This window comes from Marilutibacter maris (assembly GCF_003233695.1).
Taxonomy (GTDB): Bacteria; Pseudomonadota; Gammaproteobacteria; order Xanthomonadales; family Xanthomonadaceae; genus Marilutibacter; species Marilutibacter maris.
The window spans coordinates 1,874,742-2,105,427 of the sequence record NZ_CP029843.1 but is presented as its reverse complement, the minus strand read 5'-3'; the positions used below and the strand labels follow the sequence as shown (position 1 = coordinate 2,105,427).

Annotated in this window: 197 protein-coding genes, 6 tRNA genes and 1 other RNA gene (1 of these 204 running past the window's edge); 118 read left to right on the top strand and 86 right to left on the bottom strand. The window is 67.2% G+C overall.

Going from position 1 to position 230,686, the window contains the following annotated elements:
* Positions 1-567: the 5' portion of an energy transducer TonB gene (locus C9I47_RS09250; RefSeq protein WP_223250076.1), read on the bottom strand. 126 nt of this gene lie to the left of the window's left edge; the window shows 567 of its 693 coding nt (coding positions 1-567); its start codon is at positions 565-567; its stop codon lies off the left edge, out of view.
* 180 nt (positions 568-747) lie between these two features.
* On the opposite strand from C9I47_RS09250, the gene serS reads away from it, so the two are divergent.
* Positions 748-2,028, top strand: a complete 1,281-nt coding sequence (gene serS, locus C9I47_RS09245) for a serine--tRNA ligase (protein WP_111266487.1) — start codon at positions 748-750, stop codon at positions 2,026-2,028.
* Positions 2,029-2,841: 813 nt separating this feature from the next.
* Here the strand turns inward: serS and C9I47_RS09240 are convergent.
* The 3 genes from C9I47_RS09240 to C9I47_RS09230 all read right to left on the bottom strand — a co-directional run bounded on the left by C9I47_RS09240 (position 2,842) and on the right by C9I47_RS09230 (position 7,299).
* A complete protein-coding gene (locus C9I47_RS09240; RefSeq protein WP_145985471.1) occupies positions 2,842-4,710 on the bottom strand; it encodes a serine hydrolase in 1,869 nt (622 codons plus the stop codon).
* 151 nt (positions 4,711-4,861) lie between these two features.
* Positions 4,862-5,704 carry a hypothetical protein gene (locus C9I47_RS09235; protein WP_111266485.1) on the bottom strand — a complete coding sequence of 281 codons (843 nt, stop codon included), beginning with the start codon at positions 5,702-5,704 and terminating at the stop codon, positions 4,862-4,864.
* 146 nt (positions 5,705-5,850) lie between these two features.
* Positions 5,851-7,299 carry a peptidoglycan DD-metalloendopeptidase family protein gene (locus C9I47_RS09230; RefSeq protein ID WP_190238455.1) on the bottom strand — a complete coding sequence of 483 codons (1,449 nt, stop codon included), beginning with the start codon at positions 7,297-7,299 and terminating at the stop codon, positions 5,851-5,853.
* Between the two features lie 267 nt (positions 7,300-7,566).
* Between C9I47_RS09230 and C9I47_RS09225 the strand changes: the two genes are divergently transcribed.
* Entirely contained in the window at positions 7,567-8,385 is an 819-nt protein-coding gene (locus C9I47_RS09225; RefSeq protein WP_111266483.1) for a hypothetical protein, read from the top strand.
* A gap of 32 nt (positions 8,386-8,417) precedes the next feature.
* On the opposite strand, the gene C9I47_RS09220 is transcribed toward C9I47_RS09225, so the two are convergent.
* From C9I47_RS09220 to C9I47_RS09210, 3 genes are all read right to left on the bottom strand, one after another.
* Positions 8,418-11,216: a tetratricopeptide repeat protein gene (locus tag C9I47_RS09220; RefSeq protein WP_111266482.1), complete on the bottom strand. Its 2,799-nt coding sequence runs from the start codon at positions 11,214-11,216 to the stop codon at positions 8,418-8,420.
* Positions 11,217-11,232: 16 nt separating this feature from the next.
* Positions 11,233-11,799, bottom strand: coding sequence for a sigma-70 family RNA polymerase sigma factor (locus C9I47_RS09215; RefSeq protein ID WP_111266481.1), 567 nt, complete (start codon positions 11,797-11,799; stop codon positions 11,233-11,235).
* A gap of 554 nt (positions 11,800-12,353) precedes the next feature.
* Positions 12,354-12,938 (bottom strand): FMN-dependent NADH-azoreductase, encoded by a 585-nt coding sequence (locus C9I47_RS09210; RefSeq protein WP_111266480.1) that lies wholly within the window; start codon positions 12,936-12,938, stop codon positions 12,354-12,356.
* Between the two features lie 122 nt (positions 12,939-13,060).
* On the opposite strand from C9I47_RS09210, the gene C9I47_RS09205 reads away from it, so the two are divergent.
* The 11 genes from C9I47_RS09205 (at position 13,061) to C9I47_RS17555 (ending at position 20,265) form a co-directional block, all read left to right on the top strand.
* Positions 13,061-14,092 (top strand): LysR substrate-binding domain-containing protein, encoded by a 1,032-nt coding sequence (locus C9I47_RS09205; protein ID WP_111266479.1) that lies wholly within the window; start codon positions 13,061-13,063, stop codon positions 14,090-14,092.
* Between the two features lie 144 nt (positions 14,093-14,236).
* A tRNA-Ser gene (locus C9I47_RS09200) sits at positions 14,237-14,326 on the top strand.
* Positions 14,327-14,726: 400 nt separating this feature from the next.
* Positions 14,727-15,542 (top strand): APH(3')-I family aminoglycoside O-phosphotransferase, encoded by an 816-nt coding sequence (locus tag C9I47_RS09195; RefSeq protein ID WP_111268057.1) that lies wholly within the window; start codon positions 14,727-14,729, stop codon positions 15,540-15,542.
* 121 nt (positions 15,543-15,663) lie between these two features.
* Entirely contained in the window at positions 15,664-16,173 is a 510-nt protein-coding gene (locus tag C9I47_RS09190) for an O-acetyl-ADP-ribose deacetylase (RefSeq protein WP_111266478.1), read from the top strand.
* Complete coding sequence (locus tag C9I47_RS09185; protein WP_145985470.1) at positions 16,157-16,780, top strand: hypothetical protein; 624 nt, start codon at positions 16,157-16,159, stop codon at positions 16,778-16,780. The genes C9I47_RS09190 and C9I47_RS09185 overlap by 17 nt, the downstream gene beginning before the upstream one ends.
* A gap of 122 nt (positions 16,781-16,902) precedes the next feature.
* A complete protein-coding gene (locus tag C9I47_RS17560; protein WP_145985469.1) occupies positions 16,903-17,451 on the top strand; it encodes a hypothetical protein in 549 nt (182 codons plus the stop codon).
* A 32-nt stretch (positions 17,452-17,483) separates the two neighbouring features.
* On the top strand, positions 17,484-18,044 hold the full coding sequence (locus C9I47_RS09180; protein WP_223250075.1) for an AAA family ATPase: 561 nt from the start codon (positions 17,484-17,486) through the stop codon (positions 18,042-18,044).
* Positions 18,045-18,086: 42 nt separating this feature from the next.
* Complete coding sequence (locus C9I47_RS09175; RefSeq protein WP_111266475.1) at positions 18,087-18,488, top strand: hypothetical protein; 402 nt, start codon at positions 18,087-18,089, stop codon at positions 18,486-18,488.
* A 78-nt stretch (positions 18,489-18,566) separates the two neighbouring features.
* Positions 18,567-19,133, top strand: coding sequence for a hypothetical protein (locus tag C9I47_RS17700; protein ID WP_223250074.1), 567 nt, complete (start codon positions 18,567-18,569; stop codon positions 19,131-19,133).
* A gap of 37 nt (positions 19,134-19,170) precedes the next feature.
* Entirely contained in the window at positions 19,171-19,719 is a 549-nt protein-coding gene (locus tag C9I47_RS09170) for a transglycosylase domain-containing protein (protein ID WP_190238453.1), read from the top strand.
* Between the two features lie 183 nt (positions 19,720-19,902).
* A complete protein-coding gene (locus C9I47_RS17555) occupies positions 19,903-20,265 on the top strand; it encodes a hypothetical protein (protein ID WP_145985468.1) in 363 nt (120 codons plus the stop codon).
* A 250-nt stretch (positions 20,266-20,515) separates the two neighbouring features.
* Here the strand turns inward: C9I47_RS17555 and C9I47_RS09165 are convergent, their stop codons facing one another.
* Positions 20,516-20,830, bottom strand: a complete 315-nt coding sequence (locus C9I47_RS09165; RefSeq protein WP_111266473.1) for an alpha/beta fold hydrolase — start codon at positions 20,828-20,830, stop codon at positions 20,516-20,518.
* Between the two features lie 49 nt (positions 20,831-20,879).
* Between C9I47_RS09165 and C9I47_RS09160 the strand changes: the two genes are divergently transcribed.
* The gene (locus C9I47_RS09160) at positions 20,880-21,224 is read left to right on the top strand and encodes an ArsR/SmtB family transcription factor (RefSeq protein WP_111266472.1); all 345 of its coding nucleotides are present in this window, start codon (positions 20,880-20,882) and stop codon (positions 21,222-21,224) included.
* A 43-nt stretch (positions 21,225-21,267) separates the two neighbouring features.
* On the opposite strand, the gene C9I47_RS09155 is transcribed toward C9I47_RS09160, so the two are convergent.
* Positions 21,268-22,122: a LysR family transcriptional regulator gene (locus C9I47_RS09155; protein WP_111266471.1), complete on the bottom strand. Its 855-nt coding sequence runs from the start codon at positions 22,120-22,122 to the stop codon at positions 21,268-21,270.
* A gap of 98 nt (positions 22,123-22,220) precedes the next feature.
* Between C9I47_RS09155 and C9I47_RS09150 the strand changes: the two genes are divergently transcribed.
* A complete protein-coding gene (locus C9I47_RS09150; protein WP_111266470.1) occupies positions 22,221-23,180 on the top strand; it encodes a quinone oxidoreductase family protein in 960 nt (319 codons plus the stop codon).
* 21 nt (positions 23,181-23,201) lie between these two features.
* Here C9I47_RS09150 and C9I47_RS09145 read toward each other — a convergent pair whose 3' ends face one another.
* On the bottom strand, positions 23,202-24,056 hold the full coding sequence (locus C9I47_RS09145) for an alpha/beta fold hydrolase (RefSeq protein ID WP_111266469.1): 855 nt from the start codon (positions 24,054-24,056) through the stop codon (positions 23,202-23,204).
* Between the two features lie 72 nt (positions 24,057-24,128).
* Between C9I47_RS09145 and C9I47_RS09140 the strand changes: the two genes are divergently transcribed.
* Complete coding sequence (locus tag C9I47_RS09140; protein ID WP_223250073.1) at positions 24,129-25,043, top strand: LysR family transcriptional regulator; 915 nt, start codon at positions 24,129-24,131, stop codon at positions 25,041-25,043.
* A 19-nt stretch (positions 25,044-25,062) separates the two neighbouring features.
* Here the strand turns inward: C9I47_RS09140 and C9I47_RS09135 are convergent, their stop codons facing one another.
* Positions 25,063-25,668, bottom strand: coding sequence for a TetR/AcrR family transcriptional regulator (locus C9I47_RS09135; protein WP_111268055.1), 606 nt, complete (start codon positions 25,666-25,668; stop codon positions 25,063-25,065).
* A gap of 119 nt (positions 25,669-25,787) precedes the next feature.
* Here C9I47_RS09135 and C9I47_RS09130 point away from each other — a divergent pair, with 119 nt between their 5' ends.
* Entirely contained in the window at positions 25,788-27,116 is a 1,329-nt protein-coding gene (locus C9I47_RS09130; protein WP_223250072.1) for a DHA2 family efflux MFS transporter permease subunit, read from the top strand.
* 3 nt (positions 27,117-27,119) lie between these two features.
* Here C9I47_RS09130 and C9I47_RS09125 read toward each other — a convergent pair whose 3' ends face one another.
* Complete coding sequence (locus C9I47_RS09125; RefSeq protein ID WP_111266467.1) at positions 27,120-28,037, bottom strand: M28 family metallopeptidase; 918 nt, start codon at positions 28,035-28,037, stop codon at positions 27,120-27,122.
* A 180-nt stretch (positions 28,038-28,217) separates the two neighbouring features.
* Here C9I47_RS09125 and C9I47_RS09120 point away from each other — a divergent pair, with 180 nt between their 5' ends.
* Entirely contained in the window at positions 28,218-28,862 is a 645-nt protein-coding gene (locus C9I47_RS09120; protein ID WP_111266466.1) for a response regulator, read from the top strand.
* Positions 28,863-28,995: 133 nt separating this feature from the next.
* Here C9I47_RS09120 and C9I47_RS09115 read toward each other — a convergent pair whose 3' ends face one another.
* A complete protein-coding gene (locus C9I47_RS09115) occupies positions 28,996-32,415 on the bottom strand; it encodes an Rne/Rng family ribonuclease (protein WP_111266465.1) in 3,420 nt (1,139 codons plus the stop codon).
* Between the two features lie 571 nt (positions 32,416-32,986).
* Between C9I47_RS09115 and C9I47_RS09110 the strand changes: the two genes are divergently transcribed.
* The gene (locus tag C9I47_RS09110) at positions 32,987-33,997 is read left to right on the top strand and encodes an RluA family pseudouridine synthase (protein ID WP_111266464.1); all 1,011 of its coding nucleotides are present in this window, start codon (positions 32,987-32,989) and stop codon (positions 33,995-33,997) included.
* A gap of 716 nt (positions 33,998-34,713) precedes the next feature.
* Positions 34,714-36,504 carry a DUF7933 domain-containing protein gene (locus C9I47_RS09105; protein WP_223250071.1) on the top strand — a complete coding sequence of 597 codons (1,791 nt, stop codon included), beginning with the start codon at positions 34,714-34,716 and terminating at the stop codon, positions 36,502-36,504.
* A 216-nt stretch (positions 36,505-36,720) separates the two neighbouring features.
* Here the strand turns inward: C9I47_RS09105 and C9I47_RS09100 are convergent, their stop codons facing one another.
* Both C9I47_RS09100 and C9I47_RS09095 read right to left on the bottom strand, forming a co-directional pair.
* Positions 36,721-37,131, bottom strand: coding sequence for an energy transducer TonB (locus C9I47_RS09100; RefSeq protein ID WP_111266462.1), 411 nt, complete (start codon positions 37,129-37,131; stop codon positions 36,721-36,723).
* Between the two features lie 35 nt (positions 37,132-37,166).
* Positions 37,167-37,508 (bottom strand): 4a-hydroxytetrahydrobiopterin dehydratase, encoded by a 342-nt coding sequence (locus tag C9I47_RS09095; protein WP_111266461.1) that lies wholly within the window; start codon positions 37,506-37,508, stop codon positions 37,167-37,169.
* Positions 37,509-37,633: 125 nt separating this feature from the next.
* Between C9I47_RS09095 and C9I47_RS09090 the strand changes: the two genes are divergently transcribed.
* Both C9I47_RS09090 and C9I47_RS09085 read left to right on the top strand, forming a co-directional pair.
* On the top strand, positions 37,634-38,230 hold the full coding sequence (locus tag C9I47_RS09090; RefSeq protein WP_111266460.1) for an NfuA family Fe-S biogenesis protein: 597 nt from the start codon (positions 37,634-37,636) through the stop codon (positions 38,228-38,230).
* Between the two features lie 21 nt (positions 38,231-38,251).
* Positions 38,252-39,997, top strand: a complete 1,746-nt coding sequence (locus C9I47_RS09085; protein ID WP_111266459.1) for a hypothetical protein — start codon at positions 38,252-38,254, stop codon at positions 39,995-39,997.
* A 1-nt stretch (position 39,998) separates the two neighbouring features.
* On the opposite strand, the gene C9I47_RS09080 is transcribed toward C9I47_RS09085, so the two are convergent.
* From C9I47_RS09080 to C9I47_RS09070, 3 genes are all read right to left on the bottom strand, one after another.
* Complete coding sequence (locus tag C9I47_RS09080; RefSeq protein ID WP_111266458.1) at positions 39,999-40,274, bottom strand: DUF4242 domain-containing protein; 276 nt, start codon at positions 40,272-40,274, stop codon at positions 39,999-40,001.
* 124 nt (positions 40,275-40,398) lie between these two features.
* Positions 40,399-40,845, bottom strand: coding sequence for a c-type cytochrome (locus C9I47_RS09075; protein WP_111266457.1), 447 nt, complete (start codon positions 40,843-40,845; stop codon positions 40,399-40,401).
* Positions 40,846-40,859: 14 nt separating this feature from the next.
* The gene (locus C9I47_RS09070; protein WP_111268054.1) at positions 40,860-41,258 is read right to left on the bottom strand and encodes a c-type cytochrome; all 399 of its coding nucleotides are present in this window, start codon (positions 41,256-41,258) and stop codon (positions 40,860-40,862) included.
* Between the two features lie 608 nt (positions 41,259-41,866).
* Here C9I47_RS09070 and C9I47_RS09065 point away from each other — a divergent pair.
* The 3 genes from C9I47_RS09065 to C9I47_RS09055 are packed head-to-tail and all read left to right on the top strand — an operon-like array spanning position 41,867 to position 49,614.
* Complete coding sequence (locus tag C9I47_RS09065; RefSeq protein WP_111266456.1) at positions 41,867-43,012, top strand: efflux RND transporter periplasmic adaptor subunit; 1,146 nt, start codon at positions 41,867-41,869, stop codon at positions 43,010-43,012.
* A 15-nt stretch (positions 43,013-43,027) separates the two neighbouring features.
* Entirely contained in the window at positions 43,028-46,528 is a 3,501-nt protein-coding gene (locus C9I47_RS09060) for an efflux RND transporter permease subunit (RefSeq protein ID WP_223250070.1), read from the top strand.
* On the top strand, positions 46,525-49,614 hold the full coding sequence (locus tag C9I47_RS09055) for an efflux RND transporter permease subunit (protein ID WP_111266455.1): 3,090 nt from the start codon (positions 46,525-46,527) through the stop codon (positions 49,612-49,614). The genes C9I47_RS09060 and C9I47_RS09055 overlap by 4 nt, the downstream gene beginning before the upstream one ends.
* 384 nt (positions 49,615-49,998) lie before the next feature.
* On the opposite strand, the gene C9I47_RS09050 is transcribed toward C9I47_RS09055, so the two are convergent.
* The 8 genes from C9I47_RS09050 to ykgO form a co-directional block, all read right to left on the bottom strand.
* Positions 49,999-51,213 (bottom strand): TraB/GumN family protein, encoded by a 1,215-nt coding sequence (locus tag C9I47_RS09050; RefSeq protein WP_111266454.1) that lies wholly within the window; start codon positions 51,211-51,213, stop codon positions 49,999-50,001.
* A gap of 263 nt (positions 51,214-51,476) precedes the next feature.
* A complete protein-coding gene (locus C9I47_RS09045) occupies positions 51,477-52,424 on the bottom strand; it encodes an alpha/beta hydrolase (RefSeq protein WP_111266453.1) in 948 nt (315 codons plus the stop codon).
* Between the two features lie 22 nt (positions 52,425-52,446).
* Positions 52,447-53,067, bottom strand: coding sequence for a TetR/AcrR family transcriptional regulator (locus tag C9I47_RS09040; protein WP_111266452.1), 621 nt, complete (start codon positions 53,065-53,067; stop codon positions 52,447-52,449).
* A gap of 60 nt (positions 53,068-53,127) precedes the next feature.
* Positions 53,128-53,700: a GNAT family N-acetyltransferase gene (locus tag C9I47_RS09035; protein ID WP_111266451.1), complete on the bottom strand. Its 573-nt coding sequence runs from the start codon at positions 53,698-53,700 to the stop codon at positions 53,128-53,130.
* A 3-nt stretch (positions 53,701-53,703) separates the two neighbouring features.
* Entirely contained in the window at positions 53,704-54,588 is an 885-nt protein-coding gene (locus C9I47_RS09030) for a carbon-nitrogen hydrolase (RefSeq protein WP_111266450.1), read from the bottom strand.
* Between the two features lie 115 nt (positions 54,589-54,703).
* Positions 54,704-55,774 carry an agmatine deiminase family protein gene (locus C9I47_RS09025; RefSeq protein ID WP_111266449.1) on the bottom strand — a complete coding sequence of 357 codons (1,071 nt, stop codon included), beginning with the start codon at positions 55,772-55,774 and terminating at the stop codon, positions 54,704-54,706.
* 20 nt (positions 55,775-55,794) lie between these two features.
* Complete coding sequence (locus C9I47_RS09020) at positions 55,795-56,136, bottom strand: hypothetical protein (protein WP_111266448.1); 342 nt, start codon at positions 56,134-56,136, stop codon at positions 55,795-55,797.
* 294 nt (positions 56,137-56,430) lie between these two features.
* A complete protein-coding gene (gene ykgO / locus C9I47_RS09015) occupies positions 56,431-56,556 on the bottom strand; it encodes a type B 50S ribosomal protein L36 (RefSeq protein WP_010342887.1) in 126 nt (41 codons plus the stop codon).
* Positions 56,557-56,698: 142 nt separating this feature from the next.
* Between ykgO and cmk the strand changes: the two genes are divergently transcribed.
* The 10 genes from cmk (at position 56,699) to C9I47_RS08965 (ending at position 66,981) form a co-directional block, all read left to right on the top strand.
* Positions 56,699-57,391 (top strand): (d)CMP kinase, encoded by a 693-nt coding sequence (cmk, locus tag C9I47_RS09010; protein WP_111268052.1) that lies wholly within the window; start codon positions 56,699-56,701, stop codon positions 57,389-57,391.
* A gap of 260 nt (positions 57,392-57,651) precedes the next feature.
* Positions 57,652-59,340, top strand: a complete 1,689-nt coding sequence (rpsA, locus tag C9I47_RS09005) for a 30S ribosomal protein S1 (protein ID WP_111266447.1) — start codon at positions 57,652-57,654, stop codon at positions 59,338-59,340.
* A gap of 145 nt (positions 59,341-59,485) precedes the next feature.
* On the top strand, positions 59,486-59,794 hold the full coding sequence (locus C9I47_RS09000) for an integration host factor subunit beta (RefSeq protein ID WP_111266446.1): 309 nt from the start codon (positions 59,486-59,488) through the stop codon (positions 59,792-59,794).
* 241 nt (positions 59,795-60,035) lie between these two features.
* Entirely contained in the window at positions 60,036-60,248 is a 213-nt protein-coding gene (locus C9I47_RS08995) for a lipopolysaccharide assembly protein LapA domain-containing protein (RefSeq protein WP_170288241.1), read from the top strand.
* Between the two features lie 3 nt (positions 60,249-60,251).
* Positions 60,252-61,430, top strand: a complete 1,179-nt coding sequence (lapB, locus tag C9I47_RS08990; protein ID WP_111266444.1) for a lipopolysaccharide assembly protein LapB — start codon at positions 60,252-60,254, stop codon at positions 61,428-61,430.
* On the top strand, positions 61,427-62,434 hold the full coding sequence (locus C9I47_RS08985; RefSeq protein ID WP_111266443.1) for an MraY family glycosyltransferase: 1,008 nt from the start codon (positions 61,427-61,429) through the stop codon (positions 62,432-62,434). The genes lapB and C9I47_RS08985 overlap by 4 nt, the downstream gene beginning before the upstream one ends.
* A 4-nt stretch (positions 62,435-62,438) precedes the next feature.
* Positions 62,439-64,352: a polysaccharide biosynthesis protein gene (locus C9I47_RS08980; RefSeq protein WP_111266442.1), complete on the top strand. Its 1,914-nt coding sequence runs from the start codon at positions 62,439-62,441 to the stop codon at positions 64,350-64,352.
* Positions 64,352-65,269 (top strand): UTP--glucose-1-phosphate uridylyltransferase GalU, encoded by a 918-nt coding sequence (gene galU, locus C9I47_RS08975; RefSeq protein ID WP_111266441.1) that lies wholly within the window; start codon positions 64,352-64,354, stop codon positions 65,267-65,269. The genes C9I47_RS08980 and galU overlap by 1 nt, the downstream gene beginning before the upstream one ends.
* Positions 65,270-65,326: 57 nt before the next feature.
* Positions 65,327-66,631, top strand: coding sequence for an NAD(P)/FAD-dependent oxidoreductase (locus C9I47_RS08970; protein ID WP_111266440.1), 1,305 nt, complete (start codon positions 65,327-65,329; stop codon positions 66,629-66,631).
* On the top strand, positions 66,628-66,981 hold the full coding sequence (locus C9I47_RS08965) for a tRNA-binding protein (protein WP_111266439.1): 354 nt from the start codon (positions 66,628-66,630) through the stop codon (positions 66,979-66,981). Before C9I47_RS08970 ends, C9I47_RS08965 begins: the two co-directional genes overlap by 4 nt.
* Before the next feature lie 85 nt (positions 66,982-67,066).
* On the opposite strand, the gene C9I47_RS08960 is transcribed toward C9I47_RS08965, so the two are convergent.
* The 3 genes from C9I47_RS08960 to C9I47_RS08950 form a co-directional block, all read right to left on the bottom strand.
* On the bottom strand, positions 67,067-68,275 hold the full coding sequence (locus tag C9I47_RS08960; RefSeq protein ID WP_111266438.1) for an acetyl-CoA C-acyltransferase: 1,209 nt from the start codon (positions 68,273-68,275) through the stop codon (positions 67,067-67,069).
* 109 nt (positions 68,276-68,384) lie between these two features.
* Positions 68,385-70,760 carry a 3-hydroxyacyl-CoA dehydrogenase/enoyl-CoA hydratase family protein gene (locus C9I47_RS08955; protein WP_111266437.1) on the bottom strand — a complete coding sequence of 792 codons (2,376 nt, stop codon included), beginning with the start codon at positions 70,758-70,760 and terminating at the stop codon, positions 68,385-68,387.
* A 52-nt stretch (positions 70,761-70,812) separates the two neighbouring features.
* Positions 70,813-71,433 (bottom strand): TetR/AcrR family transcriptional regulator, encoded by a 621-nt coding sequence (locus C9I47_RS08950; RefSeq protein WP_111266436.1) that lies wholly within the window; start codon positions 71,431-71,433, stop codon positions 70,813-70,815.
* A gap of 256 nt (positions 71,434-71,689) precedes the next feature.
* Here C9I47_RS08950 and ndk point away from each other — a divergent pair, with 256 nt between their 5' ends.
* From ndk to C9I47_RS08895, 11 genes are all read left to right on the top strand, one after another.
* Positions 71,690-72,115: a nucleoside-diphosphate kinase gene (gene ndk / locus C9I47_RS08945; RefSeq protein ID WP_111266435.1), complete on the top strand. Its 426-nt coding sequence runs from the start codon at positions 71,690-71,692 to the stop codon at positions 72,113-72,115.
* 131 nt (positions 72,116-72,246) lie between these two features.
* Positions 72,247-73,455: a 23S rRNA (adenine(2503)-C(2))-methyltransferase RlmN gene (gene rlmN / locus C9I47_RS08940; RefSeq protein WP_111268051.1), complete on the top strand. Its 1,209-nt coding sequence runs from the start codon at positions 72,247-72,249 to the stop codon at positions 73,453-73,455.
* Positions 73,442-74,305 carry a type IV pilus biogenesis/stability protein PilW gene (pilW, locus tag C9I47_RS08935; protein ID WP_111266434.1) on the top strand — a complete coding sequence of 288 codons (864 nt, stop codon included), beginning with the start codon at positions 73,442-73,444 and terminating at the stop codon, positions 74,303-74,305. The genes rlmN and pilW overlap by 14 nt, the downstream gene beginning before the upstream one ends.
* Positions 74,302-75,198: a helix-turn-helix domain-containing protein gene (locus tag C9I47_RS08930; RefSeq protein WP_111266433.1), complete on the top strand. Its 897-nt coding sequence runs from the start codon at positions 74,302-74,304 to the stop codon at positions 75,196-75,198. Before pilW ends, C9I47_RS08930 begins: the two co-directional genes overlap by 4 nt.
* A gap of 129 nt (positions 75,199-75,327) precedes the next feature.
* Positions 75,328-75,963, top strand: a complete 636-nt coding sequence (locus tag C9I47_RS08925) for a YfgM family protein (RefSeq protein WP_111266432.1) — start codon at positions 75,328-75,330, stop codon at positions 75,961-75,963.
* Entirely contained in the window at positions 75,963-77,186 is a 1,224-nt protein-coding gene (gene bamB, locus C9I47_RS08920; protein WP_111266431.1) for an outer membrane protein assembly factor BamB, read from the top strand. Before C9I47_RS08925 ends, bamB begins: the two co-directional genes overlap by 1 nt.
* A gap of 181 nt (positions 77,187-77,367) precedes the next feature.
* On the top strand, positions 77,368-78,768 hold the full coding sequence (gene der, locus C9I47_RS08915) for a ribosome biogenesis GTPase Der (RefSeq protein WP_111266430.1): 1,401 nt from the start codon (positions 77,368-77,370) through the stop codon (positions 78,766-78,768).
* A 118-nt stretch (positions 78,769-78,886) separates the two neighbouring features.
* Positions 78,887-79,471 (top strand): molybdenum cofactor guanylyltransferase, encoded by a 585-nt coding sequence (gene mobA / locus C9I47_RS08910; RefSeq protein ID WP_111266429.1) that lies wholly within the window; start codon positions 78,887-78,889, stop codon positions 79,469-79,471.
* A complete protein-coding gene (locus C9I47_RS08905) occupies positions 79,468-80,685 on the top strand; it encodes a molybdopterin molybdotransferase MoeA (RefSeq protein ID WP_111266428.1) in 1,218 nt (405 codons plus the stop codon). The genes mobA and C9I47_RS08905 overlap by 4 nt, the downstream gene beginning before the upstream one ends.
* A 65-nt stretch (positions 80,686-80,750) precedes the next feature.
* On the top strand, positions 80,751-81,878 hold the full coding sequence (moeB, locus tag C9I47_RS08900; RefSeq protein ID WP_111266427.1) for a molybdopterin-synthase adenylyltransferase MoeB: 1,128 nt from the start codon (positions 80,751-80,753) through the stop codon (positions 81,876-81,878).
* Positions 81,879-81,954: 76 nt separating this feature from the next.
* Positions 81,955-82,971, top strand: a complete 1,017-nt coding sequence (locus C9I47_RS08895) for a DUF2272 domain-containing protein (RefSeq protein ID WP_190238451.1) — start codon at positions 81,955-81,957, stop codon at positions 82,969-82,971.
* Positions 82,972-82,999: 28 nt separating this feature from the next.
* On the opposite strand, the gene C9I47_RS08890 is transcribed toward C9I47_RS08895, so the two are convergent.
* Both C9I47_RS08890 and C9I47_RS08885 read right to left on the bottom strand, forming a co-directional pair.
* The gene (locus C9I47_RS08890) at positions 83,000-83,824 is read right to left on the bottom strand and encodes an alpha/beta hydrolase (protein ID WP_223250069.1); all 825 of its coding nucleotides are present in this window, start codon (positions 83,822-83,824) and stop codon (positions 83,000-83,002) included.
* A gap of 87 nt (positions 83,825-83,911) precedes the next feature.
* Positions 83,912-84,220 carry a DUF1244 domain-containing protein gene (locus tag C9I47_RS08885; protein WP_111266425.1) on the bottom strand — a complete coding sequence of 103 codons (309 nt, stop codon included), beginning with the start codon at positions 84,218-84,220 and terminating at the stop codon, positions 83,912-83,914.
* Between the two features lie 87 nt (positions 84,221-84,307).
* On the opposite strand from C9I47_RS08885, the gene folD reads away from it, so the two are divergent.
* The 7 genes from folD to C9I47_RS08850 all read left to right on the top strand — a co-directional run bounded on the left by folD (position 84,308) and on the right by C9I47_RS08850 (position 92,413).
* Positions 84,308-85,174, top strand: coding sequence for a bifunctional methylenetetrahydrofolate dehydrogenase/methenyltetrahydrofolate cyclohydrolase FolD (gene folD / locus C9I47_RS08880; RefSeq protein WP_111266424.1), 867 nt, complete (start codon positions 84,308-84,310; stop codon positions 85,172-85,174).
* A 400-nt stretch (positions 85,175-85,574) separates the two neighbouring features.
* Positions 85,575-87,032 (top strand): IMP dehydrogenase, encoded by a 1,458-nt coding sequence (gene guaB / locus C9I47_RS08875; protein WP_111266423.1) that lies wholly within the window; start codon positions 85,575-85,577, stop codon positions 87,030-87,032.
* Positions 87,033-87,159: 127 nt separating this feature from the next.
* Positions 87,160-87,669, top strand: coding sequence for a hypothetical protein (locus tag C9I47_RS08870; RefSeq protein WP_111266422.1), 510 nt, complete (start codon positions 87,160-87,162; stop codon positions 87,667-87,669).
* Positions 87,670-87,698: 29 nt separating this feature from the next.
* Complete coding sequence (guaA, locus tag C9I47_RS08865) at positions 87,699-89,264, top strand: glutamine-hydrolyzing GMP synthase (protein ID WP_111266421.1); 1,566 nt, start codon at positions 87,699-87,701, stop codon at positions 89,262-89,264.
* A gap of 81 nt (positions 89,265-89,345) precedes the next feature.
* Positions 89,346-89,837, top strand: a complete 492-nt coding sequence (gene tadA, locus C9I47_RS08860; protein ID WP_111266420.1) for a tRNA adenosine(34) deaminase TadA — start codon at positions 89,346-89,348, stop codon at positions 89,835-89,837.
* Positions 89,838-89,943: 106 nt separating this feature from the next.
* Entirely contained in the window at positions 89,944-91,008 is a 1,065-nt protein-coding gene (locus C9I47_RS08855) for a lipid A deacylase LpxR family protein (RefSeq protein ID WP_111266419.1), read from the top strand.
* Positions 91,009-91,375: 367 nt separating this feature from the next.
* On the top strand, positions 91,376-92,413 hold the full coding sequence (locus C9I47_RS08850) for an alpha/beta fold hydrolase (RefSeq protein WP_111266418.1): 1,038 nt from the start codon (positions 91,376-91,378) through the stop codon (positions 92,411-92,413).
* Between the two features lie 75 nt (positions 92,414-92,488).
* Here the strand turns inward: C9I47_RS08850 and C9I47_RS08845 are convergent, their stop codons facing one another.
* Positions 92,489-93,103: an FMN-binding negative transcriptional regulator gene (locus C9I47_RS08845; protein WP_111266417.1), complete on the bottom strand. Its 615-nt coding sequence runs from the start codon at positions 93,101-93,103 to the stop codon at positions 92,489-92,491.
* Positions 93,104-93,307: 204 nt separating this feature from the next.
* Here C9I47_RS08845 and ada point away from each other — a divergent pair, with 204 nt between their 5' ends.
* Entirely contained in the window at positions 93,308-94,384 is a 1,077-nt protein-coding gene (ada, locus tag C9I47_RS08840) for a bifunctional DNA-binding transcriptional regulator/O6-methylguanine-DNA methyltransferase Ada (protein WP_111266416.1), read from the top strand.
* A gap of 27 nt (positions 94,385-94,411) precedes the next feature.
* Here ada and C9I47_RS08835 read toward each other — a convergent pair whose 3' ends face one another.
* Complete coding sequence (locus C9I47_RS08835) at positions 94,412-94,891, bottom strand: DUF2721 domain-containing protein (protein ID WP_111266415.1); 480 nt, start codon at positions 94,889-94,891, stop codon at positions 94,412-94,414.
* An 82-nt stretch (positions 94,892-94,973) separates the two neighbouring features.
* Here C9I47_RS08835 and orn point away from each other — a divergent pair, with 82 nt between their 5' ends.
* Both orn and C9I47_RS08825 read left to right on the top strand, forming a co-directional pair.
* The gene (orn, locus tag C9I47_RS08830) at positions 94,974-95,552 is read left to right on the top strand and encodes an oligoribonuclease (protein ID WP_407067518.1); all 579 of its coding nucleotides are present in this window, start codon (positions 94,974-94,976) and stop codon (positions 95,550-95,552) included.
* 51 nt (positions 95,553-95,603) lie between these two features.
* Positions 95,604-96,326, top strand: coding sequence for a hypothetical protein (locus C9I47_RS08825; RefSeq protein ID WP_111266413.1), 723 nt, complete (start codon positions 95,604-95,606; stop codon positions 96,324-96,326).
* A gap of 16 nt (positions 96,327-96,342) precedes the next feature.
* Here the strand turns inward: C9I47_RS08825 and C9I47_RS08820 are convergent, their stop codons facing one another.
* Together C9I47_RS08820 and ppsA are read right to left on the bottom strand one after the other, a co-directional pair.
* Complete coding sequence (locus tag C9I47_RS08820; protein WP_111266412.1) at positions 96,343-97,260, bottom strand: mechanosensitive ion channel family protein; 918 nt, start codon at positions 97,258-97,260, stop codon at positions 96,343-96,345.
* A 170-nt stretch (positions 97,261-97,430) separates the two neighbouring features.
* Positions 97,431-99,803, bottom strand: a complete 2,373-nt coding sequence (gene ppsA / locus C9I47_RS08815; RefSeq protein WP_111266411.1) for a phosphoenolpyruvate synthase — start codon at positions 99,801-99,803, stop codon at positions 97,431-97,433.
* A 174-nt stretch (positions 99,804-99,977) separates the two neighbouring features.
* Here ppsA and ppsR point away from each other — a divergent pair, with 174 nt between their 5' ends.
* The 6 genes from ppsR (at position 99,978) to C9I47_RS08785 (ending at position 101,953) form a co-directional block, all read left to right on the top strand.
* Positions 99,978-100,796 (top strand): posphoenolpyruvate synthetase regulatory kinase/phosphorylase PpsR, encoded by an 819-nt coding sequence (gene ppsR / locus C9I47_RS08810; protein ID WP_111266410.1) that lies wholly within the window; start codon positions 99,978-99,980, stop codon positions 100,794-100,796.
* A gap of 164 nt (positions 100,797-100,960) precedes the next feature.
* Positions 100,961-101,455, top strand: a complete 495-nt coding sequence (locus C9I47_RS08805) for a DUF1249 domain-containing protein (RefSeq protein ID WP_111266409.1) — start codon at positions 100,961-100,963, stop codon at positions 101,453-101,455.
* A gap of 45 nt (positions 101,456-101,500) precedes the next feature.
* Positions 101,501-101,576 (top strand) — tRNA-Ala (locus tag C9I47_RS08800).
* Positions 101,577-101,610: 34 nt separating this feature from the next.
* Positions 101,611-101,686 (top strand) — tRNA-Glu (locus C9I47_RS08795).
* Positions 101,687-101,766: 80 nt separating this feature from the next.
* A tRNA-Ala gene (locus C9I47_RS08790) sits at positions 101,767-101,842 on the top strand.
* Between the two features lie 35 nt (positions 101,843-101,877).
* Positions 101,878-101,953 (top strand) — tRNA-Glu (locus C9I47_RS08785).
* Between the two features lie 76 nt (positions 101,954-102,029).
* On the opposite strand, the gene C9I47_RS17550 is transcribed toward C9I47_RS08785, so the two are convergent.
* Positions 102,030-102,434: a hypothetical protein gene (locus C9I47_RS17550; protein WP_145985467.1), complete on the bottom strand. Its 405-nt coding sequence runs from the start codon at positions 102,432-102,434 to the stop codon at positions 102,030-102,032.
* A gap of 244 nt (positions 102,435-102,678) precedes the next feature.
* On the opposite strand from C9I47_RS17550, the gene C9I47_RS08775 reads away from it, so the two are divergent.
* From C9I47_RS08775 to C9I47_RS08740, 8 genes are all read left to right on the top strand, one after another.
* Positions 102,679-103,080, top strand: a complete 402-nt coding sequence (locus tag C9I47_RS08775) for a CopL family metal-binding regulatory protein (protein WP_190238643.1) — start codon at positions 102,679-102,681, stop codon at positions 103,078-103,080.
* Positions 103,081-103,193: 113 nt separating this feature from the next.
* Positions 103,194-105,047, top strand: coding sequence for a copper resistance system multicopper oxidase (locus tag C9I47_RS08770; protein WP_111266406.1), 1,854 nt, complete (start codon positions 103,194-103,196; stop codon positions 105,045-105,047).
* Positions 105,044-106,021 carry a copper resistance protein B gene (locus C9I47_RS08765; protein WP_111266405.1) on the top strand — a complete coding sequence of 326 codons (978 nt, stop codon included), beginning with the start codon at positions 105,044-105,046 and terminating at the stop codon, positions 106,019-106,021. The genes C9I47_RS08770 and C9I47_RS08765 overlap by 4 nt, the downstream gene beginning before the upstream one ends.
* A 10-nt stretch (positions 106,022-106,031) precedes the next feature.
* Complete coding sequence (locus C9I47_RS08760) at positions 106,032-106,793, top strand: c-type cytochrome (protein WP_111266404.1); 762 nt, start codon at positions 106,032-106,034, stop codon at positions 106,791-106,793.
* The gene (locus tag C9I47_RS08755) at positions 106,783-107,367 is read left to right on the top strand and encodes a nuclear transport factor 2 family protein (RefSeq protein WP_190238642.1); all 585 of its coding nucleotides are present in this window, start codon (positions 106,783-106,785) and stop codon (positions 107,365-107,367) included. Before C9I47_RS08760 ends, C9I47_RS08755 begins: the two co-directional genes overlap by 11 nt.
* A complete protein-coding gene (locus tag C9I47_RS08750) occupies positions 107,364-107,915 on the top strand; it encodes a DUF411 domain-containing protein (protein ID WP_111266402.1) in 552 nt (183 codons plus the stop codon). Before C9I47_RS08755 ends, C9I47_RS08750 begins: the two co-directional genes overlap by 4 nt.
* A gap of 89 nt (positions 107,916-108,004) precedes the next feature.
* Entirely contained in the window at positions 108,005-108,403 is a 399-nt protein-coding gene (locus C9I47_RS08745) for a heavy metal-responsive transcriptional regulator (protein ID WP_111268050.1), read from the top strand.
* Positions 108,400-110,898, top strand: a complete 2,499-nt coding sequence (locus C9I47_RS08740; protein WP_111266401.1) for a heavy metal translocating P-type ATPase — start codon at positions 108,400-108,402, stop codon at positions 110,896-110,898. The genes C9I47_RS08745 and C9I47_RS08740 overlap by 4 nt, the downstream gene beginning before the upstream one ends.
* Positions 110,899-111,014: 116 nt before the next feature.
* Here C9I47_RS08740 and C9I47_RS08735 read toward each other — a convergent pair whose 3' ends face one another.
* Positions 111,015-112,079: a DNA methyltransferase gene (locus C9I47_RS08735; protein WP_223250339.1), complete on the bottom strand. Its 1,065-nt coding sequence runs from the start codon at positions 112,077-112,079 to the stop codon at positions 111,015-111,017.
* Positions 112,072-113,148: a hypothetical protein gene (locus C9I47_RS08730; protein ID WP_407067517.1), complete on the bottom strand. Its 1,077-nt coding sequence runs from the start codon at positions 113,146-113,148 to the stop codon at positions 112,072-112,074. Before C9I47_RS08730 ends, C9I47_RS08735 begins: the two co-directional genes overlap by 8 nt.
* A 369-nt stretch (positions 113,149-113,517) precedes the next feature.
* Between C9I47_RS08730 and C9I47_RS08725 the strand changes: the two genes are divergently transcribed.
* Positions 113,518-114,369, top strand: coding sequence for a universal stress protein (locus C9I47_RS08725; protein ID WP_111266399.1), 852 nt, complete (start codon positions 113,518-113,520; stop codon positions 114,367-114,369).
* Between the two features lie 110 nt (positions 114,370-114,479).
* Here C9I47_RS08725 and C9I47_RS08720 read toward each other — a convergent pair whose 3' ends face one another.
* Positions 114,480-115,253 (bottom strand): SDR family NAD(P)-dependent oxidoreductase, encoded by a 774-nt coding sequence (locus C9I47_RS08720; RefSeq protein ID WP_111266398.1) that lies wholly within the window; start codon positions 115,251-115,253, stop codon positions 114,480-114,482.
* 558 nt (positions 115,254-115,811) lie between these two features.
* Positions 115,812-116,750: a DNA-binding protein gene (locus C9I47_RS08715; RefSeq protein WP_111266397.1), complete on the bottom strand. Its 939-nt coding sequence runs from the start codon at positions 116,748-116,750 to the stop codon at positions 115,812-115,814.
* A gap of 103 nt (positions 116,751-116,853) precedes the next feature.
* Between C9I47_RS08715 and C9I47_RS08710 the strand changes: the two genes are divergently transcribed.
* Entirely contained in the window at positions 116,854-117,945 is a 1,092-nt protein-coding gene (locus C9I47_RS08710; RefSeq protein WP_111266396.1) for a site-specific integrase, read from the top strand.
* A gap of 75 nt (positions 117,946-118,020) precedes the next feature.
* Here C9I47_RS08710 and C9I47_RS08705 read toward each other — a convergent pair whose 3' ends face one another.
* From C9I47_RS08705 to C9I47_RS08690, 4 genes are all read right to left on the bottom strand, one after another.
* Positions 118,021-118,629, bottom strand: a complete 609-nt coding sequence (locus C9I47_RS08705; protein ID WP_111266395.1) for a hypothetical protein — start codon at positions 118,627-118,629, stop codon at positions 118,021-118,023.
* Positions 118,630-118,652: 23 nt separating this feature from the next.
* Complete coding sequence (locus tag C9I47_RS08700) at positions 118,653-122,309, bottom strand: SIR2 family protein (protein ID WP_111266394.1); 3,657 nt, start codon at positions 122,307-122,309, stop codon at positions 118,653-118,655.
* A 59-nt stretch (positions 122,310-122,368) separates the two neighbouring features.
* Positions 122,369-123,046: a hypothetical protein gene (locus C9I47_RS17545; RefSeq protein ID WP_145985466.1), complete on the bottom strand. Its 678-nt coding sequence runs from the start codon at positions 123,044-123,046 to the stop codon at positions 122,369-122,371.
* 68 nt (positions 123,047-123,114) lie between these two features.
* Positions 123,115-124,020, bottom strand: a complete 906-nt coding sequence (locus C9I47_RS08690) for a helix-turn-helix transcriptional regulator (protein WP_111266392.1) — start codon at positions 124,018-124,020, stop codon at positions 123,115-123,117.
* Positions 124,021-124,140: 120 nt separating this feature from the next.
* Between C9I47_RS08690 and C9I47_RS08685 the strand changes: the two genes are divergently transcribed.
* The 4 genes from C9I47_RS08685 (at position 124,141) to C9I47_RS17540 (ending at position 129,819) form a co-directional block, all read left to right on the top strand.
* The gene (locus C9I47_RS08685) at positions 124,141-125,310 is read left to right on the top strand and encodes a ComEC/Rec2 family competence protein (protein ID WP_111266391.1); all 1,170 of its coding nucleotides are present in this window, start codon (positions 124,141-124,143) and stop codon (positions 125,308-125,310) included.
* A gap of 3 nt (positions 125,311-125,313) precedes the next feature.
* The gene (locus C9I47_RS08680) at positions 125,314-127,584 is read left to right on the top strand and encodes a Mov34/MPN/PAD-1 family protein (RefSeq protein WP_111266390.1); all 2,271 of its coding nucleotides are present in this window, start codon (positions 125,314-125,316) and stop codon (positions 127,582-127,584) included.
* A gap of 68 nt (positions 127,585-127,652) precedes the next feature.
* Positions 127,653-127,880: a hypothetical protein gene (locus tag C9I47_RS08675; protein ID WP_111266389.1), complete on the top strand. Its 228-nt coding sequence runs from the start codon at positions 127,653-127,655 to the stop codon at positions 127,878-127,880.
* A 379-nt stretch (positions 127,881-128,259) separates the two neighbouring features.
* Entirely contained in the window at positions 128,260-129,819 is a 1,560-nt protein-coding gene (locus C9I47_RS17540) for a DUF5677 domain-containing protein (protein WP_145985465.1), read from the top strand.
* Positions 129,820-130,216: 397 nt separating this feature from the next.
* Here the strand turns inward: C9I47_RS17540 and C9I47_RS17905 are convergent, their stop codons facing one another.
* Genes C9I47_RS17905 through C9I47_RS08635 form a run of 8 tightly spaced genes read right to left on the bottom strand, consistent with a single transcriptional unit; the run spans position 130,217 to position 144,155 of the window.
* Positions 130,217-130,660, bottom strand: coding sequence for a hypothetical protein (locus tag C9I47_RS17905; protein WP_145985464.1), 444 nt, complete (start codon positions 130,658-130,660; stop codon positions 130,217-130,219).
* Positions 130,653-135,020, bottom strand: coding sequence for an RHS repeat-associated core domain-containing protein (locus C9I47_RS08665; RefSeq protein WP_111266387.1), 4,368 nt, complete (start codon positions 135,018-135,020; stop codon positions 130,653-130,655). The genes C9I47_RS17905 and C9I47_RS08665 overlap by 8 nt, the downstream gene beginning before the upstream one ends.
* 39 nt (positions 135,021-135,059) lie before the next feature.
* Positions 135,060-135,530 (bottom strand): tetratricopeptide repeat protein, encoded by a 471-nt coding sequence (locus C9I47_RS08660; RefSeq protein WP_111266386.1) that lies wholly within the window; start codon positions 135,528-135,530, stop codon positions 135,060-135,062.
* Positions 135,527-136,711, bottom strand: a complete 1,185-nt coding sequence (locus C9I47_RS08655) for a FlgD immunoglobulin-like domain containing protein (protein WP_111266385.1) — start codon at positions 136,709-136,711, stop codon at positions 135,527-135,529. The genes C9I47_RS08660 and C9I47_RS08655 overlap by 4 nt, the downstream gene beginning before the upstream one ends.
* The gene (locus C9I47_RS08650; protein ID WP_190238641.1) at positions 136,708-137,622 is read right to left on the bottom strand and encodes a TolB family protein; all 915 of its coding nucleotides are present in this window, start codon (positions 137,620-137,622) and stop codon (positions 136,708-136,710) included. Before C9I47_RS08650 ends, C9I47_RS08655 begins: the two co-directional genes overlap by 4 nt.
* Complete coding sequence (locus C9I47_RS08645) at positions 137,622-142,472, bottom strand: right-handed parallel beta-helix repeat-containing protein (protein ID WP_145985463.1); 4,851 nt, start codon at positions 142,470-142,472, stop codon at positions 137,622-137,624. The genes C9I47_RS08650 and C9I47_RS08645 overlap by 1 nt, the downstream gene beginning before the upstream one ends.
* A 14-nt stretch (positions 142,473-142,486) precedes the next feature.
* On the bottom strand, positions 142,487-143,203 hold the full coding sequence (locus C9I47_RS08640; RefSeq protein WP_111266382.1) for a ferric reductase-like transmembrane domain-containing protein: 717 nt from the start codon (positions 143,201-143,203) through the stop codon (positions 142,487-142,489).
* 10 nt (positions 143,204-143,213) lie between these two features.
* Entirely contained in the window at positions 143,214-144,155 is a 942-nt protein-coding gene (locus tag C9I47_RS08635) for a chromate resistance protein ChrB domain-containing protein (protein WP_190238640.1), read from the bottom strand.
* 656 nt (positions 144,156-144,811) lie between these two features.
* On the opposite strand from C9I47_RS08635, the gene C9I47_RS08630 reads away from it, so the two are divergent.
* From C9I47_RS08630 to C9I47_RS08615, 4 genes are all read left to right on the top strand, one after another.
* Positions 144,812-144,914, top strand: a tRNA-Ile gene (locus C9I47_RS08630).
* Between the two features lie 34 nt (positions 144,915-144,948).
* The gene (locus C9I47_RS08625) at positions 144,949-145,434 is read left to right on the top strand and encodes a hypothetical protein (protein WP_223250337.1); all 486 of its coding nucleotides are present in this window, start codon (positions 144,949-144,951) and stop codon (positions 145,432-145,434) included.
* A complete protein-coding gene (locus C9I47_RS08620; RefSeq protein ID WP_111266379.1) occupies positions 145,431-145,940 on the top strand; it encodes a 3'-5' exoribonuclease in 510 nt (169 codons plus the stop codon). The genes C9I47_RS08625 and C9I47_RS08620 overlap by 4 nt, the downstream gene beginning before the upstream one ends.
* A complete protein-coding gene (locus C9I47_RS08615; RefSeq protein WP_111266378.1) occupies positions 145,937-146,560 on the top strand; it encodes an HAD family hydrolase in 624 nt (207 codons plus the stop codon). The genes C9I47_RS08620 and C9I47_RS08615 overlap by 4 nt, the downstream gene beginning before the upstream one ends.
* Positions 146,561-146,788: 228 nt before the next feature.
* Here the strand turns inward: C9I47_RS08615 and C9I47_RS17530 are convergent, their stop codons facing one another.
* A complete protein-coding gene (locus C9I47_RS17530) occupies positions 146,789-147,568 on the bottom strand; it encodes a hypothetical protein (protein ID WP_145985461.1) in 780 nt (259 codons plus the stop codon).
* Positions 147,569-148,485: 917 nt separating this feature from the next.
* Here C9I47_RS17530 and C9I47_RS08610 point away from each other — a divergent pair.
* From C9I47_RS08610 to C9I47_RS17525, 5 genes are all read left to right on the top strand, one after another.
* Positions 148,486-148,755 carry a hypothetical protein gene (locus C9I47_RS08610; RefSeq protein WP_111266377.1) on the top strand — a complete coding sequence of 90 codons (270 nt, stop codon included), beginning with the start codon at positions 148,486-148,488 and terminating at the stop codon, positions 148,753-148,755.
* Between the two features lie 116 nt (positions 148,756-148,871).
* Positions 148,872-149,597: a hypothetical protein gene (locus C9I47_RS08605; protein WP_111266376.1), complete on the top strand. Its 726-nt coding sequence runs from the start codon at positions 148,872-148,874 to the stop codon at positions 149,595-149,597.
* Positions 149,587-151,455: a hypothetical protein gene (locus tag C9I47_RS08600; protein WP_223250336.1), complete on the top strand. Its 1,869-nt coding sequence runs from the start codon at positions 149,587-149,589 to the stop codon at positions 151,453-151,455. Before C9I47_RS08605 ends, C9I47_RS08600 begins: the two co-directional genes overlap by 11 nt.
* A gap of 45 nt (positions 151,456-151,500) precedes the next feature.
* A complete protein-coding gene (locus C9I47_RS08595) occupies positions 151,501-152,493 on the top strand; it encodes an ATP-binding protein (protein WP_223250335.1) in 993 nt (330 codons plus the stop codon).
* A gap of 436 nt (positions 152,494-152,929) precedes the next feature.
* Positions 152,930-153,847: a hypothetical protein gene (locus C9I47_RS17525; protein ID WP_145985460.1), complete on the top strand. Its 918-nt coding sequence runs from the start codon at positions 152,930-152,932 to the stop codon at positions 153,845-153,847.
* 1,214 nt (positions 153,848-155,061) lie between these two features.
* Here C9I47_RS17525 and C9I47_RS08580 read toward each other — a convergent pair.
* Positions 155,062-156,819 carry an AIPR family protein gene (locus C9I47_RS08580; protein WP_190238639.1) on the bottom strand — a complete coding sequence of 586 codons (1,758 nt, stop codon included), beginning with the start codon at positions 156,817-156,819 and terminating at the stop codon, positions 155,062-155,064.
* On the opposite strand from C9I47_RS08580, the gene C9I47_RS08575 reads away from it, so the two are divergent.
* Both C9I47_RS08575 and C9I47_RS08570 read left to right on the top strand, forming a co-directional pair.
* Complete coding sequence (locus C9I47_RS08575) at positions 156,795-157,382, top strand: M91 family zinc metallopeptidase (RefSeq protein ID WP_190238638.1); 588 nt, start codon at positions 156,795-156,797, stop codon at positions 157,380-157,382. The two genes, C9I47_RS08580 and C9I47_RS08575, sit on opposite strands and share 25 nt — an antisense overlap.
* Before the next feature lie 86 nt (positions 157,383-157,468).
* Positions 157,469-158,029, top strand: a complete 561-nt coding sequence (locus tag C9I47_RS08570) for a hypothetical protein (protein WP_145985459.1) — start codon at positions 157,469-157,471, stop codon at positions 158,027-158,029.
* A 51-nt stretch (positions 158,030-158,080) separates the two neighbouring features.
* On the opposite strand, the gene C9I47_RS17520 is transcribed toward C9I47_RS08570, so the two are convergent.
* Both C9I47_RS17520 and C9I47_RS08560 read right to left on the bottom strand, forming a co-directional pair.
* Positions 158,081-158,713, bottom strand: a complete 633-nt coding sequence (locus C9I47_RS17520) for a hypothetical protein (RefSeq protein ID WP_145985458.1) — start codon at positions 158,711-158,713, stop codon at positions 158,081-158,083.
* A gap of 410 nt (positions 158,714-159,123) precedes the next feature.
* Complete coding sequence (locus tag C9I47_RS08560) at positions 159,124-159,735, bottom strand: LysE family transporter (protein ID WP_111266369.1); 612 nt, start codon at positions 159,733-159,735, stop codon at positions 159,124-159,126.
* Between the two features lie 66 nt (positions 159,736-159,801).
* Here C9I47_RS08560 and C9I47_RS08555 point away from each other — a divergent pair, with 66 nt between their 5' ends.
* Both C9I47_RS08555 and C9I47_RS17515 read left to right on the top strand, forming a co-directional pair.
* Positions 159,802-160,725, top strand: a complete 924-nt coding sequence (locus C9I47_RS08555; RefSeq protein WP_111266368.1) for a LysR family transcriptional regulator — start codon at positions 159,802-159,804, stop codon at positions 160,723-160,725.
* A gap of 40 nt (positions 160,726-160,765) precedes the next feature.
* Positions 160,766-161,425, top strand: coding sequence for a hypothetical protein (locus C9I47_RS17515; RefSeq protein ID WP_141483112.1), 660 nt, complete (start codon positions 160,766-160,768; stop codon positions 161,423-161,425).
* A 36-nt stretch (positions 161,426-161,461) separates the two neighbouring features.
* Here C9I47_RS17515 and crcB read toward each other — a convergent pair whose 3' ends face one another.
* The 5 genes from crcB to C9I47_RS08520 all read right to left on the bottom strand — a co-directional run bounded on the left by crcB (position 161,462) and on the right by C9I47_RS08520 (position 167,769).
* The gene (crcB, locus tag C9I47_RS08540; protein ID WP_111266365.1) at positions 161,462-161,860 is read right to left on the bottom strand and encodes a fluoride efflux transporter CrcB; all 399 of its coding nucleotides are present in this window, start codon (positions 161,858-161,860) and stop codon (positions 161,462-161,464) included.
* 11 nt (positions 161,861-161,871) lie between these two features.
* On the bottom strand, positions 161,872-163,158 hold the full coding sequence (locus C9I47_RS08535; protein ID WP_111266364.1) for a replication-associated recombination protein A: 1,287 nt from the start codon (positions 163,156-163,158) through the stop codon (positions 161,872-161,874).
* Positions 163,159-163,529: 371 nt separating this feature from the next.
* A complete protein-coding gene (gene lolA / locus C9I47_RS08530; RefSeq protein ID WP_407067511.1) occupies positions 163,530-164,171 on the bottom strand; it encodes an outer membrane lipoprotein chaperone LolA in 642 nt (213 codons plus the stop codon).
* A gap of 128 nt (positions 164,172-164,299) precedes the next feature.
* Positions 164,300-165,346: a hypothetical protein gene (locus C9I47_RS08525; RefSeq protein ID WP_145985457.1), complete on the bottom strand. Its 1,047-nt coding sequence runs from the start codon at positions 165,344-165,346 to the stop codon at positions 164,300-164,302.
* 59 nt (positions 165,347-165,405) lie between these two features.
* A complete protein-coding gene (locus C9I47_RS08520) occupies positions 165,406-167,769 on the bottom strand; it encodes a DNA translocase FtsK (protein WP_223250334.1) in 2,364 nt (787 codons plus the stop codon).
* A 432-nt stretch (positions 167,770-168,201) separates the two neighbouring features.
* Between C9I47_RS08520 and trxB the strand changes: the two genes are divergently transcribed.
* From trxB to infA, 6 genes are all read left to right on the top strand, one after another.
* Positions 168,202-169,149, top strand: coding sequence for a thioredoxin-disulfide reductase (gene trxB / locus C9I47_RS08515; protein ID WP_111266360.1), 948 nt, complete (start codon positions 168,202-168,204; stop codon positions 169,147-169,149).
* 23 nt (positions 169,150-169,172) lie between these two features.
* A complete protein-coding gene (locus C9I47_RS08510; protein WP_111266359.1) occupies positions 169,173-170,066 on the top strand; it encodes a metallophosphoesterase in 894 nt (297 codons plus the stop codon).
* 93 nt (positions 170,067-170,159) lie between these two features.
* Entirely contained in the window at positions 170,160-171,452 is a 1,293-nt protein-coding gene (locus C9I47_RS08505; protein WP_223250333.1) for a DUF2254 domain-containing protein, read from the top strand.
* A complete protein-coding gene (locus C9I47_RS08500) occupies positions 171,449-172,582 on the top strand; it encodes a GNAT family N-acetyltransferase (protein WP_111266358.1) in 1,134 nt (377 codons plus the stop codon). Before C9I47_RS08505 ends, C9I47_RS08500 begins: the two co-directional genes overlap by 4 nt.
* Positions 172,583-172,614: 32 nt before the next feature.
* Positions 172,615-173,382: a leucyl/phenylalanyl-tRNA--protein transferase gene (gene aat / locus C9I47_RS08495; protein ID WP_111266357.1), complete on the top strand. Its 768-nt coding sequence runs from the start codon at positions 172,615-172,617 to the stop codon at positions 173,380-173,382.
* Positions 173,383-173,551: 169 nt separating this feature from the next.
* Positions 173,552-173,770 carry a translation initiation factor IF-1 gene (gene infA / locus C9I47_RS08490; protein ID WP_027068842.1) on the top strand — a complete coding sequence of 73 codons (219 nt, stop codon included), beginning with the start codon at positions 173,552-173,554 and terminating at the stop codon, positions 173,768-173,770.
* An 83-nt stretch (positions 173,771-173,853) separates the two neighbouring features.
* On the opposite strand, the gene clpA is transcribed toward infA, so the two are convergent.
* The gene (gene clpA / locus C9I47_RS08485; RefSeq protein ID WP_111266356.1) at positions 173,854-176,139 is read right to left on the bottom strand and encodes an ATP-dependent Clp protease ATP-binding subunit ClpA; all 2,286 of its coding nucleotides are present in this window, start codon (positions 176,137-176,139) and stop codon (positions 173,854-173,856) included.
* A 219-nt stretch (positions 176,140-176,358) separates the two neighbouring features.
* Positions 176,359-176,679 (bottom strand): ATP-dependent Clp protease adapter ClpS, encoded by a 321-nt coding sequence (clpS, locus tag C9I47_RS08480; protein WP_111266355.1) that lies wholly within the window; start codon positions 176,677-176,679, stop codon positions 176,359-176,361.
* Between the two features lie 204 nt (positions 176,680-176,883).
* On the opposite strand from clpS, the gene C9I47_RS08475 reads away from it, so the two are divergent.
* The 5 genes from C9I47_RS08475 to C9I47_RS08455 all read left to right on the top strand — a co-directional run bounded on the left by C9I47_RS08475 (position 176,884) and on the right by C9I47_RS08455 (position 180,062).
* Positions 176,884-177,360, top strand: a complete 477-nt coding sequence (locus C9I47_RS08475; protein WP_111266354.1) for a YbjN domain-containing protein — start codon at positions 176,884-176,886, stop codon at positions 177,358-177,360.
* Between the two features lie 34 nt (positions 177,361-177,394).
* The gene (locus tag C9I47_RS08470) at positions 177,395-177,874 is read left to right on the top strand and encodes an NUDIX hydrolase (RefSeq protein WP_111266353.1); all 480 of its coding nucleotides are present in this window, start codon (positions 177,395-177,397) and stop codon (positions 177,872-177,874) included.
* Positions 177,871-178,998: a tRNA 2-thiouridine(34) synthase MnmA gene (gene mnmA, locus C9I47_RS08465; RefSeq protein ID WP_111266352.1), complete on the top strand. Its 1,128-nt coding sequence runs from the start codon at positions 177,871-177,873 to the stop codon at positions 178,996-178,998. The genes C9I47_RS08470 and mnmA overlap by 4 nt, the downstream gene beginning before the upstream one ends.
* A gap of 33 nt (positions 178,999-179,031) precedes the next feature.
* Complete coding sequence (gene hflD, locus C9I47_RS08460) at positions 179,032-179,682, top strand: high frequency lysogenization protein HflD (RefSeq protein WP_111266351.1); 651 nt, start codon at positions 179,032-179,034, stop codon at positions 179,680-179,682.
* A 128-nt stretch (positions 179,683-179,810) separates the two neighbouring features.
* Positions 179,811-180,062 carry a hypothetical protein gene (locus C9I47_RS08455; RefSeq protein WP_111266350.1) on the top strand — a complete coding sequence of 84 codons (252 nt, stop codon included), beginning with the start codon at positions 179,811-179,813 and terminating at the stop codon, positions 180,060-180,062.
* Between the two features lie 84 nt (positions 180,063-180,146).
* Here C9I47_RS08455 and acnB read toward each other — a convergent pair whose 3' ends face one another.
* Entirely contained in the window at positions 180,147-182,738 is a 2,592-nt protein-coding gene (acnB, locus tag C9I47_RS08450; RefSeq protein WP_111266349.1) for a bifunctional aconitate hydratase 2/2-methylisocitrate dehydratase, read from the bottom strand.
* Positions 182,739-183,153: 415 nt separating this feature from the next.
* Here acnB and acnA point away from each other — a divergent pair, with 415 nt between their 5' ends.
* On the top strand, positions 183,154-185,907 hold the full coding sequence (gene acnA, locus C9I47_RS08445) for an aconitate hydratase AcnA (RefSeq protein ID WP_111266348.1): 2,754 nt from the start codon (positions 183,154-183,156) through the stop codon (positions 185,905-185,907).
* A gap of 97 nt (positions 185,908-186,004) precedes the next feature.
* Here acnA and C9I47_RS08440 read toward each other — a convergent pair whose 3' ends face one another.
* Complete coding sequence (locus C9I47_RS08440; RefSeq protein WP_111266347.1) at positions 186,005-186,451, bottom strand: nuclear transport factor 2 family protein; 447 nt, start codon at positions 186,449-186,451, stop codon at positions 186,005-186,007.
* A gap of 182 nt (positions 186,452-186,633) precedes the next feature.
* On the opposite strand from C9I47_RS08440, the gene C9I47_RS08435 reads away from it, so the two are divergent.
* Together C9I47_RS08435 and C9I47_RS08430 are read left to right on the top strand one after the other, a co-directional pair.
* Entirely contained in the window at positions 186,634-188,313 is a 1,680-nt protein-coding gene (locus C9I47_RS08435; RefSeq protein WP_111266346.1) for a long-chain fatty acid--CoA ligase, read from the top strand.
* Between the two features lie 155 nt (positions 188,314-188,468).
* Positions 188,469-189,332 (top strand): crotonase/enoyl-CoA hydratase family protein, encoded by an 864-nt coding sequence (locus C9I47_RS08430; protein WP_111266345.1) that lies wholly within the window; start codon positions 188,469-188,471, stop codon positions 189,330-189,332.
* 8 nt (positions 189,333-189,340) lie between these two features.
* On the opposite strand, the gene C9I47_RS08425 is transcribed toward C9I47_RS08430, so the two are convergent.
* From C9I47_RS08425 to hrcA, 17 genes are all read right to left on the bottom strand, one after another.
* Positions 189,341-191,515 carry an ATP-binding protein gene (locus C9I47_RS08425; RefSeq protein WP_111268046.1) on the bottom strand — a complete coding sequence of 725 codons (2,175 nt, stop codon included), beginning with the start codon at positions 191,513-191,515 and terminating at the stop codon, positions 189,341-189,343.
* A gap of 5 nt (positions 191,516-191,520) precedes the next feature.
* Positions 191,521-192,645, bottom strand: a complete 1,125-nt coding sequence (locus C9I47_RS08420; RefSeq protein ID WP_407067510.1) for an HD domain-containing phosphohydrolase — start codon at positions 192,643-192,645, stop codon at positions 191,521-191,523.
* A gap of 77 nt (positions 192,646-192,722) precedes the next feature.
* Positions 192,723-194,246, bottom strand: a complete 1,524-nt coding sequence (lysS, locus tag C9I47_RS08415; protein ID WP_111266343.1) for a lysine--tRNA ligase — start codon at positions 194,244-194,246, stop codon at positions 192,723-192,725.
* Positions 194,247-194,340: 94 nt separating this feature from the next.
* Positions 194,341-195,469, bottom strand: a protein-coding gene (prfB, locus tag C9I47_RS08410; protein WP_111266342.1) for a peptide chain release factor 2 whose coding sequence is annotated in 2 segments (ribosomal slippage) — positions 194,341-195,393 and positions 195,395-195,469 — 1,128 coding nt in all. Because the reading frame shifts where the segments join, the coding sequence is not laid out codon by codon here.
* 103 nt (positions 195,470-195,572) lie between these two features.
* Entirely contained in the window at positions 195,573-197,288 is a 1,716-nt protein-coding gene (recJ, locus tag C9I47_RS08405) for a single-stranded-DNA-specific exonuclease RecJ (protein WP_407067509.1), read from the bottom strand.
* A gap of 28 nt (positions 197,289-197,316) precedes the next feature.
* Entirely contained in the window at positions 197,317-198,255 is a 939-nt protein-coding gene (locus C9I47_RS08400; RefSeq protein ID WP_407067516.1) for a phosphoglycerate mutase, read from the bottom strand.
* Positions 198,252-198,728: a transcription elongation factor GreA gene (greA, locus tag C9I47_RS08395; protein WP_111266339.1), complete on the bottom strand. Its 477-nt coding sequence runs from the start codon at positions 198,726-198,728 to the stop codon at positions 198,252-198,254. Before greA ends, C9I47_RS08400 begins: the two co-directional genes overlap by 4 nt.
* A gap of 224 nt (positions 198,729-198,952) precedes the next feature.
* The gene (carB, locus tag C9I47_RS08390) at positions 198,953-202,201 is read right to left on the bottom strand and encodes a carbamoyl-phosphate synthase large subunit (RefSeq protein WP_111266338.1); all 3,249 of its coding nucleotides are present in this window, start codon (positions 202,199-202,201) and stop codon (positions 198,953-198,955) included.
* Between the two features lie 9 nt (positions 202,202-202,210).
* Positions 202,211-202,852: a hypothetical protein gene (locus tag C9I47_RS08385; RefSeq protein WP_111266337.1), complete on the bottom strand. Its 642-nt coding sequence runs from the start codon at positions 202,850-202,852 to the stop codon at positions 202,211-202,213.
* On the bottom strand, positions 202,849-204,000 hold the full coding sequence (gene carA, locus C9I47_RS08380; protein ID WP_111266336.1) for a glutamine-hydrolyzing carbamoyl-phosphate synthase small subunit: 1,152 nt from the start codon (positions 203,998-204,000) through the stop codon (positions 202,849-202,851). Before carA ends, C9I47_RS08385 begins: the two co-directional genes overlap by 4 nt.
* A 197-nt stretch (positions 204,001-204,197) precedes the next feature.
* Complete coding sequence (dapB, locus tag C9I47_RS08375) at positions 204,198-204,956, bottom strand: 4-hydroxy-tetrahydrodipicolinate reductase (protein WP_111266335.1); 759 nt, start codon at positions 204,954-204,956, stop codon at positions 204,198-204,200.
* 59 nt (positions 204,957-205,015) lie between these two features.
* Positions 205,016-205,864, bottom strand: coding sequence for a formate dehydrogenase accessory sulfurtransferase FdhD (fdhD, locus tag C9I47_RS08370; RefSeq protein ID WP_223250332.1), 849 nt, complete (start codon positions 205,862-205,864; stop codon positions 205,016-205,018).
* Complete coding sequence (locus tag C9I47_RS08365) at positions 205,854-208,202, bottom strand: FdhF/YdeP family oxidoreductase (protein ID WP_111266333.1); 2,349 nt, start codon at positions 208,200-208,202, stop codon at positions 205,854-205,856. Before C9I47_RS08365 ends, fdhD begins: the two co-directional genes overlap by 11 nt.
* 100 nt (positions 208,203-208,302) lie before the next feature.
* Positions 208,303-209,430, bottom strand: a complete 1,128-nt coding sequence (dnaJ, locus tag C9I47_RS08360) for a molecular chaperone DnaJ (RefSeq protein ID WP_111266332.1) — start codon at positions 209,428-209,430, stop codon at positions 208,303-208,305.
* Positions 209,431-209,564: 134 nt separating this feature from the next.
* Positions 209,565-211,475, bottom strand: coding sequence for a molecular chaperone DnaK (gene dnaK / locus C9I47_RS08355; protein WP_111266331.1), 1,911 nt, complete (start codon positions 211,473-211,475; stop codon positions 209,565-209,567).
* A 173-nt stretch (positions 211,476-211,648) separates the two neighbouring features.
* Positions 211,649-212,263 (bottom strand): nucleotide exchange factor GrpE, encoded by a 615-nt coding sequence (gene grpE, locus C9I47_RS08350; RefSeq protein WP_262982924.1) that lies wholly within the window; start codon positions 212,261-212,263, stop codon positions 211,649-211,651.
* A gap of 75 nt (positions 212,264-212,338) precedes the next feature.
* Positions 212,339-213,391 (bottom strand): heat-inducible transcriptional repressor HrcA, encoded by a 1,053-nt coding sequence (gene hrcA, locus C9I47_RS08345; RefSeq protein ID WP_111266329.1) that lies wholly within the window; start codon positions 213,389-213,391, stop codon positions 212,339-212,341.
* Positions 213,392-213,553: 162 nt separating this feature from the next.
* Here hrcA and recN point away from each other — a divergent pair, with 162 nt between their 5' ends.
* The gene (gene recN, locus C9I47_RS08340; RefSeq protein ID WP_111266328.1) at positions 213,554-215,221 is read left to right on the top strand and encodes a DNA repair protein RecN; all 1,668 of its coding nucleotides are present in this window, start codon (positions 213,554-213,556) and stop codon (positions 215,219-215,221) included.
* 43 nt (positions 215,222-215,264) lie between these two features.
* Here the strand turns inward: recN and fur are convergent, their stop codons facing one another.
* A complete protein-coding gene (gene fur, locus C9I47_RS08335) occupies positions 215,265-215,666 on the bottom strand; it encodes a ferric iron uptake transcriptional regulator (protein ID WP_170288243.1) in 402 nt (133 codons plus the stop codon).
* 284 nt (positions 215,667-215,950) lie between these two features.
* Between fur and C9I47_RS08330 the strand changes: the two genes are divergently transcribed.
* Positions 215,951-216,355, top strand: coding sequence for an outer membrane protein assembly factor BamE (locus tag C9I47_RS08330; RefSeq protein WP_111266326.1), 405 nt, complete (start codon positions 215,951-215,953; stop codon positions 216,353-216,355).
* Between the two features lie 66 nt (positions 216,356-216,421).
* On the opposite strand, the gene C9I47_RS08325 is transcribed toward C9I47_RS08330, so the two are convergent.
* On the bottom strand, positions 216,422-216,697 hold the full coding sequence (locus C9I47_RS08325; protein ID WP_111266325.1) for an RnfH family protein: 276 nt from the start codon (positions 216,695-216,697) through the stop codon (positions 216,422-216,424).
* Positions 216,694-217,128 (bottom strand): type II toxin-antitoxin system RatA family toxin, encoded by a 435-nt coding sequence (locus tag C9I47_RS08320; protein WP_111266324.1) that lies wholly within the window; start codon positions 217,126-217,128, stop codon positions 216,694-216,696. The genes C9I47_RS08325 and C9I47_RS08320 overlap by 4 nt, the downstream gene beginning before the upstream one ends.
* Before the next feature lie 62 nt (positions 217,129-217,190).
* On the opposite strand from C9I47_RS08320, the gene smpB reads away from it, so the two are divergent.
* Positions 217,191-217,703 (top strand): SsrA-binding protein SmpB, encoded by a 513-nt coding sequence (gene smpB / locus C9I47_RS08315; RefSeq protein WP_111266323.1) that lies wholly within the window; start codon positions 217,191-217,193, stop codon positions 217,701-217,703.
* A gap of 132 nt (positions 217,704-217,835) precedes the next feature.
* On the opposite strand, the gene C9I47_RS08310 is transcribed toward smpB, so the two are convergent.
* Positions 217,836-220,067: a CHASE domain-containing protein gene (locus C9I47_RS08310; protein WP_111266322.1), complete on the bottom strand. Its 2,232-nt coding sequence runs from the start codon at positions 220,065-220,067 to the stop codon at positions 217,836-217,838.
* A 130-nt stretch (positions 220,068-220,197) separates the two neighbouring features.
* Here C9I47_RS08310 and ssrA point away from each other — a divergent pair.
* The 12 genes from ssrA to C9I47_RS08250 all read left to right on the top strand — a co-directional run bounded on the left by ssrA (position 220,198) and on the right by C9I47_RS08250 (position 230,027).
* Positions 220,198-220,552: a transfer-messenger RNA gene (gene ssrA, locus C9I47_RS08305) on the top strand.
* Between the two features lie 165 nt (positions 220,553-220,717).
* Complete coding sequence (locus C9I47_RS08300; RefSeq protein WP_111266321.1) at positions 220,718-221,971, top strand: tyrosine-type recombinase/integrase; 1,254 nt, start codon at positions 220,718-220,720, stop codon at positions 221,969-221,971.
* A 67-nt stretch (positions 221,972-222,038) separates the two neighbouring features.
* Entirely contained in the window at positions 222,039-222,251 is a 213-nt protein-coding gene (locus tag C9I47_RS17510) for a hypothetical protein (protein ID WP_145985456.1), read from the top strand.
* Between the two features lies 1 nt (position 222,252).
* Entirely contained in the window at positions 222,253-222,639 is a 387-nt protein-coding gene (locus C9I47_RS08295; RefSeq protein ID WP_111266320.1) for a hypothetical protein, read from the top strand.
* A 181-nt stretch (positions 222,640-222,820) separates the two neighbouring features.
* Positions 222,821-223,132: a hypothetical protein gene (locus C9I47_RS17505; protein WP_145985455.1), complete on the top strand. Its 312-nt coding sequence runs from the start codon at positions 222,821-222,823 to the stop codon at positions 223,130-223,132.
* A 452-nt stretch (positions 223,133-223,584) separates the two neighbouring features.
* On the top strand, positions 223,585-223,812 hold the full coding sequence (locus tag C9I47_RS08285; RefSeq protein WP_111268045.1) for a helix-turn-helix transcriptional regulator: 228 nt from the start codon (positions 223,585-223,587) through the stop codon (positions 223,810-223,812).
* Positions 223,813-224,041: 229 nt separating this feature from the next.
* Positions 224,042-224,278 carry a hypothetical protein gene (locus C9I47_RS08275; RefSeq protein ID WP_111266317.1) on the top strand — a complete coding sequence of 79 codons (237 nt, stop codon included), beginning with the start codon at positions 224,042-224,044 and terminating at the stop codon, positions 224,276-224,278.
* Positions 224,268-225,059, top strand: coding sequence for a helix-turn-helix domain-containing protein (locus tag C9I47_RS08270; RefSeq protein WP_111266316.1), 792 nt, complete (start codon positions 224,268-224,270; stop codon positions 225,057-225,059). Before C9I47_RS08275 ends, C9I47_RS08270 begins: the two co-directional genes overlap by 11 nt.
* The gene (locus tag C9I47_RS08265; RefSeq protein WP_111266315.1) at positions 225,056-225,925 is read left to right on the top strand and encodes an ATP-binding protein; all 870 of its coding nucleotides are present in this window, start codon (positions 225,056-225,058) and stop codon (positions 225,923-225,925) included. The genes C9I47_RS08270 and C9I47_RS08265 overlap by 4 nt, the downstream gene beginning before the upstream one ends.
* On the top strand, positions 225,831-226,259 hold the full coding sequence (locus C9I47_RS18275) for a helix-turn-helix domain-containing protein (RefSeq protein ID WP_111266314.1): 429 nt from the start codon (positions 225,831-225,833) through the stop codon (positions 226,257-226,259). Before C9I47_RS08265 ends, C9I47_RS18275 begins: the two co-directional genes overlap by 95 nt.
* Positions 226,260-226,465: 206 nt before the next feature.
* Positions 226,466-227,098 carry a hypothetical protein gene (locus C9I47_RS08255; protein WP_111266313.1) on the top strand — a complete coding sequence of 211 codons (633 nt, stop codon included), beginning with the start codon at positions 226,466-226,468 and terminating at the stop codon, positions 227,096-227,098.
* Between the two features lie 205 nt (positions 227,099-227,303).
* Entirely contained in the window at positions 227,304-230,027 is a 2,724-nt protein-coding gene (locus C9I47_RS08250) for a phage tail tape measure protein (protein ID WP_111266312.1), read from the top strand.
* Positions 230,028-230,686: the final 659 nt, after the last annotated feature.

The window sequence follows — 230,686 nt, the reverse complement described above, 5'->3', positions numbered from 1 at the left end:
GCTGCGGGCGACGTCGATGCGGCGCGGGGTGCCATCGACACCGACCGTGGCGCGCACGATGACGGTGCCGGTCTCGCCGCGGCGCAGCGACGCGGCCGGGTACCGCGGCGCCGGAGTCTGGCCGGCCAGCGGCATCGGGTCGGAGAACTGCGCCGGCGTCGCATCCGCCGGGGGCGGGGCCTGCGGATCGGGGGTCGGGACCGCGGGGCCGGGCGGCGTCGGCGGGGGCGCGGTCTCGACCAGACGCGGCCGATCGCCGTCGTCGTCGACCGGCGCCGGGGCATCGCCCATGCCGCTGGCGTTGTCGTCGGCGGCGCCGACCGGGGCGGGCAGGGGGGCGTACTGCGGCATCGCCGCGGTCGGCGGCGCCTCGTCGTCGCCGGCACGGTAGAAGTCGTCGTCGCGTCCGCGCAGCAGTACCAGCAGGAACAGCAGCAGGCCGAACACGAACGCCGCGGCGAGCGCCCACAGCAGCATGCGCCGCGATGGCAGCCAGGACGACAGGTCGAAGCGCCGCGAGCCGGGCTCGGACGGTTCGGGCGAAGGCGGGTTCGGCGAGGTGGTCATGGGCGGCGATGCGGAAACGGATTCGATACGTCGCGGTGGGCTGCGCGTGCCCGCATTCTTGCATGCCGGGCGATGAACCTGCCGGCAACGCGTCGCGCCCGGAGCCACGGCCAAGACAGCCGCGCCCGGACCGGCGATAATCAGCGGCCCCTTCGCTCACGTCTTGCGAGATCCGGACCGATGCTCGATCCCAGCCTGCTGCGCCAGAACCCCGCCGACCTTGCCGCCCGCCTGCGCGAAATGCGCGGCTACGAGCTCGACGCCGACGCGCTGGCCTCGCTGGAGGTCGAACGCAAGCAGGTGCAGGTGCGCACGCAGGAGCTGCAGAACCTGCGCAATACCCGCTCCAAGGCGATCGGCCAGGCCAAGGCCAAGGGCGAGGACATCGCGCCGCTGCTGGCCGAGGTCGCCGGCTTCGGCGACGAGCTGAAGGCCTGCGAGGCGCAACTGGAGGACATCAAGGCGCGCCTGGACGCGATCACCTTCGGGATACCGAATCTGCCGCACGACGACGTGCCGGCCGGCGCCGACGAGAACGCCAACGTCGAACAGCATCGCTGGGGCACGCCGCGCAGCTTCGATTTCGAGATCAAGGACCATGTCGAACTCGGTGCTCGCCACGGCTGGCTCGACGGCGACACCGCCGCCAAGCTGTCCGGCGCGCGCTTCACCGTGCTGCGCGGACAACTGGCGCGGCTGCACCGGGCGCTGGCGCAGTTCATGCTCGACCTGCATACCGGCGAGCATGGCTTCGAGGAGACCAACGTCCCGCTGATCGTCAATGCCGACAGCCTGTACGGCACCGGCCAGTTGCCGAAGTTCGAGGAGGACATGTTCGCCACCGAACTGGGCGAGCAGAGGCGCTATCTGATCTCCACTTCGGAGATATCGCTGACCAACATCGTCCGCGACGAGATCGTCGAGGCCGAGCGCCTGCCGCTGCGGATGACCGCGCATTCGGCCTGTTTCCGCTCCGAGGCCGGCAGCCATGGCCGCGACACCCGCGGCATGATCCGCCAGCACCAGTTCGAGAAGGTCGAGCTGGTCAGCATCGCCCGGCCCGACGACAGTTATGCCGAGCACGAGGCGATGACCCGCGCCGCCGAGGTGGTGCTGGAGAAGCTCGGCCTGCCGTACCGGCGGATGCTGCTGTGCAGCGGCGACATGGGGTTCTCGGCGGCCAAGACCTACGATCTGGAAGTCTGGCTGCCATCGCAGCAGACCTACCGCGAGATCTCCTCGGTCTCCAACTGCGAGGCCTTCCAGGCCCGCCGCATGCAGGCGCGCTGGCGCAATCCGGAGACCGGCAAGCCGGAGCTGGTGCACACCCTCAACGGTTCCGGCGTCGCGGTCGGCCGTGCCCTGATCGCGGTGATGGAGAACTACCAGAACGCCGACGGTTCGATCGACATTCCCGAGGCGCTGCGGCCGTACATGGGCGGCGTGGCGCGGATCGCCTGATTCCGCGACTCCGGGGCTGCGCCCGGGAATCCCCAAAGTTTGCTTCGCAAACCTTGGGCCCCGCCGTTGCGCTTCCACACCCCATTCGCGCTACGCGCGAATCGCCCCCTGACTCAGGGGGGAACGATATCCGGCTGCGCCCGGATATCTCCCAAGATTTGCTTCGCAAACCTTGGGCCCCACCGTTGCGCTGCCACACCCCCATTCGCGCTACGCGCGAATCGCCCCCTGACTCAGGGGGGAACGATATCCGGCTGCGCCCGGATATCTCCCAAAGTTTGCTTCGCAAACCTTGGGCCCCGCCGTTGCGCTTCCACACCCCCATTCGCGCTACGCGCGAATCGCCCCCTGACTCAGGGGGAACGATATCCGGCTGCGCCCGGATATCTCCCAAAGTTTGCTTCGCAAACCTTGGGCCCCGCCGTTGCGCTGCCACACCCCCATTCGCGCTACGCGCGAATCGCCCCCTGACTCAGGGGGGAACGATATCCGGCTGCGCCCGGATATCTCCCAAGATTTGCTTCGCAAACCTTGGGCCCCACCGTTGCGCTTCCACACCCCCATTCGCGCTACGCGCGAATCGCCCCCTGACTCAGGGGGGAACGATATCCGGCTGCGCCCGGATATCTCCCAAGATTTGCTTCGCAAACCTTGGGCCCCACCGTTGCGCTGCCACACCCCCATTCGCATCTGCGATGCGAATCGCCCCCTGACTCAGGGGGCTGGGGCGCCGACCATGCCGTAGGAGCGGGAGCGGCATAGGGCGTCGCGCAAACGGCAGCGCCCGGACGCGGGGTCCGGGCGCTGTGGTGCTCAGAACAGGTCGCCGCTCGGCCAGGCCGAAACACCGGTCACGATGTCCTCCATCATCGCGTTGATGTCCTCGACGTCGCCGCTGCTGGAGTTCGCGGCCACGGCGAAGCTGAGGCCGTCGCTGCGGCGACGCAGCACGGCGTTGGTGCCGGACATCGAACCGTAGTGCGCGTATGAGGTTCCCAGTACGGTCTCGTGGCGCGCGAAGCGCAGCAGATCGATCGGGGTCGCGATCCAGCCGCCGTGCGAGTCGAAACGCTGCGGTTTGACGCTGGAGTAGGCGCCGCCACCGTAGTACCTGACTTCGTTGGACTTGCGGTCGGCCAGCTTGTCGCCGCCGATCACCATGCCGTTGGCGCCGGCCGGTTTCAGGATCCGGTCGCGCACGTAGGCTTCGTAGCTCTTGCCCGAACGCGCTTCGATCACCCGCCCGAGCAGGCAATAGCCGAAGTTGGAGTACCTGGCCTTGCTGTCGAGTCCGGCGCCGGCGCCGGGTGCATAGCCGAGCGGATAGTTCTTCAGCGCCCAGGTGATCAGTCCCGAGTGGGTGGTGCCGGTGTAGTCGAACATCGGATCGCTGCCATTGCCGTCCTTGTCGATCCGCAGGAAGCCGCCACGGTGACGCAGCAGGTGATCGACGGTGATGTCCTCGATGTCCGGATTCTCCGTCGGGGTCGGGTACTGGGCGCCGAGCACGCTGTTGGCGCCGAAGACCCGCGAACCCAGTTGCAGCGACGTGTCGTTGGCCAGATGCCGGACCGCGGCGGAGGTCATCAGTTTGGATACGCTGGCGACGCGGAAGCGGTGCTTCGGGCCGACCGGCATTCCGGTCTCGGTCTCGGCCTGGCCGAACCCGGCCGCGTACACCAGGCGACCGTCCTTGCTGACCGCGATCGACATGCCGGGGATGCCGTTGGCCTGCATGTAGGCCCGCACCTTGTCGTTGATCAGCTTCAGGTCCTGCGACTTGAACACGCTGTTGGTCCACAAACCATTGAAGCGCACGCCGCGGCTGGAGTTGAATGCCTCCACGTACTGCGGTTCCCAGCTCTGGTAGCTGTGGTTGTCGAACACGTGCTGGTAGTGCGCGGCGGGAATGCCGTGCCGTGCGGACCACTGCGGGCCGCTGCGCCTGACCCAGATCGCGGCATAGCGGTCGCCGTTGCCCTGGCGGTAGCCGCTGACGACCTTGAGCCGGTAGCCCTGGCGGGCGAACTGGTCGAAGGCCTGCTGGTAGCCGGCCGCGGTCAGACCGTGGCGCGCGACCCAGGCCGGCCCGCCCTTTTCGAAGATAGCGGCGAAGCGCGGCGAACCGCCGACGTCGAACGCGCTGACATGGCTGAGCGCATAGCCCTCGCTTACCGCCGCGTTGACCGCGGCCTGGTACTGGTCGGCGGTCATTCCGTGGCGCGCCTTCCAGGCCGGCCCGCTGCTCTTGTCCCAGATCGCGGCGTAGTAGGGCCTGCCGCCGACCGAGTAGCCGTTGACGTAGGTCAGCCGGTAGCCCTGGCCGAGCATCTGGTTGAACGCGGCCTGGTACTGCTGCGGATCCAGGCCGTGGCGCGCGGCCCAGGCCGGACCGGCCTGTTTGCGCCAGACCGCGGCATAGCGGGCGCTGCCGCCCTGTTCGTAGCCGGAGACCGAGACCAGTCGGTAGCCCTGGCGGGCGTGGCTCTGGAACGCCTGTTGGTACTGTGCGCCGGTCAGGCCGTGGCGTGCGGCCCAGGCGGCGGCGGAGGCGCTGCCGCTGGCAACCAGGGCCATGCCGGCCAGGGCCAGCGCGACGGTTGCGATGCGTGCGCGTCTGGCGGCACCGATGGGCGGCGCGGCCTGCGGCCCGGGCGCCGCCGATGGGAAACTCGATTTCATGATCCTCTCCTTGTTCATTGAACGACGGGTGCTTCGGCGGGTCGCCTCGGTCTTGCCCATGCGACGAGTCGGACTTCCTGCATGGGTCCCGCCACCTGGACCAGCGGATCGGTGAGGTGGCGGGACAGACGCCGGAAGGTGAGCGTCGGAATCAGGCGTCGGCCCACTCCGACTCGGCGAGTTCGAGCAGCTCGCTGGCGTCCTCCAGCGCGTCCAGCGCCTGGCTGCAGCCGGCGTAGGCGCCGTCCGGCGAGCCGGTCGCCAGGTCGCCGCGGCAGTCCAGCAGGCGCTTGGCGCTGACCTGCAGGCTGCGGCCAGCGGCGTCCTCGGCATCGCTGACGTAGCGTTCGAAGTCGCCCAGGCCGGTACGGCGGCGTTCCTGCACGCGCGCGTCGGTCTGCTTGATCAGCTCGGGCAGACGCTGCTGGAGCTCGCCGAGCAGGGCATAGGCGCGGCGGGTGTCGCCGCCGGGCAGGGTCTGCTTGAGGTCCTTCAGCAGCAGCTCGACGACACCCCACGAGCTTTCCTTGACCCTGTACGTCCAGCCGCCCAGTCCGACGCAGCCGGGCAGGCAGGACAGGTGCTTGCCGTCGGCGTCGATCCAACGGCTGCCGTAGTTGGAATACAGCTCCAGGTAGTGCGTGCCCGATTCGGGCGGGTAGACCTCGCCGGTCTGCTTCTGGAACACCACGGCGTTGCCGTTCGGGCATCCGGCCTTGGGCACCCAGATCTCGACGGTCGAGTACAGGTCGGCCGAGTCGAGGGTGGCGCCGTACTGGCCGACCCAGCGGAAGTAGGACGGCAGCGTCCAGCGGCGGCCGCAGGCGCTGTTGGGGATGGTCAGCTTGGTGCTGCCGGCAACCAGATCGCCGTACTGGTGGAAGCCGTCGATGTCGTCGATGTACCAGGCCTTGTAGGAGGCGTCGGCGTTGCCCGACAGCAGCAGGAGTCCGGCGCTGAGCACGGCGGCGAGGGAGGTACGGGGGAAACGCATGGAAGTTCTCCGATGTGTGGATGGATGCGCTGCCGACGATGCGAATCGCCGGCTGCGTCGGGGTAGTCGCGATATCGCGACCGATCCCGCCACCCTGATCCGGCCATCGATTCCGGACCGGATCGCCCGGGTGGCGGGGAGCGTCGCTACTTGCGCCAGATCGCGGCGTAGCGCGCCGAGTTGCCGGCGGCGTAGCCGGTCACGTCGCGGGTCAGATAGCCGGCCTGGGTCGTGCTCTCCCACTCGTTCTGGTACTGGCTGCCGGTGAGACCGTGACGGGCCTTGTAGGGGCCACTGGCCTTGGAACTCCAGATCGCCGAGAAGTACGGCTGGCCACCGTGGACGTAGGCGTTGACGTAGACCAGCCGGCGTCCGGCCTGGGCGTTGGCATCGAACGCCTGCTGGTACTGGGTCGCGTTGAGTTGCGACCTGGCCTGCCAGGCGCCGACGTCGGCCTTCTCGTACAGGGCGGTGTAGCGGCGCTGACCGGCGACGGAGACCACCGAGACGTTGCGCGGACGGAAGCCGGCCTGGCTGAGTGAATCCATCTTGTTCTGATGGGCGCCGGCATCCAGGCCGTGATAGGCCGAGTAGGCCGGGCCGGGTTGCTTGCGGAAGATCACCGCGTAGCGGGTTCCCGAGGAACCGGCGTAGCTCTCGACCTGGTGCGGGCGGTAACCCTGGCCGGTGTACTGGTTGAAGCGCTGCTGGTACTGGCTGCCGCTGAGGCCGTGGAAGGCGGCCCAGTCGCCGCTCCTGGGCCGGAAGATCGCGTTGTAGTAGACGCGGCCGTTGACGTCGAAGCCGTCGATCCAGTCGAGCATGTAGCCGGCGGCGACGGCCTGGTCGAACAGGCACTGATAGTCGCGCGCCGGCACGCCGTGGCGGGCGACTTCCCTGGCGCCGGGGGCGATCGCGCCGGGCACCCTGCGCGCGGTGTGGGTCTGGCCGGCGGCGAACATGCCGTTGTCGATCCCGCAGATGCGGGCGATGCGATTGCGCTTGCTGCCGTCGTTGTCCCTGAGGAAACCGCCGACGGTGGTGATCGGGTCGGTCGCGCGCGGCACCGCGACCTCGAAGTGCAGATGATCGCCACCGGCGCAGCCGACGTCGCCCTCGTCGCCAAGATAGGTGCCGGCACGGACGAAGTCGCCGACCTTCAGCCCGGCCTTGCCGGTGGTCGAGCCGCGGGTCATGTGGCTGTATTTGGTCCATTCGCCGTTGGCGTGCTCGATCCAGACATAGTTGTTCTTCTTCTCGCTGGCGGCCAGACCGTCACAATCCAGGCGCTGGCTGAAGCGGTCCTCGATGAAGCGGATGCGACCGTCGGCGGCCGCGGCGATCCGGTAGCTGTCGCCGCCCTGGCCGCCGATGTCGTAGCGGCCCTTGGGCGTGTGGGTGTTGTGGTCGCGACCAACCCGGATTCGGGTGCCGTCGGTGTAGGGGATGCGGTAGACGCCCTTGGATGTCTGTAGCGGGGTGATCGCGAGCGCGGCCCGTGCCGGTCGCGGTTGCTGTGCGCCAGCCTGGCCGGCGCACAGCAGGGCGAGCGCGCCGAGCCACAGGCCGTGGCGTTGGAGGGTGCGGGTATTCATGGTCATGCTGCTCACAGTCATGCTCCGGTGTGGACGGGTGCGGAGCGGGGTGGATGGGGCGCCGCTCGCAGCCGGGTAGTCGCGGGCGGGGGCGCAATCCCGCCACCGGGCCCGCAGCGCCGCGCGGCACGGGCGCCGGTGCGCCGTGACACCGCTTCAACCTGAACGGATGCAGCATCGGCAGTGGCGGGATCCGGACGGATCTGCCGAGTAGTGGCGATAACCCGCGGCGATCACGGCCGCGTTCCAGCAGACGAGGAACCCCGCATGTCCATCATTGCCAGAACCCCCGCCTCCCCGAGGACGACCCCGCTTGCACCGGCCCGGCTCGCGGCCGCCCTGCTTGCCGCGCTCTGCCTGGCCGGTGCGGTCGGCGCGCAGCAGCGGGTGTCGCCGCCGCGTGCGCCTGCCGATGCGCCGCAGACATCGGCGACACGCGCCGACCCCAGTCCGCTCGGTCCCGCCCAGGACGTGATTGCGCAGCCGCCGAAGCCGCAGCATGACGAGGACCCCGGCGGTCCCGGACAGGGGCGGCAGACCCCGCAGCAGAGCGAACCCGATCCGCGGCCTACCCCGCGGCCCGGACTGGAACCGGTGCAGGACGAGCTGGCGCCGCTTCCCGATCCCCCGACCGATGAGGATCCGGGTGGTCCGGGGCAGGGCCGGCAGGTGTTGTCGCTGCCCGGCGGTCAGCCGGATCTCGCCCTGGTCGGCGGCTTCCAGTTCGGCAACACCATGATTCCCTGGGGGACCTCCGCGACCGTGGCGGCCACCGAGGCGGCCTTCACCCGCCGCGGTCGCTGCGGATTCCGCTACAAGTACGCGACCCGCAATCAGGGCGCGGTCGGCGCGGCGGCCTCGGGCAATCGCATCCACCGCGACCTCCCGGCGGGGCCGGTGCTGGCCGGCGATGCGCGCCCGGCGCTGGCGCCGGCGGCCGATGCGGTATCCAGCGGCCACCTGTTGCTCGCGCCCGGCACCTGGATGCTGTACGTGCACGCCGACGATCCCTCGGCGGTGGTCGAGAGCGACGAGAACAACAACCTGCGCCGGGTGCGCGTGACCGTCGACGGAACGTGCCGCTGAGCGGGTGACGCCGAGCGGGCGCCTCGGTCGCGCTATTGGTCGCGGCGCTCGCGGGCCTGCCGCAGTGCCTGCGCGGCGGCGACGGTGCGGGCATCGTCGTCGCCGAAGGCATCGCGGCGCAGTTTCAGTGCTTCCTCCAGCAGCACGACCGCCTCGTCGTTGCGGCCGCGGTCGGTCAACAGTTCGCCCAGCGGCACCAGCACCAGGGCCAGCCGCGGATGGTCGGCCGGCAGGCGTTTGCGGAAGATCGTCAGTGCCTGGCGGATGCTGCGTTCGGCCTCATCCATCCGGCCTTGCCGGTGCAGCACGATGCCGATCCGGTTGAGGTCGATGCCGACCCGTTCGTGGTCTTCGCCGTAGTCGATGCGCTGACGCTCCAGCGCGTCGCGGTAGTGGCGTTCGGCCGCGGCCAGGTCGCCGCGCTTCTCGGCCAGCATGCCGAGGTTGAACACGGTCGCCGAGCGCCACGGGTGGTCGGCGGGATAGGCGTCCAGCGCCTGCCGGTAGTACTGCTCGGCGGCCGCCGGGTCGCCGCTTTCGGCCAGCGCCAGGCCGAGGTCGTTGAGGTTCATCGCGACCTCCGGGTGGCGCTCGCCCATGGTCTCGCGACGGATCTCCAGCGCCTGCCGCAACATCGCCTCCGCGCCTTCGAAGTCGCGTTTCGCCTGCAGCAGCCTCGCCATGTTGTTCATCACCAACGCCACCAGCGGATGACGTGCCCCGCGCGACTGTCGCATCAGCGCCAGCGCCTCGCGGTACAGGGCCTCGGCGGAGTCGTATTCGCCCAGGTTGACGCGGGTGGCCGCGAGGTTGGACAGGCTGCGGGCGAGGTAGGGATGGGTCTTCGGCAACAGCCGGCGACGCAGGGCCAGTGCCTCGCTCAGCAGCGGTTCGGCGGCGGCGTAGTCGCCCTGGTGACGCAGCACCGTGCCGAGGTTGTCGAGGCTGGTGGCGACGTCGGCGTGCTCCTCGCCATGCAGTTGCCGCCACATCGCCAGCGCGTCGCGGTGGTAGCGTTCGGCGGCGGCCAGGTCGCTGGCGTGGAAGCGGGATCGGCCGAGCTCCTCCAGGGTGCGGGCAACATCGGTGTCGGGTCCGGCGACACCCGCACGATAGGTCGCCAGGGCCTGCAGGAGCAGCGCGTCGGCGCAGTCGTAGTCGCCCTCGTCGATGCACAGACGGCCGCGGCTGCGCTGGGCGCGCGCATGCAGCAGCGGACGGCTCGTCGCGAGCGCCGCGGTGGTTTCGATGGCGCTATCGAGCAGCGGCCGGGCGCGATCGTACTCGCCGAGCTGGCGATAGGCTTCGCCCACCGTGTCCAGAAGCTCGGCGCGGACCTCGGGCTGTGCGCCCAGTTCGCGTTCGATGCCTTGCCAGCCGCGGTCCAGCAGTTCGCGCGCGGTCAGTTGGTTGCCGCCGGAAAGGGTCGGGTCGGCGCCCTCGAACAACTGCAGCACCAGCGCCTGCACCTGTTGCGCCTTGATCGCCTCGGCCTGGGCACGGTCGCGCTCGTGGGCGATCGCGTTGGCCTGGCGGGTGACCGTCACCGCGTAGGCGACCAGCAGGGCGAGCATCGCGGTCGAGGCGGCGATTCCGAACGGGTGCCGACGCACGAACTTCCAGCCGCGATAGCCGAAGCCCTCCGGTCGCGCCTGTACCGGCCGCCGGCGGTGCCAGCGTCCGATGTCCTCGGCCAGCGCCAGCGCCGACTGGTAGCGGCGTTCCGGCGCCTTGCGCAAGGCCTTCGACACGATGTTGTCGAGATCGCCGCGCAGGCGTCGCCGCAGCGAGGCCGCGGTGGCCGCGCGTGCCGCCGCGGCGTCGGCGTCGACCCGCTGGCTCGGCCGTGGCGGCTCGATCTCGCAGACCGCGCGTTCCAGCGCCGCCGCCGACCCGCTGCCGGCATCCTGGGCACGCTGTCCGCACAGCAGTTCGTACAGCAGCAGGCCGAGCTGGTAGACGTCGGTGGCGGTGGTCGCGGTACCGCCGGCGACCTGTTCCGGGGCCGCGTACTCGGGCGTGAACATCCGCATCGCGGTGCGGGTCATCGGTTGCAGCGGCGCGTCGGCGTCGCCGAGCACCTTGGCGATGCCGAAGTCCAGCAGCTTCACCTCGCCGTCGCGGGTGACCACGATGTTGGAAGGCTTGATGTCGCGATGGACGATCAGGTGCCGATGCGCATGCGCGACCGTTTCGCAGATGCGCACGAACAGATCCAGGCGCCGGCCGATGTCCAGGCGCCGGGTGTCGCAGTAGCGGTCCAGCGGCTCGCCTTCGACGTACTCCATGACCAGGAACGGGTGGCCGTCCTCGTCGCGACCGCCGTCGAGCAGGCGGGCGATGCCGGGGTGATTGAGCGATGCGAGGATCTGCCGTTCCTGGGCGAAGCGGTGCAGGAACTCGCGCGAGCCTAGGGTCATGTGCAGACGCTTGAGCGCACCGAGCTGTTGGAACTCGGCGTCGGCGCGGCGGGCCAGATAGACGGTGCCCATGCCGCCGTGGCCGAGCGGCTGCAGCAGTTGCCACTGGCCGAGCTGGCGGCCGCTGACGTCCTCGTCCGCGGGAGCTTGCGGGTGCGCATCGGCCCAGGCGCGCAGCAGCGGTCCTTCGCGCACCGCGTCGGGTTGCAGTTGCGGCGCCTCGCTGGCGGCCAGCTCGAGCAGGGCCTCGACCTCGGCGCGCAGGGACGGATCGTCGGCGGTTTCGCGATCCAGCAGCGCCGTGCGCGCCGCCGGTTCCAGGTCCAGTGCCTGCTCGAACAGGGCGTCGATCCGCAGCAGCCGTGGATCGGGGGGCGGGGCCTCGCCGGAGCGCGGATCGCGGTCGTTCATCGGTGCCGATGCCGGCTCAGGCCAATGCCTTCAACAACCACGCGCGTGCGCGCATCCAGTCGCGCTGCACGGTCCGCAGCGAAGTGTCGAGCGCTCGCGCGGTCTCCTCTTCGGTCATGCCGGCGAAGTAGCGGCATTCGACCACCCGTGCCAGGCGCGGGTTGAACGCGTCCAGCCCGTTCAGCGCTTCGTCGATCGCCAGCACCTGCTCGGACTGGCTGTCGGCGGCGACCATGTCTGCTTCCAGCGTCACCGCGACCGCGCCACCGCCGCGCTTGGCCGCCTGCCGGCGCCGCGCGTAGTCGACCAGGATCCGTCGCATCGCCCGCGCGCAGATCGCGAAGAAATGGCCGCGGTCCTGCCAGTCGACGCCGTCGGCGTCGACCAGTTGCAGATAGGCCTCCTGCACCAGGGCGGTGGTGTCCAGGGTCTGGCCACGGCGACCGGCGCGCGCCAGCTGGCCGCGGGCGATCACCCGCAGGCGCTGGTAGACCAGCGGCACCATGCGGTCGAAGGCATCACGGTCGCCCTCGTGATGGCGTTGCAGCAGACGGGTGATGTCGTTGGCCGCGTCGCTGTCCATGTCCCGGTATCCGGATTCCCCTTGTCCGCGAGCATAACGCGCGCGCGGCAAGCCACCGGACAGCAGGCGGCACGGATCGCGACCGTGGTCGCAGATTGCCGGTGCGCGCGGCTTGCGGGAGCGGCCGTAGGAGCGGCGTGAGCCGCGATGAGGCTTTCATGGGAAAGCCTGGTTGCAGCTTACGCAGCTCCTACAGGGGGAACGATGTCCGGCTGCGCGGATATCTCCCAAGATGTGCTTCGCAAACCTTGGGCCCCACTGTTGCGTCTCCACACCCCCATTCGCATCTACGATGCGAATCGCCCCCTGACTCAGGGGGGAACGATATCCGGCTGCGCGCGGATATCTCCCAAGATTTGCTTCGCAAACCTTGGGCCCCAGCCGTTGCGCTTCCACACCCCCATTCGCATCTACGATGCGAATCTCCCCCTGAGTCAGGGGGCTGGCCTTATGGGGCAGGTAAACGCACTTTGTAGGAGCGGCGTGCGCCGCGACCGGCTTTCATGGGAACGCTTGATCGCGGCTTACGCCACTCCTACGGGGACCACGGCAGGTCAGGCGGCCTTGCGCAGTTGCGTGGGCGCCTTGATCGAACGGTGGGCGGCGGCCAGGGCTTCGCTGCGGTGCTGCGGCGAATAGGCCACGCCCTCGGCGCGGACGAACTCGACGTCGTCGATGCCGAGGAAGCCGAACACCTGGCGCAGATAAGGCTCCTGGAAGTCGGTCGGCGCGTCGCTGTGGATGCCGCCGCGGCCGCTGGCGACGATCACCTTCTTGCCGCCGGCCAGGCCGACCGCGCCGCTCTCGGTGTACTTGAAGCTCTTGCCGGCGATCGCGATCCGGTCGATCCAGGCCTTCAGGGTCGAGGGAATGCTGAAGTTGTACATCGGCGCGCCGATCACGATCACGTCGGCGGCGAGGAACTGCTCCAGCGCCGCCGCGGCGGCCGCGGCCTCGTCGGCGTCGGCCTGGGCGAGCGAAGCGCCGGTCAGGTGAGGCAGGGGAAGGGCATCGAGATCGCGGTACTCGACCTGGATGTCGGGGAAGGCGTCGCGCCAGCGGCCGGCGATGGCGGCCGACAGTTCGCGGGTGACGGAGTTGGCGCCCAGGGCGCTGGAGTCGATGTGCAGGAGTTTCATGACGGGCCTCGCGGGGAGCGGTGGGGCGGCGGCGTCGCCGCGGTGAGGCCAATCTAGGGTGTTGCAATATCGAGATAAATATCGGTAAATATCACAGATCGTTCCATATTCGGAAAGGCGACATGTACGACCTCAACGACCTGTACTACTTCGCGATGGTGGTCGAGCACAGCGGCTTCGCCGCCGCCGAGCGCGCGATGGGCATCCCCAAGTCGCGCCTGAGCCGTCGCATCAGCCAACTGGAATCGGACATGGGGGTGCGCCTGCTGCAGCGCTCGACCCGCCGCTTCGCGGTCACCGACGTCGGCCAGAGCGTCTACCGCCACGCCCAGGCGATGCTGGCCGAGGCCCAGGCCGCGCGCGAGGCGGTGGATCGCCTCAGCGCCGAGCCACGCGGCACGATCCGGGTCAGCGTGCCGGTCAGCGTGGCCCAGCAGCAGATGCCCAAGCTGTTGCCCGAGTTCCTGGCCCTGTATCCGCAGGTCAACGTGCAGTTGCTGATCAGCAACCGCCGCGTCGACGTGATCAACGAGGGCGTCGACGTCGCCCTGCGGGTGCGTTCGCGGCTGGACGACGACGGCAGCCTGGTAATGCGCAGCTTCGGCCAGATCCAGGAACTGCTGGTCGCCAGCCCGAACTACCTGCGCAAGATGGGGCGGCCGGTGTCGCCGGACGACCTCGACCAGCATGTCACCTTGAGCATGCACGAGGACGAGCAGCGCCAGCGCTGGGAGCTGCACGGCCCCGACGGGGCCGTGCGCCGGGTCGACCTCAAGCCGCGCGTGGCCGGCTTCGACTTCCCGATGCTGATGGCGATGGCCAAGCAGGGCGTCGGCATCACCATGCTGCCGGAGACGATCTGCTCGGACGCGGTGCGCAACGGCGAGCTGGAAGTGGTGCTGCCGGACTGGCGCCTGCCGCAGGGCATCTTCCACGCGGTGTTCGCCTCGCGTCGCGGCCTGCTGCCGGCGGTGCGGGTGTTCATCGATTTCCTTGCCGAGCGGGCCTCGGGCCTGGTCGAGGCCGACCGCCTGAACTGTGCCGAGATCCATGGCCGCCCCTGCGACGATGACGCGCAGCCGTCGGCGGAGAAGCGACGTCGCCCCGGCCGGGTGGAACCGCCACAGCCAGGCATCGCCGCGCAGGGCGATTGAACGGGTGGGGGCGGCGACACTTCGATACCGTCTGCCGCGACACGGACAGCCCCGCGTCGCGGCTATGGATTGCCGGGCACCCGTGCGACAATGCGCCCGCCCGGCGCGATGCCGAGGCCTGTCAGACGGCGACACGCCGACACCGGAGAGATGGCCGAGCGGTTTAAGGCACCGGTCTTGAAAACCGGCGAAGGGTCAAACCTTCCGTGGGTTCGAATCCCACTCTCTCCGCCATATATGCAAGACGCCTCGAATGGGGCGTTTTGCGTATATGGGGGTGACAGTGGAGCTTGATGAGAACCCGGCGCCGCAGGCGCCGGTTCGACAGATCGGCAGGACGCCGATCTGGACAGCCGCATGGCTGCCCCTCGCGTAGCGAGGGGTGAGGGCCATGGATGGCCCGAATCCATCCCACTCTCTCCGCCATCTTCGATGGCTGCGTTCGTGGGATTGCCGGCCCGTGGGCACAGCCCACGGGCGTTCGCGTCGGCGCAAGCCGGTGGCTCGCAAGCCGCCGCCGCTCACCCCATCTCTCGGCCAGACACCTCCGATTCCACGCGACGGCCCGATATGCTTGAGTCGGGACGACGTACGGAATCGGACATGGGTGGCGACGGCAGTCAGGCGAACGATGATGAGTGATACGGAGCAGGGCGACGTTTGCGCGCCCATACCCGTACCCGCGTGCATGTCCGCCGCGCTGGCGGGCTACAGGTGGGCGCGCGACGTCATTGGGGAATCCGACGGTGCCGTTTATCGGCTCCATGGCGAGGCAGGTGCTTCGGACCTGTTCTTGAAGCATGGCGAGGGTGTCGTCGCCGATGAGATTACCGACGAGATGGCGAGGCTGCGTTGGCTGGCTGGGTACCTGCCCACGCCAGCGGTCTTGCAATTCGTCCGTACGTCCGACGAAGCCTGGCTCCTGATGACGGCAGTGCCGGGGAAAATGGCCATCCAGGTGATGGAAGCGCGTCCGGACATCCGCGACGCCGTTGTCGATGCCATCGCGGCATTCCTGCGCCGACTGCATGCGATCCCGGTGGCCGAATGTCCCTTCGACAGCGATCGCGCGTACCGACTGATTCAGGCTCGCAAGCGTATCGACACAGGGCGGGTCGACGTCGACGACTTCGACGACGAGCGCGAAGGCTGGACGGTCGAACAGGTCTGGAAGACGATGCTGGACCTGCCGCCATTCGAGCCCGATCCGGTCGTGACCCATGGCGACTTCACGCTCGACAATCTGCTGATCCGGGAAGGCGAAGTGACCGGCTGTATTGATACCGGACGTCTTGGCGTGGCCGATCGCTATCAGGACCTCGCCATACTCTGGAACGGTCTCGGCCACTTCGGCCCCTTGTTGCAGGCGAGATTCCTGCAGCAATACGGCATCGCCGAGATGAACTGGGACAAGCTGCGGTTCCATCTGATGCTGGACGAGTTCTTCTGAATCGGAATGGTCGCTTGCATGGCCGTCCGGACGACATGGACAGGACATGCCATCCCACATCGCTACTTCAAAGCTGTCGCGGGCAGTATGCGCACCGCGATGCTTTCACGTAAGGAACACCATGCAGCTCGAAACCCTCAAAGCCGACATCACCACGCTGTCCGTCGATGCCATCGTCAATGCGGCGAACAGTTCGTTGTTGGGCGGCGGCGGGGTGGACGGCGCCATTCACCGGGCGGCGGGTCCCGATCTGGTGCATGAGTGCAGGCTGCTGGGAGGCTGCGGGACCGGAAAGGCCAAGGCTACCGGAGGCTATCGCCTCGCGGCCGCGCACATCATCCACACGGTCGGTCCGGTCTGGCGCGGAGGTGGAGAAGGCGAGGCCCGGCTCCTGTCCGACTGCTATGTCAACGCATTGAGGGTCGCGGAAGCCCTTCGCGTTCGCTCGATCGCATTCCCGGGAATCAGCACGGGCATCTACGGCTATCCCAAGCTGGAGGCGGCGCGGATCGCGGTCGCGGCGGTGTCCTCGCACCGTCCGCAATACATCGAGCAGGTCGTCTTCTGCTGTTTCAGCGACGATGATCTTGAGATCTATCGCGTGGTGCTGGACGATGTCGAAGGTCGGTAGTCAGATGGCGTACCGGTCGTTTCGCCTTGCGGCGGGAGTTCTGGGCAAGGTTCGTACAAGTGTCTGGATCTTCGCGCTTGGGTGCTTTCTTTCATGCCTCGCCTTCGTGGCCAGACCCAATGTCTGGTCGCAGCTGATGAGCATGCTGTTCTCGCTGACAGCGCTGCCATGGCTGGCCATGCTGGTGATTCAGGGCGCGATCCGATGGCGCGAACGCGCGGTGGGCAATCTCGTCTCCTGCCTGCTCATCGTAGCCTCGTTCCAGTTCGCGATCTCCTGCGGACATGTGGTCCGCGATGCCGTATTCCGCTTCCAGTCGGATCGCTGGAACCGCGCCGTCACCTGGGTGGTCCGCCACAACGCGCCCAATGGTGGGCGACCTATCGCGCTTCCGGACGAATACTCCGACCTGGCCTACGGCGTCCACTACCGGCATGACGAAGCATGTGGGCTCATGGTCGACTTCTTCTGGGGCGGCGGGTTTCCGGTGAAGCACACCGTGCGTCGTTATGCGCTCAATCCGGATTGGGTCGATATCGGGCAATGTCGCAAGAGCTGGAGTCGGGGACGTGCCTTGTCGGGGAGCTGGTATGAAGTTTCGGACTGAGTCGAAAAGGAAGCCAAGAGAGTGGGGGTCAGGTGCTACCTTTCAGGTGGCTGGTGTTTGCTGATTTTCCGCCGCGCCACGCTGTCACCATGGCTTTCCGGTGCGGCCGTATCGAGAAGGACATGACCGTGCACAAGCCCCTTGGCGACTGCGGCAAAATGTCAGCCAGATTGTCTGGAAACCGATGTGCGCGAGTTGCGCTCCCGGTTTCGCTGTTAGTGCTTTCCGCCTGTACGCATATCCAGTCGGTGCAACAATTGGAGATCGTGATCGCGCCGGCCTCCGCTTTCTGCCTCTCGCCGCTGGCCGATGGCAAGACACGGATAGTGGTGGTCAACAACTCACAACAGAAGGTCGCCTTTGACGTCTATGGCGACGACGGCCCTCCATACGATCTGTTTCCGGAAGCATTCGACTTGCTCGCCGCCAGCGAGCCATCCGATGAGTTCTCATCATGGGCCCTCGTGCTTGAGCACTTCATTCCGCCAGACCATATCGTGAGGCTGGGGCCTGGAGATCGAGCTGAGTTTGTCGTCAGCCAAGGTGCCTGGCCAGCGCATGACAGCAGGCAAGTATTCAAGTTTGAAGTTCGCGATACCGATTGGAGGGCGTACCCATCCGCCATCCTGCGGATGTGCCCGTCCAATGGGGTATCTGATCGTCGTGACTGAAGGCGTACACCTTGAACAGTCAACACTTCCATGTGATCACCGGCGCCTCCGGTGCCGGCAAGTCGAGCCTGCTGGCGGCCTTGTCGGCGCTGGGCCATTCGACTGTCCCTGAAGTCGCGCTCGCCATCCTCCGCGAGCAGCGGGCGGGCAACGGCCGCCTCCTGCCCGGGGTCGATCGGGCCGGCTTCATGGAGGCGCTGCTGTTGCGGAGCATCGAGGCCCACCGGGCCGCCGCGGCGTTGCCGGCGCCGGTGTTCTTCGATCGCGGCGTTCCCGAGTGCGTGGCCTGGATGCGGTTGATGGGGTTGGAGGCGAAGTCCGAGCACCTGGAAGCTGCAGCGCGATGTCGCTACGCCGGCACCGTCTTCGTCGCCGAGCCCTGGCCGGAAATCTATGTCCGCGATGGTGAGCGCGAGGCAAGCTTCGAGCGGGCGGCGCGCTCCTTCGCGCCGACCGTGGCCGCCTACGTCGAAGCCGGGTACAGGATCTGCATCCTGCCCAAGGTGCCGGTGCGCGAACGGGTGGCCTTCGTGCTTGCGCAACTGGGGGGCGATGCCTGCGGGTTTGATTCGCGCGAGCCCCGAGAAGCGTAGGCTGGCAGGGACGGAAGCGTCCGTAGCAGGAGGAAGGCAACAATGTCGGTCGCAGGCACGGTCAGGGCGTTCGTCGTATGGACCGCGATCCTGGCGCTGGCGATCGCCAATGGGGGGCTGCGCGAGGCGGTGCTGGTGCCGGCGCTCGGTCCCGTGGCGGGGCTGGTCGCCAGTGGTCTTCTGCTCTCGTGCCTGATCCTGCTGGTGGCCTATCTGACACTGCCCTGGATCGGAGCCCGTGCCGATGGGACGCTGCTGCGCATCGGCCTGGGCTGGCTGGCGCTGACCCTGGCGTTCGAGTTCTCGTTCGGACTGCTGCGCGGCAAATCGCTGGACGCGATCCTGGACGCATACACCTTCAGCGGTGGAAACCTGTGGCTCGTCGTGCTGGCGGTCACCGCGCTGGCGCCGTGGCTGGCGGCCAGGCTCAGGAAATGGCCTTGACCTCGTGCCCGTCGACCTCGGAGCGCACGTCGTGGCGGGGTCCGCGCGCGGGCGGTCGCTTGCCCATCCGCATCGTGCGTGATCGAATCCGCCGGACTCGAAGACAGAAGAGAGGGTTCCATGCAACAAGGCTCGCACTCCAGGCGTACCCGTTTGATGGGCGTCGGCCTGGCGTTCTGGTTGGCCCTGGGTTGCGCGGGTGCATTGGCGGGCGAGGTGACCGAACAGGCGCTTCTGGGGACCTGGGAATGCGGCCCGACGACGATGCATGGGCCCGGATTCAAAGTGGAAGTGACCACCCGGATCACCAAGCGCGCGGACCATACCTACTCGGATACGAACACCAGTGTCCTGATCCCCGATACCGGTGTCGTGATGACGAACCGCGATACCAGTCACGGGACCTGGCGTCTGGACGGAGACATCGTGACCTCCGAAGTGCTTGAGGTGCGGTTCCTTTCCTCGTCCAATCCGGACTTGAGCCGGGAAGAAGGACAGCGGATCCTGGATGAGCTGGTCAGCAAGAAGTCCGTCTACCGCTCCCGGATCCTGGCACTGGACGCGAACACTTCGCGCTCGATACCGGTGGGGTCGATGTACAAGGAAGCCGAAGTCGAGTCCACCTGCCGACGCCTTGCGGGCTGAATGCGCTGGCGCGAGTGCATCGGCTTCGAAGACGGACATGAAAAGGTTTCTACGCAGGCTGGGCCTGATCGCCATCGTTCTGGTCGGCACGCCGGTGGTCGCCGTGCTCGTCTATGACGTTGTTGCGATCGTTCCGCATCTTGACCGCATCGAGGCCGTGCTGGCCGCGGCGGATCCCGAGGACGCCTCGCCACCGGGCCTGATTCGCAGGATGATCGATGCCGAGACCGGAGGACCGGAGGCGCAGGTCGCACGGATGCTCGCGCATCGGCTGCGTCCGGACGACAGGTCGGGCTGGAGGCACCTGCACGAGCTGATGTTGAGCCGGCTGTTGCCGCTGCACCTGGATAGGTCGCGGATCTACGGCCTGTACTGCACGATGTCCTACAACGGCCGCGGCCAGGGCCTGAACGATTTCGCCCGGCGCGAGTTCGGAAAGCCGCTGAGCGCGCTCACTCCGATGCAGGCGGCGACGACCGTCGCGATCACCCGGGCGCCGTCGAGCTATCTCAGGGATCGAGGCCAGTTGAAACAGCGCGCCAGATCGTTGCTGGAGGCAAGTACCCGCGCGAACACGTCCAGATAAAGCCGGCACCGATACTGTCATGCCGTGTCGCAGCGGGGCACGTCGTTGTCCGCGCATTCTTGCTAGGGCAGAATCAAGATATAGTGGAATTCATACGGGATGCCTAGCTCGATGTCAGATCCTGACCGTTGGAGCAAGGCGGGTTCTTGTATGGCGCGCGGGTCCGAACATGGGAGTAAGCGGATGAGGGTCGTTGGCGTGGGTTTGGCTTGTGCGTTGCTTGCCTTTGCGTCTGTTTCCAGTGCGAGTGGCTATCTGACACCGCTCAACGATGGCGTGGTCGTCAAGCGTTACCTGATGCACGGAGGGGGAGGCATGACAGTCTGGGTTTCGGGGACCGACAATCCGGACGATTGTGCCAGGACGGATATTGTTCACCTGAAAGGTGATCTACCCGGCCACGACAGGATGGTCGCGGCCGTTCTTGCGGCTTCTACCTCGGGGAGAAAGGTAGGGTTCTACGGTAGTGGTTGCGAAATTATCCCGTTCTGGGGCGATGCTGGCGGCAGCGTTGCCATCGTTATTAACCTTTGGGTGGTCGAGTGATGAAGGTTTTGACTCCGAGGCGCTATTCCGATCAATGATGTTGGTAAGACGTCCGGAGGAACGAGCATCGAATCCAGGTGACGCTGACGCGATTTGGTTGCACGTCTGACGGTCTTCGCACATGTTTGGCCTGGTTGTAGGAGATCTGAATCCGCTTGGCCTTTCGGCCCCGGCCCTTGGAGTCTCAAGTGCTCAGGCGCTTCCTGAGCGGTCACTCGATCCATGAATCCCGCGTCAGGAGGGGCAATTCTCAGCCATTGCCCCCGATCCGCTTCAACACCGCCGCCATGATCGCCTCCTGACAGTCTTCCTGCACCAGGTGCCCGGCGTCGGGTATCTTGATGCAGGGCGAATCGGAGATCAGTCCGGCCAGGGTCTCGCCCATGCGGTGGGGCAGCCAGCCGTCCTGTTCGCCCCACAGCACCGTGACCGGGCAGTCGAGCCGGCGGTAGCGGTCCTGGATCTCATCGGTGAACGTCTGATCCATCAGGGGCGGGCCGTCGCCGCTACGGCCCCATCGGATCGCGTTGCCGTCGATCACCGACGTGTTCGGCAGTTCCAGCATGGGCGGCACCTCATATTGTCATTTAGCTAATTGACGATACGATAGGCGCATGGAACGCTCGCTGCAAATCAAGGCCATGGCCAATCCGGGCCGGATGCGGATCCTGCAGTTGCTGGCCGCGCCGAAGAAGCACTTCGGCCACCAGTGGTCGGCGGACCCGGTCGAGTTCGGCGTCTGCATGACCCTGATCGCGGACGAGCTGGCGATCGCCCAGCCCACCGCCAGCCGTCATCTCGACATCCTCAGGCAGGCCGGCTTCGTCCGTGTGCGGAAGCAGCACAAGTGGTCGTACTGCAAGCGCGACGAAGCCGCGATCGAGGACTATCTGGCGTGGTTGCACGGCGAGCTGTCGGTGCCGGTCCAGGCACGCGCCCGGACGCGTCGACAGCGATAGCGGCGGGTGCGGTTTCCCGCCGTTCGGCACGGGGTTCCGACCCTCAGTCGGCCCCGGTCGCGAACGCCGCCTTCAGCGCATCGACCACCGCGCGGACGCCGGCGGCGGTCTTCATGTCGGCGTGGATGGCCAGCCAGATCTCGCGCTGGAACGGTGGCGCGTCCTTGTCGACGCGGACCAGGGCCGGATCGTCGTCGGCCATGAATCCCGGCAGCATCGCGACTCCGGCACCGGCCCGGGCCGCGGCCTGTTGCAGCTCTGCGCTGCTTGCGGTGAACGCGATTGCGCGTCCGGCCGCGATCGCGCGCAGCCGGCGTTGCTGCGGCGATTGCGCCATCGGTGCGTCGTAGCCGACAAAGCTCCAGTCGCGCTCGTCGCGATCGCGCAGGTAGCCGGGACTCGCGTAGAGCCGGAACGGCATCGCGCCCAGCCGGACGATGATCAACTCGCCACTGCGCGGCCGGCTCAGGCGGACCGCGATGTCGGCCTCGCGCCGGTCCAGCGCCGCGCTGCGCGACTCGCCTATCAGACGCAGCTCCAGTCGCCGATGCTTTTGCTGCAGGGCGACCAACGGCCCGATCAACTGCGCCGCGGCGAGGGCGGGGGGCGCGCTGATCGTGACCGTGCCGGTCAGTTCGCTGCGTGCTCCGGCGGCCGCGCGCTCGACCGCATCGGCGTCGTCGCGCATACGCCGAGCGATCGCGGCGATGCGCTCGCCGTCGCCGGTCAACAGCAGCCGGCGACCACGCCGATCGACCAGTCGGGTCTGCAGTTGCGTCTCCAGCGCCGCGATCCGCCGTGCCACCGTCGCGTGCTCGACCCCGAGCGCGCGGGCGGCGGCGGCCAGGCTGCCGTGCTCGGCGAAGGCGTACAGGTGACGCAGGTTCTCCCAGTCCATTTGGGAATTTTTTCACAATTGATGTGGAGATTCAGGGAATTCCCTGCCGGAAGATCGCCCCCCATTCTTGGCTCCCCGTTCCCATGTGAGGTGATGCCGTGGATATTTCGATCCGGACCCGGGGCGCCGGCGGCCCCGAAGTGCTCGAGGTGGTGCCGCAGGAACCGCAGCCCCCCGGGCGTGGCGAAATCCGTCTGCGTCAGCACGCGGTCGGAGTGAACTTCCTCGACATCTACCACCGCAGCGGACTCTATCCGTTGCCGGCGCCGGGGATCCCGGGCGTCGAGGCGGCCGGTGTCGTCGAGGCGCTCGGCCCGGGCGTGGAGCATCTGCAGGTCGGCGACCGCGTCGCCTATGCGGGGGCGCCCGGCGGCTACGCCTCGACCCGGCTGCTGCCGGCCTGGCGCGCGGTGCGGCTGCCGGAGGATATCGGCTTCGATATCGCCGCGACCTCGATGCTGCGCGGGATGACCGCGTACATGCTGCTGACGCTCGGCTATCCGGTCGGGGCGGGTTCGACGGTGCTGGTGCATGCGGCCGCCGGCGGCCTGGGGACGGTGCTGACGCGCTGGTCCAGACGTCTCGGGGCGACGGTGATCGGCACCGCCAGCAACGAGGCCAAGGCGGCGCTGGCCGTCATCCATGGCGCCGACCACGTGATCATCGGTCGCGATGCGGACGTGGTCGGAGAAGTGGCCCGACTGACCGATGGCCGCGGCGTGGACTTCGCGATCGACGGCATCGGCGGCGACATGCTGCGCCGTTCGCTGCGCTGCGTGCGTCCGTTCGGTGCGCTGGCCAGCATCGGCTGGGTTGCCGGGCCGGTACCGCCTGTCGATGTGCAGGAACTGGGCACGGTGTCGTTGGCCAAGCCCAGCGTGATGGCCTATTCGGCCGACCCGGTGCGCTATCCGGACGCCGCCGGCGCGGTGGTCGAGGCGATCCGCGCCGGCATCGTCGCCGGGATCGGCGGGCGCTATCGGCTTGCCGAGGCGGCCCGCGCCCACCGCGAGCTGGAGGCCGGCGCCACCACCGGCAGCCTCCTGCTGATGCCCTGAGGGCCCGCGTGCTCGGAACGATCAGGTGGCCTCGAGGAAGTCCAGGACCGTGTCGACGAAGGCGTCCTGCCGCTCGACGTTGAGCATGTGCACGCCGGGCATCAGGACCAGCCTGGCGCCCGGAATGGTGTCCGCGATCGCCTCGCTGTGGCTGGCGAGGGTGACGGTGTCGTCGTGGCCGCCGATGACCAGCGTCGGCGCTTCGATCAGCGCATTGCTGCGGCGCAGATCGGCATCGCGGACCACCGCGAAGCTGCCGGCCAGGCCTTCGGGCGAGGTCGCCAGGATCGTCTTGCGGAAGCCCTCGACCAGCTCCGCTTGCGCGTCGTGCATGTGCGGTGGAAACCAGTTGCCGATGAACATGTCGGCCATCGCCGTCATGTCGCGCTGGTCCAGCACCTGGCGGATCAGCGCGTCCCATTGCGGCGCCGGGCCCAGATGGGCGGCGGTGTTCGACAGGATCAGCCGGTCGATGCGGTGCGGCGCGCGCAGCCCGAGCCACTGGCCGACGAAGCCGCCCAGCGACAGTCCGCAGAAGTGCGCGCGGTCGATGCCCAGCGCGTCGATCAGCTCGACCACGTCGAGACCGAGCCGGTCCAGCGAGTAGGGGCCCGACGGCGCATCCGAGCGGCCGTGCCCGCGCATGTCGTAGCGCAACAGCCGGAAGTGCTCGGACAGCGCCGCGACCTGGCCGTCCCACATGCGGTGGTCGGTGGCGATCGAGTTGGCCAGGATCAGAACCGGCCGTCGGGCGTCGCCGTCGAGGCGGTAGGCGATCCGGTAGCCGTCGCCGGTGGTGATGAAGTCGATGCGGTCGAGGGCGGTGCTGTCGCGGCCGGCGCTGTCGAGTGCGATGCCGTTGCGGTTGCTGTCCATGTCGGATGTCCGTGTGGGAGAGACACCAAATCTAGCGATCGCATGGAAACTGAAAATTACTATGATTGGATAATGAATGTAGACAAAAAGGACAGTGTGGCGCCGTTCAAGCTGCACGAGCTGCGCTGCTTCGAGGCGGTCGCCCGGCTGGGCAGCTTCCAGGCGGCGGCGACCGCGCTCCACCGCACCCACCCTTCGGTGTTCGCCGCGGTCGCACGTCTGGAAGAAGCCACCGGTCTCGCGCTGTTCGACCGCAGCGGCTACCGGGTCGCGCTGACCGACGCCGGGCGGATGTTCAACGCCCGTGCGATGGCATCGCTGCGCGAGATCGACAACCTCGGCGACTATGCGCGGCAGCTGGCCCAGGGCGAGGAGGCGCAGTTGCGGATCGTGCTCGGCGACCTGTGTCCGCGCCCCCGGGTACTGGCGGCGTTGTCGGCCTTCTTTGGCGAGCGCCCGGGGACCCGCCTGCACCTGGATTACGAAGCGGTAAGCGGGCCGTTCGAGCGCCTGTACGACGGCAGCGCCGATCTGGTCTTCCATCGCGCCGACCCGTCCAGGAGCGGGCTGGAGCAGATCGCATTGCAGCGGATACGGCTGCTGCCGGTTGCGGCGCCGGGACTGCTGCCGTTCGATGACGGCGACGCGCTCACGCCGGCGCGCCTGCAGCCGTTCACCCAGTGCGTGCTGAGCGACAGCGCCCGCCAGGCGAGGGCGGAGGATCACTTTCTGGTCGATGGCGCACCGCGTTGTCTGGTGCCGGATCACGCGATGAAGAAGGAACTGATCCTGCATCGCCTGGCCTGGGGCCATCTGCCCGACTTCATGATCGAGGACGAGCTGCGCAGCGGTGCGTTGATCGATCTGAGCAACCCGCATCTGCCGGGGCGCGAGGAGACGTTCGCGGCGATCCGGCGCGGCGACAGACCGCACGGACCGGTGGCGCAGGCGCTGTGGCGGCACCTGGCGGAGGCGTTGCGCGGCTAGCGCTGTGCCGCGGATCCCGCTACGGCGGGTCTGGCTGGAGCCGGTCCAGGTGCGCCGCCACCGCCGCCATCGCGGTATCGGCCCGTTGCTGACCGACCAGGACCGCGGTGCCGAGGCCGTGCAGCAGGCCGAGCAGGGCGACGGACTCCAGCGCGATGTCCAGGTCGGCGCGGAACTGGCCCTTCGCGACGCCATGCTCCAGTGTGGCGGCGATGTGCGCCTGCAGACGGTCCGGGCCGTCGACGAAGGCGCGCTCGGGGATTTCGGCATCGGTCATCGCCAGCACCGCGTACGCCATCCATAGCACGTGGAAGGCGCGGCGTTCGTCGTCGACCGGCAGGGCCTCGGCGAACAGGGCCAGCAGGACGTCGCGGGCCTGGCCATCGGCGTCGGCCGGGGTTCGCGCCGCCCAGCGCTGCATGCCGCGGGCCTCCAGCCGTTCCAACCCGGCCCGCATCAACGCCGCCTTGCTGCCGAAGTAGTACTGCACCAGCCGCAGCGAAACCCCGGCGGCTGCGGCCACGGTGCGCATCGAGACCGAGTGCAGGCCGTCGCGCACGGCGACCGCGGTCATCGCCCGCAGGATCTGCTCGCGGCGTCGTTCGTGGTCCTGGTGTGGCGGCATCGACGGGGTCTGGTTCGGGACATGCGTTTGATACGACTGTATCATGGGCGCCTGGTCTTGCCTGAATGCGATCGCCCGAAGTGTCGAACACGCGCCTTCCACCGCCAATTCCGTCCGAGTTGTGGGCGCTCGCCGTCATCACCGGCGCGGGCGCGTTCATCGCGATGCTCGACTCGACCGCGACCCATCTGGCGCTGGAGTCGATCCGTGTCGATCTGGGCGCGCGCCTGAGCGATGTGCAATGGGTCGCCACCGGTTACCTGATCGCACTGGCGGTCGCGTTGCCGATGACCGGCTGGCTGATCCGTCGTCTGGGCGAAGGCCGGGTATGGGCGCTGAGCCTGGCCGGGTTCGTCGCCGCCTCGATGTTGTGCGCGCTGGCGCCGGATCCAACGCAACTGATCGCCGCGCGTTGCCTGCAGGGGCTGGCGGCGGGGCTGATGGTGCCGGCCGGACAGGCACTGCTTGCGGCGCGCTCGGATCGCCGGCAACTGGGGCGCTTGATGGGCAGCGTCGGCTTCGCCGTGGCGCTGGGACCGGCGTTCGGGCCGTGGCTGGGAGGGTGGCTGGTGGAGCTGTCGTGGCGCTGGATCTTCTGGCTCAACCTTCCGGTCGGTGTCGTGGCGCTGGTGGCGGCGAAGCGCTGGGTGCCGCCTGGACGTGCGCAGGCGTGCGCGCCGCCGGACATGCCGGCGCTGCTGGCGATCGGCGCCGGGCTGCCACTGCTGCTGTACGGGGCCGCCGCGATGGCCGAGGACGGCGCCAGCCGCCACGCGCTGGTCGCGGGGGCGATGCTGATCGTGTTGTTCGTCGGCCGCAGTCTGCGCGTATCGGCGCCGCTGATCGATCTGCGACTGCTGCGGCGTCCGCGCTTCGCCGCCGCACTGGCCACGGTCGCGTTGACCGGTGCGAGCCTGTATGGCGGCCTGTTGCTGCTGCCGTTGTATCTGCAGCGCGAGGCCGGGCTGGCACCGGTCCAGGCCGGCGCCCTGCTGTTGGCGATGGGCCTGGGCTCGGCCTGCGCGCTGCCCCTGGCCGGCACCCTGACCGACCGCCTCGGCGCGAGGCCGGTCTGCGTCGCCGGAGGCGGCCTGCTGTTGCTGGGCACGGCACCGTTCCTGGTCGCGGCCAGCTGGGCGACGCTGCCGGCGGCGGCGGTGCTGACCCTGCGTGGCGCCGGCCTCGCCCTGGCGCAGATGCCGGCGATGACGGCCGCCTATGCCGGCGCCGGGCGCGACCGCAGCGGCGACGCCGCCACCCTGGTCAATATCGCCCAGCGCCTGGGCGGGGCCGCCGGCGCGGTCGCGGTGGTGGCCCTGCTGGAATGCGGCGATGCGCGGGACTGCGGTGCCCAGGCCTACCGCTGGGGATTCGTCCTGCTGGTCGCGACCGCGATCGCGGCCATGCTCGCGGCGCTGCCGCTGTCGCGGGACGCGCCTCGGGACTGAGGCTCAGTGCGCGCCGACGGCGGCGGGCGCGGCCTCGGCGTCCCAGCGCCGCAGTGCCGCCTCGACCACGTCGATGCCGCGCACGACCCCGTTGGCATCGAGCGCGGCCAGGGTGTCGCCGTCGCTGTGGATCACCTTCATCACCTTCGGGGTCCGCTTCGGCTTGCGTCCCTGGTACATCATCAGGATGCCGTCGATCTCCTCATTGCCGACCATCGAGTAGGACACCGCCGGCCACTCGGCCGCGAGGAAGGCCCGGTGGTCGGTCGGCGGGTATTGCTCGCCCGGCACGAACGCCAGTCGTGCCGCGTCGGCGGCGGCGCGGGTGGCGGTGGTGATCCGCGCGGACGGGTCGGGGGCCATCATCCACAGGGTGTCGCCCCAGCCGAACACGTCGAAGTTCACGTACAGCGCGGGGCGCTCACCGTCCTGTTCGATGTAGGCGCGCGAGCCGAGCAGACCGCGCTCCTCCAGGTCCCAGAACGCGACCGCGACGCGATGATGGGCGAGCGGGCGCTCGCGGAAACGCTCGGCCAGCGCGAGCACGACCGCGCTCCCGGACGCGTTGTCGGTCACACCGTCGCCGACATCGACCTTGTCGTAGTGCGCGCCCAGCAACAGCAACGGCGCATCGTCGGCGCCGCTGACCGTGGCCAGCAGGTTGCGGCCGCGTTGCTCGTCGATCTCGAACGCCTGCGCCCGCGACGGGATCCGCAAGCCGTCGAGCAGGGCGACGATCGCCTCGCCGCGCCCGGCATTGTCGCCACCGGCGGTGATCGCGACGACGTCGTCGCGCCAGTCGCCCGCGGCCGGCGACACCGGCAGCGTGGGCGGGGACGGCTGCGACCGTGGCAACCCCGCGCATGCGGACAGGGCCAGGGCCAGGCTGGCGACGATGATGGAAGTATGGCGAAGGCGCATCCGCAGTCCGTGTGTGTTGTCTCCACCGGAGTTTGCCGCAGCGCCGTGGCCGCGCTCATGGGCCGCAGGTCACGGAAGGCGCACGACCCGGGCGGTGAAGCCCGGTCACGGCTTGCGACAGCGGCAGCCTGCACGTAGCCTCTCGGTCGCCAACCGGGGCAGGTGCCACAAAGGGCAGGGATGACAATCCGGGTATTCCTCGTCGATGACCATGCGCTGGTGCGGACCGGCCTGCGCATGCTGCTGTCCGCCGAACTCGACATCGAGGTCGTCGGCGAGGCCGCCAACGGCGAACAGGCGCTGCCGGAGATCCGCCGCCTGCAACCCGACGTGGTGCTGTGCGATCTGCACATGCCCGGTGTCGGCGGCCTGCGGTTGACCGAGCAGATCGTCGCCATGGACCATCCCCGGGTGATCATCGTGTCGGTGCTGGAGGACGGTCCGATGCCGCGGCGGCTGCTGGAGACCGGGGCTTGCGGCTACGTCGGCAAGGGTGGCGACGCCGCCGAACTGCTGCGGGCGATACGCGAGGTCTCGCGCGGCAAGCGCTACCTGGCCGGCAATGTCGCCCAGCACCTGGCGCTGGAGACGATGGGCGACAAGGCGTCGCCATTCGACGGCCTGAGTCGGCGCGAGCTGGAAGTGGCGATGCTGCTGATCCAGGGCATGCGCCAGGACGCGATCGCGAAGCGTCTGAACCTGAGCCCGAAGACGATCTACACCCACAAGGCCAACATGTTCGTGAAGCTCGGGGTGGAAGACACCGTCGGTCTCGCGCGCCTGGCCCGTCAGTACGGCCTGGCCGACCCTACGCTGGCGCTGTGAGCGGACGCCGCGGCGCTGAAAGCATCGCGCCTCCGGCACCGCTGAACCCCCTGTAACGCAACGGGCTGCCGACACCAGGTGTGGGCAGCCCGTGCGGGCGCATCCGTCCGTGCCGGTCGCGCGACCGGCGCGATCAGGCGTGGCGCTTGCCTGCTGTGTTGGCCTGGTCGTCGTCGCCGGCATCCTCGCCGCTGGCATCGTTGGAGGCCTGCTCGGAGGCCTGCCGCTCGGAGGCAGATTCCGCGGACTTGGCGTCAGGTGCCGGGGCTTCGGCGGCAGGCGCCACGGCCTCGTCCTCCGCGACCGCTTGGTCGTCGGCAGCGGTGCTGTCGGCCGGTGCCGCATCGGCGGAGGCGTCGGCGCCGTCGAGGTCGAACAGGCTGACCTGGCGGGTCGCGGCCTCGGTCACCGGAGCCGGGGCGGCTTCCGTCGTCCCGGCATCCGCCGCCGCGGCCGCTTCGGCGACGTCGCCCGTCTCGGCCGGGGCCGGGGCTACGGGCTCGGAGGCGTCCGCTGCGACTTCGCTGGAGACTTCATCGTGCCCGGCTTCAGGCGCGGACGCTTCGGCGTTCGCCACGACGGTGCCGTCGCTGCCGGTCGCGGCATCGCTCGGGCTCGCTTCGCTGCCGACATCGGCGGCGACTTCCGGTTCGGCGGCGTCGGCCGACGGCGTAGCGTCGCTGCCCCCATCGGTCAGGGACGTGTCGGCGACAGCAGGCTTGGCGACGACAGGCTCGGAGACGGCTGCCTTGGCGACGACCGGTTCTGCCTTTGCGGCCAGCTCGGCCGTGGTCGGCTCGGGCTGTTGCGCCGGCGCCGCATCGGCGACGGCGGTCGCAGGCGCCGGGGCCTCCGCCTGCGGCGCCGCCGGCAGCTCGATATCGTCGAAGTCGAACTCGGGCTGGGTGCGGCTGACCGCCTTGACACCGGCATCCTCGCCGGCGTCGTCCGATGCATCGTCAGCGACGCTGACAGCGACCGCCGCTGCGGTCACCGCCGCCGCCGATTCGCGCGGCGGCGCATCGCCGGTCGCGGCCTTCGGACGGGCGTTGCTGTCGCCGGCGTTCGCCGCCTCGGCTGCCTCGTTGGTGCTGACTGCGTCGCTCGCAGCCTTGTCGGCGACGGCATCGGCGACATCGCCCTCGCCAGCGCCGGAGGCTGCGTTCTCGCTGCCGCCCTCGGTCGCGCCGCCGCTGCGACGGCGACGACGGCCACCGCGGCGGCCACGGCGACGACGGCTGCCGCCTTCGCCGGCCTCGTCCGGGTTGGAACCGGCATCGGCCGCGGTCGTCGGTGCGGTCGCGGCCTGCGGCTGGTCGGCGGACGGCTCCTTCTCCTGCTCCTGAGGCGCGGCCTCGCTCGTCGTCGCAGTCGCGGCAGCGGCGGCCGCAGCCGCGGCGGCCTTGGCGGTGTCGACGTCCTCGCTCGCGGCCTGCTTCGCCCGCGCCGCGGCACGCTCTTCGCGCTTGTCGCTGCTACCGGTGTCGCGCTGAGCGTCGCGCTGCTTGCGGCCGCCGCTCTCGCCCTGGGCCTTGTCGGCCTGCGCGGCCTTCTGGCCCTTGCGGCTGTCGCGGCCGGATGCGGCGTCCTTCTGTTCGGCGCCGCGCTGTTCGGCGGCGCGATCGCTCTGCTTGTCGGCCTGCTTGTCGCTGCCACGGCCCTGGCCGCGCTTGGCCTCGTCGCGACGACCGCCCTTGCCGCCACGGCGGTTGCCGCGGCCTTCACCGCGACTGTCGGCGCGACCGTCGCCACGGTTGTCGTTGCGATTGCCGGCACGCTCGCCGCGGGCCTGCTTGGTGGAGGCCTCGCTCCTGGCCGGCTTCTCGGCCTCGACCGCACCGCTGCCACGGAAGAAGCGCAGGATGCGCTCGACCATGCCGACGGAATGGGTCGGAGCCTGCACCACCGGCGCCGGCGCGACCGGTGCCGGCTCGGCCTCGCGCGGCTCGCGCTGCGGGGCGGGGCGGTTGGGCTTGACCTTGGTCACCGCCGGTGCCGGCGGGACGTTCAGATGGGCCTTGGTCAGCGCATGGGTGGGCAGCTTGCGCGGCGTGCCGCGACGGTAGCTGGGCTTGTTGGACTCCTCGTCCAGCTCGTTCTCGCGAATGCGGGTGACTTCGAAATGCGGGGTGTGCAGCTGCTCGTCGGCGACGATCACCACAGGCGCATCGTGGCGCTGCTCGATCTCGATCAGGGCGCGGCGCTTCTCGTTGAGCAGGAAGGTCGCGATCTCGGTCGGCGCCTGCACCAGCACCTGGCCGGTGTTGTCCTTCATCGCGTGCTCTTCGGCCAGGCGCAGGATCGACAGCGACAGCGACTCGACGCTGCGCATGCGGCCATGGCCCTCGCAACGCGGGCAGACGATCTGGCTGGACTCGCCCAGGCTCGGACGCAGACGCTGGCGGCTCATCTCCAGCAGACCGAAGCGCGAGATGCGGCCGACCTGGACGCGCGCGCGGTCCTGCTTGAGCGCCTGCGCCAGCCGGTTCTCGACGTCGCGCTGGTGGCGGTTGCTGGACATGTCGATGAAGTCGATCACCACCAGGCCGCCGAGGTCGCGCAGGCGCATCTGGCGGGCGACCTCCTCGGCCGCCTCCAGGTTGGTGTTGAACGCGGTCTCCTCGATGTCGCCGCCCTTGGTCGCGCGCGCGGAGTTGACGTCGATCGCGGTCAGCGCCTCGGTCTGGTCGATCACCAGCGCGCCGCCGGACGGCAGCCGCACTTCGCGCTCATAGGCGCTCTCGATCTGCGACTCGATCTGGAATCGGTTGAACAGCGGCGTGTCGTCGGTGTAGTGCTTGAGCTTGCGCAGGTTGTGCGGCATCACCTGCTCGACGAACTCGCGCGCCTCGGCGTACATCTCGTCGGTGTCGACCAGTATCTCGCCGATGTCCGGGCGCATGTAGTCGCGCAGGGCGCGGATGATCAGGCGCGATTCCTGGTAGATCAGGAACGGCGAGGGCTTGGCCAGGGCGGCGTCGGTGATCGCCTTCCAGACGCTGGTCAGGTAGTCCAGGTCCCACTGCAGTTCCTCGGCATCGCGGCCGACGCCAGCGGTGCGGATGATCACGCCCATGTCCGGCGGGATCTGCAACGCGTCCATCGCCTTCTTCAGCTCGGCGCGGTCGTCGCCCTCGATCCGGCGCGAGACGCCGCCGGCGCTGGGCGAGTTCGGCATCAGCACCATATAGCGGCCGGCCAGCGAGATGAAGGTGGTCAGGGCGGCGCCCTTGTTGCCGCGCTCCTCCTTGTCGACCTGGACCACGACTTCCTGGCCTTCGCGCAGCAGCTCGCGCAGGCCGGCCTTGTTGTGGTCGACGCCCGACTGGAAGTAATCGCGGGAGATTTCCTTCAGCGGCAGGAAACCATGGCGCTCGGCGCCGTAGTCGACAAAGGCGGCTTCGAGGGAGGGCTCGAGGCGGGTGATCTTGCCCTTGTAGATGTTGGACTTCTTCTGTTCCTTGGACGGCTGTTCGATGTCGATGTCGTACAGGTTCTGGCCGTCCACGATCGCGACACGCAGCTCTTCGGCCTGCGTTGCGTTGATCAGCATTCGCTTCATTGTTCACGTCCTCGCGCGCTTCATCCCGCCCGAGGGCAGGCCGCGCGGAACGCCGTGGCGTTTCGCCTCTGGACACTTCGTCCGAGCCGTCGCCATGCCCGGAGGCAGGCGCCGGCAAGGTTTCAATTTCCAGCGCTACGACACCACGGCACGCCGCGGGAGCGCTTTGGTTGTTGCTTTCCGGTTGGAGTCCCGGCGACACGCGCACCTGGGTGCGCACGCCCCCGGGACGGGGACCTCGCGGCAGTTCCGGTCGGGGGTGACCCTCACGCCGCACAGGTGTGTTCATTTCTCGCTGCAGACGGTTTGACCCGCCGGACGAGGCCAGGTTCCGCCGTCCGCCCTTGCTAACATGGCGCCACGGATCGTTGACGATCGTTTCGTGGACACCGTCGCACGCGGACCGGATCCGCAGGAACGCCGATGCCACGGAGCGCCCCCTGTAGCGGTGATCTGTACCCGGGATGCGCCAGAGGGTGTCTGCCGGGATGGCCGGGCAGCGACTTCCTGCGAAATCAAAACCTTAGCTCGCGTCGCGAGTGTATCAGATAAGCCTTCCCAAATGCCCCGTTCAGATTCCTCAGATCGTTCATCCCGTTCCGATACCGCCACCCCGGAGCCTTCCCGTGGCGGCGCCCGCCTGGTGCGGGTGCCCGACGACCGCGATGGCCAGCGGCTCGACAATTTCCTTTCCGGCCAGCTCAAGGGCGTTCCCAAGTCCTTGATCTACAAGATCGTGCGCTCCGGCCAGGTGCGGGTGAACGGCGGCCGGGCCAAGGCCGAGCGCAAGCTCGCCGGCGGCGACGAGGTGCGGATTCCACCGGTCCGCGTGGCTGAACCGGGCCAAGCCACGACCCCGGCCAAGGGCCTGCTGGAGGCGATGGAAGCATCGATCGTGTTCGAGGACGCCCGCCTGCTGGCGATCAGCAAGCCGTCCGGGATCGCCAGCCATGGCGGCAGCGGCATCAGCCATGGCGCGATCGAGACCCTGCGCGCACTGCGGCCGGGCCAATCGCTGGAACTGGTGCACCGGCTCGACCGCGACACCTCGGGCCTGCTGGTGGTGGCCAAGAAGCGCTCGGCGCTGACCGAGCTGCAGGCACTGATGCGCGAGGACGCCTCGGTGAAGGGGCGGGGCATCCATAAACGCTATCTGACCCTGCTGGTCGGACGGATGCCCGACGGGGTGATGAGCGTGGATGCGCCACTGCACGTCGGCCTGCGCCAGGGCGGCGAGCGCCACGTGCAGGTGAACCCGCAAGGCAAACCCTCGCTGAGCCATTTCAGCGTGATCGAACGCCGTGGCGGGCAGTCCTACTGCGAGGTCCGGATCGAGACCGGACGCACCCACCAGATCCGCGTGCATGCCCAGCACATCGGCCATCCGGTCGCCGGCGACCCCAAGTACGGCGACGAGGCGGCCAACCGCCGCCTGCGCGAACAGGCGGGACTGAAACGGATGTTCCTGCACGCCTCGACCCTGGAGTTCAGCCTCGACGACGGCCGCACGCCGTACCTGCTGAACGCGCCGCTGCCGCCCGAACTGGCCGCCGTCCTCGATCGGTTGGGGTGAGAGCCGGCGTTTGCGAGCCACTGGCTCGCGCCGGCTCGAACGCCCGAGCGCTGCGCGCGAGGGCCGGGGCAGGCGTTTGCGAGCCACTGGCTCGCGCCGGCTCGAACGCCCGAGCGCTGTGCGCGAGGGCCGGGGCAGGCGTTTGCGAGCCACTGGCTCGCGCCGGCTCGAACGCCCGAGCGCTGTGCGCGAGGGCCGGGGTCGGCGTTTGCGAGCCATTGGCTCGCGCCGGCTCGAACGCCCGAGCGCTGTGCGCGAGGGCCGGGGCAGGCGCTTTTCGTAGGAGCGGCGTGAGCCGCGATCCCCGGGCCGCGCCCGGGAACCCCCAAAGTTTGCTGCGCAAACCTTGGGCCCCGCCGTTGCGTCTCCACACCCCCATCCGCGCTGCGCGCGAATCGCCCCCTCACTCAGGGGGCGGGGCAAACGCCGCCGCTCCTACGGGAGTAGCCGTGAGTCAGGGGAGTGCCCGTTCAGCTGGTTCCGCACTTCATAAAATGTGAAACAAGTCCTGATTCTCCCGGGGTTGGCGATATGTGTTGAGAAGACGCCATCCGCGCCAGGGACACCGATCCACACGGGACCGGGGGCACCTCTCCAGGAATGGACCGGACGGCCGACGCAGCAACCCGAGCGTTGGGGATAGATCAGTGATACAGGGAAAACGATACCGCGCCCATGCCGTGACGGCCGTACTGCTGGCGGCCATGGGCCCGCCCATGATTGCGCATGCCGACCAGTGGATGAGCAGCGCGACCGGCAGCACGACCGTCAACGGGCAGCAGATCAACATGGCGTTCGGCAATGGCGTGACCGCCTTCTATCGCCAGACCGATCATCTGGTGGTCGGCGGCTGCGGGCCGGGCGGGGCGCTGGCGACGGGCACCACGGCCCCCCTGTCCGGGACCAATGTTCCCGCCTTCATCGAGCCGAATCCGCCTGCGGCTTCGGCGCGGGTCGGCCAGTGCCTGACCTCTTCGCTGGGACGGGTCAATCACGTGTTCGCGTTCAACAAGCCGGTGATCAACCCCACTCTGCACATCGTCAACATCGATGCCAGCGACTACGCGGTCAGCGGCGCCTCGATCACCGGTGGCACGGTCACGTTGCAGGCAATGGCATTCAACAATGTGATGCAGTTGAGCAGCGGGACATTGCCGTCGACCTTCAACACCAATCCCGGCAACGCGGTCAATTTCGGCTGTGAAGCCAACAATGGCACCAACCCGCGCGGACGCTGCGGCAGCTTCCGCCTGTTCTCCACCGACCCGATCCAGGCCTGGGCGACGGTCAACACCTCGCGGCGGGTCCTGCAGAGCGCCGATGGCTGGCAGTGGTCGGTGTCGTTCCAGCTGGCGACCCTGACCAAGGCCTTCGCGCCGGCGGTCATCGCGCCCGGTGATGTCAGCACCTTGACCTTCACCATCGACAACACCAATGCGACCAACGGCACCAATCCGGTCACCGCGTCCGGCCTGTCGCCGCTGGACTTCGGCGACCTGCTGCCCGCGGGCGTCACCATCGCTGACGCCAACGTCGCCAGCACCTGTCCTGGCGCGGTATTCCGGGACCTTGGCGGTGGCGCGCTCGGCGCCGGCGATACCGGCGTGCTGGTGACCGGGTTCCGTGTCGGGGTGAATGCCACCTGCACGTTGACGCTCAATGTCACCGCGGCGACGCCCGGGACCTATGTCAACACCGTCGCGAACATGGGCAGCAGCATCGGCAACCTGGTGCTGGCGCCGAATGCGACCCTGACCGTGGTGCCGACATCCCTGCGCCTGCGCAAGGCGCTCCCGGACGGACGCGCGATCGCGAGCGACCAGTTCACCCTGTCGATCGCCGGGACCGGCGGCCCGGCCAATGCGACCACGACCGGCAGCAACAACGCGCCGGCGGAGGAGGCGGTGATCGACCCGGCCACGCCCGGCGCCACCTACACCCTGTCCGAGACCGGCGCCGCGGCTGCCGACCTGGGCAACTACGTGACCAGCTATGCGTGCACCAATGCACTGGCCGGCGGGCAGACGCCATCGGGCACCGGTACCAGCTTCGACATCACCGCCGCGCTCGGCGATGACCTGACCTGTACCTTCAGCAACCGGCGCCGGCAGGCGGACCTGACGATCAGCAAGACCAACACACCCGCCGCCGGTCCTAACGACCAGGCGGCCGACACCCTGGTGGCCGGCACCACGACCACCTACACCCTGGCGGTGACCAACAACGGACCGGACGCGGTCGATGGTGCGGTCGTGACCGACGCCGGTCGTGGGCCTGAACTGCCCCGCGGGCAACGCGGTGACCATCACCGGCGCCGGCGTGCCGGCCGGCAGCTTCACCGTCGCCGACCTCACCGGCGCAGGCATCGCCCTGGGTGCGCTGGCGGTCGGCGAAACCGCCGTGCTGAGTTTCAACTGCAATGTCTTGTGATCGAGGAGGCCGCGACGTGGGCAGGCATGATGCGTCGTTCAACAAGTTCGGACTGGGTGCAGGTCGCGGCGGCCTGAGGTCGGCAGCGATGGCGTTTCGCGTCGCCGCGATCGCGCTGTCGGTGGCGCTGGCGGTTCCGTGCATCCTGCCCGCCGGGGCGTGGGCGGCCACGGTCGGCGGTTGAGGCGAAGCCGCGGATGGCAGGCTCGGCATGCGCCCGGGCCTGGCGCGCGGTCCTCCTTGCAGCGACGGTTATGGCGGCGCTGCGGGGCGACGGCAAGCCGCGGCCTTGATCAGAGCTGGTCGGGCTCGGTCTGCTCGCGCTGCAGGCAGAGTTCGGACTCCTGCGGCGGGGTGAAATTCATCGGCACCTGGATGGTCTGCGAAACCGGCTTGCCGTGGCGGGTCGCCGGCTTGAATTCCCAGGCGCGCACACCGGCGTCGGCGGCACGGTCGAGCTCGGGAACGCCGCTGCTGCCGGTAATGGTGACCGCCGTCGGCCGCCCTTCCGGCCCCACCACCACCTGCATCACCACCTTGCCGCCGACGTCCGAGCAGGCCAGTTCCAGCGGATAGTCGGGGGGCGGCGTGTGGATCGCGGCGATCTCGGTCGAGGGAATCTCGGGTTCGGGCACGGGTGCCCGGCAACCGCTCACCGCGAGCGCGGCGACCGATATCAGCAGCAGGGGGCTTTGACGATTCATGGGAGGCTCCCGCCGCGGATTCGCGGCATGTGGACTCAGTCGGCCAGGGCGTCGGCCTTGGCGGCGCAGATGAAGTCGTTCTCGCTCAGGCCTCCGACATCGTGGGTCGAGAAGCGCACCACGCAGCGGTCGTAGTGCACGCCCAGATCGGGATGATGGTCCTCGCGATGGGCGACGAAGGCCAGCGCATTCACGAACGCCATCGTCTGATGGTAGTTGTCGAAAGTAAAAGTCTTGCTAAGCGCATGCCCGTCCTCGACCCGTTCCCAACCGCTCAGCTGTGGCATCAGTTCGCGGATGCTGGCTTCGTTGAGACGGTGCTCCTTGCCCCGACGCGGGATGCAGTGGGCCTGGGCGAGCGGGATGAGGTCGTTCATGGCGGGAATCCTGGCGAGCGGTTCGTGGCGCCGGACGGCCGCGTCCGGATGAACGAACCATGTGTATGAAGCAGGCGGGCGGTTTCGATGCCGCCGCACCCGATTTACCCCGTTAGAATAGCCCCATGATCCAGATTTCAGAATCCGCCCAGGTCCACTTCCGCAAGCTGATCGATCGCGAGGCGATTCCAGGCCTTGGCGTGCGTCTGTCGGCGGTCCGTCCCGGCACGCCCGGCGCGGACGTCCGCCTGGAGTTCGCCGAGCCCGGCGACCTCAACGGCGACGAGTGGGCGATCGACTGCGAGGGCTTCACGCTCTGGCTCGACGGCGCGAGCACACAGTATCTCGACGGCGCGGAAATCGACTACGAAGCGCGCGCCACCGGCGGCCAGCTGCAGATTCGCGCACCGAGGATCAAGGGCGAGGCGCCGGCCGAAAGCGCCTCGCTGGTCGAGCGGGTGCGCTGGGTGGTCGAGCAGGAAATCAATCCGCAGCTGGCGCAGCACCGTGGACACGTGTCGGTCGAGCAGGTCACCGCCGAAGGCGAGGTCTACCTGCGCTTCGGTGGCGGTTGCCATGGCTGTGGCATGGTCGATGTCACCCTCAAGCAGGGCATCGAGAAGACCCTGATGGGCAAGGTGCAGGGCGTGACCGCGGTACGTGACGCGACCGATCACGACAGCGGCACCGCCCCCTACATCCGCCGCGACTCTGCGGCCTGACCGGACAGGCCCTCGCGCCGCATGTTCTCGGCCTCCGACCTGGTCCAGGCCGTCCAGCGCCGACTGCGGCTGAGCCAACGCCGATCGCATCCGCCTGGCGAGTTCCCGCCGGGTTGGGAGTCGTGGTTCGCGCAGATGCGCGAGCGGGTCGACGCGGTCACCGGCGCCAGTGCGGATTCGGTCCTGGCGGTGCTGCTGGCGCGGCCGCCGGCAAGGCCATTGCCGCAACCGATCGGCGCAATGAACCAGTGGCAGGTGTTCGCATCGGTCTGGCGCCAGCATTGGCACCCGCCCGAGCCGCAGGAGCGTGGGCTGCGCTGGCTGGCCGGCATCCTGTCCGCGGTGATCCACCTCCTGCTCGGGATCGCGTTGCTGTGGCTGCTGTTTGCCGCGCCCCGGTTCGCCGCCGCGCCACCGGAGGGTGAGACCGTGGTCCAGGTCGAGTACATCGGCCAGGGCACACCGGAGGAGGTCGGCGGCGGTCCCGCCCCGCCGGCCCCGACCGAACCCGAAACGGCCGAGACTCCGGTCGCCGCACCGGCCCAGACGCCGGCGCCGAGCGACCCTGAGCCGACGCCGCGGACATCGCCGGCGGCCACCGTGCCGCAGATCGATGTCGCGATCGAATCCCCTTCCTTGCAGGCGCCACCACCGCCGATGCCTAGTCGCGAGGTGCCGGTGCCGGAGCCCACGGCCGTCGAAACGCCATCGGCGGCCGAGCAGCGCCTCACCGTCAGCGAACCGGCCGCCGATACGTCCGCGGTGTTCCTGCTGCCGCCGCCCACGCCCCGGGTCCAGGCACAGCCGACGCCGGCACCGGAGCTCGACGCCGTCCAACCGGTGGTGCGGACGCGCGAGATTCCGGCACCGGCGCAGGCGCCGTCGCGACCATCGCTGGAGATCCGTGCGCAGGCGCCCGACGACGCGCCCGCGGTGCAGAGCAACCTGCCGGGCGTCACCGAGCGCGAAGTGCCCGCACCTGTGCAGCGTCCGCGCCTGCGGGCACCGGCCGCGACCACGGTCGCCGCGCCACAGCTGCAATCGCGTACCCAGGCGGTGCGCGAGGCCAGCGTGCCGATGCCCGCCGCGACGACGGCCTCACAGCCATCGGCCCCGACGACAGGGCAGTCCACACCCGCGACATCCCAGGCCGCATCGTCATCCCAGGCGGCGACATCGACGCCGTCCACCGCGCCGGCCCCGGCCGCCGCCGGCGCGCCGTCGCAAGCGGTCGCGGGCAGCGGACCGCGCAGCGAGCCGGCACCGGGCGGATGGCCGACGCGCGAACGCGCCGACGATTGGGGCGCCTCCGACCGCAACGTTCCCGGTGGCCAGCGTGGCGAAGGACCGGGCCTGTTCAACAGCGACGGCAGCGTGCGGCTGGCGGAACAGCCGGGCTCGGCATCGCCGGCGCAGCCGCCGGGGACCTATACCGAGGAAATCACCGACCTCGACCGCAACGGCACCTGGCTTAAGCGGCCGCCGGTCGGCTACGAGCCGACCCTGTTCGATCGCTACTGGCGGCCGAACGAGAACCTGCTGCAGGAATGGGTGCGGCGCGGCATCAAGTCGGTCGAGATCCCGATCCCGGGCACGACCAAGAAGATCAGCTGCGCGGTATCGCTGCTGGCGCTGGGCGGCGGTTGCGGGATCAGCGACCCCAACCTCAACGAGCAGCCGGCCGAGGCGCGGCCGCCGCCGGACATTCCGTTCAAGCCGGAGCTGCAGGAAGACAACGGCAGTCTGCGCCCCGCCGACGGCGGTTGAATCAGGCTTCCGCGGTGACCGGGTCGATCACCGCGGTCACTTCCGACACCCGGTCGACCGGGAAGCCGCCCTGGCGGGCGTGCTCGCGGATCGCCGCCTCGTCGTTGGCGATGTAGATGCAGTAGACCTTGTCGCCGGTGACGAAGCTCTGCTGCCACTGGATCTGAGGCCCCATCCCGTCGAGCACCTCGCAGGAATTGCGCGATATCTCCTGCAACTGCGCCGCGGTCAGCTGGCCCGCGCCTGGAATCTCTCGTTCGATCACGAATCTGGGCATGACGATGGCTCCTGTGGTGAGGCGTCCCGCCGCATGCGGGGCGATCATCACAACGCAGAATGGCAACGAAAAAGGCCCGCTTGCGCGGGCCTTCGTCGTCCGTTGCCGGCAGCTGACTGACGGCTCAGTGCACGTCGTGCAGATCGCGCAGCTGGCTCTCGCGCGAACCGAAGTAGGCCGCCAGGTCGGCAATCTGCTGGTCGGTCAGGCTCTTGGCCTGGCTGGACATCAGCGCATGCTCGCGATCACCGCCGCGGTACTGCTGCAGGGCGTGCGCCAGATAGTCGGCGTACTGGCCACCGAGCTTGGGGTAGGTCGCGTCGATCGGGGCGTTGCCCTCGGCGCCGTGGCAGTCCACGCAGGACTGGCCGGTGGCCTCGCCCTTGGCGCTGGCCAGCTGTTCGCCGGCGGTGACATGGCCCTGCGGCAGGCCGGCCGAGGAGGAGGTCGGCGCCGCGTGGGCTTCGCCGGCCTCGCCGTGGCCGTCTTCGCCGCCGCCGGAGCACGCGGCCAGGGCGAGCAGGGCGGCCGCGATGGCGCTGATCCTGATGATGCTGATCTTGTTCGTCATGGGCTTGTGCTCACTCACTTCAGGCTGGACAGGAAGGCGGCAATATCGGCGATGTCCTGGTCGGAGAAGCTCTGCGCCTGGGCCTGCATCGTCGGGTGCTTGCGCGTGCCCTTCTGGTACTCGTGCAACGCGTTGGCAAGGTACTCCGCGGACTGTCCGCCGATCTTGGGCACCTTGTAGCTCGGGTAGGCGTTCTTGTAGCCGGTGATCCCGTGGCAGCCCTGACAGGTGTAGGTCAGCATGCGGCCCTGATCGGCATTGCCCTGCAGGGCGGCCTGGGCGGCGGCGGGAGCGGCCTCGGTGGCGGCCTCCTCGGCGGGCGGCGGGGTCACGCTCTCGTCCTGGGCGCGGCTGGGCGCGAAGGCCAAGGCGGTGGTCAGGGCAAGGCTGGCGGCGATCGTCAGCGGTCGCATCATGTCTATGTCCGCAATCTCGAATGGCTGGCAGGGAAGGCTGGCTGGCGGCGGGGCGGTCGCCCCGTCACTCCGACCACGCATAAGTCCGCAAGTATAGCCTGCGATTCGGCCTCTGTTTAGGGAGGCGGGGTGGGGAGGCTGGTTTGGGAGGCTAGAACAACGCGGTCCCGGACCCGCACCGGCGTCGCCGGTTCGAGTCTGAGGCGGTTCCGATGCCGGCCGCATGCCCGGCCGGGGCCTCCGGCGAGGTCGCGGCGGGGCGGCGAGCACATCCGCCCCGTTCGTCGCAAGCCCGACTTGCGGGACATGACGATGCAACCGGTCGACGCCATGCTGCATCCCATGTTCATGGCGTATCCGACGCCGGCGCCGTCCCGCCCGCGTCGCAGCCGCCGTTGGTCGGAGTAGGCGGGCGTGGCGGCAGTCACCATGACCTTCGGCGCATGCCGAAATCAGAACTGGTGATATACATATCTACAACACCGGCATACACCCCGGTCGGGACCGGGGTGCAGCGGTGGTCCCGACCGCCGACGGCCGCCCCCGGGCCGCCCGCCGGCACCGGTCTCCAGACAACTTCATCAATACTCCAGGGTCCCAGAATCATGTCTTCCCTCACGCGTAATCCCGGCGCCTTCGGTGCCCGCGCCGCCATCCTGACCTTGAGCTGCCTGCTCGCGCTGTCCGCCTGCAAGGGCGGCAACGGTGAGGCCGAGGCCAAGGAAGGCAAGGACAAGAAGGTCGAGGCGATCCCGGTCGAGGTCGTCGAGGCCGGCCACCGCGCGATCTCGGCCAGCTACACCGGCACCGCGGCGCTGGAGGCGCGCGCCGAATCGCAGGTCATCGCCAAGATCTCCGGCGTCGCCCTGGACGTGATGGTGGAAGAGGGCGACCGCGTCAACGCCGGCCAGCAGCTGGTGCGGCTGGACGCCGACCGTGCGCGGCTGCAGGCGGCGCAGACCGCCGCGCAGATGGCCAAGCTGCAGAACAACTACGCGCGCGCGCGCCAGCTCGCCGAGCAGAACCTGATCAGCGCCAACGACAACGACCAGCTCAAGTACGACCTGGAAAACGCCCGCGCCGCCAACCGGCTGGCCCAGCTCGAGCTGTCCTACACGAACGTGACCGCACCGATCTCCGGCGTGGTCGCGTCGCGTTCGATCAAGCCGGGCAACTTCGTCCAGATCAATACCCCGATCCTGCGCATCGTCGACATCTCCAGGCTCGAGGCGACCCTGAACGTGCCCGAGCGCGAACTGGCCACGCTCAAGCCCGGCCTGCCGGTGCGGATGCAGGTCGACGCGCTGCCGGGCCGGACCTTCAGCGGCACCGTCGATCGCGTCGCCCCGGTGGTCGATGCCGGCAGCGGCACGTTCCGGGTGATCTGCGCCTTCGATGGCGACGACATCCTGCAGCCGGGCATGTTCGGCCGCATCAGCATCGACTACGACCAGCGCGCCAATGCCCTGGTGGTGCCGCGCAACGCGGTGGTCGACGCCGAGGGCGACCCGGCGCTGTTCGTGCTGCGCGACAGCAAGGCGGCGCGCGTGCCGGTCAAGCTCGGCTACATCGACGGCGAGTGGGTCGAGGTGGTCGAGGGCGTGAAGCCCGGCGACCGCGTGGTCACCGCCGGCAAGAGCGCGCTGCGCGAGGGCACCGACGTGCAGGTGGTCGGCGCGCCGGGCAGCGACCCCGAGCCGGTCGCCGCCGCCGAGGCCAAGTCCGACGACAAGACCGAAACCCAGCAGTAAGCGCCGGAGCCCGACGTGAGCGACCCCGTGACGAACCACGCCCCGCCCGAGCCGCGCGGCTTCAACCTGGTCGAGTTTTCCACCCGCCGCCGGGTGACGATCTGGATGATCACGATCAGCCTGCTGCTGTTCGGCGTGATCTCGCTGTTCAACCTGAAGGTCAACCTGCTGCCCGACCTGAGCTTCCCGACCCTGACCGTGCGCACCGAGTACACCGGTGCGGCGCCGTCGGAGATCGAGACCCTGATCACCGAGCCGGTCGAGGAAGCGGTCGGCGTGGTCAAGGGCCTGCGCAAGCTCAAGTCGGTCTCGCGCACCGGCCAGAGCGATGTCGTGCTCGAGTTCGCCTGGGGCACCGACATGGACAAGGCCATGCTCGAGGTGCGCGACAAGATCGAGGTGCTGCAGCTGCCGCAGGAAGCCGAGCAGCCGGTGCTGCTGCGCTTCAATCCGTCGACCGAGCCGATCGTCCGCCTCGCGCTCAGCGTCAAGGAGGAGGCCTCGGGGGACGGCCTGCGCCAGCTCACCGCGATGCGCCGCTATGCCGACGACGACCTGAAGAAGAAGCTCGAGCCGGTCGAGGGTGTCGCCGCGGTCAAGGTCGGCGGCGGCCTGGAGGACGAGATCCAGGTCGATATCGATCAGCAGAAGCTGGCCCAGCTGAACCTGCCGATCGACACCGTGATCACCCGCCTGCAGCAGGAGAACGTCAACGTCTCCGGCGGGCGCCTGGAGGAGGGTTCGCAGCGCTATCTGGTGCGCACCGTCAACCAGTTCGCCAGCGTCGACGAGATCCGCGAGATGCTGGTGACCACCCAGCGCGTGGGCGCCAGCGACGCGACCAGCGCGGCCGAGCAGATGGCGCGGGTCGCCGCGGCCACCGGCGACGCCAGCGCGATGGCCGCCGCGGCCTCGGTGCAGAGCGCATCCTCCTCCGGCCAGAGCACCGCCGCCGGCGGCATGCCGGTGCGGTTGAAGGACATCGCCGAGGTCCGCCAGGGCTACAAGGAGCGCGAGGCGATCATCCGCCTGGCCGGCAAGGAGGCGGTCGAACTGGCGATCTACAAGGAGGGCGACGCCAATACGGTGTCGACCGCCGACCAGATCCACAAGCGCCTGCAGCAACTCGAGTCGACCCTGCCCGAACAGTTCGAGCTGACCGTCATCGAGGACCAGTCGCAGTTCATCCGAAGCGCGATCAGCGAGGTCAAGAAGGACGCCCTGATCGGCGGCCTGCTGGCGATCCTGATCATCTTCCTGTTCCTGCGCGACGGCTGGAGCACCTTCGTGATCGGCCTGTCGCTGCCGGTCTCGATCGTCACCACCTTCTTCTTCATGGGCCAGATGGACCTGAGCCTCAACGTGATGTCGCTGGGCGGTCTGGCGCTGGCGACCGGCCTGGTGGTCGACGACTCGATCGTGGTGCTGGAATCGATCGCCAAGGCGCGCGAGCGCGGCCTGGGCATCCTCGAAGCGGCGATCACCGGTACCCGCGAGGTCAGCATGGCGGTGGTCGCCTCGACCCTGACCACGATCGCGGTGTTCCTGCCGCTGGTGTTCGTCGAGGGCATCGCCGGCCAGCTGTTCCGCGACCAGGCGCTGACCGTGGCGCTGGCGATCGCGATCTCGCTGCTGGTGTCGATGACCCTGATCCCGATGCTCAGCTCGCTCAAGGGCCGCGCGCCGATGAGCTTCCCGGAGGAGCCGTCGCATCCGCGCTGGCACCCGGAGTCGAAGCTGCAGAAGCCGCTGGCGGCGACCGGACGCGGCATCGGTACCGGCATCCGCGGTGCGCTGTTCGGTGTGTTCTGGGTGTTCGTGCGCCTGTGGCGCGGCCTGGCCGCGGTGGTCGGCCCGGTGATGCGCAAGGCCAGCGACATCGCGATGGCGCCCTACGGACGTGCCGAGCGCGGCTACCTGCGCCTGTTGCCGGCGGCGTTGGCGCGGCCGGGTCTGGTGCTGGGCGTGGCCGCGCTGGCGTTCGCCGCGTCGCTGGCGATCGTGCCGATGCTGGGCGCCGACCTGATCCCGCAGCTGGCCCAGGACCGCTTCGAGATGACGGTCAAGCTGCCGCCGGGCACGCCGCTGCGCGATACCGACGCACTGGTGCAGGACATCCAGCGCAAGCACAGCGAGGACCCCGGCGTCCGCACCATGTTCGGCGTCTCCGGCAGCGGCACCCGGCTCGACGCCAGCCCGACCGAGAGCGGCGAGAACATCGGCAAGATCAGCATCGTGATGACCGATGGCGGCAGCGAGAAGATCGAGGCCGAGGAGACCGAGCGCCTGCGCGAAACCATGCTGGCGCACCCGGGCGCCCAGGTCGATTTCAGCCGCCCCGAGCTGTTCAGCTTCTCCACGCCGCTGGAAATCGAACTGCGCGGCGACGATCTGGGCGTGCTGCAGGAGGCCGGCCAGCAGATGGCGACGATGCTGCGCGGCAACGACCACTATGCCGACGTCACTTCGACGGTCGAACAGGGCTTCCCCGAAATCCAGATCCGCTTCGATCAGGACCGGGCCGGCGCGTTGGGCCTGACCACCCGCGAGATCGCCGACGCGGTGGTCAAGAAGGTGCGTGGCGAGGTCGCGACCCGCTACAGCTTCCGTGATCGCAAGATCGACGTGCTGGTCCGCGCCCAGGAGTCCGATCGCGCGTCGGTCGAGGACATCCGCCGATTGATCGTCAATCCCGGCAGCAACCGGCCGGTGACCCTGGAGTCGGTCGCCGAGGTGCTGGCCACCACCGGTCCCAGCGAGATCCATCGCGCCGATCAGGTCCGGGTCGCGGTGATCTCGGCCAACCTGCGCGGCATCGACCTGGGCACCGCGGTCGAGGAAGTGCAGAAGATGGTCGACGAACGGCCGCTGTCGCCGGGCGTGCGCATGCACATCGGCGGCCAGGGCGAGGAACTGGCCGAGTCGGTCGCCTCGCTGCTGTTCGCGTTCGGCCTGGCGATCTTCCTGGTCTACCTGGTCATGGCCTCGCAGTTCGAGTCGCTGCTGCACCCGTTCGTGATCCTGTTCACCATCCCGCTGGCGATGGTCGGTGCGGTGCTGGCGCTGATGCTGACCGGCAACACGATCTCGGTGGTGGTGTTCATCGGCCTGATCCTGCTGGTGGGACTGGTCACCAAGAACGCGATCATCCTGGTCGACAAGGTCAACCAGTTGCGCGAGTCCGGCCTGGGCAAGCATGAAGCGCTGATCGAGGGCGCGCGCTCGCGCCTGCGTCCGATCACCATGACCACGCTGTGCACGCTGTTCGGCTTCCTGCCGCTGGCGATCGCGGTGGGCGAGGGCGCGGAGGTGCGTTCGCCGATGGCGATCACGGTGATCGGCGGCCTGCTGGTCTCGACCCTGCTGACCCTGGTGGTGATCCCGGTGGTCTACGACCTGCTCGACCGCCGTGGCGACGCCTATTACCGCGAGCGCGGCGCGCGCGGTCTGCATGTCGGCGCGGCATTGCCCGCCGATGCCCGCGGCGACCTGGACAGCGGAGAGCAGCAGGCATGACAGTCGCCGAACTCAGCCTGAAACGTCCCGTCACCACGGTGATGCTGTTCGTGTCGATGTTCGTGGTCGGCCTGATCGCATCGTTCCGGTTGCCGCTGGAAGCGCTGCCGGACGTCTCGGCCCCGTTCCTGTTCGTGCAGCTGCCGTACACCGGCTCGACCCCGGAAGAGGTCGAGCGCACGGTGCTGCGGCCGGTCGAGGAAGCGCTGGCGACCCTCAACGGGGTCAAGCGGATGGGCGGCGGCGCGCGCGCCGACGGCGCCTACGTGTTCATGGAGTTCTCCGACTGGGACAAGGACATCGCGATCACCGCCTCGGAGGCGCGCGAGCGCATCGATGCGATCCGCGACGAGCTGCCGGACGATTTCCAGCGCTACTTCGTCCACAAGTTCTCGACCAGCGACGAGGCCTTCCTGCGCGTCCGCCTGGCCGCCGACATCGACCTGACCGGCGCCTACGAGCTGATCGACCGCGAGATGAAGCGGCGTATCGAGCGGGTTCCGGGCGTGGCCCGGGTCGAGATCAGCGGCGCGCCGCCCAACGAGATCGAGATCGCGATCGACCCCGAGCGGCTGACCGCGCACGGGGTCAATCTCAATGAACTCAACGCCACCCTGCGCGCGGTCAATTTCTCGGTCTCGGCCGGCACCATCGACGACGCCGGTCTGCGCCTGCGGGTGCAGCCGATCGGCGAGCTGACCACGCTCGACCAGCTGCGCAACCTGGTCGTCGGCGCCAACGGTCTGCGCCTGTCCGACATCGCCGAGGTGCGGCTGAAGGGCTCGCGGATGGACTATGGACGCCGCCTGGACGGGCGCGCCGCGGTCGGCCTGGACATCTACAAGGAGCGCAACGCCAACCTGGTCGAAACCTCCAAGCGCGTGCTGGAGGTGGTCGATGAGATCCGCGAGTCGCCCGAACTGAGCGGCATCGACCTGAAGGTGATCCAGAACCAGGGCGAGGAGGTCACCGACTCGCTGATCGAACTGGCCGAGGCCGGTGCGATCGGCCTGCTGCTGTCGATCGCGGTACTGTTCTTCTTCCTGCGCCACTGGCCGTCGACGCTGATGGTCACCCTGGCGATTCCGATCTGCTTCGTGATGACCCTGGGCTTCATGCACTTCTCCGGGGTGACCCTGAACGTGCTGACCCTGATGGGCCTGCTGCTGGCGGTCGGCATGCTGGTCGACAACGCGGTGGTGGTGGTCGAGAGCATCTACCAGGAACGCGAACGGATGCCCGGGCAGCCGGCCAAGGCCTCGATCGTCGGCACCCGCCACGTCGCCATCGCGCTGTCCGCCGGCACCCTGTGCCACTGCATCGTGTTCCTGCCCAACCTGCTGGGCGAGACCAACAACATCAGCATCTTCATGGCCCAGATCGCGATCACGATCTCGGTGTCGCTGCTGGCGTCGTGGCTGGTCGCGGTCAGCCTGATCCCGATGCTGTCCTCGCGGATGAAGACGCCGCCGGCGGTGCAGAACGAGAAGGGCCTGATCTCGCGCCTGCAACGCCGCTACGCGGGCACGCTGCGCTGGACCCTGGAGCACCGCGGCTGGAGCGTGGTCGGCATCATCCTGATCATCGCGCTCAGCATCGTGCCGATGACGCTGACCAAGTTCGACATGTTCGGCGGCGGCGGCGGCAAGGAAGCGCAGATCTACTACCAGTGGAACGGCGGCTACACCAAGGAGCAGATCTCCGACGAGGTGCTGCGGATCGAGAAGTACCTGGAAGCGAACCGCGAGCGCCTGCAGATCAAGCAGATCTACTCGTGGTACAGCGAGCAGGGCGACGCCGCCACCATGGTGACCTTCGACGACGAGATCGGCGACATCAAGCCGCTGACCGAGATCATCAGCAAGGAGCTGCCGAAGTCGGCGCGGGTCGAGGTCGGCATCCGCGGCCAGGGCGACCGCGACGGCGGCAACGAGGGACTGCAGGTGCAACTGGTCGGCGACTCGACCCAGGTGCTGACCGATCTGGCCCGCGACATCGTCCCGGTGCTGGCCGCCCGCAGCGAGCTGCGCGACGTGCGCGTCGACGCCGGCGACCAGAACAGCGAACTGATCGTGACCGTCGACCGCGAGCGCGCGGCGGCGTTCGGATTCAGCGTGCAGGAAGTGTCGAGCTTCGTCGGTCTGGCCCTGCGCGGCGCGCAGCTGCGCGAGTTCCGCCGCGGCCAGACCGAGGTGCCGGTATGGGTGCGCTTCGCCGGCGCCGAGAAGTACGGGGTGGAGGACATGGAGAGCTTCATGGTCCGTTCCGCCGACGGTCGCTCGGTGCCGTTGCTGAGCATGGTCGATGTCAGCGTGGTGCCGGCGGCGACCCAGATCAGCCGCACCAATCGCCAGACCACGGTGACGATCGCCGCCAACCTGGCCGGCGAGACCACCACCCCGGACGCGCGCAAGGCGATGGAGGAGACCCTCAAGTCGATGGCGTTCCCGCCCGGCTACACCTACTCGTTCGACGGCAGTGCGTTCCAGCGCGACGACGAGGCGGCCAAGCAGATGATGTTCAACACCCTGCTGGCGCTGGTGATGATCTACGTGGTGATGGCGGCGGTGTTCGAATCGCTGCTGTTCCCGGCCGCGATCATGAGCTGCGTGCTGTTCTCGGTGTTCGGCGTGTTCTGGCTGTTCTGGATCACCGGCACCACCTTCAGCATCATGGCCTTCATCGGCATCCTGGTGCTGATGGGCGTGGTGGTGAACAACGGCATCGTGATGATCGAGCACATCAACAATCTGCGAAGGCGCGGACTGTCGCGCACCGACGCGCTGGTCGAGGGCAGCCGCGAACGCCTGCGTCCGATCATGATGACGATGGGCACCGCGATCCTGGCGATGGTGCCGATCTCGCTGAGCGACACCGTGGTCCTCGGCGGCGCCGAGTACTCGCCGATGGCGCGCGCGGTGGCCGGTGGGTTGGCGTTCTCGACCGTGGTCAGCCTGCTGTTCCTGCCGACGATCTACGCGATCCTCGACGATCTGCGCAACGGCATGATCCGGATCATCCGCCGCGCCCGCGGCAAGTCGCCGGACCCGGCCGGCGCGGCGGTCGCGGCGATGCACGTGGAGTGATGTCGCGACAGGGCCGGCGTCCAACGCCGGCCCCGCTCGCAAGGCTGGACAGCAACAGGCCCGGGCGGGAAACCGTCCGGGCCTGTTGCATGCTCTTCGCGATATCTCCCGTAGGAGCGGCGTGGGCCGCGATGGAGCTTGTAACAGGAAACACCCCGGTCGCAGCTCACGCAGCTCCTACGAAGCCCATCCTGGAGCGCGTGGACACGCCGTCAGCGTCTCCCGTAGAGGCGGCGCAGGCCTCTAACGGAAACATCCCGGTCGCGGCTTACGCAGCTCCTACGAAACCCATTCTGGAGCGCACGGACACGCCGTCAGCGTCTCCCGTAGGAGCGGCGTAAGCCGCGATGAGGCGCTGCCGGAAGCGTCGAGCGCGGTTTGGAGTCAGCCGAACAACTTGCCGAGCATGCGCAGGCCGCCGGTCCACACGCCGATCGCGGTGCCGAGGCTGGTCAGGAAGAAGTTGAGCAGGACCCGGGCGACCCGGTTGCGCCACCAGCCGCGCAGGGTGCCGACGTCGTCGCGCAGGGCCATGAAGTCGGCATAGGTCGGTTTGCGCACCCAGGCCTCGGTCAGCGCGCTCAGGGTGCCCGAGGCCAGGGCCGGATGCAGCGGAGTGATCGGCGAGGCGAGGAAGGCGACCAGGATGCTCAGCGGATGTCCGCCGGCGATCGCGCAGCCCAGCGCGCCGAGCAGACCGGTGGCCAGTACCCATTGCAGCAGCAGGTCGGAGCCCACGTCCAGGCCGCCCTGCCAGAAGCCCCAGGCGAAGCCGCCGAGCACGAACACCGACAGCGCGATGGTGAACCACGGCACATCGCTCTTCTTCGGCAATGCCTCCAGTTCCTCGCGGATATTCACCGGCGGCGTCGGCTCCTCGCGCAGGTGCCGGGCCAGGCCCTGCAGGTGGCCGGCACCGACCACCGCCAGCACTTCGCGGGCGTCGCCGGCGCTCTCGCGCAGGCGAGCGGCCATGTAACGGTCGCGCTCGGCGATCACGGTCTCGTACAGCGCCGGGCTGTCGCTGGCGAACTCGCTGAAGCTGGAGGCGAGCATGTCGCCGGTCTTGAGCTTCTCGATGTCGTCCTCGTGCACCGGCTCGTCGACGAACAAGCCGGCGAGCAGGCCGCCGCCGAGTTTGGCCCGGCCCCAGAAGCCCAGCTTGTTGGATGCGCGCTTGAAGGTCAGGCCGACCTCGCGATCGATCAGGTGCACCGGCAGTTCGCGTTCGCGCGCCTCGACCACGGCGCGCTTGAGCTCGGCGCCGGGCTCGATCCCGAGTTGTTCGGCGAGTCGGCGCTGATAGGCGGCCAGGGCGAGATTGGCCGCGAACAACGCGGTGCGGCCGGTGCGGATCACCTGCACCAGATCGAGTTTGGCGAGCGCGTCGGGGTCGGTCAGCGACTGCAGGCGTTGCGGATCGAGCTCGACCGCCACCGCGTCGAAACCGCCGCCCTCGATCGCCTCGCAGACCGCGTCGACACTGGCCTGCGACACGTGCGCGGTGCCCAGCAGGGTGTAGCGCACGCCCTCGCGTTCGACGATTTCATGAGGCTGGTCGCGCCAGGTCGGCGGCGCGGCGGTCGCGGTTTCGGTCATGCGGGAGGAATCCGGTGGGAAGCGGTCGATCGGGGCATCGCCGATGCGCGAGGGCCCGGTCGTTCGATCTGGGGGCCATCATGCGCGAGACAAGCCCGCACCGCCAATCCGCCGTGGCCAGCGGCTGTCGCGACGACGATACGGGCATCGTCCTGGCCGGTGTCTTTCCCCAGGACCGTCCATCGCGGCTGACGCCGCTTCTACGAAAGGCAACAACACCTCCCTGGCGTAATAGTGATGCGAGCGGTGATGGCTTGTTCCGCTCAGGCGAAGCCATAGGGCAGGTCCTGGGTCGAGACGATCCGGTCGCCAACCGTCCTGCCTTCGATGAAGTCGACGCCGGCACGAATCACTTCCGGGTCGTCGAGGATGCGGCGGTGACCGAGGCCGTCGGTGGTCAGCAGCCGCGCATGCGGCCAGAACCGCGCGTAGCGCTCGCCCTCGCTCCAGGGCACTTCGCGGTCGCGCAGGTCGTGCACCACCAGCGCCGGCTGCGCCAGGTGCGGCACCACCGTGTGTGCCTGCATGTCCTCGAAGCGGATCCCCAGCCGCGACTCGAACTGCGCGCGCATGCGCCGGCACACATGGGCGGCCAGGCCGATCATGCCGGCGAAGCGACGGCTGGCATCGATCGGGTCGGCGGCCGGCGCGACCAGCACCACGCGGTCCGCGCGCAGGCCCGCCTCCAGCGCCAGCATGGTCGCCGCACCGCCGAGCGAATGACCGATCACCGCCGCGGCCGGCCCGAACCGCCGTCCGACCGCGAGCAGATGGTCGCGGAATCCGGGCAGGGTGGTCTGTCGGCCCGGACTGCGGCCGTGCGCGAACTGGTCGAAGCCGACCACCGCGTAGCCGGCCGCGGTCAACGCAGGCAGCCAGCTGTCGATGCGCAGGCCATGGCTGGACCAGCCGTGCGAGAACAGCACGTAGGGTTGTCGCGCCGGCTCGCCCCAGACATAGGCGACGACACTGTGGCCGTCGGCGTCGACATCGACCCGACACCCGTCCGCCGGCAGCGGCTGGCCGGCGGCGCGGCGGGTAGCCGCCAACGGGGTGGCGAATAGCCGGCCGGCGCGGGCCGCCGTCGTTTCCGGCGCCAGCCAGCCGCCGAGTCCGAATGCGGTACGGATCAGTCGCCCGATGATATTTGATCGAACGGTCGTGCTTATTTTCTGTCGTGGCAAGGCGTGATTGCGGGTATCCCGGTTCATGGCATGTACCTGCGGGTTTCGTTCAGGAGGTGGGGGAGGGCTCGGCGGCGTAAGCGCCCAGCAGCCGCTCGAGGCCCTTGCGGCCGCGCTCGGCGGCCGATGCGTAGCCGAACAGCCCGGCGTCGTGATGCACGCCAAGCGCGATCGCATACAGCTCGAACGCCATCTGCTCGGGCTCGGTATCGGCGCCGAGCTCGCCGACGTCGACCGCCAGCCGGATCGCCCGGGCCAGCTCGCCGCGCCAGGCATGTTGCTGCATCAATACCCGATCGCGCAGCGGACCGGGGCGGTCGTCGTACTCGCTGACTGCGGCGACCAGCAGACAGCCGCCCTCGTTCTGGCGGGCCCAGTCGAACCAGCCCAGCACGATCGCGCGCAGCCGCGCCAGGCCGCGCGGCTGCGCCAATGCCGGCGTCAGCACCGCGTTCACGAAGCGCTCGCCGGCATGGTCGAGGACCGCCAGTTGCAGGTCCTCGCGCGAGCCGAAGTGGGCGAACACGCCGCTCTTGGACATGCCGACCGCCTGCGCCAGCGGCCCGATCGACAGGCTCTCCAGGCCGCCGGCACAAGCGAAGCCGTAGGCCTGATCGATGATCGCCTCGCGGGTGGCGGTGCCTTTGCAGGTGGCGGCCAGTGCGTTCATGACGGCAAAATAGCACGACCGTTCTAAAATTCAACGACCGTTCGTCGGCGCCGGGCAGGCTCAGCCCGGCCAGATCACGCCGAACGGGGGCGCCAGCCCGTCATCGCCACCGCCACCGCCACCGCCACCGCCGAGCCTGCGTTGCATCTGCACGGTATCCAGCCAGCGCCCGTGTTTGCGCCCCAGGCCGCGGAACACTCCGACGGTACGGAAGCCCAGCCGCTCGTGCAGGATCACCGAGGCACGGTTGCCGCCATCGCCGATCACCGCGACCATCTGCCGGAAGCCGATCGCCTCGCAACGCTCGATCAAGGCCTGCAGCAGGGCCCGGCCGACACCGCGCCCCTGCAGGCCCGGAACCACGTAGACAGTGTCCTCGACCGTCCACTGGTAGCCGATGCGGTCGCGATAGGGACCGGCGTAGGCGTAGCCGGCGAAGCGGCCGTCCAGCTCGGCGACCAGGTACGGAAAGCCGTGATCGACCAGGTGACGCCAGCGGCGCCGCATCTCGGCCGCCTCCGGCACCCGGTATTCGTAGGTGGCGACCCCGTGCAGCACCTCGTCCGCGTACAGTGCGGCGATTGCCGCCATGTCAGCGTCGCCTGCCTCGCGCAGTCGCGCGGCCGGACTCATCGCTCAGTCGCGATAACGCTTGAGCAGGTCGTCGTAGGCGTCGATGCGGCGGTCGCGCAGGAACGGCCAGATCCGCCGCACGTGCTCGCTGCGCTGCAGGTCGACCTCGGCCATCAGCAGGGTCGGATCGCCACCGGCCTCGGCCAGGAACTCGCCCTGGGGGCCGAGCACGTGGCTGTTGCCCCAGAAGTCGATGCCCGAAGCGCCCAGCGGCGACGCCTCGTGTCCGACCCGGTTGCAGCTGAGCACCGGCAGGCCGTTGGCGACCGCGTGCCCGCGGTGGCTGAGGACCCAGGCGTCGCGCTGGCGGTTCTTCTCGTCCTGGGCGTCGTCCGGGTCCCAGCCGATCGCGGTCGGATACAGCAGCAGTTCGGCGCCGGCCAGCGCCATCAGCCGCGCGCCCTCGGGATACCACTGGTCCCAGCACACCAGCACGCCGAGCCGGCCCACCGAGGTGTCGATCGGCTCGAAGCCGATATCGCCGGGCGTGAAGTAGAACTTCTCGTAGAAGCCCGGATCGTCGGGGATGTGCATCTTGCGGTACTTGCCGGCGGTCGAGCCGTCGGCATCGAACACCACCGCGGTGTTGTGGTAGAGCCCGGTCGCGCGCTTCTCGAACAGCGAGCTGACCAGGACCACGCCGTGCCGCTTCGCCAGCCGGCCGAGTCGCTCGGTCGAGGGGCCGGGGATGGTCTCGGCCAGGTCGAACTCGTCGACCGACTCGTGCTGGCAGAAGTAGGCGCCGTTGTGCAGTTCCTGCAACAGCACCAGCTTGGCGCCCTGGCGGGCGGCCTCGGCGACGCGCGCCTCGATGACGGCGAGGTTGTCCTCGGCGCCGCCGTGGTTCTTTTCCTGGATCAGGGCAACGGGCAGGGTTCTGGTCTTCATGCCGGCATTGTATGCGTATGGAGTGCAGGCGCCGGGCCAGGGGGCCGTTGGCGTCGAGGGCGCGGATGGGGATGGGATGCGCGCTGCGCAGCCGGGCGCTGGGCGCGTTCGGGCGTCAGCCCAGAAGCCCCGCCGGCAGTTGCATGGTGATGCAGTGCAGGCTGCCGTTCTGCCAGATCAGCGGGCGGCACGGCACCGGCACGATCTCGCGGTCGGGAAAGGCCTGCGCCAGCACCGCAGCGGCAGCCTGATCGGCGGGGTCGTCGTAGGCCGGCATCAGCACCGCGCCGTTGACGATCAGGAAGTTCGCGTAGCTGGCCGCCAGGCGCCGGCCGTCGTCGACGATCGGGCGTGCCCACGGCAGCGGGAACAGGCGATAGGGACGGCCGTCGCGGGTACGCAGGGCCGCCAGTTCCGCGCCCATCGCGGTCAGCTCGGCATGGTGGCTGTCGTCGCTGTCGTCGCAGGCCTGGTAGACGATCGAGTCGACGCTGGCGAAGCGGGCGAGGGTGTCGACGTGGGCGTCGGTGTCGTCGCCTTCCAGGTAGCCGTGATCGAGCCACAGCACCCGTTCCTGGCGCAGCCAGTCGGCCAGGCGGGTGCCCAGCTGATCGCGGTCGAGATCCGGATGGCGTTCGTGCAGGCACCGCCAGGTGGTCAGCAGCGTGCCTTGTCCATCGGTGTCGATGGCCCCGCCTTCCAATGCAAAATCAATGACCTGCCGGTCACTGTTCGCAAACAACCTGATCTCGTCGAGGGCGCCGACCAGGGCATCGTCGCGGCTGGCCTCGAACTTGCCGCCCCAGCCGGTGAAGCGGAAATCCAGCAACCGGAAGCGCGGCGATCCGGCACCATGCGTCGCGCCAGGATCGCCGTCCCCGTACATCAGGCTTATCGGCCCGGAGTCGCGCAGCCAGGTATCGTCGTAGCCGACCTCGACGAAGCGCACGCGCTCCATGTCGACGCGGTTGGAGCGCAGCCGCATCTCGGCATAGGTCTCCACGTCGGCGTCGGCGACGCAGATCACCGCCGGCTGGAAGCGGGTGATCGCCGCGACCAGCGCGATGTAGGTTTCCTCGACCTCCCCGAGACGTTCGGCCCAGTCGGTATCGGCGTGCGGCCACGCGATCAGGATGGCGGACTGGGATTCCCATTCCGCCGGGAAGCGCAACTCGGGTCGGGTCATCTATGGCTCGGGCGATGCGGTCAGTTGATCGGGGACTTCGGGCCGATCTCGTTGGCGTTGGCCTGGTTGGCCACCGCGTCGATGACCCGGCTCTTCTCGAAGTAGACGGTAAAGGCGGGGTAGACCCAGCGGTTGATGGTCGGCCACTGGCGCTTCTGGCCGCCGCGCGGCTCCATGCGCTGCGAGGGCGCGCCGTAGCGGGCCTCGACCTGGGCCATGGTCATGCCGCGGGCCGGCAGGTTGGCGCTGGCGGACTCGCGCACGCGCTCGATCAGCAGGGTCTCGGCGCTGGCGGCGGTGGAGACGACCGACAACGCGAGCAGGGCGGAGACGACAATCGACTTGGAGCGGAACGGCTTCATCACGCGGCACCTCGCATTGGACTACGGCGATTGTATGCACTGCCGGCGCAATCCCGCAGGGGCTGGCCGTCACCGTCGTCACGGAATGGCAACTTCGGCGCCGTCGGCATGCGCCGGCCCGGGTCGCGGTTCGAACTCCGGATACGGAAAGACCGCCTCTCGGCGGCCTTTCTGCGAACCTGGGCTTCCTCGGCGCTGACGCGCCTTGGACATACCTGGTTTCCTCAGCGCTGGCGCGCCTTGGGCATGCCAGGTTTCTTCAGCGCTGACGCGCCTTGGACATGCCTGGTTTCTTCAGCGCTGACGCGCCTTGAAACGCGGGTTCGACTTGCAGATCACGAAGACCTTGCCACGACGGCGGACGACCTTGCAGTCGCGGTGACGGGCCTTCGCCGACTTCAGGGAGGACAGGACCTTCATGACAGACCTCGGCAGTAAAAAGAAGCGGGAAGATGAATCAAGCCGGCGAGTATAGCGGCCATTCCGCTGTCGGATCAAGTCGTTAGCGGATTCGCTGAACACGAGGGCCCATTCCGGGCTGCCGCCGTTCATAATGCCGGCCATGCATAACGAAGCCCAGTCCCCCGCGGCCACCGTGCCGGTACTCACCATCGACGGCCCCTCCGGTTCAGGCAAGGGCACCATCAGCCGGATGGTCGCCGCCCGCCTGGGCTGGCGCTACCTGGACTCCGGCGCACTGTACCGCGCGGTCGGGGTCGCGGCCGGCTGGGCCGACCTCGATCTCGACGATCACGGCGCCCTGGTCCGCTGCACCTTCGATACCGAGGTGGGATTCCGCGACGACGGGCGGGGCGAACCGCGGGTGCTGGTCAACGGCACCGACGCCACCGACGAATTGCGCACCGAAACCGCCGGCGCCGCCGCCTCGGCGATCGCCGCCATCCCCGAGGTGCGGGCCGCGCTGAAGGACCGCCAGCGGCGGTTCCGGCAGCCGCCGGGCCTGGTCGCCGACGGCCGCGACATGGGCACGGTGATCTTTCCCGATGCCCCGTTCAAGGTATTCCTGACCGCCAGCGCCGAGGAACGCGCGCAAAGGCGCTATAAACAGTTGAATGACAAAGGGGTTTCGGTTACATTGGACGGTCTCCTGCGGGAGATCCTCGCCCGCGACGCGCGCGATGCCCAGCGTGCGGTGGCGCCGTTGAGGCCGGCCGATGACGCCGTCCACATTGACACCACCGGCATGGACATCGACGCCGTCGTCGAGCAGGTGCTGGCCCTGGTGAAGCCTTAACCGGCGCGAATCGCGTCGACGAACCGCTCCGGAAACGGAGTCGGCAGAGGCGGCACCGGCCCGCCGTTGGCCCGGCACGGGGCCTTCCGCAGGGGAAAAGCCCCGCCACGGCTGTCGTGGCGGATTCATCCATTACACGTGGCGCAGCCGCATCGTGCCATATCTCAACGGGTGGGCCGGAAGCGTTCGATTTGCCTTCGCGAGATCGATATCTCGAGTCGGCAGGCCTCCGGCCTGTGTGTCCAACCGAGTAATCAACAATGACCGAATCATTTGCAGAACTGTTCGAGCAGAGCCAGCAGAACCTGGCGAAGCTGAAGCCCGGCGCGATCGTGACCGGCACCGTCGTGGAAGTCCGCGGCGACGTGGTGGTGATCAACGCGGGCCTGAAGTCCGAAGGTATCGTGCCGATCGAGCAGTTCCGTAACGACGCCGGCGAGATCGACGTTGCCGAGGGCGACGAGGTCAAGGTCGCCCTCGACTCGATCGAGAACGGCTTTGGCGAGACCGTGCTGTCGCGCGAGAAGGCCAAGCGCGCGATGGTGTGGGACGAGCTCGAGCAGGCGCTGGAGAACAACGAGACCATCACCGGCCGCATCAGCGGCAAGGTCAAGGGCGGCTTCACCGTCGACATCAAGGACGTGCGCGGCTTCCTGCCGGGCTCGCTGGTCGACGTCCGCCCGGTCCGCGACTCCGCCTACCTGGAAGGCAAGGAGCTGGAGTTCAAGCTCATCAAGCTCGACCGCAAGCGCAACAACATCGTCGTCTCCCGCCGTGCGGTGGTCGAGAGCGAGTACAGCGCCGAGCGTGAGCAGCTGATGGAGAAGCTGGTCGAGGGCGCCGTGCTGAAGGGTGTGGTCAAGAACCTCACCGACTACGGCGCGTTCGTCGACCTCGGCGGCATCGATGGCCTGCTGCACATCACCGACATGGCGTGGAAGCGCGTGCGTCACCCGTCCGAGGTGGTGGAAGTCGGCCAGGAGCTGGAAGTGCGCGTGCTCAAGTACGACCGCGAGCGCAACCGCGTCAGCCTCGGCCTCAAGCAGCTGGGCGAGGATCCGTGGGACAACATCTCGCGCCGCTACCCGGCCAACACCCGCGTGTTCGGCAAGGTCTCCAACGTCACCGATTACGGTGCGTTCGTCGAGATCGAGCCGGGCGTCGAGGGCCTGGTGCACGTGTCCGAGATGGACTGGACCAACAAGAACGTCAACCCGTCGAAGATCGTCCAGGTCGGCGACGAGGTCGAGGTCATGGTCCTGGACGTCGACGAGGAGCGTCGCCGCATCTCGCTGGGCATGAAGCAGGTCAGCTCGAACCCGTGGGAGACCTTCGCGGTCATCCACAAGAAGGGCGACAAGGTCGAGGGCCAGGTCAAGTCGATCACCGACTTCGGCATCTTCATCGGCCTGGACGGCGGCATCGACGGCCTGGTCCACCTGTCCGACATCAGCTGGAACACCACCGGCGAGGACGTGGTCCGCAACTTCAAGAAGGGCGACACCCTCGAGGCGGTCGTGCTGGCGGTCGATCCGGAGCGCGAGCGCATCAGCCTGGGCCTGAAGCAGCTTGAGCAGGACCCGCTGGGCCAGTTCGTGGCGTCCAACGCCAAGGGCTCGCTGATCACCGGTACGGTCAAGGAAGTCGACGCCAAGGGCGCCGTCATCGAGCTGGCCGACGGTGTGGAGGGCTACATCGCCGCCCGCGACATCGCCGCCGAGCGCGTCGAGGACGCCGGCAAGTACCTGAAGGTCGGCGACAACGTCGAAGCCCGCTTCATCGGCATGGACCGCAAGGGCCGTGTGATGCAGCTGTCGATCAAGGCGAAGGACGAGGCGGAGATGCAGGAGGCCGTGGCCGACTACAACCGCGCCAACGCCGACGCCGCCAGCGGCACCACCAAGCTGGGCGCGCTGCTGCGCGAGCAGCTGGGCAGCAAGTCCGAGTAATCGGCAATCGCGGTACCCGAGGCGGCCCGGTCATTGGCCGGGCCGCCTTTCTTATGTAAGGTGTTGCCCAAGCAGGGTTTTTCCTGTGATGGCAACCGATGGTAGCTTCACCCCCGTCGTCCAATGTCAGCGGTCCGCATTGCCCATGACCAAGTCCGAACTGATCGAGATCCTGTCGCAGCGTCAGGCCCATCTGAAGGGCGATGACGTGGACCTGGCGGTCAAGGCCCTGCTCGAAATGATGAGCGGCGCGCTGGCCGGCGGCGACCGCATCGAGATCCGCGGATTCGGCAGCTTCTCGCTGCATTACCGGCCGCCGCGGATGGGGCGCAATCCGAAGACCGGCGAGTCGGTCGCGCTGCCGGGCAAGCATGTACCGCATTTCAAGCCCGGCAAGGAGCTGCGCGAACGCGTCAGCGAAGTGATGCCGCTGGGCGATGCCGCCACCGGATGAGCCGCGCGGCACGCGCCGCACGACCCGTCCCGCACCTGTGTGTTCCGTCTGCGCTGCGACCTTCGCGGCCCGGGCAGTGCTTTCCGCTGCATGCCGCTCGCGCATGCGGCCGGAACTTCTTGAGCCATGCCGTCCTCGGCTAAGCTAGTCCCGAACCCGTCGATCGACCGAGGCTGAGATGCGCCTGATCCGTCTACTCATAGCGATAGCCTGTCTCGCCGCGGGAGGCGTCCTGGGCGCATTGAACCGCGCCCCGGTGTCGATCGACCTGGCCTTCAGCCAGGTCACGCCACCGCTGGGCATGGCGCTGATCCTGACCCTGCTGCTGGGCGTATTGCTGGGCGGGGTGGCGATCACTCTGAGCGTGGTGCTGCCGTTGCGCGCGCGCCTTTCCCGCATGCAGAAGCAGCCGCCGGCGACCCGCCCCATCGAACCCGCGGACGGAGCCTCCTGATCGATGGAATTCATCAGCGAGTGGTTCTGGTTTTTCCTGCTGCTGCCGGTCGCGGCGATCAGCGGCTGGGTGATCGGGCGGCGCGGCGGCGAACGCCATAGCGATACCCAGGTCAGCCGCCTGTCGACCACCTATTTCCGCGGCCTGAACTACCTGCTCAACGAACAGCCGGACAAGGCGATCGAGCTGTTCCTGCATATCGCCGAGCTCGACAAGGAAACCTTCGAGACCCAGGTCGCGCTCGGCCACCTGTTCCGCCGCCGCGGCGAGGTCGACCGCGCGATCCGCCTGCACCAGGCGCTGGTCCAGCGTCCCGGCCTGAGCGACACCCAGAAGGTGCAGGCGCTGCTGGCGCTGGGCGAGGACTACATGCGCTCGGGCCTGCTCGACCGCGCCGAGACCGTGTTCAGCGACCTGGTCGCGCTCGACATGCGGGCGCCGCTGGCCTTGCGCCACCTGATCGGCATCTATCAGTCCGAGCGCGACTGGGACAAGGCGATCGAGAACGCGCAGCGCTACGAGGCTGCGACCGGCGAGGCGATGGGCAAGCTGATCGCCCAGTTCGAGTGCGAACTGGCCGACAAGCATCGCGCCGGCGGCGATGTCGATGCCGCCCGCGCCGCGGTCGCCCGTGCCTACGAGGCCGATGCCAATTCCGTCCGCGCCGGCATGATCGAGGGGCGGATCGAGATCGAGGCCGGTCGCGACGCGGCCGCGATCCGCGCCTTCGAGCGGGTCGCCCGCAGCGACCCCGACTACCTGCCCGAGGTGCTGCCGGCGCTGTTGTCCAGCTACGACCGCAGCGGCGAGACCACCGGCGCGCGCGCGTTCCTCGCGGAGATGTGCGAACACTACCGCGGCATCGCGCCGGTGCTGGCGCTGACCCGCATGGTCGAGGCCCAGGAGGGCGTCGCCGCGGCGCGCGCCTATCTGGCCCAGCAACTCAAGGACCGGCCCTCGGTGCGCGGCGAAGCGGCGCTGATCGACCTGACCCTGGCCGAGGGCGCCGACCCGATGGCGACCCTGCACGACCTCAAGCACATCACCGACCAGTTGCTGGTGCGCAATCCGAGTTACCGCTGCACCCGCTGCGGTTTCGGCGCCCGCAGCCACCACTGGCAGTGCCCCAGCTGCAAGGAGTGGGGCTCGGTCAAGCCGCTGCTGAACTACGCCGTCGTATGAGCCTGACGGCCGTCGGCGGCGCGCTGCTGTTTCTGTCGATCGGGTTCGCGGGCACCTGGCTCGCGCGTCGCTATGCGTTGGCGCGCCGCCTGCTGGACGAGCCCGGCGAGCGCCGCAGCCACAACGTGGCGACACCGCGGGGCGGCGGCATCGCCATCGTGGTCGCGGTCCTGGTCGCGGTCGCGATCGGATGGACTGCCCTGGGCGGTGGCCTCGCACTGGCCGCTTTCGCGACCGGGTTCGCCCTGGTCGCGGCGATCGGCTGGGTCGACGACCACCGACCGCTGTCGCCGGCCTTGCGGCTGCTGGTGCACGTCCTGGCCAGCGCGCTGTTCGCGGCGGCCGTCCATGCCGGCTCGGGCGCCCCGGCGACGGTGGCGATCGCCTTCCTCGCGCCGTTGGTGCTGACCAACGTCTGGAACTTCATGGACGGGATCGACGGCCTGGCCGCCAGCCAGGCGCTGATCGTCGGCGGCCTGCTCGCGCTCGGGCTTGGCGGGCCGTGGCCGCTGGTCGCACTGGCGCTGGCGGCCGCCTGTGCCGGCTTCCTGCCATTCAACCTGCCGACCGCCAGGATCTTCATGGGCGATGTCGGCAGCGGTGCGATCGGTTACGCGATCGGCGCGCTGTGCGCGATCGCGACGGGCCAGGGAGGCACCGCCGCGGCCTGGCTGCTGCTGCCGCTGGCCCCGTTCCTGGTCGATGCCGGTCTGACCCTGGCGCGAAGGGTGCTGCGGCGGGAGCGCTGGTGGACGGCGCACACCCAGCATGCCTACCAGGCCTGCGCCCGCCGCCATGGCCACAGGGCGGTCACGCTCGGCTATGCGCTGGCGACGCTGGCCGGTGCGGCGGTCGCCCTGATCATGAAGGAACACGTAACGACCTTCATCGCGTCTTCCCTGTTCACGTGGTATATGTCCGCGGCCATTTTGTGGGGGTGGCTGCAATACAGCCGAGGGGCGGGCACCGATGCCGCTGCTCCATCCTGGAAGGAGAACGAGTAGTCCAATGAGCAGCTGGCAGGATCGATTGAGAGCCACCGTGCCCCGCGTGGCCGTCGTCGCCCACGACCTGGCCATGGTCTGGCTGGTGTGGCAGGGCCTGCACCGGCTGCGCTTCGGAATCCTGCCCAATCCCCCGGAAATGCCGCTGTGGTCGACCGAGATCGCGCTGGTGCTGGCGGCCCAGGGACTGGTGCTGTGGCAGGTCGGCCTGTACCGCGGGCTGTGGCGGTTCGCCAGCGTCCCGGACCTGTGGAACATCTTCAAGGCCTGCACCCTGGGCCTGCTGACGATCGCGCTGGGGCTGTTCCTCTACAACCGGCTCGACCTGGTCTCGCGCACCGTGCTGGTGCTTTACCCGCTCGCGCTGATGGCGCTGCTGGGGGCACCGCGACTGCTCTATCGCGCCTGGAAGGACAGCGCCACCGAGCGCGCCAACGCCGCCTCGGTACGGATCCTGATCCTGGGTGCCGGTCACGCCGGCGAGGCACTGGTCCGCGACCTGCGCCGTTTCGGCACCTATCAGCCGGTCGGCTTCCTCGACGACGCGGCGCGCATGCGCGGCACCAAGGTGCAGGGTGTGCCGGTGCTGGGCAAGGTCGGCGACGTCGCCGAGATCGCGCGCGAGACCGCGGCCAAACTGCTGGTGATCGCGATGCCGTCGGCCGACGCCACCGCGTTGCAGCGGGTGCTGGTCGCCTGCGAGCGCACCGGCCTGCCGTTCCGGATGGTGCCGCGGCTGGCCGACGTGCTCGAAGGGCGCTCGCTGCCCGGCGAACTCAAGGAAGTCGCGATCGAGGACCTGCTCGGACGCAAGCCGGTGCTGCCGGACTGGAAGGCGATCCGTCACTGGCTGGGCGCCCGTTCGGTGCTGGTGACCGGCGCCGGCGGCTCGATCGGCTCGGAACTGTGCCGCCAGTGCGCCCGCCATGGCGCGCGCCGGATCGCCCTGGTCGAGATCGACGAGCTTGCGCTGACCACCACCGAGGCGGCGTTGCGCCGCGACTTCCCGGATCTGGAATACATCCCGGTGCTCGGCGACTGCGGCGACCCGGCGGTGATGGCCTACGCGCTGCGCCTGTGCGAGCCCGAGGCCGCCTTCCACGCCGCCGCCTACAAGCAGGTGCCGCTGCTGGAAGGACAGCTGCGCGAGGCGGTGCGCAACAATGTGCTGGCGACCGCCACGGTGGCCGGGGCCTGCCGCGACGCCGGCGTCGGCACCTTCGTTCTGATCTCCACCGACAAGGCGGTGGATCCGGTCAACGTGCTCGGCGCGACCAAGCGCCTGGCCGAGATGGTGTGCCAGTCGCTGGCCAACGAGCGGACCACGCGCTTCGTCACCGTGCGCTTCGGCAATGTGCTCGATTCCGCCGGCAGCGTGGTGCCGCTGTTCCGCGAGCAGATCCGCAACGGCGGACCGGTGACCGTGACCGACCCCGAGGTCACCCGTTATTTCATGACCATCCCCGAGGCCTGCCAGCTGATCCTGCAGGCATCGGCGATCGGTACCCACGAGGCGATCTACACCCTCGACATGGGCGAGCCGGTGCCGATACGCCTGCTTGCCGACCAGATGATCCGTCTCGCCGGCAAGCAGCCGGGGCGCGACATCGCGGTGGTGTACACCGGCCTGCGCCCGGGCGAGAAGCTCCACGAGACGCTGTTCCACGCCGACGAGCGCTACCGGCCGACCGCGCATCCGAAGATCCTGCAGGCCGAACCGCGCACCGTGGTCAGCAACGAGATCAGCGTCGCGATCAGGGCCATGCGTTCGGCATCGGAAACATACGATTGCGAAACCCTTGCTACCCTGTTGCGGACGACGGTGCCCGAGTTCCTGCCCGAAGACGCGCCTGCCATCGGGGCGAACGACTCGACCACGGTCGTTGCATTTCCCGCTCGTAGCGCCAGGAAGATTTGATGTCCCAACAGTCCAGACAGTTTCCCCGCATTCGCAAAGCCGTTTTTCCGGTCGCCGGCCTCGGCACCCGGTTCCTTCCCGCCACCAAGACCGTTCCCAAGGAGATGTTGCCGGTCATCGACCGACCGCTGATCCAGTACGCCGTCGATGAGGCGATCGAGGCCGGTTGCGACACCCTGGTGTTCATCACCAACCGCTACAAGCACGCGGTGGCCGATTACTTCGACAAGGCCTACGAACTCGAACAGAAACTGGAGCGGGCCGGCAAGCACGAGCAACTGGAGCTGGTCCGGCACGTCCTGCCCAAGGGCGTACGCGCGGTGTTCGTGACCCAGCCCGAGGCCAAGGGCCTGGGCCATGCGGTGCTGTGCGCCAGGCCGGTGATCGGCGACGAGCCGTTCGCGGTGCTGCTGCCGGACGACCTGATCTGGAACCGCGGTCCCGGCGCGCTGTCGCAGATGGCCGACGTCGCCCAGCAGGGCGGTTCCAGCGTGATCGCGGTGCAGGACGTGCCGCGCGAGAAGACCGCCAGCTACGGCATCGTCGCGACCGACGACTTCGACGAGCGCCAGGGCCGGATCCGCGCGATGGTCGAAAAGCCCAAGCCCGAGGTCGCGCCCAGCACCCTGGCCGTGGTCGGCCGCTACGTGCTCAACCCGCGGATCTTCGAACTGCTCGAAGCGACCCCGCCGGGCGCCGGAGGCGAGATCCAGCTCACCGACGCGATTTCCTCGCTGCTGGCCGAGGAGACCGTCAACGCCTACCGTTTCCGCGGTACCCGGTTCGACTGCGGCACCCACCTGGGGCTGATCGAGGCGACCATCCGCTACGCGCTCGACCACGAGAAGCTCAGCGAGGCCGCCGCGGGAATGATGCAGAGCGCGCTCGACGAACTGGGCGTGCGCGAGAACGAATAGCCCCGGCGCGGATCGCGGCATCGACGCCTGCGCCCGGCACCGCCGGAAGCCCGAACGATGCGCCAGAACGATGCTTCGACCTACTACCACGAAGGCCTGACCGGCGACGGCGCCGGCTGGCCGGCGTTGGAGACGCGAACCGCCGCCCGCGTCTGCGTGATCGGCGCCGGCTTTGCCGGTCTCAACACCGCGCTCGGACTGGCCGAGCGCGGCATCGACGACGTGGTGCTGCTGGAGGCCCGGCAGGTCGGCTTCGGCGCCTCCGGCCGCAACGGCGGCTTCGTGTTCGGCGGCTACTCCCGTGGCGAGGCCGAACTGCTGCGCGACCTCGGCCGCCGGCGCGCCCGCGAGCTCTATGCCGGCACCGTGGCCGCGGTCGGCCTGATCCGGGAGCGCATCCGGACCCACGCGATCGACTGCGATGCCGTCGACGGCGGCGTGATCTGGGCCAACTGGTTCCGCGACAGGGACGTGTTGCGGGTGCGTCAGCGCCTGCTCGCCGACGCCTATGGCATCCACTGGCAATGGCTGGACCGCGAGCGGATGCGCGAATGGCTGCGCACCGAGCGCTACGGCGAAGGCCTGTTCGAGCCCGATGCCTTCCACTTCCATCCCTTGAAGTACGCCCGCGGACTGGCACGGGTCGCGTCGCGGCGGGGCGTACGCCTGCACGAGCGCAGCCCGGCCATCGCGCTCACCCGCAGCGGTGCCGGATGGCGGATTGCGACGGAGCGGGGCGAGGTGGAGGCGGAAACGGTGGTGCTGGCCTGCGGCGGCTACCTGGCCGGACTGCTCGGACGCGTCGACGCTGGCGTCCTGCCGATCGCGACCTACGTGATGACGACCGAACCCCTGGGCGACCGCCTGCATGAGGCGGTCCGCACCCGCGCCGCGGTCTACGACACCCGCTTCGCGTTCGACTATTACCGGGCGCTGCCCGATACCCGACTGTTGTGGGGCGGACGCATCTCGATATGCGAGCGTCCGCCGTCCGCGGTCGAGCGGTTGCTGTATCGCGACCTGATGAGGGTGTTTCCGCAGCTGGAAGGCGTGCGTATCGAGCATGCCTGGTCGGGGCTGATGAGCTACGCTCGCCACCAGATGCCGCAAATCGGCCGCATCGACGACGGGTTATGGTTGGCGCAGGCCTTCGGCGGCCACGGCGTCGCCCCGACCACCCATGCCGGCGAGGTGCTGGCCGCGGCGATCGCCGAGGGCGACGAAGGCTGGACCGGCTTTGCCGACTACGGGCTGGTATCGGCAATGAAGCCGGCCGGTTTCGCCGCCGCGCAACTGGGCTACTGGTGGGCCGAGGCCCGCGACGCATGGAAGGACTGGATGGAGAAGAGGGCAGGCGGATGAGCGAAACCGATCAGGCATGGCCGACGATCGCCTGGAGCGATTTCGAAAAGCTCGCGCTGTGCGCGGGCACGGTGTTGCGGGTCGAGGAATTTCCCGAGGCCCGCAAGCCGGCCTGGAAGCTGTGGGTCGACTTCGGCCCGCATGGTGTGCGCAAGACCAGCGCGCAGATCCGCGATCTCTACCGCCCCGAGGACCTGGTCGGACGGCAGATCGTCGGCGTGCTCAACTTCCCGCCCAGGCAGGTCGGCAAGTTCATGTCCGAGTTCCTGCTGACCGGCTTCCCGACCGACGACGGAGTGGTGATCACCACCGTCGAACGCGAAGTTCCGGACGGTACGCGACTGGCTTGAGGCGGGACTGGCCTGAGCCGGTGCGGCAGGAAACGAAAACGGCGCCCGAAGGCGCCGTTTTCCGCGAGCCGCAGGAGCGATGGCCTTACAGCGCCTCGAAGATGCCGGCCGCGCCCATGCCGGTGCCGATGCACATCGTCACCATGCCGTACTTCTGCTGACGACGGCGCAGGCCGTGCAGGATCGTCGCGGTGCGGATCGCGCCGGTCGCGCCCAGCGGATGGCCGAGGGCGATCGCGCCGCCAAGCGGGTTGACCTTGGCCGGGTCCAGCCCGGAATCGCGGATCACCGCCAGCGCCTGCGCGGCGAAGGCCTCGTTGAGTTCGATCCAGTCCAGCTGGTCCTTGCTCAGCCCGGCCTGGGCCAGGGCCTTGGGAATCGCGGCAATCGGACCGATGCCCATCACTTCCGGGCGCACACCGGCGACCGAGAAGCTGACGAAGCGCGCCAGCGGGGTCAGGCCGTAGTCCTTGACCGCCTGTTCGGAGGCCAGCAGGACCGCACCCGCGCCGTCGCTCATCTGCGAGCTGTTGCCGGCGGTCACGGTGCCGCCGAACTGGCCGTTGCGGAACACCGGGCGCAGCTTGCCCAGGCCTTCGATCGAGGTGTCCGGACGCGGGCCCTCGTCGGTGTCGACGAGCTTCTTCTTCAGCCGCACCGCGTTGCCGGCCAGGTCGGGCAGGTGCGAGAGCACCTCGTAGGGGCTGATCTCGTCCTTGAACTCGCCGGCGGCGATCGCCGCCAGCGCCTTCTGGTGCGAGGCCAGGGCGAAGGCGTCCTGGTCGTCGCGGGAGACCTTCCATTCCTCGGCGACCTTCTCGGCGGTGATGCCCATGCCGTAGGCGATCGCGATGTTCTCGTCGCGGGCGAACACTTCCGGGCTCAGCGCGACCTTGTTGCCCATCATCGGCACCATCGACATCGACTCGGTGCCGCCGGCCAGCATCAGCTCGGCGTTGCCGAGGCGGATCTCGTTGGCCGCGAGCGCGACCGCCTGCAGGCCAGAGGAGCAGAAGCGGTTGACGGTCTGTGCGGCGACGGTGTTGGGCAGGCCGGCCAGCAGCGCGCCGATGCGGGCCACGTTCATGCCTTGCTCGCCTTCGGGCATCGCGCAGCCGATGACCGCGTCGTCGATGCGATTGACGTCGATGCCTGGCGCCTGCGCGACCACGCTGCGCAGCACGTGCGCGAGCATCTCGTCGGGACGGGTGTTGCGGAACACGCCACGCGGGGCCTTGCCGACCGGGGTGCGGGTGGCGGCGACGATGTAGGCGTCTTGGACTTGCTTGTTCATTTCCTGATCCCTTGTTATGACGCCTTCCCCCGATTGCGGGGGAAGGCTGGGATGGGGGGCTGCCCCACCTCAATCCTCCGCCGCAAGCGGTGGAGGAGGCTGGAAAGGCTTAGTTGCGGAGCGGCTTGCCGGTCTTGAGCATGTGGGCGATGCGTTCCTGGGTCTTGGGCATCTGCGCCAGGGCGACGAAGTGCTCGCGTTCCAGGCGGATCAGCCATTCCTCGTCGACGCGCGAGTCACGGTCGATCTCGCCGCCGCAGATCACGGTCGCGATGCGGCTGGCGATCTCGTAGTCGTGCGGGGAGATGAAGCGCCCCTCAAGCATGTTGACCAGCAGCATCTTGAAGGTGGCGATGCCGACGTCGCCGGCGACGCGGATGCTGCGCGCCGGCAGCGGCGGACGGTAGCCGCCCTCGGCCAGCGCCAGCGCACGGGCCTTGGCCACGTGCAGCAGCTCGAAGGCGTTGAACACGATGCTGTCGTCCTCGCGGGCCAGCTTCAGCTGCCTGGCCTCCATCGCCGAGGTCGCGACCTTGCCCATAGCGACGCTCTCAAACGCGGTCTTCAGCTCGGCGAACACGTCGCCGCTGGCCCCGGCCTTGTCGGAAGCGCGCACCGCCAGCTCCTTCAGGCCGCCGCCGGCCGGCAGCAGGCCGACGCCCGCCTCGACCAGACCGACGTAGCTCTCCAGCGCGAACACGGTGTGGGCGGCATGCATCTGGAACTCGCAGCCGCCGCCCAGGGCGAGACCGCGCACCGCCGCGACCACCGGCACCAGCGCGTACTTGATCCGCTGGCTGGTGGCCTGGAAGTTGGCGACCATCGCCTCGAAGCCCTTGACGTCGCCGGCCTGCAGCAGGCCCAGCGCACCGGCGAGGTCGGCACCGGCGGAGAACGGCTCCTTCGGCTGCCAGATCACCAGGCCGCGGAAGTCGCGCTCGGCGATGCCGATCGCTTCCTGGATGCCGTTGAGCACGTGATCGTTGACCGTGTGCATCTTGGTCTTGAAGCTGAGCACGGCAATGTCGTCACCCTCGTCCGCCCACATCCGGACACCGTCGTTCTCGTACACGGTGCGGCCCTTCGGGAAGGACTCGCCGAGCAATGCGTCGGGGAAGCGCTGGCGCGCGTAGACCGGGTTGGCCGAGCGCGGCACCTTGGCGTTGCGCGCCGGGCTGTAGCTGCCCTCGGCGGCATGCACGCCGTCGCGGCCGTCGAACACCCAGTCGGGCAGGGCGGCGTTGCTCATCGCGTCGCCGGAGACGATGTCCTCGGCGATCCACTCGGCGACCTGCTTCCAGCCCGCGGCCTGCCAGGACTCGAACGGTCCCAGCGACCAGCCGTAGCCCCAGCGCATCGCGAAGTCGACATCGCGGGCGGTATCGGCGATGTCGGCCAGGTGGTAGGCGCTGTAGTGGAAGGTGTCGCGGAAGCAGGCCCACAGGAACTTGGCCTGCGGGTGCACGCTGGCGCGCAGGGCGGCGAACTTCTTCGCCGGATCGCGCTCCTTCAGCAGCGCGGCGACCTCGGCGTCGAGCTCGCCGGCGGAGGCGCGGTAGTCCTGCTGCTGGAGGTCGAGCACCAGGATGTCCTTGCCGCGCTTGGTGTAGACGCCGGCGCGGGTCTTCTGGCCCAGCGCGCCCTTCTCGATCAGCGCGGCCAGCCACTTGGGCGCCTTGAAGTACTTGTGCCACGGGTCGTCGGGCAGGGTGTCGGCCATGGTCTTGATGACGTGGGCCATGGTGTCCAGGCCGACCACGTCGGCGGTGCGGTAGGTCGCCGACTTCGGGCGCCCGATCAGCGGACCGGTCAGCGCGTCGACGGTGTCGAAGCCCAGGCCGAACTGCTCGGTGTGGTGCATCGCCGCCAGCATCGAGAACACGCCGATGCGGTTGCCGATGAAGTTCGGGGTGTCCTTGGCGAACACCACGCCCTTGCCGAGGGTGGTGGTCAGGAAGGTCTCCAGGCCCTCCATCACCGCCGTGTCGGTGCCGCGGGCCGGGATCAGCTCGGCCAGGTGCATGTAGCGCGGCGGGTTGAAGAAGTGCACGCCGCAGAAGCGGTGGCGCAGTTGCTCGGGCAACACGTCGGCCAGCGCGTTGATGCCCAGGCCGGAGGTGTTGCTGGCCAGCACTGCGTGATCGGCGACGAACGGCGCGATCTTGCGGTACAGATCCTGCTTCCAGTCCATGCGCTCGGCGATCGCCTCGATCACCAGGTCGCAACCCTTGAGCAACTCGAGGCCCGTCTCATAGTTGGCCGGGGTGATCCGCGCCGCCAGCGCCTTGTCGGCCAGCGGGGCGGGGCTGAGCTTGGCCAGGCCGGCGATCGCCTTGATCACGACCCCGTTCGGGTCGCCGTCCTTCGCCGGCAGATCGTAGAGCACGGTATCGACACCGGCATTGGTCAGGTGCGCAGCGATCTGCGCGCCCATGACACCGGCGCCGAGCACCGCGGCGCGGCGCACAAGAAGTTTATTAGACATATCCTTCAAGTCCTTGTTTGGAAAATAAAATGTGATCGAGGATCGGGCCCGGTCAGCTTTTGAAGCCGGCCGCGGCGAATCGGATCAGTTCGCGTGCCGCACGCTCACGGTGCGCCGCTTCGGTGACACCGGCGGGACGCTTGATCATCCCGAAGTCGGCCATCGCATAGGTCAGCGCACCGGCCAGGAAGTCCAGCCGCCAGTACAGCTCCTCCTTGCTCAACCCCGGCACCGCCGCGGCGATGGCCTTGGCGAACTCGCGCAGGACATGTCCGTAGTGATCGGACAGGAACCGGCGCAGGCTGTCGTTCTTCTCGGCATAGGCGCGGGCGACCATGCGCACGAAGGCGGCGCCGCCGTGCTTGTCCTGGGCGATCGCCAGAGCCGGCTCGACGAAGGCCGCCAGAATCGGCTCCAGTTCACCGGGTGACTGTTCGATCGCGGCATTCAGCGCCGCCAGCCGGCGTGCGCTCATGTCGTCCATGCGGCGACGGAACACCTCGTTGACCAGGTTCTCCTTGCTGCCGAAGTGATAGTTGACCGCCGCGATGTTGACGGCGGCCCGGCTGGTGACCTGGCGCAGCGAGGTGCCGGTGAAGCCGAACTGGGCGAAGAGCTCCTCGGCGGCGCCGAGGATGCGGTCCTTGGTGGAAAAGTGGGCGGTGGCCGCCATCGGATTGCTGCCGTGGTAGTGGGGGACAGGGTGGATCTGAATCAAACGCTTGTTTGATGCTAGGGCCGGGCAGGGACGACGTCAACGTGGTCCCGACGGCAATCGCCCGCCGGCGGTGACAACGCGGTGGAGGATTCGCTAGAATTACCGCAGCCATATCGGCTAAACCCGTGCCCCGGCACGGGTTTTTCTGTTACCTTTGGGCTCTCGCCAAGGAATTGCGCGAGGCCGGCCCGCCAATCCGGAGACACCTTCCATGGCGCTGGAGCGCACCCTTTCCATCATCAAGCCCGATGCCGTCGCCAAGAACGTCATCGGCGAGATCTACACCCGCTTCGAGAAGGCCGACCTCAAGGTCGTCGCTTCCAGGATGAAGCACCTCTCGCGCGCCGAGGCCGAAGGCTTTTACGCGGTCCACCGCGAGCGTCCGTTCTTCAATGCCCTGGTCGAGTTCATGATCTCCGGCCCGGTGATGATCCAGGTCCTGGAAGGCGAGGGCGCGGTGCTGAAGAACCGCGAGCTGATGGGTGCGACCAATCCCAAGGAGGCCGCGCCGGGCACCATCCGCGCCGACTTCGCCGACAGCATCGACGCCAATGCGGTGCACGGTTCCGACAGCCTGGAGAATGCCGCGATCGAGATCGCCTACTTCTTCCCGGCGACCGACGTCCACGCCCGCTGATTCCAATCACTGCCACCGTCCCGATGAGCACGCAACACGACAACCCGGCCGAAACCAACGGCACCGAAGTGCCGGTGGCCTCGCCGGGCGCGGCCGCCGGGACGGAGGGCAGGGCACCGACGCAGCCGCGCATGGCTTCGTCGGTGGCCGCCGGCGGCGCCGATGGACGCCGCAACATCTTCGATCTCGACCGCAGCTCGCTGGAAGACTTCTTCGAGCAGGAGCTGGGCGAGAAGCGCTTCCGCGCGCACCAGGTGATGAAGTGGATCCATCACCGCCACGTCACCGATTTCGACGGCATGACCGACCTGGGCAAGGCGCTGCGCGCCAAGCTGGAGGAACGCGCGGTCGTGCATGCGCCCGAGGTGATCTTCGACAAGCCTTCCGCCGATGGCACCCACAAGTGGCTGCTCGGCATGGACGCGAAGAACGCGATCGAGACCGTCTACATCCCCGACAAGGGGCGCGGGACCCTGTGCGTGTCCTCGCAGGTCGGCTGCGCGCTGAACTGCCAGTTCTGCTCGACCGCGACCCAGGGCTTCAACCGCAACCTGTCGACCGCCGAGATCATCGGCCAGGTCTGGGTCGCCGCCCGCCACCTGGGCAACGTGCCGCACCAGCAGCGCCGCCTGACCAACGTGGTGATGATGGGCATGGGCGAGCCGCTGGCCAACTTCGACAACGTGGTGCGGGCGATGAGCATCATGCGCGACGACCTCGGCTACGGCCTGGCCAACAAGCGCGTGACCCTGTCGACCGCCGGCATGGTGCCGATGATCGACCGCCTCGGCGAGGTCAGCGACGTATCGCTGGCGGTATCGCTGCACGCGGCCAACGACGAGCTGCGCACCCGCCTGGTGCCGCTCAACAAGAAATATCCGATCGCCGAGCTGATGGACGCCTGCGTGCGCTATGCGCTGCGCAAGCGCGGCACCTCGGTGACCTTCGAGTACACCCTGATGAAGGGGGTCAACGACCAGCCCGAGCATGCGCGCGAACTGGTCCGGCTGATGCGTGCCTTCGACCGCGCGGTGCAGATGAAGGACGCGGCCAAGGTCAACCTGATCCCGTTCAATCCGTTCCCCGGGACCCGCTTCGAGCGCCCCGACGACCTCGCGATCCGCAGCTTCCAGAAGCTGCTCAACAATGCCGGGATGATCGCCCCGGTGCGGCGCACCCGCGGAGACGACATCGATGCCGCCTGCGGCCAGCTCAAGGGCCAGGTCACCGATCGCACCCGCCGCCAGGCGGCGTTCCGCGAACAGTTGAACCGTCGGCAGCCGGACGAGCGCTCCGATCGGCCCGACGCGAACACGGAGGCCGGCGATGCCGCGGCGTGATGCCCGCAGCCCTCGCGTCTCCCGGTGGCCGTCGGCCGCTGCCCATCCATTGTGGTTCTGCCTGCTGCTGGTGCTGCTGGCCTCCGGCTGCAGCCGGCTGAGCTTCGTCCGCCCCGACCTCGACAAGCGCGAATACACCCGGGTGGCGCCGGAGTACGACATCAGCGACGACAATCGCGGCCGCAACTCCAGGACGCGGGCGGCGGTCACGGTCCATGCGGGGCAGCGTGCGCTGCTGGCCAACGACCTCGACAGTGCCGCCGAGGCGGCCCGGACCGCGCTCAAGCTGGACGACTCCTCCAGCGCCGCCCATACCCTGATGGGGGCGGTCTACGAACGCCAGGGGCAGTCGGCCCGGGCCGGCGAGCATTATCGCCGGGCCGCCGAGCTCAGCCCCCGCGGCGCCCAGCTCAACAACTACGGCGCCTGGCTTTGCCGGACCGGACAGGCCTCCGAATCGCTGGAATGGTTCGAGCGGGCGCTGGGCGACCGCGGCTATGCCACGCCGGACTTCGCGCTCGCCAACGCCGGCTCGTGTGCCGACAAGGCCGGACTCGACGAGAAGGCGGAGCGCTACCTGGCGGCCGCGCTCAGACTGGCGCCCGAAAATCCAGTCGCGCTGGCGGCCATGGCCGAGCGCGAATTCCGCACCGGCGACGCGTTCAAGGCGCGTGCCTTTTCCGAACGCAGGCTGGCGGCGGCACCGGCGGACGCCCGCGCGTTGATGCTTGCGTCACAAATTGAGCGACAACTCGGCGACAAGGACGCAGCCGATCGTTATGTTCAGCGGCTGAGGGCGGAGTTCCCGGACGCGTCGGGCTCTGACACGGGGGAAAGCGGTAGACGATGATCCAGCCAGACCCAATCGAATCGGGTTCAGTACATAGTTGTGGTTCGCGTTTGCGGCAGGCCCGCGAAGCCGGCGGCCTGACCCGGGAGCAGGTGTCCTCCCGCCTCAGGATGCCGTTGCGGGTGATCGAAGCGCTGGAGAACGACGACTGGGACGTCCTCGGTGCGCCGATCTTCGTACGCGGGCAACTGCGCAGTTACGCCCGCCTGCTCAAACTCGACCTGGATGTCGATGGCTGCCTGGACGAGGCCCATGTCCCCCGCGTGGCGCCGCCGGAACTGGTCAGCCACAGCCACACCCCGCGCTACCGCCGGGTGCTGGAACAGACGACCCGCAATGCCGTCTACATCGTGATGACCGCGGCGATCGCCCTGCCGGTCTGGTGGGCCACGCGCGACCACCTGTCTCCGACTTCCGGGACGCCCGACGTGCAGTCGCTGGATGTCCCCGAGGGCCTGGCACCGGTGCGCCAGGACGCGCCGGCCTCGACCACGGCCCGGCGCCCGGCGCGCACTCCGGTGGTCGCCTCGATGACCCCGCGCAGCATCGACACGCGTGCCGACGACCCACGCCCCGACAACCGCGACGACAACCGCGACGACAACCGCGACGACAACCGCGACGACGACGCGGCGGTGTCGCTGCTGTTCAACGACGAAAGCTGGTTCGAGGTGTTCGGTTCCGACGGCCGGACGCTCGAGAAGGGCCTGGTCGCCGCCGGCGAGCGTCGCAGCTACCCGGCCGGCCGGGTGGCCCGCATGACCGTGGGCAACGTGTCGGCCATCGAACTGCGCCACGACGGCGAGATCGTCGACCTGACAGCGTTCAGCAAGTCCAACGTGGCTCGCTTTACGCTATCCTCTGACGGCTCCGTGGTTCCGCCAGCCGAATAATCGGTTGCGGCGGCACCGTCGAACTCCATACTCGGCTTCCGGGCCGGTCCATGCATGTCGCCTCCGGCCCGCGTCCGGCGGGTCGTGCCGGGCGTCCGGCTCCGAAGCCCCGGCCCGACTATCTGATCAATGGCAATCGACGACCTTCTCGACGAACACGAACAAAGCGAGCGCGTCCTGCAGTGGCTGCGCAACAACGGCGCTGGACTGATCGGCGGCATCGCCCTGGGTTTCGCCGCGATCGGCGGATGGAAATGGTGGGAACACAGCCAGCAGCAGCAGAAGCTGGAAGAGGCCGACCGCTACAGCACCGCGATCGAGGCGATCGAGTCCGACGACCCCAAGGCGGCCGAACTGACCGGGAACCTGCAGCCCGGCATGCTGGCGCTGCTCGCCGGCCTGGAGCTGGCGCAGAAGCAGGTCGCCGCCGGCGACAACGAGGCCGCGATCGCGACCCTCGAGGGCGTTTCGGCCGAGGACCCGGCCCTGGTCGAGATCGTCAACCAGCGTCTGGCCCGGTTGCAGATCGAGGCCGGCCAGGCGGAAGCGGCGCTGGCGTTGATGGCGCAATCCGACTCGGCGATCGCGCTGGAGATCCGCGGCGACGCCCAGTTCGCGCTCGGCAAGGCCGACGAGGCCCGCGCCTCCTATGAGCAGGCGCTGACCAAGATGGATGTCGGTTCACCGATGCGCAAGATGCTCGAGCTCAAACTCACCGAAGTCGGCGGCACGCCCGTCGAAGCCGAAGCCGAGGCCAAGTCCTGATGAATTCCGCTCTGATCACTCCCGTCCGGGCCTGCGCTCGCCCGCTGTCGGCGCGCCCGGTCGTTCGCGTCGCCGCGGTCCTGGTCTGCGTGTCCGCGCTGGCCGGCTGCTCCACGGTCAAGGGCTGGTTCGGCGGCGGCAAGGGCAAGGACAAGCCGAACGAACCCGCCGACCTGGTCGAGTTCACCCCCAGCCAGTCGGTCGCCGAGTTGTGGACGGCCCGGGTCGGCAAGGGCGAAGGCCTGATCGGCGCCCAGCAGGGCCCGGTCGTCGCCGATGGCCGCATCTATGCGGCGGCGGTGGAGGGCGGCGTGCGGGCGCTGGATCTGCAGAGCGGCCGTACCCTGTGGACCTACGAATCCGAGCTGGCGCTCAGCGGCGGCCCCGGAGTCGGCGACGGTCTGGTGGTGGCCGGCGGCCTCGACGGCCAGATCGTCGCCCTCGACGCCGAAACCGGTGCCGAGCGCTGGCAGGCGCAGGTGTCCAATGAGGTGATCGCCGCGCCCGCGGTCGGCATGGGCATGGTCCTGGTCCGTTCCAACGACAATCGCGTCACCGCCTTCGACGCCGCCACCGGCGAGCGCCGCTGGTTCTGGAACCACGACGTGCCGGCACTGTCGGTGCGCGGCAACGACGCGCCGCTGCTGGGCCCGGGCCTGGTCTTCGTCGGCAACGACGACGGCACCCTGTCGGCGCTGTCGGCGACCGACGGCCGCCCGTTGTGGGAACAGCCGATCGGGCAGCAGGAAGGGCGCACCGAGCTGGATCGCATGGCCGACGTCGACGGCACCCCGGTGCTCGACGGCCAGGTCATCTTCGCGACCAGCTTCAAGGGCAGCACCGTGGCGATCGACGGTCCCAGCGGCCGCCCGATGTGGGCCTCGGACAACGGCGGCCCCGGCCGCATCGGCGTCGCCGCCGACCGCATCGTGATCACTGCCGCCAGCGGCAGCGTCTACGGACTGGACAAGCGCAACGGCGCCGCGATGTGGCAGCAGCCGGGCTTGGCCCGTCGTGCGGTCACCGCACCGGCGGTGCAGGGCGACTTCGCCGTGGTCGGCGATTACGACGGCTACCTGCACTGGCTGAAGCTGGACAACGGCGAGTTCGCCGCCCGCGTCCGCGCCGGGCGCAACGCGCTGCGTGCCGCGCCGATCGTCGCCGACGGCATCCTGCTGGTTCAGGATGTCGAGGGCCGGCTCTCGGCCTACCGGCTGCAGTAAGGTCAACCCGGCGGCCGCCCGAGCGCGCCGCCGCGACATTCCGGAAACGGCCGGCCACACGCCGGCCGTTTCCTTTTCCTGTCCGCACCGTCATCATGCGACCCAGTAGCGTCGCCGGCGCCGGTCCACCGGTCGCTCCGCGCGCCCATCCCGTTCCCGTCCCTCCAGTCCGGTTCCCGCCATGCTCCCGCTCGTCGCCCTCGTTGGCCGACCCAACGTCGGAAAGTCCACGCTGTTCAATGTGCTGACGCGTACCCGCGACGCGCTGGTGCATGACGAGCCGGGGGTGACCCGCGACCGCCACTACGGGGTCTGCCGGCCGGAAGGACGGCCGCATTTCGCGGTCGTGGACACCGGCGGCATCGCCGGCGAGGACGAGGGCCTGGTCGGCGCGACCACCCGCCAGGCCCGAGCCGCCGCCGAGGAGGCCGACCTGGTGCTGTTCGTCGTCGACGGCCGCGAAGGCGCGTCCGCACTGGACGACGAGATCCTGGCCTGGCTGCGCAAGGCCGCGCGGCCGACCCTGCTGGTGGTCAACAAGACCGACGGCCTCGATTCCCAGGCCGCCCTCAACGAGTTCGCCCGCTACGGCTTTGCCGACGCGATCGACATTTCCTCCGCGCACCGCCGCGGCATCGACGATCTGATCGACGAAGTGCTGGAGCGGCTGCCCGAGCAGGGGGCGCGGGTCGATCTCGATGACGATCCCGAGCGCGTCCGGCTGGCCTTCATCGGGCGCCCCAACGTCGGCAAGTCGACCCTGGTCAATCGCCTGCTGGGCGAGGAGCGGATGATCGCCTCCGACGTGCCCGGCACCACCCGCGACTCGGTCGCGATCGACATGGAGCGCGACGGCCGCCGCTACCGCCTGATCGACACCGCCGGCGTGCGCCGCAAGGCGCGGGTCGAGGAGGCGGTCGAGAAGTTCTCGATCATCAAGACCCTGCAGGCGATCGAGGACTGCCAGGTCGCGGTGGTGATGCTCGACGCGTCCGAGGGCGTCACCGACCAGGACGCGACCGTGCTGGCGCTGGCGCTGGACGCCGGCCGTGCCCTGGTGATCGCGGTCAACAAGTGGGACGGACTCAGCGACTACCAGCGCGAACAGGCCGAGGCGATGCTGTCGCGCAAACTGGGCTTTGTCGGCTGGGCCGAGGCGGTAAGGATCAGCGCCAAGCACGGCTCCGGTCTGCGCGAACTGTTCCGCGCGGTGCACCGCGCGCACGCTTCGGCGACCCGCGAGTTCGGCACCAGCGAAGTCAACAAGGCCCTGGAGATCGCCTACGCCTCGAACCCGCCGCCCAGCGTGCGCGGTCACGTCGCCAAGCTGCGCTTCGCCCACCCCTCCGGCACCAACCCGCCCAGCTTCGTCGTCCACGGCACCCGCCTGCGCACGCTGGGCGATTCCTACAAGCGCTATCTGGAGAACTTCTTCCGCAAGCGCTTCAAGCTGGTCGGCACCCCGGTGCGCTTCGTGTTCAAGGAAGGCAGCAACCCGTTCGAGGGGCGCAAGAACGAGCTCAGCGAGCGCCAGGTCGCGCGCAAGCGGCGACTGATGCGCCACGTCAAACGCGGCAAGTGAGCGGCGACTCCCGGGTCGCGGCGGCAGGAGCGGCGTAGGCCGCGATGGGGCCTTCATTGGAACGTTTGATCGCGGCCCGCGACACTGCGGCAAGATTGCGCACGGGAGCGTTGCACCGATGCTGAGAGCATCCGACATCACCCTGGGCATTCTCGCTGGCGGCCGCGCCTCGCGGCTGGGCGGGATCGACAAGGCCTGGCTGGAGCGGGACGGGCAAGCGCAGGTGCTGCGCTGGTGGCAGCGCTTCGGCGGCGAGGTCGGGCAGGTACTGGTCAGCGCGAACCGGACCCCGCAGCGTTACCGCGAGGCCGGATTGGTCTCGGTGCCGGACCGTGTCGGCGACGGAATCGGTCCGCTGGCCGGCCTGGATGCCCTTGCCGATGCCTGCGCCACGCCATGGCTGCTGACGATTCCGGTCGATCTGGTCGGGGTCAACGAATGCCTGTTGCAGACCCTGGCCGCGATGCGCGATGCCGACGGGGCGTTCGCGGTCGACGACGACGGCGCGCAGCCGCTGGTCGCGCTGTGGCGGGTGCAGGCGTTGCGGCCGGCGCTGAGCGCGGCGCTCGCCGCCGACGAGCGCGCGGTGCGCGGCTTGCAGGCCCGGCTCGAGCTGGCCGCGGTGCGACTGGAGGGCGTACGCTTCGGCAATCTCAATACGCCCGACGACCTGGCCGCGGCCGGGATCCCACCCGCGACATGAACGACTATCCGACACGACTGGGCTTCGACCAGGCCCGGGCCATCATCGACACGGTCGCCGCCGCGCATCGGCTGGAGCGCGAGCGGGTGCCCCTGGCCCGTGCGCATGGACGGGTGCTGGCGACCGACGTCGATGCGCCGATCGCGCTGCCGCCGTTCGACAACAGTGCGATGGACGGCTTTGCGCTGCGCCACGCCGATCTGGACGGCGAGCAGACCGCGCTGCGACTGGTCGGCGAGCAGTTCGCCGGCGTCGCCAGCGGGCAGGGCATCGGCCCGGGCGAATGCCTGCGCATCACCACCGGCGCGCCGCTGCCGGCGGGCGCCGATTCCGTCGCGATCAAGGAGAACGTCCGCGTCGACGGCGATCGCGTGTGGGTGCCGGGCAGCGTCGCGCGCGGCGCCAATGTCCGTCATGCCGGCGAGGACGTGAACGTCGGCGATCCGGTCCTGGCCGCCGGCGACATGCTGACCCCGGCCCGGGTCTCACTGGCCGCCTCGCTCGGCCTGGACACGCTGGAGGTGTCGCGGCGGCCGACGGTGGCGGTGTTTACCAGCGGCGACGAACTGGTCGAACCGGGCATGGCGCTGGCCCCCGGGCAGATCTACGACAGCAACCGGGAACTGTTGATGGGCCTGCTGCGAGCGGAAGGGCTGGAACCGACCGCGTGGCCGCGGCTGCCCGACGACCCGCGCGCGGTCGAAATTGCCCTGCGCGACGCCGGCTGCGCATTCGATCTGGTGATCACCTGCGGCGCGGTGTCGGCCGGCGAGAAGGATCATATTCCCGAGGTGATCGAACGCTTCGGGCGGATCCATTTCTGGAAGGTGATGATGAAACCCGGCATGCCGGTGCTGTTCGGCAGTCTCGACCAGTGCCGCTTCCTCGGCCTGCCCGGCAATCCGGTGTCGGTGCTGGCGACCTGGCTGAGCCTGGGCCGGGCCCTGGCCGACGGCCTGCAGGGGCGTCGGGAACCGCGTCCGCAGCGGCGCGCGCGGCTGGCGGCGCCGATCGACAAGGCCCACGCCCGCCGCGAATTCCAGCGCGCCCGCGTGGACAGCGACGATGACGGCGTCCTGATCGCGACCCCGGACCCGGCGACCGGTTCCCACCGGCTGGCCGCGGCCGCCGCCGCCAATGCCCTGGTCGTGGTGCCGGAAGGGCCGCAGATGCTGGCCGCGGGCGCCGTGGTCGAGGTCCTGGACTATCCGTAACTGTCGGCGGCGACAGTGGGCAGGGCAGCGGACCCGATTGGCGCAATTGGCGCGATAATCGGCGCATGGACATCGAACACCTGACTCCGGCCCAGGCCTTGCGGCGCCTGCGCGAGGGCTGCCTGCTGATCGACGTGCGCGAGTCGCACGAGCGCGCCACCGGACATGCCGAGGGCGCGCGCGGCATCGCCCGGGCCGAACTGGAGGCCGAGCCGGCAGCGCTACTGCCGGACCCCGACGCACCGGTGATGCTGATCTGCCAGGTCGGGGGGCGCTCGCTGAAGGCGGCCGAGGCGCTGCGCCGGGCCGGCTACGCACGGGTCGCCTCGGTCGATGGCGGCACCGAACGCTGGATCGCCGAGGGCCTGCCGGTCGAGATTCCGGCAGGCGATACCGATTTCTACGACCGCTACTCGCGCCACCTGCGCCTGCCCGAGGTCGGCGAGGCGGGCCAGCGCCGGCTGCAGGCCGCGCGCATCGCAATGGTCGGCGCCGGTGGCCTGGGCTCGCCGGCGGCGTTCTACCTGGCCGCCGCCGGTGTCGGCACCCTGGTGCTGGCCGACGACGACGTGGTCGATCGCAGCAATCTGCAACGGCAGATCCTGCACACCGACGACCGGATCGGAGTCGCCAAGGTCGAGTCGGCACGGACCGCGCTGTCGGCGCTCAATCCGCGGGTGCGGGTCGAGGCCTTCGCCGAACGCGTCAGCGCCGCCAACGTCGAACGGCTGATCGCCGACGCCGACGTGGTCATCGACGGCGCCGACAATTTTCCCGCGCGTTATCTGCTCAACGACGCCTGCGTGAAACTTGGCAAGCCGCTGGTCTACGGCGCGGTGCACCGCTTCGAGGGGCAGGCCAGCGTGTTCGACGCCGGCCGCCGGCGCGGCGAGGCGCCGTGCTACCGCTGCCTGTTCCCGGAGCCGCCGCCGCCCGAGGCCGCACCCAACTGCGCCGAGGCCGGCGTGCTCGGCGTGCTGCCCGGCGTGATCGGCCTGTTGCAGGCGACCGAGGCGATCAAGCTGGTGCTCGGGCTGGGCACGTCGCTGGGCGGACGCCTGCTGCATTTCGACGCGCTCGGCATGCGCTTTCGCGAGACCCGGCTCTCGGCCGACCCGGATTGTCCGGTCTGCGCGCCGGGCCGCGAGTTCCCCGGCTACATCGACTACGCCGCGTTCTGCGCCGGCGGCTGAGCGCGGGCCCCATCGCTCACTCCGTCGCGACACCGCCTCTGGAACGATGCCCCGACACTTGGACCGGAATCCCGACATGCATGTCCGCGGCCTGGAAGCGGCCTTCGCTTCGCTCGCTTTCGCGCTGGGGCTTTGGCTGGCGACGCCCGGGACCGCCTGGGCCGGCGGCGGCTGCCGCGGCGAGGATCCGCTGCAGGCACGCACGCTGGCGGCACGGGTGTCGGCGGTGGCCTGCCGCGAGAACCGGCTCTGGTACGAGGCGTTCATCGATATCGACGGGCGTCTGGCCAGCACCACCGTGGCCGAGATGGAGGCCGACGCGCTCAGCGACGGCATGACCCCGGCTTGGAAACGGGTGGTCGATTACTGGCGCGGCAGCGGCCTGCTCGGCGCGGTCGCGCAACGGCCCGGCGCCAGCACCTGCGAGTACGTGACCAACGACAGCTACGCCTCGCCGAATTGCCGCGGCTTCCTGATCGACACGCCGTGGTCGGCCGCCTTCGTCTCCTACGTGATGATCCAGTCCGGGGTGCCGGGATTCGCCGCCTCGCCCAGCCACATCGACTATGTCCGCGATGCCTACCGCAACCAGGAACACGGTCCGTTCCGGATCGCCGATCCGCTGAGCGAGACGCCAGCCGACGGCGACCTGTTGTGCTTCACCCGCGGCGCCTCTTCGGTCACCGATCATGCCGCACTGATGACCTGGCTGGGCACGAACGGCTCGGGCGCACTGGCGATGCATTGCGACATCGTGGTCGACGCCAACGGCAGCGGCGACGGCCGCGCCTACCTGGTCGGCGGCAATGTCTTGCAGGCGGTGACGATGCGGATCCTTCCGATCAACCATGCCGGCCGGTTCTGGAACCTGCCGCAGGGCCGCAGCATCGGTTGCAGGCCGTCCAACCCCGGGGCCTGTTCCTTCAACCGGCAGAACTGGGTCGCGCTGCTGAAACTCAAGCCCGGCCTGCCGATGCCGACGATGCCGGCCAGCCCGCGCGACTGGCAGCCGGCGGCACCGCAGGAGCAGTGCTGCATCCACTGCGTGGTCGGTTCCGGAGTGCCGCGCTGTCCGAATCCAGCGACGCCCTGAGCCGCGGGGACCGGGTCGTGGCAGGCCTTCAGCGGGTCATGTCGACCGCCGCGCCGTCCGAGTCCCGCTGTGAGGCATCCGCCTCGACGGCAGGCACGTCGAAGAAAGCGGTCAGGGCTCCGGCGTACTCGGGGCGCGCATCGAAACCGTTGTGACGGGCGCCGGCCAGGGTCAGCACCCGTGGCGCGCGCGGCAGGGCCTCGACCAGTCGACGGGTATGCGCGGCCGGGATCACCTCGTCGGCGCTGGCCTGGACCACCAGCACTTCGCCGCGATAATCGGCCAGGTGCCGGGCCGAGTCGAAGCGGTCCTGCATCAGTCGCCCCACCGGCAGCCACGGATAGGCCGAGCCGGCGACCCCGACCAGGCTGTCGAACGGGGTGACCAGGGCCAGGCGCCGGACCGGTCGCCGCGCCGCCAGTTGCGCGGCGACGCCGCTGCCCAGACTGCGGCCGATCACGTCGATGCCCGGGTGGCGGGCGGCGGCGAAATCGTGCAGGGCCAGGGCATCGCCCACCAATGCCGCTTCCGACGGGTTGCCGTCGCTGGCGCCGTAGCCGCGGTAGGCCAGCAGGTAGACGGTGTGATCGGGGAACCAGGCGGCGAAGGCCTCGCGGTTGTGCTCGATCGCCTCGGCATTGCCGCCGAAGTAGAGCAGGGCGCGCGCCTGGCCGGGATTGAGCACCCAGCCGCGCAACACCGCGCCACCCCGGGCCAGCTCGAAGTCGGTCGCCTGGGCGGCGACCCGGGTGACCTGCGGAAAATAGACGAAGTCGCGCTGCTTGGCGTACATGAAGCCGCAGATCGCGGCGTAGCCCAGCGCGGCGAACGCGGGGAGGCCGAGCGCGTACACCCAGAGCCCGCGTCGCGGGGGGCCGTGGTGCTCGAACGGCTGGCGGCGCGCGGCGGGGGCTTGTGGGGCGTGGTCACCGCTGGCGACTCAGTCGTGGCGCTTGCGCGCGGCCTCGAACGCGGCCAGTTGCTCGGGCGTGGCCGGCTGCTGGTGCTTGGCCTTCCAATCGCCGAAGGGTTCGCCGTAGACGGCTTCGCGCGCCTCGTCCTTGCTCATGGTGATGCCGCGCGCCTCGGCCGCCTCGCGATACCAGTCGGCCAGGCAATTGCGGCAGAAACCGGCGAGGATCATCAGGTCGATGTTCTGCACATCGGGGCGGGCCTGCAGCAGGTGTTCGCGCAGGCGGCGGAACACCGCGGCCTCGATATGCAGGGTTTCGTGATCGGTTGCGTTCATGACGGGAATTCGATGCGGGGCCGCGTCGCGCGGCCGGATGGGGGATAATGCTCGGCTTCGAATGTAGCGCAGGCCCCCGGAATCCGCATGAGTGACACCCCAGCCCGCATCCTCGACGGCAAACGCATCGCCGAGGACCTGCTCGATTCACTCAAGGCCCAGGTCGAGGCCCGACTGGCCGCCGGCAGGAGCCGCCCGGGCCTGGCGGTGTTGCTGGTCGGCGACGATCCGGCCTCGGCGGTCTACGTGCGCAACAAGCGCCGGGCGGCCGAGAAGGTCGGCATCCGCGCGGTCGATTTCGACCTGCCGGCCGACACCTCCGACGCCGAGCTGGCGGCGTTGATCGACCGCCTCAATGCCGATCCGGACATCCACGGCATCCTGCTGCAGCTGCCGCTGCCCGACCGCCGCGACGCCAATGCCCTGATCAAGCGCATCGATCCGGGCAAGGACGTCGACGGCTTCCATCCCGAGAACGTCGGCCACCTGGCGCTGCGCCAGTTCGGCCTGCGTCCGTGCACGCCACGCGGGATCACCACCCTGTTGGCCTATACCGACCGCCCGGTGCGCGGCCAGAGCGCGACCATCGTCGGCGTGTCCAACCACGTCGGCCGGCCGATGGCGCTGGAGCTGCTGATCGCCGGCTGCACCGTGACCAGCTGCCACAAATTCACCCCGCCGGAGGTGCTGGAAGCCTCGGTCCGCAACGCCGACATCCTGGTCGTCGCGGTCGGCCGCCCGGGCCTGATTCCCGGCGAGTGGGTCAAGCCCGGCGCGGTGGTGATCGACGTCGGCATCAACCGCCTCGACGATGGCCGCCTGGTCGGCGATGTCGGCTTCGCGGCCGCCGCGCAGCGGGCCAGCTGGATCACCCCGGTGCCGGGCGGGGTGGGGCCGATGACGGTCGCCACCCTGATGCAGAACACCCTGGAGGCGGCCGAGGCGGCCGGATAGGCGCCACCGGCTGCGCCCGCCCTGGTCCACCGAGCTCGGTAGGAGCGGCGCAAGCCGCAATGAAGTCTTCGCGGGAAAGTCCGGTCGCGGCTTACGCAGCTCCTACAGGAGCGGTCGCCTTCTCTCGCAGGAGCGGCGTGAGCCGCGATCCCCGGCCCGTGCCCGGGGGAATCCCCGGGATCCTGCGGCGCAAACCTCGGGCCCCGCCGTTGCGCCTCCACACCCCCCCGTTCGCGCTGCGCGCGAATCGCCCCCTGACTCAGGGGGTTGGGGCATGCCGCTCCCGGGGCTTTCGGGGCCGGATCGTCCCGCTGGCGGGACACGGAGTTCAGCATCCGTGCGCGCGTGCGGGGTGTCGAACAGGTTACAATGGCGCGCTTCATCCTCCCCGGTCCCGCCCATGCTGCGCATCCAGGCTGAAGCGCTCACCTACGACGACGTATCGCTCGTACCGGCGCACTCCAACGTCCTGCCCAAGGACGTCTCGCTCTCCACCCGTCTGACCCGCGACCTGACCATCCGCCTGCCGATCGTGTCGGCGGCGATGGATACGGTCAGCGAGGCCCGCCTCGCGATCGCGATGGCCCAGCTCGGCGGCATCAGCATCGTCCACAAGAACATGAGCGCGGAGGCGCAGGCGGCCCAGGTCGCAAAGGTCAAGAAGTTCGAGGCCGGAGTGATCAAGGAGCCGTTCACCGTCGGTCCGGAGACGACCATCGGCGAGGTCCTCAGTCTGACCCGGGCCCGCAACATCTCCGGCGTGCCGGTGGTGGAGGGCGGCCAGCTGGTCGGCATCGTCACCAGCCGCGACATGCGCTTCGAGAAGAAGCTCGACGATCCGGTCCGCCACATCATGACCAAGCAGGACCGCTTGGTCACCGTCGCCGAGGGCGCCTCCGACGAGGAAGTGCTCGAACTGCTGCACAAGCATCGGATCGAGAAGGTGCTGGTGGTCAACGACGGCTTCCAGCTGCGCGGGCTGATCACGGTCAAGGACATCCAGAAGAAGCGCGACAACCCCAACGCCGCCTACGACAGCAGCGAACGCCTGCTGGTCGGCGCCGCGGTGGGTGTCGGCGGCGACACCGAGGCCCGGGTCGAGGCGCTGGCCGCCGCCGGCGTCGACGTGGTGGTGGTCGACACTGCCCACGGCCATTCCCAGGGCGTGCTCGAGCGGGTGCGCTGGGTCAAGAAGACCTTCCCGCAGTTGCAGGTGATCGGCGGCAACATCGTCACCGGCGACGCCGCGCTGGCGCTGATGGACCACGGCGCCGACGCGGTCAAGGTCGGTGTCGGTCCCGGCTCGATCTGCACCACCCGCATCGTCGCCGGTGTCGGCGTGCCGCAGGTCACCGCGGTGGCGATGGTCGCCGACGCACTGCAGGACCGCATCCCGCTGATCGCCGATGGAGGCATTCGTTATTCCGGCGACATCGGCAAGGCGATCGTCGCCGGTGCGTCCAGCGTGATGATCGGCGGCCTGTTCGCCGGCACCGAGGAGGCGCCGGGCGAGGTCGAGCTGTTCCAGGGCCGCAGCTACAAGAGCTACCGCGGCATGGGCAGCCTCGGCGCGATGGAGAAGGGCTCCAAGGACCGCTACTTCCAGGATGCCTCCGACGCCGACAAGCTGGTGCCCGAGGGCATCGAGGGCCGGGTGCCGTACCGCGGCCCGCTCGGCAACGTCGTCCACCAGCTGGCCGGCGGCCTGCGCGCGACCATGGGCTACGTGGGCTGCGCGACCATCGAGGACATGCGCACCCGGCCCAGCTTCGTCCGCGTGACCAACGCCGGCAGCCGCGAGAGCCATGTCCACGACGTGCAGATCACCAAGGAGCCGCCGAACTACCGCGCCGGCTGAGGCCGGATCGGTGACACGCGGACTCGTAGGCTGCGGGACGCTGCTGGCGGTGCTGGTCGGCGGCTGCAGTACATCGCAGGGACCAGGACCGTCGCCGCAACCGGCTGCCAGGTCCGCGGCCGCGCAGATGGAACAGGTGCAGGCCTGCGGCGCCTCCTTCGGTATTCCCGGCGGATGGCGGTCCAGGCAGGTACGGCCGGGCCACTGGCGACTGGCGGACGCGTCGGAGCAGGGCATCGTCGTCGACGTGCGTTGCCTGCCTTCGCTGCGGTTCCCGCACGACCGCTGGGACGGGATCGCCGAAGTCGCCGCAGCACTGGAACTGGACGGCACGCAGCTCCCTTCGCAGGACCAGCTGCGCTACCTGGCATGGATCGAAGGGCGGCAGGACGCCGCTCGAGGGCGGGTTTCCAACCTGGCCGCGCTGCGCAGGGAAGCCGCTGAAACACACCCGCACGGCCTGCGCCGGCAGGTGGCGCTGTGGCCGGTCGACGGCGACTGCGACCGCGATGTCCGGCCGTGCTCGGCGCTGCTGTCGATGCGCTGGTCCGCCGACATACCGGCGCAGCAGGCCGGCTACGACGCGCTGTCGGCGACGATGGCACAGACCCTGCAATTGCCTGAACCGCACTTCTGAACCGCACTACTGAAGCCCTGGGGCGCCCGATGACCGACATCCATTCCGACAAGATCCTGATCCTCGACTTCGGCGCGCAGTACACCCAGCTGATCGCCCGCCGCATCCGCGAGATCGGCGTCTACTGCGAGATCTGGGCCTGGGACCACGACCCCGCCGAAATCGCCGCCTGGGGCGCCAAGGGCATCATCCTGTCGGGCGGTCCGGAGTCGACCACGCTCGAGGGCGCGCCGCGTGCGCCGCAGGAGGTGTTCGACGCCGGCCTGCCGATCCTCGGCATCTGCTATGGCATGCAGACCCTGGCCGCGCAGCTGGGCGGCGCGACCGAGGCCGCGGATGCCCGCGAGTTCGGCCACGCCGAGGTGCGGCTGCTGGCCGACGATGCGCTGCTGGGCGGTCTCAGCGACCACGACGGCGAACCGCGCATCGACGTGTGGATGAGCCACGGCGACCATGTCGCCCAGGCGCCTCCGGGCTGGACCGTCACCGCCACCACCGACCGCATCCCGGTCGCGGCGATGGCGCTGGAGGACAAGCGCTGGTACGGCGTGCAGTTCCATCCCGAGGTCACCCACACCAAGCAGGGCCAGACCCTGCTGCGCCGCTTCGTCACCGATATCTGCGGCTGCCAGACCCTGTGGACGCCCGCCCACATCATCGAGGACCAGATCGCGCGGGTGCGCGAACGCGTCGGCGACGACGAGGTGATCCTCGGCCTGTCCGGCGGCGTCGACTCCTCGGTGGTGGCCGCGCTGCTGCACAGGGCGATCGGTCCGCAGCTGACCTGTGTGTTCGTCGATACCGGCCTGCTGCGCTGGAACGAGGGCGACCAGGTGATGGCGATGTTCGCCGAGCACATGGGCGTCAAGGTGATCCGCGTCGATGCCGCCGACCGCTATTTCGAGGCGCTGGAAGGCGTCGCCGACCCCGAAGCCAAGCGCAAGATCATCGGCAACCTGTTCGTCGAGATCTTCGACGAGGAAGCCGGCAAGCTGAGCCGGGCCAAGTGGCTGGCCCAGGGCACGATCTACCCGGACGTGATCGAGTCGGCCGGCAGCAAGACCGGCAAGGCCCACGTGATCAAGAGCCACCACAACGTCGGCGGCCTGCCCGAGCACATGAAGCTGGGCCTGGTCGAGCCGTTGCGCGAGCTGTTCAAGGACGAGGTGCGCCGTCTCGGCGTCGAGCTCGGCCTGCCCGAATCGATGGTCTACCGCCACCCGTTTCCGGGCCCCGGCCTGGGCGTGCGCATCCTCGGCGAGGTCAAGCGCGAGTATGCCGAACTGCTGGCGCGCGCCGACCACATCTACATCGAGGAGCTGCGCAAGGCCGGCCTGTACGACAAGACCAGCCAGGCCTTCGCCGTGTTCCTGCCGGTGAAGTCGGTCGGCGTGGTCGGAGACGCGCGCGCCTACGAGTGGGTGATCGCGCTACGCGCGGTGGAGACCATCGACTTCATGACCGCCCACTGGGCGCATCTGCCCTACGACTTCCTGGGTCGGGTATCAAACCGTATTATCAATGAGTTACGTGGCATTTCTCGTGTCGTTTACGACATCAGCGGGAAGCCGCCGGCGACGATCGAGTGGGAATGAGCCGCTCGTTCGCCCGCGATGGCGCGAAGATGCCGCGCCAGCTACGGCGGCGATGAGATCGGAAGCGGCTGGAGAGCGAGCATGACGAATCCGGATTTCCGGGCCGACAACGACCAGCGCTGGATGCGCCACGCGCTGGCGCTGGCCGCGCGCGCCGAGCGCGAGGACGACGAGATTCCGGTCGGCGCGGTGCTGGTCTCGGCCGACGGCCAGGTGCTGGGCGAGGGCTGGAACCGCAACATCACCGAGCACGACCCCAGCGCCCACGCCGAGATCGTGGCGATGCGCCAGGCCGGGATGCGGCTGGGCAATCACCGCCTGCTCGGCAGCACCCTCTACGTGACCCTGGAGCCCTGCGCGATGTGCGCGATGGCGATGGTCCACGCGCGGGTCGGTCGGGTCGTGTACGGCGCCCGCGACCCCAAGACCGGCGCCGCCGGCAGCGTATTCGACCTGCTCGCCGATCCGCGCCACAACCATCGCGTCGAGGTGACCGGCGGGGTGCTCGGTGAGGAGGCCGGCGCCCGCCTGACCGCCTACTTCCGTGCCAAGCGCGCACGCCGGCCGGATTGAGCGGGGCCGGATGCCGCTTTGTCGCGCACCTTGGCGACCGCCGGCGCGACCGGCCCGATGCGAATCTTCCCCCGTTGTTTCGTGGCACTCTCCGTGTGATTTCCGCATGACCCGACCTTATCGATTCTGGCTGCTTGCCGCCGTTGCATGGGTAGCGGTGGGCGTAGGCGGCACCGCCGTCGCGCAGGGCCGCGAGGCCTGCCGCCACGGCTCGACCCGGTTGCCGCCGACGGTCAACTTCCGCGTCGACAACGACCTGTTCGGCGGCCAGGACCAGGGCTACAGCAATGGCGTGCAGTTGACCCTGGTCTCGCCCAACCTGCGCGACTACACCGACGACCCGTGCCTGCCGCGGCTGGCGCACTGGGTCAACCGCCATCTGGAAGCGCTGCAGCCGAGCCGGTTCGAGCAGCAGAACATGATCGCGACCTTCGCCCAGGGCATCTTCACTCCGACCGACTTCAGCCGCAGCGACCTGATCGAGGACGACCGCCCATACGCGGCCGGGCTGCTGGTCGGACTGGGCTACAACGCCCGCGAGGGCGACCGGCTGCGCACCACCCAGTTGCAGGTCGGCATCGTCGGTCCCGCGGCGCTCGGCGAGCAGGTGCAGGACGCGGTCCACGAGGTCACCGGCAGCGAGAAATTCCGTGGCTGGGACAACCAGTTGCGCAACGAGCCGGTCGTGCGCTTGATCCACGAGCGGATGCGCCGGGTCTCGGCCAATCACGACGGCGACCCGGGCTGGAGCTGGGACGCGATCGGTCATTACGGCGGCAGCCTCGGCAATCTGACCACCTTCGCCAACCTCGGCGGCGAGTTCCGCTTCGGCCGCAACCTGCCCGACGACTTCGGCAGCACGCCGCTGCGCCCGGCCGGCGAGAACACCGCGCCGACGCGGGAGCCGCAGAGCCGGTATCCCAGCGGCTTCCACTTCTTCCTGACCGTGGATGCGCGCTGGGTGCTGCACGACATCACCCTGGACGGCAACCTGTTCCGCGACAGTCACAGCGTCGCTCGCCGTCCGCTGGTGGCCTATGCCGGCTATGGGGTGGCGCTGATGCATCGCCGCTGGAAGTTCGCCTTCGCGCGCTACCACAGCACCCGCGAGTTCGACGAGCAGACCGAGACCCCGGTGTTCGGCAGCTTCACCGTCAGCCGCGCGTTCTGAGCGCGGCAGGGCGGGGCGGGGGCTTCAGCGTCCGCCCAGGCGACGCCGCGCTGGCGCTGATGGGCCACGGTGCCGACACGCTGCGGGACCGCATCACGCTGGTCGCCGACGGCGGCTCCGCGAGGCTGGCGCCTGCCCGACGGCCCCCTTCAGGGCCCAGCACGGCCGCAGCGCCGGTCGGTCGCCGCGGCCTTTCCAGGACGGCCGCAAGCCACGAACCGATCCCTCCTGACGGAAAGCAAGATCCGGATATTCACTGACCGGTTGCCTCTCTAGCCTCTGCTGCGTTCATTGCGCTGCGTTCCCGCTACTGCCTGGACCCGCGCATTCGACACTTCTCATACGCAACAGATGGAAGGAGATACCCATGCGCAAATTCGCTCTCGTGATCGGGATGATCGCGGGCACGTCGGCCGCATTTCCGTTGGCGGCCCTTGGCGGGCCCGTACCGACTGCCGCGCCTGTAGAGCACGTCCCGGGACGTCTGGTGCCGGTGAATGGGACAAGACTGTGGGTGGAGGCGGAAGGCAAGGGGCCTCCACTGGTCGTCCTGGTCGGCGGCCCCGCGAACTCGCATGTGTCCATGCATCCGACCTTCAGTTCGCTGGCAGACCGGTTCCAGATCATCTACTACGATTATCGGGGGCGTGGCAGAAGCGACGCACCCGCTGCAATCGGAGATGTCACCTTCGAGCAGGATGTCGAAGACCTGGAGGCGCTGCGCGCCGAGCTGGGTCTGGAGACGATGAATCTGTATGGCTTTTCCTACGGAGGGCTCGTGGCGCAGGCCTATGCGCTTGCCCAGCCATCCAGGGTGGATCATCTGATTCTTGCGAATACGCTCTACAGCGCTGAGATGTGGAAGCTCAATCACGACAACATCAACGCCGAGCTCGAGAAGCAGTACCCCGAAGTCTGGGAACGCATCCAGGGGCTGCGGGAACGGGGCTACACCTCATCCAGTCCGGAAATGCAGGCACTCTATGCCGTGCATTCCCCCCTTATCCGCTGGTACAACCCGGACCGTGCGCACCGACGCAGGACGGAACCGGGGTCGACCAACAAGGCGCTCTACTGGGAGTTCGTCGGCCATGACATCGATTTCGAACCGGGAGGGGAGGTCGTCCGCCTCCCGGACTTCAGGCCGCGACTGGGCGAACTGGAGATGCCGACCCTGATCCTGGCGGGACGCTACGACCGTGCGCTCTATCCAAAGCTGCAGTGGGAATTCAAGCGCCACGCTCCCCAGGCGTGTTTCATGATCCTGGAATACAGCGGGAGCTACGGCCATGTGGAAGAACCCGAGACGGTCATTCCGCTGGTGGAGGAGTTTCTGTCGATGCCTCCGGCCGAGTTCAGCAGCGCATCCGCCAGGTTCCTCCACGACAGGAAGTCGTGCTTGTAGGCGGAGCGAGCGGGCAGGCGGACATCCGCTCCTGCTCGCGTGGATCCCGATGAGGTCCGCATCGCCAGCGGAGGATCAATCTCCGCTGGCCCTCGATGCCTGACGCACCATGGCCGACAGGAGTTCGTGCTGTCGTTCCCGTTCCAACCCGGCAAGAATGTCGTCGAACACGTCCGCCCGCTCATCCTGGCCAAGCTTGAACCTTGCGCGGGTGTCGATGATCCGCGCGCGAAACGCAATCACCGCACGCGAGAGTCCCGGATAGCGGTCGCCCATCTCGGACACGCGCCAGGCGTCCCGGCGCCCGTGCTCCATGCGGGCGACAAGCCGTTCCAGCGCGAACCCCGCGTCTTCGTCGAAGTCGACTTCGACATCGAACTGGACGGATTCGTAGTTCCAGGTGGGCGCCTGTGTCCGGTCCCGCATCCACGACGGTGAAATGTATCCATGCGTACCGCTGAACACCACGAGCGCGCGGGGCTCACGAACGAGGGCGGCTGCATGGGGGTTCGACCGGGCCAGGTGACCGATGAGGTGCGGAGCTTCGACGTCATGATCGAGAACCAGCGGCAACGGCGTGCACAGCAGCTTGCCACTCCGGCTGGAGATCAGATGAGCGAAAGGATGGTCGCGGACAAGACGATGGATGGCGTCCTCGTTGCGCGGGCAGGACTTGGGATCGACTCTCATGGCAATGCGGTACCGTGCGGGAAGTAGCGCCAGCTTGTCCGGCCCCGACCGGGATGCCTATCCGGTTCTTGCGGTGCGTGGACAGCGCCGCGCCGGCATGACCGGCCGCCCTGGGCGACCGGCATCGACCGCAAGAACCGGAGTTCCTGCGGTCGAATTTCCCCCTATGCTGATCCGATGAGCGGATGCTTCCAGGTACCAGCCATGCCTTCGACCGTCCAGGACTCGGCCGACTACACGACGGATGATGCGCGCTGGCGCGCCGTTCAGGCCCGCGATCGCGACGCTGCGAGGCATTTCGTCTATGCCGTGCGCACCACTGGCGTGTATTGCCACCCGGGCTCGCCGGCGCGGCTCCCGAAGCGGGAGAATGTGGAGTTCTTCGATTCGCCGGCAGCGGCCGAGGCGGCGGGGTACCGCGCCAACCGGCGGAGCAAGGGCGACCGGACCGATCCGGCGATCGGACGCGCGGCGTTGGTGGCGCAGGCCTGCCGCCGGATCGAGGCTTCCGAAACCGAACCCTCGCTCGATGAGCTGGCCACGCAGGCTCGCATGAGCCCGTTCCATTTCCACCGCGTGTTCAAGGCCGAAACGGGTCTGACACCCAAAGCCTATGCTTCGGCCCATCGCGCCCGGAAGCTGCGGCAGAAGCTGGGGGCCGCCGACGTTTCCGTCACCGAGGCCATCTACGATGCCGGATTCGGCTCCAACAGTCGCTTCTACGAGGCATCCGACCGGCTATTGGGGATGCGCGCGCGCGACTACCGGGCAGGCGGCGCGGGTATGACGATCCGTTTCGCGGTAGGGCAATGCTCTCTGGGCGCGATCCTGGTTGCGCAAAGTCAACGAGGCATCTGCGCCATCCTGCTGGACGACGACCCGGATGCCTTGATTCGCGAGCTCGAGGATCAGTTTCCGAAGGCACAACTCATTGGCGGTGACGCCAAGTTCGAGCGTCTGGTCGCCGAGGTCGTGGGCTTCATCGAATCGCCTTCCATCGGCCTGAACCTGCCGCTGGATGTGCGCGGAACCGCCTTCCAGGAGCGGGTCTGGCAGGCGCTGCTCGAAATTCCGCCCGGCACCACGGCGAGCTATGCCGACGTCGCACAACGCATCGGCGCACCGAAGGCGGTCCGCGCCGTGGCCCAGGCCTGCGGCGCCAACCGCGTGGCTGTCGCCATTCCCTGCCATCGTGTCGTGCGGCGCGACGGGGACATATCCGGCTATCGCTGGGGCCTGGAGCGCAAACGAGAGCTGTTGAGGCGCGAAGCCGAGAGCTGAGAACCCTTCCCGAACCGGTCGCGACGGCTACGGCCGGCCCAGGCGCCGCTGGTTGGCGCGCTTGTGGCCGTGGTCCATCTCGTCGTTGACCACCCGCACCGCCAGCGACGACTCGTAAGCCAGCAGGATGCTCGCCGCCAGCATCATCGTCACCCCCAATGCGGCCAGGATCGTCGGCGCGGACACGAAGCGGTAGCCCATGAAGGCGTCGGCGGCGACGGTCAGGCTGGTGCCGACGAAGCAACTGATCGCCAGATACAGCAACTGGCTGCCATGCAGGGTGATCCGGCTGCGCCGGCGCTGCATCAGGATCAGCGCCTCGATGCGGGCGCGCTCGCCGTCGTTGTCGACGGTCTCCAGTTCCAGCAGCAATTGGCGGGCGCGGTCGATGACCCGGGCCAGGCGGTTGTTCGCCGACATCAGCAGCGACGCGGTCGCGGTCAGGAAGAACGCGGGCGCGAGCATCGCGGTGAGGATGGCGTAGTGCGAGGCGGCGTCCTTGAACATGGCGGTACGCGGGCGTTGGGTTGCCGCTATCATGCCCCGACGCGGCGGTCGCGGCGAGCAGGCAACGAAGGACAGCATGACGATGACAGCGGGGATGGCGATGGGGAAGGGCGAACGGCTGGTCTGGATCGACCTGGAGATGACCGGCCTGGACACCGACAACGACTCGATCCTGGAGATCGCGACCGTGGTGACCGACGCCAGCCTCGAGGTCCTGGCCGAGGGGCCCGAGCTCGCCATCCATCACCCGCTCGAACGCCTGCAGGCGATGGACGAATGGAACCGCCGCCAGCACGGCAGCTCGGGCTTGTGGGATCGGGTGCTTGCCAGCCTCGTCGATATCGCCGAGGCCGAGGCCAGGACCCTGGCCTTCCTGCGCGAATGGAGCAGCGCCGGCGCCTCGCCGATGTGCGGCAATTCGATCTGCCAGGACCGCCGCTTCCTGCACCGGCTGATGCCGCAGGTCGAGCGGCACTTCCACTACCGCAATCTCGACGTCAGCACGATCAAGGAACTGGCCCGGCGCTGGGCGCCGGCGGTGCTTGCCGGGGTCAGCAAGCAGTCGCGCCATACCGCGCTGAGCGACGTGCACGACTCGATCGCCGAGCTGCGCCACTATCGCGGCTTCATGGGCCGTCTGGGCGGCCTCCAGGCGGACTGAGCATCACCCGCCGGAAAGGATTTTCCGGATCACCACGACGCAGGAGGCGAAATGAACCGGAGCCGCAACTGTCTTCTCTGCCTGGCGCTGGGGGCGGCCTGGCTGCCGATCGCGGCCAGCGCCGACGAAACGCCGGCCATCCACAACGTGGTCACCGTGACCGAGCAGCGTTGCCAGGGACCGGCGATACTGCAGTGGGCGGTGCATCCGCGCCGCCGGCAGGCGCAGGAAAGTGGCTCCCTGGCGCTGGGCGACACCGGTTACCGGGTCGACCTGTCGGCGCTGGCGCCGTTCCGCGAATGGACCCTGATGGAGCGCCTGCACGACGGCTCGCGCGGGGTCGACGACAGCTACGCGCTGTTCAGCCGCGATGGATCGGGCCCGATCGAAGCCGCCTACGTCATCACCCGCCTGCCGGAGGACCTGCGCGACAACGAGCTGGCGCTGCGCCAGGTGGTCGCGATCCAGCAGGGCAACACCGGCGACGGCAAGGCGTCCTTCATCGAGGCCGACACACCGTTCGGGCGCGGCCTGGAGATGGTCGTCGGCGGCCGGGTCGGTTCGACCTGCTATCCGACCGCGCGGTTCCTGTACGCGACCGCCGAGGCGCCTTCGATCGGAATCAGCCGCTTCGTGGTCAGGAACGACGACCTGATCGAATACTCGCTGGTGATGTCCTGGCCCGACGGGGTCGGGCAGGGCGCGATCATCGAACAGGCACAGCGCAGGATGGACGGCTTCCAGCGCGGGCTGGCCGCGGCCGACCCGCGCTGAGCGCGGGATCCGCGGCTTACTCCGGATCGGCCGAGGGCTGGTGGTCGGGGCTGGCGAGACTGTCCCTGACCTGCGGCGGCAAGGTCGCCGGTCCACTCTGGCCGCCACCGGCGACGTGGTGGTACATGTGGACGTCGCGCTGCGGGAACGGAATGCTGACTCCGGAGGCATCGAAGCCCTTCTTGATCCGCTCGGTCAACTCGCACTTGGTCACGAAGAAGTCGGCGTTGGCGACGTGGCAGCGGATGCCCAGGTTGACGCTGTTGTCGCCCAGCCCGTAGACCAGCACGTCCGGCGACGGCTCGGCCAGCACCCGCGGGTCGGCATGCATGATGTCCAGCGCCAGCTTGCGGGCGAGGTCGATGTCGTCGGTGTAGCCGATGCCGATCACCAGCTCGACGCGACGCATCACGTCCGGCGTCAGGTTGATGATCGAATCGCCGGTGATCAGGCTGTTCGGCAGCACGATCAGCTGGTTGTCGGCGCCGCGCAGCTTGGTCTGGAAGATGCTCACGTCCTCGACCTTGCCGGTCTCGCCGGCGATGGTGACGATGTCGCCGACCCGGAACGGCTTCAGCGACACCAGCATCACCCCGGAGGCGACGTTCGACAGCGAATCCTTCAGCGCCATGCCGATCGCCAGGCCGGCGGCGCCGAGCACCGCGATCATCGACGTCGGGGCGATGCCGAACACGCCCTGCAGCAGGCCCAGGATCAGCACCACCAGGAGCCCGATGTAGACGACCTTGCGCAGGAAGCGGACCGCGATCGGGTCGACCTCGGCGCGGTTCAGGCCGCGCTCGGACAGGCCCGCCAGCCAGCGGGCGATCCGCAGGCCGATGTAGAAGACCACCAGGCCAATGCCCAGCTTGACGCCGAGGTTGGCTGCGTATGCGAGCCACTCCGAACTGAGCTGAACCGCTCCAATCTGCATTGCGTACTCCTTTTTCCCTGTGATGAAACGGGCGCCTGCGGGCGCCGCGGTCCGCAACGGCGGCCGCAAAAGCAACGCCCCGCATCGGCGGGGCGTTGTCTGGTTTGACGCAGCCTAACGCGTCGCGCGTGAGCGACGCGTTACCCGCGCACGATGCGCTGGCAGGCGGTTCAGCCGGCCTTTGCCTTGGCCAGCTTCAGCCAGGTATCGACCACGGTGTCGGGATTGAGCGACACCGACTCGATGCCCTGTTCCATCAGCCACAGGGCGAGGTCGGGATGATCGCTGGGGCCCTGGCCGCAGATGCCGACGTACTTGCCCTTGGCCTTGGCGGTGGCGATCGCCATCGCCAGCAGCTTCTTCACCGCCGGGTCGCGCTCGTCGAACAGGTGCGCGACCAGGCCCGAATCACGGTCCAGGCCAAGAGTGAGCTGGGTCAGGTCGTTGGAGCCGATCGAGAAGCCGTCGAAGATCTCCAGGAACTCCTCGGCCAGCAGCGCGTTGGAGGGCAGCTCGCACATCATGATGATCTTCAGGTCGTCCTTGCCCTGCTCGAGACCGTTGGCCTTCAGCACCTCGACCACCTTGCGGCCTTCCTCCAGCGTGCGCACGAACGGGATCATCACCCAGCAGTTGGTCAGGCCCATCTGCTCGCGCACCTTCAGCACCGCGCGGCACTCCAGCGCGAACGCGTCGGCGAACGCCGGATCGACATAACGGCTGGCGCCGCGGTAGCCGATCATCGGGTTTTCCTCGTGCGGCTCGTAGCGACTGCCGCCGATCAGGTTCGCGTACTCGTTGGACTTGAAGTCCGACAGGCGCACGATGACCGGGTTGGGCGCGAACGAGGCGGTGATCGTGGCGATGCCCTCGGCCAGGCGATCGACGTAGAAATCGACCGGATTGCCGTAGCCGGCGGTGCGCTCGTCGATGCGCTTCCTGGTCTCCGCGTCCTGCTGGTCGTACTCGAGCAGGGCCTTGGGATGCACGCCGATATGGCTGGCGATGATCATCTCCAGCCGGGCCAGGCCGACGCCGGCGTTGGGCAGCATCGCGAAGTCGAACGCGCGCTCGGGGTTGGCGACGTTCATCATCACCTTCAGCGGTGCCGGCGGCATGCGCTCCAGGTCCGCGGTGTGACGTTCGAAGGGCAGGGCGCCCTCGTAGATGAAGCCGGTATCGCCCTCGGCGCAGCTGATGGTGACGGTCTGGCCGTCCTGGATCGCGTCCAGCGCGTTGCCGGTGCCGACCACCGCCGGCACGCCCAGCTCGCGGGCGATGATCGCCGCGTGGCAGGTGCGGCCGCCACGGTTGGTCACGATCGCCGCCGAACGCTTCATCACCGGCTCCCAGTCGGGGTCGGTCATGTCGGCGACCAGCACGTCGCCGGGCTGGACCCGGTTCATGTCGTCCAGCGAGCGCACCACGCGGGCGACGCCGCTGCCGATCTTCTGGCCGATCGCGCGGCCCTCGCAGACCACCTTGCCGCGTTCGCTCAGCTGGAAGCGCTCGATCTGGGTCGCCTTGGCGCGCGACTTCACCGTCTCCGGACGCGCCTGGACGATGAACAGCTTGCCGCTGACGCCGTCCTTCGCCCACTCCACGTCCATCGGGCGGCCGTAGTGCTTCTCGATGATCAGCGCCTGCCGGGCCAGCTCGTGCACGTCCTCGTCGCTGATCGAGAAGCTGTTGCGCAGCTCGGCCGGGGTGTCCTCGGTGCGCACGCGCTCGCCGGGCACGTCGGAATAGACCATCCGCAGCTGCTTGGCGCCGATCGCCCGGCGCAGGATCGCCTGGCGGTCCTCGGCCAGGGTCGGCTTGTAGACGTAGAACTCGTCCGGGTTCACCGCGCCCTGCACGACCATCTCGCCCAGGCCGTAGCTGGAGGTGATGAACACCACGTCGCGGAAGCCGGACTCGGTGTCGAGGGTGAACAGCACGCCGGAGGCGCCGATGTCGGAGCGCACCATCAGCTGCACGCCGGCGGACAGGAACACGTCCTCGTGCTTGAAGCCGTGGTGCACGCGGTAGGCGATGGCGCGATCGTTGTAGAGGCTGGCGAAGACTTCCTTGACCTTGTGGACGACATCGTCCTCGCCGGTCACGTTGAGGAAGGTCTCCTGCTGGCCGGCGAACGAGGCGTCGGGCAGGTCCTCGGCGGTGGCCGAGGAGCGCACCGCGACCGCAACCGGGTCGCCGCCGTTCTGGTCGCACAGCTTGCGGTAGCCCTCGCGGATCGCCGCGTCCAGGTCCGGCTGCAGCGGCGCATCGATGACCCAGCCGCGGATCTCGCCGCCGGCCGCGGTCAGCGCCGGCACGTCCTCGACGTCGAGGGTCGCCAGGCGGTCGAAGATGCGCTGGTGCAGGTCGTTGTGGGCGATGAAGGCCTTGAACGCCTCGGCCGTGGTCGCGAAACCGCCGGGAACCGACACCCCGAGGTTGGCCAGATTGCCGATCATCTCGCCCAGCGAGGAGTTCTTGCCTCCCACTCGGGCGAGGTCGGACAGGCGCAGCTCATGCAGCCAGAGGATGTTCTCTTTCAAGGCGGGGGCTCCTGGTACGGCGGAACGGAAGCGATGGGGGCGGGCAGGCCGCGGACGGGGGCAGGGGCGGATGTCCGGCGGACAAGCCGCTATGATCGCCTGTGCGCCGGGCGCTTACAAGGTTGATCCGGCGGGCTTTTTCCTGTTGGCAGGCGGATTTTCGAGGGGTTTGGCATGGGTCTGCGCCCGGTGTTCTACATTTCCGACGGTACCGGCATCACCGCCGAGACCATCGGCCATACGCTGCTCACCCAGTTCCAGGAGACCCGCTTCGTCAGCGAGCGCATCTCCTTCGTCGACAGCGTCGAGCGGGCGCGCGAGGCCGCCGAGCGGATCCGCAAGGCCGCCGAGATGCACGGGGTGCGCCCGGTGATCATCAATTCCTGCGTCGACAACGAGGTCAGCGCCGCGCTGGCCGAGAGCGGGGCGCTGCTGCTGGACGTGTTCGCGCCGTTCATCGAACCGCTGGAGCAGGAGTTCGGCGAGACCCGCCGGCACGCGGTGGGGCAGGCGCACGGCCTGGTCGATTTCGAGACCTACCATCGCCGCATCAACGCGATGAACTACGCGCTGACCCACGACGACGGAGCCAGCATCGACTACGCCGAGGCCGACCTGATCCTGGTCGCGGTCTCGCGCGCCGGCAAGACCCCGACCTGCGTCTACCTGGCGCTGCACTACGGCATCCGCGCGGCCAACTATCCGCTGACCGAGGAGGACCTCGAGCACGATCGGTTGCCGCCGCGGCTGCGTCCATACCGTCACAAGCTGTTCGGGCTGACCATCGACCCGATCCGGCTGCAGCAGATCCGCCAGGAGCGGCGGCCAAATTCGCGCTATGCCAAGTTCGAGACCTGCAAGCGCGAGGTCGCCGCGGCGGAGATGATGTTCCGTGCCGAACGCATCCCGACCCTGAGCACGACCCATACCTCGATCGAGGAGATCTCGAGCAAGGTGCTGTCGACGCTGGGAATCCGTCGCGAGATGTTCTGAACGAGAGGCTCTGGACCGCGCAACCGGGCCTGGAGGGCAGGGCGCTGAACGGCGGTTCAGCTTGCGGCCGCCGCGCGCGATGAGCGACGAATCTTCAAGTTATGCCGCCCCGGGCGGCGCGTCAACGCTGCCGAAATCCACCCCGCGCGTGTAGCATCGGGTCCATGTCGACCGCTGCCGCCACCGCCGAACGCCTGCCCCGCCTCAACCGTTTCGGTTGGCTGATGGGGCTGTACGCGGAGAACCACGCGCGCTTCCAGCGCCTGTTCGCGCCGGCCGCGCTGGAAGCGGGGCGGTACCGCTCGGTGATCGGCGACGGCCTGGACGTCTGCCTGGACGTGATCGAGCGGCATCGCTACACCACCGAGCTGCGGCTGACCTACGCGATGCCCGATCCGGTCACAGGCGAACCGGACCCGTCCGCCTACCTGCGCGTCTATCACGATGCGCGCCAGTTGGAAGCGACCCACTGCTATATCGGCCGCCGCTGGCAGGACGTGATCGGCCTGTATCCGCCGCCGGCGGAGGTGATCGGCCACCGCATGCGGATGAACACCTTCCTCGGCAAATGGCTGGAGTACCTCGCTGAACGCGGGCATGGCGTGGCGACCTTGCAGGGGCCTGAAGCCATTCCGAAAAAAGTCATCGAAATGTCTTGACGACCTTCGGGACGGCCCCTAAGATGGCCGTCTTTCCAGCGCAGTGGGGCCATAGCTCAGCTGGGAGAGCGCTACAATGGCATTGTAGAGGTCGGCGGTTCGATCCCGCCTGGCTCCACCAAATTTCTGGAACATTCGCAGTAACCGCAACACCCGTCCCCATCGTCTAGAGGCCTAGGACACAACCCTTTCACGGTTGCGACCGGGGTTCGAATCCCCGTGGGGACGCCATATTCGAAACACCCAGCCCTGATGCGTCGGGGCTTTTTGTTGTCAGACTGGCTTTTTTGCAGGCCGGTTTCCAGCACAGTGGGGCCATAGCTCAGCTGGGAGAGCGCTACAATGGCATTGTAGAGGTCGGCGGTTCGATCCCGCCTGGCTCCACCAAATTCCTGGAACGTCCGCAGTACCCGCAACACCCCGTCCCCATCGTCTAGAGGCCTAGGACACAACCCTTTCACGGTTGCGACCGGGGTTCGAATCCCCGTGGGGACGCCATATTCGAAACAAAAAGCCCCGGCATGCCGGGGCTTTTTGTTTTCATGCCTGGACTTTCGGTTACCGGATCGTGGCGCTAGCTCACAGGGACGGCCACACGCATCGGATGTTCCGGGTTGTCGCGGATGAAGGCTTCGACATCGCGCAGCCTGGCGGGCAGCGGTGGAGCATCGAAGCTTCCATAACTGAAGAACCGGAACCCCGCTTCGTACAACGCCTGGACCTTGCGCCACTGCTCGCGATTGCGCGCAGGCGGAGCCTTGAAAGAGCGGCCCATCTCATGAAGGACGCCAGCGCAGCAAGGACAGCGGGACCTCCGCTGCGGGCGCGGGGCGATCCCGAAGCTCTTGCGGCATATGAAGCAGGCGTGCGCGACCAGGTATGCGGCCGCACGAGGACGAAGCGGCGGCGGCGATGGAGCAGGGCGGTTGCCGGTGTCGCGACGCAGTGCCATGCGTCTGGCCTTTTCGAACTTGTTCATTCGTGCCGGCTGCGAAGATGTCGGGCGGGTAGCCCGTAAGGGCCTCGAATCATTGACCCTTGGATGGTGGAGGGCATGAAGCGAGTGGTCAACAACCGCAACATCGCCAACGGTGTGGCGCGGCGTTGGCCCCGGTGGGCAAGGGATTCGCGAGCCAACACTGGACCAGCTCCAGAGTTGCGCCGCGCCCCCGGCATCGGTCAGCATGCGCCCGGTTCACCGCTACCGGCGTATCATCGACCGCATGTCCCGTTCGTCCGTCCTGCTGCGAGTGCTGGTCGCGCTGATGCTGGTGCTCAATGGCATCGGCGGCACGATGGCGTCCGCGCGCATGCTGGTCGAGCACAAGGCGCTGACGAAGCAGCACGCCGGTACTACTGCCACGACGATGCCGCCCTGCCATGAGGACATGGGCGGGATGGAACACGACGCGCCAGCAACGCCGCAAGCGGCCGGCCACGGCGACGATCCCGACTGCTGCAACGGCGGCCAATGCGCCTGCGAGTGCATCCAGCACTGCTGCGCGATGCCGGCGCCGGCGCTGGCCGGCGCACCGCCCGGACCGTCCGGCACCGCCGTTCACCCGCTCAGCGACGGCCACCCCGAGCCCGTCCGCCCGCGACTGATCCGACCGCCGATAGGCTGATCCGGCACCGGCACGCCAGTGCCGGAACCGTGCGCGCACGCCTGGATGCGGTGCGCCTCCAGTCTTGCCCGTCCCGATGCGGAAGGGCAGCCGATTTGCGAACGGAGTTAGCGATGTCTTCCGATTCTTCCGATGCCGGCCGCGGTATGCCCGCGCCCTCGCGTCGTCGTTTCGTCCAGGGCCTGGCCGCCGGCGGCGCGATCGCCGGCCTTGGCCTGTGGCCGCGCCCGGGCTGGGCGCTGAAATCCCCGGGCCAGCCAAACGTGCTGACCGGCACCGAGTTCGACCTGTCGATCGGCGAGATGCCGGTCAACTTCACCGGGCGGGTACGCACCGCGATCGCGGTCAACGGCAGCGTGCCGGCACCGTTGCTGCGCTGGCGCGAGGGCACCACGGTCAACCTGCGCGTGCGCAACGACCTGCCGGCCGGCTCGATCCACGGCGACACCACCTCTATCCATTGGCACGGCATCATCCTGCCGGCCAACATGGACGGCGTGCCCGGGCTCAGCTTCGACGGCATCCGCCGCAACGAGGCCTATCACTACCGCTTCGAGGTGGGGCAGGGCGGCACCTACTGGTACCACAGCCATTCCGGCTTCCAGGAACAGGCGGGGCTGTATGGCCCGCTGGTGATCGACCCGCTCGAACCCGAGCCCTTCAGCTACGACCGCGACTATGTGGTGATGCTGTCGGACTGGACCGACCTGGATCCGGCCTCGCTGTTCGCGCGGCTGAAGAAGATGGCCAGCTACGACAACTACTACATGCGCACCGTCGGCGACTTCGTGCGCGACGCCCGGCGCGACGGCCTGGAACAGACCCTGGACGACCGCAAGGCCTGGGGCGAGATGCGGATGACGCCGACCGACCTGTCCGACGTCAACGCGAACACCTACACCTACCTGATGAACGGCACCACCGCGCTGGGCAACTGGACCGGGTTGTTCCGCAGCGGTGAGAAGATCCGCCTGCGCTTCATCAACGGCTCGGCGATGAGCTATTTCGACGTGCGCATCCCGGGCCTGAAGATGACCGTGGTCGCCGCCGACGGCATGCACGTGCATCCGGTGACGGTGGACGAGTTCCGGATCGCGGTCGCGGAGACCTACGACGTGATCGTCGAGCCCAGCGGCCAGGACGCGTTCACGATCTTCGCCCAGGACATGGGCCGCACCGGCTACGTCAGCGGCACCCTGGCGGTACGCGAAGGCCTGCGCGCGCCGGTGCCGGTTCCCGATCCGCGACCGATCCTGACCATGGCCGACATGGGCCATGGCGGCATGGGGCATGGCGGCCACGACATGGCGGCGATGAAGGGCATGGAGGGCGGCTGCGGCGGCAACATGGGGCACGGCGCGATGCAGCACGGCTCCGACCAGCACGATTCCAACCAGCACGGTTCAAACCAGCACGCCGGCATGGACCATGGCGGCGGGGGCATGCAGACGCACCCGGCCAGCGAGGAGGGCAATCCGCTGATCGACATGCAGACGATGGCGCCGGAACCGCGTCTGTCCGATCCGGGCATCGGCCTGCGCGACAACGGCCGCCGGGTACTCAGCTACGCCGACCTGCGCAGCACCTTCGAGGATCCCGACGGCCGCGACCCGGGGCGCGACGTCGAACTGCACCTGACCGGCCACATGGAGAAGTTCGCGTGGTCGTTCGACGGCATCAAGTTCGCCAGCGCCGAACCGTTGCGGATGACCTATGGCGAGCGTCTGCGCATCGTCCTGGTCAACGACACCATGATGACCCACCCGATCCACCTGCATGGCGTGTGGAGCGACCTGGAGGACGAGGACGGCAATTTCATGGTGCGCAAACACACCATCGAGATGCCGCCGGGCACCAAGCGCAGCTATCGCGTGCGCGCCGACGCGCTCGGCCGCTGGGCCTATCACTGCCACCTGCTGTACCACATGGAAGCCGGCATGATGCGGGAAGTGAGGATCGAGGAATGAACACGATCGTCTCGACATTCGCGCCGCTTCCGGTCGCGCTCGCCATCGCGCTGGCGCCCGCGCCCGCATCGGCCCAGGACCGGCACGCACAGCACCGCCCGCAGGCCGCGCAGGACAACGACGGACATGCCGGCCATGGCGCCAGGGCGTCGATGCCGCATGAACCGGAACCGTCGACCGCGACGAGTGCCAACGATGCTGGCGACCACTCCGGGATGGACCACACGGGCATGGAGCATGTGCGCTCACCGCAACAGCCAAGCACCCCGATTCCCACGGTCAGCGACGCCGACCGCCGCGCCGCGTTCCCGGAACTGCACGCCCATGCCACCCACGGCGACAGCATCCACAGCTATTGGTCGCTGGACCGGCTGGAGGCCTGGGATGCGGACGAGGAGGGCACCGGAACCGCCTGGGAAGCGCTGGCCTGGGTAGGCGGCGACATCGACCGTCTGTGGTTGCGCAGCGAGGGCGAACGCACCGACGCCGGCACCGAGTCCGCCGATCTGGAAGTGCTGTACGGGCACAGCGTCTCGCGTTGGTGGGATGTCGTCGCCGGCATCCGTCACGACTTCGGTGGCGAGGGGCCCTCGCAGACTTTCGCGGCCTTCGGCGTGCAGGGCCTGGCGCCCTACAAGTTCGAAGTCAGCGCGACCGGCTACGTCGGCGAATCCGGCCAGACCGCCGCCAGCCTCGAGGCCGAGTACGACACCCTGATCAGCAATCGCCTGATCCTGCAATGGAGCGCGGAAGCCGAGCTGTACGGCAAGGACGATCCGGCCCGCGGCATCGGCTCGGGCCTGTCGTCGCTGGAAGCCGGCGCGCGTCTGCGCTACGAGATCAGCCGTCGCTTCGCGCCCTATGTCGGCGTCAGCTGGGAGCGCAGCTACGGCGGCACCGCCGACCTGAAGCGCGCCCACGGCGAGGACATCGAGGACACCCGCCTGGTTGCCGGCGTGCGGGTCTGGTTCTGAGGAGAAGGCGATGAAGACGATCATCAGGACCCTCGTCGGCATCGGCCTCGGCACGGCCGCCATCGCGGCCGCAGCGGCCACCGTGGTGTACTCCGGCGTCTACGACATCGCCGCCGACTCACCGCATAGCCGCACCGTGTTCGCGCTGCTGGAGACCGCGCGCGAACGCTCGGTGGCCCGGCGCGCGCGGGCCTTGCAGGTGCCTGCCGTCCTCGACGACCCGGACCGGATCCGCCAGGGCGCCGGCAACTACGACGCGATGTGCGTGAGCTGCCATCTCGCACCGGGTTCCGGCGAATCCGAGCTCAGTCGCGGTCTATACCCGGCACCGCCGGATCTGAGCCGCGAAGCGGTGGACGCGGCGAGCGCGTTCTGGACCATCAAGCACGGGATCAAGGCCAGCGGGATGCCGGCCTGGGGCCGCAGCATGGAAGACGAGTACATCTGGAACATGGTCGCCTTCCTGCGAGCCTTGCCGACCCTGGACCGGGAAGGGTATGCCGCACTGGTCGCCAGCAGCGAGGGGCATTCGCACGGTGGCGGCGGGCACGACAACGGTAGTGGCGGGCACGAACACGACGGCGCGGAGGCGCGTGAGCGGGATTCCGGGGCCGTCGAGCCGCAGGGACACGTCCACGCCGACGGCTCGCACCACGACCATGGGTCTGCCTCCTCGACCGAGCCATCGATGCCCGAACAGGCGCGCGCAAACGACGACAACCACGACGAATCAGCCCCATCGCACAAGGACACCCACACGCATGAACACTGATGCAAGGCACGCGCGCAGGACGCGCCTGCGCCAACTGACGACACTGGGGCTCGGCGGCCTGCTCGCGCTCGGCCTGAGCGCCCATGCCCATGACGGCGCAGCCGCGGCCGCAGCCGAGGCCCAGGCCTCCACCTCCACAGGGACGACCCACACCGACATCGACGACCGGCAGGCGGCGATGCGACAGAGCTTCGTCGCGGTGGCCGACGCGTTCTCGGATGCGCTCAAGACCGGCGACCTGGAACGCGTCGGCGACTTCCTCGCCGAGGACGTGCTGATCCTGGAAAGTGGCGGCAGCGAGCGCACGCGCGAGGAGTACCTCCGCGGGCACGCCGGCCACGATGCCGCCTTCCTGAAGGCGGCGCAGGTGCGGCTCCTGCATCGTACCGTGCGCACCAGCGAGCACATGGTCTGGATCGGCAGCGAACGCGAGATCCATGCGACCGGCGACGGCGGGCCGATGGCCCTGCTCAGCAGCGAGACCCTGGTGCTTGGCGACACCCCCAAGGGGTGGAAAATCGTCCATATCCACTGGTCGTCGCGTCCGCTCAAGGCGGGGGAGGGCAACCGATGAACGCGCGTATCGTGGCCCTCGGCCTGCTGGTCCTGTCGCCGCTGCTCTCCGCCTGCGCCGGCGACCGGGAGACGCTCGTCGCCGGCGCGGACGTCGACACGGCCGCGGCCAGGCAGACGGACACCGCGCCCATGGCGCCGGAGTCGACCGCGCTGCCGCCGGCGATCGTCCACAAGAGCCCGACCTGCGGCTGTTGCGAGCTGTGGGTCGAGCATCTGCGCGAAGCCGGCTTCACGGTCGAGGTGCGCAATCACGCGCCGGACGCGCTGAACCGGCTCAAGGGCGAGGTCGGCGTTCCCTACGGCAAGGGCTCCTGCCACACCGCCCGGATCGGCGATTACTTCGTCGAAGGACACGTGCCGGCCGCCGACATCAAGCGCCTGTTGGCCGAGGCGCCGCAGGTGAACGGTCGCGCCGCGAAGGGGCTCGCGTTGCCGGGCATGCCACTGGGTTCGCCGGGCATGGAGGTGCCCGACGGCACCGTCCAGCCCTACACGGTCGAACTGGTCGGCGAGGGCGGCGGCACCGTTCCCTTCGCGTCACACTGACCCGGCGCGGGGCAGGGTGTTGACTCTGGACCATGGTCCAGACTGCAGACTGCCCCCATCGCCCATCGTGGGCACGCATGGACAAGGCCATGAAGATCGGAGAACTGTCGCGCCGCACCGGCATCGGTATCGATACCGTGCGCTACTACGAACGCCAGGGCCTGATGCGCCCCGCCAACCGGATGGCTTCCGGCTACCGCCTGTTCGACGAGCAGGATGTCGCCCGCCTGCACTTCATCCGTCGCGCCAAGGTGCTGGGCTTCACCCTGGAGGAGATCGGCGAGCTGCTGGCCCTGTCCGACCATCGCGACGAGGACATGGCGTCGATGAAGGCGGTGGCCACCGCCAGGCTGGCCGATGTCGAGCGTCGCCTGGCCGAGCTTGAGCGGATGCGCGATGGCCTGCGCACCCTGGTCGATGCCTGCCCGGGGCACGGCGCGATGGCGCGCTGCCCGATCCTCAACGCCCTGGTGGAGGACGCGGCATGAGCGCGCACGGACACAAGCACGGCCACGATCGCGCAGCTGCCGACCACGAACACGACCATCGGGGTTGCGGCCACGCGCACCCGGAAGCGACGGCACAAGGCCAAGACAAGCGGCCGCAGGCCGCCCACGCACACGGCGGCCACGCCGACCCGGGCGCGGCGTCGGGCAGTTGCTGCGGAGCGCCCAAGTCCTGCCAGGGTGGTGCCGGCAACGATGCCGACGGCGTCGTCGATCCGGTCTGCGGCATGCGCGTGGACCCGCAGACCAGCACGCATCGCCACGACCACGAGGGCCGGATCTATCACTTCTGTTCGGCGCGTTGCCGCGAGAAGTTCGCCGCCGATCCGCAGCGCTGGCTGTCGCCGGACCCGGCCCCCGCGCAGGAGATGCCGGCCGGGACGATCTACACCTGCCCGATGCATCCGGAGATCCGCCAGGAGGGACCGGGCACCTGTCCCAAGTGCGGCATGGCGCTGGAGCCGGAAATGCCGAGCCTGGAAGAGGAGGAGAACCCCGAGCTGCGCGACTTCGGCCGCCGCTTCTGGGGCACGCTGCCGCTGACCGCGGCGGTGTTCATACTGGCGATGTTCGGCGGCCGGCTGGGCCTGTTCGACCCCGACACCCGCAGCTGGGTCGAGCTGGTGCTGGCGACGCCGGTGGTGCTGTGGGCGGGTTGGCCGCTGCTGGAGCGCTGTGTGCAGTCGATCCGCAACCGCAGCCCGAACATGTGGACCCTGATCGGCATCGGCGTCAGCGCGGCGTTCGGCTACAGCGTGGTCGCCACCGTCGCCCCCGACCTGTTTCCCGAGTCGTTCCGCGAGCACGGCCGCATCGGCGTCTATTTCGAGGCGGCGGCGGTGATCGTCTCGTTGACCCTGCTCGGCCAACTGCTTGAACTGCGCGCACGCTCGAAGACCTCGGCGGCGATCAAGGCGCTGCTGGGACTGGCGCCGAAGACCGCGCGCCGCCTGCGCGAGGATGGCAGCGAGGAGGACATCCCGCTCGAACACGTGCATGTCGGCGACCGCCTGCGGGTGCGTCCCGGCGAGAAGGTGCCGGTCGACGGCACCGTGCTGGAGGGCCGCTCCAGCGTCGACGAGTCGATGCTGACCGGCGAGCCGATCCCGGTCGAGAAGCAGGCCGACGACAGCCTGATCGGCGCCACCCTCAACGGCACCGGCAGCCTGGTGATGCGCGCCGACCAGGTCGGCAGCGCCACCGTGCTGTCGCGGATCATCCAACTGGTCGCGCAGGCGCAGCGTTCGCGTGCGCCGATGCAGCGCATGGCCGACAAGGTCGCCTACTGGTTCGTGCTGGCGGTGCTGGCGGCCGCTGTGTCGACGTTCTTCGTTTGGGGCCTGCTCGGCCCGGAGCCGTCATGGACCTACGCCGTGCTCAATGCGGTGTCGGTGCTGATCATCGCCTGTCCGTGCGCGCTCGGTCTGGCGACGCCGATGTCGGTCATGGTCGCGACCGGGCGCGCCGCCAATGCCGGTGTGCTGTTCCGCGACGCCGAGGCGATCGAACGGTTCCGCACCATCGACACCCTGGTCGTCGACAAGACCGGCACCCTGACCGAGGGCAGGCCGGCATTTCACGAGGCCAGCGGCGCCAGTGGATTCAGTGCCGACGACGTGCTGCGGATCGCCGCCAGCCTGGATCTGGGCAGCGAACATCCGCTGGCCGAGGCGATCGTGGACGAGGCGCGCGCCCGATCGCTGGCGCTGGAAACGGCGCAGGACTTCGAGTCGGTGACCGGCAGCGGCGTCCGCGGCCGGGTCGGGGGCAGGGCGGTGGTGCTCGGCAATACCCGCCTGATGGCCGACACCGGCGTCGACGTCGCCAGTGTCGCCGACACCGCCGAGCGGCTGCGCGGCGAAGGCGCGAGTGTAATGTTCCTGGCCGTCGACGGACGCCTGGCCGGCCTGGTCGCGGTCGCCGACCCGATCAAGGAATCGTCCGCGCCGGCCCTGGCCGCGCTGCGCGAGGCCGGCATCCATGTGGTGATGGCGACCGGCGACGGTGAGACCACCGCCCGTGCGGTGGCCGGAAAACTCGGCATCGACAGCTTCCACGGCGAGGTGCGGCCGGAGGACAAGGCCGAGCTGGTCACCCGGCTGCAGGCGCGGGGGCAACGCGTGGCGATGGCCGGCGACGGCATCAACGACGCCCCGGCACTGGCCGCCGCCGACATCGGCATCGCCATGGGCACCGGTACCGACGTGGCGATGTCCAGCGCCCAGGTGACCCTGATCAAGGGCGATCTGCGCGGCATCCTGCGCGCCCGCGAACTGTCCGCCGCGACCGTGCGCAACATGAAGCAGAACCTCGGATTCGCCTTCGTCTACAACGGCATCGGCGTGCCGATCGCCGCCGGCGTGTTGTATCCGCTGACCGGTCTGCTGCTGAGCCCGATGCTGGCCGCGCTGGCGATGAGCCTGTCGTCGGTGTCGGTGATCGGCAACGCGCTGCGGCTGCGGGGCGCACGGGTCTGACGGGACGGATCTGACTGGACGGACCGCGCGCATGCCGGTGCCGGGCCGCGCAACGGCCGGCGCCGGCATCGCATCCGGCGACCGTCACCGCCCCGGATGCGGCGCCTGAGACCCGTTCAGGCGCTCGGTGGCGACACGCAGGCCAGATCCAGCCGCACCAGCGAACCGTCGCGACCGCGCCGGTCCGCGCGCAGATAGCGATGATCCCGCCAGCATTGCAGGTCGACCGGCGGCTTCACCGGCTCGCCCCACAGGCTCAGCTCGAAGCCCTGCTCGACCAGCCACCGGAGCAGGGCGTCGAAACGCGCCTGATCCGCGGGCAGCAACAGGTCGGCATCGGCGGGCGGGCGTCCCGAAGCCGGTTCGCCGGCCTCCCGCCAACCTGCGAGGCTGCCGTACAGGCGGAACGTGAAACCGGCGGCTTCGATCGCGCGCAGCAGCTCCTCCGTCGCCTGCAGGTCGATGGTTTCGCGGCGCTTCTGGTAGATCAATGCGTACTCGTGACTGCGGTTGCTGGCGGCGACCGCATGCGGCAGCGGCGACACCGGACGCGGATAGCACAGCACCCGTTCCTCGTGGGCCACGAACAGGCTGTCGAGAATGCGCGCAAGATCCCAGGCCAGCGAAAACCGGCGGCCGCCAATGACGATGTTCTCGGCCATCGCGATGCAGTAGCCATCGTCCGCCAGGACCCCGCGCAGCGAGTGGAACACCCGGCGCAGACCACGCAGGAAGCCCGCGTAGTCCTGCTCCAGGTACAACTGTCCGGCCGCGGGTTCGCCGGTCCAGCCGCAGCCGAAGTAGGGCACGCTGGTCAGGCCCAGGTCGGCACGCGCCTGTTCCCCGTGCGTGGCGAGTTCGCCGTCGCGGATATCCGCCTGGAGTCCGAGTCGATCCAGACGCTCGCGGGCGAGTCCCGCCCGTCGCGGATCGATCTCGTAACCCAGACCGTGGCGTCCCTCGATCGAGGCGGCGAGCAGGGTGGTGGCGAAGCCGCAGAAGGGGTCGAGCACGGTTTGCCCGGGCTGCGAGAAGTGACGGACGAACGGGCGCATCTGCTCGACCCAACCGCAGTCGCGACCGTCGAATCCGTCGCGTGCGCGGATGTCGGCCGGCAACGCCCAGCGGGCATTGTCCGTGCGCGGCTGGAACCAGCTGGCGTCATCCATGGTGTCACCCATCGGCGGGCGTCCAGATCAGGTCGTGGTCCGGCTCCCAGCCCGCGCACAGATGGCCGTCGGGGTGGAACACCAGCTTGTAGACATCGCCGCTGCGGTGGCAGCGATGCATCGCCGCGTAGTCGGAGGTTTCGAACACGACTTCGAGCCCCGACTCGCTCTGCATCACCAGATTCCAGAAGTAGTAGCCCTCGGTCAGCCGGAGCGGACGCATCGACGACCACCAGGGGGCGGTCATGCAGGCCTCCAGCAGCGTCTCGATCGAGACCCGGGCGTCGTCGATGTAGCGACGGGTGACGGTGCTGCGGTAGCCCGCATCCAGCCGCGAGAACTCGCGGAAGATCACACTGCGCGCCCCCAACGAAGCCGCCCAGCGCAGGTAGTCGATCACCTCGTCGGGATTGTCGACGCCACCGCGCTGGAGCAGGCAGACCAGCTTCAACGGCAGCGCCGCGGCCAGTGCGCGCGCGGTGGCCGCGAAGGTATCGGCATCGGCAACGCGCTCGCCGGGGCGGAACCGCATGATCGCCTGATTGCGGTCCTCCCGCGGGTGGTGCCGCGACAACTCCAGCCACGACAAGTCGAACGCCCGCAGCGCCGAAATCAACTCGCCGCCACGTCCACGCGCCAGTCCGGCGCCATTGCTGTACAGCACGCGCTCGTGGATGACGCCGCCGCGGCGCTCCTCATCGCCCAGGGTCTCCAGCAGCCGCAGCAACCAGGCCTCGTCGTCGCTGGCCTCGAGCCCCGACAGCGACCACGACATCGGTATCCCGCGTACCGCCCGCAACGCGCGTTGCAGGGTCTGGAAGTAGTCCGCATCCGGCCGCAACCGTGCGGCCATCCTGCCGTCCCGCTCCGGCTTGAGCGTCTCCGAGCAGAACCGGCAGCGTGCCGAACACGGTCGGGCGGCGGCGTAGGGGGTGAAGGTCAGCGGTTGCGCGAAGCGATAGGCGCGACCGGCGACGGTCGCGCGATGCCAGCGCGCCGGATCAGACGGTGCGGGCGCCCGACGCAACAGCGCCGGCGTGCGCTCGCGCAGACGCTCGAACAGCGGCGAGCGGCCGGCCAGCGGTAGCTGACCCGGCGCGGCCGTGGCCAGGGGCTCGGCTGCCGGCATGACCCGGCTCATGCGGAAGCTCCCGTTGCCGGGAACCGCGACGGGTCGCCATCGCTCGCGCGAGTGCGGTCGGAGGAGGTATCGAAATGCGGGAACGGAATGGGACGCACGTGTGTTTGAACACCTTGTATCGCGGCAAGGGAAGGGCCGATGATGGTACCGGTCGGGATACCGGCGCATTCAGGCGCCGGCAACCCGGAGGCCCCGCGCCGAGGCAGGGCGAAGATGCCTGTTCAGGATGAAGAATTGACCCCGATCAATGCCAGCGCCCCGGCAAAGGCGTGAAATACAGGGACAACCACTGATACCGGAGTAGCCGACATGATCAAAGATCTAATGCTCGCTCTTACCGGTCTGCCCGAGGACAACAACGCTCTGGACAACGCATTGACGATGGCGGACCACGTACAGGCGCACCTGACCGTGGTGGGCACCGTGCGCATGATGATCCCCGCGGTCGGCGACTGGGGCGTCGCCCCGGACGCCGCGTCGATACAGCTGATCCATGCCGAGATCCAGGCGATGGCCGATGCCGAGGCGGCGCGACTGCGCGAGCGCCTGGAAGGCGAGTCGGTTCCGTCCGAGGTGCGCATGATCGAGACGACATCGTTCGACATCCAACGCGAATGCGCCTTGCAGGCGCGCCATGCCGACCTGGTGATGATGACGGCCGACAACGGCAGCAGGGCGGAAGGGGCGGTCGTGCATGCGCTGTTCAACGCCATCCTGCTCGAATCCGGCCGCCCGGTGATGGTCGTTCCTCCGAACCATCGGCTGCGCATGCCGATCAAGCACGTTGTCGTCGCCTGGCTGCCGACCCGCGAAGCGAGCCGCGCCCTGCACGACGCCATGCCATTCCTCAAGGCCGCCGAGTCGGTGGACGTACTCGAGATCGAGCCGGCGGGACCGGATGCGCGCAGAGACCATGGCCCGCAGTCCGGTGAGGATGTCGCCGCCCATCTTGCCCGGCACGGGATCAAGGTCAACGTGGTGGTCCAGCCGCAGCAGGACGACACGGTCTCGAACGCCTTGCTTCATCATTGCGAACAGTCCGGCGCACAACTGCTGGTTGCCGGCGGCTACGGCCATTCGCGCCTGCGCGAATGGATGATCGGCGGCACCACCCGGGAACTGCTCCAGTTGGCCCAGCTGCCGGTGCTGTTCTCGCACTGAACGGCCACGTACGGGCCTCCGTCCCGGCCTTCGTCCGTAGCCAACTGCGGGCGGACGCCGGACCCGGCCCGGATGCAGCCGGTGCTCGCGAACGCCGGCCCGGTGCCGAACTAGCGCGCGGTATAGCCGCCGTCGATGACCAGCTCGGTACCGGTCACGAACTTCGATTCGTCCGAGGCCAGATAGACCACCCCCCAGGCGATGTCATCGGGTTCACCGACATGGCCGAGCGGATGCAACTGGCCCAGCTCGATGCGGGCGGCATCGAGATCGGTCGCACCGCTGTCGCGCAGATGATGCTCGACCATCGGCGTCCAGATGTAGCCCGGATGCACCGAGTTCACCCGGATCCCGTCGCCGGCATAGAGCAGGGCATCGGTCTTGCTCATCAACCTGACCGCACCCTTTGACGCGTGATACGGCGGCACATCGGCCGCACCGACGATCCCGTATATCGACGACAGATTGATGATGCTGCCGCCGCCACTGCGCTTGAGGTGAGCGATCGCATGCTTGGTGCACAGGAACACACCCTTGACGTTGACCGCCTGCACGCGATCCCATTCCTGCTCGCTGATCTCGTGGGTGGGGCGATTGACGCCGGCGATGCCGGCATTGTTGACCAGGACGTGAAGCCCGCCAAAGCGCGAGGCGACCTCGTCGATGGCGGTCCTGACCTGGTCCTCGACGGCGACGTCGACATGCCAGTAGTTCGCTTCGGCACCCCATGCCAGCAGCTCGCCGAGCAATTCGTCTCCGGCATCGTCCTGCACGTCGAACAGCGCCACCGTTGCTCCTTGCTCGGCAAGACGCCTGACACAGGCCCGGCCAATGCCCATGGCAGCCCCGGTGACGATGCAGACCTTTCCGTTCACTCGACTCATGGCGGCTTCCTCACAACGGCGGACGCTTGCAGTCCATCACATCGGCGGAACAGGCGTATTGATCCGGATCAATCCATCCCAGGCCCTGGAATCCGTGCCAGCAGACGAAGCATCTGGCCGATCGGTGGTCAGCACCAGGCCGGGCAGGCGCGCCCAAACGCAAGAGCCGGACGGATTCGTGCCGGGTACTTGCGGCTGGGTACTCGTGGCTTCGGGCCCTTGTGGAATGGACATAATATGCATTATGCGAAGTGACCGAAGGTGGCTGCGGTCGCTCTGCCTCGGAAATTTCCTACCCGCCCTCGCTGTTTGCCTACAGGGAAATGCTGTTTGCCTACAGGGAAATGCCCCGGCGGCGACCAACAAACGCCCGTTCTTCGACTGACAATCGCCCGCATTTCGCATCCCCACCAAGAAAACGCCGCGACGAACGAACAACCCGCCGACAACATGCCCGAAGTTCTACGGAAACCAGTTGGGCGTTGGCCGGTGGCGCCAACCAACAACTTGCCCTGTAGCTTCTTAAACGCTACGAGAAGTTGCCCCACGCTCAGCGGGTCATCGCTTCGTGGATAGGTGTGCCGATCTTGCCTTCTTGGTCGAAGCCTTTCTGGCGGGTTTGTGAACTTCGCTTCTGCGCCATACCGCTTCCAGGGCGGCAGGCAGATCCTGCAGTTTGGCCAACTGGGCCTCAAGTGCGTCCGCTCGTGCACGTTGAGCGTCAGCATCTCGAACAGCATCGGCGGCTTTCGACTTTGCCTGTTCGGCGATTTCCTCAAGGACTTTAGTGGTTGTTGCGTGTTCCTTCGTGATGGCGGCCAGGCGGCTTTGCAGCTCTTTGGCCTCCTGCCGGGCACGATCGATCTCCGCATGGGCACGATCTTCGACGGCCTGCACATGCTGGGCCAGACTCGCCCGCTCGGACCTGGCGGCATCCTGTAGTTCCTGAACACGAACATCGATCGCCTGACGCGCCGCATCGGACTCTGAAGCCCGCGCGAGTGCGGCATCGCGCTGCCGGGCCATTTCCTCGACTTGTGCCTCAAGCTGGCTGGCCAGCCGCTGCAGTTCGGCAGCCTGGATCGAGGCCAAACGCTCTGCCTGGACGGCGGCCTCCATCTGCTCATGCAGCGCTGCAGCCTCGGCGGCGAACTCCTCCCGTTCCTTCTGGAGTGCGTCCCGGTCCGTTTGCAGCGCGACGCGGTCAGAGGCGATGCTCTCATGGGCCGCCGCACGGGCGTGCTCGAGCGCCAGGGCCCACCACTCCCCCGCCATGGCGGCAACCGCCTCCGGTGCGTCAGGAATCGCCGCGCGGTGCTGCTGCGCCTGCAGGCGATCGCCGAGCCGCTGCCACCAGGTGTCCAGCCAACGGGTGATCGTATTCGGCGAGCCGGTGCCCAGGTGCGCGCGGATGCGCTCAATGGTCGGGCGTTCACCCACGGCCACCAGTTCATCGGCCGCGCTATGGACGTCTTGCTCAGTGATGCCTCGCGCCACGGATGTGCCTCCTACTAGGTGCCCTGCCCCGTTGATCGCCTACTGGCGATAAGTGATGATTATCATGGCTATAAGCCTCAATTCGTAGTAAATATTACATACTATGAATGATAATTCCACGATTCCGACCCTTGCCCAACCCGCCGCCGGCGTGGTGCTGCCCGTCCAATTGGCCCAGCAGGCGGCCGATGCGGTCCGCGAACTGCTCGCCGAGGCCGCGGCCGCCAACACCACCCGCAGCTACGCCACCGCCCTGCGCTATTGGGCCGGCTGGCACGCGGCGCGTTTCGGTCTCGAGCTCACATTGCCGGTGCCCGAGGCGGTCGTGCTGCAGTTCGTGGTCGACCATGTCGTCCGGCGCTCAACCGATGGCAAGCTGACCTGGGAACTGCCGCCGGCGATCGACCACACGCTGGTGGCCGCGGGCCTGAAGGCCAAGCCCGGGCCGTGGACCTTGGCCACGGTCCGGCACCGGGTCGCCGTGCTGTCGACCGCCCATCGGCTCAAGCAAGTGTCGAACCCGTGCGAGCAGCCGGCGATCCGCACCGTGCTCAGCCGCGCCGCCCGGGCGGCGGTCAAACGTGGCGAGCGGCCGCGCAAGAAGACCGCGATCACCCTGGCTGAGTTGGAGGCCATGCTGGCCACCTGCGACGACAGCCTGGAAGGCCTGCGCGACCGCGCCCTGCTCTGCTTCGGCTTTGCCAGTGGCGGGCGCCGCCGCAGCGAAATCGCCGCGGCCGACCTGCGCGACCTGCGCCGCATCGGCGACGCGGGCTACGTCTACCGGCTGGAGCACAGCAAGACCCAGCAGGCCGGCGTCACGGCGAGCTCAACCCCAGACAAGCCGGTGCTCGATCGGGCCGCGCTGGCGCTGCAGGACTGGCTGGAGGCGGCCGGCATCACCGAAGGCGCCATCTTCCGGCGCCTGTGGAAGCAGCGCGTGGGCCCTGCCCTGTCCCCGGCCGCCGTCGGGGAGATCGTGCAGCGGCGGGCGCGTCTGGCCGGGCTGGAGGGGGATTTTGGCGGGCACAGCCTGCGCTCGGGGTTCGTGACGGAGGCCAGCCGCCAAGGCGTGGCGCTACCCGCGATCATGCAACTAACGGAGCACCGGTCAGTTTCGAGCGTGGTTGGGTATTTCCAGACCGGAGGGGCGGCCGACAATCCCGCAGCTCGTTTGTTGGACGATTCTGCCTGAAGTGCCACGTCACAGGCAGCTGCGCTGTCGCGCATCGAACTAAGCGAATCGGGACAGTTTCGATCGAAACTCGGTCTACATCCGTCGCAATAGCGCTGCGTAGGAACCTTCGGATGGCGCTTGACTTAGATACTCAGCTGCGCCGTTGGGCGACTTTGAGAACTCCACCATTCGCTGATGTTCGTCAGCCTTCTTCCGGATGAGAGCCGACAACTCCGGGCTGTCTTCTTCCATCTGCTCCAGCGCACGGCGTGCTCGCTCAGGAAGAACGACCCAATACTGATACGTCACTGCCCCTTTCCTGATCACATGGTCCAGGACGACCAAGTCGCCGGCTGGTTGGGCATCGGGGTGCGACGTCCTGTGCAAGGAGATATCGATCTTCTTCCCTTCGTATTCGAGCCAAGCATGGGAGGTTGCACCGTCCCACTGGCCATCATTGACCCATCCGACAATTACGTCCAGCTCGATACCGTGCTGGAGGCGCAAGTATTCGTGCAAGAAAAAAGCCAAGTGATAACAGCCTTCAGTCATGCCCAAACCTAAGACAATGCCGTCGTAGGCCCGTTGTGCGGCATTGGCGATGAACTGTTCTACAGGTGACAACGACGCCAGCCAGAGGACGTTCCTGGTCTTTAGCGCTTCAATCTCAGCCTTTCGTCGTGCTGCTTCGCCCATCATCATTGTCCTCTCTTGCAGGTCTTTATTCAGGCATTAAGTAGCCGCCGCAGGCCGTTGAGCCGGATGTAGGCGGGGTCATCGACGACCCCTGCGTCACTCGCAACGCATTCCTGCAGGACGGCAGGCAGATCATTTGGTACTGGGAACTTCGTCGGGTCGATCAGGGCATTGACTAGTCGAATGAACGCACGCGGATGCGCGTGGAGTAAATCCTGATGGTGACGTTCAAGCCGCAAGGCATGGGCGATCTGGTAGAGCTGATAGGGCACCAGGACGTCCATAATTGCGGACACGGCTTCAGGAAATGCAGCTCCACACTCCAAGGCCATCAACACGAGCCTTTCAGAAGAGGTCTTGCCGCGAGCCTGCACGTCCAAGGGCCACAGGTCGGAGAACAGCGGGCCCACCATTCCTCGCCAGTGGGCGGCCTTATCGACAATCGTTTCGTCAGCCATCATCCGCCATAGGTTCCAGGCTACGTTCCGCCGAACTTCGCTTGGCGCTATGGTCAGAGCATGCTTGAGCTGGGCCGGCGAGACGATGTAGTCCCCGCCCTGCCCCTTGCGGTGCCAAATCGCCACACTCAGAAGCTTTGAGAAGACTCCCTCGAGTTCCTTCTCGGGCAGGCCCTTGCGCTCGAATGCATCCAGCATGGCGGGGCGAAGAGCATTGAACAGCCGCGCCGAGCCGATCTTGCCGTGGGCGAAGGCGCGCCACAGGGGCAATGCTTCTTGATGGGCCCAGTCCAGCCGCGGCAGCAGGTGGCGCGAGGTCCATTCGGGCGCTACCGCATCCAAGTAGGCTAAGGCTCGCATGATGTAAACGCGCGCTAGTAAGCCAGCATGGTTACCGGCGGCGATCAGACACTCGAACCGCGGGGCGAACTCAGCATTCAATTCGTTGCCGGCCTCGGGCTGGGTGGCGGCCAACGCATCGAGCAAGGAAGCCGCCAGCATGCCGCCGGATCGGTTCAGTGCCTCGGAAATCAGATCATCGCCAAAGCCATGCTCGACCGGCTCAGCATCCGGTGCGTCATAGGCAAGGTGGGAAAGGCGATCCCACACTGCGAAAAAACGCGCGCCATTGTCTGTATCCCATTGCGCTAGCGCCTCTCGCTGCCGCTGGATCCACGAACTGGCCGCCGACAGAAGCTCAACCAACGACTCCGGCGGCATCTGGAGGACTTGGTCGGCCAGGTCGCGCTGGAACTCCAAATCTCCCTGTTCGCTCGCTGCCCACAGGAGGCATCGCCAAGCTTCCGGTGCCCATTGACCTCCCTCGCTTTCATGCTTGAGGCCGCGCAAGGCACGCTCAGGATCGGCGGAACAGAACACACGCCAAAGATCGCCCTCGTCGTATTGCCGCTCCTGCTGAAGCCGGAATGCTTCCCGGACCAGGTGGTCGTCTGCGATTCCCGCCAACAGCTCGGGATGGCCGTCCGGCCCCACACGCATTTCATGCCACGAGCCGAAATCATCCCGGTCGCCCGCTTGCGGCTGCCACTTGGGGTGCCGCTCGGCGATTTGACCGAGCACGGTACGCGTGGCGTCTGTCAGCAGGCCGCCTGCCGCCTCGATCCGCTTCAATCGCCGGAAGATGGAGTTGTCAACGATCGAGGACCAATGGTCGGCGTCGGCTGCAATGCCGTCGACATACAACTGCGCAGGAACACCTCGACAAAGACGTTCCTCCAGTGCCTCACGTTCTGCCTGGGTCCATTGCGGCCAACGGCCTACCAAAAGGCGCATGACTTCGACTTGGGCCTCGCTGTCCCAAAAGGTCTCATCATCGAGAGCCAATATCGCCGTGGCGACCTCGCCAGAAGCGTAAGCCTCGTTGGCGAGTGCGAAGAGATAGAGACGTCGAAGCAACAGATAGGGAGCATCAGACCAGTGTGCAATCAATGCGCGAGCCAGCGCCGGATCGTGGCCGGCGATACGCTGCCAAAGCTCCGCTAAAACGCGGGTGATAGGCTGGAATCCAGAACGATCCGAGTTTTGGGGATGGGGGGCAATAGACGGGACATCGTGGCTTGCCGTGTCCCATGCATCGAGCAGCCCCAAGTCCGAAGCCTGCTCCAAAGCCTCGAAGATGGCTCGATCGAGCGTGCGGAACAACGCACTGCCCTGCTCTGCCGTGTCGGGCCAGACCTCCAAGATTTCGGTCGCCCCGGGATGATCGGCCGGTTCTAGTTCAAATCGAAGCAGGTCGTGCAGCGTCTCATCGCCATCGCCATCAGTGGTGTCTTCGTCGTGCCAACGAAAGACCTTGCTGATCTTCAGGCGAGGTTGCACGATGCGGGCCACGATCTGCCGCGCTTGCAAATGCGTTTGGCCACGACGAATCAATGGCGCCCAGTCGTACCAATCACTACTCACGGCCCCACCGTCCGATTGCGCCCGCAGGGCCAGCAAGAGTCGCCACGCTCGCTCTTGGGCGGGCGTCAAAGCGACGTCTTCTTGGTCCAGAGCCCGCTCGATCCGCCAACGGGTGGGTTCGTCGAGCGGCCCTAACCCGGCGCATGCTCGGATCATTTCGGAGTCGTTGATTCGGCTTGCAATCCAGACGTCGGGCAATTGGGCATTGTGCAGCCCGGCTTCCACGACAATGGGCAGCCAAGCAGCCACTGGCGACAACTCGCCCAGGAGCTGCTGGGCGTCTCCCCGGTTCAACAAGGCGAGACAACGTTGGATCTGCTCGTCCGTGGTCGGCGGGGTATCCAGCATTCCCCTCAACTGTTCGCGTCGCCAGGCGGTGGGGTCATCGGCGTAACGTCGCCATTCCTGCAACGTGTTGTAAAGTGCAGAGTGGTCGTGATGCTCGACTTGATAGAGGATGGGTTCGACGCCTTTGGCTCGCCATAGCGCCTCGATTAGTTCACGCTCACCTGCTTCGTAGTGCCCAAAGGCGTAGACCTTCTTCAGGTCTGGGTAACGTTCGCGATCCGCTTCCAACGCCTCCAGCAAGTAGCGCATGGGTGGGTCCTCGGCTTGATAGCCGACCAGAACCACCGTGTGCCCTCGCACCAGATCATACACATAGCGCGAGGCCCACCCCGAGCGTAGATAGGCGTCACCGAACTCGGCGCTGGTCAGCACCCAATCGGTTTCCGTCACCTGGACCGAAGCGTCGGCAAGTCGGCCGTGAAGGTGCAGTACTCCGCTGAACGCAACAGTCTTGGGCTGGGGAAGCGCCACGCCCGCGTGGCTGGGAATGTTGTTGTGATTGGCGGCCTGCCAAGCCCGTTCAAATAGCGTGTCGAAGTTGGTGGTGAGCAGACGCATTTGTCCTTCAGCGTCCCGCGACAGTTCCAGTAGAGCCAGATGATTGGATAGCTCCGCCTCCTGCGGTGGCGCGAGAGCCTCACGCACTGCCGCGCGAATGCGTTCCTTCATGTTTCGGTTGCGCGGCGCATCTGAGGCAGACAGCCGTCGTTCCAGGCATCGAAGCACACGGTCATACTGACCGTACAGCTTGCCGTCCGGAGCCATGCCCGCCCGTTCGGCGGGATGGTGGGTCCAGTTTTCCCCCAGCCGGCGATAAACGTCCTCCACCAGTCCATGAAAAAGCGGGAGACCGGCGGTGCGTGACACACCCGCACCGCAAACGAAGATAGTCTCGCCGCGTTCTTGAGCCACGATCAGGTCGTACGGAATGTCAGGCCCCGCATCAACAAAGCGCATGCATCATCCTCGGTCGTTTGAAGCGTTGATGACTGTAGTGTCGGCGAGAGAGGGAAAAGTCATCTTGGAGCAGAGCCATCCGCCACTGCGTAAGCGGTAAACAGCTCTACCGCAAAGTGGCGGAAGAACTTTAGGTAGCGCAGCAACAGGCCCGCGCCAGCGACAATTGCCACGCCGGCGAAGTAGACGTCTTTGCTACTGCCCCCGCCCCACTGGTAGTGAGCTACCAGTAACCCCGCATCCAAGAACGCCACCAGCGCGGTGTTGCGGCAGAAGCCGTACAAGTTCAGGAAGTTGTCCAGCCGTCCCATCACCACCGGTGATGACCGAGCATGCCCATACGCCGCCCAGAACAGTGCCTCCCCGGCATCATCGATGCCCGCGGCTCGGGCGCGCGCTAGCGCAGCCCGTCGGGTTTCGTCGGGTAATGCGTGGAAATACCCCGGTAGCGCCCGACGCAGCCAACGACTCGCACGGGCGTTTCCGAACAGTACATTGCGTGGGTAACCCAGCCATAGCCCGACAAGGCCTCGTTCAAACATCCACGCCGAAGCGCTGGCAACCAACTGCCCCACCGCATAGGCAGCGGACACTGCCACAACTCCCTGTACCAGCGTCCACGACGTGCGGCTAAACACGTGCGTGCCGATTACGTAGTCCCCTACGAAAAGCAGCAAGAATCCCGCTGACAAGTAGGCCCAGAAGTCATACGAGGTAAACGGTATTTTGCTATCCATGGCCGGCCTGTTAACGAGGATGCGAACCGCAGCGGTTCACGGGTAAGGGACGGGTTCGCGCGGTGACATCATTCGCCGCTGCCAGATGCAAGCTGCGGCAAATACGGAATCAGCGCATCGCGATTGACTAACACGATCTGCTGCTCGTGGGCTCGTGCCGGTGCGGGTGGCTGCGTCAGTCCCAAGCGCTTCAGCAGGTAAAAGCCCAAAGCTTGACGCGTCTTTACAATCAACTGCCCCTCAGTCATTTCATAATCCAGTTCGATGACGCGTTGCTGTGCGGCGGTCAACGCTGGATTGGGCGCAATAACGACGTCCAGGATGCGATGCCACTCGACATCCGCATGAGCATCTACATCCGATAGTTCTCCGACGGACAACGCGAGGATCCGCGCGAAGACGAAGTCGCGGTAGCCGCGTCGCAAATGGCAGTAGCCACGCACATGCCAGCGGTAGCCGTCGTAGCCCAATGCATGCGGGCTGATTACCCGGTCCGTGGGTTCCGCTCGCCCCATTGCTTGGTAGGTGATCTTGAGGCTGCGCCGCTCCCGAATGGCTGCCAAGGTTTGGCGGAGCACCGTGTGCGGAACCAACCGCGTCGGGTGGCGCACGATGTCGGCGCTGGGGGTCCAGCCGAGAAAGCTGATATCCGCCGCTAGCACGCCCGTGGTCAGTGCATAGAGTTCGGCCAGATAGCGGGCACTGCTCGGATCGGTGAAGACCGGCTGGAACTGCTCGGTCGCCAGATACGTCTTCTGGGACAGGTCATAGATGGTGTTGTTTGGCGCCACTCGCATGTACTCGGCGAGGTCCAGCGAGGCTTGCTGCACCGAAATGCCGAAGAAGTCGGTCAAGGCGCCCCGGTTGAGCCGCCCTTCCCAGTAGAGCCTGGAATCAATGAACTCTAGACGGCGCTCCTGCCCCCATCGCCCACGCTTGCCGGGGGGTGATGTCGCTATCTCATTGTTTTTCATCAATATTCCCTTCTAACTTGAATTTCGCATCCACTCACTAGACGCATCCAGTGAGTGGATGTATTATAGCCCGGACCGCGGCCACAAAGCCCGCTGCATCCAAAAAAAGGTACTCGCTGAATGAGCGCTTCGATCACTTTCTTCCCCGTTGGCTGCGGCGACATGACCCTCGTTCGCCTGGCCGATAGCAACGCGACCGCTGTGCTCGTCGATGTGAACATCCGCACGGCGGCCGACGATCCGGATGATGCGACCCGTGACGTCGCCGGCGACCTGCGCGAGCGGCTGCCGCGCGATGCACAGGGGCGACCTTACGTGGACGCCTTCCTGCTGAGCCATCCCGACAAGGATCACTGCAGCGGCTTGGAGACCCACTTCCACCTGGGGCCGCTGTCGGACTACCCCGACGATAAGAAGCCCGACACTGAGAAGAAGATCGTGATTCGGGAGATCTGGTCATCCCCACTGGTGTTTCGTCGCGCCTCCAAGCACCACACGCTGTGTTCGGATGCCAAAGCGTTCAACCGCGAAGCCAAGCGCCGGGTCCAACGCTTCCGGGATGGCATCGGTAATGCGGACGGCGAACGCATCTTGATCCTGGGCGAGGACGAGAACGGTAAAACCGACGATCTCGGGGCGATCCTCGTGCGCGCGGGGGAATACTTCAATCGCATCAACGGAAATGCGAATGCCTACTTCCAGGCTCATTTGCTGGCGCCCCTGCCCTGTCAAGACGACGATGACGTGGAGCTGTTGAGCAAGAATCACTCCAGCACCATCCTCAACATGCAACTGGCATCCTCGGCACTGCGTCCGGATAGTTGCCGGTTCTTGACCGGGGGCGACGCGGAAGTGGCGATTTGGGAGCATGTGTGGGCACGTCACAAACACACCCCGGATGTACTCGCCTACGACGTGCTGCAGGCCCCGCACCACTGCTCCTGGCATTCCCTGTCATACGACAGCTGGTCGCAATTGGGCGAAAAAGCCAAGGTGGCGCCCGACGCGCGGGCGGCCCTTGGCCAGGCCCGGTTTGGCGCTTTTGTGGTGGCGAGTTCCAAGCCGATTAAGGACGATGACGCGGATCCGCCCTGCATCCGTGCCAAGCGCGAGTACCAGGAGATTCTCTCAAGCGCCTCCGGTATGTTTCTCTGCACCGGCGAACACCCGAAGAGTTGGGCGCCGGAGCCGCTGGAGATCGAGATTACTGCGGCGGGGGCGCGAAAGAAGGCCGCACGATCTTCGGCCGTGGCTTCGGTTGCTGCCGCTGCAGCACCTCGCGCGGGCTAAGACATGGAGTACTTCGAGTTGGGGGAGCCGCTGCCGGGAATCGACCCGGCACTGCTGCAGGATGAGCGGCTGCGGACATTGCTGAGTGCGTGCCAGGCTCACCCCGATATCGAAGTGCGGGAGTTGCGGCGCGTCTCTGGCGATACGAGCTTCGACCTGATCGTGGTCGAAGCGGGCGATGGTACGGTGGCGCCTCGCAACGAGGCGGGCATCCATCGGCGGGAACGACTCGCTCTCTACTACCAGAACGAGAACGGGATTCCATTCCAGGTCCGTGCGCTGCGTCGAGACTTTCCCGACACACTGCATCAGAATGGAGTTGAGTCAGGTACACCCAAATCCCTGTGCCTGTACGAGCAGGATTGGGACACGGTCGAGCGTAGCTGGACGGCCCCCAAGCTGTTGGCGCAAATTCTGCGTTGGTTGGAAAAAATAGCAGACGGCACGCTCCACGCGCAGGATCAAGCGCTCGAGCAGGTGTTTTATGGCTCCGGAATCCAGCTCGTATTACCCGCCAACTTCGCTGCTGAGATTGATAGCCCCAAACATGAGTTGCGACTGCACCGAGCACCCGGGAGTCCGCAGCGTATCGTGCTGATCGGCACGGTAGATGACCGCGATCCAGCAGTTTCCTCGGCCCTGCCCTTCCAAGTGTTGAGTATCGCATTCGATGGAGTCGCCCATCCGCCCATCCAGGCGCCGCCAACCACGTTGGGGCAGTTGCAAGGCCTGTTGGAGCGAGTCGGCACCTCATTGTTTCCAGCGTTGACGGAAATTATTTGCGCGAAGGCACGCGACGGCGCGACCTCTTCCAAGGGAGAGACACGCAAGAAAGTCATGTTGTTGCTGCGCGTTCCGCGGCTACGCGAAAACGTCCGTGAACGCATCGATGTACTGGGCTTTTTGTTGGACGCGGACCTCGCCGGTTTGGGCTTGGCACTGGGTGTGTTGCAGCAAACCCAGCCGAATGGCCCTGCGTTTCCTTTCCATCAACTAAACACACCGCAAGCTACGGCTGTCAGCGATGGAGTTTGGTCGAAGATCGGCCTGATGCCGGTGGACTTGCGTGAGAGCACCACGCGCGCAAGCGCGCGCCACTGGTCAGGTATCAGCGAAGGCGCTGGCGAGTTTCGGGGACTATTGGCTGGCGTAGGCGCGCTGGGCAGCACCTTGGCTGATCTCTGGGCCCGTTCGGGTTGGGGCTGCTGGGACTATGTGGACCCCGATCTGATCGAACCTCACAACCCCATCCGTCACCTTGCCCGCCAAGGCGATGTGGGGCGACCGAAGGTCGACGTGGTCCGGGAGCTGACGGCGGCTACGCTGGGCGAATCATGCTCCGACTCGAACGATCTTCCAGTAAAAGCCAACGCTGGCGATGAGGCAGCCCTGGCGACCGCAATCGCTCGCGCCAGTCTGCTGGTTGATGCGACCACGACGCTGTCGGTACCCCGGGATTGGTCCGAGCGCGAAGTTCCGCGCACGGCGTCGGTTTTTCTCACTCCGTCCGGGCAGGCATCAATACTGTTGCTCGAAGATGCAGCAAGGCGTGTGCGAGCAGCCTCGCTAGAGGCTCAGTACTACCGGGCCGTATTGCGATCCTCCTGGGGCGCCGGTCATCTAACCACTGAATCTGCGGTACGACGCACGGGCGCAGGGTGTCGTGACCATTCTTTGGTGATGTCAGCGGAAAGTGTCCTGCTTCATGCCGCGTTGCTATCGCGTCGGCTACGGCAGTTGGCAGACGGTACTACGGCCTCGATCGGAGTTTGGAGCGCTGATGGCGAGAATGGCGCCGTGTCATTTCAGGACGTGCCCGTCCGTGACATGCGGCAGCTGGCATGCGGAAACTGGAAGATCTATTGGGACGACGGACTCGATGAGCACCTGCGCGCTCTGCGTGCGCGCTCGCTTCCCAACGAAACCGGGGGCATTTTGCTGGGCGTGACGGACCACAAGTTGCGCACGATCCACTTGGTGGATGCATTAAGCGCGCCGTTGGATAGCGCCTCAAGCCCCGAAGGCTTCACGCGAGGACGAGAAGGCGTCACGCAAGCCCGGCAGGATTGTTTGGCCCGGACGGCGAGGATGGTCGATTACGTCGGCGAATGGCACTCTCACCCGCGCGGTGTCGGTGCCACTCCCAGTAGCTTGGACGTCGAACTCCTCGCGCATCTGGCCACGGCTTTAGCCTCAGATGGTATTCCCGGCGTCATGCTGATTGTTGGAGAGCGCGATTTGAGCATTTCATTAGGCTCTGGCATCGATGTATAGCCCAATACCGCGTCCGCTTGCGTGGAAGCCCGTGGTGACTTCCCTCCCACGATTTAGGAGCGATCACGATGTCCAAACGTGAACAGTCCGGCCCCAAAGTCACCCGCACCGCTTCGTCGGTACTGCGCGATCCGGCCAAGTCACTGGCCGGTAGCGCGCTCGCCCAGGTCCGCACCGCTAAACAATCCTCATCTGCCACAGCGCGAACCGCAGGCAAGGCGCTCAATGACGGACGCACCAGCACAAGCCCCCGTTCTCTGGCTGGCAGCGTGCTGACCCAGAAGCCCAAAAGGTAGGTCCAGTTGGCCAGCAGCACTTCGTCCAATTCCGGTGCATGGGGCCAGCTCTCGCACACGGCGTCTGGCATAGTGCGCACTCTGGCCTAGGAGACCTCGAGCATCACGGATGCCCGATCAGTCGACTAACGCGCCTAGCCCTACCCCCGATAAATCCAACTAATCTCCTGCTTATGCTACGTGCGCTTCGCAGCGCACCCGCGACCCACCCGCCTGAAATACTCTTGCAGCCCAGAGAAACGTCCATCACTGCTTGCTTCGGCTAAGCTTTCTATTTCTCATCTCCCCCAGGGATATGATGAATAGATCGTTGGTGGGCGGAACCTGCCAGGCGTTGGCATGGAGCTTATCGAATCCCTTCGAGCAAATGAGTGATTGCATGAAGAAGCGCAAGAAAAAAATGGCTCGTGGATCGAGGGCGCGTTCCAGCTTGGCCTCACACAAGCATGTGGGAAAGCAGCTAATAGCACCAATGATGCAGATACAGAATACGACGGGTGTCTCGTGGCTGAACGATCGCCTCCCGGAAGTCCTATGGGCTGCTTTGATACTTGGCGCGTGTGATCGTGCTGACGGATTAGCGGTGTTTCGTCGGTTCTGCGCTTCCTGTCGAAAGTTCGGTGCGCAAGCCACAGGCCCTGAGCTCAATTGGGACATCACTCTCAGCGCGTTAGCTCACCTTCCCGTCGATGTCACCGGCTGCATCTTAGGCGCCTTGGACGAGACGGGGATTCCGCGGCAGACGCTATCACCATTGCTGTTGTTCCCAGATCTGCCAGGTTTGGACCGTTGGAAGGAATCACTGCCACCGATTACAGAGGCAGACGAGAACAACGCGTGGCAAGCACTCGGCATCGCGGTGGCCAGCACCCTAGACCACCAGTCACAGCCCTCAACTGACATCCGCTGGATGAATGTCCTTTTTAAGGCATTGCTCGGGAAGATTCATTTCCGCCGCGATGCCGACGACGAAATGGTAGAGAGCCTGCGCAGGTATCCCGACTACGGCGACATGCGTAGTGTTAGGCCACGCATTCGGGCAATGGAGATGATCTTTCGAGGGGCACCGAATGGCGACGTAATGCCATCGTCCGCGTGGTGCAAGGATTTCTGGGACAGTTGCTTGGAACGTACTCAGTGTTTACCGCTTGAGCCAACTCAGCCCAAAGATCCTCAGCCCGATCGCGATGCGGTAGCCAAAGATATCGATGATGCCCGACGCAATCTGATCAATCACTGGTCAGAATCGTTGGTGACTTCGGGGCTGGATGCTCGGCATGACATCACGTTTGCGCTTGCCTTCTATGCATTGTCCTGTCTACGCGAGATATGCATGGGGGTCAACTCGCGCATCATTTCGGGCCGGTTGCTAATCAGGACGCTAACGGAGATACGCATCAATTTGGCTTTTATGACCCGGAGCGCCGACCCTCAAATATGGGGGCGCTTCCGTACCTACGGTTCCGGTCAAGCGAAACTGGCGCTCTTGAAGTACGAGGAGACGGGAGGCGACCGGCCCAGTCTAGTGAGTGCGCAAACGCTGGAGGCACTAGCAAATGAAGACTTCTTCGAAGAATTCGTCAACATAGATCTGGGCAGCTGGAGCGGCTCGGACCTGCGTAGGATGTCTGAGAAATGCGACGCCAAGGAGGACTACGACCGCTACTACGGGTGGACCTCGGCTTTCGTGCATGGGCAGTGGGCTGCTGCCCGCGACGCCGTCTTCGCAACGTGCCTGAACCCACTGCACCGGGTGCACCGAGGTCCTATGCCCTCGCAACGCCCTATGGAAAGCTGCGTGCCAGATGGCTTCTATCTCGTCAACCAGATTCTCTCCACTGTGGATGAGAACTATCCTGAATTTTCCTTCCGCTTAACTGCAAGCTCCGCTGTCAACATTCGGGACGACGAGACCACGAGGTCTGCCAAAACGGAGTAGGACAACGGCCGGACCGTCGCAGAACCTTTTAGGACGTGAGCAACCGCCCGCATGGTCTCCGGCGATCACTTTGCCGAAGCATTGGTAGTGCTCTTGCCCGTAAGTGCGCGAGGCTCGCCTTTTCGTACAGTTGGATGGGGCGTCCCTGTCATTCTGTCCAGAGCACCATCCGCTTGCGTCCCGCCGCCCACATGAACATCCGACATGCGATCGTCAGGGTAGCAGCCTTTGCTTACCCGCGATAACCAGCCCTAATCCTATGCCTCCATAGGCACCGATCTTGAGGAGACGACCGAAACCAAAGCTGAGAAATTCTGAGCGCCAGCAGCGATCGCCTCCTGTTCAAGCGGGCTTGGGCTTGTTCTCTCCCCATGGCGTAGCTGCTCGTACACAAGACCTACGGACGGCCATTCCCGACTCGTTGATAGGAAACGCCCTCCCAAGGCTTCTCGACATCAGGGAGCACCTGAAGCGTGCGCCTGTCGCCAAAAAATACGTGCCCCAAATATGGCACCTCGCATCTAGGATCTGACAACTTCGAAAAAGACAGAAAAACGCGGCGGCCTTCCTGATCTAGATCCCATGTCCCATTCCCCGAAAGCGAACCCGAGACATCTTCGTCAGAACAGGCAACTTGGGCAGGCAGCCCAGCAGCTGTGAACTGGCCGTCCGCTGAGAAGTTCAGAGTTGCACCATTATCTGCGCTATTCCATTGACCAATCAACTCTGATGCACTCATATCCGAGCAAGCAGAATTCAATAGCATAAGCATGCATAGCGCGATGCCTATCTTCAGCTTATCTGTCGATAAGATAAATGCTCGATTCATAAATTTATTCACATCCACACTTCGTCAGATCAAAGCTCAAGTTGAAGGTTTGGGTGATCTCAGACATCGGCCCAGTCTTTCTCCAGTTATTCAGTGGATCACCTATATTTCTCCCCCACCACTTAGTGTACCCAAGTATTGGAGGATGAGTCGCAGATTGGATGCTTGAGGAGTTCCACACTCTGACGTTCAGTGTGCTTCCTACTATCTCAAACTTTGTCTTGTAACTACCAAGATATGTAACAGCAATGTTTCCGGTATGCCCGCCTGTGAGCAAGTTTGAGTAGTCATGCAAGTAGAGGAATACACCACTAACTCCACCTACTGAATAATCCCAGTTCCCCTTCCTAGGGAGCGGATTTCCATTGGATTGTTTTCCGGTACATGCCGCCTTCAGAAGACGCTGAAGGTTCGAGTGCTCCCGAAGCTTCTCCGCAAACGGATCACCATCAGTGAACTCACGGTGTCGCGGCCCGTTACCGGTAAGCCACTCCCAGCCTACAGACCAAGGCGATGACTGATCAGCTAGTCCAAGAAGATCGAATGCCATGAGTGGATTGCCGCCAACATACCCATATGTGTTCATCCCACCCGCCAGACCGATCGGATCGCTCTGCGTATACCGCCCCACTACCGGATCGTAATCGCGGAAGTAGTTGTAGTAGAGCCCTGACGCCGCGTCGTAGCGCTGGCCGGGGAAGCGCAGGTCGTAGACGAAAGTGGTGCCGTCGCCGTCGGGGTCGACGTTCGGGGCGGTGTTGCCGAACGGCTCCGTGGCCAGGTCCAGCGTCCAGATCGCCACCTGCCGAGTCGCATCGATGATCGCCCGCGGCGTGCCCAGGTGATCGGCTTCGACGTAATGCAGGGCCGAACCTGAAATGACGCCCACCGGCTGGTCGTCCATCCACACGTACTGCTGGATCGGGGTGCCGGTGATGCCGTACTGGCCCAGCAGGTGCCCTGCCTCGTCGTAGACGAAGATCGTGCTGACCGTCGTCGCACGCAACACCTGCTCGCCGCGGCCGTTGTACTTGTAGGTAGCGCGAAGGGTGCCGGCTTCCTTCGTCAACGACATGCGGCCGGCATCGTTGTAGCCGTACTCGCGCGCCGTGCCGCCGACCGAGGTCAGGTTGCCGGCGGCATCGTAGCCACGCGCGACACCGCCCACCGCCGTCAGCCGATGGCTGTCGGCCGCATAGCTGTACGCCTGCGCGGTGGCCGTACCCAGCGCCAGGCTGGTGCGGTTGCCGGTCGCGTCGTAGGTGTAGGTCTCGACCGGCGCGCTGGCGCTGTCGCTGCGCCCGGTCAACCGGCCAAGGGCATCGTAGTCGTAGCGCATCCGCGGCGTGGTCGCCAGCGCCGCATTGGTCAACTGGGTCAGATAGCCGGCATTGTCGTAGCGCAGGCCGATGTCGAGGCCGCCAGCGCCGGTATCCTTGATGGTGGAGGCGCGGTAGTCCTTGTCGTAGGTCCGGCTCATCACCCGGCCGTTGCCGAAGGTCCAGCCCGCCGACGGGCCCGCCGGGTAGTAGTTCGCGCTGTCCAGCAGCACCTGGCGCGATCCGCCGGCCAGAGCGACGCCGATCTCCGCGATGCGCTCCTGGGTATCGCGGACGTTATCGACCACGGTACCGTCCGGATAGGTGGTCGCCGCCAGCTTGCGTCCCAAGGTGTACGCATAGCGCACGGTGAAGGCCTGCCCCGCCGTGGTCTGGACCTTGCGCACGGTGTTGCCGAAGCGGTCGTAGCAGTAGTCGGTCGAACCGCTCGCGTCGGTGATGCGGGTCAGCCGGCCGACCGTGAAGGTCTCTCCGGCCGCGCATACCGGGCTCGCCACGTCGTAGGTGTAGGCGACGTTCTCAGCCGCGGTCGGATAGACCACCGTGGCGAGCCGGTTGAGGGCGTCGTAGGTATAGGTGGTGGTGATGCCGCGCGCGTCGGTCTGGCTCAGACGGTTGCCGGCATCGTCGTAGGTGTAGGTCGTGGTGCCGCTGTCCGGACTTGCGACCTGCAGCAGGCGTCCCAGCGCATCGTAGCTGTAGGTCGTCGACAGGCTCTTGGGATCGACGACCTCGCGCAGGTTGCCGATGGCGTCGTAGCTGAACTGCGTGGTCGCGGCGATCCCGCCGGTGGCGGCGTCGGACACCGTGCTGACCAGGCGATCGAGGTCGTCGTAGACCTGCATCACCTCGACCAGGTTGGGGTCGACGGTCTTGATCAGCCGCCCGGCTGCGTCATAGGTCAGATTGGTGACCTGACCGCTGGTCGAGCCGGTGAGCCGGATCAGTCGGCTCCATTTGTCGTAGAGGAAGGACTGGACCCGCCGCTGCGTATTGCCCGCGGTGTAGGCCTCTTCCCTGGTGCGGTTGCCGACCGAGTCCAGGGTGTAGCGGATCTCGTTGCCGGCCTGGTCGCGGATCGTGGTCAGCCGGTCGCGGCTGTCGTAGATCATCGTGACGGTGTTGCCGTCGGGCGTGGTGATCTGGGTCAGGTTGCCGCGTGCATCGACCTGGTATTGGGTGATCGCATCGTCGGTGGTGATCGCGTCGTTGGCGCCGCGCACGATCGACTGCTGCAGCCAGCCGCGCGGATGGTAGACCATCTCGGCGGCCACGCCGTTGGCATCGCGGATCCGCACCGGACGGCCGCTGGCGTCGTAGCGCAGGAACTCGGTGGCCTGCCCCAGTGCGTTGGTCACCGCCTTCAGATCGCCGCGCCGGACGCAATCGCCGCTGGTGCCGCCGCAACCGCCGGTGCTGGTTGTCCCGTAGTAGCTGAACGACGCGATGTCGTTGACGTCGGTTCGCGGGCCGTCGATCGACTTGACCAGCGAAATGTCCGGGCAGGTCGAGGCGCCGGCAGCGGCCTCGGCCGATGAGCAGTAGCTATAGGTGGTGGTCGCAAACGTGCCGTCGTCCTTGCGCTGGCGGACGCTGGCGATCGCGCGCGGGATGCCGCCGCCATCGCGGACAAAGGTGTATTCGGTGCGGAACAGCTGCGGGTTCGCGCTGGAGACGGTCTGCTCGCTCGCCACCCAGCCGTTGTCGTAGGTCCAGGTACTGGTGACCACTTCCCCGCTGTCCAAGGTGGTGCTCTCGCTGAGCAACTGGCCGGTGGCGGTGTAGGTCGTATCAGTGGCCTTAAGCAGCGCCAGCGCGGCCCCGGACTTCTCCCACAACTCGGTCCGGGAAATCTGGTTGTTGGCGTCGTAGGTGTAGCGCAGCTCGTGACCGTCGGGGCCGACGTTCCTGGTGAGATAGCCTTCGGCGTTGTACTCGCGACGGCTCACCCGGGTCTGCAGGGTGCTGCCGGTCGCGCTCTTCACCGTCTCGGTGATGGTGGTGACGCCGAGCGAGGGATAGGCCAGCACGAAGGTGCTGCCGCCCTCGACCTGTTTGGTGACGCGATCCTTGTTGTCGAAGGTGTTGACGACGGGCTGCGCGCCGGTGCCGTCGAGGATGGTGGTGATGTTGTGGGCGTCGTTGGCGTCGACGTAAGCGAAGCTTTGGGTGTAGTCGTCCAGCCCCGCGATCGAGACCAGGTTGCCGGCCGTCGCGCTGCCGACGACGTCGTGCCCGTAGAGGATCTCGCGGCCGTCGCTGGCGACCAGGCGGGTGAGGCGTCCGGTCGAATCGTTGTACTCGAAGTCGACGAAGTAGCCGGTCAGCGTGCCGTCGGCGCCGCGCTCCTGGATCCGGGTCAACCGCGGCTGATAGGCGACGACCATCGGCGCGGTCGGGTCCACCGCACGCGGCGAGGTGCCCACCAGCGGCAGCTTGCCGCGGGCATCGTAGATGAAGTCCTGGCGGGCGCCGGAGCGCGCGACCCGGGCGGTGAGGCGGCCGCTGGCATCGTAGAGATCGCTGTTGCCGTCGCGGTAGCGGAACTGGTAGGTGCCGTCGCCCTTCTCGGTCAGCTGGCCCTGGGAGCCGCCCTGCGGGGTGACATAGGCGCCACCGCTGAACACGAACTTGTCGCGCCGGCCACACCCTGTGCGGATGATGATCGAACCGTCGGGGTACTCGAACAGCCGCTGGTCGTGGAAGAACGCCCAGCCATAGCCGACGGCGCTGTCATAGGTCGAATGACTGTCGTAGTTGCGCACCACATTGATGGGCATGACCGCGCCTATCGACAGGTCGGTGTAGCTCAGGTGCAGGCTGCCATCCTTGGTCCAGATCGGATCGGCGACGCTCGCTCCCTGGAAGCCAGGCGTGTTGCCGCCGCTGCAGCTGCAGCCGTTGCATGCCCGCTGAGGTGGCCCGCCGGGCTGGGCTTCCGGTGTGTAGGAGGCCCGAAAGCCGTCGGCATGTGCGGCAAACGTGCAGAACCAGAACAGTACGGCGGCCAGATGGAAGCGGAAGCGACGCATGCTGCGAATCCTTTGCGGCGAATGAAGCGCCAGCGGGGGTCAGGGGGTGGGAACGGCGGCGCGTGCCCGCCCGCTCTGGGTCATGAACAGGGCATTGGCGGCTTCGGCTTCGCGCCCCAGGCCCATCGCCGACAGCACCTGGCTGCGGCGCAGTTGTACGGCAGGAAAGCCCGGGCGCAGCTGCGCCACGCGATCGAAGCTCGCCAGCGCCTGGCGGTATTCCTGGCGCTGGAACTGCAGGTCGCCCAGCAGCAACAACGCGTTGCTGTTGTCGACATCCAGGCGCAACGCTGCCCGGGTCTGGACAAGGGCATCGTCCAGCTGTCCGGTGAGGCGGTAGTCGCGTCCGAGTTGGACCAGGTCCTCCGCCGTGCGCTGTTCGGGCGGGATCCGCTCGATCGCCGCGATCCGCTCATGGACAGTGCCGGGCGACCGCCCTTGGCCATTGGCCGCCGGGCTGCACGCCAACAGCAAGAGCATGGAAAGTACGAGAAAGATCGCCGGTCTCATGGTGCCGCCTCCGTGGTGGGTACTGCGCTGGCATCGCCCGCCGCCGGCTCGACCCAGACCCGCAAGGTGGCCGTGCCGTAATTGCCTTCATAGCCGCGGATATTGGCGGTGAGGTAGTGCTCGCCGGGGTTGACCACCGTGCTGTCCCAGTTCCAGGTCATCGGCAGCACACCGACCTCGGTTTCGAACACGAAGATGCCATCGGTGAAGAACACCGGTTCGAAGCGTCGTTCCAGTACGCGCCCGCGCACATCCGCCGGCACGTCCAGGCGGACCGGCACCATGCCCGAGACCACATGACGCCCCTGCTCGTCGCGCTCGAAGTCACCCAGCAGGGTCAGCTCGACCGGCACATCGCCGCGCGTCTCCAGCGGCTGGTCGGCGTGGAAGAACATCCGCGTCTTCTGCGGCTTCTCCTTCCTGTCCCGGGTCCCGAGCGGCCGCATGGCGACAAACCGGACCTGATCGGCATCTTCTCCGACGAACACCGTGTTGTGCGGCAAGGTGTAGGCGCGCACCGTGGGCGAGATCATCGGGTGCCGGGCCAGATTCATCACCCGCGAGGCGTCCCAGCCATCCCAGGCCAGTTCGTGATCGCCGGCATCGCGCGCGACCCAGTCCACGACCGTGCGCACGTAAGGGCCATCCATCAGACCGAAGCGGACATTGATGCGGGCCGGATGATCGAGGCGGAAGCGAAGCTTGCCGCTGGCCGCGTCCCAGACCGGTTCGTGCGCCAACAGCGCCTCGCTGCCGGTACTGTCGGTGAGGTCGTGGACCACTTCGCCGGCAGCGCTGCTGGCGCGAATCACGTAGTGGTAGGCCTCCGACGGCACCGGTTCGCCACTGGCGTCGTGGCCGTTCCACCCCAAAGCATGGGGGCCGGGCTCGACCTGGACCGGGTCGCTGCGATAGATCAGTGCGTCGCGACCGTCGTACATCTCCAGGACGACCTCGGCGGCAGCATCGATGGCGTAGCCGATGGACACGCGTTCGCCCGAAACTGGATCGATGCGATCACGATCGGTACTGACGTCGGTGATACGGAACGGGGCCTGCTTCGGGGCCTCGGAAGGCGGCGATGCGCCCGCTTCCACAGAGGCCGCACTGGAAGGCGCCTGCTGCTGGCAACCGCAAAGGAACGCAAGGATCACCAGCAGGCCAAGTGCGGAGCGGCTCATTCGTTCGCTCCATGGACGGCGACGACGGGCATCCGGGCGCCATCGGGCGTCTTCGTCAGACGGGCGATCTGTCGGGTGTCGATGTCGAGCTTCCAGAGATCGAGCCCGCCCTCCCGGGTGGACTCGAAGATCAACGAGCGGCCGTCGGCCGACCAGGCCGGACGTGCGTCCAGCGCGACGTCGTTGGTGAGGGCCTCACTCTCGCCGCCGGGATGGCGCAGCCACAGATCGTAATTGCCGTTGCGATTGCCCGAGTAGGCGATCGTGCCGTCGTCGCGAAGGGACAGGTCAAAGTGGTACAGCTCGTTGACGGTGACCTGCTCCATCGAGCGGTCAGAGAGCTTCAACCGCCAGATATCGTGGAACTGACCGCCCATGCCCGACAGGAAGTACAGCCACTCGCCATCCGCGGACCAGGCCGGATCATGCTGTAACCCCGGCGTGGAGGTGAGCTTGGCATGCTCGCCGCTGGCCATGTCGAGCATCCAGACGTCGTTGTCGTAGGTGCTTTCGTTGACGCCGTACGAGAATGCAATGCGCTTCCCATCCGGGGAAATCACCGCATCCTGGATCCCGGGCATCTGGGTCTGGATCACGGTGCGCTCGCCGCTCGCCACGTCGACCCGGAACAAGCGGCCGTCCTGGAAGTTGACCAGCAGCTCCCGTCCGCCCGGAAACCACGAGATCCGCGAGACGTCGAGCTCGTCCTTGGTCAGGAGGCGTGCGCCCTCGCCGTCGACATCCGACACCCACGCCTTCCAGTAACCGTCGTTCTGGGCGAGGTAGGCCAGCGACGCCTCCTCCGGGGAAGGCGACTTCTCGCGCGCGCAGCCGGCGAGCACCAGGGCCAGCACCGTTGCCGCGAGTGCGACCGGGAAAGCGATGTTTCTCATGAGCAGCGGTCGCGTCATCATTGGTGCAGGTTCACCACGCCGCGGTACACCGTACTCTGCCCGCTATTGGCCGAACGGGCCTCGATCGCGAAGGTGTAGGCCCCCTCCGGTGCGACCTGGATCTGCGAAGGCTGCGCCGGGTCGTAGCCACGCCATTCGATAACATGGTCGTTCGGAGTGCCGGTCCCGTCGGCCGCGGCCTGCAACGCGTTGTCCAGAAGCACGACCGCCGACGGGCCATGGATATCCGTATCGCCCGGAGGCAGCAGCACGAAGCGGACGAACGCATCGTCGCTCAGGCGATAAGCCATGCGGGTGATCTGCTCATAGCTGTGGGTCACCAGATAGGGATCGGCCTTGACCTCGATATTGGGCGCCGGCTGGATGCCGGTGATCTCCGGCCTGGCGGCCAGCACTTGGATGGCGTTGGCGGCGACGTAGGTCGAATCGGTGGTCAGGATCTCCACTTCGGAATCGATGACGTGACCCTCGGGATCCCGGCCGTCCCAGTACACCCAGTGGGTACCGGCGGGATAGTAGATGTTCTCCCAGGCATAGAACGGGCTGCCCCCGACCGGGGTCACCTGCATGCTGATCAGGCCCGGTTGGGCGAGCGTGATCGAGCCCTTATAGAACTCGTTCCGGTAGGGGCGGTACATCGACGGCGCACTGCCGGTTGTGATCGCCACACCGGACTGGGCCTGAAAGTCGGCACGCATCGAGTCGCGCCCGTCATCGGCGATGAGCACGGCCCGGTACATCCCGGGCTCGACCATGGCACCACCTGCATCACGACCGTTCCAGGAGAACCCGTATTGGCCCGGATCCGCGAAGCTTTGCTCGTACTGGTAGACCAGACCGTAGTCCGACTGCCGTCGGATCTCGGTCTTCACCGTGCCTCCCCGGCTGATCGTGAACACGCCCTGGGCGCTCGACGCGGGGTCGAGCGGCTGGATCTGGCGGACCGTCGTCGCGACGCCGGTCACGTTGATCGCCAGAGGGCCCGTGGCCGCCGTCAGAGGCGTGCCGATGTCCACGCTCGGCGAAGAACTGGCACCGGTATAGATCGTGGCACGAATGTCGGCCGGGTCCGTCACCTGCCACCAGTTGCCGGTCGCATCCAAAGTCACGGTCGACGGACTGGAGAATCCACGCGCTGAGTAATTGGTCCCATTGGCATAGATGTTGTTGCCGGTCGTCACCGGCAACGGATTGTTGGCGGTACCGCTTTGATTGCCGATCACCGCTATGCCGTAGTCGTTCGACGTGATCTCGTTGTTCGACGAGATCGTCGGGCTGCTCTTGGACTCGACCGTGATTCCCTGGGTGTTGAAGCGGATCAGCGATTCCTGAACGGTGCCTTGACCACCGGCAAAATCAAACCCATACGTGGAGTGCTCGATACGCGCATGCTCGACGTTCATCACACCGCCCGCACGCACCACCACACCATACCAATCGCCCCTCTGCCGGATCCGCTCGGCCGATCCGAAGACAATGCGCTGTGCCGGAGTACCTCCCGCGTTCAATGTGCCATCAACGAACAAGCCACGGCCCGGAACAAAGCGTATCTCTGCCCCGGGGTCGATCGTCAGCGTGGCCCCCGCGGTAACAGTCGTGTGTCCCAGCACCTCATACTCGCCGGCTCCCAAAGTCTGATCGGCATCGATAAGCCCCAGCAGCGAGCTTCCGTTGAAGACTGCACTACCACCTGGCCCGTCCAGATAGCCGGAGAAGTCGACATACGGAGCCGCGGAGCTGTTCTTGCGGTCGTAAATCGACTGCGAGATCCGAGTGGGATCCAGCGTTCCCCACCAATTGCCGGTCGCGTTCAGCACATGCGAGGAGTTTCCAGAAAAGTTAGCCGCATAGATGCTGTAGTCCGCATTGCCATGAATGGCGTTAGCATTAATCGTGACATTGGGCTGACGTATCAGGCTGCTGCTGCCGTATACATAGATACCGCGATCATTGCCCTTAATCAGGTTTCCGGCGTTGATCACCGGGGCGCTATCCGTACCCACATAGACGCCATACCTGTTGTTGACCATCTCGTTCGACTGAATCGTTGGCGCAGCGATGGAGCTGGTCGAAGCTCCCTTGACGTTGACTCCTGTGAGGTTAGACAAGAACCGACTATTGGTGATGGCGATCGAAATGGGGACGTACAGCCCGTTCTCAGCACAATGGATATCGGCATGGTCGACTGAACCGCTTGAACCCGTCTGATAGAGCACTCCGCCCCAATCATTGCGATCCCGGGCCGATGCGTCGCAGGCCACAGCGAGCGGTTTGAACACCACGCGGGACTGCGCGGTGCCCGATACATTCAATGTCCCACGCACCACGAACGGCAGATCGGCGACCGGTGTAACTCGGGTCCCGGCAGGCACCTGGACGCTCACGCCGGTATCCACTTCGACCCGGCCGAGCATCAGATGCTCCGTCACGGCGAGCGTCTGATTGGCGCTGATCCGTCCGTTCAGGGTCGGGCCCGTCCAGGCCGCTGTTCCACCAGCCGCATCCAGATAGCCCGAGTAGTCGACCACAGGCTGGGTGGAAGTGTTGTCAGACCAATCGCGGATCATGTTGGCGCTGATGGCCGTAGGATCTGTGGTACCCCACCAGTTGCCGGTAGCATCGATACGAGCGTTGCTGGCGTCACCGAAGCTGCTCGTATAAAACGACTGTGTCCGACTGCCTTCAATAGAGTTGCCCGTGACTACAGGAGACGGGTTCTGTGCCGATGAGCTGTTGCCGTAGACGTACAGCGCATAACGGTTGTCGATGAACAGGTTGCCGCCAGTGATCGTCGGCGAGGAATTGATATAGGCAACCACGCCATAGGCATTGCCCCGGAACTCGTTCCCTGTCGTGATACTGGGCGTGATCCGCGCGGAGGCGGCAGCCTGTGTCCTGATGCCTCGATCGTTGTTCAGAAACCGTGAGTTATGAACCTCGCCCGTCCCCCCGTTCAAGAACAGGGCGATGTCCGCGCAATGGAACTCGGCGTAGTTGACCGCAGCCGTCGCACCAGGAACCACCTCGATGCCGAACCAGTCGCTGCGATCACGGGCGACGCCATCGCAGGCCGGGGTCGTCGGCCGGAACACAACCCTGGAATTCGATGTGCCCGTGATCGACAACGCACCGCGCACCAGTATCCTGCTGCCCTCCGCAGCGGTCAGGTGCGTGCCGGCATCGATCGAGAGCGTCACCCCTGGATCCACGATGATGCTGCCAAAGGTCTGGACTTCTTCTCCCTGCAGTGTCTGGTCCGTGGTGATCCGCCCCAGCAAGGTCTGGCCGGCGAAGAACGGCGCACCATTGGGGCCATCCAGGTAGCCGGAAAAGTCCACGATGGGCATGTCGCTGCTGTCGAGATTGCTGGCGTCGTGCCAATCGACAATTTTGGCGGCGATTGTGCTGTGGTTTGTGGTCTCCCACCAGTTGCCGGTCGCGTTGACGGTCGCTGGTGGACCCACTTTGAAACTGTCGGTGGATATGCCCCGAGTGTTGCTGAGCAGGATCTGATTGCCGGTTATGACGGGTTCGGGATCCTGCATCTGGCTGGCGCCGGCACCGCCACTCAGATAGATTGCATCGGCATTTGCGGAAAACAGGTTGTTTGCGGAGACGATCGTGGCGCTGTTGGGCCTTACCAGCGCACCAATGGTGTTGTTGCTGAACTCGTTCTCGGCGGTTATGACAGGCGCAATGATCGAAGATGGATCCGCGCCCTGGGTGCGGACACCGCGGGTGTTGTTCACGATGCGCGAATGGCTTACCGAGCCGGTACCTCCCTCGAAGTTGACGCCTGTATTGGCGCACTGGACCTCGGCATACTCCAGGTCGGCCAGGCCGCCAGCCAACACCTCGATCCCCAACCAATCGCTGCGCCGGGTGCTGCCGTTGCAGGCGCTCGCGGTGGCCTTGAACGTGGCCAGTGCTGTCACGGATCCCGCCACGACCAGGTGACCTTGCGCGATCAGCTTGTAGTTGCCGGCAACGGTGACGGCCGCGCCGGGCTGGATCCACAGGGTCGTCCCGGGAGCGACCGTCAGGTTCCCGGTAAGCGAATAGGCGCTGCCGTCGCCCTTGGTCCAGACCGTATCCTGGGATATCAGGCCTGTCTGGGTACGCACCAGCGTGTTGGTGTAGCCGGTCTCGACCGTGTTGGACGTCGCGCTGGTCCCGCCTGCGTCCGTGGCCGTGGCGTAGATCGCGTTGGCGTCGTCCTCCAGCGGCACCCAAGTGGAGAACGCGCCATTGACGTCCGCGGTCACCGACCGGGTGTAGCGGCCATTGACGAAGAAGCGCACTTCGCTGTTCGCCGCGGCGGCGCCGGAGATCGTGATCGGATTGTCCGTCGTGGTTGCCGGGATGCCGTCGAGTGCGGGGGGGCTGGGAGCAACCATCGGCTGCACCTCGGAAGCGCCGCTCACGCTCGCAGCTTGCGCCTTCATCACCGGCTCAGCGGGTGCCGGCAGGTGGCTGGACACGTAGCGAATCAGATGTTCATCCGAAGCCGTCGCAAAGCGGGCCTCCGGCATGTCCAACCGCAGAATGTTCGCGCCACGATCCAGTTCGGCCACAACGGCGAAGTCGCCACTCTCGTTGGCGCGAGTCCTGGCAACAGCAGCGCCATTCACCTCGACCACGACCGCCTGCCCGGGGCGCGCGATTCCCGTCAATGTGATCTCCGACCCGTAGACCGTCTGCGGCAGCGGGTACAGGATCACATCCGGCTCGGCCAGCTGCGCGGCCGCCATGAACACGGGCGCGATCAGCGCAGCACCCAACAACCAGGCGACCCTCGGCTTGCGAAACATGCCGAACCGGTTACGCCGCACATCATCCTTGGCCATGGCAGCTCTCGATATCAGTGTGTAGAAGCGTCGGACGCCAACTTGCTGCCGTTGCGGGCGATTGCCGCTTTGGCCCTGCGGGCTCCCAGCCAGGTGGCTGTACGAGCCAGCGCTATCAGCGCGAGGCTAGAACCCATGAAGAAGAACACATAGACCAGCACGCCATAGCGGCTTTCACTGCCGATCGTTATCGAATGCACAAGTGCCAGCGCGAATACCGCAGGCCACAACATGTGGATCGCCTTCCAGCGGCGATGTCCGCGACGCAGCCGCCAACCCGCGAAAAGCGCGATCACCAGCAGGTACAGCGCCACCGCACCCAGGGTGATCATCTGGAAGTAGTAGCCGTGGTCCAGATTCGGCAGCAGGAGTTCCCAGGCCACCGTCTTCTTTCTCAGAGATGAGCCCGCGACGAACAGCCCAACGTGCGCCGCGATCAACATCGCAGCCCCGCAGCCGAGCCCGATGTGGGCCGAGCGGCTTATCACAGGCAAACCACGGAACGACGGGACGCGCGGAGCCATTCCCAGAAGCGCCTGCACCCAGAGCAGCGCGAACCCCAGGAGGCCAGCCAGCTTGGCGAAAGCATAAAGCCCCTGGCCCGCGGGAAGGTCATGGGTGAAATAGATCGACGGATCGCCAACCGACCACCACCAGGCGGCTACCGGAGCCGCCAGAACGACAGCGATCAAGCCGTAGGTGATCCATGTTGTTGCGCTGCGCCCCTGCATGCTCGATTCCTCAATGCCTGTCTGTTTTGGCGGCCAGGCACGCCTCGGGAGACTGCACGCACTCGGAAAGACGCTTCTCACCGTCGCCTTCGCTCAACCCCTTGCTACCGACGACAGGCAGCCCTTCTTCCACCCAGCCGCGGAGGCCGTAGGGATTGAGGATCACGGAATTTTCCACGCCCGCATCCTTCAAGGCCTTGGCCATCTCGAAGCCCCGGAAATCCTTGATGCAGTAGCTGACGACATAGTCCGCACCGGCAACCTGGGAGACCGCGAGCGCCTTGTTCCGGATGGGCACGTTCAATGCCCCGGGGATATGCGCCTCGACGAACTCATCGGCTTCGCGCACGTCGACAAAGGCCACCCGTTTGCCATTGCGAATCTCGCCGAGCAACTGCTCGATGGACACCTCGGCGACGACCCTGCGTGACGCCTGCTGTACTGCCACATCGCACTGAGTGGCGAGCGCCTCCGCGGCGATGGGCGCGTCATTCCTGCGTGCCGTCTGGATGGCGGCATATACGTCGCCAAAGAACTGCAGATAGCAGTCGGGCTCGACCTTGTCGCGGCCGTGGCGCTGCTGGAGCGATCGGAACGCATGCTCGACGGCCGGCGACTCGGGGTCGGCCGCCGCCCCCCATGCGCCAATCTCGATATCGTGGACGATGCGGGCGAAGCGCTGTAGATCGGGGTCGGACTGCAGATGTTCCTGCCCGGCGACCTCGAATGCAGAGGAGGTTCCCTGACGAAGGATCTTCGCGCCCGGCACGTCGAAAGGGATGCCCTCCGGCAAGGCTTCGCCGATGGCCACCACGCGCAGTTCGGCGCCTGGACTGATGTGCCGGGTCAGCAGCCAGGCCGTCGCCCACTTGTCGGGGCCGAGACCATGCTCGGTAACGTAGGTCGCTTGGGTCTTGACGCACCCGCAAAGCAGGCAAGCCAGCGCCACCATTGGGGCCCACAACCTGCACGGCACGCACTCCTTTGCGACCATCCCTCCTGTTCCTTGGAGCATCTTTGCGGTAAGCATATCCAGCGTCGGGCACCCCATGCAAGCATCTCCGATGAGCCGGATGGAAGACTTCACACCTAATCCGGACTCCAAGGGATCGTGTCCGACAGCATGGAGTAAACGTTCGGGCAGCAGCACTAATCCAAGCGCCCGATTTGGGATAGGAACACCTCCTGTTGGAGGTAGGAAAACCACCCGATGCAGGGTAGGAAATTTCCTACCTTGCTCAAGGAGGCAGCTGGACGGATCAATCAGTGAAGCGGCGCCAACTCGATATGGCGTTGGACCCGCTCATCTGGCGCACCGGTCGCGGCCAGCTTTCCGGTGTGATCTTCAGTTACCCTTCCCTATCCCCGATAACGGTCCCTAATCGATCCGAAAGTGTTGGGGTCAAGTCGTGACACGCACTGCGCGTGATGCGTGTCGTGACCGAGCACCTCGCGAAGCGATCGCTGATGCCACGACCTCAGCATGACGTCGTCCAAAGACACTGTTCTATATATTGGAGCCCCAGCTCCTGTGCGCTACTCTACGTCGATGGGCCGACCGCAGTTGCTTGACCACCGAATACCGGAGTGATCGCAAAGATCGATCACGCCCCTGTTGCTCATGTTGGTCAGAGCGCCGGCCTTATACCCCGGTGAGAGCACGCGCCAGATAAGCGCGTCCACGTCGGTTCGATTCCGACCAAGGGCACCACCGCACAAGCGGTTGCTCTTGGAGAATGCGCAACATGCGCCTATTTTTCGACTGCGAATGGAGTGATGCCGAGGGTCGCCAGCTGATCAGCCTGGCGCTCCTCGACTCGTCTGCCCAGCATCGGTTCTATGTGGAGCGGGATCCGTTGCCGAACACTCCATCGGACTTCGTTCGCGAAGTCGTTTACCCGCTGCTCGACCGCGGGGCCACCACGTTGCCGGACCTTGCCTTCACCTCGGCCCCGCGCACTTTCCTGGCGGGCTTCGAGGATCCGTTGATTCTGGCCGACGCCGGCGAGGATTTCATGCTGCTGTCGCACGCGTTGGGCGGTTTCGGACAACCAGGCTGGCCACCGGCGCCACCTTGGCGCCCGATGCTGGTCACCTTCGGCGATGTGCTGATGCGCATCGAAGACTATTTTGACGCCCGGCCAGAGGCTAGGACGAGGCGTCATCACGCGATGGTCGACGCCGAGGCATTGCGCTGGGCATTCGAGACGATTGGAGGCGCCAAGTCATGACCCGACTGTTTCTCGACTGTGAATGGGCCGACAACCTTGGTCGCGAACTGGTGAGCCTCGCCCTGGTCTCCGAGGACGGCCAGGATCGGTTCTACAGCGAGGTTTCGCCGCTTCCAAAGCACCCCAACGACTTCGTCCGGGCCGTTGTCTATCCGCTTCTCGATCACGGCTTCCATGCTCGGCAGCCCATCGACCTTACTCGGGATCTGCGCGCCTTCCTGTCACGGATTTCGGAGCCCTGTGTGCTCTTCGACCACCCCGTCGACGGCACCTTGTTCGGCCATGTGCTCGACGGCTTTGACCTGCCGGAAGCGGCACTGGCACACCTGCGGCCTGTGCCCAAGGTGGTGACCACCCTCATCGCAGAGTGCGATGCCGTGCGTCGCCAGATAGACCGCTACTTCATCGAGCACCCCGAGCAGGTCAACCGCAAGCACCATGCCATGGTCGACGCCGAGGCGTTGCGCTGGGCGTATTGCAAGGCGCTTAAGGTAGACACACCATGACCAACTCACCCAAAGGCAAAACCATCGCGCTGGACGCAGATGGTGTCCTGCTCGACTACAGCACGGCCTACGCGCACGCCTGGGCCAAGGCTTTCGGCACGTTGCCTGCACTGCGCGATCCCGACGCCTACTGGCCGATCGACCGATGGGCCGTGGAACGCCTATCGGGAGAACGCCTGGCCACCTTCCGTGCCGCGTTCGACGAAGCGTTCTGGTCGACGATCCCGGCGATCGAAGGTGCCGTCGAAGCCTGCCACCGGTTGGTCGATGCCGGCTACCGCCTGGTTTGCATCTCGGCCCTGGACGATGCCTTTGCCGCAGCCCGGCAGCGGAACTTGGAGATGCTCGGGTTTCCAATCGCGGATGTGATTGTGACCGACGGCGAAACTGGAGATGTCAGTCCAAAGGCCTTGGCCGTCGCGAAACTACGACCGCTGGTGTTCGCCGACGACTACCTGCCATATCATCGCGGCCTGCCGGCGGCGGTGCACAAGGCGCTGATCCTGAGGGCGCCGGGAGGCTCGCCGAATGTCGGAAACGAGCTGGCCGATACAGATTCACAACATGTTGACCTTTGTGCTTTTGCTAGCTGGTGGCTGCGAAGGCCGCAAGCGCGATGATCTTCACCGCTCATTGTGACGCTCGAACCGCGGCGCAACGTTGCCTCGCCACAGTTCTATTCAATAGGCACTCAAATGCCGACTCAAACTGTCGACCACAACAGCTTTCCCACTTGGCACCACTCCTTCACCTGCCAGATTGAGTCACAGAATTCGAATAATGACTCGCTGCGTTCCCGCGAGCTTGGCTCGGCGACTACTTCCGATGCGTGCCTCCCCAAACATACCTCAAGCATAAACACCGAGCTCAAGTCGAAGCCGCTCAAGGGCATCCCGGTGATAGCGAGGCCACACACCGACCTGGCAAGGACCGTTCGGATGGTTAAGCGGACTCCGCTGACTCGACCACGGTCGAACCGTCGGAGCACGGCCGCCTTCACCCACGTTGCCCAGATTGGCCTCAATCCAGTTGCGTGTAGCATCGGGCACGGCTAACCTCCTCCGCCCCCTGAGCACCTCGATTCGCACTCCCGTCACCTCCGGCGCGGATTCAGTCATGCTAGGCAAGTCGCAGTCCTCCAGTTTCAAGTGACGCTCGGCATCGTAGATATGATCCAATGTCAATTGCCGCATGCGTGCCAGAATTGGCAGCGCCACACGCCTACCCCCCGGGGTCTGCGCCAATAAGGCCAATGCAGGTGGCACGTAGCGCGCGTACGAAAGCGCCTGGCCAGGATCAACGCTGATCGCCTCCAGTAGCAGAAGCCATATCGCCGCCACTGCGTCGAACGAACGGCACGCCGCCAGCTGGGTCATGACAGATTCGGACGCAGAGGCGCGGAACTCTTCCGGCATCAGCGGCACATAGTAGTGAAACCCCAGAAAAGCCGTTTCCTCGAAGTGGTCCTTGAACCAAGTCGCCGGGTACGTAGCAGGAATGGGGGCCGCGCAGCGAAGCAACTCCCACAGCCAGGAGCGGGCCACCGTCACTACGGCAGGCTGAGCCCGCCCCCATTCCGCCACGCGTTCGCGCGAGGCCACGAACTGACCAGAGCGCGAGCGCGCCATTGAACCCCGGGTTCTGGGCCCGGCCCATAGGCCGCCCGGCCGCGTTCCGTAGTGGCGCGCCTCCCATTGATGCGGCGTTAACCCTTCCGCGTCCAACAGCGTCTCTACGCAAGCCACTGTTCGCAGCGTGCCCGCTAGGTCCTTTGACCAGCGCGTGTGGAGCTCAGTGGGCTCGAAACCAGGCATCGGAGTTCGCGATCTGCCGCGCACCATTCCAATCTGCGGCACACCCTAGCGAACAAGGCGTCACGGCCACGAGATGCTCCGAGCCCCGTGGCGGCGGCGTTTTAGCCGCCCCGCACGAAGTTCGATTCTTGCCGGGCATTGGCACGGGCTCGGAAATGTTGCAGAAAAGGCAAAACTGGAACTGGAGGTGGCCGTGTCCCGCAGCGAACTCGAATCTCGACTGCTTCAGGCTCTGATAGAGGACTGGGGTTACGTTGTCGGCAGCGCGGGCCTGCGGCAGGCACTGGGCTACCCGAGCCAAGCCGCCTTGCGCCAGGCCATCGCCCGCAAGTCGGTGCCGGTCCGCACGTTCACCATCCCCGGTCGCAAAGGCCCGTTCGCCCTCGCCCATGACCTAGTCTCTTGGCTAGCGTCCCAAGCAGGTGGTCCCGAGGTCATGGGGTCAATAGAGGCGCTACGACCAAAGCCAGTGAAACGGCCGAGCGTGGCCCGGCGCCGCCGCAAACCGCCCCACATCTGATCGGACTACGAGAACACCTGCCTCGTCCAACGGAGGAACCTGCCCGCCCAGAACGCCTAATTCCACCTTCGGATCGCTTTCAGACCCAGAAAAAGAAACGGGACCCATGCAGGGGTCCCGCGAGTCCATAGAGGCCTCACCTCGTACACTCGCTCTTTTCAGGGTCCAAGTCAAGTGCTGCCTATTGACAGCCCCAACCTGGATTCGACCCATGAAAAACGACCTTCTGCCGGCGGCGATCTCCACCGGTCGCGATGACCTGTCCGAGCAGCTAGTTTTCGAGTTTTCCGACGAACACGACACGGCACCGCGGGCTCGCCCCGCGGCGAACGGCTATTTCCTCGAAACCATACAGCTGCTGACGGGCAACGGCCTGCCATACGTGCTGCGCGTATGGCAGGACTGCCGCACGGGCGAGATCCTCAGCTACCGCCTCCTGCGCGCTACCACCACCCCAACGCCTACCGACATCTCTCAGTAGGCGACAGCCAGAGCTTCCTCGCACCGCCCCCACCGGTGCGAGGCGAAGCTGTCCGTCTTTTCCTTGCCGCGTTGCCGACAACAACGGCGCGTGGCCTTGTTCTTTGGAGAGAAGCCATGACCGCCGGTACTGCAGCGACACGTGATGTGTACGAACCCAAGGCGCATGTCACTAACCACGCTCTTCCACACGAGCCCCGCAAGCTCACGCGAAGCGAACGCAACCGCCGCGAGACCTTTGTCTTTCCCTCACCACGCAACGCCCGTGTCGTAACTGTCACCGACTTCTTGCACCTGGCCATCGCCCTGCAGTTCGAGTTCGATCCAGCCTTGCAGTGCTATGTCGAGCGCCCGCGACGAATCGCCCTATCGCCCCGCCAAGACATCGACATCTCGTTCTGGACCCGAAGCAAACAGGGCGAGGAGCGCTACTACTTGGCTATACCGGCGTCGGGCACCATCGGCAGCACCAGCGGCACGGTATCCATCCGCGACCGCGAAGCCCTTGACGCCGCCGCGGATCGCCACGGACTCCAACTTGCGTACATCACCGAGCGTGAGCAAGTCTCGTCGATCGGCGATTGTGCTGTGCGCTTCGAGCTGCTCCACCACGTATGGGCTTACAAGCGCTTGGTGTCTCGCACAATCATTCGCTCACAGATTATGGCTCTGCTAGCCAACTGCCCGCGCCTCACCCTGTCGACCTTGATCCACCACTTGGATTTCGATGCCGACAGCGTGCGCGCGGTGGTAGCCGGCATGGTGCACGAAGGCGACTTGCGTCTGGTCGACTACGTCGCTGGCAGTGCACAGGCAACGGTGGAGATGTGCCATGCGCACTGATCGAACCGAGATCTTAGATGCCGAGCAGCTGCAGGCCTGGTTCAAGCCGGATCTGTCTACCGTAAAGGTGGAGTTAGTTGAGCGATTCCAGCGCCGTTGTGCCGCGTTGACTGCCGTGCTCACGGGAGAGATGAACCTAACCCGCGCAGCCGAAGTCAATGGGCTTTGCAGGAAGGGGCTCAAGCGCATGGTGAAGCTCGCTCCGAAACTGGCGCGCGACGGTCACCCATATGGCTATCGTGTGTGTTTGCCGTGGGGAACCTATGAGGAGGCCGACGATGCCCTCGATGATACGGAGATGCCGCGTACCGCGGAGCCGCACGCAATGCGTAAAATGCTGCTGGCCCAGCCCACAGTTGCAGAATGGGTCGATGGCTTTACTGCCAAACTTCCTCCAGGACGCCCACCAAAGGCCTTCGAGCGCTTGTTCGCCAAGATTGTCGCCGAGCTCAAGCGCTTGGATCAGCACGCATTCTATCCGCTGAATCAACCCGACAAAGGTCGGCGGGCGCTGCTGCGATACCTGCGCAAGAAACGCATCGATGACATCGTAGCCCCCAGCCTTGACGAGATTCCCTCTCCCCCAAGCGTACTCGCCGATGCCTTGCTTGGCCGCCCGTTCCACCGGTCCGAGTTTGATGCGCACTCATTCGACATCGACGCTGAAATCGGTGTGTCGTTGCCCAATGGCGGCGTGGTCAAGAAGCGGATCACTAGGATGTGGTTCCTGTGCGAGGTGGAGATAGAGTCCCGGGCGATTCTTGCCTGGATATTGCGGGTGGGACGCTCCTACAACAACCTCGACTTGGCGAGTTGCGTCGCGCGAGCACTGCACCCTTGGACGCGCCGCGAGCTGACTATTCCTGGACTGGAGTACGCCCCTGGCGCCGGGATGCCCAGCGGCATGCCCGGTGATCGCGGCCGTCGGCGCGCTCGTTGCATTGCAATGGACAACGCCAAGGCTCACCACGCGATCAGCTTCGAGGACGCGATGGGTCGCGCGCACGGCGCAATCCTGTTCTTTGGGCGTGCCCACGAGCCGCGTTCGCGACCGGTGGTCGAACAGCTGTACTCGCGTCTGGAGCGCGGAGTCTTCCGGGATATTCCAGGTGGCTTCGAACCGGCGACTCGATTGGGCGAGCGCAAGTTGCGCATCAGCAACTTCGCGCCCGGCGACATACCGATTCAGCTTCATCTGTTCGAAGAGCTGTTGGACGTACTGGTAGCGAACTACAACGCCACCCCGCACCCGGCGCTTGGGAGTCTAAGCCCGCTGCAGTTTCTGCAGATGCAGACGCCGCGCGCATTCGATTTTTCCTTGCCCGATCCAGAGAAGGATGCCCGCGAGATGGGCAGCGTCCTGGTGCCGGTCGTCGTGCACGGGAACCGGAAGACCGGCGAGCTACCGCACGTAAACTACTTGTACGTGCGCTACCGAAGCCCCGAACTGGACCAGCAGTGGGAACTGGTCGGCAAAACGGTCCTGGCGCGCGTTTGCCGCCACGATCTGCGCACGCTTCTGCTGATGCGCAGCGTCACCGTACCGCTCGGCTTCGTGCGCGCTATGCCACCTTGGGACCGCACGCCCCATGACGAAACGACGCGTGCCTTGGCCATGCAGTGGGCCAAGCAAAAGGGCGGACTCTCGTTTGTCGGCTGCGAGTGCGCCGTGGAAGCGTACACGGATCACCTGCGCATGCTGGCGTCCAGTTCCCAGAAGGCGGTGGATCAACTCGCGCGCATGCAGCAGGCATCGGGGGCGAAACAACCTCAATCCACACCGCTGCCCGCCGCCGACCTGACCGTGCCAACTCCGCGCCGCGGCTGGATCAGCTTCGACACTTCGCGTGATCACTGACGGCTACTCAATTTTCCTAGATACATCTTGTACGCGGAGGCTTACATGTCTTCGGAACAGCACCCAATCTTTGTCCCCAATGGGTTTCACATCTCAACGCGGCCCATCGAGGTGTTCGCCAACTACGTGTTGAGCAACGTCGAGCTCGATCATCACGGCGCCCCGGCGTACGGCGGTGGCGGCCTGGGCAAGACCAGCGCCCAGGAATACCTCACCCAGAACGTATCGCGATGGCTTGTGGATCACGACAACAGGCCAATCGGCGTCGCCAGTCGCTTGATCATGCCCAGTGGGCAACGGCGCAGCGACGGCGCGTTCTACACCGCGCTAAACACTCGTTTGAACCTGACGACCAGCGATCGGTTGACACCACAGCGCGGCAAGGACCGCATCGTAAACTTCGTCAAGACCCGGTGTGGTCAGGCTGATCTTCCGTTGATGGTCATGTTCATCGACAACGCCCAGCGCATCACGCGGGCAGAGTACGACTACTTGGCCGACATCGACGAGCAGGTGACGGACGCGAAGCTGCGGTTGTTTATCGTGTTTGTCCGGCAGAACGATGCCACCGGCGTCAATGCTCAGGATGACTGGGCCGGTTACCCCTCGCATCTGTTGCGGCGCTGGTTCATGTCGACCCACGCTTTCCAGCCTTTGATGGGGCTGGCAGAGATTACTCATGCCTTGGACCGGTACGACCATTTCGCAACTTGGCCCAAGCCGGACATGCCGTTCTCCCGATTCTTCGCGCGCGGGGCATACGACAGCGGCTGGCGGCTAGCGGTACAGGCTGGGTTGATCCTGGAAGGCGTGATCGCTTTACGGGCCGAGAACAGGCTACCGGCCAGCGACGCGTGGCCTATGGCCACGTTCACGTTGACAGTGCGTCACCTGCTCGCCAGCGCCGCTGAGGACAGGGGGTTCAGCGAATTCACTCCGGCACATGTCCGCGCCGCCCTGCTGGCCAGCGGCTATCTGCGTCTGGAGTACGTCCGAGCCAACCTAATCTCCGGTGATGAGGCGGCGCAACATGCATAGAACTGCGCCCAGGTCTTCACGACTCGCGCTGTTGGGGGCCGACCTAGATACCTACCCGTACCTATCCGGGTACGGGCTACTGCTTCGAGTTTGCCGCCTGATGGCATTGGAACGGCGCGAACTGATGTCCTCCCTTGGGCTCCGGCTGAGGAAGGACGTCAGTTTGCTCGACCAGGTTCAGCGCCCTAGTCGTGCACAGATGTCCTTGTGCACGGCCATTGGCATCGATCCTGCTTGCGCCAGAGCGCAGTGGCTTCCGGAGAGCTGGTCCCCGCTCCAAACTTGCGGCGTCCTTGATCGGCAAGCCCCTGTTCGACAGTGCCCTGAATGTGCTCGACACGGCTATCACACAGCCGTGTTTCAGCTGCCGTCAATTGTCGAGTGCCCTTGGCACGGCCAGAGATTGATCGAGGCCTGCCCGAGCTGTCGTCGCCCAATGTTTCAGCTGTTCGACGTCCCCGAGCAGATGGGGGTCTGTCCATGCGGGTTTGATCCATTCGATGCCGATACGGCGTCGACGTATATGCGGCGATTTCCCACGCTGCACGCCCGGGGCTGGCTGGAGGCTTACTGGCGATGGGCCCGTGAACAGCGCACCACCCGCTACCTGGTGGCTCCCGAGCACGATTACCGCTGGCGCGACCTTTACCGCACGCAGGCAGCGCCCCCGGACGCGCCACCAGCGGACCGCACCTACCTTGAGATCGACGAGTTCAGTGCAAGGGGCCGCGTCGAGCCCACTGCGCGCGAATGCTGGGCGTGGTGCCTGCTCGGTTCAGAACGCCCCATGACGTTCGTCCCTCTTCCGGGACACATGCATGCGATGCTGAGCGACATGACTCAAAGGGTTGTCAATGGGCTTCCCGCCAGCGTCGGCACGCCCTTGGAGCTAGTAACGTTTAGTGGCTTGGGCGCGAAAGCTACCCTACTGGATAACGTGAGGGCGCGACCAGATTGTTTCATCTTGCCGCACAGCCCCGCCCGCGGCGCTGAGATTTGGTTGAACCTGTCGGCGATCGAACCGGAGCTGCTGCAACTGTGCGGTCGTCTCATTGATTGCGTGATCGTCGCCTGCGGGTTCGAGCCGGACTGCCAAGCCCGATCGCTCCAAGCGGCACGCAGCCACGCCCTGGAACAGATCACGGGAAGAGAGTGTCTTGTGCGTTCGCTCGAATGCTTGATTCTACGCGGATACGCTCAAGGCCTAAATGCGGTGATACGCGGTCATTCTCGCAATCGGATACCCAATGATATTAGCTGGTGGCTGCCATCGATCGAGGTTCGCGCACGCCCGGGGCACCTGGATCAGGTCCAAATTGCCTGGCTCCAAGTGGCAACACCAAAGAAGCGTTGAATCGTGAGCGCTCCACTCACCCTGCCCAGGTCTGGGGAGGCGAAAGTGGCCCTATCAGACGGCCAGCATCGACGCGTATAGAGCCTAGCTACGACGGGGCAGTTTGTTGTCGCTCGCGTTGACTTAGGGGTGGCTTGTCAGTACCGGATTCGAACCGGTGGCATCTATGCGAAGCTTGGCGCCAATGGGGTGTCTTGTCTTCGAATTGCTCGTCAAGGACTCGCCCCGCTCCGCAAGCAATTTGCAATAAATTCAAATAGCTATTTGTGATGCGTATTCTTGTCGTCAATCAAATGCCCCGGCGGCGACCAACAAACGCCCGTTCTTCGACTGACAATCGCCCGCACTTCGCATGCTCGCCAAGAAGCGGTTGCACGGTTACATCCGCGAATCAATGCCGCGTCGTCGATCACGCGGAGTGTCGACCGTAGCCGCATGCTTGCGCAGTATAAGGAGCGGCAAGCCGAATTCCGCCGCTGGCGAGACAAGCCAAGCAGGCTTTCCAGTATCGCGGCCGCCAGCGCGCTTGCAGAGCGTAATCTGCGCATCGCCGAGCTAGAGTCTCAAGTAGCTTTGCTGACCTACCCTCTTGTGTACGTCAGCTCACAACGGAAGGCACGGGCACCGCTCAAGTGGATGCTTGACCTCGTTGCTTCGTTTCGACTTGATCGAGCACTTCCTTTCGCTCAGAAGGACTCATCTCTGCCCACAGCAGCAGCAACTTCGCCAGCTGCTCGTCTTCGGCAAACAAGAAGGCGGTGGGGACTTCCGCCAAACGCCTGGCGGTTGCATGGAGGGGCACGTGGGCACCCTTCTCGTATTGATTGACTCGGGGACTTGCCACGGAGGGATCCAGCCCTGCTCGGCGACCTGGGCCGCCACACGACAAGGGGCATCGGTTACGTTACAGGTTCGAAATTGCAGCGTGGCTGCTGTGCGAGAAGCGATTTATATCGAACTAGGTAAGCGGGCGCGCTATGTCTCCACGGGAGTCTGGGGCGGTTGTTCCTTCCTCCCTTCAAACCCTGTCCCCAAGAATGCCTTGGCCCGCACATTCGCGCAGGAGTGGACTCGACTCGAGTCCGGTTTCTGGGTTCTTCCACCGGAAGGGCGTGCGCTTGGTTTGTAGCAGATGACCTAGTGGATCGCCCGATTCCGTGAGAACAGGGGGTGAGGCTATTCCCACATTCAGAACTGACTTTTTCAGCGTTGCCTTAGACGAATCCGTGCTCAACCGCTCGGTTCCAAGCCTCCTTAAGTTTGGTCAGCCGAAGTCCACGGGGAGAGAACTCGGAGGTGATGGCCGCCCAGCCGACCAGTTCGGTTTCGCCCGGGGTCAGGATCTCGGTTTTCTTGTTCCATTCGTCCAGGCGTTTCCATGAACCCGAATGCCAGAGAAGGGTCGCATTTGTACGCCAGTCCTCACGCTGCGGAACGACTCTCGTTTCTGGAATCAAAGTTTCCATGAATGCCACGGATAGTTGGATGTTGCTGCCTTTCACCCGCTCCCAGCAAGCCTCCCGCTTCACCCATTCGGTTATGAGTCGATTGCGGACCTGCTCTTCCGGGATTTCCTGAAGAAGTGGAAGCAACAACTTGGCGACTCGTATAGCCTCCTGCATAAAGGAATCTGGCGCCCGCTGCGCCTTCCAGATCGCCACGTAGTTGGGCTGAAGATCCTTTGCCTGCATCCGACTGCTCATGAGCGAAAGCGTGTAAGAGGTCAGTGGACGCAAGATGGATCCTGGATACCAATCCTGTGCAGGGATCGCGGCGTCTACGGCACGAGTGAGGATCGCCCGTCCAACTAACCGCTCGTAGTAGGGAAGATCGAAACTGGTCGGATCCACGTCCCATGCCCGGCTGATGACCTTCCCGAACGCTGCAATATTCTTCTGTGCACCCGAGCTTACTTGGTGTGGCGCGCCCTCAAAGGTCATGTCGTAGCGAGCAACATCGGTCTTTGTCAGCACCTGCTTCTTTGGATGCAGTAGTTGCCAAGTCTTGGCCGCCATACCGCTCTTGCGCTTCAGCTCGACCTTGTAGCTTCCGGTGGTTCGTTCGAAGTACCAGTAGCTTGGTGCATCTCCAGGCTTTCCAGGAGGCGCCAAGGTCTGACGAGAGATCCCCTCCAAGCGCTTGAAGTAAGGATGCCCCGCGAAAAGGTCAGAGGCCGATACCGCGTTCTGTGCATTTGCAAAGCGCGCGATGTTGTGAACAGCATCCTCGAAACCCTCCTCCGGAAGGCGTGAGAGTTTCATCTGTACCCTGACCTTGGATAGGTCGAGACCGGCCTTGCGGGCCCAGTAAAGCGACGCGGTCGTCTGACCTCCGTTGACGATCTGCAATCCTGTCGCCTTTATGATCTGGGTATGGCCCATCTCGTGGATATCGCTGATGAGGTTGGACACAGTCACCGTCAGGCCGTTATTGAACGCAAAAAACAGCTCTGGCTCGGTGCGCAGCGTATTCCGGATGCCTTTGTTGACCTTGCGGTTGTCGCCAAGAAACGCACGGACATTCTGTTCCAAGATGCGCCCGCCGAACCGATCATAGAGATCGGCAAGAATATTTCCGGGCATGACACACATGTAGGAGTCATAGTGCGAAGCGCTGTCCAGCCCCGCGGGAAGTGCCGGAATTCCTTCCTCATATTCCCTGAGGAAGTCGATGACGATCTCTTCGCGGCCGCCCACAGATGCTTCGACCCGCGCGAGACGGGAAATGTCCCATATTTGGACCTGCACCACCTTGGTTCCAAGTGACAGTTCTGGAACCTTGCCAATTGTCGGTGCCAGCGGCCTATCAGAGATCAGGTAGATACATGCCTTTGTCATCTCGTCCGAAGATGCGATCGAGAAGGTCTCGCGGGACAAAGCGTGGGCTGGATGACTTTCATCCCATTGGTCGGCGATTGAATCGTGGACGCTGCCCTCGAGGAACCGGAATGCCCCCTGCACCAGACGCCGCACACACGCTTTTTCACGAGCTATCGCATTCCTACAATGTAGTCACCGGCACCATGCAGCGGGGCGCCTCCGCCCAGCCCGGTCAGGATAACGGTATCCAACGCGCGGAGCTGCAGGCCACCGGGCTTCCAAACGATGGTGTGAGCCACAACTTCCCGGGTGGCAGTGGCCCCAGCACGGTCAACCCGTTCAACGAAAACGCGCTTCGTCAGGAAATGGGCCTGCCGCTACGGCCCAATTACAATTTCCCGTCAACATGGAACGGCGGCATGGGCTCGCCGACCGCAATGGCGCCGACCGGAACCGGTGGCACTTCGCTCGCAACCACCGGAGATCCGCTGCTGGACCGCATGCTCGCGGCGTCGGAAAATGGTGATCTTCAAGGACTGGCGCGAGCTTCCAGCAGCTTGTACGAGCGAGACAGCGGCACGTTCAAGGAACAGGGTGTGGCCGAACTCATGCGCCAACAGAGTGAGCAATCGCCGAATCAACCCGGGCAGATCGGCTCACCGCAGATCGAGCAGCCTGAAGATCCAGTGGCCAGTACCGGAGGCATGTGTCGATAATGCATCGGCTGAGCGCTATTTTCTTCTCGGTCGTGGCGCTCAGCGCCTGCACCGGGGCCAAGTCTTCCCTGCCCTCGGAGTCCCTCATGTCCTCGCCCTCCGTCACCGTCGATTCACTCCCCGAAGCCCGGGTCCAAGGCCCCTTCGATACGCATTTACTGGTCGCCTTTGACGTACGTCCGGGCCGTTTGGTGGCGGATGTGCGCTATGCGCTGCGCAATGACGGGCAAGTCCCGCTGATTGTGTTCGATCGAGGCACCGTGCACGGTGCGGACATCGGACAACAGACCTTGGGCGGGGTCGGGGTACCGATGCAGGAGTCAACCGGCGAAGACGTGACTTTGGTGCACGCTGCCATGCCCTTGCCGGACCCGTCGCCGACCTCGCCGCCGACGCCTCTGGGGGTCGAGTTGGCGCCAGGTGCGAGCCTGGCTGCCCAGTTCCAGGTGATGCTGCAGGGGCCGTCGTTACCGAAACGCCTGCGGTGGTGCGTTGGCGTCATGCCGTTCGATGAGAAATTGCTGAGTTCGCCGCTGCAGACAAAGGATGGGCTGGTGTGGACGGCGTCTTTCGAATCAGCAGAGCGCCAGGAGCGCTTGTGCACACCGTGGTACGACACCGTGAACACACGTTTCGAGGGGTCCTGATTCCGCGGTCACATCCCCGTCGGCCGGAGTGCCGACCGCGATTGGAACAAGTTATTGCGATCCGGATGTCTGCTCCTGTGTCGAAGGCGCAATATCCAATAGAACGTATTCGCCGCCCTTACCCCAACGAGGGGTTTCCTGATCGAGCTTCAGGCAAGGGTGGCCGCCGCAGGATGTGACATGCGCGCGCTTCATGGCCTCGGCAATGGTCGCCTCGACTTCGGCGGCACGCGTGCGTTCCCGCGCATCCCGATAAGCCTGGGCCTGGTAGTAGAGAAGGCCAAACCCTCCCAGAACCAGCAACCCCACTGAGAGCCAGCCCAGCGCATTGGCCTTGCGCAGCAGTGTCCTTAGTCCGGAAGCGAATTGCGCTTGATCGCCCCGCGCAGCTTCCCCCGCCTGCTGCAGATGGCGCACGAGATCGCGCGTGGCCGCATCGAACTGCTGCGCACCCGGTGCAAGGCAGCGCTCGACGGCTTGATTGAGAACGCGCTCCAACCGATCGCCCGCTTCACCGACACTCGCCTGCAGTTGAGTATTCGCATTGATAGCCGTTTGCTGGAGGTCGGCGGCGGATTTTTCCTGCCGCTCAATCGCATTGCTGGCATTGCGTCCCAAAGCCTCGGCCAACATCGCAAAACGCTTGGTTGATTCCACCATTGCGTTGTACTGATTCTGATCCATGAGCGGTCCTTGCCATAGCTGTTGAGCCCTCGAGTCAGTGTACTTTATCCACTTACAGCCTCTGCCCTGCTGAATCCAAACCCGAATTTTCAGCCCCCGCGATCGCTGGGTGATCGCCGCTCGACAAGCGCTCAAGATAGGTGGCTGCGACAGAGCTTATTGACCAATCGACAGCCAGTAAACAGGCGAACTGGGTATACACAGTTCGTGGAGTGCACAAATAGGACTCGACAGATCGCTCGGATACCAAAGGTGACCGGCGCCGGACGTCGCGACGTGGTGGGCTCCTCCTCTTCACCTCAATCTGCCAGTTGAGAGTCGGCCGCCCACATCGGCAGCGCCCCCGTCATGGCCGCGCAACTGCACTCATCGACACCCGACACATGGTCATGTGTCTTGCCCGCCCCGCCCTAGCGTTGCCCCTGCGCCAGCAACAGGCCGAATCCGACCAGCAGCCCTCCGAACAGGCGGTCGATCCAGTGGCCGATCGCCAGCAGCTGCCCGCGTACCGTACGGGCGGAGAAGCACAGCGCGACCAGGCCGAACCAGGCGATGTGCGCCAGGGAAATGAAGGCGCCGTAGCCGAGCTGGATCGCGAGCGGCGTTTGCGGCTGCACGACCTGCATGAACAGGCTGACGATGAAGACCGTGGTCTTGGGGTTGAGCACGTTGGTCAGGAAGCCGCTGCGCAGCGCCGCCATATCCGACAAAGCCACCGCGGGCGCGACGCCCTGGGCCTGCCGCGGCCGCGCGAGCAGCATCCTGATGCCCAGATAGATCAGGTAGGCGGCGCCGAGCAGCTTGATCGTGTCGAACATCCAGCGCGACTGCCGGATCAACAGCCCCACGCCCAGCATCGTGTAGCCGACATGGACCAGCACCCCCAGGCCGATGCCCAGTGCGGTCAGCACGCCGGCGCGGCGTGACAGCATCAGGCTGTTGCGCGAGACCATCGCGAAATCGGGCCCCGGACTGATCACGGCGACCAGGGTTATCGTGATTACAGCTATCAGTTCGGTCATGCCCGGCGCTTCCGGATGTCTGCGATACTCGCTCAATCTATTGACATAGGTGCCCGGACAATAGCGATGTTTACTGACGACATCGGTGATGATTACTCACATAAAGCGGACCGGCGCCTGCCCTCTCTCCAGGCCCTGCGCTGTTTCGAGGCCGCGGCGCGACTGGAGAACTTCAGCCAGGCCGCCGAAGCCCTGCACCTGACCCACGGCGCGATCAGCCGTGCCGTGCGGCTGCTGGAGGACGATCTGGGGGTGGCCCTGTTCCAGCGCCGCAACCGGCGGGTGTTCCTGACCGATGCCGGGCGCCGGCTGGCGGGCGCCGCCTCCGAGGGACTGGCGGTGATTCGCCAGGCCACCGCCGAGTTGCGCGCCGGCGCCCGTCGATCGACACGGCGGGTGCTGTCGTGCGAACCGACCCTGTTGATGCGCTGGCTGATTCCGCGCTGGCCCGATTTCACCGCCCGACACCCGCAACTGGATTTCCATCTGGTCGCCGGCGGCGGCCCGTTCTCCTTCGACGACGGCGTCGACCTGGCGATCCGGCGCGCCGACTTCCCGTGGCCGCCCCACTACCACGCCGAGCACCTGTTCGAGGAGCGTACCGGCCCGGTCTGCCGCCCGGATCGGGCCGGGGACTGGCTCGCCGGCGCCCACGCCTCCCCCGCCCTGCAGGCGCATGCCCCGCGGCTGCATACGCGCACGCGGCCATCGGCCTGGGACGCGTGGGCGGCGGCAACCGGATGCGCGCTGCCGCCGGCACCGGAACAGCAGTTCGAGCACTTCTACTTCAGCCTGCAGGCGGCGGTCGCCGGGCTCGGGGTCGCGATCGGTCCGTGGCACCTGGTGCGCGACGATCTCGACAGCGGCCTGCTGACCGCGCCGCTGGGCTTCGTCGAGGACGGTACGCGCTACTGCCTGCTGTCACCGGCGCCGCCGTCGGACGGCAGCCCCGAGGCGAAGCTGCTGGCATGGCTGAGGGAGATCGCCTGAGCATGGAGCGGATACGCCGCTCGGCGCCGGCGCGCGACTAGTGCCCGATCAGCTCCCACGCGACCGGCCCGGGCAGCGCGCCCAGTGCGGCGAGTATCACCAGGACAACGATCAGCGCCGCCACCGAGAACGGGCCGAGCCCTTCGGACTTCAGTGGAACCCTTGGCTGACGATCGTCGTGCAAGAGGTTTTCCTCCAGCGCGCCGCGTTTGCGGTCCGATACCGGATCCGGGCCTTGATCGCGGTCACAGAGGAACAAGGCCGGGCGCCCCAGGCGCTGCGGGGGCGCTCGGCTTCAGATTACCATTGCCGGGAGTTCGCCGCCTGCGAGTACACGATGGATCAGACAAGCATGCCGACGCGAGGTCTTCGCGCCAGCGCCTGGATCACGACGATCGCGGTGGTCCTGCCGCTGATCGGAGGCTGCGCCGATCGCGACGCGGCACGTGCCCCACAGACGACGACGCCGGCACCGGCAACCGCGCCGGCGACCGACGACCGGCCCCTGTCCAAGGATCAGCGCGAGGCCGCGCTGAACGAGATCCGGCGCAAGCGGATCGAAGCCGCGGAACGCGAACGCGTCATGCGCGAACAGGCGCAGCGCGAACGCCAGGCGCTGCAGCAGTCCGGCGGCAAGTGCATCGACGGACGCGCTTACCGCAAGGAGGGCAACGAGTGGCAGGAGGTCGGGCCGTGCTGAACGCCGCCGCCCGACCGTTCCCGCTCATCCCCGCGCTCATCCCCTGACCATCATCGCGACCCGGGCGCCGCTCCAGACCAGGAACAGGCCGCAGGCCAGGGTCAGGCCGAGGTACAGGAACATCAGCGGCGTGCGCTCGGAGCGCGCGTACAGCAGGCAGTCGAGCATCAGCGCCGAATAGGTGGTCAGCGCGCCCAGCACGCCGACGATCAGGAACGCCTTCCAGTACAGACCGGCCGGGCCGCGCCCTTCCAGCCAGATGGCGAGGAAACCGGCGGCGAACGAGCCGATCAGATTGGCGGCGAAGGTGCCCCACGGGAATCCGTTGCCCATGTGCCGCAGCAGCACGCCGCCCAGCCAGTAGCGCCCGGCCGCGCCCAGCGCACCGCCGCACATCACCACCAGCAGTTGTTGCCACCAAAGCGGAATCGACATCGCGCCCCCGGTCAGTCCCCACGCTCGCCGGCTTCGCGCCGGGCCCGTTCGCGCTTCTCGCGCAGGCGTCCGAGCTTCTCGCCCAGCTTGATCTCCATGCCGCGCTCGACCGGTCGGTAGTAGACCCGCTCGCCCATCGCATCGGGAAAGCCGGTCTGGTCCAGCGCAATGCCGCCCTCGGCATCGTGATCGTACTGGTAGCCCTTCGAGTAGCCCAGCGACTTCATCAGTTTGGTCGGCGCGTTGCGCAGGTGCATCGGCACGTCCTGGGTGCCGAACTCGCGCACGTCGGCGCGCGCCGCCTTGAACGCCGCATAGGCGGCATTGGACTTGGCGGTGCTGGCCAGATAGATCGCGACCTGCGCCAATGCCAGATCGCCCTCGGGGCTGCCCAGGCGCTCGTAGGTATCCCAGGCGTCGGTGGCCATCTGCAAGGCGCGCGGATCGGCCAGGCCGATGTCCTCGACCGCCATCCGGGTCAGCCGGCGTGCGAGGTAGACCGGGTCGCAACCGCCGTCGAGCATCCGCGCCAGCCAGTACAGCGCGGCGTCGGGATTGGAGCTGCGCACCGACTTGTGCAGCGCCGAGATCTGGTCGTAGAACTGCTCGCCGCCCTTGTCGAAGCGGCGGGTGCGGTCGGCCAGCACCTGCATCAGGGTCGCCTCGGTGATCCGGCCGCCCTCCTCGGCCGCCAGCTCGGCGGCGATCTCCAGCAGGGTCAGGGCGCGGCGCACATCGCCGTCGGCGGCGCGGGCGATCTCGTTCAGGCAGGCATCGTCGACCTCGACCGCCTGCGCGCCCAGGCCGCGCGCCTCGTCGTCCAGGGCGTGCCGCAGGGCGACGGCGATGTCCTCGGCCGACACCGCTTCCAGCACGTGCACGCGGCAGCGCGACAGCAACGCGGAATTCAGCTCGAACGAGGGGTTCTCGGTGGTCGCGCCGACGAACAGGATCGTGCCGCGCTCGATATGCGGCAGGAACGCGTCCTGCTGGACCTTGTTGAAGCGGTGGACCTCGTCGACGAACAGCACCGTGCGGCGGCCGTTGACGAAACGGTGCTCGGCCTCGGCCAGCACCTTGCGCACCTCAGGCAGCCCCGACAGCACCGCCGAGATCGCGCGGAACTCGGCATCGGCGTACTTGGCCAGCAGCAGGGCGAGCGTGGTCTTGCCGCAGCCCGGCGGCCCCCACAGCACCATCGAATGGACGTGACCGCCCTCGATGGCGCGGCGCAGCGCCGTGCCTTCGGCCAGCAGGCGACGCTGGCCGACCATCTCGTCGATGCTGGCCGGACGCATGCGCTCGGCCAGCGGGCGAAGCGACGCGTTTGCGGACGGCTCTATCGTCGCCTCGCCTGTCGCTGGCGACAAAGACGACTCGGCACCGGGACCCAGCAGGTCCGGCGTTTCAGGCGGCGATTGCGAAGCACGGCGTGACAAGATTCGGGGCGCGGATGACGGTGGGGACGCCCACGATACCAATCGGGCGTCCGCCAGGGCGAGACCGGCTCGGTGGGAAATCGGGACGAGGCGGCACCACTGCGTGCCGGTAACGCCGGCCGCGGCTCTTCCGCAGGAGCGTGCAGACTGCGGCAAGCCTTCCCACGAACGCCAGATCGCGGCTCACGCCGCTCCTACGGGCGGGCATCGTTGGTCCGAGCGCTCGGCCCTCAACCCTCGCCGATCACGTCCACGCCTTGCGGCGGCGTGTAGTCGAAGGTGCCCTTGGCGAAGCCCGGATTGCGGGTCCAGGGGCTGAACTCGATCTCGGTGCGCTGGCCGAGCGTGTCGACGATGTTCATCCGCGCCAGCGCGCCGCCGCGGAAGCCCAGCCGTGCCGAACTGAAGCTGGCCTCGCTGCCATCCTTCGGCGCCAGCGTCAGCCAGCTCAGTCCGTCGGACTGGCCGGCCTCGGTGACCACGAACTGGGCGTCGAGCCGGGCCGGGTCGACCAGCGCGCCCAGCGGATTGTTCTGCTCCTCGACACCCTGCGGCCGGCGGCTGACCTGCTCCAGGTCCGGATCGTAGATCCACACCGTCTTGCCGTCGGCGACGATCAGCTGCGGGTACGGGGTCAGGTACTCCCAGCGGAACTGGCGCGGCGCCGACACCGCGACCTTGCCGGTCGAGGTTTCCTTGAGTCGGCCGTTGGCGTCGAACACCTTCTGGGTGAATTCGCCGTCCAGGCCCTTCAGGCCCTGGGTGAAACGCGCCATGTCCTCGCGGGCACCGGCATGGACGCCGGAAACGAACAGCAGCGTGGCCAGGGCGACGATCAGGGTGGTCAGTTGGGTCAGACGCATCGCGGGCATCCTTCGGAAAGTCGTTGCGGCGAGTGTGCCGAGTTCAGGATGAATGCAGACGCTCCGTCGATCCAGGGCCGCGCGAGCGATCGGACCGGCGGCCCGGGCACGCCCCGCACCGCGCGCGTCGCCCCATCTCAGCGGGACCGCTCGGGCGGCAACAGCACCTTGCCGTCCGGGTCGAGCAGCCCGTTGGCGGCAATCTCGTCCATCCGCGCCAGGTCGCGCGCGGAGCAGGCGATCGCCGACAGCTTCGCGGCCACCTCCGGATCGTCGCGCAGCGGCGCCAGCACATAGGGGAAGAAGCGGTCGCTGCGGATGCACTGCGAGTGCCGTTCCCGGGCCAGACGCTCGTCCAGCAATGCCAGCACCGCCCCGGCCTGGCCCTGCCTTGCCAGCAGGTACAGCTTGAGATCGATATGCCGGCTCAGCCCGAGCCGCATGCCCTCCTCCATCGCACGCGCCCGCGCCAGGTACGGATCCACGATCGCCAGCGCGGCATCGGTCTCGCCCTCGGCGATCGCGTCCAGGGCCATCAGGCTGTTGACCTTCGACACGAACCAGGCGTTCTTGTAGCCGTACGGGGTGTCCAGCAGCGCCAACGCCTTTGCATGCACGGCCCGGGCCTCCTGCCTTCGCGACAGCGCCAGCAGGTACTCGCAGTGCCTCTGATAGGCCGCTGCCAGCCGGAATTCCATCGCGCCCCTGTCATCGGTGGCGCGCTCCGCCAGTGCGATCAACCGCGCGTTGGCCCGCAATGCCCGCGGGTAGTCGCCGAAGGCCTCGTGCAGCAGCGCCTCTTCCGCGAGCGTCTTGATCAGCAGGAACTTCTGCAGCGGCCAGCGCGGCTCGCCGACCGCCTCGAAGAGCGCCTCGAACCGCTCCAGCGCTTCGGACTTCAGCGCCGACGCATCGGCGCGTTCCTTGCGCCGCGCGTTGATGGCCTCGTAGGCCGCGAACTCGGCCAGGGTGTAGCGCTGGGCGGCCTGCAGCACCGGCCAACAGGTCTGGGCCACCTCGTCCAGCCACGCGCTGGAAGCCTCGCCGCAGCTCGACAGGTCGGCGCGTCGCTCCGGTGGGATCGACAGGTCGAGGATCGGCGGGCGCTGCTGCTCGATCAGGGGCGGCTCGCGACCGGGCGCGGCCGGGCTGACGGGATCGGCGGCCTGGGCGGCAGCGGCCATCAGCCATGCCACCCATGCGAACCGCCAGCGGCGGTTTCGAGCCCGGATCCGGACCGGCATCAGTCGCGCGGCGGTGGCGGTGCCAGCACGGTGCGGTCGCCGTTGTGCTCGGGTGCGCTGACCACGCCGGCGGCCTCCATCGCCTCGACCAGGCGGGCGGCCCGGTTGTAGCCGATCTTCAACCGCCGCTGCACGCCGGAAATCGATGCGCGCCGGGTCTCGGTGACGATCTGCACGGCCTGGTCGTAGAGCGGATCGGACTCGTCGCCGCCTCCGCCGCTCTCGGGCAGGCCGGTGGCGCCGACGACCGAACCGTCGCCCAGGGTCTGCACCTCGTCGAGCACGCCCGCGATGTAGTCCGGACCGCCGCCGGCCTCCTTCAGGTGCTCGACCACGCGGTGCACCTCCTCGTCGGAGACGAAGGCGCCGTGCACGCGCTCGGGCATCGCGGTGCCCGGCGGCAGGTACAGCATGTCGCCGTTGCCGAGCAGGGTCTCGGCGCCGGACTGGTCGAGGATCGTGCGCGAGTCGATCTTGCTCGACACCTGGAACGCGATCCGGGTCGGCACGTTGGCCTTGATCAGGCCGGTGATCACGTCGACCGACGGCCGCTGGGTCGCCAGGATCAGGTGGATGCCGGCGGCGCGGGCCTTCTGCGCCAGGCGCGCGATCAGCTCCTCGACCTTCTTGCCGACGATCATCATCATGTCGGCGAACTCGTCGATGAACACGACGATGTACGGCAGCGGCTCCAGCGTCGGCGGCGCCTCCTCGATTTCGGGATTGGGCTTGAACAGCGGGTCGACCATCGGCTGCCCGGCGTCCTGGGCGTCGCGGACCTTCTTGTTGAAGCCGGCCAGGTTGCGCACGCCGACCGCGCTCATCAGCTTGTAGCGGCGCTCCATTTCCGCCACGCACCAGCGCAGGCCGTTGGCGGCCTCCTTCATGTCGGTGACCACCGGCGCCAGCAGATGCGGAATGCCCTCGTAGACGCTCAACTCGAGCATCTTCGGGTCGATCATCAGCATCTTCAGGTCTTTCGAGGACGCCTTGTAGAGCAGGCTCAGCACCATCGCGTTGACCGCGACCGACTTGCCCGAACCGGTGGTGCCGGCGACCAGCAGATGCGGCATCCGCGCCAGATCGGCGACGGTCGGACGACCGGCGATGTCCTTGCCCAGCGCCAGGGTCAGCGGGCTGGCGGCCTTGTCGTATTCCTTCGAGCGCAGCAGCTCGGACAGGAAGATCATTTCCCGCGAGGTGTTCGGAATCTCCAGGCCGATCACCGACTTGCCCGGGATCACGTCGACCACGCGCACCGATTTCACCGACAGGCCGCGGGCGATGTCCTTGTCCAGCGAACTGATCTGGCTGACCTTCACGCCCGGCGCCGGCTCGATCTCGAAGCGGGTGATCACCGGGCCCGGATAGGCGCCGACCACCTGGGTCTCGATGCGGAAATCCTTGAGCTTGAACTCGATCTGCCGCGACAGCGTCTCCAGGGTCTGCTCGTCGTAGCCCTTGGGCTGCGGCTTGGGATCGTCCAGCAGCGCCAGCGGCGGGATGCCGGAGCCGTCGCCGGCGTGGAACAGCGGAATCTGGGTCTCGCGCTTGGCGCGTTCGCTCTTCTCCACCACCGGTGCCGGCGGCGGCTCGATCCTGACCGGCGCGCGCTTGGCGCGCAGTTCGCTGTCGACCTTGCGGACCTCCTCGCGCTCCTCGCGCATCGCCCGGGTCTGCTGCCACTGGCTGGCCTGCTTGCTGCCGTCGCGGAACAGCCGGGAGGCCAACGGCCCCAGCGCCATCACCCACTGGCCGATCCGGTCCATCACCGCCAGCCACGAGATGCCGGTGGCGAGGGTGACCGAGACCAGCATCAGGGCGAGCAGGAACAGGTTGCCGCCGACCGGACCGAAACCGCTGTAGAGCGACTTGCCGACCAGCTGCCCGAGGATGCCGCCGCTGCCGGCGGAGAAGTTCTCGGCCACGCCCAGGCGCAGATGCAGGAAGCCGGTCGAGGACACCAGGAAGCCGACGATGCCGACCAGGCGCAGGGCCGGACCGAGGTCGGCCTGGCCGTCGCCGTCGCTGTCCATCCCGAACAGGGCGATCCAGGCCAGCAGGCCCAGCACCAGCGGCAGCAGGAAGGCGACATAGCCGGTCAGGTACAGCAGCACGTCGGCGATCCAGGCGCCGACCTGGCCGCCGGCATTGTGCAGCGGCGCGGTGACGCTGCCCGACTGCGACCAGCTCGGGTCGTCGGGCGAATAGGTGAACAGACTGACCAGCAGGTACAGCAGGAACGGCGCGATCAGGATCAGGGCGATGTCGCGCATCAGCCGCTGCCGGCGCGGCGACGGCGGCGCGCGCTTGGGATCGGCGGATTGGGACTTCTTTCTGCTTGTGCTTGCCGCGGACGCCACCGTGATGTTCTGCCTCAGCTAGGTTCCGTTAGTCGTTGAAGATACAGCAAAATCACTGCCTCGGGTGGGTGCGGCGCGGATGCCGGGGCGATCCCGCGAGCTCGCCACGCCGATATGCCCTCGCGCGAACCCCGGCCGCACCCGGACACATCCGCGGTCCGTGCGGGCCCTCGCCTCGCCCCCTCGCCGGGCCACGCACCCATCGTGCCGTTCCGTCGCCGGCGGCGCGCCCGTCGCGTGGAACCCAGCGTCGCGTCGGCCGCCTTGTTTTGCCGACACGCCGCCTCCAAGCTATTGAACCTCGATCGGCGCTGCGCGTATCCCCGGTGCCGCGTCGTCCGAAGACACGATTCGACACCCACGGTTGGACACCGGTTCGACACCCGACTCCACGCGCGCGGACGCGCGCCACAACAGGCTGCGATTATACCCATGACCCCTCCCAAGCACGCCCGCCTCGTCATCCTCGGCTCCGGTCCCGCCGGCTGGACCTCCGCCGTCTACGCGGCCCGCGCCAACCTCAAGCCGGTGATGATCACCGGCCTGCAGATGGGCGGCCAGCTGATGACCACCACCGAGGTCGACAACTGGCCGGGCGACGCCCACGGACTGATGGGCCCGGACCTGATGGCGCGGATGCAGGCGCATGCCGAGCGCTTCGACACCGAGGTGGTGTTCGACCACATCCACACCGCCGACCTGTCCGAGCGGCCGTTCAAGCTGGTCGGCGACAACGGCGAGTACACCTGCGACGCGTTGATCATCTCCACCGGCGCGACCGCCAAGTACCTGGGGCTGGAGTCCGAGGAGGCGTTCAAGGGCCGCGGCGTGTCCGCCTGCGCGACCTGCGACGGCTTCTTCTACAAGGACCAGGACGTGGCGGTGATCGGCGGCGGCAACACCGCGGTCGAGGAGGCGCTGTACCTGTCCAACATCGCCCGCAAGGTCTACCTGGTCCACCGCCGCGATACCCTGCGCGCGGAGAAGATCATGCAGGACAAGCTGTTCGCCAAGATCGAGGCCGGCAAGATCGAGCCGGTCTGGCACCACGTGGTCGACGAGGTGCTGGGCAACGACGCCGGGGTCACCGGGCTGCGGGTGAAGTCGGTGCAGGACGACTCGACCCGCGAGCTGGACATCCACGGCCTGTTCGTGGCGATCGGCCACACCCCCAACACCGGCCTGTTCGAGGGCCAGCTGGCGATGAACAACGGCTACATCACCATCAAGACCGGCCTCGCCGGCGAGGCGACCGCGACCAGCGTGCCGGGTGTGTTCGCCGCCGGCGATGTCGCCGACCAGGTCTACCGCCAGGCGATCACCTCGGCCGGCTTCGGCTGCATGGCGGCGCTGGACGCGGAACGCTTCCTGGAGAAGTGATCCGGTCAGGCTGAGCCCGCGGCATGGACAAGCTGCAGATCAAACAGGCGCTGTTCCTCGGCAGCTACCTGGCGCTTCCGGTCCTGGCCTGGCTGCTGTGGCGCCTGCGCCGCCGACAGTGGCGGCTGCTCGCGGGCGCCGCCAGCGCCGCGCTGCTGGTGTTCGTGTGGGCGCGTTTCGTCGAGCCGCAGTTGCTGGTGGTGCGCGAAACCACCCTGGCCGGGACTGGAGCGCGGACCTCGCTGGCCCTGGTCAGCGACATCCACCTGGGCGTCTACAAACGGCGCGATTACCTGGAAAGCGTGGTCGGGCGGCTCAATGCCCTGCCGGTGGACGCGGTGCTGATCGCCGGCGACCTGACCTACGAGCCCGATGGCGCCTCGCTGCGGGAGATGTTCGCGCCGCTGGCGGCGGTGCGGGTACCGGTCTACGCGGTGCTCGGCAATCACGACCAGCAGGCGCCGGGACAGGACATCGACGCCGAATTGCGCGCGGCGCTGGCCGCGCACGGCGTCGAGGTGATCGAGGGCCGGATCCTGCCCGGCCCCGGCGGCACGCGCCTGGCCGGCCTGGGCGACCGCTGGGCCGGCAAGGACGACCCCGACTTCCTGAAGGCGGCACCGGCCACGGACCGTCCAACCCTGGTGCTCGCGCACAACCCCGACAGCGCGGTCGAACTGGCGCCTGGCGACGCCGCCCTGGTCCTGGCCGGACACACCCACGGCGGCCAGATCCGGATCCCGTGGCTGTACCCGCGGGTGATTCCCAGCGCCTACGGCTTCGACCGCGGCGAGCGCCTGTTCGAGACGCCGCAGGGCACGGTGCGGACCTTCGTCACCGCCGGCGTCGGCGAGGTCGGCCTGCCGATGCGTCTGTTCAACCCGCCGGTCATCGACGTGCTGCACCTGCGGCCCTGATTCTGGCGGCCCGGTGGCGGCGAGGAACCGGACTGAAGACCGCCCTCACCCGCCGCCGGTCATACTGATGCGGATGCTCCGAAGGGGGATTGCGTGGCGATCACCGAGAAGTGGCGGTTCCTGTTCTCCAGGCTGAAGCGGCGGATGTGGTTCCGCGCGTCGCTGTACGGCGCGCTGGGCATCGTCACCGCGCTGCTGGGCGCGGTCGCCCAGCCGTTGATTCCGCACGGCCTGGCCGGCTCGATCGGCGCCGGTTCCGTCGGCAACATCCTCGGCATTCTCGCCACCTCGATGCTGGCGGTGACCACGTTCTCGCTGGCGACGATGGTGTCGGCCTACGGTACCGCGTCGACCACGGCCACCCCGCGCGCGGCACGGCTGCTGATCGAGGACACCACCGCGCAGGCCTCGCTGGCCACCTTCATTGGCGCCTTCCTGTATTCGATCGTCGGCCTGATCGCGCTCAGCGCCGGCATCTACGGCGACAGCGGCCGGGTCCTGCTGCTGGCGGCGACGATCGCGGTGATCGTCCTGATCACGGTCACCCTGCTGCGCTGGATCGAGCAGTTGTCGCGCTTCGGGCGCATGGGCGAGACCATCAACCTGGTCGAGGACGCGACCCGGCGCGCGATGCAGCACCGTGCGCGCAATCCCTGGCTGGGCGGAGCCCCATACCGGCCGCCGCCGGAGGACGGCACTGCTGTCGAGTCCGGACAGGTCGGCTACGTCGAGTACATCGACATCGAGCAGTTGGACCGGGTCGGGCGCGATGGCGGCTTCGACATCCATCTGCAGGCCCTGCCCGGCACCTTCGCGGTTCCCGGTCGGGCGCTGGCGGCGGTCGCGGCGAGCGCGCTCGACGACGATCAGGCCGCGCGCATCCGTGGCGCCTTCATCATCGGCGACGCCAGGACCTTCGAGCACGACCCGCGCTACGGGCTGGTGGTGCTGACCGAGGTCGCGGTTCGCGCGCTGTCCCCGGGCATCAACGACCCCGGCACCGCGATCGACGTGATCGGCACCGCGGTCCGGCTGCTGGCGGGCTGGTCGCAGGGGCGCGCCAACCGAGAGGACGAGATCGAGATCGCCTACCCGCGGGTGTTCGTGCCGGCGCTGCGCGAGGAGGACATGTTCGACGACGTGTTCCCCCCGATCGCGCGCGACGGTGCCGGCATGCGCGAGATCGGCATCCGCCTGCAGAAGGCGCTGGCGGCGCTGGACGACCTCGGCGACGCGCGCTTCCAGGCGCCGCTGCGGCGGCACGCCCGCGAGGCATTGGCGCGGGCGCAAGCGACGCTGGACTTCGTCCCGGACCTGGAAGCGGTGCGCGCCGCCGGCCGGCCGGCGCTGCTGCAGGCCCCGTCCGACGTCGTCGACGAACGATGAGCGCCGAGATCCGCTGGCTCTCCGGCCTCGATGCCGTCGGGGCCCCGGCATGGGACGCGCTGCACGATGGCCGCAACCCGTTTCTGGCCCATGCCTTCCTCGCCGGCCTGGAGCGGCACGGCTGCATCCGCGGCGACTGGGGCTGGACCCCGCACCACCTCACCCTGTGGCGCGATGGCGTCCTGGTCGCGGCGGCACCGGGCTACCTGAAGGACAACTCCCACGGCGAGTTCGTGTTCGACCACGCCTGGGCCCACGCCTACGCGCGGCAAGGCCTGGACTACTTCCCCAAGTGGCTGTGCGCGATTCCCTACTCGCCGGTGAGCGGACCGCGACTGCTGGCCACCGATGCCGGCGACCGCGCCATCCTGCTCGATGCGATCGTCGACGCCTGCGCCAACGACGGTCTGTCGTCGGCGCACGTGAACTTCCATGCCGCCGCCGAGACCGCCAGTTTCGACAGCGACTGGCTGCCACGCCTGGACGTGCAGTACCACTGGCGCAACGACGCCGGCTGGGACGACTTCGGCGCGTTCCTGGCCGCGTTCGACCACAAGCACCGCAAGAACATCCGCCAGGAACGCGCGCGGGTCGCCCGCAGCGGCATCGGTTTCCGCGTCGTGCACGGCGACGAGGCCGACGACGACGATCTGGCCGCGATGCACGGTTTCTACCTGCAGACCTTCGCCGAGTACGGCAACCACCCGGCGCTGACCCTGCCGTTCCTGCGCCACCTGGCCGCGACCCTGCCGCGGCGGCTGGTGCTGATCCTGGCCGAACACGAGGGGCGCCGGGTCGCCGGCGCGCTGTGCCTGCGTGGTGGCGACACCCTGTACGGACGCTACTGGGGCAGCCGGCTGCAGTCGCCCGGGCTGCATTTCGAGACCTGCTACTACCAGGGCATCGAATACTGCCTGCGCAAGGGACTGACCCGGTTCGAACCCGGCGCCCAGGGCGAACACAAACTCGCCCGCGGCTTCCTCCCCACCCTCACCCGCAGCCACCACTGGATCGCCGACCCGCGGTTCCGCGAGCCGCTGCGCGAGTGGTGCCGGCAGGAGGGCGAGGCGGTCCGCGGCTACGCCGGGACCCTGGCCGGGCGCACGCCGTTCCGGCGGACGGGCGCCTGACGCGCGACCGGCTTCGCGCCACAATGCCGGCCATGGCGCCGACCCCGCTCACCCTCCCCGCGCTGCTGGCGGACGATCCGCGGGCGCCGTTCCCGGCGCCGGAAGCCGCGCTGCGGCACCCCAACGGACTGCTCGCCATCGGCGGCGACCTGTCCTGCGCGCGCCTGCTCAATGCCTACCGCCACGGCATCTTTCCCTGGTACTCCGACGGCCAGCCGCTGCTGTGGTGGTCGCCCGATCCACGCGCGGTGTTCCGGACCGGCAACGACGGCGTACGGCTGTCGTCCAGGTTCCGGCGTCGGCTGCGCCGCTCCAGCCTGGTGGTGCGGGCCGACCACGATTTCGAGGCGGTGATCGTCCAGTGCGCCAGGATCCGCCGCGCCGGACAGGACGGCACCTGGATCACCGACGCGATGATCCGCGCCTACATCGAGCTGCACCGGGCCGGTCACGCGCATTCGATCGAGGTCGTCGATGCCACCACCGGGGGAGATGGCCTGGTCGGCGGCCTGTACGGTGTCGCGGTCGGGCGGATGTTTTTCGGCGAGAGCATGTTCAGCGCACGCTCCGGTGGCTCCAAACTGGCCCTGGCCGGACTCGCGCGGCGGCTGTGCGAGTGGGGCTGGCCGCTGCTCGACGCCCAGGTCGAGAACGACCATCTGCTCGGTCTCGGCGCGGTCGCGATGCCGCGCCCGGCCTTCCTCGCCGAAGTCGCCCGCCTGACCGCCCTGCCCGAACCTGCCGGCCACTGGCGCGATCGCTTCGGCTGCCTGCCGGCGGCGGCGCTGGCCAAGGCCTGAGCGCTCCGCCGGAGGCTCCGTCCCGGGGCCGGCCCTTCGCCGGCAGCGAGGTATTCTTTGCGCCGCCGCCAAGAGCATGGCAGAATGCGCGGCTTGTCAGTCGCTTCTGGAAGACCGTCTGTAGCGGCTTCCCTCCCGACAACCCCTGCACCGCAACACCAAGGAACACATGGCCAAAGACGACGTGATCGAATTCGAGGGCACGGTATCGGAAACCCTTCCGAACACCATGTTCCGTGTGCGCCTCGAAAACGGGCACGAGATCATCGCCCACATCTCCGGCCGCATGCGCAAGCACTACATCCGCATCCTGACCGGCGACCGCGTGAAGGTGGAAATGACGCCCTACGATCTGACCAAGGGCCGCATCACCTACCGCATGAAGTGATTCATGTAACTCATTGATTGAAAAAGGCGGCCAAGGCCGCCTTTTTCGTGCCGTCAGGCCGCGCCGGGCGGCGCGGCCGCCGCTCACACGACCGACGCCGGCAGCAGCCGTTCCGGTTCCGGCTGGACATCGATGACCAGCTCGTCGTCGCGCACGTCGATGGTGACCCGACCGCCCTCGACCAGCTTGCCGAACAGCAGCTCGTCGGCCAGCGGACGCTTGATCCGGTCCTGGATCACCCGGGTCATCGGGCGTGCGCCCATCAGCGGATCGAAGCCGTGCTGGGCCAGCCAGTCGCGCGCGCTCGGCGTCGCGCTCAGGGTCACCCGCTTCTCGTGCAGCTGGGTCTCCAGCTCGATCAGGAACTTGTCGACCACCCGCAGGATGTGCTCCAGCTCCAGCGCCTGGAACTGCACGACCGCGTCCAGGCGGTTGCGGAACTCCGGGCTGAAACTCTTGCGGATGACCTCCATCGCGTCGGTGGAATGGTCCTGGCGGGTGAAGCCGATGCTGCGGCGCGAAGCCTGGGCGGCACCGGCATTGGTCGTCATCACCACGATCACGTTCTTGAAGTTCGCCTCGCGGCCGTTGGTATCGGTCAGCACCCCGCGGTCCATGACCTGCAGCAGGATGTTGAAGATGTCCGGGTGCGCCTTCTCGATCTCGTCCAGCAGCAGCACACAGTGCGGGGTCTTGACGATCTTCTCGGTCAGCAGCCCGCCCTGGTCGAAGCCGACATAGCCCGGGGGGGCGCCGATCAGCCGCGACACCGAATGCGCCTCCATGTACTCGGACATGTCGAAGCGCACCAGCTCGATGCCCAGTTGCAGGGCCAGCTGCTTGGTCACCTCGGTCTTGCCGACGCCGGTCGGGCCGGCGAACAGGAAGTTGCCGATCGGCTTGTCCGGATTGCCGAGCCCGGAACGGGCCAGCTTGATCGCCGAGGTCAGGGTCTCGATCGCCGGATCCTGCCCGAAGATCACCATCTTCAGGTTGCGCTCCAGGTTGCGCAGCACGTCCTTGTCGGTCGCGCTGACCTGCTTGGCCGGAATCCGCGCCATCTTGGCGACGATCAACTCGATATCGTCGACGTCGATCAGGTTGTGGCGCTCCTCCTCCGGCATCAGCCGCTGGCGGGCGCCGGCCTCGTCGATCACGTCGATCGCCTTGTCCGGCAGCAGACGGTCGCCGATGTGCTTGACCGACAGGTCCACCGCCGCCTGCAGGGCGTCGTCGGTGTAGAGCACGTCGTGGTGCTCCTGGTAGCGCTTGCGCAGGCCCTTGAGGATCTCGAAGGCCTCGCCGACGGTCGGCTCGACGATGTCGACCTTCTGGAACCGGCGCGCCAGCGCCCGGTCCTTCTCGAAGATCCCGCGGTACTCCTGGAACGTGGTCGATCCGATGCAGCGCAGCTCGCCGGTCGCCAGCGCCGGCTTGATCAGGTTGCTGGCGTCCATGGTCCCGCCGCTGGCCGAGCCGGCGCCGATGATGGTGTGGATCTCGTCGATGAAGAGGATCGCCTCGGGCTGCTTCTTCAGCTGCGACAGCACCGCCTTCAGGCGCTTCTCGAAGTCGCCCCGGTACTTGGTCCCGGCGACCAGGGCGCCGAGGTCGAGCGCGTAGATCACCGCGTCCTTGAGCACCTCCGGCACCTTGCCCTCGACGATGCGCAGGGCCAGGCCCTCGGCGATCGCGGTCTTGCCGACCCCGGCCTCGCCGACATACAGCGGATTGTTCTTGCGCCGGCGGCACAGCACCTGGATGGTCCGCTCGACCTCCTCGGCGCGACCGACCAGCGGATCGACCCGCCCCTCCTCGGCCGCCTTGTTGAGATTGGCCGCGAACTCGTCCAGCGGATCGGCCTTGCCCTCGCCCTCGGCTTCGGGGGGACGGATCTCGTTCTCGCTGCCGCCCTCGGCCTCGCCCTCGCCGGACTCGTGGCGGACGATGCCGTGGGAGATGTAGTTGACGACATCCAGCCGCGAGATGTCCTGCTGGCCCAGGTAGTAGACCGCATGGGAATCCTTCTCGCCGAAGATCGCCACCAGCACGTTGGCGCCGGTGACCTCCTTCTTGCCCGAGGACTGCACGTGGTAGACCGCCCGCTGCAGCACCCGCTGGAACCCGAGCGTGGGCTGGGTGTCGCGGTCCAGGTCCTCGGGCAGGACCGCGACCGAGGTCGATATGGCCTGCTCCAGGTCGGCGCGCAGACGATGGAAGTCGGTGCCGCAGGCCTTGAGCACCCCCTCGGCCGAGGGGTTGTCGAGCAGGGCCAACAGCAGGTGTTCGACCGTCATGTACTCGTGGCGGGCCTCGCGGGCGCGCTTGTAGCACTGGCCGATGCTGTATTCGAGATCCTTGCTGAACATGGATGATCTCCGGAAAGCTACTGCGGTCCTGTATGGGGGTAACCGCGGCGGAATTCCACCGGGCCGGGAGGGACACTGAATCCCGCCGGCGGCCGTGCTGCTGTCCCTTCACCCGATTGGACCGCGCCGGCCGCACGGGGTTCAACGCCAGGAGTCGAACCACCTGCAGGTTCGCCCATCCTCGTGCCCTCATCAACTAGGACGTGATGAACACAGCTTTTAGGCCTTTTCCATCGTGCACAGCAAGGGATGCTGGTTGAGCCTTGAATATTCGTTCACCTGCGCCACCTTGGACTCGGCCACCTCGCGGGTGAAGACGCCGCACACGCCCCGGCCGCGGGTGTGGACGTGGAGCATGATCTGGGTGGCCTTCTCGATATTCATCGGGAAGAACCGCATCAGCACCTCGACGACGAAGTCCATCGGGGTGTAGTCGTCGTTCAGCAACAGTACCGAGTACAGCGGCGGACGCGCCACCTCGGGCTTGTCGACTTCCACCAGTGTCCCGTGGTGATGTTCTTGATCGGTCTGTTTGGCCATCCCGGGATTATAAGAGGCTGGGCAAGGCCTTCGCATGACCGCCACGCAATCGCGGGCGCGCGCGACGGGCGACCGGGGACGGCGGCGCGGTTCCGCGCGCGCCCGGCTCCGGCGCCCGGATGCGGGTGCGGATGGACGCTTCCCCGCGGGCGGCGGCACAATGGGGTTTCTTCATCACCATCAATCCAAGCAGGGGGACACACGATGCGACCGATCAAGGCTTTGCTGGCGGCTCCACTCGTCTGCGGCGCGCTGTTGTGCGGCACGGCCCAGGCCGAGGACGCCTCGATCGAGCGCCAGCTCGACGCGCTGGGCTACAACTACGATGTCGACGAGGACGGCGACTACAAGATGACCTTCGAGGTCGAGGACGGTCGCACCCAGTTGGTCTTCGTGATCTCCAAGGTCGAGAGCTACGGCAAGCACAAGGTCCGCGAGGTCTGGGCGCCGGCCTATCGCGCCGAGGACAGCGACTTCCCGACCCTGGTCGCCAACCGCCTGCTGCAGGAAACCATGGAGAACAAGCTCGGCGCCTGGGCCAAGCAGGACGACATGGCGGTGTACGTGGTCAAGATCGCGGCCGACGCCTCCAACGAAGAGCTGGAGGACGCGATCGAGTATGCGACCCAGGTCGCCGACCGCATGGAAGCGATACTGACCGACGGCGAGGACGAGTTCTGACGCCGTTCCCCTTTCCCCATTCCACAGGTATCCGATGAGCTATCGCGAAGGCCGTTTCTGGCAACCCGACGTGACCGTGGCCACGGTGGTCACCGATGGCGGCCGGGTATTGCTCGTCGAGGAGATGGTGGGCGGCGCGCGGGTGCTGAACCAGCCCGCCGGCCATCTGGAGCCGGACGAGACCCTGCTGGAAGCGGCATTGCGCGAGACCCGCGAGGAGACCGGCTGGGACGTTCGCCTGACCGCCTTCGTCGGCGCCTATCAGTGGAAGTCGCCGGCCGCCGCCGATGGCCGCGGCGGCCGGCACTACCTGCGCTTCGCCTTCGCCGCCGAACCGCTGCGCCACGACCCGGCGCGGCCGCTCGACGAGGGCATCGTGCGCGCCGTGTGGCTCACCCCGGCCGAACTGCAGGCCCGCCACGACGAGCACCGCAGCCCGCTGGTGTGGCGCGCGGTCGCCGACTTCCTGGCCGGCCAGCGCCATCCGCTGGAACTGGCCAGGGCCCTGGCATGACGCAGGCGCGGATCATCGTCGGCATGTCCGGGGGGGTGGACTCCTCGGTGGCGGCGCTGCGCCTGCGCGATGCCGGCGAACCGATCGCCGGACTGTTCATGCAGAACTGGGCCGAGGACGACGCGCTCGACGGCGGCGGCTGCCGCGCCGAGGAGGACCGCCGCGATGCGGTCGCGGTCTGCGGCCGGCTCGGCATCCCGATCCATTTCCGCGACTTCTCCGGCGAGTACTGGGCCGGCGTGTTCGAGCACTTCCTGGCCGAGTACGCGGCCGGACGCACGCCCAATCCGGACGTGCTGTGCAACCGCGAGATCAAGTTCAAGCACTTCCTCGACGCCGCCCGCGAGCTGGGCGCGGAGTCGATCGCGACCGGCCACTACGCCCGGGTTGCCCGCGATGGCGGACGCCAGCGCCTGCTGCGCGGCCGCGACCGCGGCAAGGACCAGAGCTATTTCCTGCACCAGCTCGGCCAGGCCCAGTTGGCCGCGACCGAGTTCCCGCTGGGCGAGCTGCCCAAGCCCGAGGTGCGCCGGATCGCCGAGGCGGCCGGCCTGCCGACCGCGGCGAAGAAGGACTCGACCGGCATCTGCTTCATCGGCGAGCGCGACTTCCGCGAATTCCTGTCGCGCTACCTGCCGGCGCGCCCCGGCCGGATGCTGACCCCGGACGGCCACGAGATCGGCGAACACCCCGGGGTGTTCTACTTCACCCTCGGCCAGCGCGAAGGGCTGAACATCGGCGGTGTCCGCGGCTTCGAACCCGCGCCCTGGTACGTGGTCGGCAAGGACGTCGCCCGCAACATCCTCTATGTCGACCAGGGCGCCGACAGCCGCTGGCTGCGCTCCGAGCGGCTGTGGAGCGAGACCGCGCACTGGATCGCGGGTGCGCCGCCGGCCGCGCGCTTTCGCTGCACCGCCCAGGTCCGCTACCGCCAGCACGACCAGGCCTGCGAGGTCGAGCTGGGCGAGGACGGCAGCCTGGCGATCGCCTTCGCCCAACCCCAGCGAGCGGTCACACCGGGCCAGTCGGTGGTGCTGTACGACGGCGACGAATGCCTGGGCGGCGCGGTGATCGCCGCCACCGACGCACCGCTGGAACGGCGCCTCAGGGCCGAAGCGGCCTGACCCCTCCTCCCTATCCGTTTTCGATACCGAGTGATGACCGACTCCAGCAACGACCACAGCAACCACGCGCCCGCCGACCGGACGATCGCCGACCGCGCGCTTGCCCTCGCCGGCCTGCTTCAGGCGCTGGGCCAGGTCCGGCGCATCGCCGAGACCGGCCAGGCCAATGTCGAAGTGCTGGCGACCTCGCTCGACTCGGTGTTCCGCATCGATGCCGCCTCGCCGGCCGAGGTCTATGGCGGTACCGCCGCCCTGCGTCCGGGCCTGACCCTGCTGCGCGAGTACTTCACCAGCCGGTTGAAGGACGAGCAGTTGCCAAGGCTGGCGCTGGCGGTGATCCAGCTCGAGCGCCGCTTCGTCGCCGACCCGGCGATGGCGCAGCGGGTACGCGACGGGATCACCGCCCAGCAGGGGGCCGCCGAGCACCAGGGCAGCACCCACCCGGAGGTGATGACGGCGCTGGGCGATCTCTATGCCGAAACCCTCAGCCACCTGCGCCCGCGGGTGCTGGTGCAGGGCAATCCGCATTACCTCGGCCAGTCGGCGGTGGTCGCCGAGGTCCGCGCCGCGCTGTTGGCGGCGGTGCGCTCAGCGGTACTGTGGCGCCAGCTCGGCGGCAGCCTGTTCGACCTGCTGCTGCGCCGTCGCCAGCTCGTCAACGCGGTCGAACAGTTGCTGCGCTGACACCGCCGCCTGTCGGGGCCTGACCGGGTCCTTCATCGCCCGCGTTTCCGAACCGCAGGCGGTTGCCATGCTCAACTGCGCCGGCCGCTGTGGCCGCCCGCGCTCAGCTCAGCAAAAGGACTCGCACCATGTTCAAGCGCACCCTGCTCCGCGGCACCGCCGTCGTCGCGTCTGCCCTGCTGATCGCCGTCTTCGCCGCGCATGCCCACTCGCCCTACGATACGGTCGTGGTGACCCGCCACTACGACGCCGGCGGCGTCCTGGTCGGGGTCGAGGCCATGGGCCCCTGCGGCTTCGCGCTGTACGGCGCGACCGGCGCCAGCAGCAGCACCGAGCTCATCCTGTGCCGGGACATCGACCGGGTGGAACTGCCGTACTGACCGTTCCCGCGGCACCGTACGGACATGAAAAAGCCCGGCACGAGCCGGGCTTTTTCGCGACCGCCGGAGCGGCCCGGTCGACGCTTACGCGGCGACGGTGTCGGCGACCGTCTTGTACTCCTCGATCTGGTCGAAGTTCATGTAGCGGTAGACCTCGGCGCCGATCGAGTTGATCACGCCGATGTCGGCCATGTACTCCTCGCGGGTCGGGATCCGGCCCAGTCGCGAACAGATCGCCGCCAGCTCCGCCGAGCCCAGGTACACGTTGGTGTTGCGTCCCAGGCGGTTGGGGAAGTTGCGGGTCGAGGTCGAGAACACGGTCGCGCCCTCGCGCGCCTGCGCCTGGTTGCCCATGCACAGCGAGCAGCCCGGCATCTCCATGCGCGCGCCGGCGCTGCCGAAGGTGCCGTAGTGGCCTTCCTTGGTCAGCTCGGAGGCGTCCATCTTGGTCGGCGGCGCGACCCACAGGCGGGTCGGGATGTCGCGCTTGCCTTCCAGCAGCTTGGCGGCGGCGCGGAAGTGGCCGATGTTGGTCATGCACGAGCCGATGAAGACCTCGTCGATCTTGGCCCCGGCGACATCGGACATGGTCTTGACGTCGTCCGGATCGTTCGGACAGGCGACGATCGGCTCGACGATCTCGGCCAGGTCGATGTCGATGACCGCGGCGTACTCGGCGTCGGCATCGCCCTCCAGCAGCTGCGGATCGGCCAGCCAGGCCTCCATCGCCTTGATCCGGCGCGCCAGCGAGCGGGCGTCGGCGTAACCCTCGGCGATCATCCACTTGAGCAGGGTGATGTTGCTGTTGAGGTATTCGACGATCGGCTCCTGGTCGAGCTTGACCGTGCAGCCGGCGGCCGAACGCTCGGCCGAGGCGTCGGACAGCTCGAACGCCTGCTCGACCTTCAGCTTCGGCAGGCCCTCGATCTCGAGGATGCGACCGGAGAAGATGTTCTTCTTGCCCTGCTTGGCGACGGTCAGCAGGCCCTGCTTGATCGCGTACAGCGGGATCGCGTTGACCAGGTCGCGCAGGGTCACGCCCGGCTGCATCTCGCCCTTGAAGCGGACCAGCACCGATTCGGGCATGTCCAGCGGCATCACGCCGGTGGCGGCGGCGAACGCGACCAGACCGGAGCCGGCCGGGAACGAGATGCCGACCGGGAAGCGGGTGTGCGAATCGCCGCCGGTACCGACGGTGTCGGGCAGCAGCATGCGGTTGAGCCAGCTGTGGATCACGCCGTCGCCCGGGCGCAGCGAGATGCCGCCACGGTTGGAGATGAACTCCGGCAGGGTGTGGTGGGTCTTGACGTCGACCGGCTTGGGATAGGCCGCGGTGTGGCAGAACGACTGCATCACCAGGTCGGCCGAGAAGCCCAGGCAGGCCAGGTCCTTGAGCTCGTCGCGGGTCATCGGACCGGTGGTGTCCTGCGAGCCCACCGAGGTCATCTTCGGTTCGCAGTAGGTGCCAGGACGGATGCCAGTGCCCTCGGGCAGGCCGCAGGCGCGGCCGACCATCTTCTGCGCCAGCGAGAAGCCCTTGCCGCTGTCGGCCGGGTTCTGCGGCAGGCGGAACAGCTCGGACACCGGCAGGCCCAGCGCCTCGCGCGCCTTCGCGGTCAGGCCGCGGCCGATGATCAGCGGGATGCGGCCGCCGGCGCGGACCTCATCGAGCAGCACCTCGGACTTGAGCGCGAACTCGGCGATCACCTCGCCGTCCTTGAGCGCCTTGCCCTCGTACGGGCGCAGCTCGATCACGTCGCCCATCTCCATCTTGGACACGTCGAGTTCGATCGGCAGCGCGCCGGCGTCCTCCATCGTGTTGTAGAAGATCGGCGCGATCTTGCTGCCCAGGCAGACGCCGCCGAAGCGCTTGTTGGGGATGAACGGGATGTCCTCGCCGGTCCACCACAGCACCGAGTTGGTCGCCGACTTGCGCGAGGAGCCGGTACCGACCACGTCGCCGACGTAGGCGACCAGGTGGCCCTTCTGCTTGAGGTCGGCGATCAGCTGGATCGGACCGCGCTTGCCGTCCTCCTCGGGCTCGAACGCGGCGCCCTCGCGCTTGTTCTTCAGCATCGCCAGGCCATGCATCGGGATGTCCGGGCGGGTGGTCGCGTCCGGCGCCGGCGACAGGTCGTCGGTGTTGGTCTCGCCGGGCACCTTGAACACGGTGATGGTCAGGCTCTCGGGAACCTCGGGACGGCTGGTGAACCACTCCGCCTCGGCCCAGCTGCGCATCACCGCCTGGGCGTGGGCATTGCCGCCCTCGGCCTTCTCCTGCACGTCGTGGAAGGCGTCGAACATCAGCAGCGTCTTCTTCAACGCCTCGGCGGCGATGGTCGCCACCTCGGCATCGTCGAGCAGCTCGATCAGCGGGTGGATGTTGTAGCCGCCCAGCATGGTGCCCAGCAGCTCGGTGGCGCGGGCGCGGTCGATCAGCGGGTTCTTCTCGCTGCCGAACGCCAGCGCGGCCAGATAGGACGCCTTGACCTTGGCGGCGTCGTCGACGCCGGCCGGCACGCGCTCGGTCAGCAGTTCGAGCAGGAAGGCCTCCTCGCCCGCCGGCGGGGACTTCAGCAGCTCGATGACCTCGGCGGTCTGCTCGGCGGTGAGCGGCAGCGGCGGAATGCCCAGCGCGGCGCGCTCGGCAACGTGTTGGCGATAGCTGGAAAGCATGAAGACTCCCGTCGGGGTACAGCGGAGGGGACGCCCGCGCATCGACGCACGTCCTGCCTGGACAGGGCTGTCCTCGGCGGGCGCAGAAGCGGGATCGACGGGCGTTGCCGGAGTGTCGGGCGACCGCCAGGGGCTGCCCTACGACCCCGTATTTTGCCCGATCCGGCCTCTCACGGCAATTCGGAGTCTGTCTGGAACGCCTGTCGCACAAGGCTTTCAGCGCCCGAAACAGCGCCCGCAGGGGCTCCGAGCGGCCGCCATTGGACGAATGTCTCCACGCTACCTGAATGCGATGGCGCGATAATGGGCGGTGCGCTTCGCCGCCGCCCGCCCTCCACGCGGCCGCGGCGTCGCCAAGCCATCGCCCCCGGGACCGCCGGGGACGCAGCCATGCCAACACAGGAGCCCCACCCCCATGTCCGACTCCTATTCCACCCGCCGCACCCTGACCGTCAACGGCCGCGAGCTGGGCTACTTCAGCCTGCCCGCGCTGGGCGAGCGCTTCGACATCAGCCGCCTGCCCTACTCGATGAAGATCCTGCTGGAGAACCTGCTCCGCCACGAGGACGGCGGCCAGACCGTCGGCGCGGAGCACATCGAGGCGGTCGCCCGCTGGGACGCATCGAAGGAGCCGGACACCGAGATCGCCTTCATGCCGGCGCGGGTCGTGCTGCAGGACTTCACCGGCGTGCCCTGCGTGGTCGACCTGGCGGCGATGCGCGATGCGGTCGGCCGGCTCGGCGGCAACGCCGCACAGATCAATCCGCAGATCCCGTCGGAACTGGTGATCGACCATTCGGTGCAGGTCGACGTGTTCGGCCGCCCCGATGCGCTCGACCTCAACGGCAAGATCGAGTTCGAGCGCAACAAGGAGCGCTACAGCTTCCTGCGCTGGGGCCAGAAGGCGTTCGAGAACTTCAAGGTGGTGCCGCCCAATACCGGCATCGTCCACCAGGTCAACCTGGAGCACCTGGCCCGGGTGGTGGTCGAGCGCGAGGTCGGCGGCCAGGCGCTGGCGTTCCCGGACACCGTGTTCGGCACCGACAGCCACACCACGATGATCAACGGCATCGGCGTGCTGGGCTGGGGCGTCGGCGGCATCGAGGCCGAGGCGGCGATGCTCGGCCAACCGTCGTCGATGCTGATCCCGCAGGTGGTCGGCTTCAAGCTGACCGGCAAACTGCCCGAGGGCGCGACCGCGACCGACCTGGTGCTGACCGTGACCCAGATGCTGCGTTCGCTCGGCGTGGTCGGCAAGTTCGTCGAGTTCTTCGGCGACGGCCTACAGCACCTGCCGCTGGCCGACCGCGCGACGATCGCCAACATGGCTCCGGAGTACGGCGCCACCTGCGGCATCTTCCCGATCGATGCCGAGGCGTTGAACTACCTGCGCCTGTCCGGCCGCAGCGACGACCAGATCGCCCTGGTCGAGGCCTATGCCCGCGCCCAGGGCCTGTGGCACGAGCCCGGCGCTGCGGAGGCGACCTACTCGGCGACGCTGGAACTGGACATGGGCGACGTCAAGCCGTCGCTGGCCGGTCCCAAGCGCCCGCAGGACCGGGTCCTGCTCAGCGAGATGCAGACCAATTTCCGCGAGAACCTGACCGGACTGATCGCCCACCGCGCACCGCGCAACGGCGAGTCGCGGATGGACGCCGAGGGCGGCCACCAGCACCAGGCCGACCACCTGGCGGCGTTGCCGGTGTCGAAGATCACCATCCGCGACGAAGAGGCGGAACTGCGCGACGGCTCGGTGGTGATCGCCGCGATCACCTCCTGCACCAACACCTCCAATCCGGCGGTGATGATCGGCGCCGGCCTGCTCGCCCGCAACGCAGCCAAACTGGGGCTGAGCGCCAAACCCTGGGTCAAGACCTCGCTCGGACCGGGCTCGCTGGTGGTGACCGACTACCTGCGCAAGGCCGAGGTGCTCGACGACCTGGAGAAGCTCGGTTTCTACGTGGTCGGCTACGGCTGCACCACCTGCATCGGCAATTCCGGCCCGCTGCCCGACGAGGTCTCGCGCGGCATCGCCGAGAACGACCTGGTGGTCGCCTCGGTGCTGTCGGGCAACCGCAACTTCGAGGGCCGCGTGCACCCGGAAGTGAAGATGAACTATCTCGCCTCGCCGCCGCTGGTGGTCGCCTACGCGATCGCCGGCACCATCAACATCGACCTGGTCAACGACCCGATCGGCCACGACCGCGACGGCAACGCGGTCTACCTGCGCGACATCTGGCCGAGCAACAAGGAGATCGGCGACACCATCGCCGCGACCGTCGGCCCGGAGATGTTCGCCCAGAACTACGCCGACGTGTTCAAGGGCGACAGCCGCTGGAACACGATCGCCTCGCCGGACGGCGAATCGTTCGCCTGGGAGGCGGACTCGACCTACATCAAGAACCCGCCCTACTTCGACGGCATGACGATGCAGGTCGGCTCGATCGACGATTTCGCCGGCGCGCGCGTGCTCGGCCTGTTCGGCGACTCGATCACCACCGACCACATCTCCCCGGCCGGCAACATCAAGAAGGACTCGCCCGCCGGCCGTTACCTGATCGAGCGCGGCGTGCAGCCGGCCGACTTCAACAGCTACGGCAGCCGTCGCGGCAACGACGACGTGATGGTCCGCGGCACCTTCGCCAACATCCGCATCAAGAACCTGATGTTCGGCGGCGAGGAAGGCGGCAACACGCTGTACTTCGGCAAGGGCGCGCCGGAAAAGATGTCGATCTACGACGCGGCGATGAAGTACAAGGCCGACGGCGTGCCGCTGGTGGTGCTGGCCGGCAAGGAATACGGCACGGGTTCCTCGCGCGACTGGGCGGCCAAGGGCACCAACCTGCTCGGGGTGAAGGCGGTGATCGCCGAGAGCTTCGAGCGCATCCACCGTTCCAACCTGGTCGGCATGGGCGTGCTGCCGCTGCAGTTCAAGGACGGCGACAGCGTCGGATCGCTCGGCCTCGACGGCAGCGAGACGATCAGTGTCGCCGGGCTCGAGGACGGCGGCTCAAGGACCGCGACGGTGACCGCACGCAAGGCCGATGGCAGCGAGGTCAGCTTCCAGGTCAGGGTGCTGCTGCTGACGCCGAAGGAAGTCGAGTACTTCCGCCACGGCGGCATCCTGCACTACGTACTGCGCCAGCTCGCCGCGAACCAGACCGCCTGACCTCCGAAACCGGCGGAAGCCCCGCCCGTCGCAGCGCGACGGGCGTTCGGGCGCGCGCGGTCATGCCGCGCAACCCGTTCGCCCTCTCCTTCCAATGCTAGCTGCGCGGCTCCCAGCGGATGCTGGTCAGGCGCCACTCGCCACCCTCCAGGCGCCAGCCGCTCTGAACCGAGTAGACCCGCGCCGCATCCGGCAGGATCCGGCCCTGGCCGCCGCTGAGCACGGCATCGAAGCCCACCGTCGCGTGACCGTCGCCCATGCCGACGGAGACCGGTCCGACGGTGACGCCGACATTGCGGTAACGCAGGAACATTCCCTTCGCCATCCGCTCCGCAGCCTTCGCGTCCATGCCGTCCGGACCGATGAACTCCGCCGACAGGGTGTCGCCGAGCGCGCCCGCATCGCGGGTTTCCAGCGCCTGCTGCAATGTGTCCAGATTCGAACGCAATGCGGTCTCCGGATCCTCGCGGGCACACCCCGAAAGCACCAACAGGCAGACCAGCAACAGCCCGCTCCAGGCGACCGTCGACGTTCTCGGATGCATCCGCGACTCCCCGCTCCAAAGCCCCAGCCTACTGCATCGGAAGCTTCGCGGGAGTCCCGCTCGGCCGTCGTCGCTGATTGCTGCGGCCGACCTTGCCAGCCCCTAGAGCCTATGCTCCAATCCAAGCCACCGTACGCTTGCGAATCGCATGCGACGGCATCCGAAATGCATAGGGGATCGCAATGAGTGCTGACCGTCCGTGGCTGAAGCAGTATCCAGAAGGTATGCCGTCCGAAATCGACGTCGATGAGTTTCCTTCTGTTGTTTCCGTCCTCGAGAACGCGATCAGTCACTACAACCAGCGTCCGGCCTTCGCCAACATGGGCAAGACCCTGACCTACGGTGAGATCGACACCCTCAGCCGCCAGTTCGCCGCCTACCTGCTGGACGAACTGAAACTCAAGAAGGGCGACCGGGTCGCGATCATGCTGCCCAACTGCCTGCAGTACCCGATCGCCACCTTCGGTGTGCTGCGCGCGGGTCTGACCGTGGTCAACACCAATCCGATGTACACCGCGCGCGAGCTCAAGCATCAGTTGGTCGACTCCGGCGCCAGCGTGATCCTGGTGCTGGACAACTTCGGCGACACCGTCCAGGAAGTGGTCGCCGACACCCCGGTCAAGCAGGTCATCACCACCGGCCTGGGCGACATGCTCGGTTTCCCGAAAGGCGCGATCGTCAACTTCGTGCTCAAGCACGTAAAGAAGATGGTGCCCGACTACAGCATCCCGAAGGCGATCCGCTTCCGCGACACGCTGGAGCTGGGCCGCAAGCACACGCTGCCGGAGATCAGCATTTCGCCGCAGGACATCGCCTTCCTGCAGTACACCGGCGGCACCACCGGTGTCGCCAAGGGCGCGATGCTCACCCACCGCAACCTGGTCGCGAACATGCAGCAGGCGGCGGCCTGGGTCGGCATCAACGTCCGGCTCGGCGAAGAGGTGATCATCACCGCGCTGCCGCTGTACCACATCTTCGCGCTGACCGCGAACGGGCTGGTGTTCATGAAGTTCGGCGGCCTCAACCACCTGATCACCAACCCCCGCGACATGCGGGGCTTCGTCAAGGAGCTCAAGCAGGTCAAGTTCACCGCAATCACCGGCGTCAATACCCTGTTCAACGGACTGCTGAACACCCCGGGATTCGACGAGGTGGACTTCTCCGGATTGCACCTGACCCTCGGCGGCGGCATGGCGGTGCAGCGCTCGGTCGCCGAACGCTGGAAGAAGGTCACCGGCACGACCCTGGTCGAGGCCTACGGGCTGACCGAGACTTCGCCGGCGGCCTGCATCAACCCGATGGACCTGAAGGACTACAACGGCTCGATCGGCCTGCCGATTCCGTCCACCGATGCCTGCGTCAAGGACGAGGAAGGCCGAATCCTGGCAACCGGCGAGGTCGGCGAGCTGTGCATCAAGGGCCCACAGGTGATGAAGGGCTACTGGCAGCGTCCGGACGAGACTGCCAAGGTCATCGACGCCGACGGCTGGCTGCATACCGGCGACATGGCCAAGATGGACGACGAGGGCTACTTCTACATCGTCGACCGCAAGAAGGACATGATCCTGGTCTCGGGCTTCAATGTGTATCCGAATGAGGTCGAGGACGTGATCGCGCTGATGCCGGGGGTGCTGGAGGTCGCGGCGGTGGGCGTGCCCGACGACAAGTCCGGCGAGGTGGTCAAGGTCGTGATCGTCAAGAAGGACCCGGCTCTGACCGAGGAGCAGGTCAAGGCCCACGCCCGCGAGCACCTGACCGGCTACAAGCACCCGCGGATCGTGGAATTTCGCAAGGAACTGCCGAAAACCAACGTCGGCAAGATCCTGCGCCGGGAGCTGCGCGAGGAGTCACCCGGCGCCTGAGCCCCGCCTCCCGTTCAGGTTATCCAAGCCCCTCCCCGGAGGGGCTTCTTATTTGTGGCCCCTCGTGCGGGTGTAGCATCAAAACCGGTGGGAACACCACACCGCCTGAAACCCACCTGCATACCAATCCAGGGCGGTCAACCGGGGGCCTCCTAATGAACACCATCAAGCTGCAACGCACACGTCAATACCCTACCCTGCAAATCGAGTCGGATCCCGCAGGCAATAGCCATTGGATATACATGCACAACGACATCGGACCGGGGGTTCGTCCTTGTTTCCGGACCGAATTGATGAGCGACATGTGGAGTTTTCTGTCTTCGATCACGCTTCGTGAGGAACAACGCCAATCCGGGCGTCTACGCCATGTCGTACTTGCCTCGGCTGCCCCGGCCTTCAATCTGGGGGGAGACCTGGAACTCTTCTCAAGACTGATCCGCGAAGATAACCGCGAACAACTGCTGGCCTATGCCCGCCGCTGCATCGACGGGGTTCATCACCTGCATTGCGGCCTGGGTGGCGATGTCCGGACAATCGCGCTGGTCCAGGGTGACGCGCTTGGAGGTGGCATGGAGCTGGCCCTGTCCTGCCACACGATCGTCGCCGAGGAAGGCGTGGAAATGGGGCTGCCTGAGGTCATGTTCGGATTATTCCCGGGAATGGGCGCTTATTCCTTCCTGTGCAAACGAGTATCTCCGAACGTAGCGGAGAAGCTGATCCTCGAAGGTACGCTCCTCCCCAGCGAGGAACTCCATCGGATGGGCATCGTCGATGTGCTGGTACCCAGGGGCGAAGGCGAGGCCACGGTCCAGGAAATCATCCGACAGCAACAGCGCTCCCCCTATGCGCATCTGGCACTGAATGCGGTGAGAGGAATCTCCCAGCCCGTCGGTTACGATGAACTGATGGGCATTGCCGAAGTCTGGGTGGATACCGCCCTGGCTCTGGGAGAAAAGTCCCTTCGTACCATGGAACGCATAGTCCGTGCGCAGACGCGGCGCTCGGCAATGGCCGCATGAGCGACTGTTCAGGAGGTATGCTCGTCGCCGCGGGCACGAATGTGTCCGCGTGCTTCGAGCATCTTCCTGCCCTGGTCCAGCTGCTCGCTCAGTTCACCATGCTTTAGCTTCCATTCCGCCGCCATTCGCCAGTCCACGAGCCGCATGAGTTCGCCGCTGGTCGTGACCAGTCTGACCAGTCCAATATTGCTCGCCACACCCTTGAGTGCATGAGCCTGCTCTCTCACGCAGTTCCAGTCTTCGTTCATTCCGGCCTTCTCAAGATTCTGGATGCAGACGGTCGCGTCATGCAGGCATTGCGCGACGAACTCCCGCTCGAAGGACTCACCCATACCAAGTGCCCGGAGTTCATCGAGCACGGAATCATCCAGCGTTTCGCTGTCCAGGAATGCGGGCACGGAAACGTCGTGTAGGGAGACGATCGAAGAGGTCTTGGCACCATTGGTCGCGATATCGGCCAAGGCATCGAGCAGCCGGACGGCCGATACCGGCTTGGACAGGAATGCACGCGCTCCCGCCTGCTGGCAGGAACGAATGGATTCTGGAGTCACATCCGCACTGAGGATCAGCACCGGGGTTCGAACCCTTCTTCCCGCCTGCATGACCTTCAGCTGGCGCAGCAGATCGAGCCCGCTCACATCTGGCATATGCAGGTCGGCAATCACCGCATCGAAGTCGGCAACGGCGAGCGCATCCAGAACCCTTTCTCCTCCATCCGCACAGGTCACGCGATGTCCGGCCTTTTCGAGCAGCCGCTGCAATACGTTCCGGTTAGCGGCATGATCGTCGGCGACGAGAATCGACAGGCTTGGAACCCTCGCCCTATGCCGCAGGAACGGATCGCTGAAAGCGATCACATTTGCCGCGCGCGCCTCGTGTCCGTCGCCGTCTGCCATGTCTTCTCTGGCGCCATCGGCACTGGAGGCGACTTGTTCAAAAGGCAGCTCCACCCAGAATTTGCTGCCGCGTCGCTCAAGGCTCTCGAAGCCTATGCTCCCGCCCATCGCCTCGGTAAGGCCCTTGGCGATAGTCGTGCCGAGGCCCGTGCCGCCATAGCGCCGGGATAGCCCGACGTCGGCCTGCTCGAAGGCCTCGAACAGGCGTTGGCGCATCGACTCTGGAATGCCGATCCCGGTATCGGTAACGGTGAAGCGCAGCCTGATCGTATCCTCGGTCCGCGTGGCGACCGCGACATCCATCCGCACGGAACCGAAATCCGTGAACTTGACGGCATTGCTGGCCAGGTTGAGCAACACCTGCCGCAAATGGGCGGCATCTCCGCGTAGTGCCTCCGGCACCTCTTCCGAAACAAGGGATTCGTAGCGAATCTGTTTGGCTCGGGCCTGCGGTTGCAATATCAGGCTGACGCTCTCAATGACCTCGCGAGGAAGGAATTCGGCCGTATCGAGTTTGAGTTTTCCTGCCTCGATCGCCGAAATGTCCAGCACATCCTCGACGAGAGACAGCAGACTGCGGGTAGAGGCCTGGATGGTGTCCAGACACTCGCGCTGCTCGGCGTCCAGCCGGGTCGTGGCCAGAAGTTCCGACATGCCGGCCAGGCCATTGAGGGGGGTCCGGAACTCATGGCTCATGTTCGCGAGAAACCGGGTCTTGGCCTCACTGGCCCTTCGCGCCTCTTCAGTCGCTCGGGTCAGTGCCCGCAACAGGCCCGACAGGTACAGAGGAATGGCGACCAGGCCAAGCAACAGACCGAATGCAATCACCCGGTTGGCCTGCCAATACGGATTCAACGCAACAACCATGCCGAAGCTGATACAGGCCATTGCCACTGCGGCGTAAAGATATCGGTTGCCGTAACGAAGACCGTTGCCGATGGTGACCCACATGATGATCACGTAGACCCAGGCGAGTGGCTCGCCCATGTGGGTCATGGCAAGTCCCATCAATCCATAGTCGGAGACCATCCCGACCCCGCGCCGTGTCCGCGACTTGCCAGGTGAGAGCAGTATCCACCCGATAATGGCCAAGCCGACACTGATGCCGACCACGACCATTGCCAACACGTTGAAATACTCCTGCCTCGGTAGCGAACCGCCGTAACCCCGAGCCAGCATGTAGACAAGCACGACGAACAGTATCGCCAGCCGCACGAAGGCCTGGCCGTGCTCGCTGTCCGGCCGCTTGGCCAGGCGTTGTTTCAGGCTGGAAAGGATGCCGGCCATGCCGGTCACGGCAGTCCTGGTCGCACCGAGCCGGCGGCGTAGCGCTTGCAGATCTCGTCCAGCCGCGCACGACTACGCATCAGTGCGTCCACGCAGGTCGGGTCGAACAGACGGCCGCGTTCGGCCATCAGGTACTCCAGGGCGACGTCGATTCCCCACGGCTCCTTGTACGGCCGCGGCGAGATCAGCGCGTCGAACACGTCGGCGACGGCGACGATACGCGCTTCGATCGGAATCTCCTCGCCGACCTGGCCGTCCGGATAGCCGCTGCCGTCGTAGCGCTCGTGATGGCGCAGGGCGATGGTGGCCGCGGTCTGGATGAAACGGTTCTGGCTGCCGCTGAGCAGCTCCTGTCCGATCACCGGATGCCGGCGCATGATGTCCATCTCGTCCTCGCTCAGCGGGCCGGGCTTGAGCAGCACCGCGTCCGGGATCGCGATCTTGCCGATGTCGTGCAGCGGTGCGGCCATCTCGATCATCCGCACCTCGTCCTCGAACATGCCCAGCTGTTCGGCGATCAGTCCGGCGACGTGCGACATCCGCTCCAGATAGACGCTGGTGCCGCGGTCGCGGTACTCGATCGCGCGCGCCAGCCGCTGCAGGGTCTCGCGCTCGCGCTCCTCGACCTCGTGCATGCTCGACAGCAACCGCTGTTCCAGCGACATCGCCCGCTGCTTGACGCTCTCGGACTGCTGCCGCAACTGCAGCAGGTTGCGGCAGCGGGCGCGCAATTCGCGCGGACGTACCGGCTTGACCAGGAAATCGATCACGCCGGCATCCAGCGCCGCCTGGCGGATCGGCTCGTCGCCGACCACGGTCACCAGGATGATCGGAATGTCCCGGTGCAGCGGTCGACGGCGGAAACGACGGGCAAACTCCAGCCCGTCGATTCCCGGCATCCGGTAATCGAGCAACAGCAGATCTGGATGGTTGTTCTCACACCATTCCAGACCGCTCTCGGCCTCACCGAAATCATGCACCTTCAGCTCCGGCGCAATGTCCTCGATGATATGGCGCAACATCGTGCGCGCCGATGTCTGGTCGTCAACGATGACAACGTTCACACTGGTCCCTGCATGCAACGTCACCTGTTGGGTGGCTATGTCGGCAGCATACCCCGCCTTTGCCACGCTTGGCAGCTTACGCCTGATCCAACCACCCTTCCATGGTCGGGGCCATTGGCGGCCCCGAAAGTGTTAAGAACGAATCAAGCCGCCGATTCCGGACGCATGTACGGAAACAGCAGCACGTCACGGATCGAGGCCGATCCGGTCATCAGCATCACCAGCCGATCGATGCCGACGCCGAGCCCGCCGGTCGGCGGCAACCCGACCTCCAGCGCCCGGATGTAGTCGGCGTCGTAATGCATGGCCTCGTCGTCGCCGCCCTCCTTCTGCTCGACCTGGGCGCGGAAGCGCGCGGCCTGGTCCTCGGGGTCGTTCAGCTCGGAGAAGCCGTTGGCCAGCTCCTTGCCGTTGACGAACAGCTCGAAGCGGTCGGTGATGCCCGGCTCGCTGTCGCTTTCGCGGGCCAGCGGCGAGACCTCGACCGGATAGTGGGTGATGAAGGTCGGCTGCTCCAGCTTGTCCTCGACGGTCTTCTCGAAGATCTCCAGCAACAGCTTGCCCCAGCCGTAGGACGGCTTGACCGCCACCCCCAGCCGCAGGCAATGCGCGACCAGCGCCTCGCGGTCGCGGCAGTCGGCGATGCTGATCCCGGGATTCATCTCGCGCACCGCCTCCTCCAGCCGCCAGCGCTTGAAGGCCGGGCCCAGATCGATCCTGGCGCCGTCCCACTCCATCGTGGTCGTGCCCAGCACCGCGACGGCGACATCGCGGACCAGGTTCTCGGTCAGGTCCATGATCTCGTTGTAGGTGGCGTAGGCCTCGTACAGCTCGAGCATGGTGAACTCGGGATTGTGCCGGGTCGACACACCCTCGTTGCGGAAATTGCGGTTGATCTCGTAGACCCGCTCCAGACCGCCGACGACCAGGCGCTTGAGGTACAGCTCCGGCGCCACGCGCAGGAACAACTCCAGGTCGAGCGCGTTGTGATGGGTCACGAACGGCTTGGCCGCGGCGCCGCCGGGGATGTAGTGCATCATCGGCGTCTCGACCTCGAGGAAGCGACGGCTGTCCAGCCACTCGCGGATCGCGCGGATGATCCGCGAACGCTTGACGAACACCTCGCGCGCCTCCGGCGACACGATCAGATCGACATAGCGCTGGCGGTAGCGCTGCTCGACGTCGGCGAGGCCGTGGAACTTGTCCGGCAGCGGACGCAGCGACTTGGTCAGCAACCGCAGCTCGGTCGCCTTGACCGACAGCTCGCCGGTGCGGGTGCGGGTCAGCCCGCCGCGCGCGGCGACGATGTCGCCGACGTCCCAGCCCTTGAACGCGTCGTAGGCCTCACCCAGCGCGTTGGCCTGCAGGAACAACTGGATGCGGCCGGACTCGTCCTGGATCTGCACGAAGCTGGCCTTGCCCATCACCCGCTTGAGCAGGATCCGGCCGGCCACCGCAACCCGGCGGCCATCGGCCTCCAGCGCCTCGGCGGTCCAGCGCTCGGCGTCGGCGTACTCGGCCTGCAGGTCGCCGGCATGGTCCTCGCGGCGGAAGTCGTTGGGGAATGCCCCGCCCTTCTCGCGCAGCGCCGCGAGTTTGCTCCGACGCTCGGCGATCAGGAAGTTCTCGTCGGCGTGGGTGGGCGGCTCGTGCGTCTTGTCGGTCATGGGATTCGCGATCGGGGGTCAAAGAAAGAAAAGAAAGGAACGGGCAAGCCCGGAGGATAACGGGCGGGACCGGATGCGGCGCCGGTCCCGTCCCTCAGACGGCGTCGGCGCGTTTGGCGCCGACCTCCAGGCCGGCCTTGAGGCTGGCCTCGACGAAGTCGTCGAGATCGCCATCGAGCACCTTCTGGGTGTCGCTGCGTTCGACGCCGGTGCGCAGATCCTTGATCCGGCTCTGGTCGAGCACGTAGTTGCGGATCTGGCTGCCCCAGCCGATGTCGGACTTGGTCGCCTCGACCGCGTCGCGCTCGGCGTTGCGCTTCTGGATCTCCAGCTCGTACAGCTTGGCCGCCAGCATCTTCATTGCGGTGTCGCGGTTCTGGTGCTGGCTGCGGCCGTTCTGGCACGCCACCACGATGCCGCTGGGCACGTGGGTGATGCGCACCGCCGACTCGGTCTTGTTGACGTGCTGGCCGCCGGCGCCGGAGGAGCGGTAGACGTCGGTCTTCAGGTCGGCCGGATTGATCTCGATGTCGATGTTGTCGTCGACCTCGGGGGACACGAACACCGAGGTGAAGCTGGTGTGACGGCGGTTGTCGGAGTCGAACGGCGACTTGCGGACCAGGCGGTGGACGCCGGTCTCGGTCTTCATCCAGCCGTAGGCGAAGTCGCCCTCGACCCGGAACGTGGCCGACTTGATGCCCGCGACCTCGCCGCCGGAGACCTCCATCAGCTCGGTCTTCCAGCCGCGGGACTCGGCCCAGCGCAGGTACATGCGCAGCAGCATCTCGGCCCAGTCCTGCGCCTCGGTGCCGCCGGCGCCGGCCTGGATGTCGACGAACGCCGCGGCGCCGTCCATCTTGCCGCTGAACATGCGCTGGAACTCGAGCTGCTCGACGTCGCGCTGGTAGCCGTCGATGTCGGCGACCACCGCCAGCGCGGTGTCCTCGTCGTCCTCCATCTCGGCCAGCTCCAGCAGCTCGAGCGCGCCGGCCAGGCCTTCGTTCAGGCGCCGGCTGCCGAGCACGACCTTCTCCAGCGACGCGCGCTCGCGACCCAGCGCCTGGGCGCGCTCGGCATCGTTCCAGATATCGGGGCTTTCCAGCTCCCGGTTTACTTCCTCGAGACGTTCGACCTTGCTGTCGAAGTCAAAGATACCCCCTCAGCGCATCCAGCCGACCCTGCAGGTCGGCGACGCGCTGGCGGACGGGATTCAGTTCGATCATGAACCACCACCACCTGAAAAAAGACCGTCGATTCTAACAGGCAATCGCCGTCGCCGGCCGCCGTGTGCGGGCCGGGGTCACGCGGGCGCCAGCCACGCCCGACTCAGACCGCTTCGCGGTGCACCACCACCAGTTGCACCGCGTCGCCGCCACGATAGTCGTCGGGCTCGAGCCGATAGGCGATGCGCACGCGGCCGGGCGGCGCCTGCCCGTCCCAGCTGCCGAAGTGGATGGCATTCAGGCGCTGGCGGCCATGGCCGAGCTCCAGCTTCAGGTGACGCTCGCCGACCACCCGCCAGCCGAGCACGTCGAATTCGCCATCGAACTGGGGCTCGGGGAAGCCCTGCCCCCACGGCCCGCCGTCGCGCAGGGCCTCGGCATTGACGCGGGTGAACTCGTCCGCCGCCAGGTCGCCGTCGCTGAGCACCACGGCCTGCAGCAACTCCGGGCCCAGGGTCTCGGCGGCGACCCGCGCGAACGCGTCGCGGAACGCCTCCAGTCGCGCCATCGGCAACGACAGGCCGGCCGCCATCGCATGACCGCCGAAACGCTCGACCAGGCCGGGATGGCGCGCGTCGACCGCCGCCAGCGCATCGCGGATATGGAAGCCGGGAATCGAGCGCGCCGAACCGCGCAGGGCGTCGCTGCCCGGCTCGGCCGGCGCGAACGCGATCACCGGCCGGTGCAGGCGCTCCTTCAACTTGGAGGCGACCAGGCCGACCACCCCGGGATGCCACTGAGGATCGTGCAGGCAGACCGCCAGCGGCGGTTCGCCGGCCAGCGCGACCCGGGCCACGGCGGCCTCGGCCTCGTCGGTCATCTGCTGCTGGACCGCGCGACGCTCGCCGTTGATCTCGTTCAGCGTCGCGGCGATCTCGCGGGCCTGGCGCGGGTCGTCGGTCAGCAGGCACTCGATGCCCAGCGACATGTCCTCCAGGCGGCCGGCGGCGTTCAGGCGCGGGCCGACCGCGAAACCGATGTCGGCGGCGGTCAGGCGCGCGGCGTCGCGGTTGGACACCTCGATCAGCGCCTGCAGCCCGGCGCAGCCCCGCCCCGCGCGCAACTGCCGCAGGCCGGCCGCGACCAGGGCGCGGTTGCAGGCGTCCAGCGGCACCAGGTCGGCAACGGTACCGACCGCGACCAGGTCCAGCAGCGCGGTCAGATCCGGACGCGTCCGCGCATCGCTGTCGGGACGGTCGTGAAGGTGCCGGCGCAGCGCCAGCAACACGTAGAACATCACCCCGACCCCGGCCAGCATCTTGCCGGGAAAACGGTCGCCGGGCTGGTTGGGATCGACGATCACGTCGGCCGCCGGCAGGGTCTCGCCGGGCAGGTGGTGATCGGTGACCAGGACCTGCCAGCCGCGCGCCTTGGCCGCGGCGATGCCGGCGTGGCAGGCGATGCCGTGATCGACCGTGACCAGCAGGTCGGGCTGCAGCGCGGCAAGCTCGTCGACCAGCGCCGGCGACAACCCGTAACCGTGGACGATCCGGTTGGGTACCGCGTGCGAGACCCGGCGCGCACCGAGCATGCGCAGGCCGCGCACGCCCAGCGCGCAGGCGGTGGCGCCGTCGCAGTCGAAATCCCCGACCACCACGATGTGACGATCCTCGGCGATGGCCGTTGCCAGCAGCTCGGCCGCGGCGTCGACGCCGACCAGGCCGTCCGGAGGCGGCAACTGGGCGAGCCGTGGGCGTGCCTGGGCCTCGTCGAGAGCGCCTCGCGCGGCGTAGATGCGGCGCAGCAGCGCCGGCACCCGCGCCGACCACTCGCCGGCCGCCGGCGCCTCGCGGCGCTGCAGACGGGTCCGCGGCTTCACCGGGACGCCCTCGTCGAACGGCTCGGGCTCATTGGGCCAGCCGCTCGCGCGGGCGACGCCAGAACCGCCAACGCTGTCCGCGCCGGAGCTTGAAGCACTGGCCGTCGGCGCAGTCGAGCCACAGCTCGGAAACCCTGCCATCGGTCAGCTGGGCGAGCAGCGGCAGCAGCCAGTCCTGCTGCAGGCGGGCCAGATCGCGCGCCTCGCGCAGGTCGAACAGGCCGGCGCCCGCCGCGACCGGCGCGAGCGTCGGCAAGGGATGCGCCGGGACCCCGGCCAGGGTCGCGAAGGCGGTCAGGCTGTCGTCGTCGGAATGGATCGCCGCGGCCGCGCTGCGCACATGATCGGGCAGCGCGCCGCCGCCCCACAGCCACAGCGAATTGACCGCCGGCAGGCCGGCGGCGACGCGCCGGGCATTGCGCGGATGGTTGTGCAGGACGATCTGGGCCTCGCTCAGCAAGGTCCGCCAGCGTCTCGACTCGCGGTCGCCGGCCGCGCCCGGCAGGTGCTCGAACAGCTCGTCGCCCAGCGCGTCCTCGGGCGTGCTGAACGTCGGCACCGGAGTGCCCGGCGCCAGTCGCAGGTACCAGCGCGACGGCGTCGGCGCGTCGATCGGGCTGCCGAAGTCGCCGAACAGCGGGCGCAACGCCGGCAGGAAGGCGGCGACATCGTCGGCGTCCAGCGCCAGGCCCTGGCCATGCGCCAGCAGGCGCGCGCCATTGATGTCCGGTTGCACGTGAGCCGGATCGGCGCGCAGCCAGGTCGCGCCGGCGGCATCGCCGGCATCGGCCTGACGGGTGACCGCGGCGACCGGCCAGCCGCGCGGCAGCACGTCGAACACGCGCTCGCGCTGCGGACGCGGATCGAGCGAGACGTCGGCGCGTCCGAGCGCGCGGGCGCAGTCCGCGCCCAGGCGCTGGCCGCCGAAACGCTGCGGATCCGGCAGCAGCAGCCCGACCCGCATCAGCCGGCGTAGCTGACCGAGACGATCTCGTACTCGCGGGTGCCGCCCGGTGCCTCGATGGTGACGCTGTCGCCCTCGTGCTTGCCGATCAGCGCGCGCGCGACCGGCGAGGAGATCGCGATCCAGCCCTGCTTGATGTCCGCCTCCAGGTCGCCGACGATCTGGTAGGTGGTGCTGGCGTCGGTCTCGACGTCGGCCAGCTCGACGGTCGCGCCGAACACGATCCGCGAACCGGCGTTGAGCCCGGCCACGTCGATGACCTGGGCGTGCGAGAGCTCGGCCTCGAGCTGCTTGATCCGGCCCTCGATGAAGCCCTGCTGCTCGCGCGCGGCGTGATACTCGGCGTTCTCCTTGAGGTCGCCGTGGGCGCGCGCTTCGGCGATCGCATTGATCACCGCCGGCCGCTTGACCGACTTGAGTTCTTCCAGTTCCGCGCGCAGGCGCTGCGCGCCCTTCACCGTGATCGGTGCTCTCATGGGTACGTCCTTTCTTTCGTTCGTGGCCGCAAAAGTAAAGAAGGCGGCGGATGCGATTGGCGTCATGCCAAGGCGTCCCACCACCCACTCACGGCCGTTCAAAGAAGCCGCTACAGGCTAGCAGGAATGCGGGGCGGGTCGAAACCCGCCCCGGTCCGTCCGGCGCCGTGGCCGGAACGGCGCCGTTCAGCCGGCGCCGCCTGGCAGGGCTTGCCGTGCCAGCACTAGGAGGACGCGACCTCCGCATGCAGCTCCTGCAGCGACCACACCGGGCCGGTGCCGCGGTACTCGAGCGAATTCACCAACGCTCGGGCGCCGGCGATCGTCGTCGAATAGGTCACCCGCTGCTGCAGGGCCTCGCGCCGGATCGAGAACGAGTCGTTGATCGCCTGGCGGCCCTCGGTGGTGTTCACGATGTAGGCGATCTCGCCGTTCTTGATCAGGTCGACCACGTGCGGGCGGCCCTCGATCACCTTGTTCACGCGCTCGCAGTCGATGCCGTTCTCGGCCAGGAAGGCGTGGGTGCCGGAGGTCGCGACCAGCGAGTAGCCGCGCGCGATGAGGTCGCGCGCGACCGGCACCACCCGCTTCTTGTCCGGATCGCGGACCGAGACGAATACCTTGCCCTCGGTCGGCAACGCACGGATGCCGCCGGCCTCCTGCGCGCGCGCCATCGCCGCGCCGAAGGTGCGGCCGACGCCCATCACCTCGCCGGTGGAGCGCATCTCCGGGCCGAGGATCGGGTCCACGCCCTGGAACTTGGCGAACGGGAAGATCGCCTCCTTGACCGAGAAGTACCCAGGCACGACCTCCTCGGTCGCACCCTGCTCGGCCAGGGTCCTGCCGACCATGCAGCGGGCGGCGATCTTGGCCAGCGCCAGGCCGGTCGCCTTGGACACGAACGGCACCGTGCGCGAGGCGCGCGGGTTGACCTCGATCAGGTAGACCGTGTCGGCGCCGTCCTCGTCGAAGGTCACCGCGAACTGGGTGTTCATCAGGCCGACCACGTTCAGCGCCTTCGCCAGCGCCATCACCTGCTCGCGCAGCTTGTCCTGCACCGCGGCCGGCAGCGAGTACGGCGGCAGCGAGCACGAGGAGTCGCCCGAGTGCACGCCGGCCTCCTCGATGTGCTCCATCACGCCGCCGATCAGCACGTTGCCATCCTTGTCGGCGATCACGTCGACATCGACCTCGACCGCGTTGTCGAGGAAGCGGTCGAGCAGCACCGGCGAATCGTTGGAGACCTTGACCGCGTCGCGGATGTAGCGGGTCAGGTCGGCGTCGGAATAGACGATCTCCATCGCCCGGCCGCCGAGCACGTAGCTGGGCCGCACCACCAGCGGGTAGCCGATCTGCGAGGCCAGCAGCAGCGCCTCCTCGGGATTGCGCGCGGTGCGGTTGAGCGGCTGCGCCAACTGCAGGTCCTCGACCAGCTTCTGGAAGCGCTCGCGGTCCTCGGCCAGGTCGATGCTGTCCGGACTGGTGCCGACGATCGGCACCCCGGCCGCCTCCAGCGCCCGCGCCAGCTTCAGCGGGGTCTGTCCGCCGTACTGCACGATCACGCCCTTGGGCTTTTCCAGCTCGGCGATCTCCAGCACGTCCTCGAGCGTCAGCGGCTCGAAATACAGGCGATCGGAGGTGTCGTAGTCGGTCGACACCGTCTCCGGGTTGCAGTTGACCATGATGGTCTCGTAGCCGTCCTCGCGCAGGGCCAGCGCGGCGTGCACGCAGCAGTAGTCGAACTCGATGCCCTGGCCGATGCGGTTGGGACCGCCGCCGAGCACGATGATCTTGTCGCGGTCGCTTGGCGCCGCCTCGCACTCTTCCTCGTAGGTCGAGTACATGTAGGCGGTGGTGGTGGCGAACTCGGCGGCGCAGGAGTCGACCCGCTTGTAGACCGGGCGCACGCCGAAGGCGTGGCGCAGGGTGCGCACGGCGGCCTCGTCGGTGCCGGTCAGCTCGGCCAGGCGGGCGTCGGAGAAGCCCATCCGCTTGAGCGCGCGCATCCGCTTCTCGTCGAGCGCGGCCAGGCCGGACTCGGCGACCGCCTTCTCCTCGGCGATGATCTCCTCGATCTGATCGAGGAACCATGGGTCGACGAAGGACAGCGCGTGCACGTCCTCCACGCTCATGCCGGCGCGGAAGGCGTCGCCGATGTAGAACATCCGTTCCGGACCCGGCTCCTTGACCTCGCGGCGCAGGGTCGCCAGGTCGGCTTCGCTGGCCAGGTCCAGCCCGGTCGGATCGAGACCGACCTTGCCGGTCTCCAGGCCACGCAGCGCCTTCTGCAGCGACTCCTGGAAGGTCCGGCCCATCGCCATCACTTCGCCGACCGACTTCATCTGGGTGGTCAGGCGGGCCTCGGCCTGGGGGAACTTCTCGAACGCGAAGCGCGGAATCTTGGTGACCACGTAGTCGATGGTCGGCTCGAACGAGGCCGGGGTCGCGCCGCCGGTGATCTCATTGCGCAGCTCGTCCAGGGTGTAGCCGACGGCGAGCTTGGCGGCGACCTTGGCGATCGGGAAACCGGTCGCCTTCGATGCCAGCGCCGAGGAGCGCGACACCCGCGGGTTCATTTCGATCACCACGACCCGGCCGTTGCTGGCGTTGATGCCGAACTGGACGTTCGAGCCGCCGGTGTCGACGCCGATCTTGCGCAGCACCGCGATCGAAGCGTCGCGCAGGCGCTGGTATTCCTTGTCGGTCAGGGTCTGCGCCGGGGCGACGGTAATCGAGTCGCCGGTGTGCACGCCCATCGCGTCGAAGTTCTCGATCGAGCAGACGATGATGCAGTTGTCCGCCTTGTCGCGGACCACCTCCATCTCGAACTCCTTCCAGCCCAGCACCGACTCCTCGATCAGCACTTCACTGGTCGGCGACAGCTCGAGGCCGCGCTTGGCGATCTCCTCGAACTCCTCCTTGTTGTAGGCGATGCCGCCGCCGGTGCCGCCGAGGGTGAAGCTGGGACGGATGATGGTCGGATAGCCGACCGTGGCCTGGATCTCGACCGCCTGCTCGAAGGTCCTGGCGACCGCCGCGCGCGGGCACTCCAGGCCGATCTCCTCCATCGCCACCCGGAACAATTCGCGGTCCTCGGCCATGCGGATGGCCTCGCGCGAGGCGCCGATCAGCTCGACGCCGTGCTTGTCCAGCACGCCGTTGTCGGCCAGGTCGAGCGCGCAGTTGAGCGCGGTCTGGCCGCCCATCGTCGGCAGCAGCGCGTCGGGCTTCTCCTTGGCGATGATCTTCTCGACCGTCTGCCAGTTGATCGGCTCGATGTAGACGGCGTCGGCCATCTCCGGGTCGGTCATGATCGTGGCCGGATTGCTGTTGACCAGCACGACCCGGTAACCCTCGTCGCGCAGCGCCTTGCACGCCTGCGCGCCGGAGTAATCGAACTCGCAGGCCTGGCCGATCACGATGGGACCGGCGCCGATGATCAGGATGGTTTTGATATCAGTGCGCTTGGGCATGGGTCGACTTCACAGGTATGCGGAGGGGGGCACATCGCAGGAGCGCATGGCCTTGATCATCTGACGGGCGGCAAGCGAGAAGCCCTTCTGGTATCCGGACTTCTCGATCTGGGCCTTGGACTGATCCGGCGACATCGATTCGCCCAGGCCGGTCATGCGGCGCAGATCCGCATAGTCGGGATCGCCGACCAGGGTCATCATCGACAGGACCTGGTCGTTGCTGACGCCCGCCAACAGTTCGCTCTCGTCGACCGGCTCGCCCGACTGGGCGGACATCACGCCGCCCATCACCAACTTGCCGAGCAGCTCCGCCGAGCCGGACTGCAGCAGGCGCAGGTCGTCATCGAAGCGGTCGGGATGGGCCTCGGCATACTCGACCACCTCTTCCCGCTTCGCGCGCCAGTAACCCGGCTGCGACAGCTCCTCGCGTACGCAGGAAAGCTGCTCCGCGGTGATGGCATCGGGCTTTTCCTGCATCGGCCACAGCGGGTCCTCGGTCGCGAACATCTCGAACACCCTGCCCATCGGGAACAGCTGGACGGCGGCATCGGTCATCTCGTCGATCGCCTCCTGCTTGACCCCATCCGCCATCGCGGCGCCGCTGAAACCGGCGCACAGGATGCAGATCAGCCAACCCGCCGGGGCCCTCATGCGCGCGCCCCGGCGGACGCCATCATCGCCACGAAGCGATCGAACAACGGCGCCACGTCGTGCGGTCCGGGGCTGGCCTCGGGGTGGCCCTGGAAGCTGAACGCGGGGGCATCGATCAACTCGATGCCCTGGTTGGAGCCGTCGAACAGCGAACGGTGGGTCACCCGCACGTTGGCCGGCAGGCTGCTCTCGTCGATCGCGAAACCGTGGTTCTGCGAGGTGATCATCACCCGGCCGCGCCCCTCGTCGCCGGCGCCGACGTCCTGCACCGGATGGTTGGCGCCATGGTGGCCGAACTTCATCTTCATCGTGCGCGCGCCGGCGGCCAGGCCGAGCAGTTGGTGGCCCAGGCAGATGCCGAACACCGGCATGCGGGCGGCGACGAATTCGCGGATCGCGGCGATCGCGTAGTCGCAGGGCTCCGGGTCGCCAGGGCCGTTGGACAGGAACACGCCGTCGGGCTTGAGCGCCATCACCTCCGCGGCCGGCGTCGTCGCCGGCACCACGGTCAGCTCGCAGCCACGCTCGGCCAGCATGCGCAGGATGTTGTGCTTGACCCCGAAGTCGTAGGCGACGACCTTGAAGCGCGGTTCGGCGCTGACGAAGGCGTTGCGGTCCAGGTCGAGCTGGCCATCGCGCCAGCTGTAGCGCTCGGCGGTGGTGACTTCCTTCGCCAGGTCCATGCCCTTCAGGCCGGGAAACTTGCGCGCGGCCTCGACCGCCTTGTCGGCGTCGATCCCGTCGCCGGCGACCAAAGCCCCGCCCTGCGCGCCGGTGTCGCGCAGCAGCCGGGTCAGCTTGCGGGTGTCGATCCCGGCAATGCCGACGATCCCGCGCGCGGCCAGCCACTCGGGCAGCGCCACCTGGCTGCGCCAGTTGCTCGGACGACGCGGCACGTCGCGCACGATCAGCCCGGCGGCCCAGACCTGGCGCGCCTCGTCGTCCTGGTCGGTGCAACCGGTATTGCCGATGTGGGGATAGGTCAGGGTCACCAGCTGACGCGCGTAGGACGGATCGGTCAGGATTTCCTGATAGCCGGTGATCGCGGTGTTGAATACCACTTCGCCGACCGAAAGGCCGGGCGCGCCTACGGAAACGCCCTCGAAGAGGGTGCCGTCTTCGAGCGCGAGGAGTGCGGGTTGGTTCACGGGGGTCGCCTTGGATGCAGATGGGTGCTGACCGGGCCCGGCCTTGCGCCACCGCAGAAAGCCGGCTGCACAAAAGCGCGGACACGGTGCGAGGCCGGTCCGGTTCGGGGGGTTCAGGCGAGCGGGAATTCTAGCGGGCCGGAGGCCTCGGCGCCAGCCTTCGATGACATTCGGATGACACGCCCCGGGGGACGCGTTCAGCTCAGCAGATCGGCGACCCGGTAGCGTCCGGCCGGGCGGTCGCGCAGGCGCGCGGCCACATGCAGCGCGCCGCGGGCGAAGATATCGCGGCTGGTTGCGCGATGCGCCAGCTCGATGCGCTCGCCCAGGCCGGTGAACTGGACCATGTGTTCGCCGACGATGTCGCCGGCCCGCAGCGCCGCGTAGCGCGGCTCGGCCCCGCCCGCCCGCGCGGCTTCGCCCAGGGTCAGCGCGGTGCCGGATGGCGCGTCCTTCTTGTGCACGTGATGGGATTCGACGATGTCGCAGTCCCAGCCCGGCAGCGCCGCCGCCGCGCGTCGGACCAGATCGTCCAGCACCGCGACGCCGAGGCTGAAGTTGGATGCCCACAACACCGGGATGCGAGCCGCCGCCGCGTCCAGCGCCGCATGCTGCTCCGGCTCCAGTCCGGTGGTGCCGGAGATCAGGCCGCAGCCGCGCGCCTCGCACAGCGCCAGCAGCGGCGCCATCCCCTGCGGCAGACTGAAATCGATCGCGACGTCGAACTCCGGGACCGACACCAGCTCGGCGGCGGAGAAGTGCGGCACTCCGTCGACCACCCGCTGGGCCGGGGTCGAACGCGCAACCGCCGCAACCACGGCGATGTCCTCGCGCTCCCCCGCCAGCCGCAGCAGCGCCTGGCCCATGCGCCCGGACGCGCCGTGGATCAACAGCCGCACAACGGGACGAGACTGGCTTTCGGACGGGCTTTGCGACGGGTCTGACGACTGATTCATCGGCGCAGGCTACTGGCTGCCGCCGTCCCTCACAAGCGCGCGGACAGGCCGCCCGGCGCTCAATCGCGCGCGCCTGCTCCGGCCAACCGCTGCGGGTGGCTGTAGACCACGCAGCGCCCCGGCCGCACGAAGCCGGCCAGGGTCAGGCGGCTGGCACGGGCCAGGTCGACCGCCAGCGCGGTCGGTGCGGAGATCGCCGCCAGCAGGCCGATCCCGAGCCGCGCGGCCTTGGTCACCATCTCGTAACTGGCGCGGCTGGTCACCAGCACGAAGCCGTCCCCCAGGTCGACGCCGTCGCGGACGAGCGCGCCCAGCAGCTTGTCCAGGGCGTTGTGGCGGCCGACATCCTCACGCACCAGCACGACCTCGCCGGTCTGGGTCGCCCAGGCGGCGGCATGCATCGCACCGGTGACGGCGTTGAGCGGCTGGCGCCCGGCCAGCGCGGCCTGGGCCCGCTCCAGCGCGTCCGTCCCGACCCGCGGCCCGTCCGCCACCGGCGCGATCGGGCGCAGCACGTCCTCCAGATGCCGGCTGCCGCACAGACCGCAGCCGCTGCGCCCCGGCAACAGGCGCTCATCGCCATACCGCGACGGCACCGCGGACGGCGCGTCGATATCGAGCACATGGCCTTCCAGCCGCGCATGCACCCGGACCCCGCGGATGTCGCCGATGCCGGCGACCAGCCCCTCGCTCAGCGAGAATCCGAAGGCGAAGTCCTCCAGGTCGGCGGGGGTTGCCATCATCACCGCGAACGCCTCGCCGTTGTAGCGCAGTTCGACCGGCACCTCCTCGGCCAACCAGTCCTCGCCCGCCCGCTGCGCTCCGTCCCGGTGCACGGTGACGGAGCGGTGCGCCCGCCCGGGGCCGCGCGCCCCGCCCGCCTCGGCGGCGGACGGCTCAGCCTTCACCGGCGGCCTGCGGCGCCGACGCCGACAGCCGCACCGGCACCGACTTGTAGCCCGGGGTACCGGAGCGCGGGTCGCGATCGTCCAGCGCCAGCAGGCCGTTGCCTTCGGGGTAGTACATCGCCACCGAACCGCGGGAGATGGCGAACGCCACCGCCACATAGCCGCGCACGCTGCGGCCGTTGGCGGCGCCCAAGGGGTCGCAGGCCTGCACGTCGATGCGGTCGCCCTCCTTCAGGCCGCGCTCGGCAAGGTCGTCGGGATTTACGAAGACGACGTCGCGGCGGCCATGGATGCCGCGGTAGCGGTCGTTCATGCCGTAGATGGTGGTGTTGTACTGGTCGTGCGAGCGCACCGTGGCCAGCCTGAGCAGGCCGTCGGCAGCCGCCGGGTCCTCGTCCAGCCCGCGCGCGAGCAGGAAATGGGCCTTGCCGTCGGCGGTGTTCCAGTGCCGCCGGGAAGCCGCGTTGTCGAGGCGGAAGCCGCCGGGCTCGCGGACCCTGTCGTTGTAGCCGGCGAAGATCGGGAACACCGCCTCGATGTCGGCGCGGATACGGTCGTAGTCCTCGACCATCTCTTCCCAGTCGACCTTCGAGTCCGGCAGGGTCGCGCGCGCCAGCAGGGCGACGATCGCCGGTTCCGAACGCAGGTGCTCGGAGGCCGGCTTCAACCGCCCCTGCGAGGCGTGCACCATCGACATCGAATCCTCCACCGTCACCGATTGCGGGCCACCGGCCTGAACGTCCAGCTCGGTGCGCCCCAGGCACGGCAGCAGGAAGGCCTGCCTGGCCGGGATCAGGTGCGAGCGGTTGAGCTTGGTCGCGATGTGCACGGCCAGGTCCAGCTTGCGCATCGCCGGGAAGGTCGCCTGCGGATCGGACATCGCCACCGCCAGGTTGCCGCCCAGGCACAGCAGCGCCTTCGAGCGGCCCTCGGCGATCGCCTGGACCGCGGCGACAGCGTCGTGGCCGTGCGCGGCCGGCGGCTCGAAGCCATAGGTCCGACGGATGCCGTCCAGCAGCGCCGCGCTGGGCTTCTCGGTGATGCCGACGGTGCGGTCGCCCTGCACGTTGGAGTGACCCCGCAACGGGCATATGCCGGCGCCGGGGCGGCCGATATTGCCGCGCAGCAACAGCAGGTTGGCCAGCTGCTGCACGTTCTCGGTGCCGTGGCGATGCTGGGTGATGCCCATGCCGTAGCAGACGATCACCCGTTCGGCGCGGGCATAGATCGAGGCCGCGCCGGCGATATCGTCGCGGCTCAGGCCCGAATGGCGCTCGATGCCGTCCCAGTCGCTGGCCCGCAGATCCGCCGCCAGCGCCTCGAAACCGCGGGTGTGCTCGGCGATGAAGGCGCGGTCGAGCAGGCCCTCGCCGCCCTTGGCCAGATCGGCCGCGTCGGCCTCCAGCAGCCACTTCATCATGCCCTTCAGCACCGCGAGGTCGCCGCCGATCCGGGGCTTGAAGTAGGTCGAGGCGATCCGCACCGCGTGCCCGGTCAGCATCTCGGCCGGATCCTGCGGCGACACGAAGCGCTCCAGCCCGCGTTCGGGCATCGGGTTGATCACCACGATCGGCGCGCCGCGCAGCGAGACCTCGCGCAGCGTCCCCAGCATCCGCGGATGATTGGTGCCGGGGTTGTGGCCGATGCAGAACACCGCGTCGGCGTGCTCGAAGTCCTCCAGCGTCACCGTGCCCTTGCCGACTCCGATCGACTCCGGCAGCCCGACGCTGGTGGCTTCGTGGCACATGTTCGAGCAGTCGGGGAAGTTGTTGCAGCCGTACTCGCGCACGAACAGCTGGTACAGGAAGGCGGCCTCGTTGGAGGCGCGGCCGGAGGTGTAGAACTCGGCCATGGTCGGGTCCGGCAGCGCGCGCAACGCGTCGCCGATACGCTCGGCGGCCTCTTCCCACAGGATCGGCAGGTACTTGTCCTGGGCCGGGTCGTAGACCATCGGATGGGTCAGGCGGCCCTCGTTCTCCAGGTCGTGGTCGTTCCACTGCCACAGCTCGGACAAAGTGTGTCGGGCGAAGAAGTCGGGCGTGGTGCGCCTGGAGGTCGCTTCCCAGGTCACCGCCTTGGCGCCGTTCTCGCAGAACTCGAACGACGAGGTGTGGCTCGGATCGGGCCAGGCACAGCCCGGGCAGTCGAAGCCCACCGGCTGGTTGACCCGGTGCAGCGCCTCCATCGAGCGCGGCACCGCCATCTGCCCGCGGATCGCGCCGGCGACCGCCCGCAACGCCCCCCAGCCGCCGGCCGGGCCCTCGTAGGGGCGGACGGTCTTGTCGAAGTCGGCCTCCGGTGGCGGCGCCTTGGGCGGATCCTGCGGGGGAGTCTTCATCGGACGCCTGCAAAAACTTGATGACCGACGGTCATCATAAACCTGACGCAGTGTGCGCCAGGTCGTCGTGCAGGCGAGCGGCGGCGCGCGCCGCGGCGGCTCAGGAAACCATCCGGTCCCAGAAGCCCTTGACCCCGTCGAGGAAGGTCGCCGACCTCGGCGAATGCTTGCGCGCACCCTCGCCGGAGAAGGTCGCCTCGAACTTCTCCAGCAGATCGCGCTGCTCGGCGGTGAGATTGACCGGCGTCTCGACCACGACCCGGCAGTACAGATCGCCTTCGCTGCGGCTGCGCACCGACTTGACGCCCTTGCCGCGCAGGCGGAACAGCTTGCCGCTCTGGGTCTCGGCCGGCAGCCGGATCTCGGCGTCCCCGTTCAGGGTCGGCACCCGGACCACGTCGCCCAGCGCCGCCTGCGAGATCCGGATCGGCACCTCGCAGTGCAGGTCGTCGCCGTCGCGATGGAATATCTCGTGTTCCTTGACCCGCACCTCGACATAGAGGTCGCCCGGCGGCACGCCGACCGGACCGGCTTCGCCCTCGCCCGCCAGGCGGATGCGGTCGCCGGTATCGACCCCGGCCGGCACCTTCACCTGCAGGGTCTTGTTGCGCTCGATCCGGCCCTGGCCGTGGCAGTCTTCGCAGGGGTTGGCGATGGTCTTGCCGCTGCCGCCGCAATGCGGACAGGCCTGCTGCATCGAGAAGATGCCGCGCTGGAAGCGCACCTGGCCGCGACCGTTGCAGGTCCCGCAGGTCTCGGTCCTGCCGTCGGCCGAACCGCTGCCGTTGCAGGTGTCGCAGCTCTCCAGGGTCGGAATCTCGATCTGCCGTTCGACCCCGCCGACCGCCTCCTCCAGGCTCAGCTCCATCACGTAGCCGACATCGGCGCCGCGACGCGGGCCGCGCGGGCCGGCGCCTCCGCCGAAGATGTTGCCGAAGATGTCGCCGAAGATGTCGCCCATGTCGGCGTAGCCGGCGCCGGGACCGCCACCGCCCATGCCGTGCTCGAACGCCGCGTGGCCGTGCTGGTCGTAGGCCCGGCGCTTGTTGGCGTCGGACAGGACCTCGTAGGCCTCCTTGCACTCCTTGAACGCGACCTCGGCCGCCACATCGCCCGGATTACGGTCCGGGTGATGCTTCATCGCGCAACGGCGGTAGGCCTTCTTCAGCTCGTCCGCCGACACGTCGCGGCCGACGCCCAGCACTTCGTAGTAGTCACGCTTGCTCATGGTTGTAGCGACTTCCCCCGCCGCACCGGCATCGGCCGGCGCGGACTGTTGATACGACAAGGGTCCGGAACCGCGGAACGGTCCCGAACCCCTGTGGCGGCCCCGCCGGGTTCATGCCAGAGGGGCCGGCCGGCTTACTTGTTGTCGTCCTTGACCTCGGTGAACTCGGCGTCGACGACATCGTCGCCGGTCGCGCCGGAAGCGGCGGCGCCCTCGCCGGGCTGGCCCCCGCCCTGGGTACCGGCGAACAGTCCCTGCGCGGCCTCCTCCAACGCCTTCGACTTGGCCTCGATCTGGGCCTTGTCGTCGCCCTTCATCGCGGTCTCGAGTTCGGCGATGGCGGTCTCGGCGGCGGCGATCGCCTCGCCCGGCGCCTTCTCGCCGTGCTCCTTGATCGAGCTGCGGGTCATGTGGATCAGGGCGTCGGCCTGGTTGCGGGCCTGGACCAGCTCGTGGAACTTCTTGTCCTCCTCGCGGTTGGCCTCCGCATCGGCGACCATCTTCGCGATCTCGTCCTCGGACAGACCCGAGCCGGCCTTGATCTCGACCTTCTGCTCCTTGCCGGTCTTCTTGTCCTTGGCGGTCACGTGGACGATGCCGTTGGCGTCGATGTCGAACGACACCTCGATCTGCGGCATGCCGCGCGGCGCCGGCTCGATGCCGGCCAGGTCGAAGCGGGCCAGCGACTTGTTGTAGCGGGCCTGCTCGCGCTCGCCCTGCAGCACGTGCACGGTGACCGCGGACTGGTTGTCGTCGGCGGTCGAGAAGGTCTGCGAGGCCTTGGTCGGCACCGTGGTGTTCTTCTCGATGATCTTGGTGAACACGCCGCCCAGGGTCTCGATGCCCAGGCTCAGCGGGGTCACGTCCAGCAGCAGCACGTCCTTGACGTCGCCGGCCAGCACGCCGCCCTGGATCGCGGCGCCCAGCGCCACCGCCTCGTCGGGGTTGACGTCCTTGCGCGGGTCCTTGCCGAAGAACTCGGCGACCGCCTGCTGGACCTTCGGCATGCGGGTCTGGCCGCCGACCAGGATCACCTCGCTGATGTCGCTGGCGCGCAGACCGGCGTCATTGAGCGCGGTGCGGCACGGCTCGATGGTCTTGCGGACCAGGTCCTCGACCAGCGACTCGAGCTTGGCCCGGGTCAGCTTGATGTTCAGGTGCTTGGGACCGGAAGCGTCGGCGGTCACGTACGGCAGGTTGACCTCGGTCTGCTGCGACGAGGACAGCTCGATCTTGGCGCGCTCGGCCGCGTCCTTCAGGCGCTGCAGGGCCAGCGGGTCCTTGCGCAGGTCGATGCCCTGGTCCTTCAGGAACTCCTCGACCAGGTAGTCGATCACGCGCTTGTCGAAGTCCTCGCCGCCGAGGAAGGTGTCGCCGTTGGTCGACAGCACCTCGACCTGCATCTCGCCGTCGACCGAGGCGATCTCGATGATCGACACGTCGAAGGTGCCGCCGCCGAGGTCGTACACGGCCACCTTGCGGTCGCCGCCCTTCTTGTCCATGCCGTAGGCCAGCGCGGCCGCGGTCGGCTCGTTGATGATGCGCTTGACCTCCAGACCGGCGATCCGGCCGGCGTCCTTGGTCGCCTGGCGCTGGCTGTCGTTGAAGTAGGCCGGCACCGTGATCACCGCCTCGGTGACGGTCTCGCCCAGGTAGGCCTCGGCGGTCTTCTTCATCTTGGTCAGCACTTCGGCCGAGATCTGCTGCGGCGCCATCTTGCTGCCTTCGACGGTCTGCACCCAGGCGTCGCCGTTGTCGTGCTCGATGATCCCGTAGGGAACCAGGTCGATGTCCTTCTGGACCTCTGCGTCGCGGAACTTGCGGCCGATCAGGCGCTTGACCGCGAAGAAGGTGTTCTTGGGGTTGGTGACGGCCTGGCGCTTGGCCGAGGCGCCGACCAGGACCTCGCTGTCCTTGGTGTACGCGACGATCGACGGCGTGGTGCGGTCGCCCTCGGCGTTCTCGATGACCTTGGCGTTGCCGCCCTCCATGATCGCCACGCACGAGTTGGTCGTGCCGAGGTCGATACCGATGATCTTGCCCATGGTGGTGTTCCCTCTCTAAGACTGTTGCTGTTGCGAATCCGGTAGTCCGGGGGGCGGGGGCCTCCCGGAGGGCGGCCGCGCCGCCGATGTCTGCTATCTAGGGGTCGACTGCGCGCCCTTCAAGGGGGCGCGGACCCGTATCTGCGGCGCTGCGGGCCGCAGACACCCGCCGCTCAGTCGTGTCGGCTGACCACGACCAGGGCCGGCCGCAGCAGGCGGTCGTTGAGCAGCCAGCCCTTCTGGTAGACCTGGACCACCTGGCCGGGCGCGTGCTCGGCGCTGTCGACCATGCTCATCGCCTGGTGGTGGTCGGGGTTGAAGGCCTCGCCGACCGGGTCGACCACGGCCATGCCGTTCTCGCCGACCACCTTCAGCAGCTGCTTCAGGGTCAGCTCCATGCCCTCGCGCAGATGCGCGGCGGTATCGCCCTCGACCCCGAGGCCGGCCTCCAGGCTGTCGATCACCGGCAACAGATCGGCCAGCAAACGCTCGTTGGCGAACTTGCGCGCGGTGTCGATCTCGCGCGCCATCCGCTTGCGCTGGTTCTCCAGCTCGGCGCGCTCGCGCAGCGATTCGTCGCGCACGGCGGCCAGTTCGGCCCGGGTCTCCTCCAGCTCGATGGCGAGCCGGGCCTGGGCGTCGTTGTCGTCGGCGTTCATGGCCATGTCCTGGTGGGTTTCGTCCTGATGCGATGCTGTGGTCATGTGCTTGGTCTGTCCCCTGCGCTGTACAGGTGTGGCTGGGAGGGTGGCGGGCGGACGACGGGCGTCCGCGACAGGGCCAGCAATGGGGACGTGGCGGCAGGATTCAAGCAGCGGGCGCGTATCCGGGCCCGGTTCAGCCTGTCGGCGGCGACGACCGGCTCAGCCCGGGTCCGGGGACAGCGCGTCGCCGAGCACGTCGGCGGCGGCCTGAACCACCGGGATCACCCGGTCGTAGGCCATGCGGCTGGGACCGATCACCCCCAGCACGCCCAGCACCTGGCCGGCGGCGACATACGGCGCGGTCACCAGCGACATGCCCTCCAGCGGCGCCAGCCCGGTTTCCTCGCCGATGAAGATGCGCACGCCCGGCGCCTGGATCGTGCGTTCGAGCAGCTGGAGGATCTCGCGCTTGCGCGCGAACGCCTCGAACAGCTCGCGCAGGCGGTCCAGGTCGGCCAGGTCCTGCACCCCCATCAGGCGGGTCTGCCCAGCCAGCAGCATGTCGTCCTGGCCCGGCACCAGCACCTGCTCGGCCAGCTCGACCGAATGCGCCAGCAGGCTCTCCATCTCGCTGCGCGCGCTCTTGAGCTCGTGCAGCAGCGAGCCGCGGATGTCGGCCAGCGCACGTCCGGCGAACTGGCTGTTGAGGTAGTTGGCGACCTGTTCGAGCTCGCCGGCGTCGAACGAGCGCCGGGTCTGGATGATCCGGTTCTGCACCTCGTTGTCGGCGAACACCAGGATCGCCAACACCCGCTGCGCGTCGAGCGGGACGAAGTCGATCCGCCGGAACGCGAACTGCTCGCGCCGCGGCAGGCTGACCACGCCGACGAAATGGGTCATCGCCGACAGCAGTTCGGAGGTGCTGCCGAGCAGGGCCTGGGTACCCGAGCCGGCCGGCAGTTCGCCGCGCAGCCGCGCCAGCTCGCCGTCCGGCAACGGCTTGACCTGCAGCAGCGAGTCGACGAACAGGCGATAGCCCTGAGCGGTCGGCACCCGTCCGGCCGAGGTGTGCGGCGCGCTGAGCAGGCCGGCGTCCTCCAGGTCGGAGAGGATGTTGCGGATCGTCGCGGGGCTGACCGCCAACCCCGCGTGGCGCGCCAGGGTCTGCGACCCCACCGGCTCGCCGTCGCGGATGTAGCGGCCGATCAGGGTCCTCAGCAGCTGTCGGGCCCGGGGATCGAGATCGTCGGAGGCGGAGGAACGGTGGCCCATGGGACGGATATAAGCGCCAGCGCCGCCCGGCGCAAGGCTTGCGGAGCCCGGGTGGCGACGTGACCCGGAAACGACATCGCCGGCGGACGTGTCGGCGGCCGCGGCGAAAGGCACCGCCCAGCCCTATCTGCGGACCGCCAACAGCCCCTAGAATCGGCACCCATGCTGACCCACCTGTCCATCAAGCAATTCGCCGTCGTCGACAGCGCCGAACTCGAGTTCGGCCCCGGCATGACCGTGATCTCCGGCGAGACCGGCGCCGGCAAGTCGCTGCTGGTGGACGCGCTGGGGCTGATCTGCGGCCTGCGCGCCGACAGCGGCGTGGTCAGGCACGGCGCCGACCGCGCCGAGCTCTCGGCCGGGTTCGCGCTCGTCGACGCGCCGCTGGCAAGGGCCTGGCTCCACGACAACGACCTCGACGAGGACGAGGCCTGCCAGATCCGCCGGGTGATCCGCGCCGACGGCGGTTCGCGCGCCTGGATCAACGGCCGCCCGGCCACGGTCGGGCAGTTGACCGAACTGTCCGCGCGGCTGGTCGAGATCCATGGCCAGCACGAGCAGCAGGCCCTGCTGTCCCGCCCCAGCCAGTTGGCGCTGCTGGACGCGTTCGGCCGCACCGACGCCGAGCGCGCCGCGGTGGCCGAGGCCGCGCGCCGCTGGAGCGCGCTGCTGCGCGAACGCGAGAGCCTGTCCGCGCAAGGGGACGTCTCCGACCGCATCGACTGGCTGGAGCATCAGTTCGCCGAACTCGAACGCGAGGAACTGGAGCCGGCGGCACTGGAGCAACTGGGCGCCGACCACCGCCGCCAGGCCCACGCCGCCGACCTGATCGCCGCCTGCGACGAGGCCCTGGCGCAACTGGCCGGTGACGAGCTGCCCTCGCCGGTCGGCACCATCGAACAGATCCGCGGCGCCCTGCAGCGGATGAACGAACACGAGCCACGGCTGGGCGAGGTCGACGCGATGCTCGATGCCGCCGCGATCCAGCTCGACGAGGCCCAGGTCCTGCTCGACCGCATCCGCAGCGACCTGGACATCGATCCGGGCGCGTTCCAGACGCTGGAGCAACGCCTGGGCCGCCTGCACGAGCTGGCCCGCAAGCACCGCGTGCCGCCGGACCAGTTGCTGGCCCGGCGCGAGGCGATCGCCGCCGAACTGGACGGCCTGCGCGGCGCCGGCGAACGGCTGCACAAGCTCGATGCCGAGATCGAGAGCGCCCGTCAGGCCTGGCGCCGGGCCGCCGACGCGCTCGGCACCCGCCGCCGCAAGGCCGCCGACGCGCTGTCGGCCGAGACCACCGCGCTGATCGCCGAGCTTGGCATGGGCGCGGGCCGGTTCGAGGTCGCCGTCGAGGCGGTCGAGGAGGACCGCCCCGACCCGCAGGGCGCCGAACGGGTCGAATTCCTGGTCGCCGCCAATCCCGGGCAGCCGGCGCGCTCGCTGCGCAAGGTCGCTTCCGGCGGCGAGCTGTCGCGGGTATCGCTGGCGATCGAGGTCGCCACCCTGGGCCTGGACGCGGTTCCGACAATGGTGTTCGACGAGGTCGACTCCGGCATCGGCGGCGCGGTCGCCGACATCGTCGGCCGCAAACTCAGGGCGCTGGGCGCGCGTCGCCAGGTGCTGTGCGTGACCCACCTGCCGCAGGTCGCGGCCCAGGGCCATGCCCACTACCGGGTCAGCAAGGCGGCCAGCGAGGGCGTGACCCAGAGCGCGGTGCAGTCGCTCAGCGCCGGCCAGCGCGAAGAGGAACTGGCGCGCATGCTCGGGGGCGTGGAAATGACCCGCGAGGCGCGGGCGGCGGCGAAACGGCTGCTCGCCGACGTCGGCTGAGCACGACCGGCGATGGGCGGCGTCCCGTGCCGCCCGGCCCCGGTCAGCGCTTCTTGCGCACGTAGAGCACCAGCGAGTGCTCCTCGATCTCGTAACCGTGCTTGGCCGCGATCCGGTGCTGCAGCTCCTCGATCTCCTCGCTCTCGAACTCGATGATCTTGCCGGTATCGATATCGACCATGTGGTCGTGATGGTGGCCGCGATCGAGCTCGTAGACCGATTGTCCGGATTCGAAGTTGTGCTTGAGCACCAGGCCGGCGGCTTCGAACTGGGTCAGCACCCGGTACACGGTGGCCAGGCCGATGTCCTCGCCACTGGCCATCAGGTGGCGGTAGATGTCCTCCGCGGTCATGTGCCGCGGCTTGGCGCTCTCCAGCAGTTCGAGGATGCGCATCCGCGGATGGGTGACCTTGAGGCCGGCGTTGCGCAGTTCTTGCGATTCCATAGGGGCTCCGGATATGGCTCTGTCGGGGCTCTGCCTCGGCGGCCCGGCGGTAAGTATCGCCCGGGACGTGTCGGCACGATGGCAATGACGGAAGTCGGCGCGATTCCTGCTGGCGGGTCCGGAGGACGGATCCAGAAGGCCGACCTGCCGGTTCGTAGGGCTGGCATTGCGGCCGCGAAGCCAACGTTCGATGAACGCCGGCCCGCCGCTGCCGCGTCGCGATGGCTTCAGTGTATCATCGGCGGGTCCTGGGCAAGCCGTGAATACCCACCGTGAATTACCCGATGCGCAAGCTCCTGCCGATGCTCCTGGTTTCCACGATCGCCGCCACGACGGTCGCCGGCTGCGGCGTGATCTACCGCCAGCCGATCTACCAGGGCAACCTGCTGGAGTCCTCGGCGGTCGAACAGCTGCAGGCCGGCATGAGCAAGCAGCAGGTGATGACCCTGATCGGTTCGCCGTCGATCCGCGATCCGTTCAGCACCGACCGCTGGGACTACACCGCCAGCCAGCGCGTCGGCCGCCTGGCCCACACCGAGATCAGGAACCTGACCCTGTACTTCGAAGGCGACACCCTGTCCCGCTGGGACGGCGACTACTTCGAGGAGCAGGACGAGCAACTGGCGCGCGACACCGTCCAGCAGTTCGGCCCCAACCTGGCCAAGGACAAGAACAAGCGCGGCCGCTGAGGCCGCGACCCGCGCGGCACCGGTCGGGCCGCGCCTTCGACGCGCGTCTTCGCCAGCGCGGCCTCTTCAGCGGCGCGGCTTCTTGAGCGGCCGGGCCTCGGCCCGCCGCCGGCGCGCTTCCTTCGGGTCCAGCGCCAGCCCGCGCAGCAGCTCCAGGCGATCGCCGTCGCGCAACGGCGAGGCCGGCGTGGCGCGACGGCCATGGATCGCATACCCCGCTATTCCTTCCAGCGCCGACCAGCCCGCCGCGTCCAGCGCGTCGGCGACACGCGCGCCTTCGGGCAGCTCGACCTCGACGCTGTCGAAGCGACGCGGCCAGGCGCGCAGCAGCGCCACCCTCACACCACTTCCTCGCGATCGGCGACACGCACGAAATCGTCGACCATGCGATCGGCCAGGCTCTGGAAGCCCAGGGTGAAGGCCGGGGTCAGCAGCTTCATCGACGGCTCGAAGTCCAGGGTCAGGGTGACCTTGCAGGCGGACTCGTCGAGGGCATGGAACTCCCAGCGCCCGCTCAGGCGCCGGAACGGCCCGTCCACCAGCACCATGTCGATGTGATGCGGCGGCGACAGCGTGTTCTCGGTGGTGAACCAGGTCCGCAGCCCGCCCAGGCCCAGGTCCAGGCGCGCGACCAGGCGGCCCTCGTCGGCGGCGATCACCTCGGCCGCCTCGCACCAGTCGAAGCGGCGCGGATAGGCGGCCACGTCGTTGACCAGTTCGAACATGCGTCGGGTCGAGTGTTCGACCAGGGCGGAGCGGCGGATCGTCGTCATGCAAACATTTCGTGGGTCGGGCCGGGTCGCCTATCGGCCCCGCAATCGGGGACAATGTGGCGATGGCAAAGAAAACCAACAACAAGGCCGGCAAGGATAAAGGAAAGGGCGGTGCCGGCGGCACCATCGCCCTGAACAAGCGCGCGCGCCACGAATACCACCTCGAGGAACGCTTCGAGGCCGGACTGGCCCTGCAGGGCTGGGAACTGAAATCGATCCGCGCCGGTCGCGCCAACATCGGCGAGAGCTACGCGGTGATCCGTCACGGCGAGATGTTCCTGTTCGGCGCCCAGATCACCCCGCTGATCTCGGCATCGACCCACGTCGTCGCCGAGGAGCGCCGCACCCGCAAGCTGCTGCTGCACCGGCGCGAGATCGACACCCTGATCGGCCGGGTCGAGCGCGACGGCTACACCCTGATCCCGACCGCACTCTACTGGAAGGGCAACAAGGTCAAGGCCGAGCTGGCGCTGGCCAAGGGCAAGCAGCAGCACGACAAGCGCGCGGCGAGCAAGGAGCGCGACTGGAACCGCGAGAAGCAGCGGGTGATGCGCCAGCACAACCGCGACGCCTAGTTTCCGGGCGGTGCCCGGGAAGCCGGGGCCGACGGACGTGCTTCCATCCCCCATTCGCGCCGTTGGCGCGAATCGCCCCCGCCCTGGGCCCTGGGGGCTGGAATCGACGGTGCCACACCGCGTACCGGCCTGTCAGGCCGCCGCCTCGGCCTGCGCCTGGTCCGGCAGGCTGAAGTAGAACGTCGCGCCATGGTCGACCCGGCCCTCGGCCCGGAGCGTGCCGCCGTGGCGCTCGACGATGCGCCTGACCGAGGCCAGGCCGATCCCGTGCCCGCTGAACTCGTCCTGCCCGTGCAGACGCTGGAACGGACGGAACAGTTTGCCGGCGTACTCCTGCGGGAAGCCGGCGCCGTTGTCGCGGACGAAGAACTCGACCGTGCCGCCCGGCCCGTCCTGGCGCCCGATCTCGACCCGCGGCGAATCGCGGCCGGCACTGAACTTGATCGCATTGCCGATCAGGTTCGACAGCAGGTTGCGCAACAGCGGCGCGTCGCCCCAGGCGCGCAGGCCCGGCTCGATGCGCACTTCCAGACCCGGACGCTGCTCGGCCGTTTCCAGCTCGTCGACCGCTTCGCGCGCCAGCTGGCTGAGGTCGACCGGCCCGGGGTTGATCGCGACCCGGCTCAGCCGCGACATCGTCAACAGCGCGTCGATCAGGTCGGCCATGCGCCCGGTCGCCGCCCGCACCCGCGCCAGGTAGGCGCGTCCGGCATCGGTCAGGCGGTCGCCCTGCTGCTCGGCCAGCACCCGGCTGAAGCCGTCGATCGCGCGCAACGGCGCGCGCAGGTCGTGGGAGATGCTGTAGGCGAACGCCTCCAGCTCCTGGTTGGCCTGGCTGAGCTCGCGGGTCCTGGCCATCACCCTCGCCTCCAGGGTGCGATTGAGCGCGTGCACGCGGGCTTCGGCAAGGATCCGCTCGGTCACGTCCTCGGCCTGGATCAGGCCGCGCACGTCCTGGCCGATGTTGCCGGGCACCCGCGCGCAGTTGAGCTGCACGTGCCGCGGCAGGTCGCCGGCGCGGTGCAGGCGCCGGGTCGAGCGCTTCACCGATTCGGCATCCGCCCCCTCGCTGGCCAGCCATTCCTTCAGGTCCGGCCCCTCGTCCTCGAACAACGACTCGAAATCGACCCCGACCAGGCTGCCCGGATCGAGGCCGACGATCCGCCCCAGCGCCGGGTTGGCCTCGACGATGCAGCCGTCGCTGTCGAGCAGCGCCTTGCCGATCGCCGAGTACTGCATCGCGGTACGGAAGCGCTGCTCGCTGCGCTGGTAGTCCTCGGTCATGCGCCGCGCGATCTGGCGCGCGCGACGCTCGGTGCGCGCCAGCGCCCATACGATCGTCGACAGCAGGATCGAGGCGAAGATGCCCAGCGCCAGCGCGCTGTACAGGTTCGTCAGGCGCGGAATCGCCCGCGCCTGCGGCACCGACTCGAACTGCATCCGCCAGCGCCGTCCGAACTGCTCCAGCACCACCACGTGGGTGAACGCCGGCGGCTCCTGCCCGGCCGCCTCGTCGCCGTTTTCGGAGGCCGAGGCGAATACCGGCACCGCCGGGCCCTGGGTCACGTCGTGGATCGAGAAGCGCCTGACCAGCGGTTCGTCGCCGAGGGTAGACTTGACGAAGTGGTCGACGTAGAACGGCGCGTACACCCAGCCGCGCATCGCGTCGCGGCGCGCCGCCGGCGTCCTCAGGATCGCGCCGTTGCGATAGATCGGCACGTACAGCAGCAGCCCCGGCGGCGAGCCTTCCGGATCGCCGAGCAGGTGCACCGGCCCCGACATCCGGGTCTGCCCGGTCTCCATCGCATGCGACATCGCCCGGTGCCGGACCGCGTCCGACATCATGTCGTAGCCGACCGCGGCGACATTGACCGGCGTGCGCGGCTCCAGATACAGCACCGGTCCGTAGAAGCGCCGCGTGCCGCGCGGAAACACATCCAGCAGACCGTAGCCGGCGTCCTTCCATTCCAGTTGCAGCTCCGGCAGCCTGGAGTGCCGCACATAGGCGGCGTAGCCCAGCCCGGACATCGACGGGAAGCGCCCGCCCAGCCGCATGCCCTCGGCATAGGCCTGCCACTGCAATGGCGTCGGCCGGTCGACGCTGGCGAACAGCGCCGCCCCGCCCTTGAGCACGATCTCGTAGTTCTCCAGGCGCGCACTGATGGTGCTGGCGACGTCGCTGGTGATGGCGACGAACTCGGTCTGCGCGGCGCGGATCTCCTTCTCGCGCGCGTACTCCCAGGTGCCGAAGGTCACCAGCAGCGAGAACACCAGCACCCCGACCGCGAGCAGGTGCCCGCGCTGCAGCGACAGCGGCCTGGGACGGCCATCGGTGGGCTCGACGGGTGCTCGGGTTTCGCTCATCCGCGCAGGATACCGTGCCGCCGATCGCCCACGCAGGGTGCCGGCGTGCGGGTGAACGCAACGCCGCCGGCCCCATTGCCTTGGCGCCCGCCGCCCCTATACTGGAGGGGACAGGTTTTTCATGTCCCCGGGGGGTGCACTGGCTTCGACGGGGGTCGCGAAATCGCCTGGCGCATGTCGAGGGGGTAGCTTTCCTCGTAAATCCAGCTGCAAAACTCATAGTTGCCAACGACGACAACTACGCTCTGGCCGCTTAAGGCCTAAGCCCCGAAACAGCTTGTGTCCGTGCTCGCTGCGTAGGGTCATCATCACGGAATCGCCGGGGGCGGCCGCCTGTCAGCCCCTGGTTAACCCAAAACAGGCTGGCCCGCCGATGCGCTTTGTGCGCCGTGCTGTCGGCAGGCGAGATCTAACGGAGCACTAAACATGTAGTGCCGGGGATGGAGTGCCTTCGGACGGCGGTTCGATTCCGCCCACCTCCACCAATAACCCGTCTCAGGACGGATCAAAACAGGCCGGAAAGCCAATACAATCAAGGCTTCCGGCCTTTTTTGTGTCTAACGCCGGCTCACCCCGGCTATTGCAATCTGGGGGCATGCAGGGGCAGGCTTGGGGGCACGAGGCCTCCCTGGCCGACCGGATGCCCCCAGATGCCCCCGTCGGACAAGCTCACCGATACCGCCGTCAGAAAGGCCAAGCCTGTCGCCAAGACTGTGCGCATGTTCGACGGCAAGGGGCTCTATCTGGAGCTGACTCCCGCCGGCGGCAAGCTTTGGCGGCTGAAGTATCGCTTCGACGGGAAGGAGAAGCGCCTCTCCTTCGGAAGCTACCCCGAGGTGTCCCTCGCGGATGCTCGTCAGCGGCGCGACGCAGCGCGCAAGCTCCTGGCCGCCGACGTTGACCCTGCCGAACACCGGAAGGCGGCCAAAGCGGCGCGTGCCGCGCGCTCCGCCAACAGCTTCGAGCTACTTGCTCGCGAGTGGCATGGACAGCAGAGCTGGGTCCATGGCTACTCGAAGAAGGTACTGGCTTGGTTCGAGAACGACGTCTTCCCATGGATCGGCAACGAGCCGGTCGCCGGCCTAGAAGCACCCGACTTCCTGCAGGTCGCCCGAAAGATCGAGGGCCGCGGCGCGATCGAGTCTGCTCACCGGGTGCTTCAGAACTGCGGTGCGGTCATGCGCTACGCGATCGCCACTGGCCGAGCCCGACATAACCCGGTGCCGGACCTGCGCGGTGCGCTCAAGGCATCCCCTGAGCGCCACCATGCCGCGATCACGGATCCCGCAGAGCTCGGTGCCCTCCTCCGCGCGATCGACAACTACCGAGGCTCCTTCGTGACCCTCTGCGCCCTTCGCCTGTCCCCACTGGTCTTCACTCGGCCCGGCGAACTGCGGCATGCCGAATGGTCGGAGGTCGATTTCGATGACGCCCTGTGGAGCATCCCGGGCGAGAAGATGAAGATGGGACAGCCGCACATCGTCCCCCTGTCCGAACAGGCGCTCGCCATCCTCCGGGAGCTCGAGGCCGTGACAGGACGCGGACGGTATGCGTTCCCCGGGATCCGGACGCGAAGCGGATCGGCCAGCGAGCGGCCGATGAGTGACAACACGGTCAACGCGGCCCTGCGCCGGCTTGGCTACGACAGCTCAACCGCTACTGCGCACGGCTTCCGGGCAACGGCCAGGACAATCCTGGACGAAGTCCTGCACTACCGCCCCGACTACATCGAACACCAACTGGCGCACGCCGTCCGTGACCCGAACGGTCGCGCCTACAACCGCACCGCCCACCTCGCCGAGCGCAGGAAGATGATGCAGGGCTGGGCGGACTACCTGGACACGTTGAAGGCCGACACCGGCACAGTGGTGCCCTTCCGCAAGGCATCCGGCGAGAGCCGGTGAAAGCGGCGGGCCAGGGTGCTGGTACCACCCTGCCCGCCTTCCACAACCGTTCAACTGGAGAACGACCATGGCAACCGAAAGTGTAGCAACCGGTCCGGACTTCCATAGCCTGTACCTCGGTATGCGGAAGATCCGAGCGATCACGGCATCCCTGGATCATTCCGACTATCTCGAAACCCATGCCACCCGCAATGAGCTCTGCGGCCTACTCGACGCCATAGGCGACATCGCCATGCAGGCATTCGATGGCCCCAGCCATGTGAACAGTGCGGAGGTGTGACATGGAGACCAAGATGGTGATGGCAATTGGAGATAGCGGCGCGGAGCTGACTCCCGCGAACGAAGCGGTGGAGATCCCGGTCCTTCCAATGGGGCCAGGGAACATCGTGATCCCGGCAAGCATCCGATTCATGGCAAGTAGAGGTGGCTATGTTCCGACCAAGCTGCGCCGTGTCCTGCGACCCAATACGCGATTGAACAAGTCGGAATTCGCGCGCATCGAGTTCGACTGCACGCCCTTCGTTCGCTATGAGACCGACGCTGGCCCCGTGATGGGGGACTGGACCAGCTGCTTCATAAGAGACCGCGTAGACGCGGAGGATCGTCTGTTCGCCGGACTTAGTGGCGAAGAGCGCGATAGAATCTTCGAGGCGGCTGCCGAGCAATGACCGCCGAGATAATTCCGTTTCCGACGACGCTGATTCGCAGGCCGCTTGCAAGCAACTATCCGACGGCAACCACCTACCAAGCTCAGTTGGAGCGCGTCGCTCAGGTCCTGGCGCGTCGAAGTGGATGTTCATTCGATACAGCAATGTCTGTGCTGACCAAGGTTATCCAGGACACACAGCGATGACCCGGAAGAAGGCAACGAGGATCGCCCCTGCCAAGGCGGGGGGCAATGCCTCGATTACCAAAGGCAGCATCGGCGAACTCAAGCGCCTGCAATGCGCGCCTCGCTTCGTTGGCCCAGGCTGGAACCTTCGAGACAGCGATAGGACCAAGTTCCTCGCTACTACTGGCGTCGATGACGTGGTGAAGCGCCTTGGTGAAGGTGTACACGCTGGGGACAAAGAGATCCTTGAGAACGCGCTAGGTGCACAACTTGGCTTCCATACCTTTTCGGACATCGTCGACAGAATCGACTACTGGGTAAACCATTAAGATGACCTTGAGTCTGAACTTCAAAGTGCACGCATTGCCTTTGAATTGAGCATCCAGGCTCTCGACGCTGCTCTCGGTGGACGGTATGCGGACCTCCTTAAACAGCATCGCCAATCGCTTCAGCAGTCTACGAGAGCTAGCAAGGCCAGGACGCCGCTCCTGACCGATGTAGTGCGACGGATCTCTTTTCAACCGGGTACCGCCAAGGAATTATGGCCTGACCTTTTCTGGGCCATGGAGAATGCCGGCCTAGCCCCGGTCGATGAAGTGACACCAGGTGGAAACCCTGCAATCGCCTACACCGATGATCATGGGCGCGCTAAGCGCGTATCACTCGCGACGTTCCAGAATCGCCTGACAGCGATGAGGAGAGAATCGCGATAGCCGCGGCTATCGGGAATTCGCCAATAGCTTGACTCCAACCCCCGCCAATGCGGTCTAAGGAGCAGGCAATGGACAGTAATGCGGCACCCCGGAAGGGCGACAGTGTCCTCAGGATTCAGGAAGTAGAGCGGCGCACCGGTTTGCGGAGGGCGAGTATCTATCGCCGCGCAGCCATGGGCACGTTCCCCAAGCAGATCAGGCTTGGGCCCAATACCACCGGATGGCTCGAATCGGAGATCGATGGATTCCTGGCTGAAGCTGTCGCAAAGCGCGACGCGCAGGTAGGCACCAAATGAACCGCCGTTGCGGGGACAAGCTCAAGACTGCCAAACCCGGGCCCGCGCTCAGTCTGGAAGCGCTGCAGATGACCGCATGCAGACCGGGAGGGAGGACGCTTCTCCAAGAGGAGAAGAAGCGTCTTATCGCACAACGCGAGATGCTGAGTCGACACTACCAGGCTCAGATGGCCGAGCTCGACGAGCTCATTCAGCGATTCGACCTCGCTATCAATGGGGGGATCAAGGCATGAATGAGCGCTACCCCTCCTCGGCATCGGCAGTCCTACACGGACAGACCACGGCTGACATTCTCGACACCCTGCCCGACATGGCAGACGGCCTGCAGGCTCAACTGATCGAGCTCTACAAGCGTCCCAGTGCCGACCGGTGCGACCACATGGCAGCGAATCTAGCGGGGGCTCAGGTGACGATCCGAAAGCTGCGGGAGGCGATCCAGCGGGAAGGGACGGGTGATGAGCGATGAAAAGCGCCCAATCGTCCTGCGCTGGCGATCGGCCGTGCTGAACAGTTCCGAGCCGTCGAGCGTGAAGCTGACGCTCCTGGCCCTGGCCGAGCACGCCAGCCCATCCGGCGGGAAATGCTATCCCGGCGTCGACACGTTGGCAGCTCAGACAAGCCAAGGTGAAAAGACCTGCCGGAGAGCGCTGGATGCAGCGGACGGGCGCTGGTTCACCAGAACGCCGATGAAGTTCTCAGGTCGACACTGGAGGGGTTACAGCTACCAGCTCCGCATCCCCGATGGTGCGGTCACCATGACCGGACCTCGAAGGGAAGTAGCGGTCACCATGACCGGACCTCAAGGCGCTAGCTGCGGTCATTCTGTCCCTGAGCTGCGGTCACTGAGTCCACGAGCTGCGGTCACAGTGACCGATGAACTAGGAAAAGCACCTAGGAAGAGCAACAAGGAAAGAGCACGCGCGAGAAAGACAGAATCCGTTAGGTTGCCAACCTGGCTAGCTCCTGACGCTTGGCAAGCATGGAAGCAACACCGCGGTTCAAAGTTCAGCGCCCAGGCCCAGAAGTTGGCAATCACGAAGCTGGAGACCCTTCGGAGCGAAGGCCACGATCCTGTGAAGCTGATCAACCGGGCAATCGAGTCGTGCTGGTCTAGCTTCTACCCCCACGAGAGCACGAAGGCCAACAATGGAGCCGCCGGGCATATCGATCGCGACGCGCGCTCGGAGGATGAGCTGGCTGCCGCGAACGAAGCAGAACTCGCTAGGTTCTGGGGAGACGCCGCATGACGACGCACTCTGACTTCCTCGATAAGCTCGAAGCAATCGAGCCGCGGACATGGACGTGCCCGAAGCACGGCATCGAGTACGGCGACGGCAAGCCAGATCCGCATCGGTTCATCGACGCTTGCCCCGAGTGTGAAGCAGACGCCTGGAAGGCCGAGCGCAGACTACAAGCCGATCACCGCCGCTATCGCTGGTGGTGTTCGAGGAGCGGTATCCCTGCACGCTACCGCTCTGCCCTACCCTCCAGCATCCGTCCGGTGTCCCGATCAGCTGAGGCACTGGAGAAGGCAGTCACCGCCTACACGGACACCATCGCCGAGCGCATGGATGCTGGCGACGGGCTGTTGCTGCTGGGACCAGTGGGTCTAGGCAAGACTCTAGCCCTGACTGCCATCGTGAACGCCGCGTGCGGAATCCTTCAAGGCGCGAGCTATGCCAGTTGGCCAGAGGTACTTGCAGACCTCAAGGCGAGCTTCAGCGGCCCCAGAAGAGACGACAGAAGGCAAGCCGTGGACCGGCTGCGCGAAGCCCCCCTACTGGCCCTGGACGAGTTGGGCGTTCGTGCCATGTCGGAGTTCGATCACGGAGAGCTGTTTGGCTTGATTGATTACCGCTACCGCGAGGGTCTTCCGACGCTGGCCGCGGCAAACGCCACCCCGGCGAATTTCTCGACGCTGATCGGTGAGCGTGTGGCCGACCGTCTGCGGGAAATGGGGCCTACCCTGGTTCTGTCCGGTGATAGCCAGCGCGGCAAGCTCGTGATCGCAGGAACGGATGCACTGTCCGAGCCACCGGGGTCAATCAACCTCCCGGTGCACAGCAGAGGGCAATGGCGGGAGCGCGTGCTCAAGCAAACTGGCTGGGATTGAGGCGGGAGCAGTGACTTCTGGAATCGACCCGCTCCGCGACAAGATCCTGGCAGAAGCTGCGCAACGGGAAGCGATCATCCAACGGCTCGAGCGACTGGGTGACGTAGCGGCGCTTGCGGACTTAGCTCTCCACCTGGTGCGAGCTGATACATACCGCCGCCTGGGCAGAATCAATCCACGCACTACACGCACCGCCAAGCTGGCGAATCGCGTCGCAAAAGCCCATGCCCAAGGCGTTGATATCGCCGCACTACAGGAGCGATTCAGCATCAGCCGGGCAACGGTCTATCGACTTCTGAATGTCTCACGAATTGGTAAGCCAAACGCGCCCTAGCCTACGGATATGCCCACTGGAGAAGCAAACATGCGAAGGGAAAGGCCTGCGAAACAAAGTCGTCGCTCGCTCGACCAAGAGATCCGCGCACACCTGCGGCAGCAGGAACGGCGTCGCACGGCACTGACGGACAAGCCATCGCTGGCTGTTCAGCTACGCGCCCAGGTCGCCGCAAAGGTTTCGCGTCACTTCGGGAGGACTGGTCGATGAACGTGGAAAACACAAGCAGCATCGACTCGGCTATCACTGCCCGCCTGCGCAAGCTCGGACTGCTTGAGGAAACATGTGAGGAGCAGGCCGATCGGCGCCGCGAACTTCGCGACCGTCTTGCCGAGGTCGAAGGCAGCCTGCTGGCCCAGATGCGGAAGGCTGAGGCCAGGCTCAAGGAACTGGAGGACGAGGCAGCAGAAATGCGCGCCAAGGCCGAAGCGGCTCAAGACAACGAGACGGGCGCACGATTCGACACCAGCCTGGCTCGATCAGCCTACTCAGAGGCGCGAAATGCTGTCTGGGAGGAGATGCGCAAGATCCCCTGCCCCGAGTTGGTGTCGTTCCTCCAAGAAGTTGAGGGGCGGCAGGCTGAGATCCCGCAGCTGGGACGCCGGTGGCTGAGCCGCAAGGTCGACATGGGTACCGGCACCAGAGTCGCGGTTGGCAACGACAAGTCGCTGAACGACTACGCGCACGCCCTGATTCGGACCAAGCGGGACATCGACGCGGCGATCAGAAAAGGCATGGACGGCGACGAGGCACGGACAGCCATTGCGGAGATGAAGGCATCGTGGCCGCGGGTGCAGGTGGGGCTGAACGAGTACATCACTCCGGGATGGCGTAGGTAGAAAGCATCGCCCGGGCGACCTGACCATACGGGACTGGCGGAGGGGGTATGGAAAGTCTGGAGCCCCTTCCCGGCTAGACCGGCTGTCCTCTCACGCAGAGGTTTTTTTCTGCCGCTGAGAAATCACGACGATGCGTTTTGAACGCAAATAACCCCTGAAATCATGACCGAACTAGGGTTTTTGCGCAGATCTGGAGAATCAGAAAATGACCACCGAAAGCATCGGCACCGCCCGTCTCGACATCGTCGTCGACACGGAGAAGATGATCGCTGGCGTCAAGCAGGCGACGCGGACGGTAACTGACTTCTCCCAGGCAGCGCAGGAGCAGTACAACAAGCTCAACGCGGTTGAGAAGCGCCGTATCGACTCGCTGGTCAAGCAGGCGAACACGCTCGGCCTGACGCGCGCAGAGCAGATCGCCTACAACGCCCAGCTGAAGGCGAGCGGGCCGTTGCTGGGCGAGATCAACAAGACTCTGGCATTGAACGCGGCGCGGGCCCAGGTCGCCACGACCCAGTTCAACAAGTACGGCCAGTCCCAGCGGCAGGTCGCGGCCGCCCTGCGCGGCGTGCCGGCGCAGATCACGGACATCTTCACCTCGCTGCAGGGCGGGATGAACCCGATCACCGTGTTCCTGCAGCAGGGCGGCCAGCTGAAGGACATGTTCGGTGGCATCCGGCCGGCGGCGGAGGCCCTGGCCGGCTCGCTGATCCGGCTGATCAACCCGGTCACCGCCGGCGCCGCGGCTGTGGGCTTGCTCGCGGCGGCTTGGTATCGGGTGTCGGAGGCCCAGCGCCAGGCAGACCTCGCGTTGATCGCCACCGGCAACTTCGCCGGCGTGACCGCGGAGCAGATCGCCAGCCTCGCCCGGGAGCTGGACGAGCTGGAAGGCGTATCGCGAGGCCGGGCGACGCAGGCGCTGACCGCAGTGGCGGCCTCGGGTCGCTTCGCCGGCGAGCAGTTCGAGCTGGTGGCCGAGGCCGCAGCGCGGATGGAGGCAGCCGCCGGGCAGTCCGTCGACGCCACCATCACCAAGTTCACGGAGATCTCCAAAGCGCCAGTAGACGCCCTGCTCAAGCTCAACGAGACCGAGCACTTCCTGACCGCGGCGCAGCTCGAGCGCGTCCGGGCCCTGGAGAAGGAAGAGAAGCAGCAGGAGGCCGCCGCGGAAGCGGTGCGCATCTACGCCGACCACCTCGACGACGTGGCCGAGCGGTCGCGCCAGTCGCTGTCGTCCGTGTCGGTGTGGTGGCAGCAGGTGAAGGACGACACGTCGCTGGCGTTCGACGAGCTCGGCCGTTACATCGACAACCTCGACCAGTTGATCAGCCGCTACAGCGGCCTGAACCGCGGCGCGGCGGCAGAGGGCGCATCCCTGTTCACGCCCATTGCTGGCCAGGCGAAGGCGATCGGCGGAATCCTGGGCGTGGCCAATGACTTCGCCGAGCGCCGCTTCGGGCTCGGCGTCGGATTCGGATCACCAGCAGGTCCTCCGGGTGGCGTCGTGGACTCGCGGGCCGAGGCCGCTGCCGAGGAGACTGCCGACAAAGCACGCGAAGCGCAGCGCAAGTTCTTCGAGGAAGGGCTTCGCTACGGCAGCGAGCGGGAGCAGCTGGAGCAGCGGATCCTGGCGATGAAGGCCGATGGGCTGCAGGCCGGCATCGACGAGGACAAGCTGCGGACACGCGAGGCTCAGATGCGCGCTGAGTTCGCTGAGCGTGAGGCAAAGGCCGCAAGTCGAAAGGCCCGGAAGCGTGGTGAGGCTGACCCGGCCGACGCGATCGTTCGCCGCCTGGAGAAACAGATCGCACTGAACGAGGAGCAGCTCCAGCAGGACACCGCGCTCACGGCCAGCGACCGGCTGCGCATCCAGGTGCAGCAGGAGCTGGACCGGATCGGCGGCAAGATCACGGGCCAGCGGCGCGCCGAGATCGACGCGATGATCGATCAGGTCTCGATGACCGGGAAACTGGTCGAGGCGCACAAGGCCGAGGTGAAGGCCAAGGAGCAGGTGCGGAGGCTCGAAGCCCAGCTTACGGCTGCCGAGGAAGATCGCCGGCGGGCCAACGAACTGGATATCGCATCATTCCGCCTTGGCGACGCTGAAATGGAACGGCTCCAGCGCAGGCTTGCGATCGAGCAAGAGTACGCCGACGAACTGCAGCGGCTACGCGACGAAGGCGTCGCCGAAAGCGATGAGTCCTGGCGACTCCAAGAGGCTGCCGCACGCGCAGCCCGCGACAAGATGCTGCAGGACGAACGCCGGCACCAGGAGGCGCTGGCGATGGTCCGGCGGGACGCCAGTGCCGGTATCGAGAAGGCCTGGGCGGATCAGCTCGAGCAGGCGTCGAACGTCTCCGGCCAGACCTACGACATCTTCACCAACACCTTCCACGGGCTCGAGGATCTGATCACCGAGTTCGCGCAGACGGGGAAGCTGTCGTTCAAGTCGTTCTTCGACGACATCGCCGTCATGATCACGCAGTTCGCCTCAAAGCAGATCGTGGCGCAGTTCCTCCGCGGGCTCAACGGCGAGGGTCAAGCTGGCGCGGCGGCCGGCGACTTCTTTGGCAGCTTCCTTGGCGCGATCGGCGCCGGCTGGGGCGGCATCGCCAACGGCGCGGCCTTCGGCAATGGCCAGCGGATCGAGGCCTACGCCAATGGCGGGGTGGTGCATTCTCCGCAGCTCTTCCAGCACGGCGGCCGCATGGGCTTGATGGGAGAGGCCGGCCCCGAGGCGATCATGCCGCTGCGGCGGCTGCCGAGCGGGCGTCTCGGTGTCGAGGTTGCCAACCCGATGCCCCAGGCGGGGCCGCAGACCTTCAACATCACCGTGCCGGTTGAGGGGCAGGTCACCTATCGGACGCGGACCCAGATCGCTCGGGACACGTCGCGGAAGCTGCGCGAAGCATCGAGGCTCGGATCGTGAGCTTTATCGATCACCGGCTGAGCCTGCGCGTCGGCGAAGGCTTTCGTGGCGGCCCTGAGTTCAGGGCGCTGGAAAAGGAGCTTCGCCGCCGAGCCCCCTCCTTCACCGCCTAGGCTTTCTGGCTGAGCGTCCACCATGCGTCAATTGCTGGACGGGACCAACCAAAGTGCACAACAGACGATGATCCAACGGGCTTGAGAGAATCTCTCGGATCTGTTGGAAGAACAGCAAGTTCCCACGGACTCAAGCTCAAAGGGATGGGATCGGTCGGCCAAGTAGCCTCGACAGAATCGAGACCTCCACAATCGCGGAAGCACAACGGCGGACCATGCCGTTGCTGGCTGAGGAACCCTCGTTGTACTAGCTGGCACCACACCAGTGGATTCTTTTCGTGGCCGCAACCTCCCGGGCCGACAGTTGCGCCCGGATCCGACAATCTTTCCCTCGTGAATCCTAGTTCCGGCCCTGCAAGGTACGCGGACATCGCTAGGAAAAGAGGATTGGCAAGCCTGGACTGAAGGATGTCCACTACACGTAGGCCATCAAACTAGGTTCAGCAGTCTGCCGTAGCTGCAGACCGGTAGTGCTGCCCCAAGGTGCCGAGCGTCACTTGGACAAATAATTGCCAGCTCGGTCTTTCCGGGTAAGTTCCTGTCTCA

Excerpts from the sequence above, each read along its gene's own strand:
- C9I47_RS09065 (WP_111266456.1), top strand. The coding sequence starts at position 41,867 with ATGTCTTCCCTCACGCGTAATCCCGGCGCCTTCGGTGCCCGCGCCGCC.
- C9I47_RS08525 (WP_145985457.1), bottom strand. The coding sequence starts at position 165,346 with ATGGCCGCTGCCGCCCAGGCCGCCGATCCCGTCAGCCCGGCCGCGCCC.
- acnA (WP_111266348.1), top strand. The coding sequence starts at position 183,154 with ATGTCCGACTCCTATTCCACCCGCCGCACCCTGACCGTCAACGGCCGC.
- C9I47_RS08775 (WP_190238643.1), top strand. The coding sequence starts at position 102,679 with ATGTCCCGTTCGTCCGTCCTGCTGCGAGTGCTGGTCGCGCTGATGCTG.
- C9I47_RS08895 (WP_190238451.1), top strand. The coding sequence starts at position 81,955 with ATGCATGTCCGCGGCCTGGAAGCGGCCTTCGCTTCGCTCGCTTTCGCG.
- C9I47_RS08930 (WP_111266433.1), top strand. The coding sequence starts at position 74,302 with ATGATCCAGCCAGACCCAATCGAATCGGGTTCAGTACATAGTTGTGGT.
- trxB (WP_111266360.1), top strand. The coding sequence starts at position 168,202 with ATGACCCCTCCCAAGCACGCCCGCCTCGTCATCCTCGGCTCCGGTCCC.
- C9I47_RS08905 (WP_111266428.1), top strand. The coding sequence starts at position 79,468 with ATGAACGACTATCCGACACGACTGGGCTTCGACCAGGCCCGGGCCATC.
- C9I47_RS08500 (WP_111266358.1), top strand. The coding sequence starts at position 171,449 with ATGAGCGCCGAGATCCGCTGGCTCTCCGGCCTCGATGCCGTCGGGGCC.
- aat (WP_111266357.1), top strand. The coding sequence starts at position 172,615 with ATGGCGCCGACCCCGCTCACCCTCCCCGCGCTGCTGGCGGACGATCCG.
- C9I47_RS09220 (WP_111266482.1), bottom strand. The coding sequence starts at position 11,216 with ATGAACGACCGCGATCCGCGCTCCGGCGAGGCCCCGCCCCCCGATCCA.
- recN (WP_111266328.1), top strand. The coding sequence starts at position 213,554 with ATGCTGACCCACCTGTCCATCAAGCAATTCGCCGTCGTCGACAGCGCC.
- mnmA (WP_111266352.1), top strand. The coding sequence starts at position 177,871 with ATGACGCAGGCGCGGATCATCGTCGGCATGTCCGGGGGGGTGGACTCC.
- C9I47_RS08825 (WP_111266413.1), top strand. The coding sequence starts at position 95,604 with ATGAACCGGAGCCGCAACTGTCTTCTCTGCCTGGCGCTGGGGGCGGCC.
- C9I47_RS09175 (WP_111266475.1), top strand. The coding sequence starts at position 18,087 with ATGTCGGTCGCAGGCACGGTCAGGGCGTTCGTCGTATGGACCGCGATC.
- dapB (WP_111266335.1), bottom strand. The coding sequence starts at position 204,956 with ATGAATCAGTCGTCAGACCCGTCGCAAAGCCCGTCCGAAAGCCAGTCT.
- C9I47_RS08570 (WP_145985459.1), top strand. The coding sequence starts at position 157,469 with ATGTCCTCGCCCTCCGTCACCGTCGATTCACTCCCCGAAGCCCGGGTC.
- C9I47_RS08835 (WP_111266415.1), bottom strand. The coding sequence starts at position 94,891 with ATGTTCAAGGACGCCGCCTCGCACTACGCCATCCTCACCGCGATGCTC.
- moeB (WP_111266427.1), top strand. The coding sequence starts at position 80,751 with ATGGACATCGAACACCTGACTCCGGCCCAGGCCTTGCGGCGCCTGCGC.
- C9I47_RS08300 (WP_111266321.1), top strand. The coding sequence starts at position 220,718 with ATGCCCCCGTCGGACAAGCTCACCGATACCGCCGTCAGAAAGGCCAAG.
- C9I47_RS09120 (WP_111266466.1), top strand. The coding sequence starts at position 28,218 with ATGACAATCCGGGTATTCCTCGTCGATGACCATGCGCTGGTGCGGACC.
- C9I47_RS08440 (WP_111266347.1), bottom strand. The coding sequence starts at position 186,451 with ATGCATCCGAGAACGTCGACGGTCGCCTGGAGCGGGCTGTTGCTGGTC.
- pilW (WP_111266434.1), top strand. The coding sequence starts at position 73,442 with ATGCCGCGGCGTGATGCCCGCAGCCCTCGCGTCTCCCGGTGGCCGTCG.
- der (WP_111266430.1), top strand. The coding sequence starts at position 77,368 with ATGCTCCCGCTCGTCGCCCTCGTTGGCCGACCCAACGTCGGAAAGTCC.
- ppsR (WP_111266410.1), top strand. The coding sequence starts at position 99,978 with ATGGGTCTGCGCCCGGTGTTCTACATTTCCGACGGTACCGGCATCACC.
- C9I47_RS09105 (WP_223250071.1), top strand. The coding sequence starts at position 34,714 with ATGATTGCGCATGCCGACCAGTGGATGAGCAGCGCGACCGGCAGCACG.
- C9I47_RS09240 (WP_145985471.1), bottom strand. The coding sequence starts at position 4,710 with ATGAAATCGAGTTTCCCATCGGCGGCGCCCGGGCCGCAGGCCGCGCCG.
- C9I47_RS09230 (WP_190238455.1), bottom strand. The coding sequence starts at position 7,299 with ATGAATACCCGCACCCTCCAACGCCACGGCCTGTGGCTCGGCGCGCTC.
- C9I47_RS08285 (WP_111268045.1), top strand. The coding sequence starts at position 223,585 with ATGGACAGTAATGCGGCACCCCGGAAGGGCGACAGTGTCCTCAGGATT.
- C9I47_RS09165 (WP_111266473.1), bottom strand. The coding sequence starts at position 20,830 with ATGCTGGAACTGCCGAACACGTCGGTGATCGACGGCAACGCGATCCGA.
- C9I47_RS09185 (WP_145985470.1), top strand. The coding sequence starts at position 16,157 with ATGTCGAAGGTCGGTAGTCAGATGGCGTACCGGTCGTTTCGCCTTGCG.
- C9I47_RS09030 (WP_111266450.1), bottom strand. The coding sequence starts at position 54,588 with ATGAAGACCAGAACCCTGCCCGTTGCCCTGATCCAGGAAAAGAACCAC.
- crcB (WP_111266365.1), bottom strand. The coding sequence starts at position 161,860 with ATGTCGATTCCGCTTTGGTGGCAACAACTGCTGGTGGTGATGTGCGGC.
- C9I47_RS08710 (WP_111266396.1), top strand. The coding sequence starts at position 116,854 with ATGAATGATAATTCCACGATTCCGACCCTTGCCCAACCCGCCGCCGGC.
- clpS (WP_111266355.1), bottom strand. The coding sequence starts at position 176,679 with ATGGCCAAACAGACCGATCAAGAACATCACCACGGGACACTGGTGGAA.
- rlmN (WP_111268051.1), top strand. The coding sequence starts at position 72,247 with ATGGCTTCGTCGGTGGCCGCCGGCGGCGCCGATGGACGCCGCAACATC.
- C9I47_RS17505 (WP_145985455.1), top strand. The coding sequence starts at position 222,821 with ATGACCCGGAAGAAGGCAACGAGGATCGCCCCTGCCAAGGCGGGGGGC.
- C9I47_RS17540 (WP_145985465.1), top strand. The coding sequence starts at position 128,260 with ATGAAGAAGCGCAAGAAAAAAATGGCTCGTGGATCGAGGGCGCGTTCC.
- C9I47_RS09080 (WP_111266458.1), bottom strand. The coding sequence starts at position 40,274 with ATGCCCAGATTCGTGATCGAACGAGAGATTCCAGGCGCGGGCCAGCTG.
- C9I47_RS08760 (WP_111266404.1), top strand. The coding sequence starts at position 106,032 with ATGAAGACGATCATCAGGACCCTCGTCGGCATCGGCCTCGGCACGGCC.
- infA (WP_027068842.1), top strand. The coding sequence starts at position 173,552 with ATGGCCAAAGACGACGTGATCGAATTCGAGGGCACGGTATCGGAAACC.
- C9I47_RS08610 (WP_111266377.1), top strand. The coding sequence starts at position 148,486 with ATGAAAAACGACCTTCTGCCGGCGGCGATCTCCACCGGTCGCGATGAC.
- C9I47_RS09085 (WP_111266459.1), top strand. The coding sequence starts at position 38,252 with ATGTTCTCGGCCTCCGACCTGGTCCAGGCCGTCCAGCGCCGACTGCGG.
- C9I47_RS08265 (WP_111266315.1), top strand. The coding sequence starts at position 225,056 with ATGACGACGCACTCTGACTTCCTCGATAAGCTCGAAGCAATCGAGCCG.
- hrcA (WP_111266329.1), bottom strand. The coding sequence starts at position 213,391 with ATGGGCCACCGTTCCTCCGCCTCCGACGATCTCGATCCCCGGGCCCGA.
- C9I47_RS08770 (WP_111266406.1), top strand. The coding sequence starts at position 103,194 with ATGTCTTCCGATTCTTCCGATGCCGGCCGCGGTATGCCCGCGCCCTCG.
- C9I47_RS17560 (WP_145985469.1), top strand. The coding sequence starts at position 16,903 with ATGACCGTGCACAAGCCCCTTGGCGACTGCGGCAAAATGTCAGCCAGA.
- C9I47_RS09090 (WP_111266460.1), top strand. The coding sequence starts at position 37,634 with ATGATCCAGATTTCAGAATCCGCCCAGGTCCACTTCCGCAAGCTGATC.
- C9I47_RS08600 (WP_223250336.1), top strand. The coding sequence starts at position 149,587 with ATGCGCACTGATCGAACCGAGATCTTAGATGCCGAGCAGCTGCAGGCC.
- C9I47_RS09035 (WP_111266451.1), bottom strand. The coding sequence starts at position 53,700 with ATGAGTCCGGCCGCGCGACTGCGCGAGGCAGGCGACGCTGACATGGCG.
- C9I47_RS09055 (WP_111266455.1), top strand. The coding sequence starts at position 46,525 with ATGACAGTCGCCGAACTCAGCCTGAAACGTCCCGTCACCACGGTGATG.
- C9I47_RS08615 (WP_111266378.1), top strand. The coding sequence starts at position 145,937 with ATGACCAACTCACCCAAAGGCAAAACCATCGCGCTGGACGCAGATGGT.
- C9I47_RS08535 (WP_111266364.1), bottom strand. The coding sequence starts at position 163,158 with ATGCGTCCGGCCAGCATCGACGAGATGGTCGGCCAGCGTCGCCTGCTG.
- C9I47_RS08425 (WP_111268046.1), bottom strand. The coding sequence starts at position 191,515 with ATGGCCGGCATCCTTTCCAGCCTGAAACAACGCCTGGCCAAGCGGCCG.
- C9I47_RS08635 (WP_190238640.1), bottom strand. The coding sequence starts at position 144,155 with ATGGTGGCGCTGGCTTGCCTGCTTTGCGGGTGCGTCAAGACCCAAGCG.
- C9I47_RS09040 (WP_111266452.1), bottom strand. The coding sequence starts at position 53,067 with ATGAACGCACTGGCCGCCACCTGCAAAGGCACCGCCACCCGCGAGGCG.
- C9I47_RS08560 (WP_111266369.1), bottom strand. The coding sequence starts at position 159,735 with ATGACCGAACTGATAGCTGTAATCACGATAACCCTGGTCGCCGTGATC.
- C9I47_RS08725 (WP_111266399.1), top strand. The coding sequence starts at position 113,518 with ATGATCAAAGATCTAATGCTCGCTCTTACCGGTCTGCCCGAGGACAAC.
- C9I47_RS09070 (WP_111268054.1), bottom strand. The coding sequence starts at position 41,258 with ATGCGACCGCTGACGATCGCCGCCAGCCTTGCCCTGACCACCGCCTTG.
- orn (WP_407067518.1), top strand. The coding sequence starts at position 94,974 with ATGACAGCGGGGATGGCGATGGGGAAGGGCGAACGGCTGGTCTGGATC.
- C9I47_RS08960 (WP_111266438.1), bottom strand. The coding sequence starts at position 68,275 with ATGAACAAGCAAGTCCAAGACGCCTACATCGTCGCCGCCACCCGCACC.
- C9I47_RS08965 (WP_111266439.1), top strand. The coding sequence starts at position 66,628 with ATGAGCGAAACCGATCAGGCATGGCCGACGATCGCCTGGAGCGATTTC.
- C9I47_RS08270 (WP_111266316.1), top strand. The coding sequence starts at position 224,268 with ATGAGCGATGAAAAGCGCCCAATCGTCCTGCGCTGGCGATCGGCCGTG.
- C9I47_RS08475 (WP_111266354.1), top strand. The coding sequence starts at position 176,884 with ATGCGACCGATCAAGGCTTTGCTGGCGGCTCCACTCGTCTGCGGCGCG.
- C9I47_RS09160 (WP_111266472.1), top strand. The coding sequence starts at position 20,880 with ATGGAACGCTCGCTGCAAATCAAGGCCATGGCCAATCCGGGCCGGATG.
- C9I47_RS09155 (WP_111266471.1), bottom strand. The coding sequence starts at position 22,122 with ATGGACTGGGAGAACCTGCGTCACCTGTACGCCTTCGCCGAGCACGGC.
- C9I47_RS09050 (WP_111266454.1), bottom strand. The coding sequence starts at position 51,213 with ATGACCGAAACCGCGACCGCCGCGCCGCCGACCTGGCGCGACCAGCCT.
- C9I47_RS08255 (WP_111266313.1), top strand. The coding sequence starts at position 226,466 with ATGAACGTGGAAAACACAAGCAGCATCGACTCGGCTATCACTGCCCGC.
- C9I47_RS08455 (WP_111266350.1), top strand. The coding sequence starts at position 179,811 with ATGTTCAAGCGCACCCTGCTCCGCGGCACCGCCGTCGTCGCGTCTGCC.
- C9I47_RS09100 (WP_111266462.1), bottom strand. The coding sequence starts at position 37,131 with ATGAATCGTCAAAGCCCCCTGCTGCTGATATCGGTCGCCGCGCTCGCG.
- C9I47_RS09170 (WP_190238453.1), top strand. The coding sequence starts at position 19,171 with ATGAAAAGGTTTCTACGCAGGCTGGGCCTGATCGCCATCGTTCTGGTC.
- C9I47_RS08745 (WP_111268050.1), top strand. The coding sequence starts at position 108,005 with ATGAAGATCGGAGAACTGTCGCGCCGCACCGGCATCGGTATCGATACC.
- C9I47_RS08645 (WP_145985463.1), bottom strand. The coding sequence starts at position 142,472 with ATGGCCAAGGATGATGTGCGGCGTAACCGGTTCGGCATGTTTCGCAAG.
- C9I47_RS09135 (WP_111268055.1), bottom strand. The coding sequence starts at position 25,668 with ATGCCGCCACACCAGGACCACGAACGACGCCGCGAGCAGATCCTGCGG.
- C9I47_RS09125 (WP_111266467.1), bottom strand. The coding sequence starts at position 28,037 with ATGCGCCTTCGCCATACTTCCATCATCGTCGCCAGCCTGGCCCTGGCC.
- C9I47_RS08555 (WP_111266368.1), top strand. The coding sequence starts at position 159,802 with ATGTTTACTGACGACATCGGTGATGATTACTCACATAAAGCGGACCGG.
- C9I47_RS08925 (WP_111266432.1), top strand. The coding sequence starts at position 75,328 with ATGGCAATCGACGACCTTCTCGACGAACACGAACAAAGCGAGCGCGTC.
- mobA (WP_111266429.1), top strand. The coding sequence starts at position 78,887 with ATGCTGAGAGCATCCGACATCACCCTGGGCATTCTCGCTGGCGGCCGC.
- C9I47_RS09205 (WP_111266479.1), top strand. The coding sequence starts at position 13,061 with ATGTACGACCTCAACGACCTGTACTACTTCGCGATGGTGGTCGAGCAC.
- C9I47_RS08275 (WP_111266317.1), top strand. The coding sequence starts at position 224,042 with ATGAATGAGCGCTACCCCTCCTCGGCATCGGCAGTCCTACACGGACAG.
- C9I47_RS08720 (WP_111266398.1), bottom strand. The coding sequence starts at position 115,253 with ATGAGTCGAGTGAACGGAAAGGTCTGCATCGTCACCGGGGCTGCCATG.
- C9I47_RS09000 (WP_111266446.1), top strand. The coding sequence starts at position 59,486 with ATGACCAAGTCCGAACTGATCGAGATCCTGTCGCAGCGTCAGGCCCAT.
- C9I47_RS08250 (WP_111266312.1), top strand. The coding sequence starts at position 227,304 with ATGACCACCGAAAGCATCGGCACCGCCCGTCTCGACATCGTCGTCGAC.
- C9I47_RS08435 (WP_111266346.1), top strand. The coding sequence starts at position 186,634 with ATGAGTGCTGACCGTCCGTGGCTGAAGCAGTATCCAGAAGGTATGCCG.
- C9I47_RS08685 (WP_111266391.1), top strand. The coding sequence starts at position 124,141 with ATGAGCGCTTCGATCACTTTCTTCCCCGTTGGCTGCGGCGACATGACC.
- guaB (WP_111266423.1), top strand. The coding sequence starts at position 85,575 with ATGCTGCGCATCCAGGCTGAAGCGCTCACCTACGACGACGTATCGCTC.
- ndk (WP_111266435.1), top strand. The coding sequence starts at position 71,690 with ATGGCGCTGGAGCGCACCCTTTCCATCATCAAGCCCGATGCCGTCGCC.
- clpA (WP_111266356.1), bottom strand. The coding sequence starts at position 176,139 with ATGTTCAGCAAGGATCTCGAATACAGCATCGGCCAGTGCTACAAGCGC.
- C9I47_RS18275 (WP_111266314.1), top strand. The coding sequence starts at position 225,831 with ATGCACTGTCCGAGCCACCGGGGTCAATCAACCTCCCGGTGCACAGCA.
- ykgO (WP_010342887.1), bottom strand. The coding sequence starts at position 56,556 with ATGAAGGTCCTGTCCTCCCTGAAGTCGGCGAAGGCCCGTCACCGCGAC.
- C9I47_RS08680 (WP_111266390.1), top strand. The coding sequence starts at position 125,314 with ATGGAGTACTTCGAGTTGGGGGAGCCGCTGCCGGGAATCGACCCGGCA.
- C9I47_RS09115 (WP_111266465.1), bottom strand. The coding sequence starts at position 32,415 with ATGCTGATCAACGCAACGCAGGCCGAAGAGCTGCGTGTCGCGATCGTG.
- fur (WP_170288243.1), bottom strand. The coding sequence starts at position 215,666 with ATGGAATCGCAAGAACTGCGCAACGCCGGCCTCAAGGTCACCCATCCG.
- C9I47_RS08510 (WP_111266359.1), top strand. The coding sequence starts at position 169,173 with ATGGACAAGCTGCAGATCAAACAGGCGCTGTTCCTCGGCAGCTACCTG.
- C9I47_RS08870 (WP_111266422.1), top strand. The coding sequence starts at position 87,160 with ATGGAACAGGTGCAGGCCTGCGGCGCCTCCTTCGGTATTCCCGGCGGA.
- C9I47_RS08595 (WP_223250335.1), top strand. The coding sequence starts at position 151,501 with ATGTCTTCGGAACAGCACCCAATCTTTGTCCCCAATGGGTTTCACATC.
- C9I47_RS08950 (WP_111266436.1), bottom strand. The coding sequence starts at position 71,433 with ATGGCGGCCACCGCCCACTTTTCCACCAAGGACCGCATCCTCGGCGCC.
- ada (WP_111266416.1), top strand. The coding sequence starts at position 93,308 with ATGCCTTCGACCGTCCAGGACTCGGCCGACTACACGACGGATGATGCG.
- C9I47_RS09210 (WP_111266480.1), bottom strand. The coding sequence starts at position 12,938 with ATGAAACTCCTGCACATCGACTCCAGCGCCCTGGGCGCCAACTCCGTC.
- C9I47_RS08985 (WP_111266443.1), top strand. The coding sequence starts at position 61,427 with ATGAGCCTGACGGCCGTCGGCGGCGCGCTGCTGTTTCTGTCGATCGGG.
- C9I47_RS09020 (WP_111266448.1), bottom strand. The coding sequence starts at position 56,136 with ATGAAGCCGTTCCGCTCCAAGTCGATTGTCGTCTCCGCCCTGCTCGCG.
- C9I47_RS08705 (WP_111266395.1), bottom strand. The coding sequence starts at position 118,629 with ATGATGATGGGCGAAGCAGCACGACGAAAGGCTGAGATTGAAGCGCTA.
- C9I47_RS08845 (WP_111266417.1), bottom strand. The coding sequence starts at position 93,103 with ATGAGAGTCGATCCCAAGTCCTGCCCGCGCAACGAGGACGCCATCCAT.
- C9I47_RS08675 (WP_111266389.1), top strand. The coding sequence starts at position 127,653 with ATGTCCAAACGTGAACAGTCCGGCCCCAAAGTCACCCGCACCGCTTCG.
- C9I47_RS09145 (WP_111266469.1), bottom strand. The coding sequence starts at position 24,056 with ATGGACAGCAACCGCAACGGCATCGCACTCGACAGCGCCGGCCGCGAC.
- C9I47_RS08320 (WP_111266324.1), bottom strand. The coding sequence starts at position 217,128 with ATGACGACGATCCGCCGCTCCGCCCTGGTCGAACACTCGACCCGACGC.
- C9I47_RS09195 (WP_111268057.1), top strand. The coding sequence starts at position 14,727 with ATGAGTGATACGGAGCAGGGCGACGTTTGCGCGCCCATACCCGTACCC.
- dnaK (WP_111266331.1), bottom strand. The coding sequence starts at position 211,475 with ATGGGCAAGATCATCGGTATCGACCTCGGCACGACCAACTCGTGCGTG.
- C9I47_RS17525 (WP_145985460.1), top strand. The coding sequence starts at position 152,930 with ATGTTTCAGCTGTTCGACGTCCCCGAGCAGATGGGGGTCTGTCCATGC.
- C9I47_RS08625 (WP_223250337.1), top strand. The coding sequence starts at position 144,949 with ATGCGCCTATTTTTCGACTGCGAATGGAGTGATGCCGAGGGTCGCCAG.
- C9I47_RS08855 (WP_111266419.1), top strand. The coding sequence starts at position 89,944 with ATGACCCGACCTTATCGATTCTGGCTGCTTGCCGCCGTTGCATGGGTA.
- C9I47_RS08575 (WP_190238638.1), top strand. The coding sequence starts at position 156,795 with ATGCCCCCTGCACCAGACGCCGCACACACGCTTTTTCACGAGCTATCG.
- galU (WP_111266441.1), top strand. The coding sequence starts at position 64,352 with ATGTCCCAACAGTCCAGACAGTTTCCCCGCATTCGCAAAGCCGTTTTT.
- acnB (WP_111266349.1), bottom strand. The coding sequence starts at position 182,738 with ATGCTTTCCAGCTATCGCCAACACGTTGCCGAGCGCGCCGCGCTGGGC.
- C9I47_RS08620 (WP_111266379.1), top strand. The coding sequence starts at position 145,431 with ATGACCCGACTGTTTCTCGACTGTGAATGGGCCGACAACCTTGGTCGC.
- rpsA (WP_111266447.1), top strand. The coding sequence starts at position 57,652 with ATGACCGAATCATTTGCAGAACTGTTCGAGCAGAGCCAGCAGAACCTG.
- C9I47_RS08655 (WP_111266385.1), bottom strand. The coding sequence starts at position 136,711 with ATGAGCCGCTCCGCACTTGGCCTGCTGGTGATCCTTGCGTTCCTTTGC.
- C9I47_RS09225 (WP_111266483.1), top strand. The coding sequence starts at position 7,567 with ATGTCCATCATTGCCAGAACCCCCGCCTCCCCGAGGACGACCCCGCTT.
- hflD (WP_111266351.1), top strand. The coding sequence starts at position 179,032 with ATGACCGACTCCAGCAACGACCACAGCAACCACGCGCCCGCCGACCGG.
- lapB (WP_111266444.1), top strand. The coding sequence starts at position 60,252 with ATGGAATTCATCAGCGAGTGGTTCTGGTTTTTCCTGCTGCTGCCGGTC.
- C9I47_RS08365 (WP_111266333.1), bottom strand. The coding sequence starts at position 208,202 with ATGAAGACTCCCCCGCAGGATCCGCCCAAGGCGCCGCCACCGGAGGCC.
- C9I47_RS08970 (WP_111266440.1), top strand. The coding sequence starts at position 65,327 with ATGCGCCAGAACGATGCTTCGACCTACTACCACGAAGGCCTGACCGGC.
- C9I47_RS09190 (WP_111266478.1), top strand. The coding sequence starts at position 15,664 with ATGCAGCTCGAAACCCTCAAAGCCGACATCACCACGCTGTCCGTCGAT.
- C9I47_RS08665 (WP_111266387.1), bottom strand. The coding sequence starts at position 135,020 with ATGCGTCGCTTCCGCTTCCATCTGGCCGCCGTACTGTTCTGGTTCTGC.
- C9I47_RS09110 (WP_111266464.1), top strand. The coding sequence starts at position 32,987 with ATGCCCCGTTCAGATTCCTCAGATCGTTCATCCCGTTCCGATACCGCC.
- C9I47_RS08690 (WP_111266392.1), bottom strand. The coding sequence starts at position 124,020 with ATGAAAAACAATGAGATAGCGACATCACCCCCCGGCAAGCGTGGGCGA.
- C9I47_RS08820 (WP_111266412.1), bottom strand. The coding sequence starts at position 97,260 with ATGCAGATTGGAGCGGTTCAGCTCAGTTCGGAGTGGCTCGCATACGCA.
- C9I47_RS08330 (WP_111266326.1), top strand. The coding sequence starts at position 215,951 with ATGCGCAAGCTCCTGCCGATGCTCCTGGTTTCCACGATCGCCGCCACG.
- C9I47_RS08660 (WP_111266386.1), bottom strand. The coding sequence starts at position 135,530 with ATGAGACCGGCGATCTTTCTCGTACTTTCCATGCTCTTGCTGTTGGCG.
- C9I47_RS09095 (WP_111266461.1), bottom strand. The coding sequence starts at position 37,508 with ATGAACGACCTCATCCCGCTCGCCCAGGCCCACTGCATCCCGCGTCGG.
- C9I47_RS08955 (WP_111266437.1), bottom strand. The coding sequence starts at position 70,760 with ATGTCTAATAAACTTCTTGTGCGCCGCGCCGCGGTGCTCGGCGCCGGT.
- C9I47_RS08640 (WP_111266382.1), bottom strand. The coding sequence starts at position 143,203 with ATGCAGGGGCGCAGCGCAACAACATGGATCACCTACGGCTTGATCGCT.
- C9I47_RS17520 (WP_145985458.1), bottom strand. The coding sequence starts at position 158,713 with ATGGATCAGAATCAGTACAACGCAATGGTGGAATCAACCAAGCGTTTT.
- dnaJ (WP_111266332.1), bottom strand. The coding sequence starts at position 209,430 with ATGAGCAAGCGTGACTACTACGAAGTGCTGGGCGTCGGCCGCGACGTG.
- tadA (WP_111266420.1), top strand. The coding sequence starts at position 89,346 with ATGACGAATCCGGATTTCCGGGCCGACAACGACCAGCGCTGGATGCGC.
- C9I47_RS08740 (WP_111266401.1), top strand. The coding sequence starts at position 108,400 with ATGAGCGCGCACGGACACAAGCACGGCCACGATCGCGCAGCTGCCGAC.
- C9I47_RS09045 (WP_111266453.1), bottom strand. The coding sequence starts at position 52,424 with ATGAACCGGGATACCCGCAATCACGCCTTGCCACGACAGAAAATAAGC.
- C9I47_RS17510 (WP_145985456.1), top strand. The coding sequence starts at position 222,039 with ATGGCAACCGAAAGTGTAGCAACCGGTCCGGACTTCCATAGCCTGTAC.
- C9I47_RS09140 (WP_223250073.1), top strand. The coding sequence starts at position 24,129 with ATGAATGTAGACAAAAAGGACAGTGTGGCGCCGTTCAAGCTGCACGAG.
- C9I47_RS09025 (WP_111266449.1), bottom strand. The coding sequence starts at position 55,774 with ATGACCCGACCCGAGTTGCGCTTCCCGGCGGAATGGGAATCCCAGTCC.
- lysS (WP_111266343.1), bottom strand. The coding sequence starts at position 194,246 with ATGACCGACAAGACGCACGAGCCGCCCACCCACGCCGACGAGAACTTC.
- C9I47_RS08310 (WP_111266322.1), bottom strand. The coding sequence starts at position 220,067 with ATGAGCGAAACCCGAGCACCCGTCGAGCCCACCGATGGCCGTCCCAGG.
- serS (WP_111266487.1), top strand. The coding sequence starts at position 748 with ATGCTCGATCCCAGCCTGCTGCGCCAGAACCCCGCCGACCTTGCCGCC.
- C9I47_RS17545 (WP_145985466.1), bottom strand. The coding sequence starts at position 123,046 with ATGGATAGCAAAATACCGTTTACCTCGTATGACTTCTGGGCCTACTTG.
- C9I47_RS09075 (WP_111266457.1), bottom strand. The coding sequence starts at position 40,845 with ATGACGAACAAGATCAGCATCATCAGGATCAGCGCCATCGCGGCCGCC.
- C9I47_RS08295 (WP_111266320.1), top strand. The coding sequence starts at position 222,253 with ATGGAGACCAAGATGGTGATGGCAATTGGAGATAGCGGCGCGGAGCTG.
- C9I47_RS17530 (WP_145985461.1), bottom strand. The coding sequence starts at position 147,568 with ATGGCGCGCTCGCGCTCTGGTCAGTTCGTGGCCTCGCGCGAACGCGTG.
- smpB (WP_111266323.1), top strand. The coding sequence starts at position 217,191 with ATGGCAAAGAAAACCAACAACAAGGCCGGCAAGGATAAAGGAAAGGGC.
- greA (WP_111266339.1), bottom strand. The coding sequence starts at position 198,728 with ATGAGAGCACCGATCACGGTGAAGGGCGCGCAGCGCCTGCGCGCGGAA.
- C9I47_RS08750 (WP_111266402.1), top strand. The coding sequence starts at position 107,364 with ATGAACGCGCGTATCGTGGCCCTCGGCCTGCTGGTCCTGTCGCCGCTG.
- C9I47_RS08430 (WP_111266345.1), top strand. The coding sequence starts at position 188,469 with ATGAACACCATCAAGCTGCAACGCACACGTCAATACCCTACCCTGCAA.
- C9I47_RS08470 (WP_111266353.1), top strand. The coding sequence starts at position 177,395 with ATGAGCTATCGCGAAGGCCGTTTCTGGCAACCCGACGTGACCGTGGCC.
- C9I47_RS08805 (WP_111266409.1), top strand. The coding sequence starts at position 100,961 with ATGTCGACCGCTGCCGCCACCGCCGAACGCCTGCCCCGCCTCAACCGT.
- C9I47_RS08735 (WP_223250339.1), bottom strand. The coding sequence starts at position 112,079 with ATGGGTGACACCATGGATGACGCCAGCTGGTTCCAGCCGCGCACGGAC.
- C9I47_RS17555 (WP_145985468.1), top strand. The coding sequence starts at position 19,903 with ATGAGGGTCGTTGGCGTGGGTTTGGCTTGTGCGTTGCTTGCCTTTGCG.
- C9I47_RS08650 (WP_190238641.1), bottom strand. The coding sequence starts at position 137,622 with ATGACGCGACCGCTGCTCATGAGAAACATCGCTTTCCCGGTCGCACTC.
- C9I47_RS09215 (WP_111266481.1), bottom strand. The coding sequence starts at position 11,799 with ATGGACAGCGACGCGGCCAACGACATCACCCGTCTGCTGCAACGCCAT.
- C9I47_RS09235 (WP_111266485.1), bottom strand. The coding sequence starts at position 5,704 with ATGCGTTTCCCCCGTACCTCCCTCGCCGCCGTGCTCAGCGCCGGACTC.
- cmk (WP_111268052.1), top strand. The coding sequence starts at position 56,699 with ATGCATAACGAAGCCCAGTCCCCCGCGGCCACCGTGCCGGTACTCACC.
- C9I47_RS08850 (WP_111266418.1), top strand. The coding sequence starts at position 91,376 with ATGCGCAAATTCGCTCTCGTGATCGGGATGATCGCGGGCACGTCGGCC.
- carB (WP_111266338.1), bottom strand. The coding sequence starts at position 202,201 with ATGCCCAAGCGCACTGATATCAAAACCATCCTGATCATCGGCGCCGGT.
- C9I47_RS08885 (WP_111266425.1), bottom strand. The coding sequence starts at position 84,220 with ATGAACGCAACCGATCACGAAACCCTGCATATCGAGGCCGCGGTGTTC.
- guaA (WP_111266421.1), top strand. The coding sequence starts at position 87,699 with ATGACCGACATCCATTCCGACAAGATCCTGATCCTCGACTTCGGCGCG.
- C9I47_RS08755 (WP_190238642.1), top strand. The coding sequence starts at position 106,783 with ATGAACACTGATGCAAGGCACGCGCGCAGGACGCGCCTGCGCCAACTG.
- C9I47_RS08700 (WP_111266394.1), bottom strand. The coding sequence starts at position 122,309 with ATGCGCTTTGTTGATGCGGGGCCTGACATTCCGTACGACCTGATCGTG.
- C9I47_RS17550 (WP_145985467.1), bottom strand. The coding sequence starts at position 102,434 with ATGAACAAGTTCGAAAAGGCCAGACGCATGGCACTGCGTCGCGACACC.
- lolA (WP_407067511.1), bottom strand. The coding sequence starts at position 164,171 with ATGCCCGCGATGCGTCTGACCCAACTGACCACCCTGATCGTCGCCCTG.
- folD (WP_111266424.1), top strand. The coding sequence starts at position 84,308 with ATGAGTGACACCCCAGCCCGCATCCTCGACGGCAAACGCATCGCCGAG.
- C9I47_RS08980 (WP_111266442.1), top strand. The coding sequence starts at position 62,439 with ATGAGCAGCTGGCAGGATCGATTGAGAGCCACCGTGCCCCGCGTGGCC.
- C9I47_RS08605 (WP_111266376.1), top strand. The coding sequence starts at position 148,872 with ATGACCGCCGGTACTGCAGCGACACGTGATGTGTACGAACCCAAGGCG.
- C9I47_RS08765 (WP_111266405.1), top strand. The coding sequence starts at position 105,044 with ATGAACACGATCGTCTCGACATTCGCGCCGCTTCCGGTCGCGCTCGCC.
- C9I47_RS08385 (WP_111266337.1), bottom strand. The coding sequence starts at position 202,852 with ATGAGGGCCCCGGCGGGTTGGCTGATCTGCATCCTGTGCGCCGGTTTC.
- bamB (WP_111266431.1), top strand. The coding sequence starts at position 75,963 with ATGAATTCCGCTCTGATCACTCCCGTCCGGGCCTGCGCTCGCCCGCTG.